Origin of the sequence: Kribbella sancticallisti (assembly GCF_039530625.1) — a bacterium.
In the GTDB taxonomy this organism is placed as follows: domain Bacteria; phylum Actinomycetota; class Actinomycetes; order Propionibacteriales; family Kribbellaceae; genus Kribbella; species Kribbella sancticallisti.
Map to the genome: position 1 here is coordinate 174710 of NZ_BAAAOS010000020.1, position 225963 is coordinate 400672.

The 225963-nt window shown below is 67.8% G+C and carries 222 protein-coding genes and 5 pseudogenes (1 of these 227 running past the window's edge); 107 read left to right on the top strand and 120 right to left on the bottom strand.

Translation table 11 applies throughout. The features are described from left to right. Both ABD255_RS17405 and ABD255_RS17410 read right to left on the bottom strand, forming a co-directional pair. Nucleotides 1-483, bottom strand: a 483-nt coding sequence (locus tag ABD255_RS17405) for an AAA family ATPase (protein ID WP_344215065.1), incomplete at its 3' end; no start/stop codon positions are given. Between the two features lie 118 nt (nucleotides 484-601). After that, a complete protein-coding gene (locus tag ABD255_RS17410; RefSeq protein ID WP_344215067.1) occupies nucleotides 602-1702 on the bottom strand; it encodes an alpha/beta fold hydrolase in 1101 nt (366 codons plus the stop codon). Nucleotides 1703-1984: 282 nt separating this feature from the next. Here ABD255_RS17410 and ABD255_RS17415 point away from each other — a divergent pair, with 282 nt between their 5' ends. From ABD255_RS17415 to ABD255_RS17425, 3 genes are all read left to right on the top strand, one after another. Beyond that, nucleotides 1985-4762, top strand: coding sequence for a helix-turn-helix transcriptional regulator (locus ABD255_RS17415; protein WP_344215069.1), 2778 nt, complete (start codon nucleotides 1985-1987; stop codon nucleotides 4760-4762). Nucleotides 4763-4965: 203 nt separating this feature from the next. Continuing rightward, nucleotides 4966-5298: a hypothetical protein gene (locus ABD255_RS17420; protein ID WP_344215071.1), complete on the top strand. Its 333-nt coding sequence runs from the start codon at nucleotides 4966-4968 to the stop codon at nucleotides 5296-5298. A gap of 2 nt (nucleotides 5299-5300) precedes the next feature. Then, the gene (locus tag ABD255_RS17425) at nucleotides 5301-6248 is read left to right on the top strand and encodes a redoxin domain-containing protein (protein ID WP_344215073.1); all 948 of its coding nucleotides are present in this window, start codon (nucleotides 5301-5303) and stop codon (nucleotides 6246-6248) included. Here the strand turns inward: ABD255_RS17425 and ABD255_RS17430 are convergent. The 4 genes from ABD255_RS17430 to ABD255_RS17445 are packed head-to-tail and all read right to left on the bottom strand — an operon-like array spanning nucleotide 6227 to nucleotide 8913. After that, nucleotides 6227-7324: an NAD(P)/FAD-dependent oxidoreductase gene (locus ABD255_RS17430; RefSeq protein ID WP_344215075.1), complete on the bottom strand. Its 1098-nt coding sequence runs from the start codon at nucleotides 7322-7324 to the stop codon at nucleotides 6227-6229. The genes ABD255_RS17425 and ABD255_RS17430 overlap by 22 nt on opposite strands. After that, the gene (locus ABD255_RS17435) at nucleotides 7324-7515 is read right to left on the bottom strand and encodes a ferredoxin (protein ID WP_344215077.1); all 192 of its coding nucleotides are present in this window, start codon (nucleotides 7513-7515) and stop codon (nucleotides 7324-7326) included. The genes ABD255_RS17430 and ABD255_RS17435 overlap by 1 nt, the downstream gene beginning before the upstream one ends. Further along, a complete protein-coding gene (locus tag ABD255_RS17440; protein WP_344215079.1) occupies nucleotides 7515-8417 on the bottom strand; it encodes a pyridoxamine 5'-phosphate oxidase family protein in 903 nt (300 codons plus the stop codon). The genes ABD255_RS17435 and ABD255_RS17440 overlap by 1 nt, the downstream gene beginning before the upstream one ends. Before the next feature lie 31 nt (nucleotides 8418-8448). Beyond that, entirely contained in the window at nucleotides 8449-8913 is a 465-nt protein-coding gene (locus ABD255_RS17445; RefSeq protein ID WP_344215081.1) for a VOC family protein, read from the bottom strand. Nucleotides 8914-9008: 95 nt separating this feature from the next. Between ABD255_RS17445 and ABD255_RS17450 the strand changes: the two genes are divergently transcribed. Then, complete coding sequence (locus tag ABD255_RS17450; protein WP_344215083.1) at nucleotides 9009-9566, top strand: CGNR zinc finger domain-containing protein; 558 nt, start codon at nucleotides 9009-9011, stop codon at nucleotides 9564-9566. An 86-nt stretch (nucleotides 9567-9652) separates the two neighbouring features. On the opposite strand, the gene ABD255_RS17455 is transcribed toward ABD255_RS17450, so the two are convergent. Continuing rightward, nucleotides 9653-11977, bottom strand: coding sequence for a CHAT domain-containing protein (locus tag ABD255_RS17455; RefSeq protein WP_344215084.1), 2325 nt, complete (start codon nucleotides 11975-11977; stop codon nucleotides 9653-9655). A gap of 177 nt (nucleotides 11978-12154) precedes the next feature. Between ABD255_RS17455 and ABD255_RS17460 the strand changes: the two genes are divergently transcribed. Continuing rightward, the gene (locus ABD255_RS17460) at nucleotides 12155-12568 is read left to right on the top strand and encodes a hypothetical protein (RefSeq protein WP_344215086.1); all 414 of its coding nucleotides are present in this window, start codon (nucleotides 12155-12157) and stop codon (nucleotides 12566-12568) included. A gap of 103 nt (nucleotides 12569-12671) precedes the next feature. On the opposite strand, the gene ABD255_RS17465 is transcribed toward ABD255_RS17460, so the two are convergent. The 4 genes from ABD255_RS17465 to ABD255_RS17480 all read right to left on the bottom strand — a co-directional run bounded on the left by ABD255_RS17465 (nucleotide 12672) and on the right by ABD255_RS17480 (nucleotide 15196). Further along, nucleotides 12672-13838 carry a serine hydrolase domain-containing protein gene (locus ABD255_RS17465; protein ID WP_344215088.1) on the bottom strand — a complete coding sequence of 389 codons (1167 nt, stop codon included), beginning with the start codon at nucleotides 13836-13838 and terminating at the stop codon, nucleotides 12672-12674. Nucleotides 13839-14003: 165 nt separating this feature from the next. Next, entirely contained in the window at nucleotides 14004-14231 is a 228-nt protein-coding gene (locus ABD255_RS17470) for a hypothetical protein (RefSeq protein ID WP_344215090.1), read from the bottom strand. Then, entirely contained in the window at nucleotides 14225-14647 is a 423-nt protein-coding gene (locus tag ABD255_RS17475) for a maleylpyruvate isomerase N-terminal domain-containing protein (RefSeq protein WP_344215092.1), read from the bottom strand. The genes ABD255_RS17470 and ABD255_RS17475 overlap by 7 nt, the downstream gene beginning before the upstream one ends. A 105-nt stretch (nucleotides 14648-14752) precedes the next feature. After that, nucleotides 14753-15196, bottom strand: a complete 444-nt coding sequence (locus ABD255_RS17480; RefSeq protein ID WP_344215094.1) for an SRPBCC family protein — start codon at nucleotides 15194-15196, stop codon at nucleotides 14753-14755. 428 nt (nucleotides 15197-15624) lie between these two features. Between ABD255_RS17480 and fdhA the strand changes: the two genes are divergently transcribed. The 4 genes from fdhA (at nucleotide 15625) to ABD255_RS17500 (ending at nucleotide 19714) form a co-directional block, all read left to right on the top strand. Continuing rightward, on the top strand, nucleotides 15625-16839 hold the full coding sequence (fdhA, locus tag ABD255_RS17485; RefSeq protein ID WP_344215096.1) for a formaldehyde dehydrogenase, glutathione-independent: 1215 nt from the start codon (nucleotides 15625-15627) through the stop codon (nucleotides 16837-16839). A gap of 144 nt (nucleotides 16840-16983) precedes the next feature. Beyond that, nucleotides 16984-17175, top strand: a complete 192-nt coding sequence (locus ABD255_RS17490) for a hypothetical protein (RefSeq protein ID WP_344215098.1) — start codon at nucleotides 16984-16986, stop codon at nucleotides 17173-17175. Nucleotides 17176-17346: 171 nt separating this feature from the next. Further along, nucleotides 17347-17742 carry a hypothetical protein gene (locus tag ABD255_RS17495; protein ID WP_344215100.1) on the top strand — a complete coding sequence of 132 codons (396 nt, stop codon included), beginning with the start codon at nucleotides 17347-17349 and terminating at the stop codon, nucleotides 17740-17742. Nucleotides 17743-17749: 7 nt separating this feature from the next. Then, entirely contained in the window at nucleotides 17750-19714 is a 1965-nt protein-coding gene (locus ABD255_RS17500) for a LamG-like jellyroll fold domain-containing protein (protein ID WP_344215102.1), read from the top strand. Nucleotides 19715-19788: 74 nt separating this feature from the next. Here ABD255_RS17500 and ABD255_RS17505 read toward each other — a convergent pair whose 3' ends face one another. The 5 genes from ABD255_RS17505 to ABD255_RS17525 all read right to left on the bottom strand — a co-directional run bounded on the left by ABD255_RS17505 (nucleotide 19789) and on the right by ABD255_RS17525 (nucleotide 27788). Continuing rightward, on the bottom strand, nucleotides 19789-20580 hold the full coding sequence (locus tag ABD255_RS17505) for a PIG-L family deacetylase (protein ID WP_344215104.1): 792 nt from the start codon (nucleotides 20578-20580) through the stop codon (nucleotides 19789-19791). 1152 nt (nucleotides 20581-21732) lie between these two features. Then, entirely contained in the window at nucleotides 21733-23370 is a 1638-nt protein-coding gene (locus tag ABD255_RS17510; protein WP_344215106.1) for a type 2 periplasmic-binding domain-containing protein, read from the bottom strand. Nucleotides 23371-23449: 79 nt separating this feature from the next. After that, nucleotides 23450-24400, bottom strand: coding sequence for a carbohydrate ABC transporter permease (locus ABD255_RS17515; protein WP_344215109.1), 951 nt, complete (start codon nucleotides 24398-24400; stop codon nucleotides 23450-23452). Further along, nucleotides 24397-25389, bottom strand: a complete 993-nt coding sequence (locus tag ABD255_RS17520; RefSeq protein WP_344215111.1) for an ABC transporter permease — start codon at nucleotides 25387-25389, stop codon at nucleotides 24397-24399. Before ABD255_RS17520 ends, ABD255_RS17515 begins: the two co-directional genes overlap by 4 nt. A gap of 26 nt (nucleotides 25390-25415) precedes the next feature. Continuing rightward, nucleotides 25416-27788: a glycoside hydrolase family 95 protein gene (locus ABD255_RS17525; protein WP_344215113.1), complete on the bottom strand. Its 2373-nt coding sequence runs from the start codon at nucleotides 27786-27788 to the stop codon at nucleotides 25416-25418. A 140-nt stretch (nucleotides 27789-27928) separates the two neighbouring features. On the opposite strand from ABD255_RS17525, the gene ABD255_RS17530 reads away from it, so the two are divergent. The 3 genes from ABD255_RS17530 to ABD255_RS17540 are packed head-to-tail and all read left to right on the top strand — an operon-like array spanning nucleotide 27929 to nucleotide 32080. Further along, entirely contained in the window at nucleotides 27929-29248 is a 1320-nt protein-coding gene (locus ABD255_RS17530) for an L-fuconate dehydratase (RefSeq protein ID WP_344215115.1), read from the top strand. Then, nucleotides 29245-30021: a FadR/GntR family transcriptional regulator gene (locus ABD255_RS17535; protein ID WP_344215117.1), complete on the top strand. Its 777-nt coding sequence runs from the start codon at nucleotides 29245-29247 to the stop codon at nucleotides 30019-30021. The genes ABD255_RS17530 and ABD255_RS17535 overlap by 4 nt, the downstream gene beginning before the upstream one ends. A 10-nt stretch (nucleotides 30022-30031) precedes the next feature. Next, nucleotides 30032-32080 carry a glycoside hydrolase family 36 protein gene (locus ABD255_RS17540; RefSeq protein WP_344215120.1) on the top strand — a complete coding sequence of 683 codons (2049 nt, stop codon included), beginning with the start codon at nucleotides 30032-30034 and terminating at the stop codon, nucleotides 32078-32080. Nucleotides 32081-32110: 30 nt separating this feature from the next. On the opposite strand, the gene ABD255_RS17545 is transcribed toward ABD255_RS17540, so the two are convergent. The 5 genes from ABD255_RS17545 to ABD255_RS17565 all read right to left on the bottom strand — a co-directional run bounded on the left by ABD255_RS17545 (nucleotide 32111) and on the right by ABD255_RS17565 (nucleotide 37633). Then, nucleotides 32111-32956 carry an NmrA/HSCARG family protein gene (locus ABD255_RS17545; protein ID WP_344215122.1) on the bottom strand — a complete coding sequence of 282 codons (846 nt, stop codon included), beginning with the start codon at nucleotides 32954-32956 and terminating at the stop codon, nucleotides 32111-32113. 869 nt (nucleotides 32957-33825) lie between these two features. Further along, complete coding sequence (locus ABD255_RS17550) at nucleotides 33826-34545, bottom strand: SDR family NAD(P)-dependent oxidoreductase (RefSeq protein WP_344215124.1); 720 nt, start codon at nucleotides 34543-34545, stop codon at nucleotides 33826-33828. Nucleotides 34546-34576: 31 nt separating this feature from the next. Then, entirely contained in the window at nucleotides 34577-36868 is a 2292-nt protein-coding gene (locus tag ABD255_RS17555) for a caspase, EACC1-associated type (protein WP_344215126.1), read from the bottom strand. After that, nucleotides 36858-37214 (bottom strand): effector-associated constant component EACC1, encoded by a 357-nt coding sequence (locus ABD255_RS17560; protein ID WP_344215128.1) that lies wholly within the window; start codon nucleotides 37212-37214, stop codon nucleotides 36858-36860. The genes ABD255_RS17555 and ABD255_RS17560 overlap by 11 nt, the downstream gene beginning before the upstream one ends. Before the next feature lie 134 nt (nucleotides 37215-37348). Then, a complete protein-coding gene (locus tag ABD255_RS17565) occupies nucleotides 37349-37633 on the bottom strand; it encodes an SGNH/GDSL hydrolase family protein (protein ID WP_344215129.1) in 285 nt (94 codons plus the stop codon). A 1172-nt stretch (nucleotides 37634-38805) separates the two neighbouring features. Between ABD255_RS17565 and ABD255_RS17570 the strand changes: the two genes are divergently transcribed. Together ABD255_RS17570 and ABD255_RS17575 are read left to right on the top strand one after the other, a co-directional pair. Then, on the top strand, nucleotides 38806-39075 hold the full coding sequence (locus ABD255_RS17570; RefSeq protein WP_344215130.1) for a type II toxin-antitoxin system Phd/YefM family antitoxin: 270 nt from the start codon (nucleotides 38806-38808) through the stop codon (nucleotides 39073-39075). Next, on the top strand, nucleotides 39065-39520 hold the full coding sequence (locus tag ABD255_RS17575; protein WP_344215133.1) for a type II toxin-antitoxin system VapC family toxin: 456 nt from the start codon (nucleotides 39065-39067) through the stop codon (nucleotides 39518-39520). The genes ABD255_RS17570 and ABD255_RS17575 overlap by 11 nt, the downstream gene beginning before the upstream one ends. Nucleotides 39521-39730: 210 nt before the next feature. Here ABD255_RS17575 and ABD255_RS17580 read toward each other — a convergent pair whose 3' ends face one another. The 3 genes from ABD255_RS17580 to ABD255_RS17590 form a co-directional block, all read right to left on the bottom strand. Beyond that, nucleotides 39731-42106 (bottom strand): FtsX-like permease family protein, encoded by a 2376-nt coding sequence (locus ABD255_RS17580; protein WP_344215135.1) that lies wholly within the window; start codon nucleotides 42104-42106, stop codon nucleotides 39731-39733. 74 nt (nucleotides 42107-42180) lie between these two features. Then, nucleotides 42181-42906: an ABC transporter ATP-binding protein gene (locus tag ABD255_RS17585; RefSeq protein WP_344215137.1), complete on the bottom strand. Its 726-nt coding sequence runs from the start codon at nucleotides 42904-42906 to the stop codon at nucleotides 42181-42183. Continuing rightward, complete coding sequence (locus ABD255_RS17590) at nucleotides 42903-43484, bottom strand: PadR family transcriptional regulator (RefSeq protein WP_344215139.1); 582 nt, start codon at nucleotides 43482-43484, stop codon at nucleotides 42903-42905. The genes ABD255_RS17585 and ABD255_RS17590 overlap by 4 nt, the downstream gene beginning before the upstream one ends. A 292-nt stretch (nucleotides 43485-43776) precedes the next feature. On the opposite strand from ABD255_RS17590, the gene ABD255_RS17595 reads away from it, so the two are divergent. The 7 genes and pseudogenes from ABD255_RS17595 (at nucleotide 43777) to ABD255_RS17620 (ending at nucleotide 49332) form a co-directional block, all read left to right on the top strand. Then, the gene (locus ABD255_RS17595) at nucleotides 43777-44352 is read left to right on the top strand and encodes an SH3 domain-containing protein (RefSeq protein WP_344215141.1); all 576 of its coding nucleotides are present in this window, start codon (nucleotides 43777-43779) and stop codon (nucleotides 44350-44352) included. A 55-nt stretch (nucleotides 44353-44407) separates the two neighbouring features. Beyond that, nucleotides 44408-44854 (top strand): hypothetical protein, encoded by a 447-nt coding sequence (locus ABD255_RS43700; RefSeq protein WP_425554441.1) that lies wholly within the window; start codon nucleotides 44408-44410, stop codon nucleotides 44852-44854. Nucleotides 44855-44937: 83 nt separating this feature from the next. Continuing rightward, nucleotides 44938-45399: a winged helix-turn-helix transcriptional regulator gene (locus ABD255_RS17600; RefSeq protein ID WP_344215836.1), complete on the top strand. Its 462-nt coding sequence runs from the start codon at nucleotides 44938-44940 to the stop codon at nucleotides 45397-45399. Between the two features lie 605 nt (nucleotides 45400-46004). Then, a complete protein-coding gene (locus tag ABD255_RS17605; RefSeq protein ID WP_344215143.1) occupies nucleotides 46005-47633 on the top strand; it encodes a helix-turn-helix transcriptional regulator in 1629 nt (542 codons plus the stop codon). Nucleotides 47634-47751: 118 nt separating this feature from the next. After that, the gene (locus ABD255_RS17610; protein WP_344215145.1) at nucleotides 47752-48123 is read left to right on the top strand and encodes a YybH family protein; all 372 of its coding nucleotides are present in this window, start codon (nucleotides 47752-47754) and stop codon (nucleotides 48121-48123) included. A 329-nt stretch (nucleotides 48124-48452) separates the two neighbouring features. Continuing rightward, nucleotides 48453-48731 (top strand): annotated as a pseudogene (locus ABD255_RS43705) (NAD(P)/FAD-dependent oxidoreductase); the annotation flags it as partial. Nucleotides 48732-49143: 412 nt separating this feature from the next. Beyond that, the gene (locus tag ABD255_RS17620) at nucleotides 49144-49332 is read left to right on the top strand and encodes a hypothetical protein (protein WP_344215149.1); all 189 of its coding nucleotides are present in this window, start codon (nucleotides 49144-49146) and stop codon (nucleotides 49330-49332) included. Nucleotides 49333-49394: 62 nt separating this feature from the next. Here ABD255_RS17620 and ABD255_RS17625 read toward each other — a convergent pair whose 3' ends face one another. Both ABD255_RS17625 and ABD255_RS43710 read right to left on the bottom strand, forming a co-directional pair. Beyond that, nucleotides 49395-49748, bottom strand: coding sequence for a hypothetical protein (locus tag ABD255_RS17625; RefSeq protein ID WP_344215151.1), 354 nt, complete (start codon nucleotides 49746-49748; stop codon nucleotides 49395-49397). 47 nt (nucleotides 49749-49795) lie between these two features. Beyond that, a pseudogene (locus ABD255_RS43710) lies at nucleotides 49796-50179 on the bottom strand (winged helix-turn-helix transcriptional regulator); the annotation flags it as partial. Nucleotides 50180-50243: 64 nt separating this feature from the next. On the opposite strand from ABD255_RS43710, the gene ABD255_RS17630 reads away from it, so the two are divergent. From ABD255_RS17630 to ABD255_RS17665, 8 genes are all read left to right on the top strand, one after another. Continuing rightward, a complete protein-coding gene (locus tag ABD255_RS17630; RefSeq protein WP_344215153.1) occupies nucleotides 50244-50600 on the top strand; it encodes a class I SAM-dependent methyltransferase in 357 nt (118 codons plus the stop codon). 163 nt (nucleotides 50601-50763) lie between these two features. After that, nucleotides 50764-51057: a hypothetical protein gene (locus ABD255_RS17635; protein ID WP_344215155.1), complete on the top strand. Its 294-nt coding sequence runs from the start codon at nucleotides 50764-50766 to the stop codon at nucleotides 51055-51057. 271 nt (nucleotides 51058-51328) lie between these two features. Beyond that, nucleotides 51329-52054, top strand: a complete 726-nt coding sequence (locus ABD255_RS17640; RefSeq protein WP_344215157.1) for a class I SAM-dependent methyltransferase — start codon at nucleotides 51329-51331, stop codon at nucleotides 52052-52054. Between the two features lie 965 nt (nucleotides 52055-53019). Next, nucleotides 53020-53601, top strand: a complete 582-nt coding sequence (locus ABD255_RS17645) for a TetR/AcrR family transcriptional regulator (RefSeq protein ID WP_344215159.1) — start codon at nucleotides 53020-53022, stop codon at nucleotides 53599-53601. A gap of 13 nt (nucleotides 53602-53614) precedes the next feature. Continuing rightward, entirely contained in the window at nucleotides 53615-54772 is a 1158-nt protein-coding gene (locus tag ABD255_RS17650; RefSeq protein ID WP_344215161.1) for a glycosyltransferase, read from the top strand. A 427-nt stretch (nucleotides 54773-55199) separates the two neighbouring features. Beyond that, complete coding sequence (locus tag ABD255_RS17655; RefSeq protein ID WP_344215163.1) at nucleotides 55200-55538, top strand: putative quinol monooxygenase; 339 nt, start codon at nucleotides 55200-55202, stop codon at nucleotides 55536-55538. Nucleotides 55539-55859: 321 nt separating this feature from the next. Continuing rightward, the gene (locus ABD255_RS17660; protein WP_344215165.1) at nucleotides 55860-56969 is read left to right on the top strand and encodes a flavin-containing monooxygenase; all 1110 of its coding nucleotides are present in this window, start codon (nucleotides 55860-55862) and stop codon (nucleotides 56967-56969) included. 52 nt (nucleotides 56970-57021) lie between these two features. Further along, entirely contained in the window at nucleotides 57022-58650 is a 1629-nt protein-coding gene (locus tag ABD255_RS17665) for a LuxR C-terminal-related transcriptional regulator (protein WP_344215167.1), read from the top strand. Nucleotides 58651-58825: 175 nt separating this feature from the next. On the opposite strand, the gene ABD255_RS17670 is transcribed toward ABD255_RS17665, so the two are convergent. The 6 genes from ABD255_RS17670 to ABD255_RS17695 all read right to left on the bottom strand — a co-directional run bounded on the left by ABD255_RS17670 (nucleotide 58826) and on the right by ABD255_RS17695 (nucleotide 66446). Then, the gene (locus ABD255_RS17670; protein ID WP_344215169.1) at nucleotides 58826-60256 is read right to left on the bottom strand and encodes an FAD-binding oxidoreductase; all 1431 of its coding nucleotides are present in this window, start codon (nucleotides 60254-60256) and stop codon (nucleotides 58826-58828) included. A gap of 221 nt (nucleotides 60257-60477) precedes the next feature. Then, complete coding sequence (locus ABD255_RS17675) at nucleotides 60478-62070, bottom strand: HD domain-containing phosphohydrolase (protein WP_344215171.1); 1593 nt, start codon at nucleotides 62068-62070, stop codon at nucleotides 60478-60480. A gap of 792 nt (nucleotides 62071-62862) precedes the next feature. Then, the gene (locus ABD255_RS17680; protein WP_344215173.1) at nucleotides 62863-63120 is read right to left on the bottom strand and encodes a hypothetical protein; all 258 of its coding nucleotides are present in this window, start codon (nucleotides 63118-63120) and stop codon (nucleotides 62863-62865) included. Between the two features lie 139 nt (nucleotides 63121-63259). Next, on the bottom strand, nucleotides 63260-63592 hold the full coding sequence (locus tag ABD255_RS17685) for a YdhR family protein (protein ID WP_344215175.1): 333 nt from the start codon (nucleotides 63590-63592) through the stop codon (nucleotides 63260-63262). A gap of 32 nt (nucleotides 63593-63624) precedes the next feature. Beyond that, entirely contained in the window at nucleotides 63625-65466 is a 1842-nt protein-coding gene (locus tag ABD255_RS17690) for an AfsR/SARP family transcriptional regulator (protein ID WP_344215177.1), read from the bottom strand. A gap of 131 nt (nucleotides 65467-65597) precedes the next feature. Next, nucleotides 65598-66446: an alpha/beta hydrolase gene (locus ABD255_RS17695; protein ID WP_344215179.1), complete on the bottom strand. Its 849-nt coding sequence runs from the start codon at nucleotides 66444-66446 to the stop codon at nucleotides 65598-65600. Nucleotides 66447-66563: 117 nt separating this feature from the next. Between ABD255_RS17695 and ABD255_RS17700 the strand changes: the two genes are divergently transcribed. Then, a complete protein-coding gene (locus ABD255_RS17700; RefSeq protein ID WP_344215181.1) occupies nucleotides 66564-67589 on the top strand; it encodes an RNA polymerase sigma factor in 1026 nt (341 codons plus the stop codon). 40 nt (nucleotides 67590-67629) lie between these two features. Here ABD255_RS17700 and ABD255_RS17705 read toward each other — a convergent pair. The 4 genes and pseudogenes from ABD255_RS17705 to ABD255_RS17720 all read right to left on the bottom strand — a co-directional run. Then, nucleotides 67630-68193, bottom strand: a pseudogene (locus ABD255_RS17705) (response regulator transcription factor); the annotation flags it as partial. Beyond that, complete coding sequence (locus ABD255_RS17710) at nucleotides 68190-69065, bottom strand: GAF domain-containing sensor histidine kinase (protein WP_344215183.1); 876 nt, start codon at nucleotides 69063-69065, stop codon at nucleotides 68190-68192. The gene ABD255_RS17710 and the pseudogene ABD255_RS17705, both read right to left, overlap by 4 nt. Beyond that, the gene (locus ABD255_RS17715) at nucleotides 69004-70203 is read right to left on the bottom strand and encodes a hypothetical protein (RefSeq protein ID WP_344215185.1); all 1200 of its coding nucleotides are present in this window, start codon (nucleotides 70201-70203) and stop codon (nucleotides 69004-69006) included. Before ABD255_RS17715 ends, ABD255_RS17710 begins: the two co-directional genes overlap by 62 nt. A 7-nt stretch (nucleotides 70204-70210) precedes the next feature. Further along, nucleotides 70211-70885 carry a hypothetical protein gene (locus tag ABD255_RS17720; RefSeq protein ID WP_344215187.1) on the bottom strand — a complete coding sequence of 225 codons (675 nt, stop codon included), beginning with the start codon at nucleotides 70883-70885 and terminating at the stop codon, nucleotides 70211-70213. 157 nt (nucleotides 70886-71042) lie between these two features. Here ABD255_RS17720 and ABD255_RS17725 point away from each other — a divergent pair, with 157 nt between their 5' ends. From ABD255_RS17725 to ABD255_RS17745, 6 genes are all read left to right on the top strand, one after another. Beyond that, nucleotides 71043-71864 (top strand): ester cyclase, encoded by an 822-nt coding sequence (locus ABD255_RS17725; protein WP_344215189.1) that lies wholly within the window; start codon nucleotides 71043-71045, stop codon nucleotides 71862-71864. Nucleotides 71865-72329: 465 nt separating this feature from the next. Continuing rightward, a complete protein-coding gene (locus tag ABD255_RS44020) occupies nucleotides 72330-72755 on the top strand; it encodes a helix-turn-helix domain-containing protein (protein WP_486336047.1) in 426 nt (141 codons plus the stop codon). Between the two features lie 9 nt (nucleotides 72756-72764). Beyond that, nucleotides 72765-72947 (top strand): Scr1 family TA system antitoxin-like transcriptional regulator, encoded by a 183-nt coding sequence (locus tag ABD255_RS43715; RefSeq protein ID WP_425554442.1) that lies wholly within the window; start codon nucleotides 72765-72767, stop codon nucleotides 72945-72947. Nucleotides 72948-73050: 103 nt separating this feature from the next. Then, nucleotides 73051-74016, top strand: coding sequence for a Gfo/Idh/MocA family protein (locus tag ABD255_RS17735; protein WP_344215193.1), 966 nt, complete (start codon nucleotides 73051-73053; stop codon nucleotides 74014-74016). Between the two features lie 124 nt (nucleotides 74017-74140). Continuing rightward, nucleotides 74141-74416, top strand: a complete 276-nt coding sequence (locus tag ABD255_RS17740; protein WP_344215195.1) for a hypothetical protein — start codon at nucleotides 74141-74143, stop codon at nucleotides 74414-74416. Continuing rightward, nucleotides 74406-74744 carry a hypothetical protein gene (locus ABD255_RS17745; RefSeq protein WP_344215197.1) on the top strand — a complete coding sequence of 113 codons (339 nt, stop codon included), beginning with the start codon at nucleotides 74406-74408 and terminating at the stop codon, nucleotides 74742-74744. The genes ABD255_RS17740 and ABD255_RS17745 overlap by 11 nt, the downstream gene beginning before the upstream one ends. A 367-nt stretch (nucleotides 74745-75111) precedes the next feature. On the opposite strand, the gene ABD255_RS17750 is transcribed toward ABD255_RS17745, so the two are convergent. The 3 genes from ABD255_RS17750 to ABD255_RS17760 all read right to left on the bottom strand — a co-directional run bounded on the left by ABD255_RS17750 (nucleotide 75112) and on the right by ABD255_RS17760 (nucleotide 77582). Next, nucleotides 75112-75258, bottom strand: a complete 147-nt coding sequence (locus ABD255_RS17750; RefSeq protein ID WP_344215199.1) for a hypothetical protein — start codon at nucleotides 75256-75258, stop codon at nucleotides 75112-75114. A 526-nt stretch (nucleotides 75259-75784) separates the two neighbouring features. Continuing rightward, nucleotides 75785-76873: a hypothetical protein gene (locus ABD255_RS17755; RefSeq protein WP_344215201.1), complete on the bottom strand. Its 1089-nt coding sequence runs from the start codon at nucleotides 76871-76873 to the stop codon at nucleotides 75785-75787. 196 nt (nucleotides 76874-77069) lie between these two features. Further along, nucleotides 77070-77582: a YdeI/OmpD-associated family protein gene (locus tag ABD255_RS17760; RefSeq protein WP_344215203.1), complete on the bottom strand. Its 513-nt coding sequence runs from the start codon at nucleotides 77580-77582 to the stop codon at nucleotides 77070-77072. A gap of 84 nt (nucleotides 77583-77666) precedes the next feature. Between ABD255_RS17760 and ABD255_RS17765 the strand changes: the two genes are divergently transcribed. The 3 genes from ABD255_RS17765 to ABD255_RS17775 all read left to right on the top strand — a co-directional run bounded on the left by ABD255_RS17765 (nucleotide 77667) and on the right by ABD255_RS17775 (nucleotide 80560). Next, nucleotides 77667-78596, top strand: a complete 930-nt coding sequence (locus ABD255_RS17765) for a sigma-70 family RNA polymerase sigma factor (protein ID WP_344215205.1) — start codon at nucleotides 77667-77669, stop codon at nucleotides 78594-78596. Between the two features lie 123 nt (nucleotides 78597-78719). Then, nucleotides 78720-79700, top strand: a complete 981-nt coding sequence (locus ABD255_RS17770; protein ID WP_344215207.1) for an ATP-binding cassette domain-containing protein — start codon at nucleotides 78720-78722, stop codon at nucleotides 79698-79700. Continuing rightward, a complete protein-coding gene (locus ABD255_RS17775; RefSeq protein WP_344215209.1) occupies nucleotides 79697-80560 on the top strand; it encodes an ABC transporter permease in 864 nt (287 codons plus the stop codon). Before ABD255_RS17770 ends, ABD255_RS17775 begins: the two co-directional genes overlap by 4 nt. Before the next feature lie 96 nt (nucleotides 80561-80656). Here the strand turns inward: ABD255_RS17775 and ABD255_RS17780 are convergent, their stop codons facing one another. Both ABD255_RS17780 and ABD255_RS17785 read right to left on the bottom strand, forming a co-directional pair. Next, nucleotides 80657-81022, bottom strand: coding sequence for an ArsR/SmtB family transcription factor (locus ABD255_RS17780; RefSeq protein ID WP_344215211.1), 366 nt, complete (start codon nucleotides 81020-81022; stop codon nucleotides 80657-80659). Between the two features lie 25 nt (nucleotides 81023-81047). Continuing rightward, nucleotides 81048-83171 (bottom strand): PhoX family protein, encoded by a 2124-nt coding sequence (locus ABD255_RS17785; RefSeq protein WP_344215213.1) that lies wholly within the window; start codon nucleotides 83169-83171, stop codon nucleotides 81048-81050. A gap of 302 nt (nucleotides 83172-83473) precedes the next feature. On the opposite strand from ABD255_RS17785, the gene ABD255_RS17790 reads away from it, so the two are divergent. Genes ABD255_RS17790 through phoU form a run of 6 tightly spaced genes read left to right on the top strand, consistent with a single transcriptional unit; the run spans nucleotide 83474 to nucleotide 88773 of the window. Next, complete coding sequence (locus ABD255_RS17790; protein WP_344215215.1) at nucleotides 83474-84442, top strand: PstS family phosphate ABC transporter substrate-binding protein; 969 nt, start codon at nucleotides 83474-83476, stop codon at nucleotides 84440-84442. A gap of 2 nt (nucleotides 84443-84444) precedes the next feature. After that, nucleotides 84445-85437: a phosphate ABC transporter permease subunit PstC gene (pstC, locus tag ABD255_RS17795; RefSeq protein WP_344215217.1), complete on the top strand. Its 993-nt coding sequence runs from the start codon at nucleotides 84445-84447 to the stop codon at nucleotides 85435-85437. Continuing rightward, nucleotides 85437-86333, top strand: a complete 897-nt coding sequence (pstA, locus tag ABD255_RS17800; RefSeq protein WP_344215219.1) for a phosphate ABC transporter permease PstA — start codon at nucleotides 85437-85439, stop codon at nucleotides 86331-86333. The genes pstC and pstA overlap by 1 nt, the downstream gene beginning before the upstream one ends. A 28-nt stretch (nucleotides 86334-86361) precedes the next feature. Then, nucleotides 86362-87261 (top strand): phosphate ABC transporter ATP-binding protein PstB, encoded by a 900-nt coding sequence (gene pstB, locus ABD255_RS17805; protein ID WP_344215221.1) that lies wholly within the window; start codon nucleotides 86362-86364, stop codon nucleotides 87259-87261. Between the two features lie 5 nt (nucleotides 87262-87266). Next, the gene (locus ABD255_RS17810) at nucleotides 87267-88073 is read left to right on the top strand and encodes a winged helix-turn-helix transcriptional regulator (protein ID WP_344215223.1); all 807 of its coding nucleotides are present in this window, start codon (nucleotides 87267-87269) and stop codon (nucleotides 88071-88073) included. A 49-nt stretch (nucleotides 88074-88122) separates the two neighbouring features. Continuing rightward, on the top strand, nucleotides 88123-88773 hold the full coding sequence (phoU, locus tag ABD255_RS17815; protein ID WP_344215225.1) for a phosphate signaling complex protein PhoU: 651 nt from the start codon (nucleotides 88123-88125) through the stop codon (nucleotides 88771-88773). 105 nt (nucleotides 88774-88878) lie between these two features. Here the strand turns inward: phoU and ABD255_RS17820 are convergent, their stop codons facing one another. After that, nucleotides 88879-89832 (bottom strand): metalloregulator ArsR/SmtB family transcription factor, encoded by a 954-nt coding sequence (locus ABD255_RS17820; protein WP_344215227.1) that lies wholly within the window; start codon nucleotides 89830-89832, stop codon nucleotides 88879-88881. Between the two features lie 98 nt (nucleotides 89833-89930). Next, entirely contained in the window at nucleotides 89931-90962 is a 1032-nt protein-coding gene (locus ABD255_RS17825) for an ABC transporter substrate-binding protein (RefSeq protein ID WP_344215229.1), read from the bottom strand. A 233-nt stretch (nucleotides 90963-91195) separates the two neighbouring features. Here ABD255_RS17825 and chrA point away from each other — a divergent pair, with 233 nt between their 5' ends. From chrA to ABD255_RS17840, 3 genes are read left to right on the top strand one after another with little or no spacing between them, the layout of a single operon-like run. Further along, the gene (gene chrA, locus ABD255_RS17830) at nucleotides 91196-92323 is read left to right on the top strand and encodes a chromate efflux transporter (RefSeq protein ID WP_344215231.1); all 1128 of its coding nucleotides are present in this window, start codon (nucleotides 91196-91198) and stop codon (nucleotides 92321-92323) included. 56 nt (nucleotides 92324-92379) lie between these two features. Beyond that, nucleotides 92380-93072, top strand: coding sequence for an ABC transporter ATP-binding protein (locus ABD255_RS17835; protein ID WP_344215233.1), 693 nt, complete (start codon nucleotides 92380-92382; stop codon nucleotides 93070-93072). Continuing rightward, nucleotides 93069-93881, top strand: coding sequence for an ABC transporter permease (locus ABD255_RS17840; protein ID WP_344215235.1), 813 nt, complete (start codon nucleotides 93069-93071; stop codon nucleotides 93879-93881). The genes ABD255_RS17835 and ABD255_RS17840 overlap by 4 nt, the downstream gene beginning before the upstream one ends. 37 nt (nucleotides 93882-93918) lie before the next feature. On the opposite strand, the gene ABD255_RS17845 is transcribed toward ABD255_RS17840, so the two are convergent. The 14 genes from ABD255_RS17845 to ABD255_RS17910 form a co-directional block, all read right to left on the bottom strand. Then, entirely contained in the window at nucleotides 93919-94224 is a 306-nt protein-coding gene (locus ABD255_RS17845; RefSeq protein WP_344215237.1) for an Rv3488 family transcriptional regulator, read from the bottom strand. Nucleotides 94225-94301: 77 nt separating this feature from the next. Beyond that, a complete protein-coding gene (locus ABD255_RS17850) occupies nucleotides 94302-94439 on the bottom strand; it encodes a hypothetical protein (protein WP_344215239.1) in 138 nt (45 codons plus the stop codon). 15 nt (nucleotides 94440-94454) lie between these two features. Next, the gene (locus ABD255_RS17855) at nucleotides 94455-95147 is read right to left on the bottom strand and encodes a hypothetical protein (protein WP_344215241.1); all 693 of its coding nucleotides are present in this window, start codon (nucleotides 95145-95147) and stop codon (nucleotides 94455-94457) included. Nucleotides 95148-95269: 122 nt separating this feature from the next. Beyond that, on the bottom strand, nucleotides 95270-95704 hold the full coding sequence (locus tag ABD255_RS17860; protein ID WP_344215243.1) for a hypothetical protein: 435 nt from the start codon (nucleotides 95702-95704) through the stop codon (nucleotides 95270-95272). A gap of 289 nt (nucleotides 95705-95993) precedes the next feature. After that, nucleotides 95994-96968, bottom strand: coding sequence for an ABC transporter ATP-binding protein (locus ABD255_RS17865; protein ID WP_344215245.1), 975 nt, complete (start codon nucleotides 96966-96968; stop codon nucleotides 95994-95996). Continuing rightward, on the bottom strand, nucleotides 96968-97963 hold the full coding sequence (locus tag ABD255_RS17870; protein ID WP_425554444.1) for an ABC transporter ATP-binding protein: 996 nt from the start codon (nucleotides 97961-97963) through the stop codon (nucleotides 96968-96970). The genes ABD255_RS17865 and ABD255_RS17870 overlap by 1 nt, the downstream gene beginning before the upstream one ends. A gap of 5 nt (nucleotides 97964-97968) precedes the next feature. After that, nucleotides 97969-98835: an ABC transporter permease gene (locus ABD255_RS17875; RefSeq protein WP_344215249.1), complete on the bottom strand. Its 867-nt coding sequence runs from the start codon at nucleotides 98833-98835 to the stop codon at nucleotides 97969-97971. Continuing rightward, nucleotides 98819-99757 carry an ABC transporter permease gene (locus ABD255_RS17880; RefSeq protein ID WP_344215251.1) on the bottom strand — a complete coding sequence of 313 codons (939 nt, stop codon included), beginning with the start codon at nucleotides 99755-99757 and terminating at the stop codon, nucleotides 98819-98821. The genes ABD255_RS17875 and ABD255_RS17880 overlap by 17 nt, the downstream gene beginning before the upstream one ends. 2 nt (nucleotides 99758-99759) lie before the next feature. Continuing rightward, nucleotides 99760-101340 carry a peptide ABC transporter substrate-binding protein gene (locus tag ABD255_RS17885; RefSeq protein ID WP_344215253.1) on the bottom strand — a complete coding sequence of 527 codons (1581 nt, stop codon included), beginning with the start codon at nucleotides 101338-101340 and terminating at the stop codon, nucleotides 99760-99762. 142 nt (nucleotides 101341-101482) lie between these two features. After that, a complete protein-coding gene (gene pepN, locus ABD255_RS17890) occupies nucleotides 101483-104005 on the bottom strand; it encodes an aminopeptidase N (RefSeq protein ID WP_344215255.1) in 2523 nt (840 codons plus the stop codon). A 34-nt stretch (nucleotides 104006-104039) separates the two neighbouring features. Further along, on the bottom strand, nucleotides 104040-105110 hold the full coding sequence (locus ABD255_RS17895; protein WP_344215257.1) for a dipeptidase: 1071 nt from the start codon (nucleotides 105108-105110) through the stop codon (nucleotides 104040-104042). A gap of 121 nt (nucleotides 105111-105231) precedes the next feature. Next, entirely contained in the window at nucleotides 105232-106410 is a 1179-nt protein-coding gene (locus tag ABD255_RS17900; protein ID WP_344215259.1) for an amidohydrolase family protein, read from the bottom strand. Then, a complete protein-coding gene (gene fes, locus ABD255_RS17905) occupies nucleotides 106403-107671 on the bottom strand; it encodes an enterochelin esterase (RefSeq protein ID WP_344215261.1) in 1269 nt (422 codons plus the stop codon). Before fes ends, ABD255_RS17900 begins: the two co-directional genes overlap by 8 nt. Continuing rightward, the gene (locus ABD255_RS17910) at nucleotides 107668-109026 is read right to left on the bottom strand and encodes a M14 family zinc carboxypeptidase (RefSeq protein ID WP_344215263.1); all 1359 of its coding nucleotides are present in this window, start codon (nucleotides 109024-109026) and stop codon (nucleotides 107668-107670) included. Before ABD255_RS17910 ends, fes begins: the two co-directional genes overlap by 4 nt. A 220-nt stretch (nucleotides 109027-109246) precedes the next feature. Between ABD255_RS17910 and ABD255_RS17915 the strand changes: the two genes are divergently transcribed. The 6 genes and pseudogenes from ABD255_RS17915 to ABD255_RS43720 form a co-directional block, all read left to right on the top strand. After that, nucleotides 109247-110413 carry an amidohydrolase gene (locus ABD255_RS17915; protein WP_344215265.1) on the top strand — a complete coding sequence of 389 codons (1167 nt, stop codon included), beginning with the start codon at nucleotides 109247-109249 and terminating at the stop codon, nucleotides 110411-110413. Continuing rightward, complete coding sequence (locus ABD255_RS17920) at nucleotides 110410-112059, top strand: PucR family transcriptional regulator (RefSeq protein ID WP_344215267.1); 1650 nt, start codon at nucleotides 110410-110412, stop codon at nucleotides 112057-112059. The genes ABD255_RS17915 and ABD255_RS17920 overlap by 4 nt, the downstream gene beginning before the upstream one ends. 135 nt (nucleotides 112060-112194) lie before the next feature. Beyond that, complete coding sequence (locus ABD255_RS17925) at nucleotides 112195-112827, top strand: FMN-binding negative transcriptional regulator (protein ID WP_344215269.1); 633 nt, start codon at nucleotides 112195-112197, stop codon at nucleotides 112825-112827. 121 nt (nucleotides 112828-112948) lie between these two features. Beyond that, nucleotides 112949-114469 carry an amidase gene (locus ABD255_RS17930; protein ID WP_344215271.1) on the top strand — a complete coding sequence of 507 codons (1521 nt, stop codon included), beginning with the start codon at nucleotides 112949-112951 and terminating at the stop codon, nucleotides 114467-114469. Continuing rightward, on the top strand, nucleotides 114466-114696 hold the full coding sequence (locus ABD255_RS17935) for a CoA transferase (RefSeq protein WP_344215273.1): 231 nt from the start codon (nucleotides 114466-114468) through the stop codon (nucleotides 114694-114696). Before ABD255_RS17930 ends, ABD255_RS17935 begins: the two co-directional genes overlap by 4 nt. A gap of 323 nt (nucleotides 114697-115019) precedes the next feature. After that, nucleotides 115020-115142 (top strand): annotated as a pseudogene (locus tag ABD255_RS43720) (hypothetical protein); the annotation flags it as partial. Between the two features lie 56 nt (nucleotides 115143-115198). Here ABD255_RS43720 and ABD255_RS17940 read toward each other — a convergent pair. Next, nucleotides 115199-115390 (bottom strand): hypothetical protein, encoded by a 192-nt coding sequence (locus tag ABD255_RS17940; RefSeq protein WP_344215275.1) that lies wholly within the window; start codon nucleotides 115388-115390, stop codon nucleotides 115199-115201. Between the two features lie 49 nt (nucleotides 115391-115439). Then, nucleotides 115440-115769: an MmcQ/YjbR family DNA-binding protein gene (locus ABD255_RS17945; protein ID WP_344215277.1), complete on the bottom strand. Its 330-nt coding sequence runs from the start codon at nucleotides 115767-115769 to the stop codon at nucleotides 115440-115442. A gap of 485 nt (nucleotides 115770-116254) precedes the next feature. On the opposite strand from ABD255_RS17945, the gene ABD255_RS17950 reads away from it, so the two are divergent. After that, nucleotides 116255-116539, top strand: a complete 285-nt coding sequence (locus tag ABD255_RS17950; protein WP_344215279.1) for a ribbon-helix-helix domain-containing protein — start codon at nucleotides 116255-116257, stop codon at nucleotides 116537-116539. 129 nt (nucleotides 116540-116668) lie between these two features. Here ABD255_RS17950 and ABD255_RS17955 read toward each other — a convergent pair whose 3' ends face one another. Genes ABD255_RS17955 through ABD255_RS17990 form a run of 8 tightly spaced genes read right to left on the bottom strand, consistent with a single transcriptional unit; the run spans nucleotide 116669 to nucleotide 124373 of the window. Beyond that, nucleotides 116669-117463: an alpha/beta hydrolase gene (locus ABD255_RS17955; protein ID WP_344215281.1), complete on the bottom strand. Its 795-nt coding sequence runs from the start codon at nucleotides 117461-117463 to the stop codon at nucleotides 116669-116671. Beyond that, nucleotides 117406-118341 carry an acetamidase/formamidase family protein gene (locus tag ABD255_RS17960; protein ID WP_344215283.1) on the bottom strand — a complete coding sequence of 312 codons (936 nt, stop codon included), beginning with the start codon at nucleotides 118339-118341 and terminating at the stop codon, nucleotides 117406-117408. Before ABD255_RS17960 ends, ABD255_RS17955 begins: the two co-directional genes overlap by 58 nt. Further along, entirely contained in the window at nucleotides 118334-119158 is an 825-nt protein-coding gene (locus ABD255_RS17965) for a nitrilase-related carbon-nitrogen hydrolase (protein WP_344215285.1), read from the bottom strand. The genes ABD255_RS17960 and ABD255_RS17965 overlap by 8 nt, the downstream gene beginning before the upstream one ends. After that, the gene (locus ABD255_RS17970) at nucleotides 119155-119952 is read right to left on the bottom strand and encodes an ATP-binding cassette domain-containing protein (RefSeq protein ID WP_344215287.1); all 798 of its coding nucleotides are present in this window, start codon (nucleotides 119950-119952) and stop codon (nucleotides 119155-119157) included. The genes ABD255_RS17965 and ABD255_RS17970 overlap by 4 nt, the downstream gene beginning before the upstream one ends. Next, a complete protein-coding gene (locus ABD255_RS17975) occupies nucleotides 119949-120902 on the bottom strand; it encodes an ABC transporter ATP-binding protein (protein ID WP_344215289.1) in 954 nt (317 codons plus the stop codon). The genes ABD255_RS17970 and ABD255_RS17975 overlap by 4 nt, the downstream gene beginning before the upstream one ends. Continuing rightward, entirely contained in the window at nucleotides 120899-121753 is an 855-nt protein-coding gene (locus tag ABD255_RS17980; protein ID WP_344215291.1) for an ABC transporter permease, read from the bottom strand. Before ABD255_RS17980 ends, ABD255_RS17975 begins: the two co-directional genes overlap by 4 nt. Further along, nucleotides 121750-122721 carry an ABC transporter permease gene (locus ABD255_RS17985; RefSeq protein WP_344215293.1) on the bottom strand — a complete coding sequence of 324 codons (972 nt, stop codon included), beginning with the start codon at nucleotides 122719-122721 and terminating at the stop codon, nucleotides 121750-121752. The genes ABD255_RS17980 and ABD255_RS17985 overlap by 4 nt, the downstream gene beginning before the upstream one ends. A gap of 2 nt (nucleotides 122722-122723) precedes the next feature. Continuing rightward, entirely contained in the window at nucleotides 122724-124373 is a 1650-nt protein-coding gene (locus ABD255_RS17990; RefSeq protein WP_344215295.1) for an ABC transporter substrate-binding protein, read from the bottom strand. 127 nt (nucleotides 124374-124500) lie between these two features. Between ABD255_RS17990 and ABD255_RS17995 the strand changes: the two genes are divergently transcribed. Then, complete coding sequence (locus ABD255_RS17995; protein WP_344215297.1) at nucleotides 124501-125166, top strand: GntR family transcriptional regulator; 666 nt, start codon at nucleotides 124501-124503, stop codon at nucleotides 125164-125166. A gap of 876 nt (nucleotides 125167-126042) precedes the next feature. Here ABD255_RS17995 and ABD255_RS18000 read toward each other — a convergent pair. Then, the gene (locus ABD255_RS18000) at nucleotides 126043-126450 is read right to left on the bottom strand and encodes a Tn3 family transposase (protein WP_344215298.1); all 408 of its coding nucleotides are present in this window, start codon (nucleotides 126448-126450) and stop codon (nucleotides 126043-126045) included. Between the two features lie 183 nt (nucleotides 126451-126633). On the opposite strand from ABD255_RS18000, the gene ABD255_RS18005 reads away from it, so the two are divergent. After that, nucleotides 126634-127557 carry a hypothetical protein gene (locus tag ABD255_RS18005; RefSeq protein ID WP_344215300.1) on the top strand — a complete coding sequence of 308 codons (924 nt, stop codon included), beginning with the start codon at nucleotides 126634-126636 and terminating at the stop codon, nucleotides 127555-127557. 246 nt (nucleotides 127558-127803) lie between these two features. Here ABD255_RS18005 and ABD255_RS18010 read toward each other — a convergent pair whose 3' ends face one another. After that, complete coding sequence (locus ABD255_RS18010; protein WP_344215302.1) at nucleotides 127804-129681, bottom strand: sialidase family protein; 1878 nt, start codon at nucleotides 129679-129681, stop codon at nucleotides 127804-127806. 564 nt (nucleotides 129682-130245) lie between these two features. Here ABD255_RS18010 and ABD255_RS18015 point away from each other — a divergent pair. From ABD255_RS18015 to ABD255_RS18030, 4 genes are all read left to right on the top strand, one after another. After that, nucleotides 130246-130914, top strand: a complete 669-nt coding sequence (locus ABD255_RS18015) for a GntR family transcriptional regulator (RefSeq protein WP_344215304.1) — start codon at nucleotides 130246-130248, stop codon at nucleotides 130912-130914. Between the two features lie 477 nt (nucleotides 130915-131391). Further along, entirely contained in the window at nucleotides 131392-132312 is a 921-nt protein-coding gene (locus tag ABD255_RS18020; RefSeq protein ID WP_344215306.1) for a dihydrodipicolinate synthase family protein, read from the top strand. Beyond that, a complete protein-coding gene (locus ABD255_RS18025) occupies nucleotides 132312-133319 on the top strand; it encodes a LacI family DNA-binding transcriptional regulator (protein WP_344215308.1) in 1008 nt (335 codons plus the stop codon). The genes ABD255_RS18020 and ABD255_RS18025 overlap by 1 nt, the downstream gene beginning before the upstream one ends. Before the next feature lie 720 nt (nucleotides 133320-134039). Then, entirely contained in the window at nucleotides 134040-134216 is a 177-nt protein-coding gene (locus ABD255_RS18030) for a hypothetical protein (RefSeq protein WP_344215310.1), read from the top strand. A gap of 458 nt (nucleotides 134217-134674) precedes the next feature. Here ABD255_RS18030 and ABD255_RS18035 read toward each other — a convergent pair whose 3' ends face one another. Then, entirely contained in the window at nucleotides 134675-134899 is a 225-nt protein-coding gene (locus ABD255_RS18035) for a hypothetical protein (protein WP_344215312.1), read from the bottom strand. A 269-nt stretch (nucleotides 134900-135168) separates the two neighbouring features. On the opposite strand from ABD255_RS18035, the gene ABD255_RS18040 reads away from it, so the two are divergent. Together ABD255_RS18040 and ABD255_RS18045 are read left to right on the top strand one after the other, a co-directional pair. Continuing rightward, complete coding sequence (locus ABD255_RS18040; RefSeq protein WP_344215314.1) at nucleotides 135169-135873, top strand: hypothetical protein; 705 nt, start codon at nucleotides 135169-135171, stop codon at nucleotides 135871-135873. A gap of 95 nt (nucleotides 135874-135968) precedes the next feature. Further along, nucleotides 135969-136496 (top strand): ferritin, encoded by a 528-nt coding sequence (locus ABD255_RS18045; protein ID WP_344215316.1) that lies wholly within the window; start codon nucleotides 135969-135971, stop codon nucleotides 136494-136496. Nucleotides 136497-136585: 89 nt separating this feature from the next. Here the strand turns inward: ABD255_RS18045 and ABD255_RS18050 are convergent, their stop codons facing one another. Continuing rightward, the gene (locus tag ABD255_RS18050; RefSeq protein WP_344215318.1) at nucleotides 136586-137203 is read right to left on the bottom strand and encodes a TetR/AcrR family transcriptional regulator; all 618 of its coding nucleotides are present in this window, start codon (nucleotides 137201-137203) and stop codon (nucleotides 136586-136588) included. 99 nt (nucleotides 137204-137302) lie between these two features. Between ABD255_RS18050 and ABD255_RS18055 the strand changes: the two genes are divergently transcribed. Beyond that, nucleotides 137303-138547 carry an FAD-dependent oxidoreductase gene (locus ABD255_RS18055; protein WP_344215320.1) on the top strand — a complete coding sequence of 415 codons (1245 nt, stop codon included), beginning with the start codon at nucleotides 137303-137305 and terminating at the stop codon, nucleotides 138545-138547. A 218-nt stretch (nucleotides 138548-138765) separates the two neighbouring features. On the opposite strand, the gene ABD255_RS18060 is transcribed toward ABD255_RS18055, so the two are convergent. Further along, entirely contained in the window at nucleotides 138766-139404 is a 639-nt protein-coding gene (locus ABD255_RS18060; RefSeq protein ID WP_344215322.1) for a hypothetical protein, read from the bottom strand. 324 nt (nucleotides 139405-139728) lie between these two features. On the opposite strand from ABD255_RS18060, the gene ABD255_RS18065 reads away from it, so the two are divergent. From ABD255_RS18065 to ABD255_RS18075, 3 genes are all read left to right on the top strand, one after another. Further along, entirely contained in the window at nucleotides 139729-139920 is a 192-nt protein-coding gene (locus ABD255_RS18065; protein WP_344215324.1) for a hypothetical protein, read from the top strand. A gap of 524 nt (nucleotides 139921-140444) precedes the next feature. After that, the gene (locus ABD255_RS18070; protein ID WP_344215326.1) at nucleotides 140445-140666 is read left to right on the top strand and encodes a helix-turn-helix domain-containing protein; all 222 of its coding nucleotides are present in this window, start codon (nucleotides 140445-140447) and stop codon (nucleotides 140664-140666) included. Further along, nucleotides 140666-141256 carry a Clp protease N-terminal domain-containing protein gene (locus ABD255_RS18075; protein WP_344215327.1) on the top strand — a complete coding sequence of 197 codons (591 nt, stop codon included), beginning with the start codon at nucleotides 140666-140668 and terminating at the stop codon, nucleotides 141254-141256. Before ABD255_RS18070 ends, ABD255_RS18075 begins: the two co-directional genes overlap by 1 nt. 31 nt (nucleotides 141257-141287) lie before the next feature. Here the strand turns inward: ABD255_RS18075 and ABD255_RS18080 are convergent, their stop codons facing one another. The 4 genes from ABD255_RS18080 to ABD255_RS18095 all read right to left on the bottom strand — a co-directional run bounded on the left by ABD255_RS18080 (nucleotide 141288) and on the right by ABD255_RS18095 (nucleotide 145172). Further along, a complete protein-coding gene (locus tag ABD255_RS18080) occupies nucleotides 141288-141788 on the bottom strand; it encodes an Rv1733c family protein (RefSeq protein WP_344215330.1) in 501 nt (166 codons plus the stop codon). A 165-nt stretch (nucleotides 141789-141953) separates the two neighbouring features. Continuing rightward, nucleotides 141954-142238: a hypothetical protein gene (locus tag ABD255_RS18085; protein ID WP_344215332.1), complete on the bottom strand. Its 285-nt coding sequence runs from the start codon at nucleotides 142236-142238 to the stop codon at nucleotides 141954-141956. 181 nt (nucleotides 142239-142419) lie between these two features. Continuing rightward, the gene (locus ABD255_RS18090; RefSeq protein WP_344215334.1) at nucleotides 142420-143088 is read right to left on the bottom strand and encodes a response regulator transcription factor; all 669 of its coding nucleotides are present in this window, start codon (nucleotides 143086-143088) and stop codon (nucleotides 142420-142422) included. Beyond that, nucleotides 143085-145172, bottom strand: coding sequence for a sensor histidine kinase (locus tag ABD255_RS18095; protein ID WP_344215336.1), 2088 nt, complete (start codon nucleotides 145170-145172; stop codon nucleotides 143085-143087). The genes ABD255_RS18090 and ABD255_RS18095 overlap by 4 nt, the downstream gene beginning before the upstream one ends. 163 nt (nucleotides 145173-145335) lie before the next feature. Here ABD255_RS18095 and ABD255_RS18100 point away from each other — a divergent pair, with 163 nt between their 5' ends. The 5 genes from ABD255_RS18100 to ABD255_RS18120 all read left to right on the top strand — a co-directional run bounded on the left by ABD255_RS18100 (nucleotide 145336) and on the right by ABD255_RS18120 (nucleotide 150156). Next, on the top strand, nucleotides 145336-145725 hold the full coding sequence (locus ABD255_RS18100; RefSeq protein WP_344215338.1) for a hypothetical protein: 390 nt from the start codon (nucleotides 145336-145338) through the stop codon (nucleotides 145723-145725). Between the two features lie 5 nt (nucleotides 145726-145730). Then, on the top strand, nucleotides 145731-146042 hold the full coding sequence (locus ABD255_RS18105) for a hypothetical protein (RefSeq protein WP_344215340.1): 312 nt from the start codon (nucleotides 145731-145733) through the stop codon (nucleotides 146040-146042). Between the two features lie 155 nt (nucleotides 146043-146197). Further along, the gene (locus ABD255_RS18110) at nucleotides 146198-147019 is read left to right on the top strand and encodes an ester cyclase (protein ID WP_344215342.1); all 822 of its coding nucleotides are present in this window, start codon (nucleotides 146198-146200) and stop codon (nucleotides 147017-147019) included. Nucleotides 147020-147354: 335 nt separating this feature from the next. Continuing rightward, on the top strand, nucleotides 147355-148113 hold the full coding sequence (locus tag ABD255_RS18115; RefSeq protein WP_344215344.1) for a DUF4118 domain-containing protein: 759 nt from the start codon (nucleotides 147355-147357) through the stop codon (nucleotides 148111-148113). A gap of 42 nt (nucleotides 148114-148155) precedes the next feature. Then, nucleotides 148156-150156, top strand: a complete 2001-nt coding sequence (locus ABD255_RS18120) for an APC family permease (protein WP_344215346.1) — start codon at nucleotides 148156-148158, stop codon at nucleotides 150154-150156. 18 nt (nucleotides 150157-150174) lie between these two features. On the opposite strand, the gene ABD255_RS18125 is transcribed toward ABD255_RS18120, so the two are convergent. From ABD255_RS18125 to ABD255_RS18135, 3 genes are all read right to left on the bottom strand, one after another. Continuing rightward, nucleotides 150175-150813: a potassium channel family protein gene (locus tag ABD255_RS18125; RefSeq protein ID WP_344215348.1), complete on the bottom strand. Its 639-nt coding sequence runs from the start codon at nucleotides 150811-150813 to the stop codon at nucleotides 150175-150177. A 16-nt stretch (nucleotides 150814-150829) separates the two neighbouring features. Continuing rightward, the gene (locus tag ABD255_RS18130; protein WP_344215350.1) at nucleotides 150830-152212 is read right to left on the bottom strand and encodes a TrkH family potassium uptake protein; all 1383 of its coding nucleotides are present in this window, start codon (nucleotides 152210-152212) and stop codon (nucleotides 150830-150832) included. A 156-nt stretch (nucleotides 152213-152368) separates the two neighbouring features. Continuing rightward, a complete protein-coding gene (locus tag ABD255_RS18135) occupies nucleotides 152369-152851 on the bottom strand; it encodes a DUF6653 family protein (protein WP_344215352.1) in 483 nt (160 codons plus the stop codon). Nucleotides 152852-152946: 95 nt separating this feature from the next. Here ABD255_RS18135 and ABD255_RS18140 point away from each other — a divergent pair, with 95 nt between their 5' ends. Next, nucleotides 152947-153417: a GbsR/MarR family transcriptional regulator gene (locus ABD255_RS18140; protein ID WP_344215354.1), complete on the top strand. Its 471-nt coding sequence runs from the start codon at nucleotides 152947-152949 to the stop codon at nucleotides 153415-153417. A gap of 373 nt (nucleotides 153418-153790) precedes the next feature. Here ABD255_RS18140 and ABD255_RS18145 read toward each other — a convergent pair whose 3' ends face one another. The 4 genes from ABD255_RS18145 to ABD255_RS18160 form a co-directional block, all read right to left on the bottom strand. Then, nucleotides 153791-155437, bottom strand: coding sequence for a glycoside hydrolase family 13 protein (locus tag ABD255_RS18145; RefSeq protein ID WP_344215356.1), 1647 nt, complete (start codon nucleotides 155435-155437; stop codon nucleotides 153791-153793). 114 nt (nucleotides 155438-155551) lie between these two features. Then, the gene (locus ABD255_RS18150; RefSeq protein WP_344215358.1) at nucleotides 155552-156250 is read right to left on the bottom strand and encodes a response regulator; all 699 of its coding nucleotides are present in this window, start codon (nucleotides 156248-156250) and stop codon (nucleotides 155552-155554) included. Nucleotides 156251-156278: 28 nt separating this feature from the next. Beyond that, on the bottom strand, nucleotides 156279-156809 hold the full coding sequence (locus tag ABD255_RS18155) for a sigma-70 family RNA polymerase sigma factor (RefSeq protein ID WP_344215360.1): 531 nt from the start codon (nucleotides 156807-156809) through the stop codon (nucleotides 156279-156281). Between the two features lie 85 nt (nucleotides 156810-156894). Further along, nucleotides 156895-157272 (bottom strand): response regulator, encoded by a 378-nt coding sequence (locus ABD255_RS18160; RefSeq protein WP_344215362.1) that lies wholly within the window; start codon nucleotides 157270-157272, stop codon nucleotides 156895-156897. Nucleotides 157273-157442: 170 nt separating this feature from the next. Between ABD255_RS18160 and ABD255_RS18165 the strand changes: the two genes are divergently transcribed. The 3 genes from ABD255_RS18165 (at nucleotide 157443) to ABD255_RS18175 (ending at nucleotide 162006) form a co-directional block, all read left to right on the top strand. Continuing rightward, nucleotides 157443-158606 (top strand): FIST signal transduction protein, encoded by a 1164-nt coding sequence (locus ABD255_RS18165; RefSeq protein WP_344215364.1) that lies wholly within the window; start codon nucleotides 157443-157445, stop codon nucleotides 158604-158606. A 1-nt stretch (nucleotide 158607) separates the two neighbouring features. Beyond that, complete coding sequence (locus ABD255_RS18170) at nucleotides 158608-160194, top strand: sensor histidine kinase (RefSeq protein ID WP_344215366.1); 1587 nt, start codon at nucleotides 158608-158610, stop codon at nucleotides 160192-160194. Nucleotides 160195-160584: 390 nt separating this feature from the next. Then, nucleotides 160585-162006: an META domain-containing protein gene (locus ABD255_RS18175; RefSeq protein WP_344215367.1), complete on the top strand. Its 1422-nt coding sequence runs from the start codon at nucleotides 160585-160587 to the stop codon at nucleotides 162004-162006. A 271-nt stretch (nucleotides 162007-162277) separates the two neighbouring features. Here ABD255_RS18175 and ABD255_RS18180 read toward each other — a convergent pair whose 3' ends face one another. Then, nucleotides 162278-162775 carry a hypothetical protein gene (locus ABD255_RS18180; protein ID WP_344215369.1) on the bottom strand — a complete coding sequence of 166 codons (498 nt, stop codon included), beginning with the start codon at nucleotides 162773-162775 and terminating at the stop codon, nucleotides 162278-162280. Nucleotides 162776-163215: 440 nt separating this feature from the next. On the opposite strand from ABD255_RS18180, the gene ABD255_RS18185 reads away from it, so the two are divergent. Beyond that, on the top strand, nucleotides 163216-163764 hold the full coding sequence (locus ABD255_RS18185) for a hypothetical protein (RefSeq protein ID WP_344215370.1): 549 nt from the start codon (nucleotides 163216-163218) through the stop codon (nucleotides 163762-163764). Nucleotides 163765-163827: 63 nt separating this feature from the next. Beyond that, on the top strand, nucleotides 163828-164565 hold the full coding sequence (locus ABD255_RS18190; RefSeq protein WP_344215372.1) for a GntR family transcriptional regulator: 738 nt from the start codon (nucleotides 163828-163830) through the stop codon (nucleotides 164563-164565). 498 nt (nucleotides 164566-165063) lie between these two features. On the opposite strand, the gene ABD255_RS18195 is transcribed toward ABD255_RS18190, so the two are convergent. Beyond that, nucleotides 165064-166443: a hypothetical protein gene (locus ABD255_RS18195; protein WP_344215375.1), complete on the bottom strand. Its 1380-nt coding sequence runs from the start codon at nucleotides 166441-166443 to the stop codon at nucleotides 165064-165066. Between the two features lie 66 nt (nucleotides 166444-166509). Between ABD255_RS18195 and ABD255_RS18200 the strand changes: the two genes are divergently transcribed. From ABD255_RS18200 to ABD255_RS18210, 3 genes are all read left to right on the top strand, one after another. After that, a complete protein-coding gene (locus ABD255_RS18200; protein ID WP_344215377.1) occupies nucleotides 166510-169224 on the top strand; it encodes an Rv0909 family putative TA system antitoxin in 2715 nt (904 codons plus the stop codon). A gap of 238 nt (nucleotides 169225-169462) precedes the next feature. Continuing rightward, entirely contained in the window at nucleotides 169463-170014 is a 552-nt protein-coding gene (locus tag ABD255_RS18205) for a hypothetical protein (RefSeq protein WP_344215379.1), read from the top strand. Between the two features lie 669 nt (nucleotides 170015-170683). After that, nucleotides 170684-170929 carry a DUF4383 domain-containing protein gene (locus ABD255_RS18210; protein ID WP_344215381.1) on the top strand — a complete coding sequence of 82 codons (246 nt, stop codon included), beginning with the start codon at nucleotides 170684-170686 and terminating at the stop codon, nucleotides 170927-170929. 93 nt (nucleotides 170930-171022) lie between these two features. Here ABD255_RS18210 and ABD255_RS18215 read toward each other — a convergent pair whose 3' ends face one another. From ABD255_RS18215 to ABD255_RS18225, 3 genes are all read right to left on the bottom strand, one after another. Then, nucleotides 171023-171634 carry a helix-turn-helix domain-containing protein gene (locus ABD255_RS18215; protein ID WP_344215383.1) on the bottom strand — a complete coding sequence of 204 codons (612 nt, stop codon included), beginning with the start codon at nucleotides 171632-171634 and terminating at the stop codon, nucleotides 171023-171025. Nucleotides 171635-172222: 588 nt separating this feature from the next. Next, a complete protein-coding gene (locus ABD255_RS18220) occupies nucleotides 172223-173410 on the bottom strand; it encodes a WD40/YVTN/BNR-like repeat-containing protein (RefSeq protein ID WP_344215385.1) in 1188 nt (395 codons plus the stop codon). Continuing rightward, nucleotides 173403-173894 (bottom strand): RNA polymerase sigma factor, encoded by a 492-nt coding sequence (locus ABD255_RS18225; RefSeq protein WP_344215388.1) that lies wholly within the window; start codon nucleotides 173892-173894, stop codon nucleotides 173403-173405. Before ABD255_RS18225 ends, ABD255_RS18220 begins: the two co-directional genes overlap by 8 nt. Nucleotides 173895-174319: 425 nt before the next feature. On the opposite strand from ABD255_RS18225, the gene ABD255_RS18230 reads away from it, so the two are divergent. Then, entirely contained in the window at nucleotides 174320-175090 is a 771-nt protein-coding gene (locus tag ABD255_RS18230) for an endonuclease/exonuclease/phosphatase family protein (protein WP_344215389.1), read from the top strand. A gap of 150 nt (nucleotides 175091-175240) precedes the next feature. Here ABD255_RS18230 and ABD255_RS18235 read toward each other — a convergent pair whose 3' ends face one another. The 4 genes from ABD255_RS18235 to ABD255_RS18250 form a co-directional block, all read right to left on the bottom strand. Then, nucleotides 175241-176554 (bottom strand): nicotinate phosphoribosyltransferase, encoded by a 1314-nt coding sequence (locus ABD255_RS18235; RefSeq protein WP_344215391.1) that lies wholly within the window; start codon nucleotides 176552-176554, stop codon nucleotides 175241-175243. Between the two features lie 8 nt (nucleotides 176555-176562). Further along, nucleotides 176563-177261: a universal stress protein gene (locus ABD255_RS18240; protein ID WP_344215393.1), complete on the bottom strand. Its 699-nt coding sequence runs from the start codon at nucleotides 177259-177261 to the stop codon at nucleotides 176563-176565. A 153-nt stretch (nucleotides 177262-177414) separates the two neighbouring features. Beyond that, nucleotides 177415-177690: a dsRBD fold-containing protein gene (locus ABD255_RS18245; protein WP_344215395.1), complete on the bottom strand. Its 276-nt coding sequence runs from the start codon at nucleotides 177688-177690 to the stop codon at nucleotides 177415-177417. A 76-nt stretch (nucleotides 177691-177766) separates the two neighbouring features. Beyond that, a complete protein-coding gene (locus ABD255_RS18250) occupies nucleotides 177767-178192 on the bottom strand; it encodes an Hsp20/alpha crystallin family protein (protein ID WP_344215397.1) in 426 nt (141 codons plus the stop codon). 104 nt (nucleotides 178193-178296) lie between these two features. Between ABD255_RS18250 and ABD255_RS18255 the strand changes: the two genes are divergently transcribed. Further along, nucleotides 178297-179400 carry a baeRF2 domain-containing protein gene (locus tag ABD255_RS18255; protein ID WP_344215399.1) on the top strand — a complete coding sequence of 368 codons (1104 nt, stop codon included), beginning with the start codon at nucleotides 178297-178299 and terminating at the stop codon, nucleotides 179398-179400. 839 nt (nucleotides 179401-180239) lie between these two features. Here the strand turns inward: ABD255_RS18255 and ABD255_RS18260 are convergent. From ABD255_RS18260 to ABD255_RS18270, 3 genes are all read right to left on the bottom strand, one after another. Further along, nucleotides 180240-180710: a universal stress protein gene (locus ABD255_RS18260; RefSeq protein WP_344215401.1), complete on the bottom strand. Its 471-nt coding sequence runs from the start codon at nucleotides 180708-180710 to the stop codon at nucleotides 180240-180242. A gap of 40 nt (nucleotides 180711-180750) precedes the next feature. Next, on the bottom strand, nucleotides 180751-181251 hold the full coding sequence (locus ABD255_RS18265) for a CBS domain-containing protein (RefSeq protein ID WP_344215403.1): 501 nt from the start codon (nucleotides 181249-181251) through the stop codon (nucleotides 180751-180753). 459 nt (nucleotides 181252-181710) lie between these two features. Continuing rightward, on the bottom strand, nucleotides 181711-182544 hold the full coding sequence (locus ABD255_RS18270; protein ID WP_344215406.1) for a class I SAM-dependent methyltransferase: 834 nt from the start codon (nucleotides 182542-182544) through the stop codon (nucleotides 181711-181713). Between the two features lie 174 nt (nucleotides 182545-182718). Here ABD255_RS18270 and ABD255_RS18275 point away from each other — a divergent pair, with 174 nt between their 5' ends. The 3 genes from ABD255_RS18275 (at nucleotide 182719) to ABD255_RS18285 (ending at nucleotide 186460) form a co-directional block, all read left to right on the top strand. Next, complete coding sequence (locus ABD255_RS18275; protein WP_344215408.1) at nucleotides 182719-183195, top strand: SRPBCC family protein; 477 nt, start codon at nucleotides 182719-182721, stop codon at nucleotides 183193-183195. Between the two features lie 25 nt (nucleotides 183196-183220). Further along, entirely contained in the window at nucleotides 183221-186046 is a 2826-nt protein-coding gene (locus ABD255_RS18280; protein ID WP_344215409.1) for an AfsR/SARP family transcriptional regulator, read from the top strand. Between the two features lie 258 nt (nucleotides 186047-186304). Further along, entirely contained in the window at nucleotides 186305-186460 is a 156-nt protein-coding gene (locus tag ABD255_RS18285) for a hypothetical protein (RefSeq protein WP_344215411.1), read from the top strand. A 550-nt stretch (nucleotides 186461-187010) separates the two neighbouring features. On the opposite strand, the gene ABD255_RS18290 is transcribed toward ABD255_RS18285, so the two are convergent. The 9 genes from ABD255_RS18290 to ABD255_RS18330 all read right to left on the bottom strand — a co-directional run bounded on the left by ABD255_RS18290 (nucleotide 187011) and on the right by ABD255_RS18330 (nucleotide 194424). After that, nucleotides 187011-187814, bottom strand: a complete 804-nt coding sequence (locus tag ABD255_RS18290) for an ABC transporter permease (RefSeq protein ID WP_344215414.1) — start codon at nucleotides 187812-187814, stop codon at nucleotides 187011-187013. Then, nucleotides 187814-188704 carry an ABC transporter ATP-binding protein gene (locus tag ABD255_RS18295; protein WP_344215416.1) on the bottom strand — a complete coding sequence of 297 codons (891 nt, stop codon included), beginning with the start codon at nucleotides 188702-188704 and terminating at the stop codon, nucleotides 187814-187816. The genes ABD255_RS18290 and ABD255_RS18295 overlap by 1 nt, the downstream gene beginning before the upstream one ends. Nucleotides 188705-188709: 5 nt before the next feature. After that, on the bottom strand, nucleotides 188710-190818 hold the full coding sequence (gene acs / locus ABD255_RS18300; RefSeq protein WP_344215418.1) for an acetate--CoA ligase: 2109 nt from the start codon (nucleotides 190816-190818) through the stop codon (nucleotides 188710-188712). Then, entirely contained in the window at nucleotides 190802-191107 is a 306-nt protein-coding gene (locus ABD255_RS18305; protein ID WP_344215420.1) for a hypothetical protein, read from the bottom strand. The genes acs and ABD255_RS18305 overlap by 17 nt, the downstream gene beginning before the upstream one ends. Before the next feature lie 219 nt (nucleotides 191108-191326). Continuing rightward, entirely contained in the window at nucleotides 191327-191716 is a 390-nt protein-coding gene (locus ABD255_RS18310; RefSeq protein ID WP_344215422.1) for an SDR family NAD(P)-dependent oxidoreductase, read from the bottom strand. A 206-nt stretch (nucleotides 191717-191922) separates the two neighbouring features. After that, nucleotides 191923-192324: an arsenate reductase ArsC gene (locus ABD255_RS18315; RefSeq protein ID WP_344215424.1), complete on the bottom strand. Its 402-nt coding sequence runs from the start codon at nucleotides 192322-192324 to the stop codon at nucleotides 191923-191925. Next, the gene (locus tag ABD255_RS18320) at nucleotides 192321-193082 is read right to left on the bottom strand and encodes an aquaporin (RefSeq protein ID WP_344215426.1); all 762 of its coding nucleotides are present in this window, start codon (nucleotides 193080-193082) and stop codon (nucleotides 192321-192323) included. Before ABD255_RS18320 ends, ABD255_RS18315 begins: the two co-directional genes overlap by 4 nt. Then, the gene (locus ABD255_RS18325; RefSeq protein WP_344215428.1) at nucleotides 193079-193744 is read right to left on the bottom strand and encodes an arsenate reductase ArsC; all 666 of its coding nucleotides are present in this window, start codon (nucleotides 193742-193744) and stop codon (nucleotides 193079-193081) included. The genes ABD255_RS18320 and ABD255_RS18325 overlap by 4 nt, the downstream gene beginning before the upstream one ends. Then, the gene (locus ABD255_RS18330) at nucleotides 193741-194424 is read right to left on the bottom strand and encodes an arsenate reductase/protein-tyrosine-phosphatase family protein (protein WP_344215430.1); all 684 of its coding nucleotides are present in this window, start codon (nucleotides 194422-194424) and stop codon (nucleotides 193741-193743) included. The genes ABD255_RS18325 and ABD255_RS18330 overlap by 4 nt, the downstream gene beginning before the upstream one ends. A 237-nt stretch (nucleotides 194425-194661) precedes the next feature. Between ABD255_RS18330 and ABD255_RS18335 the strand changes: the two genes are divergently transcribed. The 5 genes from ABD255_RS18335 to ABD255_RS18355 all read left to right on the top strand — a co-directional run bounded on the left by ABD255_RS18335 (nucleotide 194662) and on the right by ABD255_RS18355 (nucleotide 198930). Next, nucleotides 194662-195501 carry an SAM-dependent methyltransferase gene (locus ABD255_RS18335; protein WP_344215432.1) on the top strand — a complete coding sequence of 280 codons (840 nt, stop codon included), beginning with the start codon at nucleotides 194662-194664 and terminating at the stop codon, nucleotides 195499-195501. Between the two features lie 300 nt (nucleotides 195502-195801). Beyond that, entirely contained in the window at nucleotides 195802-196947 is a 1146-nt protein-coding gene (locus tag ABD255_RS18340; protein WP_344215434.1) for a hypothetical protein, read from the top strand. 15 nt (nucleotides 196948-196962) lie between these two features. Further along, a complete protein-coding gene (locus ABD255_RS18345; RefSeq protein ID WP_344215436.1) occupies nucleotides 196963-197883 on the top strand; it encodes a hypothetical protein in 921 nt (306 codons plus the stop codon). Between the two features lie 344 nt (nucleotides 197884-198227). Further along, nucleotides 198228-198398, top strand: coding sequence for a hypothetical protein (locus ABD255_RS18350; protein ID WP_344215439.1), 171 nt, complete (start codon nucleotides 198228-198230; stop codon nucleotides 198396-198398). A gap of 10 nt (nucleotides 198399-198408) precedes the next feature. After that, on the top strand, nucleotides 198409-198930 hold the full coding sequence (locus ABD255_RS18355; protein WP_344215441.1) for a DUF4383 domain-containing protein: 522 nt from the start codon (nucleotides 198409-198411) through the stop codon (nucleotides 198928-198930). On the opposite strand, the gene ABD255_RS18360 is transcribed toward ABD255_RS18355, so the two are convergent. The 8 genes from ABD255_RS18360 to ABD255_RS18385 all read right to left on the bottom strand — a co-directional run bounded on the left by ABD255_RS18360 (nucleotide 198848) and on the right by ABD255_RS18385 (nucleotide 203443). Continuing rightward, nucleotides 198848-199150 carry an STAS domain-containing protein gene (locus ABD255_RS18360; protein WP_344215443.1) on the bottom strand — a complete coding sequence of 101 codons (303 nt, stop codon included), beginning with the start codon at nucleotides 199148-199150 and terminating at the stop codon, nucleotides 198848-198850. The genes ABD255_RS18355 and ABD255_RS18360 overlap by 83 nt on opposite strands. Before the next feature lie 129 nt (nucleotides 199151-199279). Continuing rightward, entirely contained in the window at nucleotides 199280-199840 is a 561-nt protein-coding gene (locus tag ABD255_RS18365; protein ID WP_344215445.1) for a hypothetical protein, read from the bottom strand. Nucleotides 199841-199993: 153 nt separating this feature from the next. Then, nucleotides 199994-200845 (bottom strand): cytochrome c biogenesis CcdA family protein, encoded by an 852-nt coding sequence (locus tag ABD255_RS18370; protein WP_344215447.1) that lies wholly within the window; start codon nucleotides 200843-200845, stop codon nucleotides 199994-199996. Nucleotides 200846-200850: 5 nt separating this feature from the next. Continuing rightward, complete coding sequence (locus tag ABD255_RS18375) at nucleotides 200851-201387, bottom strand: redoxin domain-containing protein (protein ID WP_344215449.1); 537 nt, start codon at nucleotides 201385-201387, stop codon at nucleotides 200851-200853. A 228-nt stretch (nucleotides 201388-201615) separates the two neighbouring features. After that, nucleotides 201616-201918 (bottom strand): helix-turn-helix domain-containing protein, encoded by a 303-nt coding sequence (locus ABD255_RS43725; RefSeq protein WP_425554451.1) that lies wholly within the window; start codon nucleotides 201916-201918, stop codon nucleotides 201616-201618. A 45-nt stretch (nucleotides 201919-201963) separates the two neighbouring features. Next, complete coding sequence (locus ABD255_RS18380) at nucleotides 201964-202254, bottom strand: hypothetical protein (RefSeq protein ID WP_344215451.1); 291 nt, start codon at nucleotides 202252-202254, stop codon at nucleotides 201964-201966. Then, the gene (locus ABD255_RS43730; protein ID WP_425554452.1) at nucleotides 202203-202484 is read right to left on the bottom strand and encodes a nucleotidyltransferase domain-containing protein; all 282 of its coding nucleotides are present in this window, start codon (nucleotides 202482-202484) and stop codon (nucleotides 202203-202205) included. The genes ABD255_RS18380 and ABD255_RS43730 overlap by 52 nt, the downstream gene beginning before the upstream one ends. Next, nucleotides 202445-203443: a hypothetical protein gene (locus ABD255_RS18385; protein ID WP_344215453.1), complete on the bottom strand. Its 999-nt coding sequence runs from the start codon at nucleotides 203441-203443 to the stop codon at nucleotides 202445-202447. Before ABD255_RS18385 ends, ABD255_RS43730 begins: the two co-directional genes overlap by 40 nt. A gap of 12 nt (nucleotides 203444-203455) precedes the next feature. Here ABD255_RS18385 and ABD255_RS18390 point away from each other — a divergent pair, with 12 nt between their 5' ends. The 4 genes and pseudogenes from ABD255_RS18390 to ABD255_RS18405 all read left to right on the top strand — a co-directional run bounded on the left by ABD255_RS18390 (nucleotide 203456) and on the right by ABD255_RS18405 (nucleotide 208027). Further along, nucleotides 203456-203620, top strand: a complete 165-nt coding sequence (locus ABD255_RS18390; RefSeq protein WP_344215455.1) for a hypothetical protein — start codon at nucleotides 203456-203458, stop codon at nucleotides 203618-203620. A 57-nt stretch (nucleotides 203621-203677) separates the two neighbouring features. Continuing rightward, nucleotides 203678-204595, top strand: coding sequence for a hypothetical protein (locus ABD255_RS18395; protein WP_344215457.1), 918 nt, complete (start codon nucleotides 203678-203680; stop codon nucleotides 204593-204595). A gap of 242 nt (nucleotides 204596-204837) precedes the next feature. After that, nucleotides 204838-206106, top strand: a complete 1269-nt coding sequence (locus ABD255_RS18400) for a DUF4158 domain-containing protein (RefSeq protein ID WP_344215459.1) — start codon at nucleotides 204838-204840, stop codon at nucleotides 206104-206106. 488 nt (nucleotides 206107-206594) lie between these two features. Beyond that, nucleotides 206595-208027, top strand: a pseudogene (locus ABD255_RS18405) (Tn3 family transposase). Between the two features lie 659 nt (nucleotides 208028-208686). Here ABD255_RS18405 and ABD255_RS18410 read toward each other — a convergent pair. Next, complete coding sequence (locus ABD255_RS18410) at nucleotides 208687-209013, bottom strand: hypothetical protein (protein ID WP_344215461.1); 327 nt, start codon at nucleotides 209011-209013, stop codon at nucleotides 208687-208689. A 680-nt stretch (nucleotides 209014-209693) separates the two neighbouring features. On the opposite strand from ABD255_RS18410, the gene ABD255_RS18415 reads away from it, so the two are divergent. The 5 genes from ABD255_RS18415 to ABD255_RS18435 are packed head-to-tail and all read left to right on the top strand — an operon-like array spanning nucleotide 209694 to nucleotide 214126. After that, entirely contained in the window at nucleotides 209694-210881 is a 1188-nt protein-coding gene (locus ABD255_RS18415; protein ID WP_344215463.1) for a DUF3179 domain-containing protein, read from the top strand. Continuing rightward, complete coding sequence (locus ABD255_RS18420; protein ID WP_344215465.1) at nucleotides 210878-211654, top strand: class I SAM-dependent methyltransferase; 777 nt, start codon at nucleotides 210878-210880, stop codon at nucleotides 211652-211654. The genes ABD255_RS18415 and ABD255_RS18420 overlap by 4 nt, the downstream gene beginning before the upstream one ends. Nucleotides 211655-211670: 16 nt before the next feature. Beyond that, nucleotides 211671-212222 carry a carboxymuconolactone decarboxylase family protein gene (locus tag ABD255_RS18425; protein WP_344215467.1) on the top strand — a complete coding sequence of 184 codons (552 nt, stop codon included), beginning with the start codon at nucleotides 211671-211673 and terminating at the stop codon, nucleotides 212220-212222. Between the two features lie 34 nt (nucleotides 212223-212256). Beyond that, nucleotides 212257-213588: an MFS transporter gene (locus tag ABD255_RS18430; RefSeq protein WP_344215468.1), complete on the top strand. Its 1332-nt coding sequence runs from the start codon at nucleotides 212257-212259 to the stop codon at nucleotides 213586-213588. Further along, complete coding sequence (locus ABD255_RS18435) at nucleotides 213563-214126, top strand: redoxin domain-containing protein (RefSeq protein WP_344215470.1); 564 nt, start codon at nucleotides 213563-213565, stop codon at nucleotides 214124-214126. The genes ABD255_RS18430 and ABD255_RS18435 overlap by 26 nt, the downstream gene beginning before the upstream one ends. A gap of 51 nt (nucleotides 214127-214177) precedes the next feature. Here ABD255_RS18435 and ABD255_RS18440 read toward each other — a convergent pair whose 3' ends face one another. Continuing rightward, nucleotides 214178-214801: a TetR/AcrR family transcriptional regulator gene (locus ABD255_RS18440; RefSeq protein ID WP_344215472.1), complete on the bottom strand. Its 624-nt coding sequence runs from the start codon at nucleotides 214799-214801 to the stop codon at nucleotides 214178-214180. Nucleotides 214802-214911: 110 nt separating this feature from the next. Here ABD255_RS18440 and ABD255_RS18445 point away from each other — a divergent pair, with 110 nt between their 5' ends. Beyond that, nucleotides 214912-215322 (top strand): DUF6069 family protein, encoded by a 411-nt coding sequence (locus ABD255_RS18445; protein ID WP_344215474.1) that lies wholly within the window; start codon nucleotides 214912-214914, stop codon nucleotides 215320-215322. A 15-nt stretch (nucleotides 215323-215337) separates the two neighbouring features. Next, nucleotides 215338-215712 carry a PPOX class F420-dependent oxidoreductase gene (locus ABD255_RS18450; protein ID WP_344215476.1) on the top strand — a complete coding sequence of 125 codons (375 nt, stop codon included), beginning with the start codon at nucleotides 215338-215340 and terminating at the stop codon, nucleotides 215710-215712. Nucleotides 215713-215745: 33 nt separating this feature from the next. On the opposite strand, the gene ABD255_RS18455 is transcribed toward ABD255_RS18450, so the two are convergent. The 4 genes from ABD255_RS18455 to ABD255_RS43735 form a co-directional block, all read right to left on the bottom strand. Further along, the gene (locus ABD255_RS18455) at nucleotides 215746-215871 is read right to left on the bottom strand and encodes a hypothetical protein (protein WP_344215478.1); all 126 of its coding nucleotides are present in this window, start codon (nucleotides 215869-215871) and stop codon (nucleotides 215746-215748) included. 115 nt (nucleotides 215872-215986) lie between these two features. Continuing rightward, nucleotides 215987-217336 carry an FAD-dependent oxidoreductase gene (locus tag ABD255_RS18460; RefSeq protein ID WP_344215480.1) on the bottom strand — a complete coding sequence of 450 codons (1350 nt, stop codon included), beginning with the start codon at nucleotides 217334-217336 and terminating at the stop codon, nucleotides 215987-215989. Nucleotides 217337-217423: 87 nt separating this feature from the next. Next, nucleotides 217424-219301 carry a hypothetical protein gene (locus ABD255_RS18465; protein ID WP_344215482.1) on the bottom strand — a complete coding sequence of 626 codons (1878 nt, stop codon included), beginning with the start codon at nucleotides 219299-219301 and terminating at the stop codon, nucleotides 217424-217426. Then, on the bottom strand, nucleotides 219201-219512 hold the full coding sequence (locus tag ABD255_RS43735; RefSeq protein ID WP_425554453.1) for an ATP-binding protein: 312 nt from the start codon (nucleotides 219510-219512) through the stop codon (nucleotides 219201-219203). Before ABD255_RS43735 ends, ABD255_RS18465 begins: the two co-directional genes overlap by 101 nt. A gap of 133 nt (nucleotides 219513-219645) precedes the next feature. Here ABD255_RS43735 and ABD255_RS18470 point away from each other — a divergent pair, with 133 nt between their 5' ends. The 5 genes from ABD255_RS18470 to ABD255_RS18490 are packed head-to-tail and all read left to right on the top strand — an operon-like array spanning nucleotide 219646 to nucleotide 224256. Then, a complete protein-coding gene (locus tag ABD255_RS18470; RefSeq protein ID WP_344215484.1) occupies nucleotides 219646-219966 on the top strand; it encodes a DUF427 domain-containing protein in 321 nt (106 codons plus the stop codon). Beyond that, nucleotides 219963-221543 carry a radical SAM protein gene (locus ABD255_RS18475; RefSeq protein ID WP_344215486.1) on the top strand — a complete coding sequence of 527 codons (1581 nt, stop codon included), beginning with the start codon at nucleotides 219963-219965 and terminating at the stop codon, nucleotides 221541-221543. Before ABD255_RS18470 ends, ABD255_RS18475 begins: the two co-directional genes overlap by 4 nt. Continuing rightward, nucleotides 221540-222346, top strand: coding sequence for a class I SAM-dependent methyltransferase (locus ABD255_RS18480; protein ID WP_344215488.1), 807 nt, complete (start codon nucleotides 221540-221542; stop codon nucleotides 222344-222346). The genes ABD255_RS18475 and ABD255_RS18480 overlap by 4 nt, the downstream gene beginning before the upstream one ends. Then, the gene (locus ABD255_RS18485) at nucleotides 222330-223757 is read left to right on the top strand and encodes a dihydrolipoyl dehydrogenase family protein (protein WP_344215490.1); all 1428 of its coding nucleotides are present in this window, start codon (nucleotides 222330-222332) and stop codon (nucleotides 223755-223757) included. The genes ABD255_RS18480 and ABD255_RS18485 overlap by 17 nt, the downstream gene beginning before the upstream one ends. A 13-nt stretch (nucleotides 223758-223770) precedes the next feature. Then, nucleotides 223771-224256, top strand: coding sequence for a hypothetical protein (locus tag ABD255_RS18490; protein ID WP_344215493.1), 486 nt, complete (start codon nucleotides 223771-223773; stop codon nucleotides 224254-224256). A 170-nt stretch (nucleotides 224257-224426) separates the two neighbouring features. On the opposite strand, the gene ABD255_RS18495 is transcribed toward ABD255_RS18490, so the two are convergent. Both ABD255_RS18495 and ABD255_RS18500 read right to left on the bottom strand, forming a co-directional pair. Further along, nucleotides 224427-224972 carry a carboxymuconolactone decarboxylase family protein gene (locus ABD255_RS18495; RefSeq protein WP_344215495.1) on the bottom strand — a complete coding sequence of 182 codons (546 nt, stop codon included), beginning with the start codon at nucleotides 224970-224972 and terminating at the stop codon, nucleotides 224427-224429. A 221-nt stretch (nucleotides 224973-225193) separates the two neighbouring features. Then, nucleotides 225194-225963, bottom strand: partial view of a dihydrolipoyl dehydrogenase family protein gene (locus ABD255_RS18500; protein ID WP_344215497.1) — the 3' portion only. Its footprint extends 586 nt past the window's final position; the window shows 770 of its 1356 coding nt (coding positions 587-1356); its start codon lies beyond the right edge, outside the window; it ends in the stop codon at nucleotides 225194-225196.

The window sequence follows — 225963 nt, forward strand, 5'->3', positions numbered from 1 at the left end:
CGCCAACCGGCGGGCGACGAAGGTCAGCGCGTCCGCGGAGGCCTGGTCGAGCCACTGCCCATCGTCGACCAGGCACACCAGCGGTTGCTCGGTGCTGCCCTCCGCGAGCAGGTTGAGCACCGCCAGCCCGATCAGGAACCGATCCGGCGGATTGCCTGAGCGCAGCCCGAACGCCGTCTCGATCGCCTCGGCCTGTGGTTTCGGCAGCCGCGGCAGTTGATCGAGCAACGGACTGCAGAGCTGGTGCAAGCCGGCGAAGGCGAGCTCCATCTGCGACTCGACCCCCGAAACCCGCAGGGTGCGGCATTCCGCCGCGGCGCCGGCCAGGAACTCCAGCAGGGCCGACTTGCCGATCCCTGGCTCACCGCGCAGCACGAGCGTCGCACTCCGCCCCGAATGAGCGGCGTGCAACAACTCGCGCAACGTCTCGCATTCACTACGCCGACCGCGCAACCCTGGCCATGACTGGTTCGCCGACAGCACGACCGCCTCCTGGAGTGGCTGGCTGGGGAGGACGACCTGCTCCCCAGTGCGCGCCGTCAGAGATCACACTGCCATCACCTGCCTTCCAGGTCCACGGATATCCGGCTCCGACGGGGAGCTAGCGGGTCTTCGCGGCCGCGCGGTACGGGGCGAGGAACTCGGTCAGCGCCGCGAGCAGCTCGCGCGGCGCCTGCTCGGCGACCCAGTGACCGGCGCTGGGCAGCACCACGGTCGTCGCGTCGGTCGCCAGTTCCTTCATCGCGGCACCGACCATGCCGGCGTAGCTGTCCGCCCCGCCGATCCCCAGTACGGGCATGGTGAGGTCCGTCAGGGCGCGAGCCTTGTTCTGCTCCAGCGTGGCGTCCCAGGCGCGGTACAGCCCCATCCCGCCGCGCAGCACCTCGGGATCGGAGAAGAGGTCGTAGTAGTAGTTCAGCGCGTGGTCGGGCAACGACTTCCCGCCCTGGATCCTGAACTCGTACCCGAAGAAGATCTCTTCGCGTCCGCGGATGAGCTGTTCGGTCAGCGGGTCGTCGACCCGGTTGAACGCGATGTGCCACAACTTGTTGTTGTTCGCCGCGTCGATGAACAGCGGCGGGGAGTGGTCGAAGGTCGGTGGCCCGGGCACCTCGGCGACGGCGAGGCGGGCGACCCGGGGCCCGTGATCAGCGGCGAGGGCATAGCTGATCAGCAGGCCGGTGTCGTGGCCGACCACGGCGAACCGCTGGTGACCGAGCGCGGTCATCAAGGCGGCCAGGTCGTTGGCGAGGGTGGCCGAGTCGTACCCCGTCGAGGGCTTCTCGGTCAGCCCGATCCCGCGCTGGTCGACCGCGATGACGGTGAAGTGCCTGGCCAGCGCCGGCATCACCAGCCGCCAGGCGTACCAGTTCTCCGGCCAGCCGTGCACGAGCAACAGCGGCGGTCCCTCCCCTCCGATCACGACGTGCTGCCGCAGCCCGCCGGCCGTGACCATTCGGCTGCGGAACGTCTTGGTGAAGCCCGGCGGTAGGTGCGGCGCCGTCGAGACGGACCCGAACCCGGTGACCCGGGTGCGGCCGCGGGCGGCGGCCTGCGTCGTTTGTGCGCCGACCAGCGAGACGCCGGCCGCAAGGACCGCGCTGCCGGTGAAGGCACGGCGCGAGAACCCCCCGCGGGCGTCGGACGGCGGCGACGGCGGATCGATGTCTGCTCCGAGGGGTTCCTCCGGAGGCATGTTCATGACGTTCTCCTTTCCACCGGACTCAGGGGATCTGGTCTGGTGACGTCACGAAGCCTGCGGGCCCGCCCCAACGGCTCGCGCCCGGTACACCCCTGGACATCACCCGGGTCACCAGTTGGAACACCATTGCCCAACGCAAGGACGCGGTGCGAGGATGACGGCCTGGGGGCCAGTGCCTTTATTCGGATCGGCGTCGCCGGGGGTGCATGCGAGTTGCCGTACATCGTCTTGACGAGCGTTGGCGACTTCTCGGCTCCCACTACTCGGCGCCTGGTCTGAGTCGTGGGCGCACGGCGTTCGCAAGTTCTGCTGGGCCGACGCGGCGAGTGTGAGGTGCTCGACCTCCTCCTGGAAGAAGTTCGCAGCGGCCACAGCGCGGTCCGGGTCGTTCGCGGCGAGGCCGGTGTCGGAAAGACCGCCCTCCTGCAGTACTGCGCCCGGCAGGCGGCCGACTTCCAGATCGCGAGGGTCGCCGGCGTCGAGTCGGAGATGGAACTGCCCTTCGCGGGACTGCACCAACTCTGCGCACCGATGCTCGATCAGCTCGACTCGCTGCCCGAGCCGCAGCAGGTCGCGCTGAACGTCGCTTTGGGGATCGCCCCCGGCGAACCTCCCGATCACTTTCTCGTCGCGCTCGCCGCGCTCGGTCTGCTCTCCGAGGCCGCGGCCCGGCAACCGCTGCTGTGTCTCGTCGACGATGCGCAGTGGCTCGACAGCGCCTCCGGCCAGGTCCTCGGTTTCGTCGCCCGGCGACTGCTGGCGGACTCGGTGGCCATCGTGTTCGCCGTTCGCGAGCCGAGCACCGAGAGCGAGCTGATGGACCTGCCGGAACTGTGGCTGCACGGACTTCCCGAAGAGGATGCGCGCGCGCTCCTCGCGAGGGCCATCCCGGGCCGGCTCGACCGACGGGTCCGGGACCGCCTGCTGGCCGAGATGCGGGGAAATCCGCTCGCCCTGCTCGAGCTGCCTCGCCGGTTGAGTGCGACGCAGTTGCCCGGCGGGTTCCGGCTGCAGGGGCCACAGGACCTGCTCAACCGGATCGAGCAGAGTTTCCAGCAGCGGCTCCAAGAGCTCCCCAAGGAGGCCCGCCTGCTGTTGCTCGTCGCCGCGGCCGAGCCCGCCGACGACCCACTCCTGGTGTGGCGGGCCGCCGAGCGGCTCGGCATCCGGGCCTCGGCGGCCGCGGCCACCGAAGCCGAAGGGCTGCTGGTGATCGACGCGAGCGTCAGGTTCCGGCATCCGCTGGTGCGGTCCGCGATCTACCGGTCAGCGTCGTCGAAAGACCGCCGCGCGGCGCACGTGGCGCTGGCGGAGGCGACCGACGGACAGGCCGACCCGGACCGTCGTGCCTGGCACCTCGCGGCCGCCGCGGCCAGACCCGACGAGCAGCTCGCCTTGGAGCTGCAGCAATCGGCCGGTCGAGCCCGGGCCCGAGGCGGTCTCGCCGCGGCGGCCGCGTTCCTGCGGCGCTCGGTCGTGCTGACCCGGGATCCGGACCGGCGGGTGGGCCGCGTACTGGCGGCCACCCAAGCCAGTCTGCATGCCGGTGAGTTCGACGCCGCGCTGGACCTGCTGGCCGCCGCGGAGACCGGAGCACTGGACGAGCTGCAGCGAGCGCGAGTGGACCTGCTCCGGGCGCAGATCGTTTCCGCCTCCGGCGCCGGGAGCAAGGCACCGGGGCAGCTGCTCAAAGCCGCCAAGCGGCTGGAGCAGCTCGATCCGGAACTCGCCCGCGAGACCTACCTGGACGCGTGGGGCGCCGCGTTGTTCGCCGGCGAGCTGGCCACCACCGGTACCTTGCACGACGTCTCCCGAGCCGCCAGGGCTGCCCCGCGGCCGACCAACCCCACCGTGCAGGCGGCCGATCTGCTGCTGGACGGCCTCTCTGTCTTGATGACCGAAGGTCGCCGAGCCGCGGCAGCCACGCTGAAAAGGGCGGTTCGCAGCTACCGCGACGACGAACTCTCCGTGGAGAAGGGTCTTCAGTGGGGCGTCCTCGCCTCCACCGCCTCGGTCGAGCTGTGGGACTTCGAGAGCTGGGAGGCGGTCATCACCCGCCAGATGGTGCTCGCGCGCGACGCGGGCGCACTCGCACCGCTCTCGGTCGCCCTGAACGGCACCGGCATCGTCGTCGCCTGGCGCGGTGACTTCACGGCTGCCGCCCGGGTGATCGTCGAGGCCGACGCCGTCACCGAGGCCACCCGGACCCGGATCGCGCCGTACGGCGGGATCTTGTTCGCGGCCTTGCGGGGAAGGGAAGCCGAGGCCCGGGCGCGGATCGACGACACGATCGACAACGCCCTGGCCAGTGGCGAGGGACTGGCCGTTCAGTGGGCCCGCTGGTCGACCGCGGTGCTCTACAACGGCCTGGGCCGGTACGAGGAAGCGCTGGCCGGGGCGCAACTGGCCGCCGCCGACGGGATGCCGGACCTGTTCGTCACCACCTGGGCCCTGCCCGAGCTGATCGAGGCAGCGGCGAAGCTCGGGCGGCCGGAGCTCTGCGCCGGCCCCCTCGAGCGACTGCGCGACAGCACGAACGTGACCCGCACCGACTGGGGTCTCGGGATCGCGGCTCGCAGCGAGGCTCTCGTCAGCGAAGGCGACGCCGCCGATCGCCTCTACCGCGAGGCGATCGAGCGGTTGCGCACCACCCGGCTTCGCCCGGAACTGGCTCGCGCCCATCTGCTCTACGGTGAGTGGCTCCGTCACGAGCAGCGGCGCCCGGACGCGCGCAGCCAGTTGAACATCGCGTACACCATGCTCGCCGGGATGGGAGCCGACGGTTTCGCCGACCGGGCCCGGCAGGAGTTGCGGGCCACCGGCGCCACTGTCCGCTCCAGCGGTGACGCGCCGCGGCACGAGCTCACCGCGCAGGAAGACCACATCGCCAGGCTCGCCCGCGACGGCCGGACGAACGGACAGATCGGCGCGGAGCTCTACCTCAGCCCACGCACCGTCGAGTGGAACCTCAAGAAGGTGTTCACCAAGCTCGGCATCGGCTCCCGCAGAGAGTTGCGCGACGCCCTCCCGACCCCGGAAGAGGAATCCACCGCGGTGTGATCACGAACCCGGACGGCAACCTGGCTACTGCGGGATGTCACCACCCGACTCCCGGGTCGCGTCGACTCCCCGCTCACCAACTCGTCCTGAGCGGCCCGGGAGTACGGCAGTCAGCGGACCAGGGTGTCCAAAGGGTGCGAGCATCGCCCGTGAGCGCGAAAGTGGAGGGGTCGATTCACTGGACACCTTTCTAGGAGTGCGCCATGGAATGGCTGATGGCCGGCATCTGCTGGGCGACCTTCGCCCAGACTCCCCCGCCGCCACGATGCGGTCCGCCGACGGAGCTCGACCTGGTAGTGATCCGGCTCTCGTACGAGGTGGCCGCGGAGGTATCGACCTGCGGGAGATGCGGCGCACCACTCGGTGCCGGGCTCCACGTGCTGACGCAGTACGACGGGCGGCGGCGCGACTGGCGCATCTCGGTCGCCACTCGGTGTCATGGCTGGCGCAGACATCGTCACCTCGCGGTGGTCCGCGAGACCTCCAACGAACTGCGGCTCGGGCCGCTCCGTCCTTGTGCCAGGAGTTGGGAGTGACCGTGGTCGGACGTACCCAGATGCCCTCGTTCGCCGGAGCGACCGGCTGGCTCAACTCCCCGCCGCTCGACGGTCCCGACCTGCGCGACCGCGTCGTCCTGGTCGACTTCTGGACCCTGACCTGCATCAACTGGCTGCGCACCGAGCCCTACATCCGCGCGTGGTCGCGCGCCTACCGGGATGACGGGTTGACCGTGATCGGCGTCCACACGCCGGAGTTCTCGTTCGAGCACGACCTCGAACTGGTGCGGCAGGCCACGAAGGAGCGTGAGATCGACTACCCCGTGGCCGCCGACAACGACTACGGGGTCTGGAACGCCTTCACCAACCGCTACTGGCCCGCGCTGTACTTCGTCGACCGGCGCGGCGTCATCCGCGACCGGCATTTCGGCGAAGGACGCTACGAGGAGTCGGAGCGAGTCATCCAGCAGTTGCTCGGCATCGAGCGCGACCCCGTCCGGGTCGAAGGAACCGGTGTTGAGGCCGAGGCCGACTGGAACAACCTGCGAACCCCCGAGACTTACCTCGGCTACGGCCGCAGCGCGCAGTTCGCCTCAGCCGGCGGCCTCGCGTACGGCGTACGCCGGTCGTACGAACTCCCCGACCGCCTTCCCATGAATCACTGGGCCTTCGCCGGTCAGTGGACCGCCGGCCAGGAGTACGCCGTACTGGATGAGGCCGGCGGATCCATCGCCATCCGCTTCCACGCGCGAGACGCCCACCTCGTTCTCTCCCGCGGCGGGGATGCCCCGATCCCCTTCCGAGTGACCCTCGACGACGAACCTCCCGGTCCTTCCCACGGCGTCGACGTCGACCCCGCCGGGAACGGGCTGCTCGCCGACGCACGCATGTACCAACTGATCCGCCAACCCGGCCCGATCCGTGAACGAACCCTCCGGATCACCTTTGAAGCCCCTACCGCCGAGGCCTACGCCTTCACCTTCGGCTGAATCAGGCGAGCGGCCAGCTCGGCGCGGTACTGGGCGAGTCTGCTGGTGCGGTTGACGGTGAGGGCGCCGACCAGTTCGGAGTCGCGCCAGTAGGTGACGACCAGGCGCCTCGCGTCGAGGTCTTGTTCCTCGACGACAGGTGAGCCGAAACGCGGCAGGCCAACAGCACGCAGGCGGGCGTCGTACAGGTCTGACCAGAACGACGGTACGGCGCTGAACGGGACTGGTTGCTCCGGGAAGAGGAGGTTCCGCGCCGCGGTCTCCGCTTGGTCCACCGCGTTGCTCCAGTGCTGGACGGTGATGGCCTCACCTCCCGCCAACGGGTGAGGCCAGCGCACGACGTCACCGACCGCGACGATGTCGCCATCCTGACCGAGTGGGCGCAACCACCGATCGCACACCACTCCGTCGGACAACTGAAGACCCGATCCCTGCAGCCATTCGGTGTTCGGTCTGGCTCCGATCGCGGCAACCAGTAGATCCGCCGACGGGTATTTCGCTGTCTGCGGGTGGAGGATCACGCCGGCGCGGCGGTGCAGATCGGCGACCAGGTTGGCCACCGGTTCACCCGCAGCCGCCAGCAGCGGCAGAGCTTGTCTCATCACCAGATCGACTTCACAACCGCGCTGCCGGGCGGCGACGGCGATCTCGTTGCCGAGGAAGCCGCCGCCCAGGACCGTGATCCGACGGCCCCGGAGAAGCTGGTCCCGCAAGGCGACCGCATCATCCAGCGAGCGAAGGGTCCACGCGCCGTCAACACCGGCAGCCCGTGCGCCCGTTGCGATCACCAGACCGTCGTACTGCGTCCGCCGTCCGTCCGCGAGCGTGATCTGGTGCCTGTCGGGATCCAGGCTCACCACGGGAGTGCCGAGAACCAGCTCCGCCTCCAATTCGGTTGCTAGCGGCAACGTTGAGACCCGGCCCGCCAGCAAACCCTTGGACAACGGCGGCCGGTCGTACGGCGGATGCGGTTCCGCGCCGACGATCGTGATCGGCCCGCGGTGACCGAGACGGCGTACCGCCTCGGCCGTCCGCAGGCCGGCCAACGACGCGCCCACGACGACAATGTGGCGCATCAGCCCTCGCTGACGCTGATCGCCCGCACCGGACAGGACGCCGCCGCGGTCCGCACCGCGGCGTCGAAGGCTGCTGACGGTTCGGCGACATAGGTCAACTGCTCGTCGTCGTCGAACGCGAAGACCTCTGGCGCCGCGAACACACACTGGCCGTGGTTCTGACACAACCCAAGGTCGACCGCGACGCCCATCAGTCGTGCACCGGCGGGTTGAAGCGAGACGGGACTGCCGGGGTCCACGACAGCGGGTTACCGCCGTCCACCTGGACCACCCGCTCGACTTCGAAACTGACCTGCCGCTGGGCGCCGGGTACTCCCGGATCCGCGTCCCACTCGACCTGGGCGCGGCCGGACACCTGCAACGTCGTACCGGTCTCCCAATCGACGAACAGCAGTCCGGCCGCGGGGTCCTCCTGCAGATTGCCGAGCGTCATCATCATCGCGTTCCCCACATAGTCGGGCCACCGCAGCGAACGATCTCCCAGCACCTGGACGAATCCGCGGTTGCCGCCGCGGTGAGACGCATCGGCCTCGCCGCCCGCTGACCTGGTGGCGACGAAGAACGTGTCCGCCGCCGCAATCAGTTGCCGCTGGCCGGCATCGAGCGCTACGGACTCCCGTGCGTTCGTGGAACCGACCGGCGCAACCTCCTCGATCCGGCGCTGCTGGATGTATTTCGGACAGTTGGCGTAGACCTGACGCACCGCAATCCGCAGGCCGGCACGCGTAGGTTCGGCATCGCCATTCACTCGCATGCGACGCCGGGTTGCCGGGTCGATCAGGATCGCCCCGACCGGAGCGGCGTGGGTCAGCACCGAACGCAGCGGGTCACCGTCAGCCGGTACAGCCGCGACGTCGAGGGTGAACTCGTCCAGAGCCGCGGCGAAACCAGGCTCACCGACCAGGAGTGAGGCCCACATCCGACCGTCCGGGTCGGCGGCACCGAGGACCAGGAAGTGCTGTTCGGTGATGAACCGCGCGGCCACGCCCGGAATGCTCGTGCCGATCGCCGGGCGCGACCTCTCGGCCTCGGTCCGCAGGCCGGCGCGTTGCTGCGCCAGCCGCTCGCCGGGGTGGTACTGGATCGTCGTCATTGGTTCTTCCTCTCGAGCCGGCCGACTCGGCTCAGAAGAACCCACAGGTCGGGGCCGCACCGGACGGAGCCGGAGCGGAATCCGCGCCACTCGGCGAGTACACCTCGAGGCGGATGCCGTCCGGGTCGCTGAAGAAGATGCCGCCCGAGGACACGCCCTCGCCGTGCGGCACGACGCCGTCGTACAGGAACTCCGCGCCGAGTTCCTCGAGCGTGGCCTGCACGCCCTGGACCTCCTCGATCGTCTCCACCTGGAACGACAGGTGGTGAAGCCCGGCCTGGCCGGCCGCGAACTCAGCGCCGGCCTGCTGCCACAAGGTGACCAGCAGTTTGCCGCCCTGGCCGAGGAACGCCCAGCGCCGGTCCGCCTCAGTGCCTTCGGCCTGTACTTCGAAGCCGAGCACCCGCTGGTAGAACGCGAGCGACCGCTCCAGATTCGTCACGTTCAGGCCGACGTGACCGGTCGTCAGAGCGGTGGGTACGGCGGTGGTGGTCATGACAGGTTCCTCCAAGGTCTAACCAGTAAGTGCACTAATACTGGATAGAACACTTCTAACTTGTCAAGCCCATCTCATCGGTTACAGTTGTCGCCATGGACCCACGCCCCCTGAACGGTGAGCCCGTGAGTATGGATCTGCTCAACACCGTCTGGGTGGACGGCGGCCGGCACCACGACCTGCTCGACACGGCCGACGGCCTCGAGACGTGGTTGTCCGGCCAGACCTTCCCCGGGGCCACCCTGAGCGGCGTGACGACGGAGACGGCGCGCAAGCGGCTGATCGAACTGCGTGAGGTGCTTCGCACCGTCGTGGCGGCCCAACTGGCCGGTCAGCCGAACGCCGCCGCCCAGGCCCAACTCAACAAGCGGTTGGGCCGAGGCCGCCTCATCCGCAGCCTCGGCCCAACCGGCCCTGAAGTAACACCCGCCGTCGACGACCCCGCCGACCTCCTCCCCTGGCTCGCCGCCGACGACTACCTACGCCTCCTGGAGCAGGACCCGACCCGAATCCGCGCCTGCGCCCACCCGGATTGCGTCCTGCATTTCTACGACACCAGCCGCAAGGCGAACCGCCGCTGGTGCTCCATGTCCGGCTGCGGCAACCGCGCCAAAGCCGCCCGCCACTACGCCCGCACCAAAGACGCTGACTGACCAGCGCGGGTTGCTACTTCGGACCTTGTCGTAGGCGGTTGCTGGACTTCCAGGTAGCGCTTCAGGCCGCTCGCACCCGGACCAAGTCAACGAGAACCGGGCGCGCCGATGGATACCAGCGGAGCCCAGTCGATGAGGCGGCACGCGCCTCCCGTTTCCGCGAGATAGTCGCGCTGGGCTGCGCGAAGGGCGGCCGGCGCCGTCTTGCCGGCCGCCAGGCCGGTGTACACGTTGGCAAGGATGCGGCCCGTCGCACGGTCCGGAACCCGGTGCAGTGCACCGACCACCCCACGCGCACCGCGGAGTAGGGCGACGGTCGGCAGGCCGATCGGTTCGTGCCCCGGCTCGTGGTCGAGCCCGCCCGACCAGCACGCGCCCATGACCCACCACAACGGCACCTCGCAGTACAGCAGCAGACCGGCGAACAGCCGGCTCTCCGCACCGATGCGTAGTGCGTGCGCGAGACCGCGGACGTGGTCGCCGTGTGCGCTGACAACACCGAGGTCGAACTTCGCTCTTCCCTGCAGCGCGGACACGAGGTGACCGGCCACGGGAGGTACTTCGGTCAGCCGGAAGTGCCGCGCCAGCGTGTCCCGCTCCACCGAAGTACCCCGAAGTCCGGGGTCCAGCAGAGCGATCGCCTTCCGGACTCGTCGTACCTTCCGCGTGCTCGCGATGGCGGCCACAGCCAACGACGGCGCGAGCGCGACCGTGGCCAGTTCCACCAGCGGAACGGCTCCGATCGTGAGGCCGGCGAACGGCACGGCCCACATCTCCTCGGCCGGGACGATCACCAACTCGACGTTTCCTCGTTGTGCGACCAGTTCGGCCTGCAGGCGCTCGGGAATCAGACTGGCCAGCCCCGCCTGCCAGCGATGACTCGGTCGATCGAGCAACGCCGGGACCGCCTTCGGGTCGGCGAACGAGCGAATCCATCTGGTCTGCTGCGCGTCCAACAGGATCTCGTGCACCGTTGGTACACCCGGCAGGGGCGGAACCCAGACGGCATGGACGGTGGCGAGGTCACCGTTCCACGCGATGTCGTAGACCATCGCGTGGGGCACCGGCCCGAGTTTGCCGCGCAGGGTTTCGATGGATTCCACCTTGCCGGCCCGGCGCAGCAGAGCAGTGCCGACAAGATCCGCCAACTGCGCGTGGTCCTGCTCCAGCGCCTCGGCAGTCATCGCGTTCCAGCCGGCGGCCGCCTTGGCACTCATGGTGCCGGACGCCTTGAACGGCTCGGACCGGGCGTCCTCGAACGTGGAGATGTTGCGCAGAAGCTTGACCAGCTTGCCGTCCAGGTCGAAGCCGGCAGCCGCCAGCGCGGATGGATCACCGTCCAAGGTGGCTGCCAGTGCTTGCGCGCGCTGGCTCTCGATGATCTCCAGCGCGGCGGGCCCGTCCCCCGCGGCCGCCGCGAGCCCGAGTGCTCGCACGTAGTGGTGGCGGCGGTCCTGGTACCACCGCGCCTGGTTGCGGGCGTTGCCGATCCGCCGTCGCTGCTGTTCCAGCAGCCGCACCTCCTCGAGCGCCTCACGTGCCGCGCTGTCGAGGCGCCCCTGCTGGGCTGCGATGTCCGCCAGGGCCGCGCGTTGGAGCGCGTCGCTCCCAGTCCAGCCCTTGCCTGCATCCATCGCTCGGCGGTGATAGTCCTCGGCCGTACTCGGATTTCCAGTGGCCAGCTCAGTGTCGGCGAGCATCGAGAGGACCGCCGCGCCGAGGCTCTCGTCGGCGAGCTTGGGGACGAGTTCACGGGCGGCGAGCAACGACGAGTGCGCGTACTCGAGATCCGCGGCGTCTGCCATCGCCACAGTTGCCAAACCCAGCAGCGAAGACACCTCGCCGTCGACGTAGTCGCACTCACGGGCGATGCGGACCGCTTCCTCCAGGGCAGACCTCGCCTCCTCGGCGGCTCCCTGCTGTCGCGCAGCCCTGGCTGTCAGATTGAGCGCGTAAACCCGGCCCCGATCGTCACCGGCCGCCACGTAGAGCTCGACCGCCCTCCGCGCTGACGCGGCGTCGACCCCGTCTTCCTCGGACAGGTCCAGGGTGCACAGCCGGCAGATGACGTCTGCCTGCCCTTTCGGATTGCCGGCCGCCTCGTGGACGGCGAGAGCCTTCTCGAGGGCCAGCCGGGCCAGGTCCGGATCATCCAACCTGATCCCGACCTCGTAGAGCTGGTCCCCCAGTGTCGCCAGTCCGTCGTCCATCTGCGGGAGAACCGCATCCGCGATCGCCGCGAGCTCGCCGGCAAAGCGGCCCAGGATCTCGTCCTTACCTCTGGGGTCGCCACTTTCCCCGTACAGACGCAGGGCGGCTGTGAAGGCTTCGTTCCGAACCTCGCGATCGCCGAGCGGGAACTGTTCGGAGTACAGCTCCAGCAAGGCTTGAGCCTTCGCCTTCGCGCTCATGGTCGAACTGCGAAGGATCTGCCGCAACCTCTTCGCCGCGTCGGTCTGTCCCCGTCGACGTCCGAACATCGCAACCCCCAGCACGATCCGACCTGACTCCGGGTTGCAGATCGTACGCGGGACATTACCGAAGTGGTAGCTTGCCGCGTGCGCAGAAACACTCAACGTGTCGCAAGCATGGTGATTCTTCTCGTTGCCGGCGGTGCCTTCATCGCGCTGGCGGCGACGGCGATGCTCACCGACCACGAGGTCCTGGCCGGGGCCTTCGGCCTCCTCGCGCTGCTGGGCTTCAGCCTGGCCGCGCTGGCGCCTCGGATGCAGGGCGAGGTCAAAGCGGGCTTGAACGGCTTCAGCTTCGAACTGATCCGGGAGGTGGTCGATGCCGGAGACCACGGCGACAGTCCGGACGACGTGATCCTGACGGCAGTGCGCAAGGCGATCCGCGACCAAAATCCGTCGACCGAGCCCGATCTCGAGGAAGAATCCGACGACTACCGGGACGGTCCGGGCAAAGCGGCCACCACCGACCAACTGGCCGAGGCGCTCCTGGCGCGGGCCCGACGGAGGCTCGCAGCCGCAGATCGCTCGTAGCGATCGCAACGGCCGCGCCCACGTCCCGTTTCGTCGACGTCCACCGGTACGACCGCCGGCCGCACTCGGTTGAGTGCGGCCGGCAGTCGTACGGTGTGGCCGGCTACTTTCCGGCGTTGTACGCGTTGATCAGCACAGTGCAGGGCGAGAGGCCGCCGAGGTTCTGGCTGTTGAAGATGACGCCGGCCTCGACGCCGCCGGGGAACTTGGCGTGGCAGGTGTTCAGTTGCGTGCCGTTGTAGTCGAGCTTGCCGTCATGCCAGTAGATGCCGACGTTCGCGCCGCTGTTGGAGCCGCCGCGCCAGCCCAGCTTCTGGCTGTCCATCTGGTTGCGAACGGTGTCCGAGACAATGGTGCCGTGGGCAAGGTGTGCCTGCCAGCGGACCAGGTCCATGGCCGACAGGTGCAGGCCGCGGTGTCCGGCGCACTGCTCGAAGTCGGCGCCGGCGAGCTTGTACAGATGACCACCGGCAGCGGTGTTGTTGACGTTGTAGGCCATCGCCGCGGTGTCTGGGTTGGCGGGCACACAAGAGGTGGCGGCGATGCCGGCGGGAGCGAGCAGCCGCTCGTTCATGTAGGCCAGTGACCAGTAGCCGGAGTTGGTCGACGTGACGGCCGGGACGCCGCGCGCCGGCTCCACCGTGCGCCACAGGCGGGGAATGATCAGCCGCAGGATCGCGTAGTTCATGTTGGTGTACAACCCGGTCGACGGAACCGTCGGTTCCAGGCCCATCGCGTACTCGATCCCGGCGTACCCCTTGTTGTACTGCGCCTTCTGCGCGTCGGTGAGCGTCTGCTCCAACTGCTCCAGGCCGGAGGTGTGGGTGAGCAGGTGCTTGAAGGTCACCTTGTCCCAGACCGGCTTGGCCTTCTGCTGGAAGGCGAGCGGCAGGAACGGCTTGATCGGCGAGTTGACCGTCAGGCCCGGCGTCTGCTCGATCAGTTTCTGGATCGCCACCGCGGTGAAGTTCTTGGTCGCGCTGGCGATCTCGATCCGGGTGGTGCTGGTGAAGTTGACGTTGCCGTCGGGGCCGGTGCGGGCCTTGCCGCCGGCGCCAGAGGCGGCGTACTTTCCGTTCTCGGCGATGGCGTAGGCGAAGCCGACCGTGTTGCCGCGGCCGAGCGCCGACTGGATCGAGGTGGCCATGGCGGCGGTGTCGACGCCCGGGTTGATGATGACGTCGGCCGAGGCGGTGCCGGCGGTGGCCCCCACGGCGGTGAACAGAGCGGCCGCGGTAGCGGCCGTGGCGATGGTGCGCTTCAGGAACATTGTGGCTCTCCCCCTGGTCGTCACCGGCTGTTCCGGTGTCTTGCCACAACCATCGCGGCCGGCCACCCCCCAGCGCATGAGGGTCAATCCCTCATCCCCGCTCTTGGGGGGTACGACGTGGGGGTGGCTGCGACCTGGGGGGTGCCGCGACCGGGGGGTTCCGTCTCAGCAGCGGGTGCGCAACTCCGGGACCCCGTCGCCGTCGAGGTCGTCGCAGTACGTCGCGCGGCCGATCATCGCCATGGTCAGCGCGATCGTGGGTCCGGTGACCGCGAGTCCCTGGCCGGTGCTGAAGCCGGTATCGGTGGCCGTGAGCCGAAGTCCTCCGATCCGGCCCTTGGCCGGCACGACGAGATCGCTGCCTGCGTAGTACTCGGCGACGGTGGTCAGCACGTCGGCAGGATAGGAACGGCGGATGCCCAGCGGTCTGCGGATGTCTTCTGCATGGGCGACGGTTTCGGCGAGTGCCCACTCCGCGCTGCCACGTCGCCCCAGCGGTGTGGTGGAGCGGTCAACCGTCGCGCCGAACCGGGCGAGTGTGTCGACCGAGACTCGCCCAACTGCTCACGCAGACGCATCAACACCTGCGCGTCGAAGTCGAAGCGTTGACGCAACACCCCGGCGAACCACCGCGGAAACGACAGCGTCGCGCCGGCCGTCAGATGCGCGACCACCTCGCGGACGCTGAACTCGGTACACAGCGATCTGCTGCGCCACTGCTCATCGGTCAAACCCGCCAGGTCAGCAGCCAACGCTCGCCGCTCAGCGTGGACCAGCGTCCAGGTCGTCGTCGTGGTCGCAGCGTTCACGGGGCCTCCTCATGCTCGGGGATGTCGGAAGTCAGACCCCTCCCCTGGTCGGCGACTCATCTCTGCGTGACGCAGATCACCATCCCAAGCATGAGCCGTGAGCGCTCAGCCGGCGGACTCGAGCCGGGCTTTCAGGCGGGCCATGTTGCGCTGCATCTCCTTGCGCGACTGAGGCCGCACCAGCAGCGGCACCAGAACTCTGCCGATCCCATGGCCGGTGAAGTCCAGGTCGATCGTGACCCGCGACGCCTGACCGTCGTCGATCGGCTCGACGGTCACGTCCACGGTCGCCCGGATCGGACCGTCGATCCCCCGCACACCCCACCCCCGAGGCGGATCCATCCGGGTGACCTCCGAGGCGACCTCCCGCTCCCGCCCACCGATCCGCCGCGTCGTCCGGCAGATCTCCCCGACCGCGGCCACCTCGCCGTCCAAACTCCCGCCGGTCACATTCTGCTGCCACTCACTGAACCTGCCCGGATCGGTGACATAGGCGAACACCTCCTCCGGCCTGTCGGCGATCTCGACCTGCGACACGATAAATGCCATCTCGGCTTCCTCCTCACGAGGACCTTCCGGTGGAGCTTCGTGGCTCCCTTTCACCAGCATGACGAACAACCCGGCCCGAAATCGACAGCGGGTAGCCGGCTCGGCACCTTGCCCAGCAGGCGAAGGGGACCCGTTGACGGGTCCGTTGGACGGGACTAGCGTCGAGAGCAATCCCCAGACAGGCGTTGGCCTCTGCCTTTCCACGCAGAGGTGGGGACGCACCTGGCACGGGGCAGGCGACGACCGCATCGCGTCCACCACAGGGCGTTCGCGGCCTACGGGTTGATCTAGCGAGGCCTGACCGAACTCCGACCGGGGAGCGAGGTGTTGATGCCACTGGTCCATCGGACGACAGACATCGCAGCAGCCGTATCGCAGGACTCCACGGCGTTCAGCAACGGAGCTTCCCCGGAGAGGAGCACTTACTCGTGCCAGGCAACAGGGCAGTTATTTACCAGGGACCAGGCAACGTGACGGTCGAGACGATCGACTACCCGAGCCTGGAACTCAAGGACGGTCCAGGGGTCAATCCCGCCAACGTGGGTCGTCTGGTCCAACACGGGGCGATTCTCAAGGTGGTCGCCAGCAACATCTGCGGCAGCGATCAGCACATGGTCCGCGGCCGGACGACGGCACCGCCGGGGCTGGCTCTCGGCCATGAGATCACCGGTGAGGTCGCGGAGGTCGGCCGGGACGTCGAGTTCATCAAGGTCGGCGATCTGGTGTCGGTCCCGTTCAACATCGCCTGTGGGAGATGCATCAACTGCAAGGAGGGCAAGACCGGCGTCTGCCTGAACGTGAACCCGGACCGGCCGGGATCGGCGTACGGGTATGTCGACATGGGCGGTTGGGTCGGCGGCCAGGCGGAGTACGTGCTGGTGCCGTACGCCGACTGGAACCTGCTCAAGTTCCCCGACAAGGACCAGGCGCTCGCGAAGATCCGCGACCTGGCGATGTTGTCGGACATCTTCCCCACCGGGTACCACGGCGCGGTCACCGCCGGTGTCGGGACCGGTTCCACCGTCTACGTCGCCGGGGCCGGACCGGTCGGACTGGCTGCGGCCACCTCGGCCTTCCTGCTCGGCGCCGCCGTCGTCATCGTGGCCGATCTGCAGAAGGAACGGCTCGAGCAGGCCCGCAGTTTCGGCTGCGAGACCGTCGATGTGGCGGAGGGTGAACCGAGGGATCAGATCGAGCGGATCCTCGGCGAGCCGGAGGTCGACTGTGCCATCGACGCGGTCGGGTTCGAGGCGCACGGCCACGGCACCGACGCGCAGGCCGAGCGTCCCGCGACCGTGCTCAACACCGTCATGGATGTCACCAGGGCCGGCGGCGCCGTCGGAATCCCGGGGCTCTACGTCACCGGAGACCCCGGGGCGAGTGACGATGCCGCGAAGACCGGTTCGCTGTCGATCCGGCTGGGCCTCGGCTGGGCGAAGTCGCTGGCGTTCACCACTGGTCAATGCCCGGTCATGCGCTATAACCGCCAACTGATGATGGCGATCCTGCACGACCGCACGCAGATCGCGAAGAACGTGAACGCCACGGTCATCCCGCTGGACCAGGCGCCAGAGGGGTACGCCGAGTTCGACAAGGGTGCGGCCCGTAAGTACGTGCTCGACCCGCACGGACTGATCAAGTAGCTGACCTCGAGTAACCGGCAACCGACGGGAGCATGGCCACCAGCCCGGCTCCCGTCGGGTTGTCGTGACCGCTGCGAAATCCGGTGGAAACGACGATCTGGGCATACTGGAAATGGAGGGGGAATTTTTACGAGAGCGACTTTCATGAGCAGTGACAACCGGCTGGACCTCGAGTTCGCCTACACCCCCTACGCCGACTCCTGCCGCGATCTCTATTCGCCGCACTATTACTGCCGGCGCCCGCGCGGCCACGACGGCGTACACGCGGCGGGCTTCGGCACGAACAGGCTCCGCTGGGAACACCTCCCAGACCACGCCCCCCACATGCTGTCCTAGCGAGACCAAGCACCCGTCGATATGAGTGCTGTTGGCACCGAGCGCGTACTCACCGGCCTTCCGGTCATTTGAACGCTATCGCTGTGGTGGCCGCGCGTCGTACCCTCGACAGCTATCCGGGTGTCGGTGGGGCGGCCGGACATCTCGCTGCAGTGCTGGGGGGAACTACCGATGCAGATTCAGGGCAGTCTGACGATCGACGGCGTACTGGTCGTGCCCGTCGAGGCGTACACCTTCTCGGTGACCGGGACCGTCGCGGTCGCGACCGGGAAGTCGCGGATCTACCTCGAAGGCGACTACGTCATCGAGACGGTCCGGGCCGCGGCGCACACGGCACCGGCCGGCGCCGCGCTCGTGGTGGACGTGAACAAGAACGGCACCACCATCTACACCAACCAGGCGGACCGGCCGAGTATCGCGGTCGGGACGAACAGTGCCACCGGCAACAGTCCGGCCGTGACCACGCTGGCGGCCGGCGACTACCTCACCGTCGACGTCGATCAGATCGGTTCGGCGACCGCCGGCGCCGATCTGACGGTGACGGTCCGCGTCCGCCGGGCCAGCTAGGACCGTCGTGGCGCAGTCAGCGGGCTACACGTTCAACGCGGACACGGTCAGCGGTACGACGGTACGGGACATCGCGGGCTACTTCCTGCACGGCACCATCGTCGGATCGGCGACTCTGGTGGCAGCCAAGTACGGCGATGGCCTGAACTGCACAGGTGGCGCGATGCACGTCGTCGTACGTCCGCCGAAGGCCGGAGACTCCTTCTACCCGCTCAGCACCGATGGCGGCCTGTCGATCGCCGCGTGGGTCGAACTCAACGACAACACCGCGGCGGCCCGTTGCATCGCGTCCGCGAGCAGCGGCGGCACACTGAACTGGGCCGTGTACGCCTCCAACGCCAGTGGCAACGTGGAGGCGAAGATCGGTGGAGCGACCTACAGCACGACCACGAGCATCCGCGATGGGGAACAGCATCACGTGCTCGTCGTGTTCGACGCCACTGCGTCGACCGACACCGTGAAGATCGCCGTCGACGGTGTCGAGGTGCTGTCGGTCAACGCCGGCGCCGCCCTCGCGTACTCCGGCACCGAGGTCATCATGGAGGCCGGGCGGAACACGCTCACAGGCTCCGAGGCACTCGACGGGATCGTCGACGACCTGCGCTGGTGGAACGACCCGGTCGAGGCGGCGTACTGGCCGACCTTGATCGCCGTCGAGCAGATCGACCATCAACTGGCGATCTACCCGTTCGACCAGGACACCGCCGAGGACCTCGGCACTTCCGGCCGTGATCTCACCGTCGCTCCGTCCGCGAGCTTCACCACCGGCTTGTACGGGCGTGCGTTGGTCTCCGGTACGGCGGCAGCCGGTGCGAGCGGCGTGGTCGACTTCCCGGACTGCGACCGGCTGGCGATCTGCGGATGGCTCCGGCTCGACACCGCACCGACCGGTGCGGCCGCGCCGATCCTCGCGATCGACAACAGCTCGAACAACGCACGGGTCCGGGTCGTGGTGAACACCAACCGGACCGTGACCGCGACCTGGACCACGATCGACGACGGAACTGTCTCGGTGACCAGTACGGCGGTGCTGACCGTCGGCCAGTGGACCCGGTTCCAGGTGGCGATCAACCCGACGTACGTGCAGGTCCGGCTCGAGGGCGATCAGGTGACCGAGAGCATCGGTGACGGTTTCCCGCACGTGTCGCCGGCCATCGACGGCCTGTACCGGCTGTCCATCGGCGGTGACGCGAGCGCCGGCGGCCAGGTCTCGTACGACTATCTGACCTTCACGAAGAACTTCCTCGCCGAGGTGACCTCGGGCTACTGGAGCGGCGCGCCGGTCATGACGCCGTACCGGCCGGCCAATGTGGCGCGCGGCGTGTATCACTTCAACGAGAACAGCGGGACGGTCGTCGACGACAAGTCGCCCTCAGGAAACGACCTCACCCTGACGGCCGCCGGTTCGTGGGTGTCGGGTATCGAGGGTTCCGCGCTCGGAGCCAACGGGACGGGTCCCGGCGCGTCGAGGACCTCGCTTGTGTGGCCGGCGTCGCCGCCGGGCTGGGCGTTCTCGGCGTGGGTCAAGTGCCGCTCCAGCAGCGATGGCGCCCGATTCCTGGTACTGCGGAACGCGGCGGACGAGGTCGCGCACGCGGGCCGGCTGGACGGGCTGTTCTGGGTGCGCCTGTTCGGCACCGGCGGCACCACCGGCATCGTCAGCTCGTCTCGTGCGCCGGTCCCGGCCGAGACCTGGACACACGTGGCGGCGTCCTGCGATCAGAAGGCTGTCCAGCTCTTCCTCAACGGGTCCGTGTTCACGGTCGAAACCTTCAGCGCGGGGCCGCTACTGCAGCCGGCCGAGCTGCACGTGGGCGGCGACAACCCGGACTCGTCGGTCGCCGACGTCGACGACCTGCGCCTGTTCGACACCCCGATCAGTGCGGCCAACGTCCGCTGGCTCTACCAGAACACCGGCCAGTACTACGAGCCCGCGCCGGCCGCCTTCGCCGCCTGGGGCGTGCCGCTCTAGGGCCCTGCCCGGGCGCCGGCACGCCGCATGCCCCAGTCCACGACAGCTCGCATCGTCAGATCCGTTGCGAGATCTCAGGCGTGCCAGAGATTGGCGATCGACGCCGACGGCCCGAAGTTGTTGGCGAACTGCCCGGCCACCTGGTGGTATCCGATCGCGTACGACCCGGCCGCGGGGCTCCACGCACTGAAGGCCTTCACCACCCGGTTCCTCAGCACCGAGTCGAATTCGGCCTTACGGGGACCGGCGTTGAACCACGCGAGTCCAGGCGTCGCGGCCACATCGGCCGGTCGCGGCGGCGACGGACCCCAGTACAGCCGGGACACGAAGAACCGCGAGTTCACCAGACTCGGATTCTCGAGCTTCAGTTGCCTCAGGCCCTCACCGCAGGCGGCGTGGTCGGGGTGGTCGTCGGTATAGGACATCGTGTGGTGGAACGAGTTCGGATGGCTGGCGGCGTAACCGGCGATGATGGTTTTGACATCGTTCACCCCGGACGGGCTGGTTCCGAACGCATCCAGCAGCCCGCCCTCGTGGTGATACAGGGCGCCGGCCGTGTACCCGGCAGTCGGGGTGACGGTGGCCATAGCCCCGATGGCGGAGCGGCACTCCAGTATGCGAGCCGCACCGATCGCGGCCGGCGTCAAGGTCGGGTAGCCCTCCCGGCCCGGATTGTGTGTGTAGGCATGCTCGGCCCAGTTGCACACGTTGTTCCCGTTGAACGACCCCAGCGGTCCACCGTTCCCCCCACGGTTCATGGAGACCACGTGCACCTCGTACCCATGGGCCAGATACCACACCAGAGCCAACCCAGCCGACAGCGTCTCGTCATCGGGGTGCGGGCTGTAGAAAAAGACTCGAGCCACCGCGCTCACGTCCTTCGTTCTCTGTTCGTGGCTCCGATCACCGACTCCGGCCGCCTGTCATCGGGGTACTCGCGACATGGCGGGGCGGTTGATGGCGATGCTCAGACCGAACGAGGGCTCCGGCGCGACGCGGTCCTCAAAGTTACGATCGGCTAACCCTCGTAGATTCAGGACGCGGGGATGCCCTCATCCTGTGCCTCGCCTTCTTCAGGTGTCAACGGCACCTCGCGCTTACCCGACAGAATGATGACCGGCCGCGCGCTGTTGTTTCTTTGATGGAATTGCACGCAGCGCCAACCATCCACACAAGCAAGCGCTCGCACCACATCGCGAGCGCGGTGGTCACTCCGCACGTCACGACCAGGCCGCGCTGAGCCGTTCGTACTCTTCGGCGGTCACGGGCAGCACGACCCCATGGCATGGGTCTTCCGGTAGGCGGTAGTCCTTGGAGGCGATCCACTCGCCGCCGGCCAGGTCGGTCGTCTCGAAGGGGACGTAACGGCGATCCGGCGTGAACTCGTCGATCCACAGATAGATACCACTTCTGCTCGGTGTTCGACTTGTACACCAACGGGCCTAGATCTGCTCGCCGTCGGCCGACTCACGCTTGAAATGCGCGTAGAGGTAACCAGCGTTCGGTGAGATTGGGGAGGATTTCTGGCCGTTCATGGGGCGAAATGTTCCCCGGATCCGGCTCGCGTCGTGGCCCGCCGCCGCTCATCCTTACCAACCGAATCAACTTCGGGCGCGCTCAACATCCTTCTCGGCGGCGTACGGCCGAGCCCTACTTCACCGGTGGATCCGGGCTGTAGGTTCCGGATTGATCCAGATCCGAACAACGCTATTGCTCAGATCGCTGCCGCCTACGCAACTGGCGAAGCCGCCGGCGAGTCCGCTCAGCAGAGGCAATCGAAACCGAGCACGTCACCGCCGCCAAACACGGCATCAACCTCTTCGCATCACTCACCATGCTCGCCGAACGGCGTCCCTGGGTACCTGCTCGCGCATGACCTGACCAGTTACACCGGCGTACTCCGGTTGCTGCCCGATCGTCGCCATTTGACTGAGTCATCCCGAATGGTCGTTGCGAAAGCCGGACGGTGTACGGCTTGTCCAGGACCGGCCGGACCTGCTCCGGCCGGTCCCCTGGACCTACTTGGGCACCTTGTCGTACGCGGTCTGCTGGATTTCCAGGTAGCGCTTCAGGCCGAGGCCGTCGAGGCCCTTGACGTAGGCGTCCCAGTCGCTGTCGACGTTCTTCGAGCCGGTGACGAACTGCAGCGCGTTCTGCTGGACGTAGTTCTCGATGTTCGTCTGCAGGGTGGCGACCTCGCTGCCGAGCGACGGGTCGATCCAGACCTTCCAGTACGGGTAGACCAGCGCTTTGTCCTCCTTGCCCTCATAGAGCTTGGTTGCCTCGAACAACCGCCGCTCGTACCCGGCCTGGGTGTAGATGTCGGTCGCGATCGCCTCGGAGTTCCGGTACTTCTCGGTGTTGTTGTACTGGGCCAGCGCCTGCCATCCGGAGTTCGTCGGTGGCGCGCCGGGCTTCTGCTGGATCTGCGCGAACAACGGCTTCAGTGACTTGTCGAGCGCGACGTCTCCGGCCTGTGGTTTGCGCCAGGTCTTGCCCTCTTTGCCCCAGAAGGCGTTGATCTGTCCTTCGTCGGTGAACATGTAGTCGAGCAGCTTGATCGCCTGGATCTGCTCCTCCGGCGTGGCCTTGTTCGTCAGCACGAACGTCGCACCCGGCGCGCTCGGGAAGTTGTACCCGGTGTGGTTCACCCCCTGCGGCCCGGTGAGCGGCGGTACGGCGTCGTACTGCTTGTCGCGACCGTCAGGCAAGCCGATGGTGACCGCCTCGCCCAGGTGCAGAACGGTGGCCGAACCGAGGATCGGCACCTTGCCACTGTCGCCCTGCTGCGACAGCGCGTCGGGGTTCTGGGTGAAGGCGCCCTTGTCGATCAGGCCTTCCTTGTAGAGCGAGTTCAGGTACTTGAGGCCCTCCCGCCAGCCGTCCTTGTTGGCCTGCAGGTCGACCTTGCCGTCCTTCAGCACCAGGGTCGAGTTGTTGTTCCCGCTGGTGCCTTGCGGGTCGTAGATGAAGGCGTTCATGAAGTACGGGATCAGGGCGCTCCGCAGGCTCCCGCTCACCGGGATCTCGTCCGCCTTCCCGTTCCCGTTCGGATCCTGAGTCTTGAAGGCCCGCAGCACCTTGACCATGTCCTCAGTGGTCTTCGGCTGGTCGAGTCCGAGCTTCTTCAACCAGGCCGAGTTCATCCACAGCTTGCCCTGGTACGAGCAGTGGTAGCAGTCGACCCACTGCGGCAGACCGTAGATCTTGCCGTCCGGCGCGGTCGCCATCGCCTTCCACTCCGGTTCCGCGTCGAGCGCCTTCTTGACGTTCGGCGCGTACTGGTCGATCAGCTGGTTCAGCGCAATGACGACGCCCTGGTTCGACAGTCTCAGCAGATCCGACTGGCTGAACTGGTCGACCCAGGGGATCAACAGGTACAGGTCCGGATAGTCACCACTGGCCAGGGAAATCTGGCGCTTCTCCTTGGCCGGCCCAGCGTCGAACGTCGTGTTCTGCCACTTCATGGTCAGGTTGAACTTCTCCTTCACCACCTTGGTGAAGTCGTTGGTCGCCAGGTTCCAGTCGGCCGCCTGAGGTGCGAACACATCGAGGGTGACCGCGGGATTCCCGGTGACGGTGGGCAACGGCTTGCTCTGCGGGTCGTCCGAGCCGCCACCGGTACAGGCCGCGAGCGCGAGTGCCAGGACAGTCATGCCGGCGATCCCGGCATGCCTCCTCTTTCTGAGCTGTACAGACATAGGTCCCTCACAGGGGTTGTGATGTGCGGAGGGATCAGCCCTTGACGGCGCCGATCATGATTCCCTTGGTGAAGTAGCGCGCGACGAACGGATAGATGAGCAGCACCGGCACGCTGGCCACGACGATCAGCGAGTACTTGAGCAGGTCGGCCAGTTGCTGGCGTTGCATGACGACAGTTGCGTCGATTGCCCCGCCGCCGGACGTGTTGAGGATCAGGATGTTGCGCAGGACCAGCTGCAGCGGGAAGAGATCTGGGCTCTTCAGGTAGATCAGGGCGTCGAAGTACGAGTTCCACTGCATGATCGCGTACATCAGCGCGACCACCGCGATCATCGGCTTGGCCAGCGGGATCACCACCGACCACAGGAACCGCAGATCGCCGCAGCCGTCGAGCTGGGCGGCCTCGACCAGTTCGTCGGGGATCGCGGTCCGCAGGTAGGTCCGGGCGATGATGACCTGCCAGACGCCGATCGCCTGCGGGATGATCAGCGCCCACCGGGTGTCGAGCAGGCCGGCGGACTGGACCACCAGGTACGTCGGGATCAGGCCGCCGGTGAACAGCATCGTGAAGAGGATCACGGTCATCACCACGTTGCGGCCGACGAGCGTACGCCGGGACATCGGGTAGGCGATCGCGACCGTCATCGTGACGCTGACGATCGTCCCGACAACGGTGTAGAACAAGGAGTTCAGGTACCCCTGAATGATCTGCGGGTTCTCGAACACGGCGCGGTACCCGCGCAGCGAGAACTCCACCGGCCAGAACAGCACCCGGCCGGACGACACCGCCTCGGGGCTGCTGAACGAGCTGGCCACGATGTACAGCAGAGGCAGCAGCACGACCGCCAGGAACACCGTCAGGAGCAGATACACACAGAACAAGAAGATGCGGTCCGTGCGCGGTTCGCGGATCCGGCGGTCCCGTTCCGCACGGCGCTCGGCCCTCTTGCCCAGTACCGTCGTGGCTTCACCGCGGGCGCTCATGACCATAGTCCGTTCCCGGTGATCCGCTTGGCCACCGCGTTGACTGCGAGCAGCAGGACGAGGTTGATCACCGAGTTGAACAGCCCGACCGCGGTGGCCATGCTGAAGTCCGCGTTCAGCAGACCCGTCTTGTACACATAGGTCGCGATGATCTCCGACTGGCTCAGGTTGAGCGGGTTCTGGAACAGGAACGCCTTCTCGAAGCCGATCGCCATAATGTTGCCGACAGCAAGGACCAGGATGATCACCGCGGTCGGCATGATGCCCGGCAGGTCCACGTGCCGGATCCGCTGCAACCGGCTGGCGCCGTCGATCCTGGCAGACTCGTGCAGGGCGGGATCGATGCCGGACAACGCGGCCAGGTAGATGACCGCGGAGTACCCGGAGGTCTGCCAGACGTCGGACCAGACGTAGATGTGCCGGAAGTAGTCGGGGTTCCCGAGGAAGTCGATCGCCGGAACCCCGAAGAAGCCCAGGCCCTCGTTGACGATTCCGAGCCGTGGCGACAACAGCAGGATCGTCATCGACACGACCACGACCGTGGAGATGAAGTACGGCGCGTACGTCACCAGCTGCACGCTCCGCTTGAACAGGCCGTTGCGGATCTCGTTGAGCGCCAGCGCGAGGATGATCGCGATCGGGAAGCTCGCTACCACGGTGTAGACCGAGAGCAGGAAGGTGTTCTTCACCAGGGTCCAGAACACCGGGTTCTGGAAGAACAGCTCGAAGTTCTTCCAGCCGATCCACGGGCTGCCCCAGATGCCCTTGGTCACGTTGAAGTTCTTGAACGCCAGGACGGCGTTCGCCATCGGGATGTACTTGAACACCACGAACCAGATCAGCGGCACGACCATCAGGAGATAGAGGGTCCAGTGCCGGTGCAGACTCCGCCGCAGACCGGTGAGGCTGGTGCGTTCACGCCGCCGGCGTCGACGCTGCGGAACCGGTGCTTCGCCGACGGGCGGCGGGATGCTCGTCAGGACTGCCATCAGGGTTTCCTCCTCCCTCGGACCGGTCAGCTCACGCTGAGACGGTGGGCTGTGCGGGCTCCGAGCCGGACCGCGATCCGCTCATCGCCGTAGCGGACGAAGCGTTCCTGGTCCCGGTCCGCGGTGAGCACCACGTCGACGCCGTCCGGGTTCCAGGCGATGTCGACCGTGACGCCGCCCCGGGCACGGAGACCCGTGACTCGGCCGACGGGCCAGTCGTCCGGCCGGGCCGGCAGCACCTGGATCTCGCCGGTGTGGCTCTGCAGCAGCATCTCCGCGATTCCCGCGGTCGCGCCGAAGTTGCCGTCGATCTGGAACGGCGGATGGGCGCAGAACAGGTTCGGATAGACACCCGCGCCGCTGCCGACGTAGTCCGTCGAGGTGTCGTCGGCCGGAGTGAGGAAGGCGCGGACCAGTCGATGTGCCGCGGCCGCGTCGCGCAGCCGGGCCCGCAGATTGATCTTCCACGCCAGAGACCAGCCGGTCGCCTGATCGCCCCGCAGGTCGAGCGTTCGCGTGGCGGCCGCCGCGAGCGCCGGCGTACCGTCCGCCGTGATCGCGTCGCCCGGGTGCAGGCCGACCAGATGCGACATGTGCCGGTGGTGCGGGTCCTCCTCCGGCAGATCCGCGGCCCACTCCTGCAGTTGCCCGCGGCTGCCGACCGCCGGATCCGGGATCCGCTTGCGCGCCAGGACGAGATGCTGCACCAGTGGATCGGTCAACCGGAGAAGTCCGGCGGTCTGCACACACCGGTCGAACAGGTCCGCGATCAGGCTCAGGTCCATCGTCGACGAGACCGTGACCGATGCCGGCCTGCCGTCGTCGGCCAGGTAGTCGTTCTCCGGTGACGTGGACGGCGACGTCCCCAGACTTCCGTCCGGCAACTCGACCAGCCAGTCGAGGCAGAACTCCGCAGCGCCGCGCAGCACCGGCCACGCCCGGCCGAGGAACTCCAGATCACCGCCGAACGCGTAGTGATCCCACAGGTGCCGAACCAGCCAGGCACCGGCCATGGGCCAGTTGGACCACCGCGGGTCGCCCTCGACAGGCAATGTCCAGCACCACGCGTCGGCGTTGTGGTGAGCCGTCCAGCCACCACAGCCGTAACGCTCCCGCGCCGTACTCCGGCCCGCCTCGGCGAGCTGAACCACATAGTCGAGCAGCGGCTGGTGGCACTCGGGCAAGCTGGTGGTCTCGGCGGGCCAGTAGTTCATCTCGGTGTTGATGTTGACCGTGTAGTTCGAACTCCACGGCGGCCGCAGGATGTCGTTCCAGATCCCTTGCAGGTTCGTCGGCAGCCCACCGGGACGCGAGCTCGCGATCATCAGGTAGCGGCCGTAGTTGAACAACAGCGCCGCCAGCGCGGGGTCGTCGCCGTGCCTGGTCAACCGCACGTCGGTCGGCAAGTCCGCGAGCTCTGGAGGTCCGGCCAGCTCGAGCGACGATCGGCGGAACAGTCCCTGATGATCCGCGGTGTGCTCGGCGACAAGTTCCTCGTACTCACGGCCCAGCGCGGCGAGCACCTTCTCGTCGGCGGCCGTCCAGCACTCCTCCGCCGTCCGCGTCGGCGGTGTGGACGGGCCGTCGTACCCGGTGGCTGTGGAGAGGATCAGAATCAGCTCGCCGGCTCCCCGGATGGTGAGTCCTGTTTCGTTGGCGGTTACCTCGCCATCGGTGCGCGCGCGCAGTGCGATCGCCGCCGACATCCCGCGGTCCGCGCCGTCGGAGTACCGGATCGGCTTCGGTACGTCGCGATGCGGCGGTGCGACCGAGGCCGGTGCCTGCAGCAACAGTCCGGCACCGGCCGCGGTCACCCAAGGCCGCGACCGCAGCTGCGACGCAAGCCTCGCGGTGACGCTGAGTGCGGCTGACTTCGACGCGGTCATGCGCAGGACGAGCACGCCGGCCGGTGCGCTCACGAACACGTCCTGCCGGACGGCCACGTCGCCGACCTCGTACTCCACCACCGCCCTCGCGGTGTCCAGATCCAGCCGCCGCCGGTACTTCGCCACGTCGCCGGCGGCCGGCGTCGAGCCGTCGACCGCGACGTCCAGCAGCAGATCGCCGAGCGGCAGATAGGCCTGCGAGTAGCCGGAATGGAATCCACCCGCCAGCTCGTGTGCGCGCCGCACGTCGCCGGACGCCAGGGCCGCGCGTACTGCCTGCACGGCATCGGGTCCGACAGCGCCGAGGGGCTCCGACAGCAGGCGCGCCGTCTCCGGACTGCCTGACCAGCAGGTCTCGTCGTTGAGGCCGATCCGGTCGGCGCCGACACCGCCGAAGCACATCGCGCCGATCCGGCCGTTGCCGAGCGGCAGTGCCTCCAGCCAGGTTCCAGCCGGGCGGTCGTAGTACAGCCAGGTCGCATCCGTGCGGTCCGAGCCCACCAGGTCGCTCATCCCAGGCACCTCCAGCGCGGGGTGATGATGCACAATCATCATATGAATTCGGGGGATCGTAGCGCCAGGATGGCGGATGGTCCATACTGAAGCGGTCTTCAGACGCTAATCGTCTTATCTATCGGGGCACAGGGGGTCTCATGCCACGGATCACGTCGGTGGAAGTCGTCGACGTTCGCTTCCCGACCTCGCTCACGCGGGACGGCTCGGACGCGATGAACAAGGACGGCGACCACTCCGCCGCGTACGTCGTCTTGCACACCGATGACCCGACGCTGACCGGGCACGGCTTCACTTTCACGATCGGGCGCGGCAACGACCTGTGCGTCGCGGCGGCGGCACAACGCGGCCGCCCCCTGGTCGGGCGGGACGTCGACGAGCTCAGCGCCGACCTGGGTGGGATCTATCAGGAACTGCAATCGGACACGCAACTGCGCTGGCTCGGGCCGGACAAGGGCGTCGTACACCTGGCGCTGGCCGCCGTCATGAACGCCGTCTGGGACCTGGCCGCACGGCGAGCCGGGAAGCCGCTGTGGCGACTCCTGGCCGACATGTCACCCCGGGAACTGGTCGCGGCCGCGGACCTGCGCTACCTGTCGGACGTGCTCACCCCTGAGCAGGCGGTCACGCTCCTCACCGACCGCGAACCCGGCCGGGCGCAGCGGATCAAGGAGCTCGAGGCCGACGGATACCCGTGCTACACCACATCGGCCGGCTGGCTCGGGTACTCCGACGACAAGTTGCGCCGACTGTGCGAAGAGGCCGTCGCCGCCGGATACAAACACGTCAAGCTCAAGGTCGGCGCCGACCTGACCGACGACATCCGCAGATGCGGTATCGCCCGCGAGGTGCTCGGTCCCGACGGGCACCTGATGATCGACGCGAACCAGGTCTGGGACGTGCCGACAGCGATCTCCTGGGTCCGGGCGCTGGCGCCGTTCGATCCGTTGTGGATCGAGGAGCCGACCCATCCCGACGACGTTCTCGGGCACGCCGCGATCCGCCGGGCGGTCGCGCCGATCGGCGTCGCCACCGGCGAGCACGGCATGAACCGGATCCTGTTCAAGCAGCTGTTCCAGGCCGGCGCGATCGACTACTGCCAGCTCGACGCCGCCCGGCTGGGGAGCGTCAACGAGGTCCTCGCCGTGTACCTCCTGGCTGCCTCGTTCGGCGTGCCGGTGTGCCCGCACGCGGGCGGAGTCGGCCTGTGCGAGCTGGTCCAGCATCTCGCGGTCTTCGACTACGTGGCGGTGTCGGCCTCACTGGACGGCCGCGTCACCGAGTACGTCGACCACCTGCACGAGCACTTCACCGACCCCTGCATCGTCGGGAACGGCGCCTACTTGCTGCCCTCCGCCCCCGGCTACAGTGCCGAGATGCGCAGATCGTCACTCGCGAGCTACACGTTCCCGACCGGGTCCTACTGGGCGTCGCAGGACAGCACGGAGTCGGTGGCATGACAGCCGGCGTCGGGCCTCCGCGCGGACCGAGCGCTCCAGCCGACGACGGCCGGACAGCCGCCCGAGGTGGTGGCTCGCAGACAGACGTCGTCGTCCAGGGCATCAAGAAGCTGATCATCGACGGCTCGCTCCGGCCGGGCGACCGCCTGCCGGTCGAGAAGGACCTGGCAGATGCGCTGGGAGTCTCCCGCGGTCCGCTGCGCGAGGGTGTCCGCGCGCTGTCCATGATGGGCGTGCTGGAGACCCGCCAGGGCGACGGGACCTACGTCACCGCCCTCGACCCATCGTTGCTGCTGGCACCGATGGGGTTCGTGGTGGACCTGCAGGACCACAGCGGCGCGCACGACCTGCACGCCGTACGACGCATGCTGGAGACCGAGGCCGCCGCCTTGGCAGCCACCCGGATCAGCGCCGAGGCGCTGGCCGCGGCGGACGAACTGCTGCGCCGGACCGAGGCCGAACTGACCGCCGGCGTGCCGGACCACGAGGCGCTGATCGACAACGACATCGCCTTCCATCGCGTCATCGCCCAGGCGTCCGGCAACCCGGTGCTGGCGGCCCTGATCGAGGCTCTCGGCGGCCGGACCACCCGCGATCGGCTGTGGCGCTCGATCAGTCAGGACGGTGCCGACGAAGCCACCCACGGCGAACACCGGGGCATCCTGGATGCCCTGGCCGGTCACGACCCCGACCGGGCCCGCGTCCGGATGGCCGCCCACCTGTTCGGCGTCGAGGACTACTTGCGGGAACGACCGCCCGGCCCCGATCTGTGAGGACTGCTCGATGCCCTTCGTGTGGCGTACTGCGAACCTGACGCTGACGTTCTGCCTTGATGACGGCCCGGTCCGGTGGGAATCCGTCCACTGGAATCCCGAGGCCTCGACCGGTCCGGTCGACCAACCACTCGTAGAGGTGTCGGCGCTCGGTCATGGCCGGTCGGTCAGCACCCACCGCCACGTCGGCACCGTCATCGGCCGCCGGCTGCGATACACGAGTCACGAAGCCACCGACACCAGCCTCCGCATCCTCCAGCAGGACGCGGTCACCGGACTCCAGATCACCACCTTCTTCGAAGCGGCGGACGGAGTACGGGCCTGGACGGAGGCTCGGCTGACCGGTCCGGGCAGCCTCGAGCTGACCAGCCTGTCATCGGTCGTCGTCGCGCTCGACTCGGTGGACTTCGACCTGGTCTCCGGTGACAACGACTGGATGGCCGAGAGCAGGTGGTCCGTCAAGCCGCTGCGCGAGGCCGGCCTGCCCGACATCCAGCGCCCACCGCACCACCCGCCACCGCGCACCCGGCACGCGGTGACGAGTCGGGGCTCGTGGTCGACCGGCGAGCACCTTCCCACCGGCGTCCTGGCGCGGGACGGCTACGCACTGGGCTGGCAGATCGAGCACAACGGGCCGTGGCACTACGAGATCGGTGAGACGCCGCGCGGTGGCTACCTGCTGCTCAGCGGACCGACCGATCAAGAACACCAGTGGACGGCGACCATCACCGCGGATCGCTCGTTCACCACCGTGCCGGTGTCGATCGTCGCGGCACCTGACCGCGACAACGCCTTCGCCGCGCTGACCCGGCAACGCCGCGCCATCCGTCGGCACCGCCCCGCCGACGACCTGCTGCCAGTGATCTTCAACGACTACATGAACACTCTGATGGGTGACCCGACCACCGAGCGGCTGGTGCCGTTGATCGACGCCGCGGCCGCGGTCGGGGCGGAGTACTTCTGCATCGACGCCGGCTGGTACGCCGACGGCGACTGGTGGAGCACGGTCGGCGCCTGGCAGCCGTCCGCCACCCGCTTCCCCGGCGGGCTCGGCGAGGTCGTCGAGCGCATCCGCACCCGTGGCATGGTGCCCGGGCTCTGGCTCGAGCCCGAGGTGGTCGGCGTCGACTCACCGCTGGCCAAGGATCTGCCTGACGACGCGTTTTTGAGCCGTCGCGGGGTTCGAGTCGCGGAGAACGGCCGGCACCTCCTGGATCTCCGCAGCGCCGCGGCCCGCCGCCACCTCGACGACACCGTCGACCGGCTGGTGGCGGAGTACGGGATCGGGTTCTTCAAGCTGGACAACAACACCATGACGGGGCCGGGCACCGACTCCGACGGACAGTCGGTCGGTCAAGGCCTGTTGGAGCACCAGCGCGCACTGCTCGACTGGCTGGACGAGGTCCAGGCCCGGCATCCCGGGCTGCTGCTGGAGAACTGCGGGTCCGGCGCGTTGCGGATGGACTACGCGATGCTCTCCCGGCTGCATCTGCAGTCGACCTCCGACCAGCAGGATCCTTTGCTCTACGCAACGATCGCGGCAGCCGCGCCGGCCTCCGTGCTGCCCGAGCAGGCAGGCAACTGGGCCTACCCGCAGACAGGGATGTCACGCGAGGAATTCACTCTCTGCCTGGTCAACGGCGTCCTCGGCCGAATGTATCTGTCGGGCCACCTGGATCGGATGACGCCGCCAGAGCTCGACCTGGTCCGCTCGGCCCTGGCTGCCCACCGAACCGTGCTGCCTCACCTTCCCGACCTGGTTCCCTTCTGGCCGCTGGGTCTGCCCGGCTGGACCGACGAATGGGTGGCACTCGGGCTGAACGGACCTTCGGCGTCGTACCTCGCGGTGTGGCACCGCTCAGCCGAACCAGCCCAAGTCGACCTACAACTGCCGCGCGGTCAGCTCACGAGTCTGTTCCCCGCGCAGCCAGACGGCTGGACCTACAACTGGCAGAACGACCTCTTGACCATCACCGCCAACACCACAGAACCGTCCGCCCGAGTCATCGAACTCATCGGTCCCATAGTCGCCGATCCCGATCTGACATCCGGCAGCTAGTCGGCCGGCGAGTGCCTTTCGGAGCAGGGGTCAGGCAAGGAACTCCCTGACCGTCGTGACGCGACCCAGCACCTTCGCCGTTGCCGCTGGATCCGCGGCGACCGGGTTGGCGGCCAGCCAGCGCCACATGGTGGTCAGATCGGTGCCGACGAAGCGCTCGAAGAGCCACACCGGCATCGGAAAGCCGCGGGGTGACCGCCCCTTCACCGTGGCCCAGATGTCACGGAGTTCCTCGATCGAGCGGAACTCGGCCGCCAGCGGAAGTTCCGCGCCGACGAAACCGGCAGGCTCGGCGAAGACCCGGGCCGCGGCCGCCCCGAGGTCGTCGACGGCCAGCCAAGGGATCAGCGTACGGTCACCGGCCAGCTTCGGCATGACGTGCCAGATCGCGACGGATGGATAGAAGTCCTTGTCCGTCATCAGTTCCAGGAACGCCATCGGCCGGAGAACCGTCAGCGGCACCTGCAGCGAGCGCAGGTAGTCGGCGATGATCAACTTCGCCTCCCACGAGTCGACGCCGGTGCCGCGAATTCCCGGCCCGGCCGAACCGTAGACAACATGCTGCACGCCGGCGGCCTTGGCCGCGTCCGCGACGTTCCTGCCCTGCCGCACCTCGCCGTCGTGCCCGGCGATCATCGGGTTCTGCACGCTGAAGACGCCGTACGCGCCCTCGAAGACCCGGAGCAGTGAATCGGTGTCGGCCATATCGCACTGAGCGACCTGTGCGCCGGCAGTTCGCAACGCGGCACTGGCCGGGGAGTCCGGCTTCCGCGTCAGGGCGCGCACCTGCCAGCCGTCAACCAGCAGATGCCGGGCGACCGCGCCGCCCTGACGTCCTGTTGCCCCCAGCACCGCAACAACCCCGTTGTGCTCCACCCGTGCCCCCTGACGCCCAGGCTAGAACTGCTCGAGCCGCCCCGCTAGATCCGGCGCCTTGTTCGCGCGAACAAGCACCAGGCCAACCGGCCTGACACGCCACCTCCCGAAACGCTCATCATTGCAACGGACGACAGTAGACGCTCGACGGGCGGGCTGCGCGACCCCGACTACTTCAGCTCGGCGGAGGTTTTGCCGAGGAGTCTGCGGGCGATGATCAGTTGCTGGATTTGTTGGGTGCCTTCGAAGATGTCGAGGATCTCGGTGGTGCTCAGCGCGTCCTGCGGCCAGAACCGACCAAGATGGGCTTTGACCTGCGGTTTTGTTGTTCGTCACTACTCGCCGATGATCGACGTTTGTCAGCGTCTGACGGAGCAGTGACGGAGCAGGAGCCCCAGCCGCGGACCGCCCGGTGCAACTTCCTTGAGCACGGTCGGCGCCCGGGACGCCAACCGTTCTCACCGACGTCAGCTACCCACACACGGCGCGCCCACCGGCCGGACCAGGTTCACCCCGCGCCTACTGCACCGCGAGGTCGGGGTTCTTGACGCGCGACCGGCCGCGGCACCGAGCCGCCCTCCGTGCCCGGCCGCTCGGGCTCGTAGCTCGGGTCAAGCGGGAGCTGAGTGGTCGGCTCGTCGAACAAGATCGTGAGCTTCTGCAGACCGATCATCTCGATCGGGCCTTGGTGTCCTTAGCGACGCGAACTTCCTCACGGTCGTCTTGGCGACTAATCGCTGCGCCCAGTTCCGAGCGACTGGTCCATGCCCACACAGACACTTCCGGGCTTCACGTCGTGCACCAGGTTGACCGCAGCCCCGCTCAGCGCGTCCACGAGCAGTCCGCTAGGCCCACCGTGCGGTGCCTGCTCAGATCTGGTTCGTGCCTCCGTCGACGTAGATGTTCGTGCCGACGACGTAGCTGCTCTGTTCCGAGGCCAGGAAGGCCACGACTGCAGCGGCCTCCTCAGGCTGGCCCATGCGGCCCTTGGCCACAGTCGCGGCGACATTCTCTTTGACGGCCCGAGCGGTCTCCTCGTCGCCGAAGGCGGCGGTGCCCCCGGGAGTCTCGATCCATGCCGGCGAGACCACGTTGACCCGGATGCCGCGGTCCTTGAGCTCGTTGGACCACGTCCGCGCGAAGGACCGGACGGCCGCCTTCGACGCCGCGTACGCGCCGAACGCCTCTACTCCGCGGTCGCCGGCAGTCGAACCGATCAGGACGATCGAGGCTCCGTCGTTCAGCAGCGGCAACGCCTTCTGCACGGTGAACAGCGTGCCTCGGACGTTGACGCCGAAGGTCTGGTCGAAGTGCTCCTCGGTGGTCTGCTCCAACGTCACGAACGCACCGACCGCCGCGTTCGCCACCAGCACGCCCAAACCGTTGCCTCGCGCCCGGACCGCCTTGTAGAGCCGGTCCAGGTCCTGCGGTTTCGAGATGTCGCCGACGACCGCGGTGGCCCGGTCCGCTCCGATGGTTTTGACGGCGGCCTCGAGCTCGGCCTCGCGCCGGCCGGTGACGAACACGTACGCGCCCTCGTCCGCCAGCCGTACGGCGGCGGCCAGGCCACCGCGCTCGGACGCCGACACGCGTCATCAACGCGGCTGACGTACCAGGGAGCTACCGCCCCAGCGCTTTGGCTACAGCCGCTGCGACCTTTGGGTCACGGTCGGTACCTACATTCTTCAAGATCCGCCGCACCTTCCACTGCCGCGCTACCGGCTCCAACGCCTCGATCAACGCGACCTGGATCTCTGTGTTGGTGGACCACTTCAGCTTGTCCAGGAGGCCTTGACGCAGCTTGGCATTCGAACGGACCGCCGCTCGAACGGCGTCCCGGACCGTTCGCTCAGTCACCGCATTGATAAGCCCGTCCAGCCCGCGCCTCGCGGTGTACCCCTCGCGGCGAGCGAGCCACGCCAGATACTCGCGTAAGACCTCTTGGTGCATCAATTCGCTCTGCAGGCTACCTGCCGCCGCGTCTTGCACCCTGTCCTGATCGCGGGCAAGCGCAGCGACCAGCGCAGCCAGGACAGCGGGATCGTCCGACGCGCCGTCCAAAGCCGATGCCGCGGCCGAGCGCACCAGGGAGTCATCATCAGTTGCCAATCCGACAACCAGAGCATCCCGCACCTCGGGTATATCGACCGCCTTGGAGAGTGATATGGCGGCTCTCCAGCGGACGGACTTATCGGCGTCGGTCAGCGCTTGCAGCAGCCAGGGCCAGACCGACGGCTCACCTGCACCTCGCGCAAGGCTCGTCGCAGCCTGTGCGCGCACGTCTTTGCTCTCGTCAGAGGTGATCCGGTCCACCAGCGCAGCTGAGACCTCAGGATGTTCTGCTGCGACTTCGAGCTCGTCCGCGGCGAGTTTCCGGATCTCCGGGTCGTTGTGGTTCAGCCGCACCAGCAGGGGTTGGCGCAGGGCCGGGTGGGCCGCGGTTTCACGAGACAGATTGTGCCGCAGTTCCCACTCGACGCCCGGCGAGGTCATTGCGGTGGCGAGGCTGGTGGCGGCGGCCGCTTCTACCTCAGGCTGCTCGTTACCCAGGATCCCCGTCAGGGCTTCTCGTACGACGTCGTCCTCGAGGGCGCCGACCAGTACGCGGGCCGCTGCAGCTCGTACTTCGATCTCCTCGTCGGCGGTCAGTCGATTCAGCAAGGCCGCTTGCGGTTCGGGAACGCGCACGACCTCGGCCAGCGAGTCGACGACGGCGGCTCGTATAGCGCGGTCGTTGTATTTCAGCCCGGGCAGCAGCTCTCGCCAGACTGCGGGATCGTTCGCAACGGCAGCGAGACAGTGTGCGCTCGCGACGCGGACCTCCACGCGTCTGTCGAGAGCGAGCCGCTTCAAGAGCACCTGACGCAGTGGCGTCTTCTTCAGGGCATCGGCCAAGTACTTGCGCATCGCGGCCGCCTTGTCCTGGTCCTCCTGGACCATGGCGTCCGCGAGCAGCTCGGCAGCGGCATTGCGCGTTCTCTCGGCGGAGTCCTCCAACCACTCCAGCAATGCCGCCCTGCTACTGGAGTCGGTCTCCACCCGGCGAATCGCCCGTTCGATCCGCCGGATCACGCCATCTGCAGCTCTGGGGCGGTCCTCGGCGGCGACCTCCGATAGCACGATCTGTGGCACGCGCGGCGGGTCCGCTGACGACCCTGCAGCGACGTTGCGCGCGAGGATAAGCCGGTCGATCGAGTTCACGCCGCGGCTCTGGGGTTGCGGGAAGCCAGCAGTCGACAGGCGGATGCGGAGGTGCGTGTAGAGCGTGTTCGCCGTCAGGTACTTCGGACCGCCGGGCACGCCGTTGCTCAGCAGGTCGATGAGCTCACCGGTGAATGCTGTGTAGGCCTTCCCGACAGGCGCCTTGGCGGCGTCGTTCCGGGTGGTCGAGGTGATGGTGTACGTGCCGTCGATCGTGGCCCGGTCGGCGACGAAGTTGTCCTCACTCGACATGTCCTCGATCGCTCGCCCGGAGAAGCAGCAGTCCAGGATCAGCAGCTTGCTCGCAGCCGGGCTGGATTTCGTCACGTTCCGGATCCAGTCGTACGGCATCGCGGTGAACGAAACCTCATCCGACCGGCTCGTCGCTACCGAAAGATGGAGACGACTGTCATCACTCAGCAGGCCATGCCCGCAGTAGTAGATCAGCAGGGTGTCGGTTGCCTGCTTGCACAGGCCTCTCAGCTCCGGTCCCAGCGTCGCCAGGTTGCCCGGGTCCGGGATCGTGATCACCCGCTCGGCGGGCCAGCCAGCGATCTCGCGATCGGTCAGCGTGGCCGCGAGTCCGGCGAGGTTTCGCACCGCGGATTCGAGATCTGCCAGGCTGGGGTCCTCGTAGGTGCCGACACCGATCAGGACGGCGTACGAGTTCTCGAACCTCGGGGCCCGCAGGTCGGCGTCCTCACTCCCCATCAGCCTCGTCCAGGAACTGCCGGAGTTGCCGGAGGGTCGACTCGGCGTCCTTCGCACGATCGGCCCTCACCTGAATCGACTTTTCCTTCGACTTGAGGGTGATCGTCACGTCGACCGATCGACGCTGCAGCCAGGCCCTGAGGGCGCTCGCCAGAGCAGCGCCGACCCCGCCCGACCCGAGCAGGACCATCAACGTGTCCGACAGCGCGCCGAGGTCGTCCTCGGCCCGGACCGGCTCAACGATCCTGACCCGGCCGCGGAGACCAGGTTCGTCGGTCAGCCAACTGAACAGCGACGCGACCTGATCCACGGTGTCCGCTCCCGAAACGGTCAGCTGCACTTCCATCTGCGGCCCCTCCAGCACACGACGGTCTGTCGCCGAATCCATCCGCAGAGTATTGCGCACCCGCGTCTCATCGGCGAGACATCCGCCCGCCGCTGACCGCCCGAGCGATCAGCGTCGGGCGGGGCGGGCGTTTGTCAGCGGGTCCGCCAGAGCCGCACCGCAAGTGTCCGCGTCTCGATCGCGCTGGTACTGGCGGTCGACGAGAAATCCCAGATGCAGGCGATCGACCGCGCCGCGCCGATCCTGCCGACGACACCGGCGCGGATTGCCCCGAACTGGATCAGCACGCTATCCGCGGGCCGGACCTCGTCGAGTCGCCGCGCCCAGACCCCGGACCTCACGAACGACTCAGTGGTCGCGCCACCGTCCGCGAGATTGCGCACCGGAGCGTCGACGTACTCCCCAGGAACGCCCCCCATCCGTTCATCGGCCGGTCTCGGGGCTCGTACGTCGTGACGGTCGAGTCACCCGCCAAGTGGTACATGGCGGCCCCAGCCGATTCGCGGGCCGACGCGCCACTGCCCAAGTCCACCAGGACCTTTGCGCGGCGGTCGTCGACGTCGCCGTCCGCGACCACGACGGCGCACCGGTTCGTCATGGTCTCGCCCTCGCCGAAAACGCCTCGGTGCTGAAGAACGGAGCAGGATCGAGACAGCCGAAGGGCTCCGAGCGGGCGAACCACTGGGCGGGTGCTGCGCGTTTGACGGCGCGCCGACCACGACGATCGACGATGACCCCTCGACCTCGTCGTCGCGCCGGGTGAAGGCCCAGCCACGGCGCACGCTGCCCACGCAAGCTCTCGCCGGTGGTGCGGTCCGGCCGACGATGGTCCCACCGGCGCACCACCGCGGCGAACGCGTGCCGAGGTGCCGTCGCTCGGCGACGACTTCGGTCTCGTCTTGGCGATGCCACCGCAACGTGCGCGCATACAAGAACACTCCGTTGGACATACCCACATGCTCGGTGCGCTAGGGGCGCATGGACCCGTTGTTGCCGAGCGGGCCATACCCGCGGGCCCTTCCGGAAGCTGGCGCCCCAGAAGTTGTCGTTGCCGAAGTGCAGCAGCGACCAAGCGAGCCCGACACGCCACAGGTGGTTTGTGCGGGCGGTAGGTACTGACGAGCCGGGTCTCCAAGAGTGCGCAGCGGGTGGATGAACGGCCGCGAGCTGTTCGGAAGATCGAGGACCTGAACGCTGTTTCGGACTTCCAGTAGCCGTTTCCGGTGCTGCTCGCAGCTGTCGCGGACCTCACCCCGGAGGAGCAGCAACTGCTACTTCGCATCGGCAAGCTCATCAACGGACTGTAGGAACGCGACCAACTCCCGGCGGCCCGTGTCTGCATCACCTGCGGGTACTTCGCTCCCAACGCCCACCCAGGCACCTCCAAGCCACACCAGTGCAACTTCGTGAACGCCGCATTCGGCGAGCGCGACCTCACAACCGACTGCACGGAACATCAGGACGCGGACCCAGATCGCCACATCGCTGTGTGGAAGCTGAACACGAGCGCCTGACGATTCTTTCACGGTCGGTTCCGCCTGATGTGCTATCTGGTAGCACAGTGTGCCATGGGTGAGATATCGTGGGTGGCATGACCGGACAGCCGGAGATCACCCAGCGCGACCTGCGCACCAGGTCCAAGGAGATCATGGATGCCGTCCAATGCGGCCAGTCCTTCACGGTCACGAGAGACGGGCACCGGATCGGCGAGCTGATTCCACTGCGGCGCCGGCGGCGGTTCGTCCCGCGCGCCGAGTTCGCAGCCATGTCCCGGACGGCGCCCGACATCTCCGTCGACGCCTTCCGCGCCGACCAGGACGCCACCTCCGACCAGCAACTGGACGACCCCTATGCCCGCTGAGTACCAACAGGGTCTCCTCGACACCAACATCCTGATCTTGCGCAAGTGGGTCGATCCTGCCGAACTGCCCTCCGAGATCGCGATCAGTGCCATCACGCTGGCAGAGCTGTCCGCAGGCCCTCACCAGGTCCGTGGCAACGACGAACAGGACGAGTACGACGAGCACGCCGAGCGCGGCCGCCGGATGGACGTGCTCCAACGCGCCGAGAACGAGTTCGATCCCATCCCGTTCGACGCCGAGGCGGCCCGTGCCTACGGCAGGGTCTGCGCCGCGGTCGTCAGCGCCGGCCGGAAGCCTCGACGTCGAGTGGCCGACCTGATGATCGCCGCAATCGCCGTCGCCGAGGACATCCCGCTCTTCACGACGAACCCGGACGATTTCAAGGGCCTCGAAGACCTGCTCACCGTAGTACCTGTCACGAGACCGACGCCACGCCGCGGATAGCCGCGCAAGGTTCACTGCACTGGTGCTCGCTGTTGCGGCATCCTCTGCGTCCAAGCTTCCGCCGTACCTGAGATCGTGATGGCGCGACCTTCGGTCTGGTCACCGGTCTCGATGCGCTGCATGGCGTCGTCGTAGACGAGGAAGTGACCGCGGTGGTCGCGGGCCGCGGCGTCCGGCCCTTGTTGTGCGGATCGATGGCGCGAGACGGCGTTATTGCAGCGGTTGGCGGGCGATGTCTGCGATGGTGCGTCCGGAGACGAGCCAGCCGGCGGCGGTGGCCAGTAGCGGGAGTCCGAGGACGATGACGGCGAGATGTGCCACTGGGACCGGGAACAGGGCGCCGAGGTCCCGGGCGAAGCTCGCGGCCAAGCCGAGGTAGGCGCCGGCGGTCCCGAGGATGACGCCGAGGACGGCGAGCCCGGCGGCGGTGGCCGCGGTGAGGGTGCGGCGGGTGCCGCTGGTGGCCCCGGTCGCGGCGAGGATGTGGAGGTCGCGGGCGGCGTCGCTGCGTACCAGGCCGACGGTCATCGCCACGACGCCAAGCGCGACGAGCAGGCCGGCCACCGTTACGCCGGACTGCAGCGACGTGACGCCCGGCGGCGCGTCCCTGATTTCGACGGTCAGGCCGGCGCCGGCCGCCGCGTCCCGGGCGGCGCCGAGTTGTTCCGCGGTGGGCGGTCCGGCGGTCTCGACGAGCCATCGGCCGGACGGCGAGGGCACCCAGCCCCGTTCGCGGAGGGTTTCGGTGGTGATGAAGGTGCCGGGCAGCGACCGGTAGTCGGATGGGATGCGCTCGAGGCCGATGAGGGCGCCGGGCGCGGACCCGTTGGATTGCGGATCACCGAGGATGGCGAGGTCGCCGGTCTCCTTGGTGATGACGGCGCCGGCGGGTACGCCGTCGAGCTCGTACCCGTAGTGCGCGACGAGCTGCGGCGTGGCGACGTAGAGGAGGCTGAGGTCGATCCAGATGTCGCCGGAGCGTACGGCGAGGCGGATCGCCTCCCGGCCCTCGAAGGCGGGGTCCGGCTCGGTGGCGGGATGCAGGGCGACGTCCAGCGACGTCACCCGGGGTTCGCTGAACGACGCGGCTACCCGGTCGGCGGCGGCCTGGAGGCGGTCCATATCGGTGGCCTCCGGGATGAACGGCCCGTCGACGTGCGCGGCCCGGACCAGCACCCGGTTGGGTGGCAGGTTGCCTTTGTCGGCGGCCTGCGCGGCGGTCGCGGCGGCGACGATGGTCACCGCGACACCGACAGCGAGGCTGATCGCGGCGAGTGCGGAGCCGGCGCGGGCCCGGTAGCGGACGAGGTCGCCGACCGCCAGCCGGACGGCGACGGGGAGCCGCACGGCGCATGCGGCGAGCAGGCCGAGCGCCGGCGGGCCGGCGAGCAGCACGCCGAGGGCGACCGCGACGGTGCCGGCGACGAGCAGCGCAGCGTTCGTCCAGTCGACGGCCGTTTCGCCGGCCATGTCGCCGCCGGTCGCGAGGCAGGCGACACCCACCAGGGCGAACACGACGGCAAGAGTTGTGGCGCGGCGGGCCGGCCGCGGCTCGGGCGGTCGGCCGGACAGCGCGCGTGCCGGTGGGACGCGGGCCACGTTCCGCGCCGGCCACCAGGCGGCCGCCGTGCAGGCGGCGACGGCGAGCAGCATGCCGCCGGCGACGAGCCACGGTGGCACGTCCAGCTCGGCGACGCGGTACCCGACGGCGTCCTCGACCAGCGGAGCCAGCGCGACCCAGCCCGCGAAGCCGGTGGCCGCACCGATCACGGCTGCGACAAGTCCGATGATCATGCCGTTGGCCAGGGTGACCCACCGGAGCTGCTTTTCGGTCGCGCCGATCGCGGCGAGCATGCCCAGCTGGCGCATCCGCCGATGCGCGATGACGACGAAGCTGGCCGCGGCGATCAGCGCGATCAGCAGCAGCGCGACGGCCTGGAGGATCAGCACGGTGACCGCGGCGACCACGTCAGCGTTGACCATCCGGAAGCCCATGTCCATGACGGCGCTGCTGGGCACCCGAAACGCGTTGACCTGATCGTCGGTGGCGTCGACGAGGATGGTGACCGCGTCCGCATCACCGGTCTGCGACGCCGGGACGAGTGCGAACTCGTCCGCGAGGTTGCCCGGGTTCTCCACGATCCCGACGACCGGCCGCGCCGCGCCGTCGAGCGTCAGCGAGGCACCGATGCTGAGGTGCAAGAGGTCGGCGAGGCCGTCGGTGATCGCCACCTGACCGCCGGCCGGATATCTACCATCGACAAGCGCCAGGCGGGGCCCGCTCAGCGGACCGTCGGGGTCCTGGGCCCGGTAGTCGACGGGCTCGAACAGGCCGGGCACCGGCACCTTGCTGTGGTGGATCACCTCGAAGCTGTCGAAGGCGGCCCGCGCGGCGGCGACGTCGGCCGCGAGGACCTGCCGGTCGGTGCCGTCGAACTTGATGAAGTGGCTGGCCGCGCCGAAGTCGGCCTCGTCGGGCACGGCCGTCGCCGTGTACGCGGCCGATGCGAGACCGATCGAGGCGGCGACCGCGGTGGTGAGCAGCGCCAGGATCAGCGCCTGCTGGCGCCACTCGCGGCGAAACATGCGCCAGGCCCACCTGGCCACCACCCGGCGCGCGTTGCGACCGCCGGCCGTCTCGCGGGCTGAGCGCGCCGGCGTCATCGACTCGTGCCATCGGTGAGCAGAGACTCCGGGCCGACGGGCTGGCTCGTCTGGTCCACGACGCGTCCGTCGCGCAGGAACACGATGCGGTCGGCCCAGGACGCCAGCTGGGCGTCGTGCGTCACCACGACGCCGGCGACGCCTCGCTTGCACGCCGTCCGCAGCAGTCGCATGACCGCCTCACCGTTTACCGAGTCCAGGGCGCCGGTCGGCTCGTCGGCGAGGACCAGGCGGCGGTCGCCGACGATCGCCCGCGCGATCGCGATCCGCTGCCGCTCGCCCCCGGACAGCTCGTCCGGGTAGCGGCGCGCCTGACCGGCGAGTCCGAGCTCCTCCAGGACGGCAAGCCCGACCTCGCGCGCAGCCTTCGGACCGACGCCGTCAAGCTCCAGCGGCAGAGCGACGTTCTCCACGGCGGTCAGCCCGGCGAGCAGGTTGAAGTCCTGGAACACGTAGCCGATCGCGCGGCGGCGCAGCCGGGCTCGCTCGTTGGCGGACATGCTCCGCAGCGAGGATCCGCCGACGAGCACCTCACCGCTGCTCGGCTCCTCGAGACTGCCGGCGATGGTCAACAGTGTGCTCTTGCCGGACCCACTCGGTCCCATCACGGCCACCAACTCTCCGGCGCGGACGGACATGTCGACGTGGCGAAGCGCGTGCACCTCACCGGCGCCGGAGCCGTACACCCTCGACACCCCACGCAGCTCCATCGCAACGGTCATAACTGGGCCTCCAACCGGGTTGGCGCGGATTGCGGATCGGCACTCGGCCGCGCCGGATCGCCGGCGGCCGGCTGACCCAGCCGAGCCTCGGCGGCGTCGAGCCACCGCACGATGCCCTCCAGCCGAAACAGCTCGGCATCGACGACCAACGGCAAGCCCGGGTCGTCGGCGGAGGCTTCGGCCTTGACATGCGTGTACCGCTGCATCAGCTCCACCACGTGCCGGCGGTGGACCTGCAGGAGCGCGGACACGTCAACACCCGGCATACGCAACGCCACCAATACCTTGATGACCAACTCGTCCCGCGGTGGAATCGCGAGGTCGGGCGGGGTCCCGAGCCACGCCTCGAGCTCACCGGCACCGGCGGTCGTGATCCGGAACGTCTTCTGCGGCCCGTCGCGCTCCGCGCCGTCGGACTCGATCAACTCGTCACGCTCCAGCCGCTGCAGCGTGAGATAGACCTGTCCGACGTTGAGCGGCCACACCTCACCGGTCCGCGACTCGAACTCCTGCCGCAACTGAAGGCCGTACTTCGGCCCCTCCGACAGCAGCGCAAGCAAAGCGTGCCGGACACTCATGCGCCGCCCCGATCCCTAAGCATACTCGATATAATACTCAGTATGTTCACCGGGTCAACGGCTTGGACGCCGGCATCCAATCCCCCGGCGACATGCCCGGCACCTGAGCCGACCCGACGTCCCCCCGTGTCGTACGCGAAGGCGACGAACTCCCGGGCGGCGAGTAGCCAGCAGTCTGGAACGCGACCAACCAATCGGTTTGTTGGGGCGTCAAATGAGTACGCACCCGGGTATTCGGTCCTGGCCGCGGCGACCGGCCATCGGCGCGGCCACAACGTCGGGAGGGGCCATCATGGCCATCAGAATTCGCCTCCGCACGGTCGTCGCCGCGACCGCGACGGCGGTTCTACCGCTGGGGTCGCTGGCAGCAGCCGCGCCCCAAGCCCAAGCAGCGACGACCTATCGAGGAAAGGTCGTCGCGTCAGCACTGAACGTCAGGAGTGCACCGACGGCAGCAGCAGGAAGAGTCGGCACGCTCCGCAACGGTACGACGATCAGCATCCAGTGCAAGGTCTACGGCCCATCGGTACGCGGCAACGCACGCTGGTACAAACTGTCCACCGGCAAGTGGGTCACGGCGCGCTACGTCGCCAACATCGGACCGGCGCCGCGCTGGTGCGGCGACGGCCGCGAGTCCGAAGGAAGGGTCGTGGCATCCACCTCACTCAGCATCCGCAGCGGCCCGCACACCGCGAACACCAAGGTGTCCTCAGCACCTCGCGGCGCCTTGCTCCCCATCGTCTGCAAGGTCAACAGCCAGATGGTCGGCGGCAATCCACGGTGGTACCAACTCACCGGCGACGGCGGCGGTCAGTGGGTGTCAGCCCGCTACGTATCCAACGTCGGCTCCCCACCACCGTTCTGCTGAACACAACCGAGTCACAGTGTGGCGGGCGGCGAGCCCGCCACACGCCCCGACCACGATGGCGCAACCAGGCAGCGTCAGCGTTTCATGCAACGCGGCCGCGGGTTGTTGCGGTGAAGTCGTCCATGACGGCGGAGCGTCGCCGGCGTTCGCTACCCGGTGCAGCCGTCGAAGCTATCCGCCTGGTTGGAACCATTGCGCGCGATCCCTGCGCCTTGCCGGAATACTGGCCGGCACTCAACTGCGTGTCTCCAACGCCTCGGCGATCGCGACAGACCTCGGCGTACCACAGGTCATCATCGGCTTCGGACGCGCCGCGCTCGGTAAGTCGCTACCGGAACTGGTCACCACCGTCCAGGCTCAGCGCCGCGGCGAATCCAACCTCGTCGTCGCAACCTGTTCGGCAGCAACCTGTTCAACAGCCTCATCGGAGGCGCAGTCATCGGACTCGCATCCGGTTCAGGGGGACCCCGAAGCGCCGCCGTCGCCCTCAGCGTCACCATGATCCTCACCCGCCGGCCTGGTCTGGATTGCTGCTCCGTCGACGCCTCGTCCTGACGCGCATCTATCGCGCGGGGATCGGGGACCATCGCCGAGCGGTGGACGCCGATCATCCTGCGCAATGTGCTGCTCGGATGCAGGACCTTCAACGAGATCGCGGCGGGCGCGCCCGGGTTGTGGCGCGCACTGCTCTCCAGGCGGCTGCGGGAGCTGGAGCATGCGGGGGTCGTGGAGATCCGGACCAAGCCGAACGGCCGCGGGTCGCTGTACTACCCGACGGCCGCGAGCCGCGCGCTGTGGCCGGTGCTGCAGGCACTCGGAGACTGGGCCGAGCGCTGGATGGACGTCACGGCCGAGCATGCCGACCCGGACCTGGTGTCGTGGTCCTGGTGTACGTCGTTCCTCCGCCGGGACGTCCTGCCCCCGCGCCGAGTCGTCGTCCGCTTCAAGTTCCAGCAGGACGCCAGGCCCGGATGTGGATGCTCGTCGAGCGGGGCGCCGGGGAGCTGTGCACGTTCGATCCCGGCTTCGGCGACGACGCCGTCGTGACGGTTGCCCATCCGCTGGTGTTCGCTCGATGGCATCTCGGACTCGTCGAACGGCCCGCGCTGCGTTCCGGGGCGATAGCCGTGGAGGGACCCCGCGAGCTCTGCCGTGCGCTGCCGACATGGAACGTCTACCCCGATGTGCGCGCCCGCAGGCGAGCCGAACACCAACGCGCACCCGGAAGTGCGCCGCCCCCGCCCCCAGAGGCCGTGTCGGCTGTGGTCCGTCCGCTGCCGAGACGGCAGCACGGGACGACGGACGTCCCCTGGTTCGGGGGTCGGCTGGTGACACCGCGCGACAATGATTACGACCAAGCGCCCACCGTATGGAACGGCGTGGTCGACCGAAAGCCCCGCTACATCGCCCAGTGCCTGACCTCCAGCGACGTGGCCGCGGCCATCCGGTTCGCGCGACCGCGAACTGACGCTAGCCGTGCGCGGCGGAGGCAGGTCCTCTGGGTCGCCGGCTGGACCGCAGCACGTCCGAAAAAGATCAACGCCTTCAAGGCAGCCGATGCACGACTCGCCTCCACACCCCATGAGTGAAAACGCGCGTCCGCAGCCGGTCGATTGCTGGCATCGCGGGTGGTCGTGGGTCAGCATGGGGCCGTGCAGGGTCCAGATCCCGATCTCGCGCGAGGACGTCAGGCCTACGCCGACGCCGCCTGGCTCGACGCGTCGGCTCACCTGTCCCGCGCCGATGAGGGGGCGCCTCTCGAGCCCGCGGACTTGGAGCTGCTCGCGACTGCCAGCTACATGCTCGGCAACGATGCGGTCTACGCGGCCTGCCTCGAGCGTGCCCACCACGCATACCTGAGCGCAGGCAAGACCCGGCGCGCTGCTCGGTGTGCCATCTGGATCGGCCACAACCGCCTGTTTCGCGGTGACCCCGTCCAGGCAAACGGCTGGTTCGCCCGCGCGCACCGGGTGCTTGGCAACGAGGACTGTGTCGAAGCCGGCTACCTGCTGATCCCGCAGTGGTTGACGGAGATGGATCGCGGCGACTTCGAGCGGGGATACGCAACGGCGGTGCGAGCTGAAGGGGTGGCGGAGCGGTTCGGCGACATCGACCTGGCCTGGCTCGCGCGCGATGACCAGGCCCGCGCCCTGCTCAACCTGGGGCGCGTCGACCAAGCGCTGCGGCTCGTCGACGAGGCGATGATCGCCGCTACATCCGCGGAGTTGTCGCCGATCGTCACCGGAATCGTGTACTGCAACACGCTCGCGTTCTGCCAGGACGCCCTCGAGGTCGCTCATGCCCGGGAGTGGATGCTCGCTCTGCTCCGATGGTGTGACAGCCAGCCCGCGATGGTGGAACACAACGGGCTGTGCCAGGTCCACCGGGCCGAGGTGCTGGAACTCGGAGGCGCCTGGTCCGATGCCCTTGATGCGGCGGAACTGGCGGCGGGCCGTCTCGATCAGGGGGTACTGAACCAGTTCGCCGGCGGCAGAGCGCGGTACCGGCAAGGCGAGATCCATCGGCTGCGCGGTGACTTCGAAGCGGCAGAGCAAGCCTTCCGGGCAGCCGGCGTGCGCGGGTACGAACCGCAACCTGGCCTCGCGTTACTCCGCCTGGGACAGGGCGACCCGGCATCAGCGGCGGCCGCGATCCGCCGCGCGCTGTGCGAGACCGTGCAGCGCCTGCCTCGTGCACGATTACTGCCCGCGTTCGTGCAGATCATGCTGGCTGCCGGAAAGCTGGATGACGCCTCGAGTGCAGCCGCGGAGCTCAAGGAGATAGCGCGGTCGCAGGGCACCACAGTGCTCCGCGCGCAGGCGGCGTACGCCACGGGGGCGGTCGCGCTCGCCGCGGATGCCCCCGCGGACGCGCTGGTCGCACTCCGGCTGGCTCTGGGGCGGTGGTTGCGCTTGGCAGCGCCGTACGAGGTGGCGCGCACCCGGACGCTCATCGCACTCGCCTGTCGCGCCCTGGCTGATGAAGACACCGCGGCGATGGAGCTGGATGCGGCCCTCGCCTCGTTCACGGCCATGGGCGCGCTGCCAGACGTCGCCCGGCTCGACGCGCTGCTGTTCCGGCGAGGCAGGCACGGACTCACCGAAAGAGAGGAAGAGGTACTCCGACTGGTCGCCGTCGGGCGCAGCAACCGGCAGATCGCAACAACCTTGATGATCAGCGAGCACACGGTGGCCAGGCACGTCCAGAACATCCTGGCCAAGGTCGGCGCGTCCTCGCGGACAGCGGCAAGCGTCTTCGCACACAAGCACGGCCTGGTGTGATCCTGGTCAGAACTAACCACACCGCGACCCGCGAAATGGCTGATCTCGTCGAAGCGGCGCGACCGCCGCGAAACCTACGGTGACTTACACGGCTTCAGAGACCCAGGCGGGTGATGACATGAACAGCACCAGTTCGCACGAGCTTCACCGAGACTTCGCGGCAGCCTTCAACTCGGGTGACATCGACGTTCTGCTGAGCCTCTATGAACCCGCGGCAGCCTTGGTGCCAGAGCCAGGCACGGTGGCCAAGGGGCACGTGGAGATCGGTGCGGCCCTCAAGCAGTTCCAGGCCATCGGCACGATGACCGCGCAGACGCGCTACTGCATCGAGATCGGGGACGTCGCGCTCGCCAGCGCGTCGTGGCGCATCTCGGGCACCGGGCCGGACGCTGAGCCCGTCGAGGTGAGCGGGACGAGCGCGGACCTGCTTCGACGCCAGTCCGACGGCCGCTGGCTGCTCGTTGTCGATCATCCGTTCGGCGCTACTTGATCAGCCGTCGACATCCATCACGAACCAGCTCTACGACGCCATCGTCGTCGGGGCCCGTTGTGCGGCTCGCCCACCGCGATGTTGCTCGCACGCAAGGGGTACCGGGTGCTCCTCGTCGACCGAGCAGTGTTCCCGAGTGACACGATTTCCACTCATCTGATCCACCCCGCCCGGTCTGGCGTCGTTGGACAGCTGGGGGCTGCTGGCCCGGCTCGTGGCGACCGGATGTCCGGCGATCGACACCTATGCGTTCGACTTCGGGCCCTTCACGATCGAGAGATCTCCGGCCGGCAACGGCTCTCGCGCCGCGTCGTGCGGTCCTGGACAAGATGCTGGTGGAGGCGGCAGTCGAGGCGGGCGCGGAGGTCCGGGAGGCGTTCACGGTCGAGGACGTCGTGATCGAGGGCGACGCCGTGACGGGCATCACCGGCCGCGGTGCCGGCGGGCGCAGCGTCACCGAGTACGCCCGGGTCGTCGTCGGCGCGGATGGAGTCCACTCGAAGGTGGCCCGAGCCGTTGGTGCCGTCACGTACGCCGAGAAGCCCAAACTCCAGTGCAGCTACTACTCATACTGGCAGGGGCTGGAGATGCATGGCCGGTTCGAGACCTACATCCGTCCAGATCGGGCATTCGCAGCCTGGCCGACGCACGACGACCTGACCGTAGTCATCTGTGGTCTGCCGATGCGGGACTTCGAGGCGAACCGGTCGAACGTCGAGGCCGGCTATCTCGCCACCATGGCCTTGGTGCCGTCGTTCGCCGAACGCGCCACGTCCGCGGCCCGCGTGGAACGCCTCGTCGGAACAGCGGTTCCCAACTTCTTCCGCAGACCGCACGGCCCTGGATGGGCCCTCGTCGGTGACGCCGGATACATCAAGGACTTCATCACCGCGCAAGGCATTCAGGACGCCTTCCGGGACGCCGAGCTGAGCGCGCAAAGCGCTCGACGAGACCTTCACCGGCAGGCGGACGTTCGACGTGGCGATGAAGGACTACCAGGAGAACAGGGACGCATAGGTCATGCCGATGTTCGAGTTCACCGCCCAGCTCGCCTCGCTGGACCCGCCACCACCGGAGATGCAGCAGTGGCTCGGCGCAGTGTCCAGGAGCCGAACCGCCATGGACGCGTTCGCCAGGGTGGCCGCCGGGCTGACGTCGCCTACCGAGTTCTTCTCCACCAAGAACGTCGAGCGAATCCTGGTGACCTGACTGTTCGAACCCGGAGCGGTTGGGCTGGAGAGCGAACCTCTCGGCCAGTGCCGCGGCCCTGGTTATGGCGTCGGCGTTGGTTGAGCCAGCGGAGCTTCGACGCACTTGTTCCAGGTTGGGAGCGCGCGGGCCAGCGCCGGCGAGCCGTGCACCTCGATCGCGCCGGAACGCAGCGCCGCGGCCCAGGGGAGCTGTCCTAGATGCCAGCGTGCGAACGCCAGAGAATCGTTGACGACCACGACGAGGTCCTCGGGACCGCCGGGATGCGTCTCGCAGATCTCCGCGTCGCCGTGTTCGATGAGCAGCCAGCCGCCGGCACGGGCACCGATCCTGGAGTAGGTGGGGTAGTCGAAGCGATGAGTACGCGCCGTTTCGGGAGCCGGTCCCGCCGAAGGTATCCCGTCGCCCAGGACCACAGGACAACGCCGGGATGGGCGTGCTCGGGTGTCAGCTCCGCCCATCTCGACCCCCAACGTTGTAGGGCAGACATGACCTCCCAGAGCTCTCGGCCGGCCTGTGTGGGCTGGTAGATCGATCCGGGACCGTCGGGCTTGGCCCGTATCTCGATCACGCCGGCGCGGGCAAGCTCCCGCAAGCGTTTGGAGAGCAAGCCCCGGGACAGGCCAGGTGCACCGTCTGCAATCTCGTTGAACGTTCGGCAACCGATCAAGATGTTGCGGACGATGATGACCGACCACCGCTCTCCGAGCAGCTCTGATGCTCGAGCGATAGGGCAGAACTGACCGTAGGTCCGCACACCGTCATCCTGACACCGGTCAGGCACCGCCGGCAGTTCAAGATCTGAACTCGTTCCGCCTGCGCATCTCCACGAGTTCAAACTCCGCACTTGTTCGCTGCCACTCCTGCGCGCACATTGCGATCAAACCGAGTCCTCGCGAACGGAGAGTGTCATGACCTCCTCGACGTACTTGCTGGCGGACCAGCCCTCGGAATCGGAGCGCCTGCAACTGCAGTCGCACGTCTGGGAGCCCAGCGGCCTCCGCCTCCTCGCTGAGATGGGGAGCTGTCCCGGTGGTCTGGTCGCCGACATCGGGTGTGGAGTGCTGGGGTGGCTGCGCCTGCTCAGCGAATGGGTCGGAGCCGAGGGCGAGGTCGTCGGCACCGATATCGACGACAGAATGCTCGCCAGCGCGGAAAGGATGGTGTCCGACGAGGGTCTCGCCACGTCAGACTGGTCAAGGACGATCTGTTCGCCAGCGCGCTGGAGCCCGGAACCTTCGATCTCGTCCACGCCCGTTTCGAGCTGACACCACTCGGCCGTGTTTCCGAACAGGTCGAGATCTACACGCGCCTGGCCAGGCCCGGTGGCGTTGTCGTGTTGGAGGATCCCGATATCAGTTCGTGGCATTTCAATCCCTCGGCGCCGGCCGCCGAGGAACTGATCCAGCACATGGTTGAAGCCTTCCGCCGATGGGGGACCCCGACGCCGGCCGCAAACATCTCCAGCTGTTCCGCGCGGTTGGCATCGACGCCGAAGTTCGCGCCGAGGTCTTGGCCCTACCGCCGGGACATCCCTACCTACGACTGCCACTTCAGATGGCCGCCGGCCTTAAGCCCAAGCTGCAGACCTTCGTGGATCCCAGTGAGCTGAAACAGCTCATCGCCAACGCGGAAAACGAGCTCAAGGACCCAAACCGCTGGGGTACGACATTCACACTCCTCCAATCGTGGGGCCGCACCGGACACACCGGAGGGAACAAATGATGAAATGCGCAGTACCGCTGTCGGTGCCTGCGCTGCGGGTCCGGATGGGTCGATCCGTTGCCTTGCGGTGCCGGGCTGGCGATGCTGTGGAGATCGGCGCTGATCGCGCATCGGGGTTGAGCATGAGGTCGGCCTCGGAACCGGCCCAGCAGGAGGAACCATGCAGCAAGCGGACGCACGTCAACAGTGGGAGTCGGCAGCTCCGGGGTGGGCTCGGTGGGAGCCGACGGTCGCCGCCTGGATGAAACCTGCCACCGAGACGATGCTGGACATGGCCGGCGTCGACACGGGGGCCCGGGTGCTCGACCTGGCCAGCGGCGCGGGGAGCCAGACGCTGGATGCTGCCCGCCGGGTCGGAGCACAGGGGCACGTCCTGGCGAGCGACATCTCCGACACGATGCTGCACCACGTCCGAGAGAACGCCCGTACCGCCGGCCTCGCCAATGTCACCACATTGGTCGGCGCCGCCGAGGAGCTGGACCTGCCCGCTGACAGCTTCGACGCGGCCATCTGCCGGCTTGGCCTGATGCTCTTCGTCAACCCGGCGCGGGCGCTTGCGGCGGTGCGGCGCGCGCTGCGACCCGGAGCAAAAGTAGGCGTGGTGGTCTTCACCACGCCGGCGGCCAATCCGTTCATGGCACGGACGATGCAGATCCTGCTGCGCCACGCCGGCAAGACGCCGCCGTCGCCGGGGCAACCCGGAATCTTCTCGCTCGGCGCCCCCGGGATTCTCGAGCAGCTGTTGACAGGGAGTGGTTTCGTCGGCGTCGTTCAACGCGACCTGGACACCGCCTTGCGCCTGCCGTCGGCGACGGAAACACTGACGATGATGCAAGAGGCGTTCGGCGCGTATCGAGCCGTCCTCGCCGACAGCCCCGAGGCCGTGCGAGCCGCCGCTTGGGCCGAGGTGGCGGGGGTGCTCAAATCGTTCGAAACCCCGGAGGGACTCGTCGCCCCGGCCGGAGTACTGGTTGCCGCAGGCACCAAGCCGGCGTGAGACCGTCAGCAATCTAATGCCTATCTCCTGGGCCACGTGGACGAGCGCCGACTGCGCTGCAGCAACGCCACCGCGCTTACGTCGCGACCGACAATCCCCGGACCAGCAGCCCGGACAGCCATTCACCCAGCCAACCCACCGCAGGAATCAGCAGCGACATTCGAACGTTTCCTATGGCAACAGCAGTACAATTGACCCGTCCTCACCGCCGAGGCGGGCATTGCCCCAGGCGAGCAGAGCCCGGCAATTCTCCAGTCGCTCGGCGCAGTTCTCGGCGAGCGCAAGGGCCTGCTGCGAGCACCTCTTTCGTCCTCGGTCTGGCTGGCGATCGACAGGTACCAGGCGTAGCCAGACAGCACCCGGGCCCGCACCGGCACGGGCGCATCGGCAGCCAGCGCACACATCGACGTCCCGTACGCCTCATGCGCGCCGATACCATCCCGACTCACCCACCGGTACCGCGCCAGTCGCTCCCAGCGCTCTGCGACCTCTGGCCCTCCCGGTTCCTGACGCCGGAGGCATGCCTCCGCGAGAACCACGGTGGATCGGGCCTGGGCAGCACGGCGGCTAGGGAGCAGTTGGTCGTAGATCGACACGTCCGGCAGCGGCCGGGTGTCCGGCGGCGACCGCACCAGTCGCCGCTGGGGTAAGCGAGGGCCACCCGTGCCGGCGCTGCCGATGGGTCCGTGCTGGCCGGCCCAGGCGTCGACTCGAAGGACCGCGCGCCCGGGGCCTGGTACAGCGCGATGGCGGTGGTGATGGCGACCGCCCAATTGCTTACCCTTGGCGAGTTTCGCAGGCGCGCGTCGCCTCGAGGTTCGGTGCGCAGCCCGTAGCCGTTGCAGCGTCGACTGAAGAAGCTCGTCCCTCTTCACTCGTACCACGCGCCGCGCAGCAGTCGCCCAACATTTTGACGTGAACACCCATTGACATCAAACAATGGTTTTGCGTTAATCGACAGTGACATGAAATCAACGCGCACTTACACGATGCGGGCTCGGGCCGAGTCGACCGAGGCGACGCGGCGCCGGATCATGGAGTCGGTCGTCGCCCTTTCGGAGGAGCGGCTCCGCTTGGAGATCGTCCTCGCCGACGTCGCGGATCGGGCCGGAGTCAGCGTGCAGACCGCGCTGCGCCACTTCGGGAGCAAGGAGAATCTCTTCGCCGCCACGCTCGAGTACCGTCGCGCTCAGGTACGGGAAGAGTGGGTTACGCCGGCGGGAGACGTCGCCGCCGCCGTCAGGACGATCACGGATTTCTGCGAACGCACCGGCGACTGGATGCTGGCGATCATGTCGCGCGAGCACGTTGACGACGCCTCCGCCAAGGTCGTCGCCGGTGGGCGAAAGCTCCACAGGGAGTGGGTGACCGAGACGTTCGCCGCCGAGCTCGCTGGCTGCGCCGACCCGGACGCGCTCGTAGATCTGCTCGTCGTCGCCACCGACCTCTACACCTGGAAGCTCCTGCGACGCGACGCCGGACGTGACCAGGCCACTACCGCGGAGCGGATGCTCCACCTCGTGCGGGCGGTGCTGCCCGCCTCCTGAGAAAGGAACCGCGATGGCCCGGATTCTGATCGTTACATGGGACGGCGGTGGCAACGTTCCTCCGATGCTTGGCATCGGCGCCGAACTGCGGGATCGCGGGCACGACGTCCGTGTGTTGGGCCACCCGCAACAACGCGCGACCGTGGAGGGAAACGGGCTCATGTTCGCGCCCTACGTGCACGCGCTTCCGTGGACGCCGGAGCGGATCGGCTCGGGGCTGGCGTTCCTCATCTCCTCCCTGAGGCTGTTCACCGACCCGCGACCCGCAGAGGACGTGCGGGCGGCCCTGCGCCACCGCCCTGCCGAGCTGGTCCTGGTCGACTGCATGAGCCTCGCTGCGCTGCGCGCCGCAGTGCGCTCGGGCCTGCCGACAGTGGTGCTCGTGCACGTGTTCCACAGCTTCCTGACCTCGGCGTGGGCGCGCGGCCCGATCGGTGCCCTCGCGACCCTGCGCGGTATGCGACCCGGTCCGCTCTGGGCTGCTGCCGATCGCGTGCTGGTCGCGTCCGACCGCGAGCTCAACCCTGCCGGAGTGGGACCGCTGCCGACGAACGTCCGCTACATCGGCCTGGTGCAGGGCCGAAACATCCGGCAGGCGGCGCCGCCGAACCCTGCAGTGCTTGTCAGCATGAGCACGATGGACTGCCCGGGGCAGGCTGCGGCTCTGCAGGCCGTCATCGACGCGCTGGCCGACCTACCGGTCCGTGCCGTCGCCACGACAGGCGGCGCCGTCGACCCGGCCGCACTCACCGTCCCTGCGAACGTCGACGTGCACCGCTGTCTGCCGCATGACGATGTCATGCCGGAGGTATCGCTCGTCGTGGGACATGGCGGGCACTCCTCGACGATGCGCGCCCTCGCGCACGGACTCCCGCTGCTGGTGCTTCCCCTGTTTGCCAAGGGCGACCAGCCGGCGGTCGGCGCCGCGGTGGCGACCGCGGGTGCCGGTCTGATGCTGCCGCCGACGGCGCCGCCCGCGCGGATCCGGGACGCCATCCGCACGTTGCTCTCCGACGGCCCGCACCGCGCCGCCGCCATATCCATCGGCACCCGGCTCCGTACGCAGGACGGGGCCAGCGCCGCCGCGGCCGAGATCGAGGCCGTGCTCACCACTCGGGCCGACGAGCTCCGAAAACGTCGAGGCCAGGAGGAACCGTCGTCCGGCGGGTGACAGCTCTGCCCCGACTTGACGGCAGCCCGTCCGCGCCGAGTTGGCGGGCTGCGGGAGCACGACGCGCGGCGCGGAAAGAGGGCCAACCGGCGGTAGCGGCCTCGTGGCCGTTGGATCGCGTTGATCAGTGCAGCGATCCCGTTCGTTGGCCATACCGCGAAACAGCGCACAGTGTCGGTGAGGCCGCACCGTCGGTGGAGGACGAGGAGGCGGTCGCGATCGCCGTGGGGCCGGTCCGCGACGGTCTCGGAGCGATCCCGGGATACGCGGGGGTCGTCCTATTCGGGCGCATCGCCAAATCCGTGGGGTCGTGCCATGGTTGTCTGGAGTTGCCATGCGGACTGCGATGAGCCTTTGGTCGGGGTCAGAGCGCCGGGGTCGAAGCGCGCCCGCCTGGTGCGCCACCGAGGCACGAAGGGAAAGACCAGTGCAGGAAACGGCATCCTCAAGCGCCAACGGAAGCTCGGATGCGATCACGCTCGTCGGCACGATGACGATCAAGCCTGAGCACGAACAGGCGTTTGTCGAGTTCGCGGCCGCCACTGCGCAGACGGTCCACGCGAATGAACCAGGCACCATCTTGTACGTGCTGCATAAGCACCCGACAGAGCCTCACACCTACGTCTGGGTGGAACGCTACCGCGACGCAGAGGCGTTGAAGGCGCACACGGACGCGCCCTACATTGCCGAGGCCATGAGCAAGCTGCCGAACTGGTTGTCCAAGCCACCGGAGTTGATTCAACTCAGTCAGATCGTGCCGAAGTAGCCCGTACGCGTCTTCGCCGGGCGGAGGGTGCGGCGGGTCCGCGTTCGGCCCGTGATCCAGCGGCCAACAGTTACTGCGTTCGGATTGCCGCTCCTGCCGGGCGCTGCTCAGCCGGGCGCTGCTCAGCCGGGCGGGCAAGCCGGCGGGGTCTGTGATGACTTCGAGCTTGTGCCAGTCTGCCGCTGCGGCTTGACCAGTCGGTGCCGTCGCGCGGCGCTCGTGGTTCGGTTTACCCACTGGGGTGACATGCAGTGGGTATCCAGCCCGATGTGCGGCGGGTCGCGCGCTCCTAGCGTCTTTCTGACGTGAAGGAGGCGTTCCATGACCACTCAGCACATCGAGACCCTGATCATCGGGGCCGGCCAGGCCGGGCTCGCTACCGGCTACCACCTCAAGCAACTCGGGCGAGAGTTCCTCATCCTCGACGGCAACGCACGAGTCGGTGACAACTGGCGGTGCCACTGGGACTCCCTGCGGCTCTTCACGCCGGCGAAGTACGACGGGCTTCCGGGACTGCCGTTTCCGGGTGACCCGTGGTCGTTCCCCGGCAAGGCCGAGGTCGGCGACTACCTGGAGGGCTACGCCGTCGACATGGACCTGCCGGTCCGGCTGCAGACCCGGGTCGACCGGCTCGAGACAGGACCGGGAGGCGGCTTCACCGCCCACCTCGGCGCCGAAGCGATCACCTGCGACAACGTCGTGGTGGCCACCGGGACCCGGGGGCGCACCCCCCACGTGCCCGAGTTCGCGGGCGCGCTGAACCCGTCCATCCGACAGTTGCACTCCACCGAGTACCAGCACCCATCCCAGCTCAGCGACGGGCCCACGCTCGTGGTCGGGGCGTCGCACAGCGGCTGCGAGATCGCCTACGAGATCGCCGAGCACCTGCCGGTGACCCTGTGCGGTCGCTACACCGGGAACGAGCCGTTCGCCCCCGGCTCGGGATGGGACCGGATCTTCACCCCGCTCGTGGTGCTGGTCGCGAACCACGTACTGACGCGCCGCACTCCGCCGGGACGCAAGGTGATGCGGTATCTCCGCGGCCCGCACCACGGCGCCCCGACGGCGCGGATCAAGCGGCGTCACCTGGCCGAGCGGGGAGTGCGGTGGCTGGAGCAACGGGTAACCGGGGCATCGGCAGAGGGAAAGCCGACGCTGGCCGACGGCACCGTCCTCGACGTCACGACGGTCATCTGGTGTACAGGGTTCGAGCACCACTTCGAGTGGATCGATCTGCCGGTCTTCGACGAGCAGGGCTGGCCGCGCGAGTACCGCGGGGTCGTCGACGAGGCGCCAGGGCTCTTCTTCTGCGGGCTCATCTTCCAGTTCGCGTTCAGCTCGATGGTGCTGCCGGGCGTCGGGCGCGACGCGGCGTACGTGGCCGGCAGGATCGCGGACCGCAGCCGGAACCGGCCCCGAGTCGCTGCCTGAATCCCAGCACGCGGGCCCTACTCGCTATCGTCAGAAGCGGAGATGATGCGCGATGGGCGTGGTCGACGACCTGCACCGGGCCCGGGAGGCCTACGAGCGACGCGAGTGGGTCTCGGCGTACCGCACGCTCTCGGGTCTGGACGAGTCCGACCTCAGCGCTGGTGACTTCGCGGCGCTCGCGATCACGGCGTACCTTCTCGGGCAGCGCAACGACTGCGTCCAGGCGACGCAGCGGGCCTACAAGGCGAACGTCGACGACGGCGATGTTCTCGGGGCCGCCCGCTCCGCCCTCTGGCTGGCCACTCTGCTCTTCGAAGGCGGAGAGGTTGCCATCGGGAGCGGCTGGGTGGCACGGGCGCAGCGGCTGCTGGACGAGGTCGAGGGCGACGTCGTCGAGCGCGGCTACTTGCTCGAGATGCAGGGGTTCGGCCACATCATGAAGGGCGAGCTCGCGGAGGCCGCGGCACTGGCGCGGCAGGTCACCGACTACGGGCGACGGTTCCACGACGCAGACCTGCTGGCCGTCGGTCTCAGCTTCGAGGGCCGGCTGGCGATCTACTCAGCGCGGGTCGCCGACGGGTTCAGGTTGCTCGATGAGGCGATGGTTTGGGTACTGGCCGGTGAGGTCTCACCGCTGTACTCCGGGCTTGTGTACTGCTCGGCCATCGAGGCCTGCCAGGAGATCTCGGACCTGGGCCGGGCTGGTGAGTGGACCCACGCCCTCACCACCTGGTGCGAGTCCCAGCCCGGCCTGGTGGCGTTCACCGGCCAGTGCGCGGTGCACCGCGGTCAGCTGATGCGGCTGCACGGCGCCTACGCCGAGGCCCTGGTGGAACTCGACCGAGCGGCTGCCCGGTACGCCGCCGCGGGCGGCCACCAGGCGGTCGGGCTGGCCTGCTACGAGCGCGGGGAAACCCACCGGCTCCGCGGTGATTACGACGCGGCGGACACGGCGTACGACGAGGCCGCCGAGCACGGGCACCACGCGCAGCCCGGGCGGGTGCTGTTGTGGCTGAGCCGGGGCCGCGTGGATGAGGCGGAGGCGGCGGTGCGCAGGCTGCTCGTCGAGGTCAGGGACCCGGTCCCCCGATCGGGCCTGCTACCGGCCGCGGTCGAGGTGCTGATCGCGGCCGGTGACGTCGACGGCGCCGCCGAGGCCATGCAGGAGTTGGATGGGCTCGCGCGGTCGTTCGGGTCCTCGGCGCTGCTCTCCGCGGCGAGCGGCGCATCTGCCCGGGTGGCACTTGCCACGGGTGACGCAGCGGGTGCCCTCACCTCGGCGCGGGCCGGGCTCGAGGGGTGGGCCCGGCTGGACGCACCATACGAGGCCGCTCGCTGCCGAGTGCTGGTCGGGCGAGCGCTCCGGCTCCTGGGCGACGAGGCATCCGCGACAGGCGATCTCGCCGAGGCGCGACGGACGTTCACAACGCTTGCGGCCGCGCCGGCCGAGCGAGAGGTTGCCGAACTGCTCGGGGACATCGACGTCCCAGGCGGGCTCAGCCCCCGCGAGCTGGAGGTGCTGCGCCTGGTAGCGGCGGGCAGGAGCAACCCCGAGATCGCGGCCGCGCTGTTCCTGTCGGAGAAGACTGTGGCCCGGCACCTGTCCAACATCTTCACCAAGCTCGACGTCGGCTCCAGGACGGCGGCCGCGGCCTTCGCCTACGTGCACCGACTGGTCTGAACGACCCACCGCGCCGCCTGCAGATCCTTCCGCCCCGGGACCCTCCCGAATCGGCGCTCCGCGCCCGCTACGAGCCCCGCTCGCTGACATCTGAGGCTCAGGAAACCGGTCAGGTCACCGGCCGCTTGGTTCGTTGCTCAGGTCAACGAACCACGCTGCGTCCCGGCCCCGAAGGCTACGACGCGGGCGTGATGTTGTTGTTCCGGCGGAAGAAGTTGTCCGGGTCGTAGGCCTTCTTGACCAGCCTGAGGCGCGTCAAGTTTGGCCCGTAGACAGTGTCCACGGCCGTGGACGGCGGTTCGCCCGCCAGGCCGGTGAAGTTGAAGTAGCTCCGTCCGGTCCCGAACCTGGCGAGGTTGTCCCACGCCGACCGCGCCCAGGCGATGCATTCGTCATCCCCGGCTGCATCGTCCCAGTAGCCGACGAAGGCGGCTAAGAAGGGTGCGGAGCGCTCCGGGAAGGCCGAATCCTCCGGACCCACCGCGCCGATGGCTCCGCCCATGTGCGCCAGGTTGACCTCCGACAGCGGCGCCGGCCGGCTGAGCGCTGCATCGGTGAGAACCCCGATCACCTCGTCCGATAAGTCGTCGACGTACTGCGACTTCCAGTAGGCACGCAGCTTGCCCCGGAGGTAGAGGGCGTCGAAGGCCGACTGGACGGCCGTGTAGGGCATCGGCTGGGACAGATCGAAGATCGGGGTCCCGATGTCCCGGATCGGCTGGAGGGCCTTCATGCCGTCCTCGACATCCCCAGCATGGACGCCAGCCATCACGGCACAGGCGCGTCCCTGCACCGGCTGGGGCACGTGCGGATTCTCCGGGAGTGTCACCGTGATGAAGACCGACGACACCTCGTCGGGGGCGCTCGCTGCGAATGACCGCCAGGAACCGAGGAGCTCGGCGACGTTCTCGATCGGATGGAAGCAGGCGGCGAAGGCCACCTCCGGCCCCACGGGGTGCAGGCGGTATCTGAACGACGTAACGAGCCCGAAGTTGCCGCCTCCACCCCGGAGGGCCCAGTAGAGGTCCGGGTTCGCCTCCGCGGAGGCTCTGTGGATGTTCCCCTCGGCGTCCACGACCTGGGCTTCGACGACGTTGTCGCAGCTCAGCCCGTAGCGACGGCGTAGATGACCGTAGCCACCTCCCAGCGTGAGCCCGGCGATGCCCGTGTCGGCGACGAAGCCGCCGGGTGTGGCCAGGCCGAAGAGCTGGGTCTCACGGTCGACGTGGCCCCACAGTGCGCCTCCCTGCGCATCGACCAGGCGCCGCTCCGGGTCGACGACGACAGCGCTCATCGCCGAGAGGTCGATCAGCATGCCTCCATCGACGGTTGACAGGCCGGCGATGGAGTGGCCGCCGCCGCGCACCGCAACGAGGAGTCCCCGCTCCCGGGCGAACTTCACGGCTTGGACCACGTCAGATGTCGTTGCGCAGTACACCGTGAAGGAAGGTTCCGCCGTGTACATGGCATTGAAGACGCCGCGGCCATCGGTGTTACCCGGGTCGCCCAGCAGGGCGGTTCCTCTCAGGCGGGTCCCAAGTTCCTCGACCTCGGTCTGCCGCACCTTCAGCTTGCCTCCGTCGAGAGCTGCAACGCTGATGTTCATCTCCCGTCCTTTCGCTTCCGCCGCGCGGCGCCGAGTGTCCCGATCGCTGCCGCATCGGACCTGTCGCCTGCCCGGAGGGTCAGGACGCCGACCGGTCGCCACTCCGCCGACCGCGATCCCGTCCGTTGGTCTCGGCAACTCGTCGATCGTCGCGGTGATCACCGCATGCCTGCCTCGCTCGGGTGAAGCGCGTCGGCCCGGATCGACCGTTCGACAAGATGCTAGGAGCGCGTCGGCCGCCGTACCATCGGGAGTTCTCCCCACGCGACAAGCCCGTGCTCCATGGCGAACAGCGTCGCCGCGGCGCGGCTGGAGACGCCTACCTTGCGGTAGGCGTTCTGGACGTGGCGGTCGGCAGTCTTGATCGAGATGCCGAGCGCACGGGCGACCTGTTTGGTCTGCAGTCCTCGTGCCAACATGGCAATCACCTCCGCCTCGCGCTCCGTGAGTCCAGCCGGGCGCTGGAGCCGCGGGGCTCGCTGTCCGGCTGCTTCGACGACTGCCGTGACCGCGTCGCCGTCCAGCCGTCCGGCCCGAGCTTCCCGGGCAAGCGCGGCCGCGGCGTCTGCTGACCGCATGGCGGGGCGATGGCCGCGCGGCTCGGTCATCGCGTGGTACGCGTCGGCCGCCGCGACCACGCGTGCCGGCATTGTCAGGTCGGCACCCGAAACGGCACGGTGATAGCCGACCCCGTCGAGGCGCTCGTGGTGTGCCCCGGCGACAGCCCCGAGCGCGGACAGGAAGGAGGAGCGCGAGAGGATGCGCTCGGTGTGGTAAGGGTGAAGGCGGACCTGCTCCCACTCGTCCGCGCTCAACGGCCCCGGCTTCTCCCAGATCTGCGCTCCGATCGCGACCCGCCCCAGGTCGTGAACCAACGCGGCGCGGCGCACCGTAGTCGTGCCTTCCAGACCGATGCCGCAGCGTTGCGCGGCTGCCTCCGCCAGCTCCGCGACGCCGGCGGAGTGACCAGCCAGGTTCGGTGAGATGAGGTCGGCGAAGCTGCCCATCGCCGCGAGTGCCCGGTCGATCCCCTCGCCGGTCAGCATGCGCTGTCGGCCAGGCTCGCGGGCAAGCGTCTCCTCCCACGACTCTGGCTCGTCGAAGGGGAGGATCTCGTCGGCATTGTCGGCGAGACAGGCCGCGACCTCGGGATCGAACGCACCTCCGGCGCGCTCGCGCACGACACGCACCGCAGCATCCGCCCCCACCAGCACACGCTGCAAGGCGGCGTCGGTGGCGACGTGGACGATGCGCATCGGCAGAGGGATCTGCTCCCCCTTGGCGCGGCGCAGCAGTCCCCTGCCATCCCAGCGGTCGGTGATGAAGGCGAGCAGACCCGCAACCGAGGGGGGAAGGCCCACCCTGCCGGCCAGCATCGCCGCCACCTCACAGGCCGCGGCGATTTGCGGGGGGACCTCCCGCGCCACTCTCGGCAGCCTGCGGGCGACCTGGAGGGCTCGGACCGGCGCCGCCCTACCGGGCTCCGGCAGCGAGCGCAGAAGTCCGGAGAGCATCCGGCGCCTCGGCCCGTACATCACGGGATTGAATCGAGCGGTCAAGGAATCGCGAAAGATCTCGGCGGTGACGTGCGCATCGGTGGTGCAGCCGGCGTGGGAGAGCAGGCAGGCGTAGTAGGTCTGCAACGCCGTAGAGCGGTCGATGCCGAGCCGGTCGCCGAGCCGCATCGCGATGAGGGTCGTATGCAGCCCGTGCTCGAACGGAAAGCCCATGCCGAGGTCAGTGGCCAGGCACAGGGCCGCCACGAGCTCCGCGCTCCGCACCTGCTCGCTGCCCTTGTTCGCTTCGGCCGACACAGCGCCACGCTACGCCGGTAAGAACCGCGTGCCGGTGAAGGACAGTCTTTGAACCCACCCTGCAGCTGGAGTGCCGCACGCGGCGGTTCAGGGGCGAGCGAGTGTCGGGGGTCGGTTCCGCTCCTCTGTGCGGCGTACCCCTCGCCGCAGGTACGTAAGCGTCGGGAGCGGCGGAGGGGCCACCGCCACCCAGCACTTGACCCTGCCGAATACGTCACTCCCCACTGCTCACGAGGCGCAACTGGTCAGGTCACTGGGTTGCGGGCGGCCATGGGCGGCCCTCGGCGAGCATGGCGATGGTTCTGACCGTGGGCCTCGAGGAGTTGCTGGCCATGTTTGGCTGCGGTGGACAGACAGCTGGGCATCGCGCACAACTGCGCTGCTGCGACGCAGCCAGCCCAGCAAGCTCCTCATAGGACGGGCGTCGACCGGCGGGCACCACACCATCATCAACAACTCGTTGCTCGGTGTTGATTTCCGAAGCCACTGCCGAAGCTTACGGACTCTCGCACGACACCTTTGCCGGCCGCGTGTCGTTCAGAGCCGAGGCCTAGGAACTATTATTGCTGTATGTCCTCAGCTGGGGTTTCCTGGCTCGTTTGGCTGGCCGCCGGTGTTGGCGGTGCGATCCTTGGTGCCCTGCTTGTAGGTTTGTGGGTGGCGCTTTACGTCGATGAAGAGGCTCCCGACGTCGCACTTTTCATGGTGCCTTTTGGCGTTGTGGTTGGCGCCGTGGTTGGGTTCACGACATCCGTTGTGACTTGGTTCATTTACTCATCGAGGCGTCGATCGTCAGGCGCGCCGGTCACGCAGCACGAGCAGTGCGCCAGCGGTGATGAGCATCAGCAACGCTAGCGGGATGCGCGCGTTGACCTTGGATGCGGCCAGCTCGTCGGCTTGTACGGTGATGAAGCGCACCTGGTCGTTGTAACCACCCTGCGCGGTCACCTGAAGGTAGAACGTGCCGGCGCGCTCCACCCGGCCACGGAGAACGCCATCGCGGCCCGAACCGACACCAGGATAGGCGGCGTGATAGTAGTCCAGGGCCACTCCTTGCGGCTGGCACATCTTGGCGCTCTCGGCTTAGGGATCCCTGATCTCGCCACACCGGCCCGACCAACGCGCTCCCCTCGACGCCCTGCGGGCCCACACGGCTGAGGCCGCACACCGCAACCGTGCAGGCCACGGATTATGGCGTGTCTGCCAGGCGATCCGTGACCTGGAAGGGTCCGCGTTCCGGCCGCAGGGTCCAGAGCACGTCGAACGTCTCCCGCCGTACGTCCCGCGCCTCGTAGGCCGCGGGGATGCTTCGGGCGAGTTCTGACTCGCGGAAGCCGGCCAGTGCGTCCTCGCTGTCAAAGAAGTAGATACCGCACACGTCTCCTGTCGCGCGGTCCCGGCCGTACACCTTCTGCACCAAGCCCGGTACGTCGTGGAACAGCGGCCGGCGCTCGATCAGCCGCCGGTCGAACTCCGCGATCTCGAGGTCGCTCGTGATCCGGACGAACAGCACTTCGGCCATGGTTGCTCCTCCCTTCGGTGGGTCCTGCGCCGTCACTGTGGGGCCTGGGCGTGTGAATCTGCGTGTGAGCGGCCGACGGCCGGGAGCAGCGCCCGGAGTGCCGGGTTGTCGATGTCCGCGACGAGCAGGGTCGCGGGGATCCGAGCCGCGTCGTCGCCGAGCCGGCACCGGTGCAGGTAGGCGCGCGCCAGGAGTTCTCGCATGCCTGTCCGCGCTGCAAGCGACTCGAGGTCGGTGACCCACCTCGTCGCCTCCGGCGTGGAACGGTCGATGCCGACTGTGCACAGGGCGTCGATGGCATAGCCCTGCGCCCACAGGTAGGCGTCCGTGAGCCGCCCGGCGCGCACGCCGGCATCGAGCAGCCACGCCATCGCACCCTCGGTGTTCCCGCACGCCGCCTCGACCCGCCCGATCCCGCGGGCGCCCATGGCCTCCCAGCACGGGTCTTCGAGCCGGCAGCCCAGCTCGAACGCCTGATGGAAGCCCTGTCCGGCGCGGTCGAGATCCCCGTCCTCCAGATCGATCTCGGCGAGCAGGCTCGCGGGCCAGGGCAGGTACGACGGCCAGGACTCGCGCGCGAGATCGCGGGAGCGCGTGGCAGCCTCTCGAGCCGGGGCGAGGTCCCTCCTCAGGAGGTGCGCGCGGGCCGAGAAGGCCAGGCCACGCGTGAGTGGGCGTGGATCATCGAGACCCTCCGAAAGGGCGACCGCGGCGGCGAGGTGCTCGATCGCCGCCGGATACCTGGCCGTGTCGGTGAAGCAGGCCCCCAAGAGGACCAAGGCGGTCGCGTGCCCCGCGGGGTCGTCCTCGGTGTCGGCCAGCGAGTCTTCGAGCAGGCGCACGGCCCGGTCGTAGCGTCCGCGCAGGAACTCTACGAACCCGAGCTCGCGACAGGCGGCCGCGGTCAGCGACCGCTGCCCAGTCTTCAGGGCGAGTGAGATCGCTTCGTGCAGCGCCGCCGATCCCTCTTCGTCCCTGCTCCTCACCGCGGTGATCAGACTCGACCCCAGTGCGACCAGGGCCTCTACCTGCGTCTCGACGCCCCCGCACCGATGTGCCTCGGCGACCGCGCGCCGAAGGTGCCTGAGCCCGGGCTCGATGTCGTCGGCCTCGAGCGCCGCCTGTCCCGCCTCGAGCTCCCAGCGCGCCCGGTTCGTCGCGGAGCCGGCCGCCGGCGCGGACAACCCGGCGGACGCAACGGCGGCTGCCGCGAGCTCCGGACCGGGTTCCACGCCGATCTCAGCCCGCAGCAGCGCAACGCAGGCGTCGTACTGGCGCCGGGCCGCGCTGTGGTCCCCGGCACTGTTCAGCGCCCGGATGAGCAGGGCCTGGAAGCCCTCGTCCAGCGGGTTGAGCTGCACGAGTCGTGCGGCGAGCTCGGCGCCACCCTTCGTGTCACCTGAGCCGAGCCGGGCGTGCGCCGCCTCGCGGAGGACCGCCTCCGAGGCTGCCCTGACGTGGCGCCGCTCGGACATCAGCCATGTCTCGAACGCCGGGCTGGAGGTGAAGTCCATACCCTCGAGCAGGTCTCGCCCCAGACCGGGCACCCTGACGCCCGCCAACCAGGTCCCGCGCGTGATGGCCCTGACGTCGACGAACGTGCCGCTCGGCAAGCGAAGCTCCAGCGGGGCACCACGCAGGAGCTGGGGCTCGCCCAGCAACCGCCGTAGCTGCGCGAGGTTCCAGCGCAGCGCTCCGAGGGGGTCGTCCGCCTCGCCGAACAGCAGCTGCGCGACCTGGGAACGGCCCGCCGGGTGATCGCAGCACAACAGGTAGGCGAGCAGTCCCCACACCTTGCGCCCCTTCGGTGGCACAACACGCTGACCGTCCCGCTCAACGGTCGGTATGCCAAGCAGGTGGATCGCAAGCGCCATCGCCTAGGACGCTACACCTGGCGCGCGGCTGGCTCATTTCGGGTCCGACTTGTTCGCGATGCAGGCTGTCCTGCTGGGTTATTGGCATCCAGGCGTCATCGACGGCGCGGAGACAAGTTGACCAGACAGATTCACCGCCCGAATCTTGCATCATCTCGCTCGAAGGCGGCGAGTAGGCCGCGGGTGAGTCCGGCGGCGGGCGCGGTCAGGTGGTATTCCCCGTCGAGTACAGTGCAGTCGACTCTCAGGCTTGGGTAGCGGCGCGCGTCGAGTCGCTGGGCCAGGTCCTGAACCCGGTCGACCTGCGCCAGTCGTTGCAGTACCGACAGCGGGAATCGCTCGTTCTTCCAGGAGTCACCGATCAGCTGCTCGTTGGACCCGACCCACAGGAACACCTGGGCGGCCAGGTCGGCATGCTTCGCGGCCCACTCTTCCTCCCAGACAAGGGGCAGGCCGTCGTCCCACCACAAGGACGGGCTGCCCATGAGGTAGTCGGAGAAGCTGTCCGGCCGGTGCAGCAAGGTGTACATGCCGAACAAGCCACCAAATGAGAAGCCGGCCAGACCACGACGTACGCCGTCCACCTCGTACCGCGCTTCGACAGCCGGAACCACCTCGTCGACGACGGTGCACAGGAACTCTTCCGCGCCGCCGAAATCCAGCGGAGGAAGGTTCATCGCGGTGGTCAGCTGCCCGCGGGTGGGGGTGAGGTCCCGGGCGCGCAGAGCGAAGATCTGCCCGGGATCGTCCGTCGGATAGCCGATCCCCACCAATGTCAGGTCCGGGAACGGCTCGCCCACGAGCCGGGCCATGGTCCGCAACATCGACATAACCCCTGCGGTGACGTCGAGCAGGAAGCCGGCGTCCAGGACATACAGCGCCGGCGCACCGGGATCGCCCAGAATCACGGTCAGCTGAAGGGGCTGCGCAGTAGCGTCCCGGCGGACCTCGAACATCTCCCTCGTGGGGCTGGTGAGCATCGAATTCTCCTTGGGTTGCGCCTGGACCTGCCTCGCCTTACAAGATGCAGCCCAGCGCGCAAAGTTCGATCGCGGCGGGCCGTCGAACCTTTTCGGCGTCGGGCGCATCCTGGAAACGTGGAGAGCACTTCGCAGCCCGACCGTGACCTGGTGGAGAGTGCCCGACGCGGAGATGCGGCCTGCCTCGGAGCCGTCCTCGACCGGCATCGGGCAGCCCTCCTCGCCACGGCGCTCACCATCCTGGGCGACCGCGTACGGGCAGAGGACGCCGTACAGGAGACCTACCTGGTCGCGCTACGGCGGCTCGGCGACCTCCGCGACCCTTCGGCTGTCGGACCGTGGTTGCGCAGTATCGTCAGAAACGTCTGCCGGATGGAGCTCCGGAGTACCCGGGAGATCCCGTGCCTGCTGCCGGACCGGGCCGGGCCGGATCCCGGTCCCGAAGCCGAGCTGGAGGCCCTCGCCGTCCGGGACTGGGTCTGGACGGCGCTAGCCAAGCTCCCCGAGGACATCCGCACCACCGTGATGCTGCGCTACTTCACGCGGCGGGCGTCGTACGCCGAGATCGCCGACGTCCTCGGCCTCCCGGTCGGGACGGTGCGCAGCAGGCTCAACCAGGGGCGGCACTATCTGTCCACGGCGTTGAGCGCGACCGCGGTCACCATGCATCCCGACTACGCGGCGGTGCAGGGCGGCATCTGGCGGGAGCGTGCCTCCGCCGTCGAGGCGATGACGCTGCTCGGGCAAGCCGACGTCTACTTCGAGGACTGCGCGCCCGAGGTGATCGTCAGCGTGCCGGCCAAAGGATACGAATGCCGGGGAGTCGCCGGAGAACGGCGCAACCTCGAGGCCGGCCTCGCCGCCGGTGTCCGCATGACGCTGACGCGAGTGCTCGCATGCCGCGGCGTCACCATCATCGAGGCCGACTACCACAATCCACCCGACGACCCGAAGCACTGCCCGCCCTGGCACACCGAGATCCGCGTCCACCCGAACGGCTGGACCACTCGTCTGGTCCTGCACTTCGGCTACCGCCCCGAGTCGCGGCCATCACGCAGGCCGGGTCTGATGGTGCCGGATGCGCTCGGCGCCGAAGGACAGACCGCGGCGCGTCGTCGAGGCCGGCCTGGCGGGCGCGGGTGATGGCGGCGTCCCGGTCCGCGACCTGCAGCTTGGTGAAAATGTTGGAGATGTGGTTGCGGACCGTTTTGGGGCTGATGACGAGCCGGCTTGCGATCGCCCGATTCGGCAGGCCGGCGGTGATCAGGGAGAGCACTTCGCGCTCGCGGTCGGTGAGCTCGGGCAGCACCGGCGGACGAGGGCCGCTGAAATGCCGCAGTACGCGCTCGGCCACGCCCGCGCCGAACACCAGGCCGCCCGCCGCCACCGACAGCACGGCCCTGATCACGTCCTCGGGGCGTGCGCCCTTGACCAAATAGCCGGCCGCGCCGGCCTCCATCGCGGCACGCAGAGACTCCTCGTCCTCGAGCATGGTCAGCACCAGCACTCGCACCCCGGGCGCTTGTCGCGTGATGGCCCGGGTCGCCGCCAACCCGCCGAGACCCGGCATGGACAGATCCATCAGTACGACGTCGGGGCGCCGTTGCAGCACAATCGCCACAGCCGAATCGCCGTCTTCGCACTCGGTGACATCACCGACCTCGGGCATGCTGGCCAGCACCCCGCGCAGCCCCTCACGGAACACCGGATGGTCGTCGGCGACCACGACCTGCAACGGCGAACTCATCGTGCCTGCGTCCGAGCGCGATTCGGTAGCTCGGCTCGCACCACGACACCAGCGCCGGCTCCGGTCGTCACGGTCAGGCTTCCACCGAGCTCTTCCGCGCGCTCCCGCATCGAGCCCAGACCGACGCCAGGACTGCCGGCCACCCCCAGGCCGCGGCCGTCGTCGACCACCTCGACAACGAGTACCTCGTCGGCGCGAATCCGCACTGTGGCGCGCGAGGCCTGGGCGTGCCGGGCGGTGTTCGTCAGCGCCTCCACCGCGATCCGGTACGCTGCGACCTCGACCGCCGCCGACATCGCCGGCAGCGGTTCGTCAGCGATCACGGCAACCGGCAGCGCGAGGCCACCAGCCGCAGAACGCACCGCACCGACCAGGCCCAGCTCGTCCAGCGAGGGCGGCCGGAGATCGTGGACGACGCGGCGGATGTCCGCGACCGCCTCGGTGGCCCGCACCTCCAGGCGGTCCAGCCACTGCGCCGCATCACCGCCCTCGCCGCTCAACGCCCCCTGAGTCAAGGCCCGGCGAGCGTTGCCGGCGTACAACGCCATGCCGGCGAGCGTCGATCCCAGCCCGTCGTGCAGGTCACGCCGCAACCGACGGCGCTCTTCTTCCCGCGCCAACACCAGCCGCTCGCGGGCGCTTTGAAGGTCGTCCGCGAGCCGGGCCGCGTGTGTGGCGATCGCTGCCTGGCGTGCCACATCGGCGAGCACGCTGAGATCGGCCGCGGAGAACCGCTCCCCCGGGCTGCGAGTACCCAGCGCGAGCGTGCCGACCAACTCTCCCTGGTGGAGCAGCGGGATCCGGTACGGTTCACCTGTGAGTCGGCCGTAGGACGCCGCGGCGCCGCTTGCCGGCGACCTCGACGGCGACATAGGGCAGCCGCAACGCCTGAGACACCGTCTCGGCGACTGCGTCCAGCAACGCGGCTGGCGTGACCGCGTCCGCGAGACGCTGAGCCAGCCGAGACATCGCGGCGTACGGATCGTCCCGATCGCCGTACATGAGTCTGTTCGCTGCGCGCTGGAGCAGCCCTTGGAGCGGGTACGCGGCCATCGCGATCAGCGCCGTGACCAGCACCGACTGCCGCCATTCCATCTCGGCGCCGAGGAATCGTCCGGCCACGAGTACCACGATCGCGTACGCCGCCAGTACCGCGAGCGTCAGCCCGCCGTAGACCATCGTCCGGTTGATGACCAGGTCGATGTCGTGCAATCGGTATCGCGTGATCGCGATGGTGACCGCCGTCGGCAGAACGGCCACCGCAACCAGCGTGATCAGTGCGGGCAGCGGACCCCACGGGCCTGCCAGGCCAAGCACGACCAGACAGCCCGCGATGACGCCGGCAGCGAGCACCAACCAGCGCAGTTGCTCCCGCTCCTCCCCTTGTGCGCGTCGCCGCCTGACCACCACTGCCGCGACCGACAGGCCCACGGGGAGGAGCAGGCCTGGTGCGAGGTACTGCAGCGTCTCGGCGCCGTGGATGCCGAACGGGTTGTCCAGGCCAGGTGGCTCGTCGAGCGGTCCGGCGGCGAACATCCACCCGGCGCACCACAGTGCGATCAAGCCGGCAGAGCCCCATGCCCACGGCCGCCACCTCGGTCCCGGTACCCGGCCGTCGGGGAACAGCAGCGGCACGAAGATCAGCGGCACCAGTAGCGCCGGCGCCCACAGCGTGCTCGGCAGCCACAGCCCCACCGCCGCGCCGGGCAGATCGGGGGCGGCATCAAGCGAGTACGCCGCGTAGCCGGCTCCGAGGTGTGCGAGCCCGGTCGCGGCCCCCGAGCCGAGCAGTACCCAGCCAATCGGATGCCGCGGCCGGCGGACGAGGATCAGTGCCCCGAGAACGCCGTACCCCAGCCACACCGTTTCGAGCGCGATCTGGAACGGACTGTCCGGATCGCCCGGGTCGAGCGGGGCCGAGACCGCGGTGAGTATGCGGCCGGCGACGGCGCAGCCGAGCGACAGGGCGAGCACCCCGTACACCAGGCCGCGGCGGGTCACCGGGAACATTCCCTCATCATGCACCCGCTGACCGGCGGACCGGCACGATCGCGACAATCGCCGCGAACCACAGATAGAACACCAGCGCCGGCACCATGAACAGCATCCACCCGACGGGAAGCAGCGGGGCCAGTACGAAACCCACCCAGCACAGCCATCCCGGCAACGCACCCGTGCGTCTGGACGCAAGTGCGATCCCCCACACCAACACGGCCGCGGACACCAGGTTCGCCCAGATGAAGCCGTCGGCGATGAAGTCGATGACGAACGCGGTCTCGGGGACCACCTCGAAACCACCGAAGCTCTCGGCGTGGTCAACGGCGGTGTACGTCGCCGCCGCGGTGACGATCACACCGACCCAACTGGCGGCGTACAGGCTTCCGGCGAGCTGGATCGCGCCCGCGGGCTGGCCCGCACGCTCGGGCGGAAACACAATCCGGAGCCGCGCCAGCGCCCAGAGGAGAGCTATCACTGCACCCAGCCCGAGCAGCCTGCCCAGCGGCGCGGACCCAGCTCCCTCGGCGTAGCGCGCGACATAGTCGTCGGCGCGGGCGGAGTACGGACTTGTCGGGTTGCCGAGAACGAAGCCTGGTACGCCGATCAGCACGAAGACCACGCCGCTCCAGCGGCAGGGTTCGAATCTCTGAGCGCGCTTGGTCGTCGGCGCGGTGGCGTCGGAGGTGGTGACCATGACGAACTCCTGTCCTGAGGTACGCCTTCACCGTCCTGCCCCTACCGTCCCGGGCGCATGGGACCACCGCTCCCAACTTCTCCGGGACCCGCGGTCCCATGACCGCGGGGCCCGCCGGTGAGACGGTGGAAGCTCTTACGAAGAGCAGGAGTTCACCATGGACACCAGACATTCCGAAACCGACCCTGCAGGCGTCGTACGCCGCTTCTTCGCCGAGCAGGACGCGGGCAACCTCGCGATCATCGACGAACTCGTCACCGACAACTTCCGGCTCCACGTGGCCGGCGTACCCGGACCGCTCGACAAGGCCGGCCTCCGCGCCTTCGCCGAGAGCTTCTACTCCGCGTTCCCGGACCTCCGGCACAACTTCCTCCGCCAGATCGTGTCCGACCAACTGGTCGCCAGCCACGTACGCTTGCGCGGAACCCACCAGGCGTCCTTCCAGGGCATCGCCGCCGCTGGCGCGGACATCGATGTGATCGCGATGCAGTTCACGTACGTCGAGGGCGACCGCATCGCCGAGCACTGGACGGTCGTCGACCAGCTCACCCTGCTCGGCCAGCTCGGCGCTCTGGGTGCGGATCACCGCAAGCACCCGCACCACGCGCTGTTCGCCGAACTGTACGACGCCTTCACCGCCGGCGACATGGAGGCGGTGGCCGCGATGTTCGCCCCGGACATCATCTGGCATGCCCCCGGCGCACATCCGCTCGCGGGCACCTTCCACGGCCGAGCAGACACCATCGCCTCCTTCGTCCGCGAGTTCGACGTCACCGCCGGCACCTACAAGCCCAGCATCCGCGACGTACTCGTCAGCGAAATACACATCGTCGCGCTCCTGCACGCCAGCGCGCAGCGAGACCACCGAACCCTGGACGAGGATTACACGATCATCTTCCGGATCAAGGACGGACTGATCGCCGAAGCCTGGGAAACCTGGCAAAACCAGCGCTTGGCCGACGCCTTCTGGTCTGCATGACTTCGAAGTCGGCGCGGTGGAGCTGACCACTGGAACAAGCCATCCGGGGCCGCGGGTGACGTGTCCCAATCACCTTGCGGCAAGCCGTACTCAGTCCATGTGAGTCACTTCTGCGGGTGACGCCAGCGCCGGCACTACCGGCTGAGTGGTCTAGGTGAGCGGACCGGAACTGCCGAGTTGTCGAAGTTCACAGCCAGGATCCAGATCCCACGGCCAGCACCCACGAAGCCCGTCTGGGGGCAGACATGAACGTCGTCCTCTGGATCGCCGGGGCGTACTCGTGGCAGGTCTGCTGTCCGACGGGTTTCCTGGGCTGGGTTACGCCTGCCTGCAGCGGGACTACGCCGCCGGGCTCAGCGGCTGCCGGAAGAGTGGCGCGAGCGGTACGCCGAGGAGTGGCAAGGCGAACTCCTCGCCAAACCAGAGGCTCCGGTCAGCAGGATCGTCTGGACCGTACGGACCCTGTTGTGCGTACGAGCGCTCCGCAAGACCTGGCCGCGAGCAGGATCGACGAACCACTCGAAGAATCCCTCGCGTCGCCGCGCCTCCCGGTATCCGCGCTGGCGCTGTCGATCAGCGAGCCGACCGTACGGAGCATCCTGCTGCGGACAACTGCGGCGACTCCGCATCAGCCGCGGCATGGACACGAACGCGTCATCCGCTGCGTTGCAGATTGCGCACACGGACCTCGAAGACCTCGAACTCGGCCAGGCAGCCATCCGCCAGGAGGACCTGCCGAGGCTGCTCAGCCTCTACGCGGTGACTGATGAGGCAGAGATTGCAGTATCCCAGGCCCTTGGCCGGCAGTCCGACTCCTCGGGCTGGTGGCACGAGTACGCGGACCTACCCACCAGACCCCCGGCAGGCATCTCGGAGCGGCCGCGTTCTTGATCCGTTCCTATGTCCCGTACCTCACCCGCGGATTTGCTGCAGACTCCGCACTACGCACGCACCGTTCTCCTGTCCGCCAGCGGCCAAGCCCCGCTGCCAACCGCGGAGGTCGAAAGGTGCTCAAGGTGCCATGCTGCCCGGCAGGAGTTGCTCACACGCGGCAAGCGGTCGATGAGGCTGTGGGCCCCATAAGGGCACCCTCGGCAGCTGTCCTGATCGGCGCGTGGCGTGATGATGGAGGAACACTCGCATCCTGGTCGCGGACAGGTTCGCCGGCACGAAAGGAGCCGCCAGCATGAAGATCGCGTTGCTCGGCACCGGATTTGGCCAGGCCCACGCCGCCGTCTACGCCCAACACCCCGACGTGGACGAGGTGGTCGTCTTCGGACGCACACGGGAGAAGCTGGCCAAGATCAGTGAACAGTTCGGATTCACTACCACTGCCGACCTGGACGCCGTGATCACAGACCGCTCGATGGACCTGATCGACATCTGCCTGCCCACTCGGCTACACGCCGATGTCGCAGTGCAGGCCATGCAGGCAGGCCAAGACGTCCTCATCGAGCTACCTCTGGCCAACACCCTCGACGACGCCCGCCGCATCATCGAAGTGCAGCAGGCCACCCGCCGGCAGGCGTTCGTGGACATGTTCTCCAGGTTCACCCCCGCCCACCAGTACCTACGCGACGCGGTGACCGACCGACGCTACGGGGCACTGCTGCTGATCGAGAGCGAGGGCCGCACGGCGCTGCTATGGCCGGGCTACGACCTGACCCTGCAGACCCTGGCACTGGACATGATGCACACCGACCTCGACCTGGTCACCGGCCTGCTCGGACGACCCGACACCGTTCAGGTCACCGGCATCGACGGGCCAGTCGGCCGGGGATCCGCCGCCACCGTGCTGCTCGGCTACACCGACGCGTACGCCCGGATCAGCAGCTCTGCCCTGATGCCCCAGCCCTACGGGATGCGAGGTGGATGGCGCGCCACCTTCACCGACGGAGCACTCGAATACACCATGACCGCCGGGTTCACCGGCCAGGGCCAGGCCTCGCTCGCCGAACACACCGCCCAGGGCGAGCGCCCGATCGAGCTCGCCGACACCAGCCCGTACGCGGCGATGATCGACCACGTGCTCGCCTGCCTCACCGGGGCCGCCGACAACCGCATCGAACCCGCCAGCGCACTCCTCGCCCTCGAACTCACCCTCGACGTCCACGGGCGCCGCACCCGACCGGCGAGCCACCTCGGCGAGTGATCGGTCCCGCTTCCCCGACAGCCATCGTCAGTGACCCAGTAGCGCAGCGTCGTACGGAAGTCACCAGCTCGACGAGCTGAGTGTCTTGGTAGGCGTTGTGCGCGTTCAGCCGGTAGATCGGATGATGCGCGTTGACGACGACCTTGTCGCCCGCACGGCGGGCATGCTCGAGGACCTACTCGATCCAGGCCACCTGCTCGGCGCCGACGCCAGCGTTCCAGGTCTGGGCAGCGGGCCTACCCGCCGCTCGCAGTTCGGCGCGCAGCTTCTGCGAGGGCGTACTTCTCGGATCCCTAAGGGTTCCGTGACGGCGCTGCTCGTGGTCGTGCTCGCCCAGCGTGGCGGCCAGGTCGAGTCACCGCCTGCTGCTGGACCAGTTGAACGCCGCGATGACCGGTGACGAGACGGCGACGTCCTTTGGCATGGACATCTCGCGGTTCCGGATCGAGATGCTGGTCGCGACCTCCGTGCTGACCGGTGCCCTCGTCGCGATCAGCAGCGGTTGGCCGATCGCGACGACCGGGCAGGAACTCGCCGCGATCCTTGCCCAGACCGGTGCCGGGTGTCCTGGTGATCGATGTCTGCCGCCGAGTCACCCGCTGATCCTCGTTGGACCCGTCCCCTGGCAAGTCGACGCCGGCGGCTGTGAGAGCCACAGCAGTGCTGCGGCTGCCCACGCGGGACCCGTATGCTTCGCGTTCGGTGTCCTGCGCAAGGAACCCTGTTGACCCTCGCCTATGCCCGGGCTGCGCATTCATCAAGCAGACGCGAAGGCGGGGTCCACGCCGAGGGCACGGAACAGAATCCGGCTGCGTCGGCTCTTCGGCCGGCCCCGGAGCCGGCCGAAGAGGTCGCCGTACAGGGGCTGCCACACGGTGCCGTGCGGGCTCGTGTGATCCGGGCCGCACGGCACCGGGGGTGACCGGAGCGCCAGCCGCTCAGCACACAACTCCGGCCATCGTCCGGCGGGATCGCCCGATGAAACGTCGCCGAGAACCATTCGACATCTCGGCCGATCGAGTGCAAGGACCGAAGATCCTGTCTTGACGATACTGCCGAGGTTCCGGTGCCCACGCGCGCAGGGCCCTAAACTCGCTACTCGAGTCCGAGTCGGCGGCGGACCTCCGCGTGCGGGATGGTGATCGGCTGACCAGACGCCTTTAGAGCTTCCCACTCCCGGAGTGCGGCAGCGTCTTCTGCCTCGGCTTCGGCGCCCAACTGGCGTTCGTCGTCGCTCGTCATGGCAACAATAATGCGCTGCCGGTGGGTGGATGTCAGTCGAGGGTGCCCACTCGGCAACGTCAGCGTGGCCGTGTTCTGGTCGTTTGCTCACGGCTCGTACCAGCCCCGCGTATCCATCGACCAGTTGCCAGAGGCACCTCAGCCCAGATGACTCGCTACGGCGCATCCACGATCGCCGGGACGGTCGCTCGCGCGGCAAGCATGAAGGTGGCAACCGCTTCCGTCCGGGCGACCCGGGACGGGTCGGCAAAGGTACTGCGTACGCCGGAGCAGGGTTTCGTCGCACTACCCGGCTATGCTTTCGAGCCCGCACTACGCACGGATCCGGCTCGGCGACGGCTCGGATACGGAGCTACGGATGCACTACCTCGACGAACGGCCGTCCCATCCCGCGGAGGCGTTCGGAGCCATCGCCTCGACGACCGGTCCGCGATCGTTCTGTACGAGGTGACGGACGACAGCGTTCGGATCTGGTCGCTCGGCAAACTCCCAGGCTGAGCCCGCGGCAGCAGCCACCGGTACGTCGTCACTTCGGCCAGACGGCCCAGGTTCCTCGGTCGGCCGGTCGGAGCTGCGCGGTGGGATGAACTTGCTGGATCTCGGCCAAGCGCGCCACGACCTCCGCGATCGGGCCGGCTTGAATGACTGCGAGCGGTTGTGAAGTGGGGCGCCGACGCTGTGCGGTCTGCCGGCGCGGCGCGGGTGCGAAGATCGCCCGCAGCATCGGTGGAAGCATTGCCCGCCACTGCTCGCCGTCGAAGTCCGGCAGCACGTTCGCCGTACCCCACCGGTGTTCGATCTGGTACGCCGTACACGCCGGGCATCTCTCCCACCACCCGGGCAACAGCCTGGCGATCGTTTCCGCCTTGGAGTCTGCCTCCGGTCTGGCTTGGAACAGGCTCAGTGAGATGTCGTATTCGTGCCACATCGTCGGCGCCTGACACTCCGAGCACATCTCCGCCGGGTCCGGTGGTGGCATCTTCAGCAGCGCGTTGAACCGGCGCTTGTCACTGTCCGCCCACTCCCGAAGACAGGGGTAGCGCCAGCACCGCATGTGGAAGTCCAGGTTCCAGACCCGCCGCTCCGCTGGATACGTACCCCATCGGTCGATGACCTGATCAGGATCCCCGAGCTCCGCTCTGAGCGTCCGAGCAACCGCCCGGCAGTCAGCAGATCGTTGCTCGGCCCGTTCACACTGAGCCGTGCTCGCCGGAGCATCGGCCACATGCGCGAAGAACGCACTGTCCGCCTCGGCACGCATCATCTCCAAGCGCTTGCGGTGGCGCGTCTCGTCGTACCGCCGGGCCGCGAGATCGTGTTTGCTCTGCCGGACTCCAGCCAGGTGCTCGTCGAGCCGCTTCATCTCGGCCTGGACGTGCTGTTCGATCTCGTCCTCGGTCAGGGCCGGGCGAGGGGTTGCGTGATCCCATTCGGCGAGCACCTTCCAGATCCTGGCGTGCTCAGCCTCGTGACGGCCTTCCTGCCACCAGTTCCAGACGTGCGGTACGTCGTGCTCGAGGCTCGACCTCTCGAGCGCCTGCATCAACTGCTCCGTTGTCGATGTTCCTCCCGTCGCCCGCCGCCAGACGACACCGTTCGGCGCGGTGAACTCCATCTCGCCACCTCCCCGCACGACCCTGCGTCTATATGCCAGCTTGCTCATATCCGGCGTACCGCCACAAGACTCATTCCGGCCCCGTCAGGACTCAGGTGCTCGGCTCCTGCGGCAACGCGGGGGGCATTGACAGCCGCAGAACCCCCTGGAGTCCTGCGGCTGCGCTGTTCTGGGTGAGGCGCGTCGGCGTCGGGGGCTACTCCCGTTGCACAACTCGCCCGAACCGAGCACCACACGTGACAACACCTTCTCTGGCGATCCCGACCTGAAGGCGGCGCACAACTGGGGAGCTACCTGCCTTGAGTGCGTCGACTGCGGCCTCGATTCGGCGTCGGCGGGTGTCGACGGACTTGGCGCGCTCGATGTCACCGACGATGCGGAGACGCCGGCCGTACGGGAGACGGTCGAACGCCGCCCGGAGCGCGGCGTCGAGGTCCCCGGGCAGTTCGACCTCGCGCGGCTCCAGGTCGTGTTCGATGTCGACTTCCACCGGATCGCCGCGGACGACTCCCGAGGCTTCTCGGTTGCCCGCTCCGATGCCGATCCAGAAACTGTTGTGCATCGGCACGATGCCCGTTCGCCAAGTGTGGCCGTTGATGGTGACCACCACCTTGGGACGCTTGCCGGCACCGAAGGAGTCGATGATCTCGTCCGGCACCGGGATCCCGGCACCTGGTCCGAAGGGTTCCACGATCGAGTCGAACTTCACGGGATTCCTTTCGCTCAGGGTTTGTTACGTTCCGGCCACTCGGCTCGTCAATACAACGACGGACGAGGACTCGGGAAGGTAACAATGGACGCGGACCCACTTGCGGAGCAGTTCGAGCGGCATCGTGCGCACCTGACCGCTGTGGCCGTTCGGTTGCTGGGTGGCCGCGCCGAGGCCGAGGACGCGGTGCAGGAGGCGTGGCTGCGGCTGATCAGGTCCGAGGGTGGCGAGATCGACAATCTGCGTTCCTGGCTGACGACCGTGGTGAGTCTCCTCTGTCTCGATGTGTTGCGTTCGCGGCGCGCGCGTGTCGAGCAGGCAACAGGACTGGACCACGAACTGTCCTCTGAACGCACCGACCTGCACCTGGCGGCGGAGCCACGTGACCCGGCGGCAGAGGTGGCGTTGGCGGATTCGGTGGGGATGGCGCTGCTTGTCGTGCTGGATCGCCTCACCCCGGCCGAGCGGGTGGCATTCGTGCTCCACGACGTGTTCGCGCTGCCGTTCGCGGAGATCGGACCCATCATCGACCGGTCGCCTGAGGCGGCGAAGACGATGGCCTCCCGTGCCCGGCGTCGCGTTCACGACTCGCCCGGCCGGGATCGCGATCCGCAGCGACAGCGACGACTGGTCGCGGCCTTCCACGCCGCATCCCGCGAGGGTGATTTCGAACGACTGCTCGAGCTCCTCGATCCCACGGTGGTACTGCGGGCAGACAACGTTGCCGTCCAAGTCGCTGAAGCGCGACGCGCCGAGGGAGCCCAGGACCTGTCCGGCGGGACCCGTGGCGCCCAGGCAGTGGCCAAACTGTTCCTGGGCCGTGCCCAGGGCCTGGAACTGGCCTCGATCGACGGCGCGCCTGGGGCGGTGTGGGCACCGGGCGGCAAACCGCGAGTGGCCTTCGTCTACGCCATCGAGGCCGACCGCATCAAGACCATCGACCTGATCTACGACCCTCGTCGGATCCGGCAGCTCGACATCGAAGTGCTTGCCGACGACACGGATCGCGACTGACGTAGCCCAGCGCAACCAGGGCGACTGGTTACTTCTCTGCGCCGGGCTCCGTCATCAGCACGGATCGCATACGCGCTCCCGTCTGGTATCTCGTTCCCAACCGTGCATAGGAGGGCAAGTACAGTGAGTGAGCCGATCATCGAGGCCGAAGGGGTGGCCAAGCACTTCGGCACGGTCGATGCCCTGCGGGGCCTGGATCTCACCGCCGAGTCCGGCCAGGTCACGGCCGTGCTCGGCCCCAACGGCGCCGGCAAATCCACCTTCGTGCGCGCCGTCTCGACGCTCCTGGCCCCGGATGCGGGGAGCCTCCGGGTCGCCGGCATCGACGTCCTCCGCCAACCGCATCTGGTACGCCGTGCGATCGGGCTGGCCGGACAGTTCGCAGCCGTCGAGCCCAGCATGACCGGGCGGGAGAACCTTCGGATGATCGGCCGCCTCTTCGGCCTGAACCGTAGGGAGGCCCATCGAGCCGCGTCGCAGACGTTGGAACGACTTGGGCTGACCGAGTTCGCCGATCGCGCGTCGAAAACCTACTCCGGCGGTTTGCGGCGGCGACTCGACCTCGGCGCCAGCCTCGTGGGCGCTCCCCGTCTGCTTCTGCTGGACGAACCAACGACTGGCCTCGATCCCACCAGCCGCATCCAGTTGTGGGACACGATCCGGGATCTCGTTGCTCAGGGCACCGACGTTCTCCTGACCACGCAATACCTGGACGAGGCCGACCAGCTCGCCGGCCACATCGCGATCATCGACAACGGTCGCGCGGTCGCCGCGGGAAGCCCTTCGGAACTGAAGGCCCTGGCCGGGCCCGACATTCTCGAAGTCCGGGCACGGCACACCAACGACCTCCCAGCGATAGCAGGAGTCCTCGCCCGCTTCGTGTCCGACGACGTCCATGTCGACGAGCCGACCCGGCGCATCACCGGCGCAGTACGGAACTCAGTCGCCGCACTGACCGCCGCGGCCCAGGCATTCGCCGAGCTCGCCCTGGAGATCGAGGATCTCGCACTGCGTCGCCCCACCCTCGACGAAGTGTTCCTCACCCTCACCGGCGCACCGGCCGAACCGGCTGCCGACAACGAGCCGGCCACCGCCACCCCATGACACGTCTGGAGGCCCACCACATGAACACCTATGCCGCCAGTCAGCGCGTCGACCCGCTCGCCGCACTACGACCACTCCGGTCCGCCACGTGGGCCGCGACGGTCAGCGTCATCGCTCAGCGCACCGTGCTGAAATCGATCCGTTCCCCTCAGTTGCTGTTGACCAGCGCTGTCACCTCGGCCACGTTCATCGTGCTGTTCCGGTACATCTTCGGCGGATCGATCCAGATGGGGACGCTGGCGTACGTCGACTTCCTCATCCCCGGCATGGTGATGACCAGTGTCATCTTCACCGGCATCAGCTCCTCGATCGGCGTGGCCGAGGACCTGGCGGGAGGCTTCAACGACCGGCTCAGATCGCTGCCTGCTCCCCGACTGGCCATTCTCGCCGGACGGGCCATCGGCGACACCGCCATCGTCACCTGGAGCGTGGCGGTGACCGCGGCGATGGGGTACGCCGTCGGTTTCCGAGTCCATGGGTCCTTTGGAGAAGCCATGCTGGCATTCGCCCTGTGCGTTGTGTTCGGCGTCGCCTTTGTCTGGGTCTTCATCACCGTCGGCCTCGTCGCAGGCACTGCCCAGGCAGCGCAGGGTATGTCGATGCTCGCCTACCCGCTCGTTTTCATCTCGAGCGCCTACATCAGGATCGACACTCTTCCGGACTGGATGGAAGTCATCGCCCGCTACCAGCCGATCACCCTCATGTGCAACGCCGTACGCTCCCTCGTCGTCGGCGATCCGCAGCGCATCGGGCTGTCACACACCACCACGTACTGGACGCTGCTCGCACTCGGCGCCGCGGCAGCCCTGATACTGGTGTTCGCGCCGCTGGCGGTCCGAGCCTTCGATCGCACGAGCTAAAACGATGTGCGTACGCGACACGACGGACGGTGGTCAGGTGCGACCATCCTGCACTCAGCCTTCACTCAGTGGATCGCGCCGAGATCGGACACCTGGCTACCGCTCGTTCCGCAAGAAGGTCGGCCCGGGCAGCAAAGCCCGCAGGGTCTGCAGTTGGTCGGGAACGATCGTGTACCACGACCACAGGCCCCGCTTGTCGCGGGCAAGAATCCCCGCGCTGACGAGGATCTTCAGGTGGTGGCTGATCGTCGGCTGACTGAGCTCCAGGGGCTCGGTGAGGTCGTTCACGCAGGCCTCGCCGTTCGGGCTGGCCTCGATCATCGCCAGGAGCTGCAGCCGGGTGGGGTCCGAGAGCGCCTTGAGTACGACGGCCAGCCGCTCGGCCTCGTCGCGACCGATAGCGACCCCGGTCACCTGGTGACCGGGGTCGCTACTCGACGCGGCGCTGGGACGGGAGGTCACGCCAGCAGTGTAGGCCGATCGGTTCTCACGCGCCGATCTCGCCGCCGTCGGGGCGCCAGGTCACGACCACGGCGGGCCGTGCGAAGTCGCCGTCGGGCCAGGTGCTGGCCGGGTTGTCGACGGATGCTCCGCTGATCTCACCGGGGTGCTGCACCGACACGACCACCGACTTGTTGTCCGGTACGACGTACGCCGACGCCTGTTCCGCCCCGCGCGGGACGGACAGGAACTGCTTCGCCTTGCCCCGCTCCGGTCCCTCGACCGCAACCGCAAAGAGACCGTCGTTGAAGTTCTCACCGGTGTGGTCGACCAGCGCGTTGCCGTCGGTCGAGATCCACAGGTTGCCGTGCGCGTCGAAGTCGAGGTTGTCCGGGCACGACATCGGCGACACCTTCGTCTTGTCGTAGCCGGCGAAGTACGTCGACGGGTCGGACGGGTCACCGCAGACGATCGGCAGCGACCAGGTGAAGGTCTCGCTCGCGTGGTTCTCGCCGTCCTCGACGATCTCGAGGATCTGGCCGTGCTTGTTGCTGTTGCGCGGGTTGGCCTCGTCGGCGGCCGGCTGGCCGCTGGCTCCGCGGCGGCTGTTGTTGGTGAGTGCGACGTACACCTTGCCGGTCTTCTTGCTGACCTCGATGTCCTCGGGCCGGTCCATCTTGGTCGCTCCGGCCTTGTCGGCGGCGAGCCGGGTGTGCACGAGCACCTCATCGATCGCCATCCCCGCGACCATGGACTTGCCGCCCTTTGTCAGCGGGATCCAGGTACCGGTGCCGTTGAAGGCGCCGTCGTTCGGGAGCTTGCCGGAGCCGTCGATCTCGCCGGGGCTGGTGAAGCCGAGCTTGGCGACGTACAGGCTGCCCGACTCGAGCAGGCGGCGGTTGCTCTCCCGGTCGGCCTTCGAGTTCCCGTTGCGCAACTTGCGGTCGGAGACGAACTTGTACATGTAGTCGAAGCGCTCGTCGTCGCCCATGTACGCGACCGCTTGGCCGGTCTTCGCGACGGCGACCGCGGCACCTTCGTGCTTGAAGCGGCCGAGCGCGGTGTGCTTCACCGGGGTCGAGTGCGGGTCGTACGGATCGACCTCCATGATCCAGCCGAACCGGTTGGCTTCGTGCGGGTTCTTCGCGAGGTCGAAGCGGGCGTCCATCTTGTCCCAGTACCGGCTGCCGGACGGATACCGCGTGCTGGTGTTGATGCCGTACCGGGCCAGCGCGGGCTTCGCGTCGGCAGGCGCGCCGTCGCCGCCGACGAAGTACTGGTTGAAGTTCTCCTCGCCGGACAGCACGGTGCCCCACGGCGTGAGGCCGCCGGAGCAGTTGTTCAGCGATCCGAGGACCTGGACGCCCCTCGGATCGGCAGCGGTGCGGAGCAACGGCGAGCCCGCGGCGGGTCCGGTGAACTTCATCGGCGTGGAGCCGGTGAGCCGCCGGTTGTAGTGCCGCCGGCCGCGGGTGACGACTCGCCACTCCCCCGTACGCTCGACGCGCTCGACCTCGACCACGCTCATGCCGTGCGCGGCCAGCGCGATCTGCATCTGCCGCACCGTGGCCGTGGCACCGTCCTTGTAACCGCGGAACATCAGTTCCTCGTTGGTGTACTCGTGGTTCACCACCAGCAGGCCGCGGGTGAAGCCGCGGTCGAGCGGTACGACGGTCAGGAAGTCGTTGTTGTACCCGAACTGGCCGGCCTGCGCGGCCGGACTCTGGCGGTCGATGTCGAACGCCGGCATGCCGGGCAGGATCGGCTCACCCCACCGGATCAGCACCTGCTCCTCGTACCCGTTCGGCACGATCACCGCGTCGAGTGTGTTCGGCGGGATCGCCTTGAACGTCAGCCCGGCGCCGGAAGAACCGCCGCCGCGCAACGACGAGTCAGCGCCAACAGTGCCGGTCGCGGCCGGAGCAGCAGCAGCGGGTAGGGCACCGGCAGCACCGGCCCCGATGACGAGCGCCCCGACCGCGCCAGCCTTGAAGATGCCGCGCCGCGACACCTCCGCCTTGACGGCATCACCGAAGTACTCGTTGCCGGACGTGTTCGGCGCCGGGTGCGCACAGGCGTTCCCGCACCGGTAGAGACAGGTCATCGAACTGCGGCCATTGTGGCCGTCGGCCAGCGGAAGCAGCCGGCGTGGCTCGTCAGCGAGCGTCATGCGTCCCCTCCTGGAGATTGAGGCAGTCGCGGCGACGCTAACAACTACATTGTCGTTCATCTATGTAGTTACCAATGACCAGTCCGTGACCATCAGATGAACGAACACCTCGGGGCTACCTACAGGAGTCGGGCAGTGACGGCCCGCGGCGAATACATCGACATTCTTCTATCTTGTCCGAAGTGGTCACCGCTCGTTCACTCGGCGTTTACATCGAACTTCTTCGATTTAGTTGTTGCGTGAACGCGTGACAGCTCGCGGTGTCCCGGGTCTCCGGGGCCTACTACTTGGAGGGTTGCCCGGTGGTCATCCGCCCGGTCAAGCACATGCGTTACCTCGCCGTCTCGGCAGCTGCCCTGCTCGCCTTGTCTGCGTGCGGTGGGAACAACAACGACAGTTCAGGGGACAGCGGCAGCGGCGAGTCGCTGTCGGGTCAGGTGGTCGTCGACGGTTCGAGCACCGTGGAGCCGCTCACCGCGGCCGCGGGGGAACTGTTCAAGGAGGAGCAGGGCGGCGTCGACGTCGCCGTCGGGACCTCGGGCACCGGTGGCGGGTTCAAGAAGTTCTGCGCCGGCGAGACCGACATCTCCAACGCGTCGCGGCCCATCAAGGACCAGGAGAAGGCGCTGTGTGAGAAGAACGGCGTCAAGTACTCCGAGCTCCAGGTCGCCAACGACGCGCTGACGGTCGTGGTGAACAAGGACAACGACTGGGCGGACTGTCTCACCGTCGCCCAGCTGAAGAAGATCTGGGAGCCGGGCTCGAAGGTGAAGACCTGGAACCAGGTCGACCCGAAGTTCCCGAACGAGCCGCTGCCGCTGTACGGCGCGGGGTCGGACTCGGGCACGTTCGACTACTTCACCGACGAGATCAACGGCGAGGAGGGCGCCAGCCGTACTGACTACAACCCGACCGAGGACGACAACGTCACGGTCCAGGGTGTGGCCGGCGCCAAGGGTGCGCTCGGCTACTTCGGGTTCTCCTACTTCGACGAGAACGCGGACAAGCTGAAGGCCGTCAAGATCGACGGCGGCAAGGGGTGTGTCGCGCCGTCGGTGGAGGCCGCGCAGGACGGCAGCTACACGCCGCTGGCCCGGCCGCTGTTCGTCTACCCGTCGGACAAGGGCCTGGCCAAGAAGCAGGTTCTCGGGTTCGTGGAGTTCTACCTGGAGAAGAACCAGGAGATCGTGGAGGCGGCCAAGTTCGTGCCGCTGACCGATGCGCAGAAGGCCAAGGCGAAGACCGAGTTGGACAAGCTGAAGGCTCAGTGACCATGCCGGACACAGCGGCAGGTACGGCGACGGGTGGCCCCTCCACACAGCGGGGCCGCCCGCCCGCCTGGCAGGGCCCCGCGGTCGACCTGAAACAGCAGCATCCACGACACGGTGAGCGGGTCATCAAGGTCGGGCTCGTAGGGGCGGCCTGGCTATCGGTTGCCGTCACTGTCGGCATCGTGATCTCGTTGCTGGCCCCGACAGTGACCTTCTTCACGCATGTCGGGCTCGGCGACTTCCTGTTCGGCACCGAATGGACAGGCGGGTTCGGCGACAAGTTCAGCTGGACCGACAAGGCCTGGGGTGTGCTGCCGCTGGTCGTGGCCACCGCGATCATCACGCTGATCGCGCTCGCTGTCGCCGTGCCGCTGGGACTGGGTGCGGCGATCTATCTGAGCGAGTACGCGTCCATCCGGGTGCGGAAGCTCCTCAAGCCGGTACTCGAAGTGCTGGCGGGCATCCCGACCGTGGTCTACGGCTTCCTGGCACTGACGGTCTTCACGCCGCTGTTCGCGAACCTGGTGCAGTTCAACACGATCCACAACATGCTGTCGCCGGGCATCGTGATGGGCTTCATGATCGTCCCGACGATCGCGTCGCTCGGTGAGGACGCGATGTCCGCCGTACCGCTGGCGCTGCGGCAGGGTTCCTACGCGCTCGGCGCGAACCGGATGAAGACCACACTGCGGGTCGTGTTCCCGGCCGCGCTGTCCGGAATCGTCGCGGCGATCGTGCTCGGGATCTCCCGCGCGGTCGGCGAGACGATGATCGTCACCATCGCCGCGGGCAGCCGCGCTCAGCTGACCTTCGACCCGCGCGAGGGTGCCCAGACCATGACCGGGTTCATCGCACAGATCGCCAGCGGCGACGCCCCGCAGGGCTCGCCGGTCTACTACTCGTTGTTCGCCGTCGGTGCGCTGCTGTTCGCGATCACACTCCTGATCAATCTCGCCAGTATCCGTCTGGTGCGCAAGTACAGGCAGGCCTACTGATGACCACCGCAACGTTGCCCCAGGCAAATATCTTGAGGCGCGGACGCCACCGTGACGGCATCGCCTCAGCCGTGTTCGCGGCCGTGCTCTGGCTGTGCCTCGCGCTGATCTGCATGTTCCTGTTCTTCGTCCTGGCCGTCATCGTGCAGAAGGGCCTCGCCCGGCTGGATGCGAACCTGATCACCAGGCAGCCGTCGAAGATCCGCCCCGAGACCGCCGGTGTCCAGTCCGCCCTGCTCGGAACCCTCTGGGTGGGCGGCATCACCGCGCTCATCGCGCTGCCGCTCGGGATCGCGGCCGCGGTGTACCTGGAGGAGTACGCCAACCCGGCGAAGTGGTGGAACCGGGCGATCGAACTCAACATCCAGAACCTGGCCGCCGTCCCCGCGGTCATCTATGGCATCCTCACGCTCGGCTTCGTCGTCCGCGGCCCGCTGTCCATCGGCGCGGTCGTGATGGCCGGCGGCATCGCGCTGGCGCTCCTGATCCTTCCGGTCATCATCATCACCACGCGCGAAGCGCTGCGGTCGGTCCCACGGGAGATCCGCGACGGATCGCTCGCCCTCGGCGCGACCATGTGGCAGACGACCTGGCGGCAGGTGCTGCCGGCCGCCGTACCGGGGATCGCGACCGGCTCGATCCTGGCCATGTCGCGAGCCATCGGTGAGGCCGCGCCGCTGATCCTGGTCGGCGCGACCACGTTCGTCACATTCAATCCCGACGGTGTGCTGTCGAAGTACACGACGTTGCCGGTGCAGATCTACAACCTCGTCCCGCAGGACCGCGACGCGTTCCGCGACCTCGCGTACGCCGCGATCCTGCTGCTCATCGTCGTCCTGCTGGCCATGAACGCCGTCGCGATCTGGCTGCGCAACCGCTACCAGCGCCGCTGGTGACCCAATGACCACCCCGGGAGACCACCCTATGATGAACGTCGAACCGGACCTCGCCACCGTTCCCGAGACCCACGGGGCGCCCGGAGCACCGCACGAGATCCACGTCGAACTCACCGACCGCGGCAACCACCGGTCCCCATCCGCCGAGCCTGACGGCGTGATCGAACTGCGCGACCTCGAGGTCTACTACGAGAAGTTCCGCGCGGTCTCGGGTGTCGACATGGTGTTCGGCAGCAAGGAGATCACCGCACTGATCGGTCCGTCCGGCTGCGGCAAATCGACCGTACTGCGCTGCCTCAACCGGATGAACGACCTCGTCCCCGGCGCCCACGTCAAGGGCAAGGTCACTTACCACGGCGTCGACATGTACGACCCGAGCGTCGACGTGATCGAGGTACGTCGCCGGATCGGCATGGTCTTCCAGAAGCCGAACCCGTTCCCCAAGTCGATCTACGACAACGTCGCCTACGGACCACGTGTCACCGGCATGAAGCCGAAGAACATGGACGAGGTCGTCGAGACCGCCCTGCGCGGGGCGGCACTGTGGGACGAGGTGAAGGACAAGCTCAAGCAGAGCGCCTACGGCCTGTCCGGCGGGCAGCAACAGCGGCTGTGCATCGCCCGGACGATCGCCACCAGCCCCGAAGTCATCCTCATGGACGAGCCGTGCTCGGCGCTGGACCCGATCGCAACCGCGAAGATCGAGGACCTGATGGTCGAGCTGGCCAAGACGTACACGATCATCATCGTCACCCACAACATGCAGCAGGCAGCCCGCGTCTCTCACCGTACGGCGTTCTTCACCGCGGCCGCCGACGAACACGGCCAGCGCACCGGGCGGCTGGTCGAGTTCGACCACACGAACAAGATCTTCGGCAACCCGTCCGACAAACGCACCGAGGCCTACATCACCGGCCGGTTCGGGTGAGCATGATGACCGCCCCGATGATGAACGCCCACGAGCCGGACCGGTCTCCCGCGCGCCGACAGTCTGGCCGGCCGAGCGGGCGCAAGCTCCAGGTCCGCGTCTCGGTGCTGGTCGTCGATCACGGCGACACGATCGGCGAACTGCTGGAAGCCGCGGCCGGCCAGCCACTCGACATCCGCGTGTGCAACGACCCGGCCGAAGCGCTCCTCCAGGTCGGCAGGCTGGGCCCCGACGTCGTCCTGCTCGGCCCCGGCGACGGCCGCCTCGACCCGATCGAGTTCCTCCGCATCGTCCGGGGCGACGACCCGCAACAGGCGGTCATCGTCGGCGCGGACGCCGGCTGCAGCGAGTTCACCAGCCGGGCCAGCGACGCGGGCGCCAGCGCGGTCGTCCCCCGCCCGTACCGGGTGCGGGAACTGCTCGCGTTGATCAACTCGCTCGCCCCAGGGCCGAACCAAGTTGACCTCCGGCCGCTGGCCATCGACCTCGGGCGGCTCAGGGTCGACGGCGCCGTACCCCAGATGTGGCTCGACGGCCGTCAGATCGAACTGCCACCGATGGAGTTCCTGCTGCTCCGGTTCTTCGCCGAACGACCCGGCGCGCTGGTGACGCGTCAGGAAGTCCTCGAGGCAGTCTGGGGAAAGGGCGTCTCCGTGCGCAGCAACACGCTCAACGTACACATCATGCGGCTGCGCAAACGCTTGTCCGACGACGAACGCAACCCGCAGTGGATCAAGGTGATCCGTGGCCTCGGCTACCAGTTCAAGGTGCCACCTACAGCACCAGATGCCGACCAGGACTTCGCCCGATGACAGCGAAGCTGGCCAGCTGCGCGGCAGCCGGCCCACCCGGAGGAGACTAATGCGCGACGTCTATCACCACCAGCTCGACGAGATCCTGGTCGAGCTCGAGTACATGACCCACGCTGTCTCGACCGCCGTACGGCGCTCGACCAGCGCTCTGCTCACGGCACACCTCGGTACCGCCGAAGAGGTGATCGCCGGCGACGCGCAGCTCGACGCCGCAGGCGAGGCGGTCGAGGAGAAGATCTTCGACCTGATGGCCCTGCAAGCACCGGTCGCCAGCGAACTCCGCATGCTGGTCGCCGCCTTGCGAATGGTCGCCGACCTCGAACGGATGGGCGACCTGGCCGCCCACATCGCCAAGATCACCCGTCTCCGCCACCCTGCACCCGCCATTCCCACCGAACTGCACGGCGTGATCCAGGACATGGGCCGAGTCGCTCAGCGCATGGTCGACCAGGCCGGTGATGTCATCAAGAGCCGTGACGTGACTGCCGCGCATCGGATCGAGTCGGCTGACGACGAGATGGACAGGCTCCGCAGCAGCCAGTTCCGTCTCATGATGGACGACTCCTGGCAGCACGGCGTCGAGGTCGCCGTCGACCTCGCGCTGCTCGGCCGCTACTACGAACGGATCGCCGACCACGCGGTCTCGATGGCCCGACGCGTCATCTTCCTCGTCACCGGCCACCTGCCGACCGCTCAGTAACCCAGGGGTAGCCAATCAGGAGGCGCGCACGAGGTTCGCCGCCAGGCGGGGCCGCACACACCGTTACCTGGTCGACACACTCGCAGCGTTGCCCGGCTGATCACGTCAACAGCTCGCCGACAAGATCCTTGACCTGCTGGTGGATCTCATCGCGGATGCGTCGCACCACCGCGAGCGACCGGCCCTCGGGATCCTCGATCGGCCAGTCGAGGTATCGCTTGCCGGGATAGACCGGGCACGCGTCGCCGCACCCCTCGTCACGACGACATCGGCAGCCCTCACGATCTCGTCGGACAGCGGTTTCGGATAGGCGCCGCCGAGATAGACGCCGACCTCGTCCATGGCCGTGACGACGTTGGCGTCCACGAGTGCCACGGGCAACGAACCGGCCGATCTCACCACGACGCGGTCGCCGGCCAACTGGCTCAGGAAGCCGGCGGCCATCTGCGACCTGCCGGCATTGCGGACACAGACGAACAGCACCTCCGAGACACGCCCACGGGTCTTGCCCTCGGCTCTCGCCAGGGCGGTCAGTCGGTCCGCCGCGAAGCTCGCCGTCAGGGACGGCAGAAACCTCCGCACCCGCGACCGGGCAGCCAGCAGGTCATAACTCTCCCCGACGTAGCGCCGAACCGTCGCCGGCGAGAAGACCCCCGTGAAGCGGGTCGCCAACTGGCCCGCGATGTGTTCGAGCTGCCGATCGACCACTGTCGAGCTCAGATCGAACGCCGACCCCGCGTCTTGCCCGGGTACCTGCACACCGAGCAAGGTCGCCAGCTGCGCGACCGCATGATGAGTCGGCCGGTAATAGGTGAACGATTGCCGCCGCTCTCGCGTCAGCAGGTCCGCCTCACAGAGCAGCCGCAAGTGATGACTGATCGTCGTCTGCGACTGGTCGAAGTCCGCGGCGAGCTGCCCGGCGCTCACCTCGCCCGCCGGGTGGGTCAGCACGAGACTCAACAGGCGCAATCGCGTCGGATCAGCGACGGCACGCAGCTGGGCCGCTCGCCGCTCGGCGTCCTCCCGTGACAGCGGCACGACCACCGGCAGCTTCGACATGCGTCTATGCTCACAGCCGTCTATGCACCCGTCAACGGGCCCGCGGTCAGGGGTTCAGCACCTCACAACATGTCGGCTTCGGGTTTCGGCTGGGGACGCTAGGCGGCGGTGGTGCGGTTGGCTTTCTGGAGTGCCTGGGTGATCACGGTGATGTCGTCGGTGTAGCGGGTGTAGCTCCAGTCTTCGATGGCTTGCCAGCGGACGAGTTGGCCGGCTTGTACGGCGGGGAGCCGTTTCCAGGTGGGGATCTTGGCCAGTTGCTCGGTGGTCATCGCGTCGTCCTTGGTGTCGACGAGGATGAGGTCGGCGGGGTACTTGTCGGCGTGTTCGAAGCTGAGCGTCTCCCACAGGGGGTCCTTGCCGGTGGGCTCGATCAGGTTGAGGCCCCAGCTCTTCATTTGCCGTAGAGCGGGGAATTCGGAGGGTTTCGCGACGTACAGTTTCTCGGAGTAGCCGCCGATGGCGAGGACGCGGAGGTCCTTCTTCGCCGCGGCGGCCGACTTGAGTTCTTCGACGGCTCCGTCGAACGTCTTCTTGGCGTCGCTGACCGGCGCGGCGGCGAGATCGGCTCCGAGAGCCTTGGCGAGTTCCTCGAAGCGGGCGATGACCGCGGTCGGGTCTTTGGTGCCGTCGAGGGCGATGACGGGTGCGATGGCGGCAACCTTGTCCTGGACGGTCTTGTCGGCGAAGCCCCAGACCGGGTCACCTTGCTTCGGGCTGTACGCCGTGACGATGATGTCCGGCGCGATCTTCGCCAGCTTCTCGAGCTGAATCTCGCCGTACGCCTTGCCGCCCACGGATTCGATACCGGTCAGGTCGACGCCTTCGAGAAGCTTCGACTTGGCCATGTCGCCGGAGGAGAAGATGGCGGCGGGTTTGAGGCCCAGGTAGTACAGCGCCGCGCCGGCGGTTTCGTAGGCGGCGATCTTGACCGGGCGGCCGGGGCGATTGATCACGCTGCCGCGGTCGTCGGTGAAGCTCCAGGGCTGCGCGCCCTCGGAGGTCGGCTCGTCGTCGGTTCCGCAGGCGGTGAGCAGTCCTGCGGCCGCCAGTACGGCGAGAAACTGCCGCCGCTGAAGGGCGTCGTCGAGATCCGCTACGGCGGGACGAGTCAGAGTTGGCGTGAGCATGCGCGATCTCCCATGGAACATTAGGTGAGCCTAACCTACCAGTGGATGGCCGCTTCGCCATGGCCCCGCGACCGGCACGGTGGGACCGAAGGGATAGTATCGAGATCCGATATCGGGTTCAGAGTCATTGTGGAGGCGGCGTGGGTGAGCATGGCACCGGTGACGAGGAGCCTGGCGACAGGCCGCCGGATTCTGTCTCGGCCGGAGCGGGTGGAGTGCCGCAGCGTGGGTCTGTGCGTGAGATTGCGCTGCTGTTCTTGAAGCTGGGGGTGATCGCGTTCGGTGGGCCGGCCGCGCACACGGCGATGATGCGCGACGAACTGGTCCGTCGCCGCGGCTGGGTGTCCGATGAGCGGTTCGTCGACCTGATGGGGGCGACCAACCTGATCCCCGGCCCGAATTCGACCGAGCTGGCGATCCATCTCGGTTTCGACCGCGGCCGGTGGCGTGGGTTGGTCGCGGCGGGGGTGTGTTTCATCGTGCCCGCGGCGCTGATCGTGACCGAACTGGCCTGGGCCTATATGACCTACGGTGATGCTCCGGCGGTCGAGGGGATCCTGTACGGGATCGTGCCGGCGGTCATCGCGATCATCGCCCACGCGTTGGTCGGCCTGCTCCGGACCGTGATGAAGTCGATCTGGATCGGTGGTCTCGCGGTGGCGGGACTCGTGGCCTACCTGCTCGGCGTGAACGAGTTGATGGTGCTGGCCGCCGGCGCGGTGCTCGCGGCCGCCGCTCACCTGGCCCGCAACCGGCCGGGCCGCGGTCAGTTGCACGGCCTGTATGTCGTCTCCTTCGCGTTGCCCGCCGGGCAGCCGGTGTTCGGTGATCCCAGCGGCGGGCAGCTGGTGCAGTTGTTCGCCACCATGCTGAAGATCGGTGCCGTGCTGTACGGCAGCGGCTACGTGCTGCTGGCATTCCTGCGTGGCGACTTCGTCGACCGTCTCGGCTGGATCAGCGAACAGCAACTCATCGACGCCGTGTCGATCGGCCAGGTCACCCCTGGCCCGGTCTTCACCACCGCCACCTTCATCGGCTACCTCGTCGCCGGCCCGGTCGGCGCGTTCCTGGCCACGGTCGCGATCTTCGTACCGTCGTTCGTCTTCGTCGGGCTGCTCACCCGCCTGACCGACAGGTTGCGCGCGTCGCCGTGGACCTCGGCGCTGCTCGACGGCGTCAACGCGACCGCGCTGGCGCTCATGGCCGGCGTGTCGTACCAACTCGGCCGGACCGCGATCGTCGACCTTCTGACCGCCGCTATCACTGTCATCACGTTGTTGCTGCTCTGGAAGACCAAGCTGAACAACGCCTGGTACATCGCCGCGGGCGCCGTCATCGGTGTCGTCCATGCCCTGGCGTGACCGCCACCGGCGGGAAGCCTGAATGCAGCTTGGTCGACACTCGGTGAGGAGGAGTCGTGGAGCAGGGGTTCACGTTCGAGGAAGTGGTGGTGGAGCGTGACGGCGTCCGTGCCCTGGATCGCTTCTCGGCAGACGTGCCAGGCAGCGGTGTGACAGCGGTGTTCGGGCCGTCAGGATCGGGAAAGACCACGTTGCTTCGGCTCTGCAACCGGCTCGAGGTGCCGACAGCGGGCCGGGTGTTGTTGCGTGGGTCCGAGGTGGCGGGGCTCGATCCGCTGGTACTGCGGCGTACGGTCGGGATGGTGTTCCAGCGGCCGACGCCGTTCCCCGGGACGGTGTCGGACAACCTGCGCGCCGCCCTTCCTGGCGCCACTGATCAGGAGATGGAGCAGGTGCTGGACCGGGTCGCCCTGTCCGGTTCGTGGCTGGATCGCGATGCCACCGCGCTGTCGGGTGGCGAGGCGCAACGGGTCTGCCTGGCGCGGACGCTGATCAAGCAACCGCGGGTCCTGCTGCTCGACGAGCCCACCTCGGCCGTCGACGCCACCGCCGTGGAACTGATCGAGCGGGCCGTCACCGAGTTGGCTCGCGACGGTCTGGAGGTGTTGTGGGTGACCCATGACGCCGAGCAGGTGCACCGCGTCGCGGACCGGGTCCTGCGGATCGACCGGGGACGCTGCAGCGGCCTCGCTCCGGTTGTTCGGCGGGCGGATTCCGGCGAGGTGGGACAGGGCGAGGTGGGGCAGTGAACGGCGACGTGGGATGGGGTGGGCTGGCAACGTCGCTGGCCTTGGTCGGCGTGGCCGCGGCGGTGTCGTTGTGGCAGCGGCTCGGCCTGCACCGGCAAGTGATGTGGGCGGCGGCGCGCGCGTTGGTGCAGTTGCTGCTGGTCGGCGCGGCACTCGCGCTGCTGTTCGAACCGGGCCGGTCGCTGTGGTGGTCCTGGCTGTGGACCGCCGGCATGGTCGCCTACGCCGGGGATGTCGCGCGGCGACGGGCGCCGGAGGTCCCCCGGATCGCGACGCTGTCGATCGCGGCCTTCGCGGTCGCGGCCGCGATCACCCTGGGCGTCGTGTTCGGGCTGCGGGTGCTGCCGCTGGAGAGCCGCACGCTGGTGCCGATCGCCGGAATGATGGTCGGCAACTCGATGACCGCCACCGTGCTCGCGGCCCGACGGCTCGTCGACGAACTGCGCGACAAGCGTGACGAGGTCGAGGCCAGGCTCGCGCTGGGCCAGCCGTCCCGGCAAGCCGCAGTACCGTACGTGCGGGCCGCGTTGCGATCGGCGCTGTCCCCGCAGATCGAAACCACCAAGGCGACCGGGCTGGTCTTCCTGCCCGGCGCGATGACCGGCCTGATCCTGGCCGGTGTCTCACCCGTGCAAGCCGTCCAGGTGCAAGCAGTCGTCATGTTCCTGGTGCTCGCCTCGGTCGCCTCCACCACCGTCGTGGTCACACTCGGGCTCGTCCGCCGGGTCTTCACGCCCGACCACCGCCTCCGCACCCTGCCCCGCCGGCCAGACGCCAACGGCACCAGCAAGTCGCGCTCCAGCAGGTGAGCCGCACGCCACGCTGGGCTGGATCTTCGACCGCGAGTCAGGGCTTCTCGTCGCCGAGGACTTCGCGCGCCAGTTCGGCCAGAGCTTCGCGGTCGTCAGCCAGCGCTTGGCGGCCGGCCTCGGTCGCGCGATACACCCGGCGGGTCCTGCCCTCGACCACCCGCTGATCGGACTCCAGCAACCCGTCGCTCTCCAGCCGGTGCAGGGTCGGGTACAGGGTGCCGGGGCTGATCTTGTAGCCGTGCCGCGCCAGTTCCTCGGTCATCCAGGCGCCGTGGATCTCTTCCTCGGCCGCATGGTGCAGGATGTGCAGCCGCACCGCACCCCGCTGGAACTCCCGCATCCCGATCCACCTCCGGGCCGTGACGAAACCGATATCGGCAATCGATCCTACCTCGCATGCGACCTTCCGGGCGGTCGCTAGTCACCGAACAGGAGCAGCAGGCCGCCGACGGTGTAGCCGACCATGACCAGCACGAGCGGCAGTTGTCCGGCCAGCGCGCCGCGGCGGGGAAACAGCCTGACCGCGCACCACTGCCGTCCTCGATCGACTATCACAGGAGCGGTGCCGGGTCAGTCCGGTTGGCCGTGGCGGTCGGCTCGGTGCGTGAAGTACCGGGTCGGATCTCCCGCCGCGCGTGGACCGGAGTCGAGCCACTCGGCGAAGGCTTGCGGGTCGCGTTGTTCGAGTTCGCCCAGGAGGCTGTCCCGCGCGCTCACCACCGCGAGACGTCCCTGGTCCGTCCGGGCACACGACAGTTCGGTGAAGCTACGCCGCCAAGCCAGGCAGAGCTCCTCGACACTGAGTTCACCGGCACCGCCTTGCGGCTTCGGCCTGGGCACAGCCCCGCTCTTGGTCTCCCCCACGTCTGTGGCCGACCAGACGTCCCGAGGATCCGGCGTCGACTCCGACAGATAGATCACCACAGGTGGCGACGTGCCTGCGATCACCAGGACGAGCAGAAGCGTGGAGGACCCGACTGCTCCGACGTATCCGCACGCTGCCAGGGCCGCGAGAGCCAAACGCAGGGATCCCTCCAGGGCAGACCCGATGAGCGCCCGTGGCTTCAGTCCCTGCGCCAGGCCGATGTGCAGCTGCACCGACGCGTACATGCTCGCGGCGACCGCGAGCACGGCAAGGTTGGCGTCCCAGCTGACGAATACGAACGAGCAGAGCACACCCACGACGGCAAGGAACACAACGCACGCCAGCCAGGCAGTGCGGTAGCGCGAACGGGGGCCGACAACACTCTCGATCACGGCCATTGCACACTCACCGCCGATGCGCCCGCAGACTTCAGCTCCATAGTGCAGCGCAGAATCAGGCCAGTTCAATGGCAGCGGCGAGAGTCCCTGGTACGCCGACGCGCACCAGGGACCGCACTAGTTCAATCGGTTGTGGGATCGGTAATCGCCAGGCCCCAGATGTCGGTGTTGCCGAACGTCGGCGGGCAGTCCGCGGCCTCCCGGGTGTCGTTCCACACCGCGACGCCGGCGGACTCGGTGGCGACCGCGTAGTTGTAGTCGCCCAGGAACTCACTGGTCAGCCCGTTGGCGCATGACGCGCGGGCGTCGCCGCTCGCGCCCCGGTGCAGCGTCGTGAAGGGCCCGATCGACGAGTTCGCATGCCGTACGACGCCCAGCATCGGCCGTGGCGCCGCGGTCGTCGACTGCCATGGCGTCAGGAACGCGTTGTAGGTCAGGTACACGTCCGCGCCGTCGGGTGAGATCGCGACCGCCGGCTGGTTCGCCTCGGGTCGAACTGCCCGATGTTCGTCACGGTCGTGATCGGTCGCGGCCGGCAAAACCCACGGCGAAGGCATCCTCACCACCGCCTCGACCACCTACAGCCCAGCCCCCGGACCCACCCGCGCCCGTCCCCGAACCGACGGCAACCCCCTCAATCACAAGGAGTACCTCCGCCACCTCAGCTGAGACCGCACCCAGAGCCAGCCCCGCGTGCACCCGCGGTCTTACCGTCCGCCTCGGTCGTGTTGCCGAGCGTGCCGAGCACCTGCGCGTGCCGGTGCGGCTGCACCACCTCGATCGGCGCGCGCGCCGCCGTCGGAGGTCAGGACGACGGACCCAGAGCATCTGCATCTCCCAGTTGGCTCAGGATCGGCCGGCATGGATCTCCCCCAATGGATAGTGACAAGCCACACCACGCCGCAGGGCCGGATCGTCGACCGAGCACCGGGCCTGCGCCTGCCAACAGCGAGTCCGGAAATGACAACCGGACGGTGGATTCAACGGGCTGGGCGGCTCACCCTGCAGGACCAGTTCCAGCGGCCGGTGCCGAGCCGATCGATCCGGCTGCGGTACGGCGGCCAGCAGGGCCTTCGTGTACGGATGACGCGGCTGCTCGTACACCTGCTCGTAGCCCCCCTCCTCCACGAACCGGCCGAGGTACATCACGGCGACCCGGTCGGCGATGTGCTGCACCACAGCCAGGTCGTGCGCGATGAAGACGTACGCCAGACCCAGCTCACGTTGCAGCCGCTCCAACAGGTTGATGATCTGCGCCTGCACCGACACGTCGAGCGCCGACACCGGCTCGTCACACACCAGCACCTTCGGCCGCAGGGCCAACGCCCGAGCGATCCCGACTCGTTGCCGTTGGCCACCGGAGAACTGATGCGGCAGCCGCTCCAGGTGATCCGGGTTCAGCCCGACCATCTCCAGGAGTTCGGCGACCGCCGTACGACGCTTGGCGCGCGGCACCACGTCCGGATGGATCTCCAGCGGCTCCTGGACGATCGCACCGATCGTCATCCGCGGATCCAGCGACGTGTACGGATCCTGGTGGACCAACTGGATGTCCCGCCGTGCCTGCCGCAGCCGACGACCGCGCATCAGGTGCAGTGGATCCCCGAGCAGTTCGATCGTGCCGTCGGTCGGACGTTCCATCCCGACCAGCAACTGCGCCAGCGTGGACTTCCCGGAGCCGGACTCGCCGACGATCCCGAGGGTCTCCCCCGCCTGCAACTCCAGATTCACCCCGTCGACCGCGCGCACCAGCCCGCGGCTCAACGGTCCGCCGATGCGATAGGTCCGTCGTACCCCGGAAGCGCGCAGGACGGTGGTCATCAGGCACCTCCTGCGAAGTGGCATCGACCGGAGTGATCGTGCGACACCTGCAGGACTGGTGGACTTGTCTGACAGAGGTCGACCGCCTTGGGACAGCGCGTGCGGAAGGCACAACCGGACGGAAGGTTGCCCGGGTCCGGGGGCTGACCGCTGATCACGCGGAGCGGTTTGCCCTTCTGCTCGGGCCTGCAGATCGAGTCCAGCAATGCCTGGGTGTACGGATGCGCCGGCGCGTCGAACACCTGGTCCGCAGGGCCTTGCTCGACGACGCGGCCGGCGTACATGACCAGGATGTCGTCGGCCATGCCGGCGACCACGCCCATGTCGTGGGTGATCAGCATCAGGCTCATCTGCCGATCGGCCTGGAGTTTCGCGAGTAGCTGCAGGATCTGTGCCTGCACGGTGACGTCGAGCGCGGTCGTCGGTTCGTCGGCGATCAGAATCTCTGGGTCGGCGGCCAGCGCGGTCGCGATCATCACCCGCTGCCTCATCCCGCCGGAGAACTGATGCGGGTAGTCGTTCACCCGGCGGCGCGCGTCCGGAATGCCGACCAGCTCGAGCAGTTCGATCGCCCGCTGCCGCGCCGCCCGTCGCGACATCCCGAGGTGCACGCGGCAGCCCTCGCCGATCTGGTAGCCGACCGGCAGCACCGGGTTCAGCGCGGACAACGCGTCCTGGAAGACCATGCCCACCTGCGCGCCACGGACAGTGCGACGTTCCTCCGCGGGCAGCTGCAGGATGTCGCGACCGTGCAGAACGACCTGCCCCCGGCTGACCCGCCCGACCCGGGCCGGCAGCACGCCCATGATCGCTCGCGCGGTCGCGCTCTTGCCCGATCCGGACTCACCGAGGACGGCCAGAGTCCGGCCAGGGCGCAACGCGAGATCAACGCCATCCACTGCGACGCCCCAGCCGCGAGCAGTCCGGAACTCCACACTGAGATCCGAGACCTCGAGCACCGGACCGGCGAGCGTTGCGTCAGGCAAGGAGTCCATCGTCTTCATCGCGACCTCGGATCGAAGGCGTCTCGCAAGGCGTCGCCCAGCATCACGAACGCCAAGACGGTGACGGACAGGAACAACGACGGGAACAACAACAGATGTGGATGCTCGCGGAACGAGTCCTGCGCCTGGTTCAGCTGCACACCCCACGAGATCGACGGCGCCCGCAGGCCGACCCCGAGGAACGTCAGCGCCGACTCCGCGGTGATGATCCCGCCGATGCCGAGGCTGGCCACCGCCAGGATCGGCGCGAACGAGTTCGGCAGCACGTGCCGCACGATCACCCGGACCGGCCCGGCCCCGAGACCGCGAGCCGCCTTGACGAAGTCCAGGTCGACCGTCGCCAGGGCCGCCGAACGCATCAGCCGCGTCATCCCCGGCCAGGCGAACAGGATCAGCACCGCGGACACCACCACGACGTTGCGCTGATGCAACGTGTTGAGGATGACCACCTGCCCGACCAGCGCCGGGAAGCCGAAGAAGATGTCCATCGTGCGACTCACCACCGCATCCACGACGCCGCGGTAGTACGCCGCTAGGCACCCGAGTACCAACGCGATCAGCACGCAGCCGGCCGTGACGGTGAAACCGATCGTCACCGAGGACCGCGTGCCGTACACGACGTTGCTGTAGAGATCACAGCCCTGGATGTCGAACCCGAACGGATGACCCGCGACCGGCCCGGTACCGCTGTTGCCGAGATCGCAGGCCCGCGGATCGGTCTGGGTGAACAGCCCTGGTACGGCGGCCACCAGCAGGACCACCAGCACCACGCCCGCCGGAATCACGATCCTCGGTTTGCGCAGCAGCCGGCGCCGTCGTACCGGGACGGTGGCGACGGTCGGGGTCTCAGCGGCGGCCGGCAAGGCTGATCCTCGGGTCGAGCAGGCCGTAGACGATGTCCACGAGCAGATTGACGACCAGGTAGACGAGCACCAGCAGGCTGCAGACCCCGACCACGACCGGCCCGTTCTGCTGCGAGATGCCGTTGAAGACGACATACCCGAGACCGGGGATGTTGAAGATGCCCTCGATCAGCACCGTGCCGCTGACCATGTAACCGAGGCTGAGCCCGAGAACCGACACCACCGGGACGAGCGAGTTCCGCAGGATGTGCCGGATCACGATCATCCGGTGCGGCAGCCCTTTCGCGATCGCGGTGTCGACGTAGTCGGCGTACCGGTTCTCGATGATGCTGGCCCGGGTCAGCCGGACCAGCTCCGGGATCCCGAACAGCGCGAGAACCGTTGCCGGCATCAAGTAACTGGCCGGCCAGCCCTCCCGCACACCGGAGGTCGGGAACCAGCCCAGGTTGACACCGAACACGATCTGGGCGACGTACGCGATCACGAAGTACGGCAACCCGACGACCACAGTGGTCGCGCTGAGCACCACCCAGTCGACCGCGCCGCCCTGCCGCATCCCGGCGTACGTGCCCAGCGAGATGCCGACGACCGCCATGATCGCCCACGCCGTCAGCCCGAGTTGCAACGTGTATGGCCAGGCCTGGGCGACCAGGGCGGAGACCTCGTTTCCTTGCAGGTCGATGCCGAGGTCGCCGCGGACCAGGCCGCCGAGGTAATGGCCGTACTGCGCCCAGAGGGGCTGGTCGAGATGGAACCGTTCCCGCAGTGCGTCCTCGACCGATGGCGACAGCACCTGTCCCGGACCGGCCAGCGCCTTGATCGGGTCACCCGGCAAGGCATAGACCGCGGCGAAGATGAGCAGCGTCGTACCGAGAACGACCGGGACCATGCCGGCCAGCCGGCGGATCACATAGCCGGTCATCGTCAGCCCGCCTTGACGACCGCCAGCCGGGCGCCGCCGAGGACCTCCGGCACCACGTCGCTCACCCGGTCGGAGTGGACCAGACCACCGATCGGCCAATAGAGCGGAGCCACCGGTACGTCGGCCAGCGCCTGCTCGGCCGCCTGCTTGGCGAGCCCGGCGGTGTCCTTACTCGACGCGGCCTGACCGAGCAGTCCGGAGAAGGCCTTGGAGTCGTAGCCGGTCACGTTGAGCGAGGCGCCGGTCGAGAACATCTGGTCGGCCATCGCGTAGATGTGCGGGTACGGCGAACCGGAGTACAGCAGGCTCGGACCCTTGACCGCCTTACCGTCGAACCCGTCGTACAGCTGGGCGATCGGCTGCGCCTCGAAGGTGACGTTGGCGATGCCGAGGTTCGTCCGCAACTGGTTCGCGATTGCCTGCAGCACCTTCTCGTTGGTCGGGTCCTGGTAGGTGTAGAGCACCAGCGGGCCGTTCCAGCCACCGGCCGCCTGCAGCGCCGCCTTGGCCTTCTGCGGGTCGAAGGTGCAGCTCTCGCACTTCGCGTCACCACCGCCAGTCAGCGTCGGCGGCGCGAGACCGGTCGCGGCCTTCGCGTTGCCGGCCAGCAGCGACTTCACGATCGCGTCGCGGTCGATGGCCAGCGAGATCGCCTTGCGGAGCTCGGGGTTGGCGAACCGGCTGTCGTACAAGGGGAAACTCAGGTAGACGATCGCCGGGTACTGGACGTCGACGACCTGCTCGGGAGTGTCCTTCTTGGCCTTGGCCAGATCCGCGCCGTCGAGCAGCGCGAGGTCGATCGTGCCGGCCTGGAAGTCGGTGTAGATCGCGCCGTTCTGCTGGTACACGTGCAGGTCGACACCGGCCGCGGCAGCCTTCGTTCCGGCATAGCCGTCGTACCGCTCCAGCTTGATCTCCTGAGCCCCGGCCTCCCAGCCACTGGTCTTGAACGGACCATTCCCGATGGGGTGCGTGGCGAAGGCCTTCAGGTCCTTGGCTGCGCTCTCCGGCAACGGGGCGAACGCTGACTGCGACAGGATGTACGGGAGCAGCGCGTTGGGCTTGTTCAGGGTGAGCTTCAGCGTCGAGTCGTCGACGACCTGGACGCCGGACAGCGTCTTCACGGGTTGCGTGCCTTTCGCCGGGTTCATCGCGGGGTAGCCCTGGAAGATCGCCATGCTGGCGTTGCTGCTGAGTGCGTTCGCCGCGAGAGCGGTGGCGTTCCAGGAGTCCGCGAACGACTTGGCGGTGACCGGGCTGCCGTCGTGGAACGTCCAGCCGCTCTTCAGCTTGACCGTCCAGTTCACGTTGTCGGTCGACTCGATCGATTCGGCGACCAGCATCTCCAGCTTGCCGCTCTGACCGTCGACCCGGGTCAGCGGCGACCAGAGCGCGTAGGCGACGTAACTGCTGCCGCTGCTGCCCGGCGTCAGGTTCTTGACGAAGAACGTTGGGACGCCGACCGAGAACGCCCCGTCGGCGTCACTGGGGGAACTGTTGCCGGCACAACCGGCGAGGATCAGGCCGAACGCGGCGAGGACTCCCCCCAGGCGACGCAGTCGGCGCGGTCGAGATGTGTTCATGGTGTGATGTCCTCCCAGGCTCGGTCGGCAACATCCTGCGCGCGACCGGGGATCCGCAACCTTATCGGAGAGACCAGAAATGGCTTCGCCGACGTTGTCGACACCGACAACCCACCCGTGCGTCGACCAGGCGGTGGGCTGGCTACGCCGGCCCGGGCGCTGCTGCCCGGCCTCTCGGTGCTCTCTGCACCTTCCGAGCACGGAGGACACCTTCGATGAACCAGAGCTTGTCGGTCAGGCTGTTGCGCGCAGCAAGCGGCGCGTCCAGCCTGGCCTCGATCCGGCGAGCACGCTCGAGGAACTCGTCATCGATGCCGAAGCTCGGGAACGTGTGGCCGACGATGTTGCGAAGCGACGCCGAGGATGTGTCTGCGAGCAACTCCGGCAACGCGGCGAGGTACTGCGCCGCGAACGGCCGCAGCAAATCCTCCTGTCCCGGTTGCCACAGGGCATCCGCCAGTTGCCGCACGATCGATACGGGCAGTTGGCGGTCGCCGAGTATCCGCTCGAGCGCGGCCGCCTTGGCCGCGGTCTCAGGGCAGGCCGCGCGCACGGCTGCCGCCCGGGCCGTCGTGTCGGGCTTCGGATCGCGGTCAAGCTGCGCAACCACCATGTCCTCGGTAAGCCGCCCCAGCGCCGCGAGCCGAGTCAAGGCTGCCCAGCGCAGACTCTCGTCGGCCGTTGGCAGCAGTTCTTGGAGTGCGGCGAGCTGCTCCTCCGATGTAGCGGACTGGGCAAGGCCCAGCGCCAGCGTTCGCCGCATCTCCGTATCCGTGCCTGCGGCGTAGGCGGTCACGCAGCCGCCAGCCACCTCTTGCAACGCCTCGTCGCGAGCGTGGGCAGGCGAGAAAACAGTGGCGGCCTCAACGGCGACAGCCAGCAGTTGGCTCACCGCCGCCGCGTCCGGATCAATGAGCACGCAGCGCATGGCGACGCGGACCAGGTCGGCCGCGGCCAGCTGGCCGTCGAAGACCATCCCGCGCAATGCGGTCAAGGCAACCGCGCGCGACAGTGACGTCGGCAGCGTGTGCGCGCCGGCGATCAGGCCACGCGCCGACGTGTCGTCGAGGCGGACCTTCGCGAACGTCAGGTTCCCGTCATTGGGCAACAGCACTGCCGCCGGCCGCGCACTCGCCAGCGCCTTGACAGTGCTCGTCGGCGCGGTGAGGTCCAGCTCGATCGTCTCCCTGAGCTCCAGTGCGTCGCCGGATGAGTTGTCGTAGATGCCCAGCCCGATGCGGTGCGGGCGTGGACCGCCACCGCCGTACTGCCGGACACTCACCTCGCCGTAGCGGCCAGCTCGTACCGGTGCGACGACCTCGAGCGTGTTGACGCCGGCCCGGTACAGCCACTCATCGGCCCACGCGCGCAGGTCGCGGCCACTGGCTTGCCCGACCTCGTCGAGCAAGGCACCCAGGTCGGCGCTCTGCCAGGCGTAGCGCTTGAAGTAGCGCCGCAGTCCGTCGACGAACTGGGCCTCGCCGACCCAGGCGACCAACTGGCGCAACACACTGGCGCCCTTCACGTAGGTGACCATGTCGAAGTTCGCCTCGGCGGCATCCACGTCCACGATCTCGACGGCGATCGGGTGGCTGGTGACCGACTCGTCCGCGGAGTAGGCCCGCGCCTCCCGGGTCATCAGGAACCGCATCCACGGATCGGTGCTACCGGCGAGGGAGCAGGCCGCCCAGGTACCCGCCCACGTCGCGAACGATTCGTTCAGCCACAGCCCGTCCCACCAGGCTGGGGTGACCAGGTTGCCGAACCACATGTGCGCCATCTCGTGCAGCAGTACCGAGGTGCGCCGCGCCCGCTGTGCGTCGGTCGGCGCGGAGCGGTAAAGCGCGCCGTCGCCCCACGTGACGCAGCCGAAGTTCTCCATGGCGCCGGGCTGGTCCGGGAGGAACACATAGTCGTAGGAGACGGACGGGTAGGGCAGCCCGAATTCGCGTCCGAAGAACTCCAGCCCCTGGCGGGTGAGGTCGATCAGCTCGCCTGCGTCCCGTTCGAGCAGCGCGGCGAGCGACTGGCGGGCGTGCAGCCGGATCGTCACGTCGTCGGCGTGCCCGCTGACGACATGGAACGCTCCTGCGCACAGGGCGACGACGTAGGTGGCGAGCGGTGGCGTCTCGGTGAAGGTCCAGGTACGGGTGCGGGAGTTGTCCGCGACCAGGCAGGCGACGCCGTTGCTGACGCAGGTCCACGCCCGCGGGACGACGGCGGAGATCGTGAAAGGTGCCTTGAGGTCTGGCTGGTCGAAGCAGGCGAACGCGCGGCGCGCGTCGTAGGGTTGGAACTGCGTCCATGCGTAGACAGTGCCGTCGCTGGAGTCGACGCTACGGGACAGCCCGCGACCGCTGCCGGCGTCGTGGGTCGACTCGACCAGGAGGACGTTGTAGCCGGACAGCCCCGGCAACTCGACGCGCTCGCCGTGGACCACAGCCGAGGGGTCGAGCTCAACCCCGTTGAGCTGCACCCGGTCCACGGTGCGCGAAACCAGGTCTATCCACGTGCTCGCACCCGGTTCGTCGCAGAGGAACCGAACCACGGACCGCGCGCGGAACGCACCAGTGTCCGCGAAGTCGCCGAGGTCGAAGCGAAGGTCGTAGTGTGAGACGGTGATCAGCGCGCAGCGCTGCCTCGCCTCGTCGGCCGTCAGAGTCACGCCGGCTTCGCTCCGTCCGTAACCTACTGCGGTCTCAGCACTGGTCGGCATCGCTCAGCACACGCAGCACATTGCCTCCGGCGACGGCGCGCAGCTCGGCACTGCTCCAGCCCCGGCGCGCCAGCTCGGTGAGTAGCGCCGGATAGCAGGAGACGTCGTCCAGACCCTGCGGCATCACACCGACACCGTCGAAGTCTCCGCCTATACCGACGTGCTCCACGCCCATCACCGCGCGCGCATACTCGACGTGGTCAGCCACCTGACTCAGGGTCGCAGCAGGCTGCGGGTGCGCGGCGGCCCACTCCTTACCGCGGCTCGCGGCTTCGGCGTACCAGTCCGACACGTCCTGCGCGACGAACTGCGGGACGAAGGTGATCATGCACACGCCCCCGTTGTCCCGCAGCCGGAGCAGAACATCGTCGGGCACGTTTCGCGGATTGTCGGTCAACGCCCGGCACGACGAGTGGGTGAACAGCACAGGGACAGTGGTGACGTCCAGCGCTGCGTGCATCGTCTCGGTCGCGACATGAGACAGGTCGACGAGCATCCCGATCTCGTTCATCGTGCGCACCACCTCGCGGCCGAATTCGCTGAGGCCACCGACCACGCGCTCGTCGGTCGAGGCGTCCGCCCAACCGACGTTCTTGGCGTGTGTCAGCGTCAAGTAGCGAACTCCCAGCAGCCGCAGTGTGCGCAGCACCGACAGTGAGTTGTCGATGCAGTGTCCGCCCTCGGCGCCGAGGAGCGACGCGATGCGCCCGTCCGCGAAGGCCTTGCGGGCCTCGTCGGCAGTGGTGGCCAGCCGCAGATGCTCCGGATAGCGTTCGCACATCCGACGGACCAGGAACACCTGTTCCAGGACCGCCGAGACCGCGTCCGGACCCGACAGCGCGCACTCGACGAAGACGGACCAGAACTGCCCACCGACCCCGCCGGTGCGCAACCGCTCGAGATCGGTGTGCAGGGTCGGCTGCGAACGAGCCACGTCCAGCCGGTCCAGGTCGCGCTCCGCTCGCTTCCACAGCACCCACGGCAGGTCGTTGTGGCCGTCCACCAGTGGCGATTCGCGCAGGAGGGCAAGTACCTGATCGTCGACGTCACGCATGCCGCCCAGCCTGACCTAGGCGTCGAGGGGCCCGCATCGTGCAGATGGCCAATGATGAGCGAGCAATCTTGCGGCCCTCCATGATGAGCCGACCGCGCAGGTGCGCATAAGGCGTCATCGCTCACGGCAGCCAGACGAGGTCACCGAAACGACCGACGCCCGCGCCGGGGTCGAAGCGGTAGATCTCGCGCCCGCCGAGGTAGGCGGTGACGACACGGTGCCGCGGGTCGAGCGGGTCACCCGACCAGAGGCACAGGTCAGCGTGCTTGCCCGGTTCGAGCGACCCGATCCGGTCCTCGACGCCGAGGATCCGGGCCGGCTCGATCGTCAGCCCGGCGAGCGCGGTGTCGCGGTCGAGACCCTCGCGGACCGCGAAGGAAGCCTGGTGCGCCAGGAACTGCACCGGGACGGTGCCCGCGCCGGTGGTGAACGCGATGCGCACGCCCGCGGCGGCGAGCCTCTGTGCCGTCTGCAGCGAGCGGTTCTTCATCTCGACGCCGCGCCGGTTCACCGTCAACGGACCGACGACGACCGGGATGCCGCGTCCGGCGAGCTCGCCGGCGAGTCGGTCCGCCTCCGTGCCCCGGTCGATCACCAGCCGAAGACCGAACTCGTCGGCGATGCGCAGGGCCGTCGCGATGTCATCGGCCCGATGTGCGTGCTGTCGCCACGGGATCTCGCCCCGCAGCGCCGCGGCGAGTGCGGCCTGCTCCGAACCCTCCGCCGCATCCGGATCGTCCAGCCGGCCGCGTGCGGCGACGAGCGCGGCGCGGATCACGGCGGCGACGCCCATGCGCGTGATGGGAAACGTGTCGTCGGTGCGCTTTGGTTGCTCGCCCAGCGCGGCGCGCACGCCGCACGGGTCACGCAGGACCATCTCGTCCACTGTTGTGCCCCAACAGCGGATCGCGACGCTCTGCCCGCCGATGGGGGCGCGGGTAGACGGGTCCACGCCTGCCGCGAGGACACCACCGGAGATCGCGTCCTGCAGGCCGAGGTCCGACGGCGACACCGCATCCCGCGCCCGCAGGCCGGCGTTCGCCGCGCTCGCCGGTTCCGCCGCGTCGGCGCCGGACCAGCCGTTGGCCTCCTCGACAATGCCCAGCCGGGTGTGCGCATCGACCAGTCCGGGCAGCAGCCACCGCCCGGTCGCGTCGACCCGCGACAGGTGCGCGGGAACGGAGTCTGCCGTACCGACGGATTCGATCCGGCCGCCCGCGACGATCACCGCACCGTTGTCGATCACCGCACCGGTGATCGGCATGACGCGCGCGCCGACGATCGCGAACCGCTCAGGCATCATGGCCCCACGTGGGGGTAAGAAGTTGCAGCGCGTCGGCGATCCCGCCGCGCCAGCAGTTCGCGTCGTGGCCGCCGTTGTATTCGCGGTAGTGCACCTCGTTTCCCTTCGCCTCGAGCACGTCGCGCAGGTGGCGGCTGGTGGGGACCATTGTCGGCCCCTCCTGCAGCCCGATCTCGAGGTAGAAGCGCACCGGACGATGATCAGCGACTGCGTACTGCCGAGCCACCCACTCGGTCTCAGCCTCGGCTGTGCCGACCGGCGCCCACCAGAACGAGCCGGAGTGGATGCTGGCGTTGCCGAAGAGGTGCGGGATGCGCAGCGCGGTGAACGCTGCCGCCAGCCCGCCGTAACTCTGCCCCTGGATCAGGGTGCGCCTGGGGTCGTCGGTGACGTGCCACCGCTCGCGCACCCAGGGCAGCAACTCCTCGGCGAGCATGCGTGGGAAGTCCTCGTTCAGGGTCAGCTCGCGCGCACGCGTCCGGAAGTCCAGCGTATCGACCAGAACGGTGACCAGCGGGGGGATGCGCTCCGCGTCCAGGAGGTTGTCGAGCGTCGGCGCGATCGGCAGCACCTCGGCCCAGATCCGGCCGTCCAACAGCACGGCCAAGCCGTACGGTGACGACGCCGACTCCTCGTAGCCATGCGGCGTGTGCACCCAGACACGCCGGGTGTTGTCGAAGATCTTGCTGGTGAACTGCACACGGCGGACGGTTCCGGCGCGAACACCCTCGCGCGGGGCCGCCCAGGGCTGCGGCGGGCAGTCCGGAAGTTCCAGAACCGAGAAGCGCCGCTCGACCGAGACCGGGTCACCGGCGATCTTGGGGAGGACCAGGGACTTCGGGTTGAACGGGTCGGGACGGAAGGTCTTCTCCCGGTCGGTGACCTCGGGCGTCCCCTCGCGGGGCAACGGGGTCATCGGGTCGTTCGGCGAGATGACGTAGCGCCCGCGCATGTCCGCCCGCACCCGGTACGTGCGGTACCAGACGTCGGTCCCCGGCACGTGCTCGAACGCGTTGCCGGGGATGTCCCACCACACCGCGGGTCCGCCGAAGACGACGACGTTCTCGGCGCAGCCCGTCTCGTCCCGCCAGACGAAGGTGACCAGCCGGAAGCCCGGCTCTTCCTCGATCGGCTCGACCAGCGGAGCCCCGCGCTCGGCGCATTCATCCCAGAACCGGGCGGTCGCGTCCTGCACGCCGACCGCGACATCCGTGCGCAGTCGCTCGATCCGCGGACTGCGCAGCTCGTCACGACTCATCGGCCGGCAGCCTGCCGTGCGGTCGCGAGCATCGCCGCGTACTGCGTCGCGACCAGCGAGCGGATCGGCAGGGGTTCGGCCGGCGTCGCCTGCTCGGCCAAGGCGCACCATCGCTCGTAGCTGTCCGCGAGTCGCTCCCGCTCGCTGCGGATCGTCGGCGTCCCGTTGCCGACGGCCAACTCGCCGTCCAGGGCGCGCAGCAGCATCCCGCCGTAGCGTAGCCGGAAACTGTGCACGACGTCGGCGCAGGACGTGACCTCGGCCATGGTCGCGGGCCGTTGCGCCGACGCCTCGTCGGCGCGGCGTGAATTGCTGTCCGGCATCCGCGACAGTGCCGGGATGAAGTAGCGGCTCGCCCGCACGAAGGGCGAGTTCGTCGACAGCTGCGGACCAACCGCTTCCAGGACGTCGGTCGTGAGCGCCAGGAACTCGCGCAGCCCCTCGCCCTGCTGCCGTATCGCCGTCGCGTAGCTGGTGTCGGTGGGCGTTGTGTCGTCGGCTGTCGGGTCCGACCAGTACGGCAGCTCGCCGATCAGTGTCAACGTGCCGTACTGCGACGCGTACTCCGAGCTCGTAGCCCCGCAGCGCAGCCCGGAGGGGTCCTCTCCGATGCTCTCGCGGTAGTCGTACATCCGGTCGGTACGCATCTCCGGGAAGATGCCGTCGGCCAGGCTGACCATCGACGGCGACTCGGGCTCGCCGTGGTGCAACGGCAGGCCGAGGTGGGCCGGAATCGCCTGCAGCGTCGGGTACAGCTCGGTCACCGGCTGGGACAGGTAGTAGTAGACGCCGCCGAGCTCGGTGTTGTGCAGCGAGCACATGAACGCAGGCCGGGTCCGGTCGATCAACCGCATCAAACCCAGCGTCTCGGGCAGGACGTCGTCGAAGTAGGCCCGCTTGTACTGGAACGGGAACGTCCACTCGATCTGCTCGCGCCCGGCGGGGCGGTAGAAATGCCGCGCGTAGTGGGTACGGGTGAACGGCCCCGCGAACCAGCCCTCGTTCAGCCGCGTGCCGTCCGGATCGATACAGCCGACGATGTGCCAGGTCAGGTCGAACGATGCGCGCAGGACCGCGTCTGCGCACAGCCGCCGAGCCAGGTGCAGCGCGCTGAGCCCGCCGATCGGCTCGTTGGGGTGAGGAAACGCGAAGACGACCGCATGCCTGCCGCCGCCGGCGATGGTGAGCGACTCGATCGGCTCGCCCAGCCGGGACGTCCCGATTCGGCGTAGCTGCGCGAGGTCGGGGTACTCGGCGCGGATTGCGCGCATCGCGTCTACGATCTCGTCCACCCCGGCGAATGCGGAATACGACGGCACGGCCTCGATCTCGGCCTTCAACCACGAATCGATCACGGCTGGTCCTGTTTCGCCGGGCCTAGCGGCAGCCCGCTGATGAACACTGTCCGCGGCCTCGCAATGCGTTGACTCATGGCTGGCAGTCTTTCAGCCGGTTCCGCTGCTGCGCTCTGTGCGACTCGACAACGTCGCCGGTCTCGCATGCTCGAACTCGACGATGATCAGGACGCCGGCAGCGTGACAACCTCACTCCGAGCCGACTCGGAGGTACATCCACGTGGATTCCCAACCACTGGCCGTCATCGGCGGCCGCGTCGTGCCAGTACGCGGGCCGGTGATCGACGGCGGAGTGGTCCTCGTCGCGGACGGCCGCATCAGCGCGATCGGAGACGCCGGGCTGCCGATCCCGTCCAATGCGCGAGTAGTGGACGCAACAGGACGCTGGGTGCTGCCCGGCATCGTCGACGCACACTCGCACATCGGCACTCTGGAGGACGGCGCCGGTTGGGCCGGCGACGATCACGACGAGTCCACGGACCCAGTGACCGCACGCATCCGCGCGCTGGACGCGATCAACCCGGCTGACCCGGCGATGCGCGACGCGGTCGCCGGCGGTGTGCTCGCGGTCGGGGTCAACCCGGGTTCGTCCAACCCGATCGGCGGACAGAGCATCGCACTGCGTACGCACGGCGCCACCGTCGACGAGATGGTGCTCGCCGCGCCCTGCGGGCTGAAGTCCGCGCTCGGCGAGAACCCGAAGAAGGCCTACGGCGACAAGCACCGGCTACCGAGCACCCGGATGGGAACGGCCGCCGTCATTCGCCAGGCGCTCACCCGCGCCCGGGCCTATCTCGCCCACCCGCCGGAGTCGACTGACCTGGACCTCGAAGCAATCGCGATGGTCCTGCGCCGCGAGATCCCCTGGCGCCAACACGTGCATCGCACCGACGACATCGCCACAGCACTGCGGATCGCCGACGAGTTCGGCTACCGCCTGGTGATCGACCACGGCACCGAGGCTGCCGGGCTTGCGGCCGAACTGGCCGCGCGCGGCATCCCGGTCATCCTCGGCCCGCTCATCGTCGCCCGCTCCAAGAACGAGCTGCGCAACCGGTCCCTGCGCACCGCCGGCATCCTGGCTGCCGCGGGGGTGAAGGTGGCGATCGCGACCGATCATCCGGTCGTCCCGGTACAGTTCCTGCCCTACCAGGCCGCGCTCGCCGTCCGCGACGGGTTGGACCCCACGGTCGCGCTCGAGGCCCTGACGATCAACCCGGCCGAGATCCTGGGGGTCGCCGACCGGATCGGCTCGCTGGAGCCGGGCAAAGAGGCCAACCTCTGCATCTGGACCGGGGACCCGCTTGACGTGATGCAGCGCGTCGAGGCCGCCTACGTGGGCGGCCATGAGGTATACCGGCACAATCCTACAATGGAGCAGTGGTGAGTTCTGCGGGAGCGACGAGCAACGCCAGGGATCCGGTGGACGGTCCTGCCTGGCGCGGCAGAACTACACTCGGCAAGCTGCTGGAGACCCTGGGGCCGCTCGTCCTGCACCTGGAATTCGCGCCGCACGGCGACGACGTCCACGTCGGCGAGCCGGTGATCCACGACCTCGGTGAACGGGTACAGGACCAGGCCGATGGTGTGCTGCTCATCGTCGGCGGCGCTCCGGACGACGACGCGACGCTGGACGCCATCAAGCAGGCCGGCGCCGCCCGCTACGCCACGGTTGTGCTCAAGGCGCGCGGCCGAGACCTCGCTGCGGCCGCGCAGACAGCGCAGGAGGCCGACATCGCTCTTCTGGTCGCGCCGGACGACATGCCCTGGCGGCACCTGGACGCGCTGATCACCGCGGCGGCCGCGGCCGACCCGGGCCGGGACAGCTACGCCTCGGTTGGTGTCGGCGACCTGTTCGCGCTGGCCAACGCGATCGCGTACAGCGTGGGCGGCGCCATCACGATCGAGGACCCACAGGGGCACGTCCTCGCGTACTCCAACCTGCCGCACCAGCACATCGACGTGACCCGCCAGCAGGGCATCCTCGGGCGGATGACGCCGGACCGTCCCACCAACGACGCGCACTACCAGCGGGTGTGTCGAGCGGACGGGCCGGTGCGCTTCAAGAACCCAGACCCGGAGCACAGCCCTCGCCTGGCGACTGCGGTACGCGCGGGACCTCAGGTCCTGGGCACGCTGTGGGCAATCGACGGCACGCCGCCATTGGGTGAGGGCGCCGCGGAGGCCCTGGAAGAGGCAGCAAAGGTCACCGCGCTGCACCTGCTACGGGCTCGCGCGCACCGCAACCCGGATCGCTGGAGCCGGGTCGAGGCATTGGCGTCGCTGCTGGACGGCGGCACCACTGGGCGGATCGCGGCCACCCAACTGGGCATCGCCGTCGACACCCCAACGTGCGTGCTGGCGATCGCCCATACCCCCGACGGCGAGTCGTCCGGGCTGCGCAGCGCCCGCATCGTCGATCTGGTGAGCCTGTACTGCGAGGCGTGGCACCCACAGGCGCTGTGCACAACGGCGGGCGACCTGGTGTACGCACTGATCCCCACCCGAACCGACCCGCGCGCACACCAGCGAGTGACGAAGTTCGCCGAGGACGTGGCCACGACGGTGCACCGCACGGCCGGGCTGGTTCTGCACGTCGGTATCGGCACGCCGTCCCTGCGGTTGGACGAGGTCCCGGCCGGGCGTCGCAGCGCGGACCGCGTGCTGCGCGCACTCGCCGCGGACGTGGACCAGATCCGGGTCGCGACGGTGGACGAGGTTCGCAGCCGGGTGCTACTGCTGGCGCTGGCCGAACGCGGAGTCGCGACGATCGACCTGCCGCCCGACCCGGTCGCGAGGATCATCGAGCACGATCAGCAGCATGACACGGCCTACGCTCAATCGTTGCTGGTGTTCCTGGACGCGTTCGGTGAGGCCGCTCGTGCGTCCAGCGAGCTCGCCGTGCACGAGAACACGCTGCGCTATCGCATTCGACGAATACAAGAACTGTTCGCGCTCGACCTGGACGATCCGGACACCCGCCTCGTCACCTGGTTGCGGTTGCGTATGTGCCAGTTCGGCCCGCCGCAGTAGCCGCGCCGGACCCGACGCTGTCGGCGGACACAACGCCACGGCGCCCTTTTGCACGGTCTCCACGATGCTGCGGTGCTCGCCTGCCATCTAGCGTCTGAAGGCAGCGTCTCCACCATTCTTGTACCTGGAGTTCCCATGCTCGAACAGCCGGTCTATGCGCTCGGCCCGCCGGCCGCAGTACGCAATCTCGTGCACGCCAATGCGTGGGCGTTGCTCGCCAGCGCCAACGGATCGGAGCCGCCGGTCATCTCGCACCTGCCGGTGCTGCTCGATCCTGACGAGTCCGACGCCACCGTGCTCGGCCACCTTCCGCGCGCGGACGCGGACCTGCATCGGCTCGGCGAACGGGATGTGGTGATCGTCGTCGAAGGGCCGAACAACTACATCTCGCCGAGCTGGTACCAGGACGGGCCCTACGTGCCGACGTGGAACTACGCGGTAGCACATCTGCACGGCCGTCCGGAGGTGTTCGGAGACACCGATACCTATCGCGTCCTGGAGTTGACCGTCGAGCACTTCGAATCTGCTCGGGAGACGCCATGGCGTCTGGACTCGGTCGACGATTTCGCGCACTCGATCGCGCCGTACGCTGTCGGTTTCCGGCTCCGTCCCACGCGCGTGGCCAGCAAAGGCAAGCTCAGCCAGGACAAGCCGGCCGCGGTGGTCGAGCGGGTTGTCGATGCGCTGGACCGCGATCCAGTGCACGCGAACCGCCGGCTCGCGCAGCTGATGCGGGACTGGCTCGCGATCAACCGGTCGGCCTCATGACGACGATGCTTCAGGCAATCCCGCTGCGAGACGTCCGCAGTTCTCGCGCACTCGAGGCCCGCGGCGGGATTCGCCAGCCGGCCGGGTGCGACGATCCGGACTCCTGCCGGGCTCTGCCGTCGTGACGACCCAACCTACCGGTGCCGGCGCTTCGCATCGCGCATCGGCCGACGCGAGCAAGCCCGTGCTGCACGAGAGGGCTGAGCGAGAGGCTGACGAGCTGTGCTTCCGTTCCGCTCGAGAGCTGGCCAACGACGTGGCTGCGCGGCGCCTGTCTGCAACCGAGGTGCTGCACGCCCATCTGGACCGGGTCGAGCGGGTGAACCCCGCGCTGAATGCGATCGTCACTGTCGTCGCCGACCAGGCACTCGGGCAGGCCAGGCGGCTCGATGACCGTGCAGCCCGCGGCGAACCGGTCGGGCCGCTGGCCGGTCTGCCTATCGCACATAAGGACACCCACGAGACCGAGGGAATCCGTACCACCTACGGCTCTGGCCTTTACGCCGAGCACTTCCCAGACTCCGACGAACTTGCTGTGAGCCGGATCCGGCAGGCGGACGCCATCACGTTCGGCAAGACCAACGTGCCCGAGTTCGCCGCTGGCTCACACACGTTCAACCGGATCTTTGGCACCACTGCGAACCCCTATGCGCTCGGCCGGTCCGCCGGAGGCAGCAGTGGCGGCGCTGCTGCCGCGCTCGCGGCCGGGCTGCAGCCGATCGCGGACGGCAGCGACATGGGCGGCTCGCTGCGCAACCCCGCTTCGTTCTGCAATGTCGTTGGTCTGCGCCCGTCACCGGGCAGGGTCCCCTCCTACCCGTCGATGTGGCCATGGTCGACCCTGTCCGTCCAGGGCCCGATGGCGCGGTCGGTCAGCGACGTCGCCTTTCTGCTATCGGTGATGGCCGGTGACGACCCCCGGTCTCCGATCGCCCTCACCGACAACCCATCGGCGTTCGCCCGTCCGCTGGACGCAGACCTGACCGGTGTAAGGGTTGCGTGGGCGCCCGACCTCGGCGCCGACGTGGCTGTCGATCCCGAAGTGCGCGCAGTGCTGGGCAGGAGTGTGTTCGCCTTCGCCGACCTCGGCTGCGAGGTGATCGACGCCAGCCCCGACCTGTCCGGTGCAGACGAGGCGTTCCGGACACTGCGCGCCTGGCAATTCGCGCTGTCCTTCGGCGAACTGCTGCGCGACCATCGCCTCGACCTCAAGCCGTCCCTGGTATGGAACATCGAGCAAGGCCTGGCCATGGACGCGGACGACATCGCACGAGCCGAACAGCTGCGGGCACGGCTGTATCACCGGGTTCGAGAATTCTTCGCGGGTGTCGACATACTGGTGTGCCCAGTCAGCCAGGTCCCGCCGTTCCCGGTAGAGCTGGAGTTCCCCGCCGAGATCGACGGGCAGCCGCAGGCGACCTACCTCGACTGGATGCGTTCGGCGTACGTCATCTCCGTCACTGGCTGTCCGGCGCTGTCGGTGCCCGGCGGGTTCACCTCCGGGGGACTTCCGGTGGGATTGCAGATCGTCGGACCCCATCGCCAGGACCTGCGGGTTCTTCAAGTGGGTCACGCGTTCGAGCAGGCGACTGGGTACGGCAAGGTCCGTCCGCGGGTAAACGTGGGAGAAGCCAATTCATGAGCAGACCACTCGACGGCGTGCTGGTCATCGACTTGTCCCGAGCGCTGGCCTGCCCGCACGCGACGATGATGCCGGCCGACCTCGGCGCCCGGGTGATCAAGGGCGAAGCGCCTCACGGCGACGACACCCGCAGCTGGGGACCGCCTTTCATCGGCAACGAATCAACCAGGGAATCGACCTACTCCTATCGGCCAACCGCGGCAAGGAATCGATCGTCCTCGACCTGAAGGCAGCGAATGACCAGGACCCGCTGCTCCGGCGTACCTGGCCGCGCTCGCCGGGACGGGGTACCAAGGATTCCTGACGGTGAAGATGCACGCCGGGTCTGTCGACGGCCGCGAACGGGCGGTCCAGCCGGCCAGGAACTGCGCACGATGCGCGCGGCGGTGCCCGGATGACCGACCCGAAATCGCATTACACCGTCGGCATCATCGGTCACGGCGATGTACCAGACGACTGGCAACAGGCGATGTACTACCGGTACTGGTAGCACGACGATCCTCACCATCACGCCTGGGCGCACTACGGCATCCGTACCAAGACCCACAAGCTGCTCTACTTCTACAACGACGATCTGGGAACCGACGGCGCGGCGGACACGGTCTACCCGCCGGAATGGGAGCTCTTCGACCTGGTCACCGACCCGGCCGAGCTGAAGAACGTCGCCGACGATCCCGGCTACGCAGACGCCCGTACCGAGCTCGAAGCCCGGCTGGCAAGGCTGCAGGATCAGTACGCGGACCAGCCCTGCTGCGGAGCCGGCTCGAACTCGGCCCCGCGCCGTTCGACCATCCGCGATGGCAGCGCATATCGATCGTGCTCGCGGGACTGGTCGTCACACCGCTCGAACGTTGTCCCGCCGGGCGACAGCTGCAGGGTCCGCGAGGTCAGACCGCCGTCGCTCGAGGCCGCGATCAACACCGGCTCGGGTGCGCCGGCGGCGGGCTGCGCGAGAGGGGACAGCGCGCAATCAGCTCCGGACGCCGCGGCGGGCTCGCCAGGAATCGGTCAGAATCTCGCTGAGTTCGTCCTCGTCCAACCGGTCGAGCCACGCCCACACAGACACCTTGACCTTGAACGTCTGGACGGCGAAGAACACGTCGGACCGATCCGCGAGTGCCTGCCGCGTGTCGAGGTCCAGGCTCCAGAACTGGAGAATCTCGCGCCCGTCATCGTCCCAGCGCAACCTGGCGAACGGATGACGGCCGACATCGAACGTCGGCGACCCCTCGTGCGCATACCCCGGCTTCGCGCCGGCCAGTCCCCCGGCGATCCGCTCGACATCCCGCCAGCTCGCCACCCGCCCAATCTCTCACGACCGCGGTGTGAAGTCTCACATCGTCACCTGGAAACATGGTGCCGAATGAGCGGATACAAGGAAGAGCCGATAACAGCTGTCCCGCCTCCGCCCACCGATCTACTGACCGTGGGCAGGTACGTCGCGATCGGCGCGGACGACCTCGACCTCGGCGATCTCCGCTGACTCCCGATCGACCTCACGCGCGCCCCGGCGCCCGGTGCCGCGTGGGGGCGGCTAGGTTGGCCCGGGACACCGAGGACACGCCCACCACAACCGGCAGAACCGACGCCCTCTGTACTGCCGTTTCAAGCAAGCAGATGGAAGCTCTCACCACCACACACGACAAGACTCGCTCCGCGTGAGCGACGGGGCACCCAGCGGAAGGTCGGACCATCCCGAGCGCGCACATGATCTGATCGATCGCAGACGTGAAGGAGGCGAGTCCCTGGCTGCGGGCGCGACGGAAGGTCAACTACGATGCAATCATGAGCAGGACTCGGCAGATTTCCATCACGCTGCCGGAAGATCTGATCGACAGGATCGAAGCCGCCGTCGAGCGCGGTGAGGCGCAGTCGGTTTCCTCCTACATCGCCTCTCACCTGGCTCCACGCATCGCCATGGATGTCCTCTTCGCCGAGTGGAAAGCCGACCGCGGCGCCACCACGAAAAGCGACCGTGCATGGGCGGAACAAGAACTCGACCGCGCCTTCGCCGAGCAGGCCGATCACGCAAAGGGCCATGGCGTCGCGTCACCAGAGCAATCGTTCTGATGCCGGTGCGTTCGATCGCCATGCCATCTGGATCCAGGCACTGCTTGCTAGTCAGGAGTCGGTCGTCCTAAGGCACCGTCAGGGGACCTTGAACATCTGGTGTCTGGGGTTCCAGCGACTGGCCGGGGTTCAGCTGAGGATGTCTGAGAAGAACGCTTGGACGACTGGGAAGATGGCGGGAGCATCGTGAGCCGCTTCCGGTACCAGGTCGTACCTGACCTGGGCCCCGTGGTGCTCGAGGCTCTCGCGTAGTGCGTGCAGCCGCGCGGGACGCGGTACGCCGGCATCGTTCACTCCCGCGATCCACGCTGGATGCCGAGCGTCCGTAGCGATCCCGTCGGTGGAGAGGTCCTTCTCACCGACCACCAGTTGCACCGCGATCGCTGCCACCGCGGCGGGGTCGATCTTGTGGCCAAGGCAGTCCGCTGTGTCGGCGATTCCTGCGGGCCAGGGCCTGGCGCCGTCGAGAAGTGTCACCGCGCCGGGTGCACCGATCGATGCCGCCAGCAACCTGTCTGGATGCAGGTACAGGAAGCGGTGCGTGAAGTGGCCGCCACCGGAGAACCCGAACAGCAGAAAGCGCTCGGTGGCGATGTCGTAACGTCCCGCCACCTCGTCGACCATTCCCAGCAGGATCTCGTCGTACCGGATCTGGCCACGGCAGAGGTACTTGTAGCCGTCGGGGTCCGGGACGTCGGCAGGGAACAGCGGCGCAAGGATCATGCAGTCGTTCTCCTCGGCGAATCCCGCGAACGCATCGCGGTACCCGAGAACGTCACGGTCCGTCCCGTGAACAACCACCGCGAGCGTGCTGTAGACCCGCGGCACGTACAGGCTGTACGAGAACCGATCGTCGTACGACGTCATCACCACAGCCCTCGCGGTATCGCGGCCCGCACCGACGACCATCCGCCATGCACGCATTGGTTCACCGTGACCTCCGCAACAGCACCGAGCAACTGATGCGCCTCGACCGGCCGGAAACCGCACTCCGCGACCAGTCGACGGCGTAGCTCGCTCATCGCCGACCGGAGGTTCTCCGAGACCTCGACTCCATATCCGCAGCCTACGGTGCCGATCGTCTCCGCGTCGTCGAGATACGGACCAGCCATCGTCGCGCCGGCACCGGGCAGTAGTTCCACGGTGACGGTCACGTTCGCGTTCGTCTCCAGCGCCGTGCCGGTGATCTCGGCGTCGCCCATCAGCGCATGTACGTCGCCCAGCGACAGCAGGCCGCCGTCGACCTCGACCGGCAGTACGAGCGTGCTTCCGGCCCGCAGCGCCTGACAGTCCATGTTTCCTCCGCACCGCGCGTGCGAGAGCAACGATGGATACCGCTCGCCGGCCGGAGCGACCCCGAGTGATCCGACCATCGCGCGGACCGGCAACGCCAGCGTTCCCCGCGAGCTCGGGAACCAGACCGTGTCCCCGTCGATCGGGCACAGGCGGGTGTCGCCGTACGGCGATTCGAGCGCGGCGTCGGCGTGGATCAGCGTGACCGCGTACGGCGCGACCGGGCCGAGCTCGATCTCGCGGACGGTCACCGCCAAGGCGTCCCCGGGCCGCGCGCCATGGATCGCCACCGGACCGGCGACCGGGTTGAACGCCCCGATCAGGTCCAGAAGCTCGCGTTCTTCGGCGAAGCGCTGGTCATTGGACGTGATGTGGTTGGAGAAGCAGTCGAGCGTCTCGAACACGACTGTGCTTCCGCTCCCCACCTCCACGACAGGATCGACCGTGCCGTCGTACGCGAATCCATGGAGCGCTCTGGAAACCTGGATGGCCGTCCCGGCGTCAGCCACCCGCCACCACCCGGAGCACGTCCCGCGAGTAGACGTGCGGCGCCACCTCGGCGGGCGAGTTGAGTGCCGCACGTGCCTCGGCCAGGACCGCGGGATCCAGTTCGACGATCGCCATCTCGGTGCCGTCGACGTCGGCGAGCACCCGCCCCCAGGGGTCGACAGCGAGCGAGTGTCCGTGGGTGACGAACCCGTCCTCGCTGACGCCCTCCTGCGCGGGAGCGAGCACGTAGCAGAGGTTCTCGATCGCCCGAGCTCGCAGCAGCGGCTCCCAATGCGCTGTGCCAGTGACCGCGGAGAAGTTCGACGGCACGCACAGCACGTCGGCGCCGCTCAGCGCCCGGTACAGCTCCGGGAACCTCAGGTCGTAACAGATCGACAGACCGAACGAGATCCCGTTGAACTCCACGATGACCAGCTGATCGCCGGCAGTCGTGTAGCTGCCTTCATCCTCACTCACGTCAACCGATTGCAACCGGAACAGATGAACCTTGTTGTACTCAGCAACGACCTTGCCAGCCGGGTCGATGAAGACCGACGCGTTGTAAGGCCGCGCAGGATCCCCCGAGTCCAGCCATAGCCCACCTACGAGTACGGCGACTTCATTGCGCCGAGCGGCTGCGCCGATCCGGGTCAGTGTCGGTCCATTGCGATCCTCGACCAGGTCGGGGGCAAGTTCACCACGATAGGAGCATGCCTCCGGCAGCAAGACCAACGCGGCACCAGCGGCAGCTGCGCGCTCGATGACGCCTTCGATATGTGTCAGGTTCGCATCCCGGTCCGGCCCCGACGACAGCTGAACCACAGCGACTCGCATCATGTCGCGCTCCTGTCGAGGGTGGGTGTCGCCGCCAGCAACGCCTTCGTGTACGAGTGAGCGGGCTCTGCGGTGACGTGCGCGGCCGGACCCTGCTCGACGATTCGCCCGCGTTGCATCACCGCAATCCGGTCTGCGACATGCACGGCCGTCGCCAGATCGTGCGTGATCAGCAGTACGCCGAGATCGCGCGTCGTACGCAACTCTTGCAGCAGTGTCAGCACGCCGGCGCGCACCGACACGTCCAGCATCGACACTGGCTCGTCGGCGATCAGGTACTCGGGGTCGAGGACCAGGCTGCCGGCGATCGCCACTCGCTGCCGCTGACCGCCCGACAGTTCGAACGGCCGCCGGTCCAGGAACGCCTCTACGGGCGTGAGCCCCACCGACTCCAACGCATCGCGCACCCGCTCGTCACGCGTCTGGCGGTCAGCCCCGTGGATCGCCAGGCCCTCGGCAACGACGTCGCGGACCCGTTGGCGCGGACTCAGCGACTCGTACGGATCCTGGAAGATCATCTGCACCCGCCGCCGGAACGCCTTCAGCTCCGGCCCGCGCAAACGAGCGAGGTCGACGCTGTCAGCGACGACGCGTCCGCCGGTGAGCTTCTGCATCCCGACCAGACATCGCGCCAGCGAGCTCTTCCCGGAGCCCGACTCGCCGACCAGTGCGACGACCTCTCCCTTCTCGACAGTCAGGCGTACGCCGTCCACAGCCGGCCGCGTCTCGGGGCGGCGCCACGGCAGCGTCCGTCGTACGCCGTACCGAACGACAACATCTTCGGCGACGAGACTCACACGACCACCCCCACCAAGTGACAAGCGCAGGAACGATCCGGGTCGAGATCGAGCAGCGACGGCGCCTCGGTCGCGCAGCGGTCGACTGCTTCGGCGCAGCGCGGCTGGAACGGGCAACCGAACAGTGGCTGGTCGAGTCGCGGCGGCACGCCGGGAATCGAAGCGAGCCGGCGGCGACCAGCCAGATCGGGCGTGGCCTCGACCAGGCGGCGAGCGTAGGGATGCGCCGGGCTGCCGACGAGGTCGCGGCAGGACGCGTTCTCGACGATCGAGCCGGCGTACATGACAGCGGCACGGTCGCACAGCTGCGGGACCAGGGCGAGATCGTGGGTGACCAGGACGACGGCGAGGCCGAGCGACTCGCTCAGATTTCTGAGTAACTGCACGATCTGGTGCTGCACGATGACGTCGAGCGCGGTGGTCGGCTCGTCGGCGAGTAGTACGCGCGGCTCACAGGCGAGGGCGAGCGCGATCACGGCTCGTTGCCGCTGGCCACCGGACAGTTCGTGCGGGAACCGCTGCGCGAGCTCGGGCGCCAGGCCGACAAGCTCGAACAACTCCCGGGTCCGGTCCCGTCCGGCACGCCGGCTGCCTCCGTGGATCCGCACGGCTTCGACGATCTGGCTGCCGACCCGCCGTACCGGATTGAGAGCGTTCATCGCGCCCTGGAAGACCATCGCGACATCGGTCCAGCGGTGCCGGCGCATCGACGCCTCGCCGCCGGCCAGGATGTCCACGCCGTCCAGCAGCACCTGGCCGGACACGTGCGCGCCGGCTGGGAGCAGCCCCATCATCGCGAGCATCGTCGTGGTCTTGCCGCAGCCCGACTCACCCACCAGCGCCATCCGCTCACCCGGCGCGAGGTCGAAGCTGACCGACCGCACCGCGCGCACCTCCCCAGCCGGCGCGTCGAAGCCGACAACCAGGTCCCGCACGCTGATCAGACTCATCCGTTCCGCACCTCGAAGTAGCGGCGAGCCAGGTGCGCGCGCCGAAGCCGTGGGTTGAGGGTGTCCTCGAGCGACTGCGACACCCAATAGCAGCACATCACCACCATCGAGACAGCGATACCAGGCGGCGCGAACGCCCACCACGCACCCTGGGCCATCGCGGTGCGCTGGAAGGCGAAGCGGATCATCGTTCCCCAGGTGATCGTCGACGGATCGCCGAGGCCGAGGAACGTCAACGCGGTCTCGGTGAAGATCGCCAGCGCGATCGTCAGCGCGCCCATCGCGCTGAGCAACGGCGCCAGTTGTGGGACCAAGTGCCTCACGATCACCCGGAGATGGCTCGCGCCGAGGCCCCGGATCCGCCGGATGTACGGCCTGTTCTTCAACGAGGCGGTCTCGGCCCGGACGACCCGCGCGGTCGACGTCCAGAGCAGCACGGCGATCACCAGTACGAGGTGGCCGAGGCTGGTCCCCCACACCGCCGCGATCACGATGCCCAGCGGCAGCGCCGGAACGACGATCGCGTAGTCGGTGATCCGCATCAGCACGCCGTCGACCCAGCCCCCGAAGTACCCGGCGACGATGCCGACACACCCGCCGACGAGTACGGCGACAACGGCCGCCGCAGATCCGATGAACAGCGTCGGCCTCGTCCCGTACAGCAGCAGGCTCAACACATCATGTCCGCCGTCGTCGAGTCCGAGCGGATGCGAGCCACTCGGCGCGCCGAACACCGGCCCGACCTGAGCGCGCGGATCGTACGGCGCCAGCCACCCGGCGGTGACGGCGATCAGTACCAAGAGTCCGAGTACGCCGAGCCCGGCGGCCGCGCGTGGATTCGAACGGATCATCCTGCTGCCACCCTCGGGTCGAGTCGTACGGCGAGCAGGTCGGCGATCAGGTTCAACGTGACGACCGAGACGGTCAGCACCAGGAAGACCCCCTGCAGCATCGGATAGTCGCGCTGCACCACCGACTCGTACATGGCCCGCCCGACGCCAGGCCAGGAGAACACCGTCTCGACCAGGATCGACCCGCCGATCAGACCGCCCAGTGACAGCGCGACCAGATTCGTGATCGGCAGCATCGCGTTCGGCAGCACGTGCTTCGCGAGTGTCCGAACCGGGCCCGCGCCGAGCGCCCGTGCGGTCAGCACATGGTCGTCACCGAGGGTCTCCAGCATGGCCGACCGGACGACCAGCGTGTACTGGCCGAACACGATCAGCGCGATCGTCAGGCCCGGCAAGATCATGTGCCGGACCAGGTCGGCCAGGCGCTCCGCACCAGTCGGATCGATCAGGAAGTCGTCGTGCATCCCCTGGGCCGGAAGATAGTTGCCCAGCCACAGGATCAGCAGCAGCCCCAGGAAGTGCGTCGGTACCGAATAGAACGCGATCGCCGTGTTCGTGCTCAGCCGATCAACCCAGCTGCCGCGGAACCAGGCCGACAACGCACCCGAGACCAGACCCAGCAGCAACGCCAGCACCAGCCCGGCAGCGACCAGCGGCAAGGTGTTGCCGAACGCCACTGTCAGACGGTCACCTACCGGTTCCTGCGTGGCGAACGAGACACCTAGATCACCGCGAAGGAGCCGGCCGAGATAGATCCAGTACTGCGACCAGAGTGGCTGATCGAGTCCGAACTGCTTGCGCAGCGCGGCGCTCAGCTCCGGCGAGCCGCCGGGGACACGGGACAGGTTCGACACCGCGTCCCCGGGCAGTACCCGGAACAGCAGGAAGTTCAGCGTCACCACAACGTAGATCGTTACGGCTGTCGCCAGGAGCCGTCTGGCCAGATGGCCGCTGCGAGACACAGGCATCCTCAGGAAGTGGTCGTCGCCGACAGCAGCCCCTGCCGGGACTGCGAGTCGAGGATGCCGAGCGGTGACTCGCCAAAGCCGGTCCACTTCTTGCCGTGGCCCTCGACCACGTCGTCATAGTGGGTCACGATGTACGGCCGGGCGTCGTAGATCATCTTCTGCATCTGCCAGACGATCTGCTTGCGGGTCGCGTCGTCGGTGGCCGCGGCCTGCTCGTCGTACAACTTGTCGTAAGCCTTGTCGCAGTAGCCGCTGTCGTTCCAACTGCCCCACTGGGCGCAGGTCATCCCGTTGAGCAGGAAGTCCGGGTCGCGCTGGGCGATCCAGCCCCACTGCGACAGCGTGAACTGGTCGTACTTCTTGTCCGAGCCGGTCAACTGGTCGAACGCGGTCGCGTTGTCGGCCGGACGCGATTTCAGCTGTACGCCGATCTTCTTGAAGTCCTCGGTGACGATCTGCAGGGCCCGTTCGCCTTCGCCACCCTCGACGTCGGGGATGATCACGTCGTACGCCATCGGCTTGCCCTCGGCGACGCGGATGCCGTCCGGCCCGGGCTTGTAGCCGGCCTCGTCCAGCAAGGCAGCCGCCTTCGCCAGGTCGAATCCGGCCGGTTTGACCGCGGGGTTGTACCAGTCCCCGCTGACCGGCGGAACGATCGAACTGCCGGGCGTACCGTAGCCGAGATACGCGGTGTCGATGATCTTCTGCCGATCGACCGCAAGCTCGAAGGCCTCGCGCACCCTGGCATCCCGCAACTCCGGATGAGCCTGCTGATAGGTGCTCTGGTTGATGATCAGGTCGTGGAACCGGAAGCCGGGCCGCCGCGCCACGGTGAAGCCGGCCTTCTCGACAGGTTCGGCCGCCGTGATCGGCAGCGGTGCCGCATAGTCGATCTGATTGTTCTTCAACGCGTTCACCATCGCGTCCGGGCTGGTGAAGAACTGCAGCCCGAAGCCCGCCGGCTTGGGCTTGTCACCGTAGAAGTTCGGATTCGTCTCGAGTAGCGCGATCTGGTCCTTGGCGTACTTCGCCAGCCGGAACGGGCCGCCTGCGACGAGCGGCGCCGGGTTCGGCGTCTGCTTCAACTGCAGACCGTTGCCGGTCGCGTACTGCGCCCAGACATGCTGCGGAAGCACCGGAACCTTCAACAGGCGGCCGAGCACGTTGGCGGTCGGCTTGTCGTAGGTGACCACCAGTTGCGTCGGTGTTTTCGCCACCGCGCTCTTCACGTTCTTCACCGACGCCGCTTCGGAAGCCGTCGGGCCCTCACGGAACTTGACGATGGTGTTGATGGTGAACGCCGCGTCGGCGGCAGTCAGCGGCTTGCCGTCGGACCACTTCGCGTCCGGGTGCAGGTCGAAGGTCCACGTCAGCTTGTCGTCGCTGGTGGTCCACTTCGTCGCCAGATCACCCTCCACCTCGCCCGAACCGGTGTACTGGAGAAGAAACGGATAGTTGTACCGGAAGATCATCGCGCACGTCGTCCCGGTGGACGCGAACGGATTGGTCGAGTTGCAGGTGAATGTCGTCCCGATCTTCAGAACCGCGCTCGAATTCCCTGTACTGGTGGGCCTGTCGCCCGTTGCGCCGGAACATCCGGCGACCATGGCGCCGACCAGCGCCACTGCGGTGAGCTGCTTGCGAGGGTGCACCGTCCCGCCTTTCCTGTCCGCCCGAGCGAGTAGATATGCAGTATATCGGTGCGCCTCATCCTGGCAACACCTTGTCTCCACCGCGGCGACGATCGCTTCTGCCGGTGCTTACCGATATATTTCAGGTGTGCCTCTTCCTCGAATGAAGACCAACCGGCGGTACGCCAGCGCGCAGCAGTTCGCCTACGAAGAGCTGCGGCACTGGATCCTGAACGGCCCGCTCGAACCGCACGAGGTGGTCCGCGACGTCGAGATCGCCGAGTTGCTCGGAGTCAGCCGGACGCCGGTACGGGAGGCACTCATCCGCCTCGGCCAGGAGGGCCTGGTCGAGGCGAGCGCGAGCCGGATGACGCGCGTTGCCGGACTCCCCCTCGACCGGGCTCCGCACCTCTTTCAGGTCGGCGCGACCCTCGACGCGATGGCCGCCGAACTGGCCGCACCGAAGATGACCGAGGCAGACCTGCAGCTGATGGAGAGCCTGCACGAGTCGCTGGGACAGACCACCGCGCCGGAGCGGCTCAGCGCACTGGACGAGGAATTCCACCTCGTCTACTACCGGCGGGCGGGGAACCCCGTGCTCATCGAACTGCTCGAGTCGATCGACGAACAGCTCCGCCGGATCGAGCGCCACAGCTGGGGCTATCGGCGAATCCAGAAAGAGGCGCACGAGGAACACCGCACCCTGCTCGACGCGCTACGAGCCGGCGACGCCACAGCCGCCGGCGAGGCGGCCCGAGTCAACTGGCTCCGCTCCTGGGAACGCGGCGCAGAAGTCTTCAACTCACGCGAGTGAGCCCCCCACCGATCAGATTGCGCTCCTGCGCCCCTGACTCCGGGCTGGACGGGTGGTGGTTGGACGGAGGAGGGGCCGACCGGAGTACGCCGGAAACCGGCAATAGGCAATGAGTTCGCCTGGTCAGCGGTCGGTGGGGAGGCTGTTGATGGCTCGTTCGCGGTCGGCATGGGTGGGGAGGCTGTACCGGCGGGTTTGGTCGAGGCGGGCGTGGCCCGGGCCAGTTGGGTCGTTCGTCGTTGATCCAGAGGGCGAGGTCGGGGCGTAGCCCGAGGTGGATGGGTACTTCGCGGTAGCGCTCGCCTTTGCCTGTCCGGACGGTGATGAGTCCTTTGTGGGCGGACAGGGCGATGTCGTCGAGGTTGAGGCCAGTACCTCGGTGCTTGCCTGTGGGTCCGCAGCGCCTGTTCTGGCCCTGTGTCCGCCACGCGCCTCATTTCGATCAGACCCCGCATGGACAGGCTCGTTGGTGCACCGAGAAGCAAGTCGCTTGCCAGCGTGATGGGACCACCTCGTTGCAGGAGCATGGCACCACCTGGAGCCGTAAGTGAGCACTACCGGTCTTGGTCTCGTGGTCAACCGTGACGCGCCGGTGGGGGTGGCGTTGTCGGTAGGAGGGCCCCTCGATGACGAGTGTGTGCGCGCCGGAGTGAACCGGTCGACGGTGGACTGGGCGAGTAGCGCGTCGCTCATCATGGTCAGCCACTCATCTGGTTGCTCGCAATGGCGACAGAGTTCTCTCCTTGCGCTCGGTGAGGAACCTGGAAGAGGAGTTCAGCGCCGCGGCGGTCGAGTTGCATGCGCATGCATGCACATACTCCAAGGGGAATCGGTGGCACCTGGATCCGTAGGGCCGATAGGTGTGAGGTCGCATCATCAGTCCATCCGTGCCAGGTCAAGCCCGCCTGCGACAGCGGGCGGTGGCGGGGTGAGGTCAAGTTTCCAGTCCCCGAATCGCCGGATCTTGCTGGTGATGTAGGGGGTGATGGTGGCCAGGTCTTCAGGGTCGATCTCGCGGCCGGCGGCGATGAGGTCGTTGGCGGCCGCGGTGATATCCAGCGTGGTGGAGTAGATCGCGCAGTTGGCGAGGAGCTCGTTGAACTTGACGATCTTCTCGAGGTGGTCGGGGTCGTTGCCGGCCAGGATGCCGTCGTGGCCGAACGACAGCCATTTGGCGAACCCGTGGAACGCGGATCGGTCAGCGTCTGCCTGATCGCCGACGCCTCGATCCAAGACCTGTACGAACGCGCCGAACAACTGCACGCCGTCCACGGCTCCACCCATCCACGCACCACCGCGACCCCGCCGGCGCAGGCACTCACCCTGGAAGACCCCGACGGCTACCAAGTCGAACTCGCCACCTACACCCCGAGGGCGCCCCCATCCCTGAACCGTCCACCGGCGAACTTTCGGGCCAACCCCCGCATCTACAGGAGTGACTCACATCGCATCCTGGGGAGGGGCGGCATGAGGTACCGGAAAGCAATCGGAACGGCGGCGATTCTGGGGCTGAGCCTCGGTATTGCACCTGGTCCGTCGCAGGCGACGACGGACCGCACGGCCGGACGGTGCTCGCTCGCGCTCGGCTCACTGAGTGCGGACTCCACGTCCCACACGACGCGGACGATCACGGCGACCTCACCGGTCACCGTCAGTCCGCCGAAGACAACGAGCGGGGCGTTCAAGCCGCCGTACGCGATCACGTCGAGCACGACGTTCACCAATGCCGTCAACGGTGATCGATTCCAGCGGTGGGGCAAGGTCATCAGTGGCGACGCGCTCTACGACGCCGGCTACCAGACCGACTTCAACGGCGAGCTGGACCCGACAGCTCCGCCGACCTTCCGGCGGATCGGCGGTGGCTGGGGAGCGATGCGGTGGGTAGAGCAGTCCACCTACATTCCCGCCGACCCGAGCCAGCCTGGCCGCACGACCCTGTATGCGCAGCGCACCAACGGATGGTTCGACCGCTGGATCAAGTCCGGCAGCGGCTGGCGCGGCGCGTACGGCGGCATCGGCGGGTTGTCGACGATGAAGTCGTTCGCGCTGATCAACCGCACCGCCACGCAGGACACGTTCCTCGTCAACAATCGCAACGGTGGCCTCTACACGCTCTCGGTGATCCCCGACAAGTTCCCGCAGGGCGTCCGCGCCACCGCCGTACGCACGCGAACCTGGCAGGTCTTCGAGCAAATGATCGCCACGCCGTGCGGTCGCGCGAGCACGCTGCTCCTCGGCATCGACCGCGACACCAAGACCGGCTACCTGTACGCCGTCGGCCACCACAACGGAGCAGCGACCCCGATCCAGGGCCTCGGCAAAGTACCGCTCCAGTTCAGCGACCCGCTCTACTTCCGCCTCGCCCCAGAAATCGACCGCATGAACGGATGATCACCGACGGTACGTGACCGAGCAGCCGCGACGCGCCGGAATCGCTGCCAGGCGGCGCAGGCCCTCTGCCGAGTACGCCCGAACCCGCGACGCGCATCTCGCCGCGTGGCAGCACTGCTCGCCAAGGATCGGTTGACCCCGATGCCGAAATGGCTGCTCCGGCCTATGCTCAAGCGAGAAGGCGATGGAGATGACGCGGCAGTACGTCGGCCAGTTGTCGGTTCTGCTTGGACAGCTAACCCGGGGCTAATGTGTCGCCAGGCCGCGGATCTCTTCGGGCGTGAGAGCACGTACGTAAAGGCGGATGTCGTCGAGGGTCCCTGCGAAGGTGCCGCTGCCGCCGGACGGCTCGCCGATCCGGTCCTCGAAGGCAGGGCCGAGGCGTTGATAGGTCGGGCTGGAGAAGGGCACGGACGCGCCGGCGGAGTCCTGTTCGGCACCGTCGATGAACAAGCGCATCGTCTGCCCTGAGAAGTCGAGGACGGCCGCGATGTGGTGCCAGTGGCCGTCGTCGGGGTATCCGACGGCTCGGGTTCGTAGCGGTTCCTGAGCCGTACTGCGCGCCCCGACGCGCATCGCGCCCGACGCCGTGAGGACGACCTCGAAGCCGCGGACCTGGGAGATCTGGGTGCTCATGACCCATTGGTCCCGCGAGGCGCCGGGCTCCTTGCGAACCCAGGCGGCGAACGTCACCGCCTTGCTGACGGCCATCTCGTTTCCGAGGGCGAAGTGCGGATCGATCCACGACTGGGTTCCGTTGAGCTCGAGGCCGCGGCCTCGGCGGCCGACGGACAGCAGCCCTCCTGACGCGGTCGCGTGGTTGCCTTCCAGCGAAGCGTCGACGACCAGGGAGTTGTTCGGACGGCCCGGTGTATCGAAGGTGTAATGGAGCACCAGGTCCTGCGGGTCGAGATACCTGCGGTACTGCTGCAGACGATGGAAGGTGAGCCGGTTGGCGTTATGGAAGTTGTCGGCGCCTTCGTAGGAGGTTCGAGACACGATGAGGATATCGTCGCCGTCGAAGATCCAGTCCGGGTACTGAAACCCGTACAGTCGCGTCGCGTCTGCCCAGGACTGGTCGTCGTCCTCCTGGATGACGATCTTCCCGACGTGCCAGTCGATCAGGTCCTCGGACCACACGAGTCCCAGCACGTTGCGGTGGTGCCGCGAGAGGTCCGTGCGCAGGTTGGCGATAGCGGCGTAACGACCGGACGCCGGATCCTGCTGGATATGGAACTTGACGTCGCCGCCGGGAAAGTCGATGTCGCGGACGTAGTCGAGCCGCGTGCCGTCCGGAGAGAGTCGCGCGACCCCCGCACGCCGCACACCGACACGTCGCATGATGTTCCAGATCTCCCCGTTGGGCGCCTGGACGGCGTTGCCCTCCAGGTAGGTCACGCTGTCGATTGGTGTGCTCACTGTCCAGCTCGCGGGATCGAGCAGGTCGGCGTTCTCGTCAGCGGAGATCATCAGGGCCTGCGTCGACGGGAACGGACCGCGATACGCGAGCTCGATGCCCTTGTAGAGACGCCCGCCCGCCCTCAGTACCGGAGTCGGCGCCATGTGATAGCCCCAAGGCTCGAGGGGCCAGGTGTGCATCGCGGTTCCATCGAGCAGCAGCGAGTCCCGCCAACTGAGGCCGCCGTCATCGCTGCGCTTGATGATCACGTTGCCGTGATCCGCATCGTCCCCGAGCATGTAGAGGACACCTCGGTGCACGAACAGCTTGGCCCAGAACGCCGTGGTCCGGCTCGCGAAGCTCCAGCTCTTCCCGCCGTCCGTCGAACGGTAGACGTTCGTCTGGTCGGTGACGTTGGGTCCGAATTCATCACGGCTCGCGACCAGCGTGCCGTCCGGCAGCTTCGCGATGCTGGGGCTGCCGAGGAAGATCCCGCCGCTCGCGGGCGAGAAGTCGATCTCGGCCACGAGCGAGTCGTAGTAGTTCGAGCCGGTCACCTCCACTGGCCCGGCTGCATCCGCAGCAGTCGGTGTGACGCCAGTCGTCAGACGCGCGCCCGGTACGTTGCCGGCCTGTGCGGCGGACAGGTTCACGAGACCGGCCGCCGCGGCGAAACCACCGACCAACGCAACACGACGCGAGATCGTCCCGAAGTTGTCTTCCACGAGATACTCCTCTGGCTGAGGGTCCGCGCAGCTGCGCAGACCAATTTGAGATCACGGAGCCTTCCGTCAGCGAAGGCCTTTGCTCAGGCGACAGAGCGCCGATTGACCGGGGAAGCGCCGGCCAACGGCCTCATGCTGGCGCCGAAATCGCCGTCTGGATCGGCGCCCAGCGGCACGGGCCACCGCTGCCGATCGCCAGATCAGTGGTGATTCCGGATTGTTGAATTCGAGCCGCTGGAGCGTGGCCATGTCCGGCGCGGCGCCGCGGCGGCGGGCGTGATGGGGGTCGTCTGAGCGGCCGCCAAAACAGCGGCCGGCACCGGTCTCGAGAAGGTGCGCATGCGGAACTCCTTGGAAACGGTCTACGGTTAACCGTCGACAGCCGGGACTATGCGGGATCGGATCAGCGCACGTCAAGAGCTCAGAAGGGACCCGTCGCTGGAAGGTGGCGACCCGTGGCGGTTGCGTCCAGGCCGGGTCGCGGGGCTCTTGACAAAGACCGTTGGGTCCCGCGACGATCCGATCGTTGACCGTTAACGGTTTTCGATTGACGGTGAGGATCGGATGAGCGTATTCAAACCTGTGCGGCAGGTGCCCCTGGGTGAGCAGATCGCGCATGAGCTGCGGGTGATGATCGTGACAGGACAGATGCCACCCGGCGCCCGTCTCGTCGAAGACGGTCTGTCCGCACAGTTCGACGTGAGCCGCGGGCCAATACGTGACGCGCTCCGCCTGCTTGAGAACGAAGGGCTCGTGGTGGCGCAGCGTCGTGGCGTCGCCGTCGCCGGGCTGACGTCGACCGATGTCGACGAGCTGTACTCGCTGCGCGAGGCGCTCGAGACGCTTGCCCTGCGGGAGAGCATGAGGCGCGAGAGCGTGGACTGGTCGATCCTCGAGGAGCCTCTGGGTGACCTTCGCTCAGCCGCCGACGAGGGGTCCGCAGCGGCGTTCGCGGCGGCTGACCTGGAGTTCCACTCCAGGCTCTACGTCCTCTCCGGTCATCGCCGGCTGCAGAGCAACTGGGCCCAGCACCGGCCGATCTTCCATGTGTTGCTTGAGGCATCCAACGCGCAGGACGTCGATCTGCATCCCTCGGCGGAGGCGCATGCCGACCTGCTCCGAGTGTTCCGATCCGGCACCGTCGAGGAAGCGGCCTCGTTGCTGAGCGAGCACCTCTTCGGAGCGCGAAACCGGATCCGCTCGGCACGTGAGGAGTACAGCACACAACGCTAGCTCGGACCCACCGAGGACCTACCTACCCGGTTGTTGAGCAGCTGGCGTGGATCGGGCCGGTGCGGCAATGGCCCCGTCTCGACAGCTGCCGCTGTCCCGCCGCAGACAAGGAATCGCCATGAAGGTTGGGTCGTGCGCCGCGACCGGCGTACAGGAAGCGCAAACGCCACTCGGCGCTACGGATTCGTCGGTGCACCGAGGCATGCCTGCCCGCAACAGGCGGTCCCTCGTGTCCTCAGCCGACCTTCGCCAGTGGACGCGCCGGCACCCCGACAACGGGCTCCACGGATACCAGTTCCTGGACCGGCTGACCGAAGACGGCCACCTGCAGTCTCCGTCCCGTGCCATGGCCCCAGCGAGGCGCAGGCGCACAACCACCACACCGCGGACTTTCTCACCTTCCAATGGGTGCCGGGGCTCCCGCGCACTCCCAGCGTCGCCGCAGGAATCGGTCGCCGTGGCCACCGGGAGCACCGTGTGACGGTCCAGCGCCCAGTCGTTGTCGCAGCTGCCCCAACACTTTTCGCTGCTGACGGCAGCCTCGATCTCCACCGCAGCACGCGGCTCTACCGCCACATCGCCGAGTCGGGCGTCGACGCGTTGTTCGTCGGCGGAACCACCGCGGAGTTCCCCTCGCTCGACGAACGCGAACGCGCTGATCTCGTCCGGGCGGCGTTGGACGCCGCGCCGGCGAGCCGCGTGATCGCCCACGTCGGCGCGGCCAGCGGATGGCAAGCCGCACGACTCACAAAGCGGGTCCGTTCCCTCGGTGCACGGCGCCTTGCCGCCGTGACGCCGTACTTCTTGCCGGCAGGCCCGCGTGCCCTGCGTGAGTACTACGCGCAGGTGTGCGACGCCGCCGACGGTCTCCCCGTCTATGCCTACATCTACCCGGACCTGACGAACACCACGGTCCGGCCGGACCAGCTCGCCGAGCTCGCGGCTCTGCCCGGGCTGATCGGTGCCAAAGTCAGTATGAGCGGCGCCGCGCCGATCGCCGCCTACGCAGCGGCGGTACCGCCCGGCTTCGAGCTGCTGTCGGGCTCTGACGCCGAACTCGCGCCCGTCGTCCGCGCCGGCGGACTGGGCGTCGTTTCAGGAGTCGCGAGCGCCGTACCCGAACCGTTCCTCGCCCTCGCCGCTGCGGTTGCCGAAGGCAACACACAAGCAGAACAAGAGGCCCAGGAAGAAGCTGATCAGGCCGTCGCGGCCATCGGCCCGAGCATCGCGCTCCTCAAGGAGGCGCTTGCTCTGCGCGATCTACCCACCGGCTCCAGCCGGATGGCACTCGACGTACCGAACGACGACGCGCTCGATCGACTCACCCACTTCCTGGACGGCGCATACACGAACGGTGCCCGGACGGACGCGATCGCCGAACCGCCGGCAGCGTCGTGATGGTCACCATCTATCAAGTCGCCGCGGAGGCGAAGGTCTCGGCTTCGATCGTGTCCCGGATCCTGAACGACCGGCCCGTGCGAGTGACCGAGGAGACCCGAAGCCGCGTGCTGGCCGTCGCCTCGGAACTGCGCTACGTCCCCAACAGCGTCGCCCGCAGCTTGCGGCAACGGCGCTCCGACACCTGGACACTGCTCATCCCGACACTCGAGGACCCAGTCCTCGCCGGTATCGCCCACGGTGTCACCGAGACAGCACAGGCGAGCGGCCACCAGGTCGCGGTGACCATAACCGGGGGCAGCACGAGCCGGGAGCGAGCCAGTCTCGACACCGCGGAAATGGCGCGCCCAGCGGGTCTGATCGTCGTACCAGGAACGCCGGAGCCGGACCTGTCGCAGCTGAGCGTCCCGGTCGTCGCCGTACTGCGCCCCGCGCGAACCGCCAACGACCAGGTGATCGACGACACCTTTGATACTGCCCGACGCGCGACCGCGACCCTACTCGAGGCTGGACATCGACGCATCGCGTGCCTGCCCGGTACTAGGCAAGACCCGCTCGACGTCCAGCGGCTCACCGGCTATCGACAAGCTTTCACCGACGCCGGACTGGATCCGCCCGCCGATCTCGTCCGCCACTGCCCATCTCAGCCGTCCGCAGCCCGTGCGGCCACCTGCCGACTTCTCGACGGTGACCCGCTCGATGCAATCCTCCTCGCGAGCACCGCCCACGCGATCGGCGCCGTCGAGGCCCTGGGATCGCGTGGCATCGACCCGGCGTCGGGGCCTGCCCTCTTCGCCTGCGATTCGGCTCCATGGACGACGATCTTCGCTCCGTTCCTCAGCGTCGCCAAACGCCCCGGCCACCGCCTCGGCCGCACGGCGGCACAATTCCTCCTCGACCGCATATCGGACCCGACCCGACCGCCCCGCGCGGCCGTACTCGCCTCAACACTCGACCTCCGTGGCCCACTGGCCACCACCTGGACCGGAGCCAGGCGCGGTGATTGACACGCCTCAGGACTCGAGATCGCGTGGCTTGGTCGACCTCCGGCACGTTTGTAGGTCGGGACCGCGCCGACTGTCGATCGCCGAGATCAAGTCCCAGACCCATTACGCGCAACTTCGAACCCTGCTTCGTGCCCGGTCTCCCGTAGATACCGGAGTACGCAAGATACCTGTTCGCCGAAGGTGATCCGGATGAGTCCGAACGCGGCGTACCGAAGAGCGAGGCCGAAGTCGACGAGGCGATTGCCACCCGAACGTCCACAAGCTGACACGAGGTCGAACCGCGCATGAAACACGGATCAACGGGTACACCGGTCCTGCTCACGTCGGGTTCTCTCAGCGACGTGGGGGCACGGGCGGCGAGGTGGCGGCAGGTCGCAAGGCAGCGTCCGCCCCTCGCCGGCTCGTGGTAACGGCTCCCGTAGCTGATCAGAGTCCACTCGCGAGTTGGCCCGCTCAAAAACCGGTGGCGTGGAGGTCGACGGCTCGCGAACGTGGACTTCACCCAGTCGGCACGCCTGATCTCTCGCAACACGACCTCGTCGGCGACGTGACCGAACGGTACGCGCCGGCGCCACGCCCTTTCGTCAAGATCCGTGCAATCCGCTCGCCACATTGCCACCGTGAGCGGCTGATGGAAACCAGGTCCAGTGCATCTGCAGCTTGTTGCAGCCCCGCATCGTGCAATCATGAATTGCCCCGCACGTCGTGAAATGGGAGACCATGACCGAGTTCGCCATCGAGCTGAACCGTAGGATCACCGCCGCACGCGAGTTCCTCCGCGCGGCACAGGCGGCCGAGGATCTCGATGCGGAACGGGTGTACGCCGGAGAGCTCGACAGCCTCTTCCACATCGCGGTCGAGAACGGCGTCGACGTCCAGCCCGAAGTCGCGCGCTGAGCCCTGTGCTCGAGCTGCCTTCGCAAAGCCGTCGCACTTTCTTGCAGTCGCCGAGGGCAGTGCGACGCGGGGCGTGGTGGTGTGCCGGCCCGAGATGGGCTCCGCCGAATACCCGCGGGTCCGACCTGATCGCGATGTACTCCGCGGACACCGCATCCTGCTCCTCCGCGTCGAGCGCCTCGAACGCACCGGGCAACTTGTTGATCAGCAATGCGCACGGCATGGGATCTCCTCAGGGCTCGGATCCAACCGTCACATATCCGACGAGCACAGCCGGTCCCAGGGGACAGCCGGTCCCAGGGGACAGCCGGCGGCGAAAGTTGCCGAACCATTCGTCTCGAGGTAGTTGCCTTCGCAGCCGATGACTGGATAGCCGCCCGACGCTGTCCACGTCGCCGAGTGGTGCATCAGCTCCAACTCACGGTCGACGACCCGCGCCACGTGGCTCGGGACCGCGGTCAGTCGAGACCGAGCCGCCGGCGAACCTCCTTGTGCGGGACGGTGAACGCCTGCCCGGCCGCGTTCAAAGCGTCCCACTCACGCAGCGCGGCAGTGTCCTCTGCTTCAGCCTCGGCGCTCAACTGGTCCGTCGGCGCGCTTGCCTCAGCCGCCGGGACCCAGAGCGGACCACGGGCCCCGGTCTCTCCGGTGATCGCCCTGTCGTGCTCATCGTCGCTCGTCATGTCCCAAGGATGCCGCCTCGTTCCGACAGTCGGCGTTGGCTGCGATGAGCCGATGTCGCAGGGCTGGCGCCAGGGACGCCGACGTGGTGTGCCGTGCGGCGTGAGGTTTGCCGCACGGCACCGACCGGCCGGAGCAGCATGCCCCTCAGCTGCGCTCCAGCCTCCATCCGGTCCGGTCACCGGATGTCCCTTCCATCCAACAGTCCACCACCACGACGCGGCCCTGCCAAGATCCGCAACTGCGGCGCGCGACCCTAGACTGCTGAACTGTGACAAGCATTGGCGACGTCGGGTGGGATCGCGAGGCGTTGCAGCGGTTGCGCGCCGGCGATATCGGCGTACTGGCCACTCGTCCCCTCGCGCCGGTCTTGCAGCACGTCGGCCAAGCTCTGCTCGGACGAGACCTTGCGGGCAACGAGAACCTTGTACGGCGCTGCGTCACCGCGCTCGGCGAGCGAGATGATGCGGGCGACGACGTACTGGCTGTGGAACTCCTGGCCGCACTCGGACAGCCGATCACCAACGAGCAGGTGCCGTGGCCATTGACCGCGGTACCGGTCGACCTCGAGATGCTGGCCGACTTCCTCGACGGCGATCCGCTGCAAGGCAATGGCGTCGTCGACCTCCTCACCGGCGACGTCTATCCTCCGGGCGTCCTGGACTGGGACCGCCCTGAGGAACTCGATGAGAACAGCGACTCGTTCGACCCGGATCGGTGGCTGCACTTTCAGCCCGAGAGCGGCGAAGGCTACCGCGACATGTGCGACTTCGCCGTGAATCTACCGGAGGGCGAACTGCGCGATCGGCTGCTCCCTGCGCTCGACGGTCGTGGCGCGTTCCGCCGCTTCCGCAACGCGCTGGACGACGATGCGTATCGAGATCAACTCACGAACTGGACATTGTTCGGCGACGAGCGCCGACTCGGCCGCGCACGGGAATGGTTGGCGCAGGCGGGCTACCGCAGCGTCCAATAGCCGACGCTCCCCCGGTTCGACGCTCGCACCCATCCTGCGGCGCGACCCGGACTCGAGCAATTCCGCTCGGATCCACGCGCCGTTGGATTGACAAGATGAATACGTTTGAAGGGCTTCTCCAGGATCAGATCCGTAACGAGTTCACGGCGTCCCAGCAATACGTGGCAGTCGCTGTCTGGTACGACGAGCAGGATCTCCCGCGGCTGGCCGCGCACTTCTACAAGCAGTCGCTGGAAGAGCGCAACCACGCGATGATGATGGTCCAGTACCTGCTGGACAAGGACACCCGGCCACACATCCCGTCCGTCGGCGAGGTCGAGTCGGACTTCAAGTCGACGCTGGAGCCGCTCGAGCTCGCCGTGGCGCAGGAGATGACCGTCACCGAGCAGATCGAGACGCTGGCGCGGACCGCGCGCGACGAGGGTGACTACATCGGCGAGCAGTTCATGCAGTGGTTCCTCAAGGAACAGGTCGAGGAAGTCGCGGAGATGAACACCCTGCTCAACGTCGCAAAGCGCGCCGGCGACGACCTCTTCCACCTCGAGCACTTCCTCGCCCGCGAACACGTCGGCGTCAGCACCAACGACCCCACCGCCCCGCGCGTGGCAGGTGGAAACCTCTGACTCTCGCCCCTCCGAACGGTGCCGCCTGCGCCGAACTTGTCTCGACCCTGCCGGCGTGGCTGTGACACCGGCGCCCCTTCGCCGACTGCTCAGCGCCTGAACCGACCGGCGACCTCCTCGGCACCGATCGGTTCTCCGGCCAGCTGTGTCGCCGAGTCCGCCCGGAGGCCGTCCAGGACCAACCCGAGATGCCGCGGCCGGACCGCCGCCGCCACTTCTTCCGGTACGGCGGGCAGCGGCCGGGCGACCGTGGCCAGTACCAACACAAGGTCGCCCACCTCCACATCGGCCCGCAGTACGCCTTCTCGACGGCCGGCTGCGAGTAGCTCGCCCAAGCCGTCCACGACCTGACGACGTACCCTCTTGAACTCCTTGTCGATCGGCACATGACTGCCGATGATCGGCAGCAACGCCACGATCCGCCGCTCGACCACCGCATGGCAGAAACGAACCAACGCCGACCATGCATCGGGCTCCTCAGCCAGCGCGGCACGGGCCTCCTCGTCGACCTGACGCATGTTGTCCATCGCCACCTGCTTGAGCAGGTCCTCCCGGGTCGGGAACCGTCGATACAGCGTCGCGTTCCCGACACCGGCCCGTTCCGCGATCTGGTCCAACGGCGCACCCGGTCCGAGCTCGAGGAACACGGCGTCAGCGGCGGCCAGGATCAGGTCCCTGTTCCGCTGTGCGTCCGCCCTCAGCTGCATCGACGTCCTCCCGGACAAGTGAATGATCTCTCCCCGGTTATGCTAGCGTTCTGGTTAACTGGGGATTTGATCCCCACTTAGATGAGAGGGGTTCCAGTGATGGCCAAGGCTCGCTCGGACTCGGCCCGCTGCGTTGTCGTCGGCGGTGGACCGGCCGGCATGATGCTCGGGTTACTGCTTGCCCGGGCCGGGATCGACGTTGTCGTACTGGAGAAGCATGCGGACTTCCTCCGCGACTTCCGTGGCGACACCGTGCACGCGTCCACCCTCACGCTCCTCGACGAACTCGGACTTGGCGAGCAGTTCGCCCAGCTCCCACACCAGCTCGAGAAGCGGGTCGAGATCGTCTTCGACGAGGGCAGTCTCGCGCAGGACTTCGATCGGCTCCCCGGTCGCCATCAACACATCGCACTGGTCCCGCAGTGGGACTTTCTCGGCCTGCTGGCCGATGCTGGGCGAGAGTCACCGCATTTCGATCTGGTCATGTCGGCAGAGGTCGAGGAACTGATCGACCAGAGTGGAACCGTGACGGGCGTGCGTTACCTCGACCGGGACACCGGCGAGCGACACGACCTGACCGCGGATCTGGTCGTGGGCTGCGACGGCCGCCACTCCAAGGTCCGGTCGGCTCTCGGCATGCCGCTGAAGTCCATCGGAGCACCGTTCGACTGCCTCTACGTACGGCTGCCGCGGGACGCGTCGGATCAGCCGAACAGCATCGTCCGGTTCTCGGCGATCGGCGGCCTGGTCCTGATCAACCGCGGCGACTACTGGCAGGCAGGGATCCTCATCCCCAAGGGTGCCGCGCGCGCGGCGCTCGCCGACGACGCCGGGCAGCTACGCCGGACGATCACCGAACTGGCCCCGTTCCTGGCCGATGCGGCCGCGGAACTCGACGCGAGCAGTGTCGCCACCCTCGAGGTGAAGCTCGAGCGACTCCGGCGCTGGTGGGCACCCGGCGCGCTCTGCATCGGCGACGCGGCGCACGCGATGTCCCCGATCGCGGGCGTCGGCATCAACCTCGCCATCCAGGACGCCGTGGCGACCGCACGCATGCTGGCACCGGCTCTACGCGGCGGGACACTGACGACCCGGGACCTGCGGGCGGTGCAGAAACGCCGGACACTGCCGACCATGGTCACCCAGGCCTTGCAACAATCTGCGCAGCGCCACTTCATCAGTGCCTCGCTCAGCGGGAATCCGGAACCACTGCGCATGCCGCTGCTGATGCGTGCGATCAACCGCCTACCGGTCTTCTCCGGACTGTTCGGCCGGCTCGTCGCGATCGGCCTCCGCCCGGAAGCACTGGCCGCTTCCCTGATCCGGAACGGGGCGGCGAGGTAGAATCGGGCTGGGCGAGAGAAGCCAGGCACAAAGGTACGGAGAAGCGGACCCCAGCCGCGCACCGTACATCTCGGCTCGCTGCAGTAGCGGCGATGGGCTTCTCTCGCTCATGGTCCGATGATTGGCCGACGTCTCCCGAGCCGCGAGCGCTGGGCCACCGGCGATCGACCGCGCTCGCCGGCCAGGCGTGGTTCCCTGGTGGCCTGCCGCGCAGGACGCTAGGCCGTCTCGTGCGCGGCGAACTGTATGTCGACGCAGGTATTGGGTCCGTCGCCCAGTCCCAGCGAGCTCTCGGGAGTGCAGGCAACCTCGAACGACTTGATCTGGCCGGGCATGAACGCGGTCAGTTTCGGTCCGTGCGTCCGGACCACGAGGTGTACGTCGGCCTTCCGCGCGTCGATGAGGCCGGCGCACAGGAAGCCCTCGCCGAAGGCCTCGAACGGGCAGTTCGTGGTGTCGCCCTCCGAGAGGTAGGAACCGACGCGGTGCGCGCCGGCAGCACCTACGACGTGCCCGGCGGCGTACTGCACCGACGCCTCTACCGCGGGGTTGAACAAGTCAGGCTCGGCACACCGTGTGGGAACCCCCGGTGCACCGGCGCAGTTCTCCGGGTTGTTGAAGATGACCCACCACACGGTGACGGCATGACCGGCGGGAGCCGATGTCTGCTGGGACAGCGAGATCCCGCTGTCGGTCCGCGTCAGCTGTGAGGAGGCGCCCTCGACGACTGAGCCGTCGGAGAACCGCCACAGGGCGCTGATGCTGTGCTGGGCCGGGGCGCTGTTCGCGGTCGGTGCCAAGACGGCCGTCAGCGCGAGCGCAGCGGCAAGCTGCGAGAGTAGAAGTACGCGTTTCATGATGCCCCTCCCGTTTCCCCCGGCCAATCACGGAACCCCCAGCGGACCTGCCGTCAATCGACCGGGACCTGTCTGATTCCCGGAGTGTCACTCGCCGGACCGTCACATACATAGGGTTGGCGGCAGCCCGTAAGAGTCCCGTCATGACGCACCCTGCAGCTGGTCGCAATCCGCGCCACGACGGCCACCACGCACAACTCCCAAACCACCCGAGCACCCAGAAGCTCGAGCGGCAACACCCCCAGATGAGCAGCCGAACCCCACCATCGTGGCTGCAGCTGTCGCCTGCGAAGGAAGGTAACGCCGTCACGAGAGCGAATTTCCATGAGCAGCGACCAACGGCTGGACCTCGAGTTCGCCTACGGGACCTACCAGGACTCCTGCCGCGACCTCTACTCGCCGCATTATTTCTGCCGGCGCGCGCTCGGCCACGACGGCGTCCATGCGGCAGGCTTCGGCTCCAGCGAGCCGCGCTGGGAGCACCGGACCGATCACACACCCCACATGCGCCTCTGATGCCGTGCCCGGGCCGCATCAGGCCCGCGCCGTCGCGGACCGTCACCACCGAACACCTTGTCACCAGGCCGCGGTACGGCTCCGTGCAGCGCGATGAATTTGGGGCTCGTTCGCTGTTGACACGAACGGTGTCCAGCGCAAACCTGGAATTGCCTGCGAGGCGGGCGAGGGAGCCGAAAGGCTGAGAGGCCTGACGATCTTCGGACCATAGGGCGACCCCCAGATACCTGATCCGGACAATGCCGGCGAAGGGAAAACGTCTCGCAGGTTTTTGCTGCCCATGTCTCCTACCGTCGTTCACCGGCAGCCGCTGCGGATGGAATCCCGGCGGGGTGGCGATGCGCATCCAGGCAGCCACGGCCGCGGTGTTGACGGTCGCAGCGTGCAAGGTGTCGTGGTCGTCGAAAACCCCTGCGACAACGTCGGCCGGCCTGACCGACGAGCAGGCCGTCGCGGGCCGGCCCCCTCGAACAGGACGTCAGCATATGTTGACACAACTTGGTCGTCAGCATATGCTGACGGCTATGGAGACGACGGTGGAGATTGCCGAAGGTGCCGCGAGCAACGACCCGGAGGTCGGATTGCGCGCGGTGGCAGCGTTGCGAGCGCTGACCGAGCAGCTGGAGCATCTGCAGGTCGACAACGCTCGCGCCCTGGGCTGGTCGTGGCAGGACATCGCGACGCGGCTTGGGGTCACGAAGCAAACCGTGCATCGCAAGCACGGTCGGCGTGTGGGGAGCCGGTGATGTTCGAACGATTCACCGATCAGGCGCGCGAGGTGATCGTGCAGGCGCAAGCCCAGGCGCGGCGGCTGGGCCACGGGTACATCGGATGCGAGCACCTACTGCTGTCCGTGGCCTCGACCGACAGCGAAGCCGGAAAGGCACTCCGTGAGCTCGGGGTCACTCCCGAGGCGGTCGAATCGGCCGCGGTGGGCATCCTGTCCGGCGGCCAGCCAGTGTTGGACCGAGACGCTCTGGCTGCATTCGGGATCGATCTGGACGCCGTACAGGAACGAGTCGAGGCTGCGTTCGGGCCGGGAGCGTTGACCCGTCCGGTAAGTCCGAGCGGCCGGCGGCGCGGGTGGCGGCGACGGCGCTGCGAATCAGGCCCGCCGATCGGGGGAATCCCCTTCACTCCATGGGCGAAAAAGTGCCTGGCGGACGCGCTGCGTGAGATGACGGTCCGCCACGACGCCGTAGTCGGCGTCGAACACATCGCTCTTGCCTTGACCGTGATGACGGAAGGGATGGCTCCACGCATCTTCTCGCGGCTCGGCGTTTCCACGGCCCGGGCGCGAGCCGAAATTCTGGACCGATACCGGGCTGCCGGCTGAGAAGGTCAACGCACCGTCCAAGCGTGCGGAGTCAATCCTGCGGGTGCCGCCAGCGCCGGTCCAACTGTTGCCATTCGCGTTCCCAGTCCCGCGCCCGCCGTCGATTGAGCGGCACCAACGCCAGCCGGGTCACGAACGGCATCAGCATCCAGCCCGCCAGCACTGCGGTCACCCCGGCCGCGCTGCCGAGCGCCGCGCTGTCGGCAGCGGTGCGCGGCGGCGGAACGACAACGCCCTGCTGATCGACCCAGATCGCCACCTCGCTGCCACGCTTCACCCCGATCGTCACCAGCGTCCACCCCTCGCGGGGCACGCCACCGGGATCTGTCCAGGCGACCCTGACCCGAGACAGGACCTGCCCAGCTCCGGTCGGTATCGACGCACTGTCCTCGAGTGTCAGCGCCGTCATCTCGGTCAGCAGCGCCCGCCGCCGCGCCGCCGCATCCTCGCTCGCGTCGCGCACTGCCGTCCCCACCGCGACTCCGGCCGGAATCATCAGCAGGCCAATCAGTACGGCGCCGAGCACGATCACGACTCGATCCGATCGACACGGCGCCACAACGGGTTCCTCCCGAACCCGAGCCCACGCATCCATCGCCGAACGCCCATCCCGACCACAACCTCCAGGCCGATCCCTCTCCCCCATTCTGCCTCCCGACGAGACGTCGGGCATCCTCCGGCCAGACGGCCCGGGGTCTCATCGGAGGGCAAGGACTGCCAGCGCGATCACGAGACCGGCAGCAACGAGCCGCGTCCGTCCGCCTGGCTTCAAGGGCACGCCCGGCAGGACCGCGCCCGCGACAATGACGGCCGCTGCGAGGCGCTCAGCCAACCAGGCCCAGGTCAGTACGTGTCCGGTCCAGACGAGCGCCAACGCCGTCACCGCCAGCACAACCAGTCGCCACCGCCACCAATGGCCGCGATGAATCGCCTGCTCAGAGCGGCGTTGCACAGCGGTACGCCGTTGCGATTGACGTCCCATCGCGTTCCCCAGATACCCTTGCCCCGACGGACATCAGGGCCAACCTTGTGCTACCTCCAGCGTCGCACCAAGCCTCAAACCGCCCACGAAACAACGCCCACGGACAGGATGTATACGCCCACATCCCGGCGATGCAGCCGGTGTCCCGCATATGGCCGCCGGCTGTGGACGTGGCAGCAGCTCAGGATTCCCGGAGCCAGGTGAGGACGGCGAGCACCCGGCGGTCGTGGTGCTCGGCCGGTCCGAGCTCGAGTTTCGAGAAGACCGAGGCGACATACTTCTCCACGGAGGAGACGGAGAGGTGCAGCGAGTCGGCGATGCCGCGGTTGCTCATGCCCTCGGCGAGCCTCTGCAGCACGTCGGTCTCCCGCTCCGTCAGTGCGTGCAACCGCGAGCGCTCGGTACGGCGTCGTGCCGCCAGCAGTTCGTCGACCACCATCGCATCGATGACGGACCTCCCGGCCACTACCTCGCGCAGAGCGAACACCAGGTGCTCGACGTCCGCGACGCGGCTCTTGAGCAGGTAGGCAAGGCCGTCGCTGCCGTGCTCAAGGAGGCTCAGCGCGTAGCTGGCCTCTGCGTGCTGCGAGAGGACGACTACCCCGATGCCTGCGTGCCTCCGCCGGATCTCGTGCGCTGCCTCGATTCCCTCCAGTCGGTGGTTCGGTGGCATCCGGATGTCGGTGACCACGGCATCGGGGTTGTGTTCCGCAACCGCGTCGAGCAGCTCGGCGGCGTTGTCGACGGCGTCGACAACCTCGATCTCTCTGGTGTCCTCGAGCAGCCGGCGGGTTCCCTCGCGTACCAGGTAGTGGTCCTCGGCCATCACCACTCGCAGCGTCGTCGTCATCGATCCATCCCCTCACGGGGACCGGACGATGGCACGGGCAGGTCGGCACGTACCCGGGTGCCGGAGCCCGGACGGCTGTCGATCGTCAGCCGGCCGCCGAGCGCGGTGACCCGGTCCTCCATGTTGGCCAGCCCGCTGCCGCGACCGCGGCCGTCGTCGAAGCCGCACCCCGCGTCCCGAACATCGAGTCGCAGCGTGCCGTCCACCAGCGCGAGGCGGACCTCGGCTCGGTCGGCGTGCGCGTGCTTGAGCACGTTGGTCAGGGCCTCGGTGCACACGAAATACGCAGCTCCCTCGATCTCGTCGGGTAGCCGCGCGTCCGCGCCCGGGTCGACGGCCAACTCGACATCGATGGGCAGCTTGGCGGTCCGGCTGCGGATCGCTTCCGGCAGGCCGTGGTCGGTGAGCACCGGCGGCCGGATGCCCCGTGCGATCTCCACCAGCTCGATGAGAAGCTCGCGTGCCGCCTGCTCCAGCTGCGACAGCGTGTTCGCCACCTCGCCGGGAGCACGGCCGAGCTGGTTGACGGCCAGTCGCAGGCCGGCCATCAGCGCCACCACCCGCTGTTGCGCGCCGTCGTGGAGGTCGCGCTCGATGCGCCGCCGCTCGGCGTCGCCGGCCGACACGATGCGCGCCCGCGAGGCCGCGACCTCCGCGGCCTGCGCCTCGGCCAGCGCGAGCTGGCCCGCAAGCTGGCGGGTGAGGCTGGCGTTGTGCACGGCCAGTGAGACCTGGTGTGCGAGGGTGTCGAGCACGCGTGCGTCGTCGTCGCCGAAAACCGCGCCGGCCTGGGCGCCCGCCTCGATCACGCCGAGCTCCTGGCCCCGCAGCACAAGTGCTGCGGTGAGTCCTGGTTCGTGCTCCGGTTGGCGTCGTCCCGACGTCGCCAGCTGCCCGGTCGCGAGCCGTACCCCGGCCCATTCCGCACGCAGGCCGGTGCGCACTGTCTCGGCCAGGCGCTCGAGCAGCTCCTGCTGGTCGACGGTGCCCTCCAGCGCTCGGCCGAGGCGGGCGATCAGCTCATGGCCGCCGACACGGCGGCCGAAGACAAGGCGGTCTGCGAGCCGTTCGAGCCGCGCTCGCGCGGGGTTGAAGGCGACGGTCACGAGCACCGTGGCCACCACAGCGGCCGCCACCGGCAGTCGCTGGCTTCCGGCGACGCCGACAGCCGTGGCCACCCCGGCGTAGGCAGCCGCGATCAGCGCCCAGAGGACGCCGTACACCAGCGACTTGCGGATGACCACGCGCACGTCGAGCAGCCGATGGCGCACGATCGCGACCAGCAGCACCGCCGGGATCATGCCCAGCGTGAGGTACTGGCCCAGGGTGCTGGCCCAGAACCACGCGCGCTCGACATCGGCCCAGGTGAGTAGGGTGCCGAGGCCGGCGAGGCCGAGCGCGGTCAGCGGGATCAGGAACAGCCACCGCATCTGAGCCCGCCGCTCGTGATCCGCGCGCAGGTACCGCACGCCGAGCACGACGAGTACAAGCAGGAGGGCCCAGTCGAGCAGGGAATCGAGCAGCCGGTCGACGTCAGACAGCAGACCTGCGGCGGCCGGGACCCGCAACGGGTTCGCGATCTCCTCACGCGCGAACTCGGGGTCGACGCGAAGTTGTTCGGTGCCGCCGATGTGCGCCACCAGGCCGACACCGGCCATAGTCCAGACCAGGCCCAGGAGTGCCCGGTCGATCCGGCCCTCGGGACGGCCGGCCGGGAAGAGCAGAAACACGGTCAGGATGAGCGCGGCGGCCAGGAACTCGAGGACGGAGACCGTCACCGCAGCGACTTGCTGCCCGGCGCCGCCGAGGTCAGGCCAGAGGTCGTAGGCCACCGCAACGGAGCCCGAGAACAGGGACCCGCCGGACGTGCCGACCGCGAGCAGCCGCGCCATCGGCAGATCCGGGCGCAGCGACCACGCGAGCAGCCCCACGCCGTACAGCGGCAGGACGAACACCAGCGACCAGGCCGCGACCTGCCAGCTCGCAGGACGCCACAGGGCTAGCGAGAGCAGCAGCCCACCGGCGCCGGCGCCCCCAAGCGCGAGCGCCGTGCGGACACCGAGATCCAGGACCGGGCTACGCACATGGTCATCATCCCGCGCGGGAGGGCCGCGCGCACCGCGGTTCACCACAATCCAGAACTGCAGAGAACCGGAGGGTGCTCTGACCCAGGCACCATGTCGCCACCCGACCTGCGTCCCTAGCGTCCTTGAGGACAAGGATCGGTACGACCATGTGGAGGACGACATGACAACGACAACCTGGCTGCGGGCGGCGGCCGTGTGCGGGGCGCTGTACCCCCTGCTGCTGATCGTGGGGGACGACGTGATCGCCGCGGGCGACGAAGTCGCGCCCAACGCGGGTACGCCGGAGCAGGTCGCAGCGGCAATCGCGGCCAAGGCGTCGCCGGCGTACTTCTACGGACGCGGTATCGGACTGCTCTCGGTGCTCTGCCTGGTCGTGTTCGCTGCATACGTCGCCTCGCGGCTGCGTGCGCGTCGCGGACCTGGGAGCATCTGGCCGCCTCTCGCTGCGGGCGGCGGCGTGCTCGCCGGCGCCCTGCTGATGCAGGCGGCGGTGCCGCAGCTGACCCTGGTGAAGCACGAAGGCGCAGGCGCCGATCCGGATTCCTGGTGATGCTCATGGAGCAGCAAGTCTCCTTCCTGCTCGCGATGCTGCCGATCGCGATGTTGGTGGCCGCCGTGGCGGTGGCGGGCTGGCACGGAGAGGTCGTCGGCCGGGCCGTCGCGCGCACCGGTGCCGTGCTGGCGACGCTGCTGCTCGCCGGCTTCGTGCTCGTTGTCGGCGGCCAGGAACTGGCATTCCTGCCGATGGCCTTGTCGTGGCTGTGGTTCATCGCCGCCGGCGTCAGTGCGGCACGCCGAGTGCCGACGACCAGCGAGGTCGTCGCCAGCGCCCCCGGTGACCGTCAGGTGAGTGAACGTCCGGCCTAACACGCTTCGGAGCACGACCGCCGGGCGAGCGGGCCCGGGAGGCAGGACCCGCCTCGGCGCCCGGCCACGGCGCCCAACGAAATCGGCACCACCAGTCCTATGCCTTGGGGACGATCGCAGCGCCATGATGGCGCCACTAACAAGAGGAGTCCGCCATGGACCACGACACCCCGCACAAGAACGAGAGCTGCCGCGTCGTCCGCCGCTTCTTCACCGAACAGGACGCCGGCAACCTGGCCGTCATCGACGAGTTGACCTCCGACGACTTCCAATTGCACGCGGCGGGAGTCCCCGGGCCGCTCGACCGGAACGGACTGCGCGGCTTCGCTGAGGCGTTCTACCGCGCGTTTCCGGACCTCCATCACACGTTCCTACACCAGGTCGCCTCTGGGGGCACGGTCGCGAGTCACGTCCGAATGCGCGGCACACATCGCGGCGAGTTCCACGGCATTCCGGCCACGGGTGCGGACATCGACCTGACGGCGATGCAGTTCACGCGGGTCGAGCAAGGGAAGCTCATCGAACACTGGACGGTCATCGATCAGCTCAGTCTGCTGGGCCAGCTCGGTGCCCCGGGAGGAGCCCCTGAGGTACCCCCGAACCGCACTCTGTTCGCGAACATGTACGAGGCGTTCACCGCCGGTGACATGGAGAGGCTCGCCACCCATTTCGACCCCGACATCGTCTGGCACACAGCTGGGTCGAACCAGCTCTCCGGCACCTATCGCGGTAGAGCCGACACCATCGCCTCGTTCGAGCGCGAGTTCGACCTCTCAGCGGGCACCTACAGGCCGGTTGTACGTGACGTGCTCACCAGCGATACGCGCATCGTCGCTCTGTTGCACGCCGACGCGCAGCGCGGGGACCGCGCCTTGTCCGAGGAATACGCGATCGTCTTCGCGGTGGACCGCGGCCTGGTGGTCGAGGCATGGGAGTGTTGGTGGGACCAACGGGCCGTCAACGAGTTCTGGAGCTGAAGGACGAAGGCCGGCGTCGCGAGCCCGGGCGATCGCGCCGTCCCGGATCGGATTCGACGACGCCACTCGACCTCACCCGCGGCACGTTCGCGTGGATGCCGCGGGAAGGCCCGCGCGCAAGCTCCCGCCGCAGCCGGTTGAACTCGCCGCCACCGACTGCTCCTCGGTACCCCCTGCGGAGGGCAGACCGAACCCCGAGTTCCCCCGTCGCGACCAGCAGCTCGAGCCCTGCCCGGATAAGGTAGGAGTCCTCCGCCACGACGAGACGCACCATCACCGCATCATCCACGACCCCAAGCCGGCACGACTCCGCCGGAAGGCTTCATGATGGTGGCATGCGAGTTCATGTCATCGAGCGCGCCCGTACGGCGGTGGTCGTGGTGGCCGCTGTCGTACCGGCTGTGGTCTGTGCGGCGATCGTGCCGTTCCGCGCGCAGATCGAGAACACGAATGCGGCTCTGGTGCTGGTCCTGGTCGTGGTCGGCGCGGCGGCGACCGGGGTGCGCTGGGCGGGCATCGCCGCGGCGTTGGCGAGCACGGTGTGGTTCGACTTCTTCCTCACTCAGCCGTACCAGCGGTTCAGCATTACCGATCGTGCGGATGTCGAGACCGCCGTGCTGCTCACGATCGTCGGTGTCGCGGTCACCGAGGTCGCTCTGTGGGGACGCCGTCAGCAGGCCCGCGCCAGTCGGCAGCAGGGCTACCTGAGCGGGGTTGTGCAGACCGCCGGCATCGTCGCGGCGGGAAGCTCACGGACCGAGGACCTGATCGAGCACGTCGCCGACCAACTCGTCGACCTCTTGGGTATCGACGACTGCCATTTCGACAGCCGGACGGAGGACGTCGCGCCGGCCGCCGTCGTCCGCGACGGCACGGTCGTCCGCGGGGGCCGCGATCTCGACGTCGAGCGGTTCGGACTCCCGACCGATTGCGAGATCGAGCTGCGCGTTCAGCACGACGGCATCACCCGAGGCCGGTTCCTGCTCGTCGCATCCACCCGGCTCGCTTGCCCGTCCGACGCGCAGCGGCAAGTCGCCGTCGTACTCGCCGACCAGGTCGGCGCCGCGCTCGCAACTCACCCTGAGCTCTCCTGATCCGGATGCGACACGGTCCCCGGATGATGCTTTGCTGACCCTATGACGAATCTGCTGTTCGACGCCTCCAAGCGGCTGCTGCTGGGCAGGCCGCTTCGAAGCGCACAGTTGAGGGAGACGCTGCTTCCGAAGCGACTGGCCTTGCCGGTCTTCTGCAGCGACCCGCTGTCCTCCAACGCTTACGCGCCTGAGCAGATCCTTCTCGGCCTGGCCATCGGCGGACTGGCCCTGACCCATGCGGCGCCCTGGATCGTTGGAGCGGTCATCGTGCTGCTGGTCGTGGTGATCGGCTCGTATCGTCAGATCTGCCGGGCCTACCCCAGTGGTGGCGGGGCGTACTCGATCAGCCGCGACAACCTCGGGACCAACGCTTCGCTTGTCGCGGGCAGCGCCCTGGTGGTCGACTACGTGCTCACGGTGGCGGTTTCGGTCACAGCAGGGGTTGCGAACATTGCCTCGGCCGTCCAATGGCTGACCCCCTACGTCATCCACCTCTCGGTCGGGTTGGTCGCTGTGTTGACCTTGATCAACCTGCGTGGCCTGCGACAGTCCGGAAGGGCGTTCGCCATACCCGTGTACGGGTTCATCGCGATCGTGTTCCTGATGATCCTGGCGGGCGCCGCACGAATACTCGTCGGTCGTGACCCCGTCGCGGAGTCGGCCACGTTCGATGTCGAGGCCACCTCACAGACGACCGGTCTGCTAGCGGTGGCGATCGTGCTCCGGGCCTTCTCCCAGGGCAGTACGGCGCTGACCGGCATGGAAGTGGTGAGCAACGGCGTACCCCACTTCCGGAAACCCCAGGCGGACAACGCCGCCAGGACGCTGGCGATCATGGGTGCGATCACCGTGACGATGCTGGCGGGTATCACGTGGCTGGCCGTCGCGACAGGCGTCCGCGTCGCCGAACGTGAAGACCAACTGATCGGAGCGCCGGAAGGCTATGAGCAGCGTACGGTGATCACACAGGTGGCTGCAGCGGTCTTCGGCAACAACTCGGCCCTCTTCTTCCTGCTCGCCACCTTCACGGCCGCCATCCTGGTCCTCGCCGCGAACTCGGCGTTCAACGGTTTCCCAGTCCTGGCGTCGGTCCTGGGTCAGGACGGGTTCCTCCCGCGGCAGTTCGGGCGCCGGGGCGACCGGCTGGTCTTCAGCAACGGGATCGTGCTGCTCGGCCTGCTCGCCATCGCGCTGATCTGGTCGTTCGACGCAGACGCACATCAGCTGATCCAGCTCTACATCATCGGCGTGTTCCTCTCATTCACGTTCAGTCAGTTCGGCATGGTGCGGCACTGGACCAGGCATCTCCGGCACGAGCGTGACGTGGTCCGGCGCCGTACGATGCGACGGTCGCGGCTCATCAACCAGGTCGGGGCATGCCTCACGGCGCTCGTGCTCCTCGTGATCCTGATCAGCAAATTCACACGTGGTGGCTGGATCGTCGTGATCGCCTTGCCGCTGGTGTACGCCACGATGAAGGCCATTCGCCGCCATTACGACGACGTCGAGGAGCGGATCCGTCCAGCACCTGAGCCCGTGACCCTGCCGAGCCGCGTCCACGCGATCCTGCTCGTGTCCAGGCTCCATGCGCCGACGCTGCGCGCGTTGGCCTACGCCCGCGCGACGCGACCCACAACGCTGACTGCGTTGACGGTACAGATCAAGAAGGAGGAGACCGACGCCTTGATGGCCGAGTGGAGCCAAAGGGGTATCTCGATTCCGCTCACCGTCCTGGACTCCCCGTACCGCGATGTCACCAGCCCGGTGCTCGCCTACGTCAGCAGGATCCGGCGCCGAAGCCCCCGGGATCTCGTCTCGGTGTTCGTGCCCGAGTACGTCGTCGACCACTGGTGGGAACAGCTTCTGCACAATCAGAGCGCACTGCGGCTCAAGGCAAGGTTGCTCTTCAGTTCCGGTGTGATGGTCACGAGCGTGCCATGGCAACTGGGCGCCGGGGCGATACAGCCGCAGGCGGAACAGCCGCAGGCAGAAGAGCCGCCCGAGCAGTCGGCTGAACCGTCCCGGGGCGACGCCGCGTCATGATCGATCTGGGTAGGCCCGTCACAGCCAGTTCGTGAAGCGTTCGATGTCGTCGATCGTGCCGACGACCGTGATGGTGTCGTCGTAGGTCAGCACCGTCTCGGCGGTCGCGTAGGTGAACTGCTCGCCACTGGACTTCACCGCCACCACCGTGACTCCGAACTTCGAGCGCAGGCGCGACTCACCGAGCGGTATGCCGACGAAGTCCCTGGCAGGGGTCGTCTTGATCATCGCGAAGTTCTCGTCGATCTCGACGTAGTCGAGCATGCGTCCGGAGACCAGATGTGCCGTCCGCTCGCCCATGTCGTGCTCCGGAAAGACCACATGATGCGCCCCGACACGAGACAGGATGCGCCCGTGTTGAGGAGTGACCGCCTTCGCCCAGATCGTATCGACACCGAGATCGACCAACAGTGACGTCACCAGCACGCTGGCCTCCACGTTGGTCCCGATCGCGACCACCGCACGATAGAAATCCTGCGCGTTGAGCTGCTGCAACGTCTCCGGATCCGTGGCGTCGGCGGTGACCACATGGGCCAGTTGGCCGGCCAGGGACTCCACAAGCTTCGGCCGGCTGTCGATGGCAAGCACCTCCGTGCCGCGGCGCGTCAACTCCAGCGCCACTGCGCTTCCATAGCGCCCCAGGCCGACTACCAGCACCGGGTCGCCTTTCGGATTAGCCAACGATCGTCCTCTCCTCAGGATATTCGAACAACCGTGCCCGCTCACGCAGAGCGAGAGCGGAGAACAGAGTCAACGGCCCTATGCGCCCAACGAACATCAATACGATGATCAGCACATGGCCGCTGCGCGGCAAATCCGCCGTGATGCCAGTCGACAACCCAACCGTCCCGAACGCCGACACCACCTCGAACATCACCTGATCCAGGCGATGCGGAGACAGGTGCATCAACACCATCGTCACCACTGCCACCAGCCCCACACTCAGCAAGCCGATAGCCAACGCCTGCCGTTGAGTGCTCTCCGGCACTCGACGGCGGGCCACGTTCACCTTGGACTCACCCCGCAACTCCGCCCAGATGACCAGCGCCAACAATCCCAGCGTAGTCACCTTGATGCCACCGGCAGTTCCGGCGCTCCCCCCGCCGATGAACATCAGGAGATCGGTGAACAACCAACTCTCGGGATGCATGGCGGCGACGTCGATCGAGTTGAAGCCCGCGGTTCGCGCTGTCGCGGACGCGAAGAAGGCCGCCAGGAACTTGCCTTGATCGTCGAGCGGCCCCAGTGTCCCCGGATTGGAGAACTCGGTCAGGCCGATGACCACGGTACCGATCACCAGCAACGGCACGGTCACCGCGAGCGTGATCCTGGTCAGGACCGACCAGGTGCGCGGGCGGCGCCACGACCGGGCGAGTTCGAAGGCCACCGGGAAGCCGATGCCGCCCACGATGAACGCGATTGCCACAGTCAGTGTGATCCAGGGATCGGAAACGAACCCCATCAGGCTGTCGGAGTACACCGAGAACCCGGCATTGTTGAACGCCGAGATGGCGTGGAACACGCCGTCGTACACCGCCTCGCCCAGCGGCATGTCATAACCGGTGAAGAAGCGGACGCTCAGAATCGTCGCGATCACCACTTCGGAGCCGACGTTGAAGAGCACGACGTTGCGCACCAGATGCGGAACGTCCCGCAGCCGAGCCGTCTTCGTCTCCGCCTGCGCGATCAACTGGGTGCGCAGCCCCAACCGGCCCGACACCAGGATCGCGAACAGAGTGGCCAGCGTCATGATCCCCAGACCACCGACCTGGATCAGTGCGAGTATCACGACTTCACCGAACGTCGACCAGTACTGCCCGGTGTCCACCGTGACCAGCCCCGTCACACACACCGCCGAAGTCGCGGTGAACAGCGCATCGACGAACGGCGCCCGCTCACCACTCTCGGTCGCGATCGGCAGCGACAGTACCGCTGTGCCGATCAGAATGGCCGACCCGAACCCGGAGGCAACCACCTGCGTCGGATGCCGGAACCTTGACGACGACGCAGAAGCCCTGCGCCGGAGCCCGCCGCTCGTTGTCTCGCTCACATACACATCCCGGATGACGAAGCGCCGGCCGCCCGGCCGGCATCATGCAGCATAGTGTCGCCCGACAGGTCCCGCCCTCGGACGCCTCAGCCCGAGCCGTTGCCAATGGCAATACTCACCGACAGCTGTGCGAGGTCTCGTGATCGCTTGGGAGTGCCGACTTCAATCGAGTAGGCGCTGCTGCTCGAACAGCAGGCCGTAGCGGTCGATGCGCCACAGCTGGGCCATCACGACCATGACGGTGCCGAGCAGGACCTGCCAGACCGCCAGCGCGACCAGCCCCCAGGCGATGAGGACGAAACCCACGAGCCCGACGGCGATCAGCACGTTCAGCACGACCTTGTGAGCAGCCGGCGCCTTGCCATCGACGTGCAGCTTCTCCCCATAGATCCCTTTGGCGGCCCAACTCGTCGGCTCGACCGGGCCGAAGATGCGTACGTTCAGCCAGAACAACCAGATCAGCACCACGCCGACACCCGTCAGGGACCACCACCCGATCCAGTCCCGACTCCAGGCCGCGAGCTCGAACGCAGGGATCGCCGCAAACCTGGTCCACACGCTCCAAGGGTTCGCGTGCCGCCGCCAAGCGTCGTCGGTCATACCGTGTGCACCCGCCACAACATCGGTGGCCTTCATCGACATCATCTCCTCGTTTGTGACTGCCAGTTCCCACAATCTATAGAACTTTCAGAGATCTGTAAACAGCATGAATACTCAGAGACGGCTGATATCATCCACCCATGGATGCTGATGAGCGGCTTCGGGAAGCCGCCGAGAGGCTCGCCCTGACCTTGGCGCAGGGCGGCATGCAGAAGACCACCGCCCGTGTGATGACCGCGCTGCTGTACTCCGGGCAGGAATCGATGACGGCCGCGGACCTGTGCGCGGAACTGTCCATCAGCTCAGGGGCCGTCTCCACCGCGGTCAAGCAGTTGATCCCGATCGGATTGATCGAACGCGTTCCCGCGCCCGGCAGCCGCCGCGACCACTACCGCTTCCGGCACGGCGCCTGGGCATCCTTGATGTCACAGCAGAACGCGATGCTGTCTCTGATGGGAGACGCTGCCCAGGAAGGCATCGACATCGCCGGCGAGGACAGCACCACCGGACGGCGTCTGCATGAGATGCGCGACTTCTACACGTACATGAGCGACCAACTGATCCCGATGATCGACACCTGGCGTCAGCAGTACTCCGAGCGCAAGTCTTAGGCCAGCCGTGGCCGGAGGAGATCCGGCCGCCGCCGAATCCCAGAGCCCACATCATGCTCGACGGACTCATGATTCTGGGTTTGTTGTCAGGCTGCGCTACTGGCCGTCGGTGGGGGGTGGGCTCGCGTCGGCGTTGTTTGGCCTTGACGATGTCGGGGTCCCTGGGGTCGAGGGGAAGCGCCTCCAGGAGGGTGTCACGGCGCTGGGTCCTCGTCCGGCGCTTCTTCGTCACCTGCACCTGTCGCATCTCACACCTCCTTCGTACGGCGTGGTGGAACGGCAGACCTGGCGCCGAGTGAGGGGAACTCAAGACGCCAGGTCCACCGGCTTGAAGGGGTCATCGCGGACACGGGCTGGACGCAGACACGGGTGATCATGCTGCGACACCTGCCCACTCGGCCGCAGTGTCGGTCGCAGTGTCGGACTGGTACCACGCAACGCTGTTCGGTGGGAGTTTGTCGCCGGCTTCGTAGTGGCTGGCGAGCAGGAGTCGGCCGTCGACCGGCGCCGTGACCGTTCGGGAGGAGCAGTTGACCACGCAGCTGAAGCCGTCGCCGCGGGTGAACGCGAGGACCCCGGGCTCAGTCGGCAACCAGCGGAACTCTTCAGAGGCCAAGGCGGGTAAGTGCCGCCGCAGCCTGAGTGCCGCGCGGTACAGCTGGAGCATCGACTCGCCCGAGTTCTCCTGCCGGTCGACCGAGTGATCGGCGAACCATTCGGGCTGGGGTAGCCAGGGGTCGGCGGAGGTGAACCCGAAACCGGGCTCATCGCTAATCCACGGCAGCGGGACCCGGCAGCCGTCCCGGCCGCGGCGCGCGCCGTCAGTGCGGTGGAACATCGGGTCGGTCAAGACCTCGACGGGCAGGTCGGTCACCTCGGGCAGGCCGAGTTCCTCGCCTTGATAGACGTACGCCGCTCCCGGCAGCGCCAGCATCAGCAACGCGCTCGCCCGAGCCCGGGTGGTGCCGAGGTCGACATCACCCGCATCGATACCAGGAGCGCCGCCGGCGTACCGGGTCACCGACCGGGGCATGTCGTGGTTGTTCAGTACCCAAGCGACCGAGGAGTTCGAGCCGGCGATCGTGCCGAGTCCGCGGTCCACGACGTCGTACAGGATCTGGTCGTCCCACTGGGCACGGAGGAACTCGAAGTAGAAGGTCTGGTGCAGTTCGTCCGGGCGCTGGTACAGCGCGAGCTGTCGAGCGTCGAGGACGCCGACCTCGCCGATCAGCACCCGTTCGTGGCCGGTCCGGAGGCTGTACTCGTTCGTGATGCGGCGCCAGCTGCGCCAAACGTCGTGTACCTCAGGCTGGTTCCATGCGTACGGATTCAGCGGGTCGCCGGTCAGCTCGTCGTCCATCGCATCCACGTGATCAGGCAGGCCAGGCGCCTTGTGCAGCCCGTGGGCAACGTCGATCCGGACACCGTCCACACCGCGGTCGAGCCAGAATCGCAGCACGTGTTCGAAGTACGCCGTGACGTCCGGGTGGCGCCAGTTGAGGTCGACCTGCTCGGGCGCGAAGGTGTGCAGGTACCACTGCCCGTCCGCGACCTGCTGCCAGGCGGAGCCACCGAAGATCGACCGCCAGTTGTTCGGCGGCAGTTCGCCGTTCCCGTCCGCGAAATGGAACCGATCGCGTGCTGGGCTGCCCGGACCGGCGGTGAGAGCCTCGACGAACCACGGATGTTCGGCCGAGCAATGGTTCGGGACGATGTCGATGAGGACCTTGATGTCGAGGCGATGCGCCTCGGCCACCAAGCAGTCGAAGGACGCCAGCGTGCCGTACTCCGGATGTACGTCGAGATAGTCGCTGACGTCGTACCCGTGGTCGTGCTGCGGTGAAGGGTAGAACGGGTTCAGCCAGATGCCGTCGACGCCGAGGCTCCGAAGATAAGGAAGCCGCGCGCGGACGCCGTCCAGATCGCCGATGCCGTCACCGTCGGAATCCTGGAAGCTGCGCAGGTAGACCTGGTAGATGACCGCGCTGCGCCACCAGTTCGGGTTTGCAGTGGTGAGCATCGCGATCAGTCCCTTGGCCGCCCGCCGTCCGGTGGGCCTGTGGCAACCGTCCCCCGCCGGACCAGGCCGCGTCTGCACCGCCAGCGTCCACTGCCGGTACCTGCCAGCAGGAATTCACCGCGACTCGAGATAGGTGACCACGGCAAGCACCCGCCGATGGTCGTCATCGGTCTCGGGCAGGTCCAGCTTGGTCAGAATGTGCCGGACGTGCTTCTCCACCGTGCCTTCGGTCACCCATAAGCGGCGGGCGATGCCGGCATTCGACCGGCCCTCCGCCATCAGAGCGAGCACCTCGTGCTCGCGCGGGCTGAGCTCGGCGAGCGGGTCGTTGTGCCGACGGGCAGTCACCAACTCCTGCACCAGGGCGGGATCCATCACCGAGCCACCACGGACGATCCGCTCCAGCGTCTCCACGAAGTCACCGACATTCGTCACGCGGCTCTTCAGGAGATAGCCGATCCGCTGGCCGGTGGCGAGTAGCTCCATCGCGTGCTCGACCTCGGCATGCGCCGACAGCACCAGGATCGCGATCGACGGGAACTCCTGACGGATCTCCCGGGCAGCATCCAGTCCTTCCGTGGTGTTCGTCGGCGGCATCCGGATGTCCAGCACCACCAGGTCGGGCTCGAGCTGGCGCACCAGCGGAAGGATCCACTCGCTGCTACCGGTCTGCCCCACCACCTCGAGCCCCGACCGCTCAAGCAGGCTCGCGAGCCCCTCGCGAAGCAGCACGTCGTCCTCCGCCAGCAGGACACGGGTACCGGCCGCAGCGTCCTGGCCGCTCGCAGGCTCACCTGACGACTTGATCGTCATACCACCGAGTATCACCCCACCCCGGGACTCAGGCAGCCAGTTCGATCCGCTCCCGAAGCGTCTTCCGGCCACGGTGCAACCGCGACATCACAGTTCCCCGCGGTACGCCGACCATCCCGGCGATCTCGAGGTAACTGAAGCCTTCGACGTCGTAGAGCAGGATCACCCGCCGGTACCGCTCGTCCAGCGACGACAGCGCCGCGTGCAGCCGCTCGTCCACGATCGCGTCGAGTACGACGGCCTCGGCGGACGTCGCGACTCCTCCCCCGGCGCCCTCGGGCGTGGACGCCCAGTCGTACGGAACGGTCTTCGGCTCGTGCAACCTCTTGCGGTAGCCGTTGATGAACGTGTTCCGGAGAATCCGGTGCAGCCAGCCCGACAGGTTCGTACCGGCCTCGAAGCCCGCGAAACCGCGATACGCGCGCAGGAGCGTCTCCTGCAACAGGTCCTCTGCGTCGACCGGATTCCCGGCCAGCCGCCGAGCCGCGACACGGAGCCGAGGCAAGAGTGGCAGCGCCTCGGCTTCGAAGCGGGACCTCAGATCGTCAACGGGCTGCACACTGTCAGGATCGGTCGACCGAGCCCGGTCGATCAGCCTCGCTGCCCGGAATTCGACATACCTGCTGGCAGGAAGAACGGCCTACCTAGCCGGGCCGGGCGGTGCCGTCGAGGATCTGGCGGATCGCGCCGCCCGACAGGTCCGACTTGGACAGGAAGGCCCTGGCCGGCGCCGTCGCGAGCAGGTCACCGAGATCTTCCTCGGCATGGGTCGAGATGAGGATCACCCTGGACCCGTCCACGGTCGTCTCGCGCTGAAACCGCCGTACCAGGTCGAAACCGCTCTCACCGCCCAGATCGACATCGACCAGCACGACGTCCGGCTCGAGGTCGTCCACCGCCCGCAGCGCCTCGGCTGTGGTCGACGCCAGACCGACGACGGTACATCCGTCGCGTTCGAGAAGGGTTCGGGCAGCAGTCAGGAAGGTGGCGTTGTCGTCGACGATGAAACAGCGCAGAGCCATGGCACTTAGCATCCCCGGGGATCGCCCGGCGCGCATTGCAGCTAACCCGACCTCTTGCCGGCTACCTCGAGCACTGGTCCGGTTACCGTTCGAGACTCTCGTTGCGTGTCATTGAGCGGTGACACCGCCCCTTGTAGCGTCGAAGGTGTCGGGTGCTCTTGAGGATCGACATGCGACCTGCGCGGTGGTTCTCGGTTGGATCCGCCCACGGTCTCGACGCCGACGCCGGGACCCGGGCGGTCGGCGAAGCACTGGCTCGAGACGACCCGAAACTGCTGATCGTCTTCTGCTCGCAATCACATGATCTCCCCACGTTGCTCGCCGCGATCCGTCGATCGGCACCCGACGTACCACTCATCGGCTGCACGACGGCCGGCGAGATCGCGACGACCGGACCGAGCGAGGCCAGCGTGGTCGTCACTGCGCTCGGAGGCGATGGGTTCGCCGTCGACACCTGTGTCGCCACCGAAGCGTCACGAGACCTGCGGGGCGCCGGAGCCCATGTCTCCCGCTGCATGCCAGTCCGAGCGGACCTCCCGTACAAGGTCCTCGTCGTCCTCAGCGACGGCCTGGCAGGCGACCAGCAGGAGATCGTGCGTGGCGCCTACAGCGTGCTCGGCGCATCCGTGCCGCTCGTCGGCGGTTGTGCGGGCGACGACCTGCGCATGGCCCGGACTCATCAGCTGTACGGCGACCAGGTCCTCACCGACGCGGTCGTCGCCGCCGGGATCGCGTCGGACGCCCCGTTCGGGATCGGTGTGCGCCACGGCTGGCGTCGCGTCGGCGAACCGATGCTGGTCACCTCAAGTGCCGGGAACCGCGTCCACACACTCGACGACCAGCCGGCCCTCGACGTCTACCTCAAGCACCTGGGAGCCGAGGAACCCGCCGTGCGGGACCAGGAGTGGCTCGCCCGGCTGGCCCTCACCCACCCGCTCGGCCTCGGCCACCCGAGTGGCGAGGACCAGGTGCGCTTCATCAGCGGCGGGGACTTCGAGGCGCGATCGCTGTCCTGCATCGCCGAGATTCCCCAGGGCGCGCTGGCCTGGATCATGGAAGGCGATGCTGCGTCCGTGCTCGACGCCACCGACGCGGCCTGCGGCGATTCCCTCGCCGCGCTCGGCGGGCGGCGACCCCTCGGCATGATCGCGTTCGACTGCATCGCCCGCCGCGGCGTCCTCGGCGACGACGGGATCCGTACCGAGATCGACCGGATCGCCGCGGTCACTCCCGGCGCTCCGATCGCGGGCTTCTACACGTACGGCGAGATCGCGCGGACCCATGGCCTGCGCGGCTTCCACAACCAGACCCTGGTCGTTCTCTCGGTCGGCTGACGTGAGCACATCGTCCCAGCCCAGACCGTGGTCCGCTTCGTGGTCCACCCAGCAACTGGCCGAGTTCGTCGCGGTGATGTCGACCGCCCGGACCGAGAACGAAGCGGCTCAGGTCGCGGTCGAGCGTGCCGCTGAGGCGCTGGACGCCGATGTCGCCGCGATCGAATGCGCTGGTGAACTCGTCGCCGCTGTCGGCTACCCGGAGAATGCCGTACCTGTCGACGACCTCGACGCAGTCGGCTCCGGCGCCGCGGACTCACTCGACGTACCTGGCGTCGGTCGGTGCGTCGCCGCCTCAGCCGTGCTCGAGCATCCGCCCGCAGCAATGTTGGTTGTCGCGCGCCTGCGGGTCCTGAGCCGCGAGGAACTGGGCTTGCTGCGCGGGATGGCTCGGGTAGCCGCAATCACGATGCGCATGCTCAGCGTCCTGGACGATGAGCGAGCCGCCCGCGAGGAGATCGAGCGACTCGCGCAAGAACAGGCAGCGCTGCGACACATCGCAACACTCGTCGCACGCGGGGCCGCGCCGAACGCCGTCTTCGAGGCGGTCACGGCCGACGTCGGCCGCCTCGTCGGCGCCGACTTCACTGAACTGACCCGCTACCTTCCAAGCGAAACCGTGACGCTGGCAGCATGGACTGCGAGCGGCGAGCCGATCCCCGCCACCGAACCGACGTCTCCCGCGGGCCGGAAGCTCACCGCCCTCATCCACCAGACACGCCTGCCGGTACGCGTCGAGTACGGCACCGAAAGTCCGCCGGTCACCACGGCGCTTCCACTGCGGATTCGCTCCGCGGTCGGCGTCCCGATCTTTGTCCAGGGCAACCTGTGGGGTGCGATCGCCGTCGGATCGGCCGGCGACAAACCACCGCCTCCCGACACCGAAACGCGGCTGTCGAACTTCACCGAACTCGTGGCGACCGCGATCGCCAACACCGAGGCACAAGCCGAACTGAAGGCATCCCGTGCGCGGATCGTGGCCAGCGCCGACGAGACCAGACGACGGATCGAGCGGGATCTCCACGACGGCGCGCAGCAGCGCCTCGTCTCCCTCACCCTGCGGTTGCGGGCGGCTCAGGCCTCGGTCCCGGCCGAGCTCGGCGAACTCTCCGCCGACCTCGACGTCATAGCCGACGAGTTGACGACTGCGCTCGACGACCTCAGGGAAATGGCCCGCGGCATCCACCCGACGATCCTCGCCGAGAGCGGACTCGCCAGCGCCCTGAAGGCGCTCGCACGCCGTTCGCCTGTCCCGGTTCTGCTGGATGTCGCGACCTATGAGCGCCTACCGGAACGCATCGAGGTGACGGCGTACTACGTCCTGTCCGAAGCCCTCGCGAACGCCGCCAAGCACGCGAACGCGTCGGTGATCCGCGCGTCCGTCCAGATCCATGACCGGACCTTGCGCCTCTCGGTCATCGACGACGGCGTCGGCGGAGCGAACCCGGCCCATGGCTCCGGCCTGGTCGGCCTCAGCGACCGCGTCGAAGCCGCCGGCGGCACCATCGCCGTCCAGAGCCCACCAGGCAAAGGCACCCGCCTCGACATCGACCTGCCACTCGAAGTCCCGTTCCCCCAGAACTACTGATCGCGTAGGCGATGAGGGCGCACGCTCAGAGGCCAGCGTGGCCAGGCGGCTGACCATCGCGGCGTGCTGTGCGGCGGCTCCCCACAGCGCGTCCGGTGCCACCAGCACGCCACCTTCAGGATCTCGTCCAGGCCCAACGCCGCGTCTCCAAGCTGCGAGGATCACCGAGCTCGTGACGCTAGTGCACACGACGCCGGTACAACCCCGCTGACTCGCACTCGCCTGCAACATGGCGCCTTCAGAGCACCCAGGCGGGCGGCCTCCCGCGCGAGGCGGATCAATCGTCCGGTCAAGACCCCATAGCTCGCAAGCGGCATCTTCCCCCTGATCTGATGCCCTGCCGCGAGAACAGCCAGCCGTCATCCGGCCGATACTTGGGGAGTGTCGGTCTTGGATCTGCCTGAGTTCGATCGCGCGCAACTGCACGCGATCGAGGTACTGCGTGGCGGTGGGGCTGTTGTCGTGACCAGTCCCAGTCCGTTGACGTATGGCGTGGTGGCGCGTGATGCCCGTGCGGTGAATTTCCTGAAGGGTCGACCCGTCGAACAGCCGGTCGGGATCTCGGTCCACTCGGAAGCCGCGCACGATCAGCTGTTCCAATATCTCGACCTCCAAACGGATACCCTCGCCGCGATCGACTTCGCGCTCGCCGAGCGAATCTCCGTACTGGCGCCGATCCGGTCAGACCCGACGATGCCTGAGTGGGTGGCGCCGGCCATCCAGGACGGCTGGGTGCTGTTCTTCGACGGATGCTGGGGTCCACTTGCCCTGCTTTGGCTGACCTTTCCCTTCCTGTACGGAAGCAGCGCCAACCGATCCGGCGAAGCTCCGGTCGTCTCCGCTACCGAAGCTCGTGCGCGGTTGCCGGCCGACACTGTGATCATCGACGCCGACCACCTCCGCACGCCGGCCACCGCCTACGGAGCCAGCACGATCATCCGCGCCGAGCCGGACAGACGGCTCACGCTGCATCGATCGGGTGTTCAGGACCAAGCTTCGGGCGGAGCCGACGCACTCCTGGAGCGACTACGCGAGTTCAGATCGGCGATCGCGGTCCTGGACGGATCGACCAGGACGCCGCTGGGCAAGACCTACCTGTCCACCGCAGTCACCGAGGACGGCGAACCGAAGCAGTTGGTGCCGAAGACGCGGATTCGGCTCGGGTTCGCGCGAGTGCCCAACAAGAACTCGGACGGGCCACGGGTGTACGACGTCGTGCGCACACACGCCGGTTGTAACCGCATGGGGACAGCGGTCGCAGCCGGCGAGCTGCTGACCGGCGGCAGTCTGTGGATACCCGGACTCGGCGGCACCCAGGTCGGCTGCAGACCGCCGCTTCGGGACCAGGAGGAATGGTTGAAGACGTTCCTGACGAGCAAACCCTCATGGCGGCTGAGCGGTGACGAGCTCACCCTCGCCTCAGGCGGTACGACGATCACGCTGCTGGACCGGAAGATCGCCGAACCAGACTTCCCGCTCGACGGGACCAGGTGGAAGGTCCTCACCACCATCACCAACGCCGACCTGCGCCAGTACCACCATCACGCCGAGCAAGCGTGGATCAGCTTCCACGACGAGCGCCTCACCGGCTGGACCGGATGCAACGAACTCTCCGGAACCTTCACCCGCAACAACACAGAACTGAACTTCAGCGACCTCGTCACCACCAACCGCGACTGCACAGCCGAAACCGCCACGCTGCAGACCGCAATCCTGGCCACCCTCGGGCCCGCAGTCACCTACACCATCGACCACAACCAGCTGACCCTCCTGGCCCCGTCAGGCATCGGCCTCGACCTGAAAGCGGAGTAGAGCGGCTGCCCATTGGGGTTGACCATCCACGCTGGCCGGCTGAACACGGCCACGCCATACGGCGCTACAGGCGGATGGCCAGCGCAGACGGTGCCGTGGCTGGACCTCCCGCGGCTTCACTCACCATCAGCACCGATGGCGACACCTTCACCGCACCGTCAGGCGACGTATCGTGACCGGCGAATCCGTGATCAGGATGATCAGCATTCCAGAACACCAGCGCCCGCCCAGCGGTCGCAGCCGATGGCCACCGCGACCTCCGTGGAACGGATCAACTGCAACTGCTGTCGCCGGCCATATCCGCAGTGTTGCGAAGTGGTGTGGGGTCGCCGATCCAGCGGAGGGCGACGGGGACGCTGCTGGTCGCCTTGACGTGGGCGAAGGCGTCCGCTTTGGCCTTGGAGCTCAGTACGACGCTGATGCCGGAGTAGTCGGGTTCACTTCCGGCGGCGGACACATCTGGGTTGTGGTCCATCACGGCGAGCACGGCTGCCGTCAGTTCGGCGCGCGAGTATGCGGCCCGTTCGAAGGTCACCTGGACCGGCAGTCGGGCGGCCAACGACCGGAGACCGGCGGGCACAGACCCCTTCCAATACACCAGAACAGTCTTGCGATCCTTCAGGACCCGCACACCGCCGGCTCCACCGTGGTCAGGATGCTCGGCAATCCACTCCCCCAGCTTGCATCCGGCCTTCTCCGCCCATGTCGGGCAGAGCGCCGGGTCGATCCCTGGTCCCGAGTCGGCGTCTGGCGCGCGGTACCTGGCCATAGCTGGATCCTTTGGAGTCGCACGGTTGGGCACATCACCCCGTCCGACGATGGCCATCGCCGCCCACGTTCATCACCCAACCTACCTCCGTCTCATCACTCGCATCGGCACGACGGCTACCGGCGGTGTCCCGGATGGTCGCATGACCGACGGACCTGCAGGTGAGCCCGAGCGATCGCGAACTGCGCTGCCACGGGCGGGCGAGCCGAGGTCGGCCGGTGCGCCGCCGACCGCGGATCTGGCCGTGGGTCGAGACGCTGTCCGATCCTCCCCTGTCGCCGCCGACGAATGCCGAGCGGTCGAGGTCAACCGGCAGCACGGACCGGCGAGTGCTCGAAATCCATCGCAGCCGCACCCGGCCACCAGCCTCGCTTGTCCGCCCGCGTTTCCGCACGTTGACGAGCGTGCTTTGCTGGAGGCGTCGGCTGGAGGTGGAAGGTATGCGCTATCGGGAGGAACGTGCGACGGCCTCGCCAGATCTGCCGGTCGTTCGCCAGTGGGTCGAGCGCAATCCGCGCACGGAGGCCAGGCTAACGGAGACTGTAGAGCACGGCGGTGGTCGAGTGGTCCTGGTCGTCAATGTCCCGGCTCATGAGGAGATGGTCCGGGCGCGGCTCGAGATTCCACCACTCGTACGGTTCCCGGAACTGTTGCGCTTCAGACGTTGGCAGCCAGGCGAGCAGGAGGCCGAGTGGACACTGCAATGGGTGCTCGGTCTGATGCGCAGGCAGGAGGATCTCAACCTGCCGACAAAGGTCACGTCGACGGGGCGACACCCGGCGTCCGGACTCATCATGATCACGATTGACCGCGTCGACCCCACCTACGCCGCCGAGCTCGAAGCTCGCGGCAACGGTCTCACCATGGTCCTGCCCGACCCGATGAATCCCGTTCCCCTCGCCGTTGCGGGCCACTGGTCACCCGATTCGCAAGGGTCGGACGCCGCAAATCCGACATGGGTGACGGTCGAGAAACCGCGTGTGCCGTAGCCGACGAAGCTCACGGCTCAGACTGTGGTGCGAGCAGGTTGAGTAGGCGAAGAGGAGCCGCAGATGCCTCCAAGACACCGGCTGATCGCCGAGCTAATCCGGCGCAGCATCGCACGGGGTGAGCTGGGCGCCGCAGGTGCCGTCCTCTCGCTCGCGGAGCTCGCAGAACGCTTCGGCTCATCAGAGGATGTGCGGCTGGCCCTCGTACGTCTTCAATCCGATGGCCTGATCGTCCTGCAGGGTGAGCGTGGCGCCGTTGTCAGCGAGTCACCGATGCTGGCCCAGTTCATGTCCACCCCCGCCGGTTCGGCCAAGCCCGAACTCACCCGGGACGAGACATTCCTGGACGAGGCTCAGCGGTTGGGGCTCGCAGCCGCCAACCGATCCGAGACAAGGATCGAACAGGCATCCCTTGAGGTCGCCGACCAGCTCGAGATCGCCGTACGGACGCCGATCGTTCACCGACAGGTTGTCAGATGCGCCAACGACGGACCGGTCGCACTAGAGCACGCCTACTACCCGTACGACGTCATGCCGTCGGCGGACCCTGCCGTCGACGCACGGACGCTCCTCGAGGCCGCCGGCTACAGGCGCGTCGGCTGGATCGATACCGTCGTGGCCCGTCAAGCAAGCAGGGAGGAGGCGTCCGCACTTGCGCTGGACGCAAGATCCCCGCTTCTTGACCACGGCCGCGTCCTGTACTCCAGGAACGGCGATCATGTCAGGCCAGTCGCGTACGTCCGAACTCTGTTCGTCGCGAGTCGACATCGCCTGATCTATGACCACAAGTACAAGGGTTAGCTCCACCAGGTTTGGGGCGACTTTGCCCTCTGGCTGGTTTGCTCGCCTCGCCGCAGTTCTTGGGCGATCGCTTTCGCCGCTCGTCGAGTGGGTGACGACCGCAGCAGCACGCTCCAGCGGAACGTAGGTCTCGCCAACAAATCGCCGGAAGACCTCCCGTCGCCGCACTACCATTCGATACCCGCCGTGCCGGCTCCCCAGTCGCACGACAAGCCCGCCCGTCGACGGCACGACCAGGAATATCAGCGCGGTGACATCCCCGTGTTTGCCGCCCTGCGATGTATTGATCCCCGAGCGAAAGACGTTTGAAACGCAGGTATCACATGAACAGAGCCAACCAGCCGCGCAGCTGACGGCTCCTGGAGCGTGTGACAGCCCTAGCGTGTCCAGCCGGTGTCACCCGACACCGTGCCGAGGCTGGTGGTCATCGGCCGCATCTGAAACGGCGACGGCTGAGAGACCGCTACCCCGGGACGACAGTGAATGGAGCTCGGATGGTCAGACGGCGCGAAGCTTTGCCAGTTCGGCGCGTAGCTCTGCGATCTCCTTCTGTTGCTTGAGTCGCTGCAGTTCGGCGTAGTCGGTGGTGGTCGCCGTCTGGCCGGCTTGTCTGAGGCGCTGCTCCTCGAGGTCGACTGCACGCTTGAGGGCAGCGAGTTCACGCTCCTGCGGCGCATCGCGTAGCCCATCGAGTTTGGCGCGTGAGGTCGCTACCGACTCGAGGGCTCCGCCGAAGGCGGCGGGTAGTCCTGCGAGTGACTGGGCGACAGCGTCGGCGCTGGCGGTGCCGCCGTAGGTCAGCTTGGTGAGCGCACCCGACTCGGACAGCGTCACGCCAGTTTGCCGCCTGCCGCTCCAGGACTTGCGGACCGGGATACTCATCACCTCGCACGCGCGATCCATCACCAGCACTCGTTCTGTCGAGACCCGTGTCGGACTCTCTCCGTTGCCTTCGACGTGGATCAGAGTCACGCGGCGGGGCTTCAGTAGGTGCAGGCGGTCTGTCACCGTATTGGCCGGGTCAGGCGTGGCGTTCGTGCTTGGCGGGTCCTCGTCTGTGGCGACGATCCCGAGTGCGTTGTTGAAGAAGGTCTGGACCAGCTTTCCTTCATCGGTGTCGACGAACTGCAGCGCGCCGTCTGCCAAACGAGGCAGCGAAACGACGTCCACCAACTCGTCGTGCACGAAGTTGGTCACCTTCAGGGTACCGGCCCTCCAGGCCGCGAAGCGCTGGTTGGCCCGGTCGAGCTCGCGTTCGTTGTCCGAGATCAGACCCTCGAGGGTCGAGACAGCTTGATGCTCTCTGCTCATCTTCAGTGCGTCACCGACTGCGCGCCTCAGCCGCTGCCGGGCTGTATCGAGCGCGTTGACCAGCTCGTTGTGTTCCGCGGTGAGGTCCTTCAGCCGATCCGCTTCCGATGGATGCGCCGCGCGATAGGCCCGCCAGACTTGTTGCTGCGCCGTCAACTCCTCGGCGACGCTCTCGGTTGCGCCAAGCGGCTGGTCACCGCCGTCCGCCGTGACCAGCATTGCGGCCAGGGGCACGTTGCCCGTCGCGAGCGCCACTGCCGCCCCTGCGAGAGTCGCGGTCGCGGTCAGAACCTGCCCCAGATGCCCAGTGGACTCGATCGACGCACTGGTCAGCCGCCCGTCTTCGGTCATCGCCATCTCGAACGCGTAGTCGTTGATCAGTCCGCCCTTCACCGTCAGTTCCCGGCGCCGGCCAGGATCGGCCATCGTTACCAAGGTGAAAGTGCGCTCGGCCGTTCGCGTCAGCGTCCGCGGCTGGACGATCTCGTCCACGGTCTCCGTAACTGTCGCCTGGAGCCTCACTTTGGTCAGCGGCAGGCGGTACTCGATTGTGGTCTCGATCCCCATGATTCCCCCTCGTGCAAAGACCTACCAGCAGCGTACGCTCTGTGTAACCGTTTGAGGGGGGCTCGAATGGTGATCAGGGTGGGGGATTCCGCGTCGCTCTCGGCTGTGCTCGATATCGCGACCGGCCTGACGACCAGGGCTCGGATAGCGACGCGCCGCGACCGCGAGCAGACCTGGTACAAGCTGGCGAGATCGGCCAATCGGCGGCTCGGCACAGGCGCGGACACTGACGCCCTGGAGGTTGTTCGCCAGTGCCTGTGGGTGCCCGAGTACGCAGTACCAGAACTGACCGACGATCCTGCGATTGCAGTGCGCAGCTTCCTCGTTCGTGCCCTCGCGGATCCGGCAGAGGCACTTCCGGCGTTGACATCCGCCGTGGATGCCCTGGACGAGTTGCCGACAGATGACGACTTCCACAGCCGCGATGCTGCACTCCGGGCTATCTCCGGGCAGTCGCTTCAGCTTAGCGAGAAGGTCATCCGCGACGCGAGTCAAGCCACTCGGGATCTCCTCGGCGAGTCGCTCACAACAGCTGCAGAGGAGAGTACGACGGATGTTCGGACGCTCACTGAAGTGGTGCGCGCCATGCTCTCGGGAGACGACGAACCGTTGTCGGTCCCAGACCGGGTCGACCAACAGGCAGCCGCCGCACAGCGCAGCATCCGAACGCTCATAGGCGACGTAACCAAGGGCCTGGACCTGGACACCCAGCAGCGGGTCAGGCACGGCGTCCTCGACCATGAACCGGCCCAGGTGGACGTACGCCGCAAGCTCGGGTATATCGCACTCGCGCCGGTCATGAACCTGCTCGCCGACGACAGCCGCCAATTCTGGATGCTGGACCGAGTCACCGAACTCGTCGACAGCTACGGCGACAAGGTGGGCGAAGGCCTGGACAAGGCCGGGGAGTTCGCGGACGAGAAGACCGGCGCCCGGTACGACGACGAAATCGACCAGCGGGCCGACTTCGCCGGAGACCTCACGCCTGAGCCCACCGGGCTGGATCAGCTCAACGTCGGCCTGGCCGAGGCGGCCAGACCGATGGTCCCGTTGGCCCAGCGTTCGGTCCGCCCCAGCAGCGATTACCTCGTGTGGACCAGCATCGGCCCACCAGACCCCGACGCGTTACCTGATCCGATGGCCGGCATCGACCTGTCCCGCATGGTCGCAGGCGACACGCTCGAAGTCGTCCTGTTCGGCGCCAATGGCAACGATCAGCCGCCCACCGGGACCTTCCTCCTGGGAAGCGGTCGTCCGCTTCACGTCGGGGCGCCTGCCGACGATGTCGACGTACCTGAGCACCTTCAGCAGACCCGCCTCTACTTCCGCATTCGTACGCCGGACCAACCCGGACAGATGCACCTGCGACTGTGCCTCTATCACCACAGCACGCTGCTGCGCGTACACCATCTGATCCTGCACATCGGAAAGAGAACCGCACGATTCGAGATCAGAACTCCGTACGCGATCGCAGGCTCACCGACCAGCACCGAGGTCGGCCGACTGGCGAACAGACGACTGAGCATCTACACCAACACCACAGGAGACGGGACGCACGACTTCTTCTTCCACGCCGACGATGGCGAGACCGACGCGAACTTGTCCGCCAGCTTCGACGGCCTCGAGGTGCAGAACCTCCTGCGAATGATCCGCGGCAGCCTGCGGACCGCCGCGTGGGGCGAGGATGCCGCCCCACGACGAGGCGCCTACAAATACGGGCAGCAACGGGACGGCTCCTTCGGTACGTCGTTCTCCGTACTGCGCGACGACTTGGTCGAGCTCGCCCGGAATGGGTACGACGCGTGGGAGGACATCACCAGCCGCCTCGGCGGGCCTCGGGACCGGGAGACTCTCCAGCGCCGAATGCGCCGGCCTGGAGGCATCGTCGACATCGCGCCGCGAGCCGACTCGGTGTTCGTACCGCCGATGGCCGGTCTGTACGACCTGAACCTCGACACAGACCGCAACATCGACATCGCCTTCTGCCCCGAGGCCGAGGACACGCTGCGCTCGCGAACCCCGCTCACGGACACGACCTGCTTCGGACCTGAAGGCTGCCGGCACGCCGACGACGAGACCGTGTGCCCGAGCGGATTCTGGGGCCTTCGGCACGACATCGGTGTACCGGTGTCCGATACGACAGACGAGAATGTCCAACCCCGTCTGGACGTTGGCCTTGGAGGGTCTCGAGGCGCGCTGATCGGTACCGTACCCGAGCAGGTCGTGACAGGCGTGACCGCACACGCCCAGGCCGTCGTGACTCGGCTGCCTGGTTCGATCCACGTCACCGACCGGAACGCGTGGTTCACCGAGGCCGCGAGACCCGCGACATACCCGATTCTCTACTTTCTCTGTCACGGCGAGGACCGCCCACGCGGCGGTCCGGTTCTGGTGCTGGACCGACTCGGCCGGCCCGGCATCTCGCGATCCAACCTCACCGCGAAAAAGGTTGCCCTCAGCCACCAGCCGCTCGTCGTGATGAATGCCTGCGACACCGCAGCCCTCGAACCGGAGAGGGCGATCAGCCTGGTCAAGGGCTTCACCTACAACGGCGCAGGTGCGGTCGTCGGCACCGAGATCACCATCTTCACCAGCCTCGCCTACGGCTTCGCGCTCACCTTCCTGGACGCAGTCCTGGCGGGGAACAGCCTCGGTTCGGCACTGCGAACAAGCCGGCTCGAGCTACTCAGAATGGGCAACCCCCTCGGACTCGCCTACATCCTGTACGGCCTACCAGACGCCCGCATGAACCCGACGCCAGACTTGTTGCCCTCGGCATAAGGTCCCAGTCCGGCGCAGGACCCAATTACCACGATCAGCTGCCGATCGACGCGCCGTTTGCAACGAGGGGGATCGACAATTCGCAATACTGGGAGGCGTGACCCACGACGACTGGAGTGCGATCGATCGACCTGATCTCGCGTCGCGGTTCCGACCGCTCGTCGGCGAGCCGAATCCATTCCGCGATGTCCCGCGGACGGGTCAGCTCGACGAACGATCCGTCGTGATTGTCGATGGCATGCGCTCCGTCGCGGAGTTCCCACTGGATACGTTCGGCTCGGAGGCCGAACTCGCGCAGCGCGTACTTGACCGGCTCGCCCCGTGGTTCCTGATCGAGACCGAGGTACGCGGTACCCACTGCTCGGGCAGGAACCTCCGAATCGATGCGGTCCTACGTCCCCGCGACGCCCAAACGACCTGGCGCAACCCTGACGTGGCCTTCGGCGTCGAGTTCAAGCTGCCCCGACGTGGCGCCGGCCTCAACGCCTACGCGGGCTGGATCGCTCAAGCAGTCAGCTACACCCACGTCGACTGGCAGGGCTACGGACGCAGAATCATCCTGACCTGTCCCGGAGCAGCCTCCTGGCTCGATCGATTCGGCAACGACGAACACCGCCGCGACCTCCTGATCGCGAAGCGGCTGACCGGACAGCTCGGAATCGGCGAACTGGTCCTGCGCTGGGGCCACGGGCTCTCGATCCTCGTCAACGGCGAGCGGGTGTGGTCCGAAAGGTCAGGCGTCTCGAAGGGCAAGTACTGGAGTCTCGAACCCCGCAGCGGATCTCGCTGAACACAGCCAGCAGACCGCCAGAAGCCATCGGAATGGCGCCGTTCTGGTCATAGACCGGCCACTGATGCAGCCGACCTGCCAGGTGGTGCCAGGGCACACCGGCTGAGCCAGGATGCGGGGATGAGGTGTTCGTGTCGAGGGCCTTGGCCCTGTAGTTGGGTCCAGGGTTGTCGATGAGGGCATGCGAACCAGTAACCTGGCCGGCCGGGCCGGGGGCTCGCGCGGCCGCACGAGCTCGCGACGGCCGCCTACTGGCTGATCGGCATCGGCATCGTCGGGGCGATCCTCGCCGCGATGCGAGATCTCACCGACCTGCCTGCGATCCCGCGACATACCCCCTGCCTTCAGGACCGGAGTCATGCACATGATCATGAATCTGACGGTCTTCGTCCTGTTCGCGATCGACTTCGCCATCCGTGCGTCACAAGGCTACGAGACGGCTTCCGTGGCCGGCTTCGTCCTCAGTGTCGGCTGATCTGTCTCTGCGCGGTAGCAAGAATCCCGGCCGCTGCCGATCCGTTGCCCAGTCCGTCCTTGGGTCAACAACACTCACCCTCGGCCGCGGACGGTCCTCTGTCAACGGTTCACCGGCTCCGCTCGGCTGATGGCTGTCGAGGGGATGCCGTTGCCGGCGCCCGCCGGGTTCGGCCGTACCCGAGGAGAGCGCCCATGTATGACAACGCACGCAGCCGGTCGGGACCCCTACCACAGCAGATCGCGACTCTCTGGCTCGCCGGAGCGCTCATTTCGCTTGCCTGCTTCGGCCTCCTGACCAGGCTCGCGCAGTACGTCGACAGCCTGGCCGCGTGGATCCCGGCCGCCGAGCCGTTGTTCTTCGGACTCTTCCACCTGTCGCCGGCGCTGAACGTCGTACATCTCCTCCTCGGTGTCGCCGCGCTCGTCACGTCCCGGTGACCGAGGACGATGGCCCGCTGACACCGGACGGCGAACAATGGTCAGCCTGCCCCAGGGCAGGTATGCCGGGCGCCTCGGCCACCCGATCCACCGTCAGCCGTTCGCCGCGCCTGCCGACCGCGCCGCCACGCTGACAGATCGGGCAGGTCGGGCGGGCCGGGCGGGTTGGGCGGGTTGGGCGGGCCGGGCGGCAAGTTGATCGATCTCGCGACGGCGAACCGGTCGTGTGTCGTCGCCGGTGTGGGTGAGCGCGCGGCTGCGCAGCATGTGCTCCACCTGACCGACACGCACCCCGAGCAGCGCGGCAGCGTCCGGAATCGACAACCAACTCTCGCGGATCTGCGCCAACGCCTCAACGTCTCCGCGACGCAGCGGAAGCTCCCTGCCATGCGCAGCCAGCAGCTCGACCGATATCAATCGCCGTACCTCGCGCTCACCGAGCCAGTGGATCTCAGCCGCCTCCGCCACCGAGATCCACTGGTCGAGCCCCGACCGCACGACGTCGGACAACAGGATGCGCCGGTGCGAGCGCGCCCTGGCCGGCAGGTGCCCCGCTCGCACCAACCGCGCCACACGTCGCGGCGACAACCCGAGCAACGCAGCAGCCTGCGCAGTCGTGATCAGCGGGTCGTCAACCATCACCGGCTCACCGAGCAGCTCAGTCAGCCGGTTCCGATACTCCTGACTCAGTTGTTCCCAAGCCATCGCAGCCCCCTCGGCCTCACTCGAGGACGCAGCACGACCCGGCCACCGGCCGAGTCGTCCTCCCACCCAATTGACGCACGTCAGGCCACGGTTACACCAGATCCAGCCGAGCGCTTGTTCCAGCACCTGCAAGCCGACGACATCACAGACCAACCCGGACCGGGAGCCAGGTCGATCGGACCTCCAGGTTCGCCAGCGTCACCCCCTCCGCGAACACGACACGCTCCGTCGGGGCCCAGACGCCCAGCGCGCTCGGCAGTCAGTCGCAGGTGGAAACCGGCGGAGCAGTCACCGTCTACCCTCATCTCAGGTAGGCCCCGAACCACGTCGAGGAGGCCGTCAGCGCACCGGCCGTCGGCCAGGCTCCGCGCATCGCCACGCTCCGACGGCATACACAGAATCGCGGCACCAGGTTTCCCGGCGAGGCCATGGTAGCCGTGCAACCCGCGCGCCCGACGCATTGGCGAACAGGTCACTGGCTAGTCATGAGTGGTCGCACCCGCCCCGCAGGTTGGAAGCGGTCCTAGGCCCTGACGGTGCGGCGTCGGGTGCCGCTCGAGGAGTTGTAGGCACAACTGATCGGAACTCTCAGCGCGGCTCGAAGTACCGCCAGGTGGTGCCGCGGTCCAGGGTGGTGGCGATGCGTTTGTCCGTCGTTGGCCCGTAGATCATGCCGTCGCTGCGGGCGAGGTCCGTCAGCGGCGGCGGTGTGGCGTCGAGCAGGATGGGCCGGAACTCGTAGATCGCGTAGAGCTTGTTCGTCGGGTTGGCTCGTGGCGCGCCGAGGAGCAGAGCCGCCTGGTCGTTGAACGGTACTGCCGGCGTGCCCTTGGTCCAGGTCGGTGACGGGACTTTCCGCCAGGTGGCGCCTCGGTCGGTCGACATCCGCACGAGCATCACCTCCTCGCTGGTCGAGGTGGTCGCGATCAGGGTGTGGCCGCCCGGGCTGACCTCCAGGGAGTTGCCTGGATGATCGGGATCCAGAAGAGTCTGCTCCCAGGTTTTGCCGCCGTCGTCGGTCCAGAAGATGTCGGCGCGCGGCGCGTCCCCGCCCTGATTCCCCAGGACCCACCAACGCCCAGTGCTGTCGCGTACCGCCGCGGCGGCCATGCCCAGACCTTCGACCAGGAGCGGACGCACCGTCGACTCCTCGGGATTCAGCACGGCGAGTCTGCCGGGGATGATCTCGTCGCTGAGGATCTCATCCTTGTCGAACGTCGTCGATGCCGCGACGGTCCGCAGGGCCGTGGACCTCGGACCCTCATCGGTCAGCCGGAACATCACGGTCTTCGGTGACGCGGGGTCGTCCTCGGCCGGCCGTTCGCCTCCCGGCGTGCCCAGCGCGACCATCTCGTTGCCGACCTGCAGAGTCACCCAGTACGAGCTGCCCACTGGTGTCGTCGCCTTCTCGTCTTCCCGCCTCAGCACGGCCGCGTAGGTGCACCAGCTGTTGCAGTTGCTCCAGGTCGCTCCCCAGCGCTTCGGCGTGGCGAGCGTTATGGAGGTCACCTCTGCGTTCGTGCCGCGCACCAATGCCTCACCAGCTGGGTCGGTAGCGTTCACCAGCGGCGGGACCGAGGGCGCGATCGGCGGCTGGGTGTCGTTCCGCGTGCTCCATGGCACGGCAGCAGCCAGTACGACGGCGGCCGCAGCGCCGGTGGCGACCAGAGCCTGCCGCCGGCGGCGACGCCGTACGCCGCGGCGCTCCAGCTGCTCGAACGGCAGCGGGTCGATCGTTTCTTGCACTGCCCAGGCCAGGTCCTTGAGCTCAGACATGGTCGATCTCCTCGGTGAAGTCGCGGACGAGGGGTGCCAGGTGGGCGCGACCGCGGGAAAGACGGGCCTTGACGGTGCCCTCGGGGATGCCCAGCTGGAGAGCGATGTCGCGGATCGGGAGGTCGACGATGTGGAACAGGGCGAGCGCCTCAAGCTGTTCCCACGGGAGCTGGTTGAGCGCGTCGACGAGAGCCACATGATCTGGCGATAGGCCTGGTACGGCATCCTGCGGTTGAACGGCGCGACTGATCAGGCCATGGAAGATGGTTGCCCTTCGGTACCGGCTGCGGGCCACGTTCAGCGCGACGGTGCGCAGCCAAGCCTCGGGATTGTCGACCTGGGCGAACCGGCGCGGCTTCTCCACCGCGCGGACGAACGCCTCCTGAACCGCGTCCTCGGCCTCGCTGAGGCTCCCGCAGAACGCGTACAGCTGCGCGACCAGCCGGCGGTAGCAGCCGTCGTACACATCTTGCAGGCTCTCCATGCCGACCTCCCCCAGAACGCAACCAACCCTTGACCGGACGACTCTCGGCATACGGAGGTTGGTTGCGCCACCCTCTGAATGTGACCCGCATCACACACTTGAAGTCACCCGGAACCCCGGACCGCCGTGGTGTGGATCGTGCAAGGGTCGGGTCCGAACGGGCGGACGTCCGCGACGAGTCTCCGTTGGGCCGCCGGAAGTTTCCCCCGCGACGGCTTCTCGGCAACCTCGGCGGCGGCCGGACAGCCGGCGCCAGCTTGGTCGCGGAGCGTGCGGTGGAGCTCATCCACAAGCCCGCCCTCGCGCTCCAGCACCTGCACCTTTTCGCGCAGTTCGCCCGCCGAGAGGGCTTGGCCGGCGGGAATGGACCTGTGGGTCGATAGCTTGGTGGACCGTTCACATCGAGACGTTCGGGAGGGTCGCCGATGCAGTACGCACGACGGCGCGTCGTACAACTGGTCGTTCTTGCCCTGCTGGCAGTCGGAGTCGCCATCGCGGCACCTGCCGCGGCGGCCGAGCGGGACCGCCTGAAGATCTCGATCGCGAATGTGGCCGGCGCGGCCAAGCCGCCGGTCGGCGTGATCCTGGATACGCAGAAGCCGCACATCATGGTGATCAGCGAGGCGTACCGGGCGCGGGCGCACCTGTCCGAGGTGGCCGACCGCTACGGGTACCGGCTGCGGCAGTACGGGCCCGATCAGGGCGCCGAGGCGCCGGGAATCGCGCTGCTGATCAAGAACGGCGTCACCATCAAGGACCGCAGCCTGCTGAAGATGTCCGAGCCGTGGTGGTGGAAATCCGGCAAGCGCGACCCGCGCCGGTACCCGGTTGTCGTCGTCGGGGTCAACGGCAAGACCTGGCACGTGGTCGGTGTCCACTTCCCGCCCGGCGGACCGTCGGGCGGCGTGGTCGTCGACTACAAGAACCGCGCCGCCTGGATCGAATCCCGCAAAGCCGTGCAGGCCTACGCCGCCAACCACCCGAACGCGCCAGTGGTCGCGGCCGGCGACTTCAACGCGACCGCGGACGAATGCCGGAGCCACTTCCCCGGGTTCCTGGTGGCCCAGGGCGCCAAAGTCGACCACGCCCTGGCGAAGAAGGACCGCGGCGCCCGGTTCGACGACGTCATCCGCCACGACGCCCCCAACGGTATGCACGGCTGGATCACCTTCAAACTCAGCGCCACCCCCTCCTGACGCCGCGGGTCCGCCGTGCTGAAGCGCGTCACCTGACAGCCGCACCTCCACGTCCCGCTAGCGAGGACGGAGACGGCGCAGCAGCCATCTGGGACACCCTCGGTGTCGCGCATCGTCTCGGCAACAGTCGCTGAGGAATCCGTTCCAGTCCTAATGTCTCTCGAGCCGCTTGTCGAGGTCGGTGGTCAGCTGTCGTAGCGACTGGGTCAGCTCAGGAGTCATCGTCTCGGGTCGACGGATGCGGCGTACTGGTTCGGACAAGCCGGCCAGATCGGCGCGGAAGTGTCGGTGGGCGGCCGCTACAACGTCTTGTGGCGGCTCTGCCGGTGAGATTCGCCGGCCCTGAAGCATGGCCGGTTCGAGCAGCGGCTCCGCTCCCGGTGGCCCGAACTCGTCGCGACACGCGATCAGGTCAACGGCTCCCGCTCGGCGGAAGACCTGCTTCGGTCCAGGGAGAGTCGCCTTGCCGGTGGACCTTTTCATGACCGGGTGGCCGTCGTACTCGACCAGCTTGTAGGCCGAGTCGAGGTACGGCGCATCGGCGGACGTACCCACCTTCGTGCCGACAGCGAACAGGTCGACCGGTGCCCCGACGGCCACCAACCGTTCGACGGCGTACTCGTCCAGGCTGCCGTTCGCGACGATGCGAGCAGTTGGCACACCGGCGTCGTTCAGGATCCGCCGCGCCCGCCGTGACAGCACGTCGATGTCGCCGCTGTCGAGTCGGACACCCAACTGCCGTTCTCGCGCAACCGTTCGTAGAACATCGGCAGCGATCCACACGCCGCGCTCGGTGTCGTACGTGTCGACGAGCAGGATCGCGGGACCCGTCGACCGCCGGACGAAGGCGCGGAACGCCGTACGCTCGTCCGCGAAGGACTCGACGAACGAGTGCGCCATCGTGCCCACCGCCGGCAACCCGTATCGTGCCGCGGCGGCGACGTTGCTTGTCCCGGCGAAGCCGACGATCGCGCCCGCACGCGCCGCCTGCAGACCGGCTTCGACGCCGTGCGTACGACGCAGCCCGAAGTCGACGACCGGTTTGCCGGCGGCTGCGAGGACGCACCTGGCTGCCTTGGACGTCAGCGCCGTCGCATACGTGACCTGGTTGAGCAAGAACGTCTCCACGAACTGCGCTTGCGGCAGCGGCGCCGTCACCTCCAGCAGCGGCTCCCCCGCGTACACCACACGTCCCTCGGGCACCGCCCACACATCACCGGTGAAACGCAGGTTCCGCAGTTCCAGCGCCGGCCGGCCGAGCGCATCACTCAGTACGGCGAGGTGCGCGGCAGTGACATGGAAGCGTTCGAGGTAGTCGATGACCCGCTCCAGCCCGGCGGCGACCAGGAACCCGCGATCGGCGGGCAGATCGCGCACGAACAGACTGAACGTCGCCGGCGCGGTCATCCCCTCACCGAGGTAGGCCAGCGCCATGTTCACCTCGTACAGATCAGTGTTCAACACGTCCCGACTCATGAACTCGCCCCACGCTCATGAACCACCGCGACCGGAACCCCGGCGTACTGCAGAACGCCCCGCGCCACCGAGCCGATCATCAGACCGGACTTCCCGCGGTGGCCACCGAGCACGATCAACTGGGCATCCCAGGCATGCACCATCCAGAGCGGAACGTGATGGAGGGCCGCTGTGTCGAAGGCGAACTCCAGCGCTGCATCGTGCTGCTCGCCCAAATCCACACCCACGACGATCGGTGCCTCCGTGGCACGATCCGGTCTCCAGCCGTCCGGTACGACGACAACCGGGCCTTCAGCGTGGTTCGCGACGAACTCCGAGGTCGACCCGATCAGCAACCGGTCAAACCCACCGGCACCGCGGCGGCCGGCAACCGTCAGCGCGGCCTCCGAACTCAGCTCCACCAGCCGCCGGTGAGGTGAACCGACCAGAACGTCGGTCCCGAACTCGAGCGTCTGACCCGCGGCGACGACGTACTGCTCGAGCTCGTCGATGAATCCGCTGTCAGGTTCAGGGATCGCCAGCGCGACAGCCACCTGGCTGTCACCGCTCAACGGAAACGCGTACCCGGGTCGCTCGTCCACGACGTGCACCGCGTGCAACGGCATCTGCCGCAGCGCTGCTTCGTGCAACGCCCAGTCGAGCGCTCCGGATCTCCGCCAGGCAACGTCGACCCCGACCACGATCTGCTTACCCACCATTCGACGATGCCTCCCGGACGACCGGCACCACAAGGGTCTCCCCGCCCATTCCCCGGATCCTGAACCGGCCGGCTGGGACTGATCCGCGAGCTCCCGCTCAGAGCGCGCCCGACACTCAGGACCAGGCGATCCCGGAAGCACGTGTCTGCATCAGCTCCGCAGGTGGACGTGTTCCTCGGTGAGCTGTTCGATGTCTGTCGCGGCGGTGTGGATCAGTTCGTGGGCGAGGCTCGAGAGGGCTCGCGCGGCTGCGAGCTCGTCCCCGATCGCCGCCACCTCGGCGTCCTCGGGGTGCCGGTGCGCGGTTCCCCGTCCGACGAGGTACCTGTTGTCGCCGGTGTGCAGGCGAGCCTCAGCGTTCGTCATCCGTTCGTCCACGTGCTCGTCGATGTAGATCTCGACGTTCCATTGCCTCGTTGTAGTCATCGTTGCTCCCTTCCTTCGGCGCCAAGGCGTGTGCACCGGCCCGGCCGGTGGTGTCCGGCCGGGTCGGTCGCGTGGTTCACTCCTTGCGCTCGATCGCGATGGTGCGCCCTTCCACCGACTTCGGTGAGATCGGCACGGTCACCTCGAGGATGCCGGCCGCGTACGTCGCCTTCACGGCGGCCTCGTCGGCGCCGTCGGGCAGCATGACCCGGCGGTTGAGTGCGCCGTAGTGGAACTCCGAGTGGCCGCCCTCGTGCTCCTCCTGCTGACGACTGGCCGCGATGGTCAGCATCCCGTTCGCGACCTCGACCTTGATGTCCTTGTCCGGGTCAAGGCCAGGCAGTTCGGCGCGGACGACGTACCTGTCGCTCTCGGCGAACTCCTCGATCCGGACGCCGCGCATCGCCGCGGCCTGCCAGGGGAACATGCTCGGCAGGCTCTCCGCCCAGTCGAACAGGTCCGCCAACTGACGCCGACTGTCCCTGTGCTGCAGCATCGACATGGCAGCTCCTTCCTTCATCTCACCCCTTACTCCCACAGGCGCAGAATGGAAAGGGTCCGAGCGCACCGCCCGGATGAGTTGTGTCCCGAAGGCGGGTGAGAACCATGACGATCCTGAGCGGTATCGACGACACGCCACTCACGAAGCTGCTGGCCGGAGACACCCCGGTCGCCTCGATGTACTTCGATCAGCGGCCGCCGGGCGACGTACCGGTGCGCTGGCGAACCGTCGCCCGCCTGCTCTCCGAGCAGGGTGCACCAACACACACGATCGACGCACTGGCCGAGCACGTGCTGGACGCCGTACCAGGTCCGGGACAGCTGGCAGCGTTCGCGCAAGGTGACAAAGTGACGCTTACCCTCACCCTCCCCGAAGCGGACGCCGCCTACATCGGCCGGTACGGCGCCCTACCGCACCTGAAACCGCTCCTGGCCTGGGAACAAGAACATCCCGCCCGCATCGTCGCGACGCTCGACCGCACCGGCGCCGACATCTCGGTCTACCCCGCCGGAAGCAGCGAACCACAGGCCGCGACCGTGAACGGCCCGGACGACGAGATCGAGCGCAACGCCCCGGGAGGCTGGTCGCAGGGCCGGTACCAGAACCGCGCCGAGGACTCCTGGGAGCACAACTCCATCGCAGTAGCGGAGACCGTCGCACGGCTACTGAAGCGTTTCAGGGCTCACGTGCTGTTCTTGGCCGGCGACGTCCGGGCGCTCCAGTACCTCGAGGAGCACTTGCCGCGCTGGATCCAGACCGGCGTGACAGTCCGTCGGCTCAGCGGCGGCCGCAGTGAGGACGGCTCCGCGGCACGGCAGTCCGAGCAACTCGTCGACCAGACCCGGCAGATCGTCGCCGAGCAGAACGCCGCGCTCCTCGCGGAGTTCGCCGCACACGTCGGCACCGGCGGGCTGGCCGTCCAAGGCACCGACGAAACCTTCGCGGCGCTGGCCGCCGGGCGTGTCCGTACCCTGCTGCTCCCCACCTCCGACAGCGATGATCGAGCATGGTTCGGGCCTGCCCCGACCGACCTCTCCCTGCAGCCGAATCCGCTGATCGGGGCAGCCGGTGCTGCGTGTGAGGCGCCCCTCGAGGACATCGCGATCCGGGCCGCCCTCTTGACCGATGCCGACGTTCGCATCGTTCCCGACGAGGAGGCCACGTTCACCATCGCCGCACTGTGCAGGTTCACGCCCACGGCCGCATGACAGTGGGGCGGCCAGCACCTGGACCGGGTGTAGCGCTGACCGCCCTACTTCTTAGACGGCGAGCACGAGGACTGGGTTGTCCTTCAAGGTGGTTGTAGAGGTTGAAGTAGCCGTCGGTCCCGATCGGGTTGTTCGGGACGGTGACGAACTGGGTCCAGATCGTCTTGCCGTCGACGCGGAGGACGAGGCGGTTACCAACCTCGAGCCGGAGCAGCCTGTCTCCGAACGCCGTTCCCCCTGATGCCGGCGTACGTCGGCGAACCAGTTCAGCGGACGCCTGGACCACACCGGGTCGTTGAACACGGCAGCGGTTCTCACCGGCACGCGGGCCACGTTGTGGCAGGCACTGCGGGCGGGCTAGTCCAGTGCAGCCCGTGCGGTCGAAACAACCACGGCCTGTCCGATGACCGCCGCGGCGACAAGCGCTGCGAGGCCGGCGGTGGACGGGTGAAGAGAACGTGCGCGACGCATCCGGTGTCTCCTGTGCTGTGAGGGCAGCCGCTCCACAGCGCGGGCGGCCTCGGATCCTTCTGCGCCCGTGTGACGCCATCACATACCCGAGGTCACGAACACGCGAACGTTCACTTGTACCGGAGCGGGCTCAAGGCACTTGTGGTGGGTTCCCCGGCCACGGTCCGACCGGAACCCCTCACAGCCGAAACATCCCCTTGACGGCCGGGGAACCCGCCGAACACCCCACCACAAGCCCAGGCACAGCACAACACCCAACCGCCATCCGGACAACCGACATCGGGCGCCCTCCTCGCCCTGGCCGCGCGCCCCCGGAAGCGCGCCTGGAAGCCGGCGGAGCGACCGCACCATCTTGGCTCTACTGGTGATCAGAAGGTCGGGACGGCACCCTCCGGACCGTGCAGGTGGTGGCGTGACTTCGACGCCTTGCGCTCGCGCTCGGCTCTGGTCGGATCGGGCAAGATCACCACCGGACAGGGCGCGTGGCGGATGACGTGCACGCTGGTCGATCCGACCAAGGCGTCGTGGAATGCGCCGTGGCCGTGACTGCCGAGCACGATCAGCTCGGCATCATGTGCCGCCTCGCACAGCTGCTCGCTCGGACGCCCTTCGCGGATCACCTTCTCGACCTCCGGCGGCTGCTCACCGACGACCTTGGCCAGCACCTCCTCCAGGACGTCGACCGCACGCTGTCGAGCTTCCTCCGCGCTGCCGACCGGCTGCCCGTAGTCCGGCCCGTTCCACGTCCAGACCGTCACCGCACGCAACCGGCACGACCGGCGATGCGCCTCGTCGTACGCCCACTCGACCGCACGCTGTCCGGCAGTCGATCCGTCCACACCACAAACGATCACACCACTCACGATGTACCTCCCATCGCTAGAAGCCGGTGACGAGCAGGTCGTCGACGTCGTACCTGAGGTTGTTGTGTACGGCGATGACGCCGGCGACTCGGGATGCGGCGTACCCGGCGTGGTCCACCTGGCTGTGATAGGCGAGTTCACCCTCGAGGGTGACGACACCACCCCGTACTTCCACAGTCAGCGTCGCCGCCTCCAGGGCCGGGCGGAAGCGATCACGCTCTACCGCCAGGTGCACCTCGGCAGCGATCTCCTCGTCCGAGCGCCGGTACACCGCGAGCAGGTCTCGCCGGGTCAGCAGCCCGACCAACTCGAGGCCGTCGTCGACCACGCACAGCCCGGGTCTCGTGGGGTCCGACAGCCGACGGACCGCGACCCCGATCGGCACTGCGCCCGACACGACCGGTACTGCGCACGCGTCTGCCACCAGCAGCGCACACGCGACCTGCTTCAGCGGGGCGTCGGGAGGCACCGTGACCGGTGACCGGGTCATCACTGCCCCGACGACGGGTTCAGCCATCTTCTACCTCTTCGAACTTACCAAGATTAGCAACTGGTGAATCGCCCGAGAAGGCGTCGCGGGTCAGGAGCGGCCGGTGCACAGGCCCTGCACGAGCGGAAAGCAGAGTTCTTCAAGACGCTCGCTCACCCTGCGCGGATCCGCGTACTCGCTGACCACCCCGCCGCTGAACTGCAGCCGTCCCGCCGATCCCTGGCCCGCCCCTTCAAAGGTGGAATCTCGGGCTCCGGAACACCCCGCGTGGTGGCGAAGCTACGCCTACGTGTCTAGCGTTGCTGAAATCCCGTTCACCTTCGCCTCTGCCCAGGCAGCGCACTGACGAGGCAGGGGCGAAGGCTCGGTGGTGGTCACCCGATACCGACTGCTGAGCCGCGGGGGCGCTCGGACTCGTCAGCTCGGCCCCCGCCTCACTGGTCAGAAGAAGTTGTTTCGCGCGTGGTGGTTCCCGAGGGTGGAGTGTCAGGTCGTACGCCTCGCCCAGCATTGGACTAGCGTGAACGTGAGGCCCCAGCGGCCAGGATCCTGGAGTTCGCGCTCGGCCTCTTCGAGGATCTGGTCGAGTTCGTTGTCGTCGACGAACGAGCGCAACCGCCCGTCCAGTGCGGTGGCGAACTGGAGCGGGAGGCGCAGGTAGGGGTGGCCCGGAGGCAGTGCCTGGACCTCGGCCCGGACTTGCGGTTCGATGCCCGCGCTACGGAACAGCTCCAGTACCGTGACTGCGGCGTTGGGATCGCCGCCGGCTCTGCGGAAGGCGTCGCCCAGCAGCGGAATCAGGCCCTGAACCGCGACACCTCGGCTCAGCGGCACTGCCAGCGCGGGCGCTGGGGGGATGAAGTGCCAGGAGAGCGGATCGAGCTCCTCGAGTACCACGGTGCCGCCGGGACGGACTAGGCGGAGGTGGGTCGCCATCTGCTGAGGACCACGACCGAGCGGTGCAATCTGGAACCGGGCGTGCACCAGGTCGAACGACGAGGGCTCGAGTTCGCTTGCGAACAGGTCGTCCTTGACCAGCGTCACGTTTCCGAGGCCTTCCGCGGTCACGAACTGCTCGGCACCGGAGAGCATCTGTTCGTCGATGTCGGTTCCCACGACCTCCCCGTCGGGCCCCACCCATTCGCTGAGCACGCGCAACCAGCACATGGCGCCGCAGCCGATGTCCAGGACTCGCGCTCCCTGACCGGGACCGATCTCGTCCAGCAGGCGTCGACCACTCGGTTCCCACACCCGCGACTGAAGCTGCAGCCGCTCTAGTTCCCCGGCCTGCTCGGCTAGGGGGTACGAACTCCGGCTCATGGTTGTCTCCCCTGACTCGTCAACGTTCGTTGGGATCGTGCGCGCGGACGATCGCAGCCTGATCGCAGATCGACAACGCATCTGTATCGCCGCGGGCAGGGATCTGCGATCAGGCTGCGATCGAGCGCCGGCAACGTGAGGGCGTTCGCTACGGCACAACCGAAGGAAGCCATCATGAGGGTCGAAGAGAGCATCATCATCAACCGTTCCTCCGCGGAGGTATTCGCGTTCTTCGATAACCGAACCAACGACACGAAGTGGATGCGCACGGTGCTCGAATCCGAGTGGCTGGATCCCGGCACGACCACGCAGCTGGGTCGCCGAGGACGATTCGTCATGAACGCCATGGGACGAAGGAAGTTCACCGACGAAGTCACTGAGTACGAGCCCGGCCGAATCGTGGCGCATCAGTTCGTGTCCGAGCCGATGGTGTTCCACTCCGGCTGCATCGCTGAGCGGGCTGGCGATGGATGCCGCACGACGGTCTGGTTCGAGCCCGATCGGCTGCCCGGCGGGATCTTCGGCCGACTGGCAGCGCCATTGACCTTGCGGATCGTCCGTCGCAACTTCAAGGCTGATCTCGCCCGGCTCAAGACCATCCTGGAGGCCGAGCAGCGCGAAACCTCCGCCGACGAGCAAGTCGGGCCGTAGGCTCGAGTCAAACTCAGGAGGATCGGTGGAGTTCCGGATTCTGGGACCTCTCGAGGTGGTGGCCGGCGGCGAGTCCCTCGGCCTCGGCAGCCCGCTCCAGCGGACGCTGCTGGCCTTGCTGCTGATCCGAGCCGGGCAGGTCGTCTCCTTCGACCGTCTGGCCGAGGACCTGTGGGACGGCGAACCGCCGAACACCGCGCGGCACAGCGTCCAGGCGTACGCGCATCGACTGCGCCAGGTGCTGGGCGCGGACGCGTGGCGCCTGCAAAGCCGGCCACCCGGCTACCAGCTGAAGGTCTCCGCGGGCGAGCTCGACGCCCAGCGCTTCGAGCACCTTGCCGACGAGGGTCGCAGGGCCCTGGTCCGGGACGATCCCCGAGCGGCAGCGGATCTGCTGGCTGCCGCGCTTGAGCTGTGGCGGGGAGAACTGATGGCGGATCTCGCCGACGTGGCCGCGATCGAACCCGAACGCGCCCGGCTGGAGGCGTTGCGGCTGACCGCGCTAGAGGACCGGATCGAGGCCGACCTGGCGCTGGGTCGACACGCTGCCGTGATCGGGGAGCTCGAGTCGTTGCTGGCCGGGCGTCCGTTCCGGGAGCGGCCGTGGGGACAGCTGATGTTGGCGCTGTACCGATCCGGCCGGCCGGCGGACGCCCTGGAGGCCTTCCGGCATGCCCGCCGCGTGTTTAACGAGGAGCTGGGCATCGAGCCGAGCCCGTGGCTGTGTCGCCGTCAGGAACAGATCCTGCTGCGGGATGTCGCCCTCGATGGGCCCGAGCCGGCGAAGCCTCCGCGGCCTCAGCACAATCTGCCCGTCCAGCGGAGCACTTTCGTCGGTCGGAGGTGGGAGCTCGCCGAGCTACAGGGCCTGTTGCGGACCCACCGACTGGTGTGTGTGACCGGCCCTCCGGGTTCAGGAAAGACCCGCCTGGCCGTCGAGGTCGCCAGCAGCCTGCTGGAGGACTTCTCTCACGGGGTGCGTTTTGTTTCGCTGGCCGAGATCATGGATCCGAAGCTGATCCCGTCCGCTATCGGCGCCGCCCTCGGCGTCTCCGAGACGGCCGACCGGCCGACCGACCAGGCGCTCGTCGAGCATCTCCGGTCCCGGCGGCTGCTCCTGCTGTTGGACAACTTCGAGCACGTGCTCGCCGCGGCGCCGGCGGTGGGGAAGCTCCTCGACACTGCTCCCGGGCTTAGTGTGCTGACGACCAGCCGAGCTCCGCTTCGACTGTCCGGGGAGCAGGAGTACCCGTTGGACCCGCTGCCCCTGCCGGCAGCCGACGAACCGGCCGCGGAGCTTACGGACAACGACGCGCTGATCCTGTTCGCCGACCGCGCCGCGGCAGTCGACCCCAGGTTCAGCCTTGCCATCGACAACGCGCCGGCGGTGGCTGACCTTGTGACGCGCCTCGACGGGCTGCCGCTGGCGATCGAGCTGGCCGCCGCTCGCCTGCGGGTGTTCCCTCTCGAGGAGCTTAGACGCAGGCTCGACCCGGCCGTCCCGCTCCTGTCCGGAGGACCGGTTGATCACGCTGCGCGGCAGCGGACCCTCAGGAACGCCATCGCCTGGAGCGACCACCTGCTCAGCGCCGCGGACCGGGCGCTATTCCGGCGCTTGGGAGCTTTCTGGGGCGGTGTCACCCTTGAGGCCGCCGAGGCGGTCGCCGCCGGGTCACCCGTCGAGGACGTCGTCGCCGGCATCTCCACCCTGGTCGACGCGAGCCTGCTCGGCCGCCCGGAGCAGAAGCCCGACGCGACACGCTTCCGCATGCTTGAAACGGTTCGCGAGTACGCGAGTGAACAGTTGCGGGCAGCCGGCGAGGACAAGGAGATTCTCGATCGCCACGCCCGCTTCTTCGCCGACCTCCTCGAGCACGCCGAACCGGAGCTCACCGGGGCCAATCAGGCGAGCTGGCTGGAACGCCTCGACGCGGAGCACGCTGACCTCCGGGCTGCGCTGCAATGGGCTCACCAGACCGGTGACACCGAGCTGGCGCTCCTCATGGCCGGACGGATGTGGCGCTTCTGGCAGCTACGGGGCCATTTCACCGAGGGCCGCCGATGGCTCGAGGCTCTGCTGGCCATCAACGGGCCGGCGAGCGTGCCTCGTACCAAGGCACTGATCGGTCTGGGCGGGATCTGCTACTGGCAGTTCGACCTGGACGCGTCCGAGGCCGCATACCGCCAGGCCCGGGACATGGCCAAAGATCTCGACGACTGGTGGCTGGAACTGGAAGCCCTCACCGGGTTGGTCGCCACCCTCGCCTGCCATCGTGGCGACCTGCAGGCGGCGGCGCCCCTCGAGCAGCAGTACCAGGCCCTGATCGCCGAACACCCGGAACCGTTCGCGGTCGGTCTCGGCCTGGCAACCTCGATGGTGATGCGGCTGTTCGCCGGAGACCTTGACGACTGCCGCTCCTACGGTGAGCAATGTCTCGCCGGAACCCGTGCCCTCGGGGTGCGCTGGTACGAAAGCCAGACCCTGCGGACCCTTGCGCTCACCTCGCTGCTCCAAGAACGCTTTGAGCAAGCCGAAGCCGAACTCGTCGCCTGCCTCGACATCGCCGCCGAGTTGGGAGACCTGGCCGGCGCGGCAATGGACCTCGATCGGTTGGGACAGGCGGCGGTAGCGCTCGGACGGCCCGAACGAGCGGTGGTGCTGGCCGGGGCGGCCGACCATCTGCGTGAGTCCATCCCCGGCGGGCTCACGGTGCAGGCCTTTCGCTGGGAGACCGAGCCCCCGCGAGACACCGCCCGTCGGTTCCTCAGTGAGGACCAGATCGAGACCGCCTGGGCGCGAGGACGCACGATGGACCTGCAGGGCGCTCTCACCTACGCCCGTACGGTCTGATCCTCTCTGGCCGTCAGAACGCTCAAGCGTTGGGGCCTGATCACTCCAACATTCGCACCGCCCGACATGCTCCTGAGAGCCAGACCAACGCATACATCACCGACCGAAGTGCAGAGTTGCGCCAGGCTCGGTGCGACGAACGCAGGGTCGCCGTCTCACTAGAATTGACGCAACGCCGCTGAGAGCGCCTCCATGCGTCAGATCGGATGAGACAGGACACTAGATACCAAGAGCACCGATCTGCTCCTAGTGCGGATCATGCGCGGCGAAGAGTTCCAGGTTGGCGATCGTCTTCCCGGCATCAGCGCGCTGCAGGAGGAGTACAGCGTCCCGAGCCTCGGCGCGATCTGGCAGGCGCAGCAGATCCTCGTGTGCGAGGGGCTGGTCCGGACCGAGCAAGGATCCGGGGCCTAGGTCGTCTCGCTGGAGCCGAACGTGGACATCATGGCCGAGCTGCTCGAGCTCCGCGGCCGGCTCGACCGCGTCATCGCGGCGTACGAGCGAGAATCGGCATGATGCGGCTCTGTCGGTCACTCTGCTTAGGGTTCACCGCATGACGTACTCCGGTGGTCACGACCGTTCTGCACCCGCGCCCGCAGTCGCGCCTATTGCCGGTTTCCGGCGTACTCCGGTCGGCCCCCGTCAGGACCCCGGACCACCGGCCGCGCTGCGGGAGGCTTTGCACGAGGTCCTGCGGCTGCAGAACCGGCACACGAGCCTGGGGGTCGCTGGCGACTCCGTCCGGCTGCCCGAGGTGCAGACCCTCACCGTCCCTGCCCGATGGCTGCGCCGACTCGACGAACAGCGACCATCGCCCACCGCGACGCCGACCGAACCTCGTGGTGAACCCGGCAAACCGACATCAAAATTGGTGGAGATCTCGACGGTCACCGCAAGGCCGACCGACACCGCCTTTCGCGGGCAAACGACTTCACAATTCACGGTCAAAGCCAGACTGCCGAGATCAGCGGGTCAGGTCGCGGTGGGTGAACTTCCACGCGGCCAACACGACGGCGATCAGCGGGATGGCTGCGAGTACCCAGATGTCTCCGGCAGGCGCGGTACCGGCGACGAGGTCGGTAGGGCGGAAGTAGTGAAAGGGTGACGCGAACCGCAGGCCGCTGATGGCGTCGATGAGTAGTGCGATGAAGTTCAGGAAGAACCAGGCGACGACGATGCCCACGGTGATGCCGATCGCGTGCCCGCGCAGACTCGACGCCGCTGACACGAGCAGCCCGACCATCGCGACGCCGACGAACAGCAGCCACGAGCCGGCGAAGGCCCGCAGTACCGCCGTGATCGACAGCTCCGCCACCTCACCGATCGTCCGCCGGGCGATCACCACCGCGGCCAGTCCGCCGGCTTCCGCAGCGGTTACTGCCACCAGCGAGGCGACGGCCTTGGCGGCCAGGAACCGCACCCGGCCGACGGGCCGGGCGAGCACCAGGTCGATCGTGCCTCGCTCGATCTCGGTGGCCACGGAGCCCGCGGCCACGAGCAGCGCCGACGACGTCAGCAAGGCGAGGATGACCGGGTGCGTCATGCCCAGGCTCAACCATCCTTCGGCATGGAAGAAGTCGGCCGAGCCGCCGAGGAACGCCGTCATCGCCTTGGGCGGCGACTGCAGGAACGGCACGTTCGGCGCCTCCTCGGTGAACGACGAAGACGCGAAGAGAACAAGGTAGAAGAACGCGCCGACACCGAGGCTCAGGATGCCGATCGTACGGCGCACCTGCCGCAGCGTCTGGCGGAGTACGACGAGACTCATCAGGGCTCCCCATAGATGTCGAAGAACGTCTCGGCGAGATGCTCCGGCTCACAGACGAACTCCTGGACGGCGAGCGTGCCGAGCCGCCGCATCAACGGCTCCATGTCGCCGCGGAACTCGAACCGGTGGAGCAGGCCGTCGCTCTCCAGCGCCGAGACGCCCGGGATCGCGAACTCGCCGAAGGCGACCGGCTTCTTGAGCACCAGCGTGCAATGGCGGACACGCTCACCGGTGAGGTCGCGGGTCGCCCCGGTCGCCACGATTCGGCCGGCCTTGATCACCGCGACCCGCTCGGTGGTCTGCTCGACCTCGGACAGGATGTGTGAGGAGAGGAAGATGGTGCCGCCCGCCCGTCGGTGCTCGTCGAGCAGCCCGACGAACCGCTCCTTCATGACGGGGTCGAGGCCCTCGGTCGGCTCGTCGAGGATCAGTACGCGCGGTTCGTGCTGGAACGCCTGCACGAGGCCGATCTTCTGGCGCATACCGCGGGAGTAGAGCCTGACCTGACGGCGCAGATCACCCTGGGACAGTTCCAGCCGGTCGCACAGCTCCTGCCGTCGTACCGGCGGGCGCTGTTGCAGCTGACCGAGGTACTCGAGGCACTCCAGGCCAGTCAGCTGCGGCCACAGACCAAACTCCCCCGGCAGATGCCCGACCTCCGCCAGCACCGCCCTGAGATCCGTCACCACATCACGGCCGAGAATCCAGATCGTCCCGGCGGTCGGTCGCACCAGACCGAGCATGCTCCTGATCGTGGTCGTCTTACCTGCACCGTTAGGCCCGACGTACCCGAACGCCTCCCCCTCGGCCACCGACAACGACACCCCGTCGACCGCCGGCTTGTCGCCGTACCGCTTGACCAGCCCCACCACCTCGATCGCAACACCCACCGGGATCACTCGGAGTGGCCGAACGCCTTGACCTCGGCGGCCTCTTCCGGAGTGAGCTCGCGCGGTACTTCGCCGCGGTTGAGCTTCTCGCTCTGGACGCGGTGGCGGATGTCGTCGACGATCTCCGGGTTGGCGAGGGTCGAGACGTCGCCGACGTCGGTGAAGTTGGAGATGCCGGCGATCACGCGACGCATGATCTTGCCGGAGCGGGTCTTGGGCATGTCGGCGACCAGCCAGACATTCTTCGGCCGGGCGATCTTGCCGATCTCGTGCACGATCGCCGCACTGACCTTGTCCTCGAGCGACACATCCGGAGCGAACCCGGGCTTGAGCGCGACGTACATCTCGACGGCCCGGCCGCGGACGTCGTCCATCACCGGTACCGCGGCTGCCTCGGCTACCTCGGACACCGTCAGCGCGGCCGACTCGAGCTCCTTCGTTCCCAGCCGGTGCCCGGCGACGTTGATGACGTCGTCGACCCGGCCGAGGATGCGGAAGTATCCGTCTGCCGCCTGGACCGCGCCGTCGCCGGCGAAGTACGGCCAGTCGCGCCAATCCCGGCTGCGGCGGTCGCGGCAGTACTTGGCGTAGTAGATCTGCACGAACCGCTCCGGCTGGCCCCAGATCGTCTGGAAGATCCCCGGCCACGGATTGCGGATGCAGATGTTGCCGGCCCGCTCGCTGCCCGCCTCGATCACCGCGCCGTCCTCGTCGTAGATCACCGGATAGACGCCCAGTACGCCCGGGCCGCAACTGCCCGGCTTCATCGGCTGCAACGCCGGAAGGGTGCTGCCCAGGAATCCCCCGGTCTCCGTCTGCCACCACGTGTCGACGATCGCGGCCTCGCCCTTCCCGACGACGTCGTAGTACCAACGCCACACCTCGGGCTCGATCGGCTCCCCCACCGTCGTCATGTGCTTGAAGTGATAGCCGTACTTCGACGGCTCGTCCGGGCCGAGTTTCCGCAGCATCCGGATCGTCGTCGGAGCGGTGTGGAAGATGTTCACGCCAAGCCGCTCGGCGATCCGCCAGACACGGCCGGCATCCGGGTACGTCGGGACGCCTTCGTACATCACGCTCGTCGTACCGAGCGCCAGCGGACCGTAGACGATATAGGAGTGCCCGGTGATCCAGCCGATGTCCGCGGCACACCAGTACGTGTCCTCGGGGTGGATGTCCTGGTAGTACTTCGACGTCCCCGCGACGTACGCGAGATAGCCGCCCGTCGAGTGCTGACATCCCTTCGGGCGTCCCGTCGTACCGCTCGTGTACATGAGGAACAGCGGTGCCTCGGCCGGCATCGACACCGGCTCGACCAGTTTGCCGCGGTACTCGCGCAGGACTTCGTCGACGAAGAAGTCCCGCCCGGCGACCATCGGCGCCTCGGATGCATATTCGCCGGGGTGCCGCCGCCATACCAGGACCTTCTCGACCTCGTGCCCCAATGCGCGAGCCGCCTCGACGGCCTCGTCCGCCTTCACCTTGTGGTCCACGAGTTCGCCGTTGCGGTAGTAGCTGTCCATCGTCACCAGGACGTTGCTCCCCGAGTCGGCGATCCGGCCGCCGCACGCCGCACCACTGAAGCCGCCGAACACCTCCGAGTGGATCGCGCCGAGCCGTGCACAGGCCAGCATCGCTACCGGCAGCTCGGGAACCATCGGCAGATGGAACGTGACCCGGTCGCCGGTCCGGACACCGCAGAAACCCTGCAGCAGCGCGGCGAACTCGTTGATCCGCCGGCAGAGCTCCTGATAGGTGATCACCTGGGTTGGAGCGGCTTCGGGCTCCGGCACCCAGATCAGTGCTGCCTTGTTGCGGCTGCTCTCCAGGTGCCGGTCGACGCAGTTGTAGCAGGCATTCAGCCGACCACCCACGAACCACTTCCAGAACGGCGGATCACTCGTGTCCAGCGTCGTGTGCCAGTACGAGTCCCACGACAGCAGGTCGGCGTACTCCTTGAAGCACTCCGGGAAATTCACCTCGCCGAACCGCTCGATGATCGCCGGTTCGGAAGCGTTCGCCTGGCCGACGAACTTCGGCGTCGGTGGGTAGTACCCCTCTTCCCGCCAGTGGACCGCGATCTGAGCCTCGGACAGTTCAGGTTGAGTGGTCATGGGTCCAACCTCCGAGCAGGTTTGCGCACACACCGAACTCGTGGAGCTGAGCAGCAGCCTTCGCCTGACAGCTGAACGCGCCGGAATCGCCCAGCTCCAGCGACTCCCAGCACATCTGATCCACCAGCGTCATCGCCCGAACGACGACCGAGCCCAAGGCGGACGTCGGCATGGTCTCGGCCTCACGGCGAAGGCCGGCGATCTCACGCCCGGCGGACTCGGTCGTCGCCACCGCCCACAACTGCGCGAGCAACAACGACAACTCACCGGCGACATACTGCTGCGTCATCACGATCGTCCAGCCCTCACCCCAACAGTGCGCCGCCATGGCGGCGCTGCCAAGACCCCGCAGCCCTGTCGGGGGACAAGCGTTTGCTGGTGGGCGGTGGTGAGGGCCAGTGCGGTGAAGATGGAGGGCTACTCGCGCAGCAGCGCGGTCGTGGTGTACCGGACGTTGCACTCAGTCCCGGCCGCCGGATCCTCCGCCACACCGGCCGCGTCTGGCTTTTCAACTCCTACCCAGCACAGCCTCAGATGGGTGCGAGGGGGTAGTGAACGCCGGTGAGCTGCGCCGCTCGAACCCGTCCACCGTCAGCCCCTTGGGCACCGCCATCACGCCTGCGTTGTTGACCAGCACGTCGACGTCGTACGACAGGCCGTCGGCAAACGCCCGAACGGACGCCAGGTCGGCCAAATCGACGTCGAGTACCACCGTGTCGCCGTCGATCGCGTCGGCGACTGCCTGTGCCTTGTCAGGATTGCGGCACGCCATGATCACCTTGGCCCCGGCCGTAGCGAGCACTCGCGCCGTTTCAGCACCAAGTCCGCTGCTCGCGCCGGTCACGATCACGGTCCGCCCACGCTGGTCACCGATGTCCGCCGCAGTCCACCCACCCATGTCGTCCCTCCGGCGCCGCTACCACTCCTTCTGCAGGAGGGTAGTGCCGGGCAGCAGCGCCCGGCGACTGCGTGACATGGGCGGTAGTCGCTGATCGAGTGCCACCGCCCACGCGTCAACAGGTCCGCCTCACACAGCAGTCGCAGGTGGTCCGAGATCGACTGGTCGAATTCGGCCTCGAGCTGCCCCACACTCAGGGGCAACCGTCACGCGGCCTGCAGCTCGGCGAGGAGCTTCTCGACCCGGCCGCGGATCTCGTCGCGGACCTGCCGTACGACCTCGATCGGCTGACCGGCGGGGTCGGTGAGCTCCCAGTCCTCGTACCGCTTTCCGGGGAAGATCGGGCAGGCGTCACCGCAGCCCATGGTGATGACGGCGTCGCTGGCGCGGACATCCTCGGTAGCAAGCAATTGCGGGACGTTGCCGGTGATATCGATCCCGACCTCACGCATCGCCTCGACCGCGGTCGGGTTGATCTGGTCCCGCGGGGCGGATCCGGCCGAGCGAACCTCCACAGTGTCCCCAGCCAGGTGCCGCATCCAGCCCGCGGCCATCTGGGACCGGCCGGCGTTGTGCACACAGACGAACAAGACGACAGGTTTGCTCACGAGCTCACTCCAGAGTCGGTGGATTCTGATTCGGTGGTGCCGGTATGCGGTACGACGACGTCCGCCGCGCTGCCGAGACCGGGATAGAGGACGACCACGAGCCCGGCGCCGAGGATCGCACCGAACACCTGGAAGAACACGAATCCCGGCACGGAGGACGGGGCGATCCCGGCAAAGGTATCGCTGAACGCGCGGCCGATGGTGACGGCGGGATTGGCGAACGATGTCGACGACGTGAACCAGTACGCCGCCCCGATGTAGGCGCCGACCGCGGCGGGCGCGAGCGCCGCCCGGCCGGACCACACCAGCGAGAAGATCAGCACGATCAGACCAGCCGTGGCGACCGTCTCACCGATCCACAAGTGCCCGGCGGTACGATCCGTCGTCGACCACGAGACCGCCGCTTCGCCGTACATCAGGTTGGCCAGAATCGCGCCGGCGATCGCCCCGGAGATCTGGGCCGGGACGTACGCCGCGAGTTCGCGCAGGCTCAGGCCGCTCCCGTCGCGCTGACCGAGCCACCAGTCGGCTGCGGACACGACGGGGTTGAAGTGCGCACCCGAGACGGGTCCCAGCATCAGGATCAGCACGGCCAGACCAAGCGCGGTCGCGAACGAGTTCTCCAGCAACTGCAGTCCGATGTCGCCAGGCGAGAGCTTCGCCGCCGCGATGCCGGAGCCGACAACGACCGTCACCAGCAGGCCGGTCCCAAGTGCCTCCGCGAGAGCGCGCCGCCACAGGGAATGCATGCCGGTCATCCGTTGCTCACCGCAACCTCCAGCTCACCGAGCAGCACCCGGACCCGGCGCTCGATCTCGTCGCGAATCGGCCGTACGCCGACCACGTCGAGGCCGGCCGGATCGTCGAGGTCCCAGTTCTCGTACCGCGTCCCCGGGAAGATCGGGCACGCGTCGCCGCACCCCATCGTCACGACCACATCGGCCGCCCGCACGACCTCGTCGGTCCACGGCTTCGGGTACTCCGCAGAGATGTCGATCCCCCGCTCCGCCATCGCGGCCACCGCGGCCGGATCGACCTCGATGCCAGGCTCGGAGCCACCAGACCACGCGACCGCTCGGTCCCCCGCCAGTTGCTGGAAGAAGCCGAGCGCGATCTGCGAGCGGCCGGCGTTGTGCACGCACAGGAACAGCACGACCGGCTTGCCGTCATCGTGGTGCCCCTCGACCCGCGCGAGCGCGCTGAGCCGCTGCCGCGCGAACCTCTCGGCCAACAACGGCAGGAAGTTGGGGATCGTGCTCCCGGTTGCGAACTGGTCGTAGCTCGAGTGCAGGAACCGCTCGATCGTCTCGGCGCCGTAGAGGGCGGAGAACTCGTCGGTCAGCCGCGCGGCCGCCGTCCGCAGAGCGACGTGCTGGTCGATGGACAGGTCTTCGCGGCGGTGCCAGTCGAGTTCGGTCATCGCGCGCTCCCCTCAGGTGACAGAGCAGGCGCCAACCGGTCGATCCGGTCGGCGAGTTCGGTGTAGGCGGCCTCGAAGGCCGCGTCGGTGTCCGCCGGCGCGGGGTCCGGGATCGACCAGTGCAGCCGAGGCTGATGCTCGAGATGTTCGTGGGCGTTGTCACAGACCGCGATGAGCAAGTCGTCACCATGGACGACGTCAGCAAGGTGCGCAGTACGCCAACCGGACGGGTTCAGACCGTGCCGGCGGGCAACCTTGAGGGCACGTGGATGGATCCGCTCCGCAGGCTCCGTACCCGCCGAGGCAGCCGGGATGTGACTGCGCCGAGCCCAGATCGCCGCCGCCAACTGCGAACGAGCGGAGTTCTGCGTACACACGAACACCACCCGCTTCGCGGCGATCAGCGCAGGGATCGCCATGGCGGCCAGCGCCTCAGTCCGGAGACGAACGTAGGTCCGGCGGCGATCACCCTCGGACCGGGTCCGGACGACGAGCCCGGCCTCCTCCAGCACCTTCAGGTGATGAGCGAGCAGATTCGTCGGCAACTCCAGCGCCGCGCCCAGCTCCCCTGGCGCCGAATCACCGGCCACCAGCGCATCCACGATCGCGAGCCGCGCCGGATCACCGAGCGCCGCATGCACGCGCGCCCGCTTAGCCAGATGATTCCGCTCAGCGTCCATTGACTCAATGATCACTGAGCTACATGACGGAGTCAAGCTCCGTGGATCAATTCCGCCGCAGACGGGATCGGATGTCGTACGCCGGATTTGCTGACCGCGCCACGCGGCGGCGCGCATGTGCTGAACTGCTTGTAGATACTGGGCTTTACGAAGTTCGAACAGACCGGCGTGTAACGCTTACTCTCGGTGCGTTACCCTCGGACCGAAACGTGCGCCCCCACGACGCGAGGAGACGGTGTGGCTGATCAGCCCATGTCCGGGGGCTTGGTCACGCACGGTATCGATATCACTCGCCCGAGCGGCGCCCGGGTGTACGACTACTTACTCGGCGGCAAGGACAACTACGAGGCCGACCGGGAGCTGTGCCGGGAGATCGTGAAGATCGCACCGGAGGCCCGAGAGTGGGCGCGGGCGAACCGGCGCTGGCTCAAAGAAGTGATCACCTGGCTCGCCGGCGAGGCCAGGGTACGGCGGTTCATCGACGCCGGCTGCGGGTTCCCGACGGCGGACAACACGCACCAGATCGCGCAGCGCATGCACCTGCAGTCCTCGGTGGTCTACGTCGACAACGACCCGTCCGTGGCCACCCACGGGCGAGCGCTGCTGCTCGACAACGACCGCACGCACTTCGTCGCGGCCGACCTGACGCAGCCGGACCAGGTAATGGCGCATCCGGCCATCGCGAACCTGCTGGATGCGGGCGAGCCGGTCGCGCTGCTCATGGGGCTGGTGCTGCATCACATCGACGACCTCGAGCAGACCCGGGCGATCGTCAGGACCTACGTCGACGCGCTGCCGCAGGGTTCGTATCTCGCGATCACGCACGTCGGCAACCCGCAGGACGGCGGCCCGGTCGAGGCGCTCGTCACCGAACTCGGCGAGAACCTCAAGGACACCACCCCCACGCTCGCATTCCGCTCGGTCGAGCAGATCACGTCGCTCTTCGACGGGATGGAGCTGATCAAGCCCGGCGTCGTACGCCTGGCCGAGTGGCACGTCCCGGGCGGCCGCCTCGACGAGGACCCGCCGCACGACGCCCGCGACGTCATCTACGGCGGCCTGGCCCGGAAACGCTAGGTCGCGAGGCAGTCGGCTTCGTCTCGCTCCAGGCGAGGCGGCATGTGCGACCTGATGTTCCATCGCTGCCCGCGCCTTCCACTCTGTTCATCCCTTGTGGCCCGGGCGCGGGCAGTGCATGACTCGTCGTGTGTCTCGTGACTACTCATTGCCTGAAGGTCAGCTCCGGAGGGCACGTACTTCCTCGAACACTCGGCAGCCGGAACGGCCACCGGCCGCCCGCCGTCAGACGAAGCACAGAACGTCCACGCGAACCAACAACGCAAGGCACCGGCTGCCGCTGATGAGAAGCAAGCACGATTGCTGATTGAGCGGCTCGAGTCCGAGGGCGGCACGCTCCGATTGCCGAACCCGAGCACCGAGGAACGAGCGTCGTACAGGCGGCTTCTGCACCTGTGCAAGAAGGCGGGACTGGTACCCGACGGCGCAGAGCTGTTGCACACTGGCCGGGACCAGGGCGACATGATCATCCGGTTGTCTCAAGGCACCGACGACGACGCCACGGCCTGGAACCGGATCCGCTTGAACGTACGCCGTACGACGACCGAGCCAGGCGCACTGGTCGCCGCGATCACGGAGAAGCCGCACTGCCTGAAGGTCACTGAGACATCCCTGCCACGAGCTATCAAGCTCATCGGCATCTTGGCGAAGGCGGCGATCGCCGCGGGCTACAGCATCGGGGTCAACACGAAGCCGAAGACACCGAAGCTCTTCCTCCAAGCCGGCGATCTGCAGCGCGAGCTCACCCTGGAGGAGGAGTACGACAAGGTCCGCCACGTGACGACGGACGAGGACCGCCGAGCGCTACGCAGCCGATTCTGGACGCCACCGCCGGCCTTCGACACGGTCGCTTCCGGGAGGCTGACGCTTCGGATCAGTCGTGCCGGCTGGAACGAAGAGCACACCTGGGCCGACGAGAAGGGTGCTCGTCTCGAGCGGCGTCTCGCAGCGATCATGGACGACGTACGACGCGGACTCGCCGAGGACGAGCAGGCCCGAATCGAGGCCAAACGGCTCGCTGACGAAGAGCGTGCGAAGTGGGAGCGCGAAGAGGCCGAGCAGCGCGAGCAATGGCACAGAGCAATAGCATCCGCCCGCCGGTACGCGATCGAGGACATCCGGCGCCAGACGTTCCGCCAGGCCTACGACCGCTGGACAGCTGCCGAGCAAATCCGGACCTTCTGCGCAGCGCTCGCAGAGAACCCGCAGCCAGCTCGCCACCTACAACAGTGGATCACGTGGGCACGCGCTGCCGCGGATGGCTTGGACCCGACCATCAATCCTCGTGTCCTGGCCGAGGTCGACTTTGACAGGGTCCCAGGACCTGACGATCTCCGCCCGTACCTCGGAGACTGGAGCCCACATGAGCCACGCAAGGAATACCGCTACCGACCACCAGACGCCCCACCGCGTGCTCCGAAACGGTCCAGCTGGTGGCGCGTGTAGACCGAGGATCCTCAGATGACGTGGCAATGGCCCGGCGATGACCAGAAACCCGATGTCGGCAGCGAGTGGATCTACCGCGCCCGCATCGCCTCGCCCTCGGAACGGGTACAGATCACCGCTGTTCACGAGAACAAGCGCGGCTACCGCGCCGAGGTGCTGTTCTGCGACGGTACGACCCAGAACGTGCCGGGCTCCAGACTCCACGGATCCTGGAACGACGTCACGTCGTACGACGAGTTGATGGCCGGCTGGCTTCTCCTCGACGACTTTGAGCTCACCGAGGCCGAGGAGTCAGCCATCGGCACCGTCTACAGCCTCTTGATAGAACACGACACGGCGTACCGGCTGTGGAACCCGATCCGCTACGTGACGGTAGTACAAGAAGCCGACGCCCTCGAACGCTTGACGGGCCTACCGCTGGCGGAGCTGTCTCAGCGAGTAGCAACCTTCGAGCTCAACGGCGAGACAATGCTCTCACCGGAAGGCAGCCTACTGATCGCCGAGTACGCGTGCCGGAAGAACCCGATGCCCGTCCTCGACGCAGTCATAGAGGAGGAGAAGAAGCTCCTCCAAAAGGCAAAGCACGGCAGCCGTGTCGGCGAGTACGACACCGACGCGGAGTGGGAGTACGAGTGGTACCGCAAACGCCACCGCCCGATCCACGAACTCCTGCGTCAATGGTGCGGCCACCGTGCCGTCACCCTCCAGGAACGCCTGACCGCAGCCGAGGCCGAGAACAGCCGCCTCGAAGCCCTCATCGACCGCCTCATCGACGCCCTCGCCGACGAAGGCAACCTCACCCTGGCCCACATCCTGGCTCAGGACCTCGAAGACGAACGCATCACCCCCGAGAACATCCGGCCCGTCGTCGACCGCCCGCTCCGCCCATCGGAGATCCCCATCCGCTACGTCACAAGCCCCCGCCGCTGGGGCTGACCGTTCGGGCCGAGTTCCGCGCACAGTGGCTCGCGCGACTGCTTGAGGTCCGTCGCACCGATCAGGACGTATCAGGCAAGACCCGCCACCGAAGCTGTCAAGCCCCCCTTGTACCGAGGCGCGGCGGCGCGGGCACTGCGTTCTCGTTGAGCGCACTTTGAGAGTTGATGACGGTTGGTCTCCGACCGGCGACGCGGCGGATACACGCGGTCTAGAGTCGCCGCCAGGAACAGTCGGCCGGCTGGCGCCGACGGACGTAGGGCTCCGACGGGAGGTGTCCCCACCCGAGCTGGAGACGACCGCGTTCGCGGCCCGCCGCCGAGGTATACCGGGGTGGCTCTCGGGTGGGTGGTGTCCTGCTCGGGTCCGGATTCGCCGCCACCCCGGGTCGCAGGGAACTCGGGGCGGACGACCGGGCCGACACGGGTGCTGGTGACGGCGACATCGAGGGAACCGTCACCAGCACCCGAACGTTCCAGGATCCACAGAACTGGATTCCTGGAGGCCGCCAGTGAGGAGCCGCTCATGGAGAACGACTCGCCCGGCCCATCCTCCGGCCAGGTGCTGGCGCTGTGGATCGCCGGCGCCTTGATCACCTTGTCCTGCTTCGGGTTCCTTGCTCTGCTCCCGGACAAAATCCGGGGACTCGGTTTGTTGAACTCCGAGATGCTGTTGTTCGGACTCTTCCACGTGTCCTTGCCACGCAGCGTCGTACACCTGCTGCTCGGCGTCGGCTTCGTGATGGCCGCCGGGTCCGTACGCCGCTGCCGGACAGCACTTGCGATCGCCGGTACGTCAATAATCGCGCTCGTCGTTTACGGCCGGCTCGATCACACCCCCGCGTTCTCGGACCTGGTGCCAACCGGTACGGCGGACGCGTGGCTGCACTTCGTACTAGGACTCGCCATGCTCGGCGCGACCGCCGCCAGATTCCAAACGGCGCCCGTACGGGTGCACACACCGATCAAGCTGCTTCGACGTCGAACACGCGGTCGAGGCCGGTCCGGCGTAGTTCGTCGGTCATCTTCCGGCTGGCATGGCGGATGACCACGCCACCGCCGCGACGCCGGCACACCCGGTGCGTGTCGAGCAACGCGGCGAGCAGCGTCGACGAGATCTGCTCGATCTCCGACACGTCGATGATCACCAGGTAAGCCCCGTCCATCACCAGACCGCGCAACCGCCAGCGCAGCGCGGTCAACCCGCCACCGAGGTCCGCCTCGGACAGCGTCACGATCGCCTGCGGCAGCAACGGGCTGTCGGTCATCGCGGGCCTTTCTGGACGTCGAGCATCATGACTCCAGCATGCGACCCCAACTTTGAGATCGGAGCCGTGTGCTCTTGACGATCAGATGACGGTGCCAGAGGCAACAACGTGCGAGCCGCGGCTGACCACTCACCAGTCGTGCCGGAGATCAGCCGCGATGTGAAGGGCTGTGATCGCGTACTGGAAATCCGCGAGGACCAGTTGACGCTCCGACCTGCGAGCCGCAGACAGGCAGACAGCCAGGCGTCCGTCGGCCGTCCACCCAGCTGCGTCGGTCAGGCCCTGCTCGTGGTCGAGCAGCCGCCAGCCGTCCAGGTCCAGTTGTTCGAGTGCGTGGGCGCGATCCGCGGCGTGCAACGAGAGCCCAACGACGCGCCCGTCCACGCCCCGGCTCACCACCCAGCCGGAGTCAGGCGGAACCACGACGTCGGCATCAGGGCGCGGCATCACGAGCAACCCGGTCCCGGTCACGGGCTCCAGGTACGCCACATGTGCCGCGAACTCCGCAACCGTCACAACAGATTCACGCAGCATGTCGCCCACGGTCAGACGTACGTCGTGGCGCCGTTCAATCGCACTCGAACGGTGTCGCCCGGGCGGAGGTTCGACCTCGAGGTTGCGGCGATAGTACTGCGTCAGCGCCGAGATCGGGATCTTGCAGGTCGACAAGCTGTGAATGCTCTCAGCCATCAAGATCCTTCCGACTCAGGCGTCTCTCCACCCTCGTGATTCAGCATTGAGAACGGGCGAACAAGCTCTTTACGATCTGATGACGTCGACCCACCAGCCGACCGCTGGACCGAGTGATCATCCGCCCCGCGCTGGTCCCGACCGGGCAACCCGTCAGCGGTTTCCGTGCTGGCGGCGGCGGATCAGGATGCCCGTGATGACGAGGACCAGTACGGCGAGGACCGCGGCTCCGGGAACTCCGAGGCGGCCGATGGCATTGGCAAGGCTGTGCTGGATCGCGGCGGCCGCGGTGATGATCGGGTCGTCGGCGGTCGGCTCGCCGCGGAGAGTGCGGATCTCCCACCAGCCGTAGTACGCGACGTAGCCGCCGGCCGCGATCAGGAGAATCCCGGCGATTCTGGGGACTGCGGCACCGACCCGGCGCAGTCGGCCGATGAGAGAGGTTCTGGCGAGGGCGACCGCGACGGCCGCGATCGCGACGACGAGTCCCATCCCGGCCGCGTAGGCCAAGAAGAGAACGGCGCCGGACCAGAACGAGCCCGCCCGGAAGCTGGACACGACCACAGCGAGGAACGGCGCGATGGTGCAGCTCAGCGACGCAACGGCGTACGACGCTCCGAAGGCGATCATCGAGCGCCAGGACCGCGTGATGGTCGCGGGACCACGCCGGTGCAGCCGAAGATAGGGCAGTGACCGGCCCGTCAGCAGCCAACCGCCCACACCGACGAGCAGGACGCCGAGCCCGACGGTGAACCAGGGCAGGTAGCGCTGAATCGACGAGGCGACCGGCGCGACGGCGAGCCCGAAGACGCCGAAGACCGCCACGAACCCGAGCGTCATCCAGCCAGTGAGGACCAGCGCTCGGCCGACCGCCACAGCACGGCTCGGTGGCTCGTCCCCGACCACCAGCAGCGACAGGTACGCCGGGAGCAGCGCGAACCCGCACGGGTTCACGCTGGCCAGCATTCCCGCGCCGAGCGCGACCGCCAGCAGTCCCTCGTCCATGCCGCTCAGCTCACGAGCTCGGCAACGCGCTTGTCCAATTCAGGGCTGTCGAGGTACCCCTGGAACCGGATCCGGCCATCGGAGTCGAGTACGACGTACGAACTCTGTGCCACCACCCCGAACCGGGTCCACACCTCGCCTCGCGCGTCGTCGAGCTGCGGGAAGGCGCCGACCTTGGACCCGAACTCGCGGATCGCGCCGCTCTCGTCCAACCCGCCGACGCCGACGACGTTGACCTTGCCGGCGTACTTCTCGGCCAACGCGCTGACCCATCCCGATTGTGCCCGGCAGGTCGCGCACCACGGCGCCCAGAACCACAACACCGCCGGTTTGCCCTTCAGCGTCCGGGCGTCGAACGTGGCCCCGGCAATCGTCTTCGCGGTGAAATCCAGGTTCGCGACCGCAGCAGCCTGGTCGGCGGGCCCGGCCGCAGATCCATCACCAGTCTGCCCTGCACCGCCGCACGCCCCGAGCAGGAGGGCCACGGCCAGCAGGATTGAAGCGGTCGCGGTAGGCCGTACACACCATCTGATCGTCAGCACCTATCTATCGTCCAACGCGCGAAGACAACGAACCGTAAGCGCGATCACCGAACGATCGTTCAGGCAGCGTGATCCTGAGGCCGAGCGCGGACTGATCGTCAAGCCTGATGCCTGCCACCTCTGCCGTCAGGCCGGGACTTAGGCGATCGGCTGGACCCAGCCGATGAACGTGAGTGATCGTCCGGCGACGGTGCCGGTGACACGGCGCCGATGGTGCTCCGGAATCCGTCACTCGGACCGTCGAGGCGCTGAGCGGAAATTGTCAGCTCGCCGCTCGCGACTCTCCACCATGGGATCGGCCTGAGCGGGAGCGGCGACTGGAGCAGCTGTGTCGAGGTCCGTCGCGATCGCGGTGATAGGCACCGCGGTGAGAGTGCGGTGGACGGTCGCCCGGCTGGACCCGATGGCTTGGGCGATCTGCCGGATCGACATGCCGTCGGCGCGGAGCCGTTGAGCCGGGCCGATCTGGCCAGGGGTGAGGAACTTGCCGCGACCGGCAGGTATGAACCTGCGCCGCGCGTGGTTCCTCATCTGGTGCCCGCGGGCGATCCGGTAAGTCGTGGCGCGCGAGATGCCCTACTTCGCGGCGAACTCGCCGACCGGTGTCCCGGCGGCGAACTGGCCGGCCAGGTCCTTCTCGAGCTGTGCGGCGAGATTGCGGGGCCGGTGCGCGTTCTTCCCGGACTCGCACGCCAACGCGACGCGCTCGTTCTTGGGTAACCAGCAGTCGACGCGTGGGTGAATGATCAGGTCGACGTACAACCAGTCGGGTGTGATGCCGAGACCGCCGCAGACGATCCCGGGGATTCGGTCGGTCAGCACGGTTGGTCCGGCGATCGTCCGCAGTACGTCGTCCCAGTTCGCCACGAACCACTCCAGTGCCTCGTCGGTGACGACACAGTGGAATCGACGTCACTGAACCTGTCCGCCGAACCAGTGCCGTAGCTGCCGATCAGGTAGACGGCGAGGATGCGTTCGTCGGCGGGAATGAGGGTGCGGGCGCGCTCGATGACCTGCTGTTGCCTGTCGTCTCCGATCGTCACCACAGCCAGCGTACTTACTCGCCGTACAGCGGCCGCTCGTTGTAGTGCGCCCACCTGAAGTCAACCGGATCGCCGAACGTGCCGGGCACCTTGCCGAGCCCGCGGATGACGGTCGCTGTCCCGTTGGCGTGGCCGACGGCGTACAGGTAGCCGGAGCCGGTGTTTTTGTCGATGCCGAGCAGGAGCGTGCCGTACTGACCGCAGCGGCTGCCCATCAACGCCTCGAACCCTTGCCACGTGGAGCTGCGAATCACCTTCACCACTGGGCGCATCGGCGACGTCAGGGGGATCCGCACGGTGTAGAGCGCACCGCCGCGGGTCGTCACCAGTAGCGTGTCGTAGGTGCTGGTCCGGCTGAGCAGTGTCATCACCTTCACCGCTTGGAAGCCCGGGTACGACGCCGCGCGGTAAACGGGACGCTGGCCGATGCGGTGGACGATTGTCCAGCGGTACAGCGTGCCGTCGTTGCGCAGCCCGTACAGTCGCTCGGTCGCGCTGGTGCCCTCCGAAGCGACTGGCCGCGAGTTGGTCAGCGCAACGAAGGGATCCCAGCCACCACCGATCCGATCCAGCATCACCTCGTACGGTCGGTCATCACCGGCGAAGACCGGGTAGTTGAGTTGGTACAGCGCCGAGCCGAGGACGACGTAGCCGCTCATCACGGTGTAGCCCGTCGCGGGTAGCTGGAGCATCTCGCTGCTGAGCCGCACATGGCCGGGTGAGAACACTCCGCGGCCGCGGATGACGTCATGCACTCGCCTGACCGGCGCCGTACTCGCGAACAGCTGCGACCGGTGGTCTCCGCCCGCCGTCACAGCGCCGGCGTCGAGCTGGCATGCCGCCGCAGCGGCATCTGTGGTTTCCGAGGCGCCACTCGACCGCGCACCGGCAGAGCTCGGCAGGGCTTGGGTCGCGCCGGCCAGGAGTAGCGCGGCGACGGCTGTCGCGCGGGTGAGTGCGCGGTGGCGCGCAGGACTCTGTGCGTCGTACTGGCCTGAGCTTTGTCCTCTCATGGTCCACCCCCGGTGGTCGGTTACTACGAGTACGACGCCTGGCACCGGGGCAAAGTTGTGGACAACCGCGCCAGGCTTTGCGGCTTCGGCACCGCGATCGCCATGCGCCAGCACTTCGCCAAACACATCAGAACCTCACCGATGGCCTACCGCCGTACCTTCCGCGCGGCGAACTAATCGGGCACGGCCGTGGTCTATACCTCTGCAGGACCCATACAGCAAAGGGGTGGAGACATGAGGAGATTGCCTATCGCCTTGACCATGCTTGCTCTGGCCGCGGGGCTGGTCATCAGCCCGAGCCTCACGGGAGCGAGCCCGGCCCAGCGGACAGCGCCGAGCACGTCCAAGTGCGGCCTGGCACTGGGTTCCATCACCGCAGGCGGCGACCACGCCGTCTTCCGGGTGGACGCGTCCAACCCGCCGGTCGTGGCCAAGAAGGCCACGCCTGACGTGTACGCCGACGGCTCGGCACGACTCAGTAGTCGCTGGAACGTCGTCGAAACGGCCACCGGAAGCGACCGCCAGGGAACCGTGGTCCTGGGCAGTGGACTGTACAACCACAGGTACAGCGTGACCGCGGACGGTGCGCTCGAACCGGGTTCGCTGACCCGGATCGGCGGGGGCTGGGACCGATTCACCTACTTCGAGTCGTCGACGTACTGGTACAACCTGACCGCCATTAGGAACGACCAGTACGGTCTGCGCAACGACGGCGTGCTGTTCCGCTGGAGCGTCGGTGAGGCTGGCTACTGGAGGGCCACTGGTTCGGCGACCGGCTTCGCCGCGGTCAAGGCGATGGCCCTGATCAGCAAGACCTCGAGCTACGACATGTTCCTGGCTAACACCCGCGACGGAGGTCTCTACACCGTCCGCATCCCGGTGACGTCTCCACTCAAGCCCGTGTTCACCAAGATCCGGTCGACCACCTGGCAGGGCTTCGAGAGCATCGTCGCCGGCCGCTGCCTCGACGACAGCACGGTGTTCGTCGGTATCGACAAGGACAACAAGTCCGCCTACGCCTACGTGATGAGCCACGCCGCAGGCACGGCCACCACGATCTACGGAATGGGCCAACTCCCTCACACCTGGGCCGACCCGGTCTACCTCCGCTGGGCCCCGGAATCCTGGAACGACCCACTGTTCGGCGGCTAGAACAGGAGTCGGCGGGCAGGTGTGGCCTGTCCGCCGACTGGGCGGTCAGCGGGGTCAGCCGCCAATTGCCGACCGACAGGATCGTGAATGAGCCGGCTGCGACGATGCCCTGGTCGCGTACGTATGCCAGGACGCCGCTCGACGTCGACCCGGGATGATCCGCGCTGTAGGGGTGCCGGTAACAAGCGTGTCACCAGCCGCCACATTCGGGGTGACCTTCCCCGGCAGCAGGATTACGGCCTGTGGATCGGTCGGTTGAGCTCGACGAGCTTGTTGAGCACTGGACGCTGTTGGATGACGAACGGGTCTTGCTGTCGGGCAAGAGTGGTGCGGGCCTGCTCGGGTTTGCGCTGCTGCTGAATTTCTATACCCGTGATGGCCGGTTCCCGCGAGGCCGGGGCGAGCTGCCGGAACCGGTCGTGCGGTCCGTCGCGGACCAGGTGAAGGTTCCGGCCTCGGAGCTCGGCCTGTACGACTGGTTCGGCCGGACAGGGGAACGGCACCGAGCCCAGATCCGCGCATACCTAGGTCTCCGCGAATGCTCGGTCGAGGATGCCGACAAGCTGACATCTTGGCTGGCTGCCGCGGTGTGCGAGGTCGAGCGGGATCATGCCCGGGTCCGTGAACACCTTCTCTCCCACTGCCGAGCGGAGCGGATCGAGCCGCCGACGCCGGGCCGGGTCGACCGGATAGTTCGCTCGGCGCTGCATCAGGCCGAGACAGCGCTGACGTGCCGGGTCGCTGCCCGGATCCCGGTGGCGGGGATCGCGCGGTTGGAGGCGGTGGTCGACGTCGACGTGGATCCTGATGGCGCGAACGATGTGCCCGCCGAAGTTGACGCTGGCGAGGACGTGCTGGGGCTGGTGAAGTCGGTGCCGGGCAACGTGAGCCTGGAGTCGATGCTGACCGAGATCCGCAAGTTGCGTATGGTCCGCGCGATCGGGCTCCCGGCGGGCCTGTTCGACGACGTCGCGCCGAAGGTGCTGGCCGGCTGGCGGGCTCGGGCAGCGGTGGAGTCCCCGTCTCATCTGCGGACCCATCCGCTCGAGCTGCGGCTGGCGCTGCTGGCGGCGCTGCTGCATTCGCGGGAGCGGGAGATCACCGACACGTTGGTCGATCTGTTGATCTCGACGGTGCACCGGATCAACGCGCGCGCGGACCGGCGGGTGACGCAGGAGCTGGTGAACGCCTTCAAGAAGGTGACCGGTAAGGAGAACATTCTGTTCTCGATCGCCGAGGCCGCACTCGCGGCGCCGGACGAGGCGGTGCGGGAGGTCGTGTTCCCTGCGGTGTCTGGTGGGGAGCAGACGTTGCGGGAGCTGGTGCACGAGTACAAGACGAAGGGGCCGGTGTATCGGCGGACGGTGCAGACGACGTTGAAGGCGTCGTACACCAACCACTACCGGCGCGGCCTGATCGAGCTTCTCGAGGTGCTGGAGTTCCGCTCGAACAACACCGGCCGGTGCTGGACGCCCTGGAACTGGTGGCCCGGCACGCCGATGCCCGGTTGACGTACTACCCGGTCGGGGAGCACGCGCCGGAGCATCGCGGTCTGGTCGGTGACTGGGAAGCCCTGGTGTACCGGGCCGATGAGCGGGGCCGTCAGCGGGTGGTGCGTTCGGCGTCCGAGGTCTGCGCGTTCCAGGCGTTGCGGGATCGGCTGCGTTGCAAGGAGATCTGGGTGGAGGGCGCGGACCGGTGGCGCAATCCCGACCGGGATCTGCCGGCCGACTTCGAGGAACGCCGGGTTGAGCATTACGCGGTGCTGCGAAAGCCGCTGGATCCAACCGCGTTCGTCGATCAGCTGCATGACGAGCTGCGGACCGAGCTGGCTGCGCTGGACGAGCAGCTGCCGGGCCTGGACTGGGTTGCGATCGGTGAACGGGGCAAGCAGGGCACGATCAGGCTGACCCCGCTCGAGGCCGTGCCGGAGCCGCGGAACCTGCGGGCGTTGAAGGCGGAGATCAGGACCCGGTGGGGGACGGTGCCGTTGATCGACATGCTGAAGGAGGCGGTGCTACGCACCGGCCGCATCGACCACGTCACCGGTACGGCGGGGCGGGGTGACCTAGAGCGTGAGGTGCTGGCCGAACGGCTGCTGCTCACTGTCTATGCCTACGGCACCAACACAGGGATCCGCGCGATCTCCGGAGGCGAGCACGGCCATTCCGAAGACGACCTGCGCTACGTTCGCCGCCGCTACCTCTCGGTCGACGTCGCGAGAGCGATGGCCACCGAGATCGCGAACGCGACCGTCGCGGTCCGGCGCGAGCGGGTGTGGGGCGCCGGGTCGTCGGCGGTCGCGAGCGATTCGACCCATTTCGGGGCGTTCGATCAGAACATCTTCACCGAGTGGCATTCCCGGTATGGCGGCCGCGCGGGGTGCTGATCTACTGGCACGTCGAGCAGAAGTCGATGGCGATCCACTCGCAGGTAATCAACTGCTCGGCATCGGAGGTCGCGGCGATGATCGAGGGCGCGATGCGGCACCGCACCTCGATGGAGGTCGAGGGCAACTATGTGGACTCCCACGGCCAGTCCGAGGTCGGGTTCGGCCTGACCCGCCTGCTCGGGTTCGACCTGCTGCCGAGGATCACGCGGATCAACATGGTGAGGCTGTACCGGCCGGCAGCCGGTGAGCCGGAAACCTACCCGCGGCTGGCGCCAGCGCTGACCCGGCCGATCCGGTGGGACGTCATAGGCGAGCAGTACGACCAGATGATCAAGTACGCCACTGCGATCCGGTCCGGAACCGCGTCGACGGAGGCGATCTTGCGCCGGTTCACCAAGGCCAACGCGATCCACCCGACCTATCAGGCGATGATCGAGCTTGGCCGCGCCCAGAAAACCCTGTTCGTCGCCCGCTACCTGCTCGACCGCGACCTGCAGCGCGAAATCAACGAAGGCCTGAACGTGGTCGAGTCGTGGAACGGTGGCAACAGCGTGATCTTTTTTCGGCAAGGGCGGCGACATCGCCTCCAACCGGCGCGACGAACAGGAACTGTCGGTGCTGTGCCTCCGGGTGCTGCAGTCGGCGCTGGTGTACGTGAACACGCTGATGGTCCAAGACGTCCTGGCCGACGACGAGTGGGCCGACCGTATGACCGATGTGGATCACCGCGGTCTGACACCCTTCTTCTGGACGCACGTCGCCCCGTACGGCGAGGTGCGGCTGAACATGGATCGGCGACTCAGCCTGCGCGCCGGGGTGTGAGCTTCTCGCGCTTCGAGTCGGGCCGGAGAGGAGCTAGTCGTGTCAGCGTGGTGTTCTGGAGCGGATCGTGCATGACCACACAAGCCAGGGGCGAAGTCGTCGTCGGCGACTTGCTCCGTCTCATGCAGGGCAGGGCTGAGAACGTCGGTTGGCCGCGGCTCGGCGCGGACCTGGACCCGCAACGGCTTGCGACAAGGTCAGCTCGTCTTGACCTTTAGCCCGCCAATGCTGCCGATGGCGACGTCTGGATACATTGCGTAATATTCTGTGTAGCATCCATCGTCTGGGTCTCCATCGAATCCGGGGTGCCGACCGGGAGCGCAAATTGGCCCTGAACCGACTCCTCCGGCTGACAGAAAACCCTGCAGGACATCGTAGCTGGACCCTCCGCTGACAAGTGGGCTGCCGGAATCTCCGGGCTGTACCCAGCCAGTGGCTGGGTAGTCTGGGTCGTCGCGATCGTCATACTGTTCGGCGTAGAAACCCTTCCCAATAACGCGGCCACGAATATTCCATTCGACGTCGACAATGCCGATGTATTGGTAATGGCCGCTTCCAGAGACACCGCAGCTACATGTCACCGGGTCACCCAGGCCGGGCCGTACCACGCTGCCGACCCGTATCGAGGTCTGTGTTTTCCAGTCCCCGAACCAGATCTTCCCAGTGTTCGAAGGTGTTCCGATAATCATGAAGTCCCTCGCGGCTTGGACATGTCCGGCGGCGACGTTAACCGTCCCGATGACATTGCCACTGTCACGCGCCACCCAAGTGCCGGTGCCGTACGGGCTGCAATGCCAGTCCGTGGACATGTAGTTGTAGGTGCCGGCGGCGAGAGATACACCGGTCGCACAGACCGTGCCTACAGTTCGCAGACTGATCAGACTGCCGCCGAAGAACGGGGCTGAATCTCCACACCGTGCATAGGTCGGGGGGCAGCCATTCGCCAATGGGTGCTCGTGGCCAATGGCGTGCGACGGTCGAGTGGTTTGGGGTCGTTGACGCCGCGGAGGACGATCGGGATGGTGCTGCTCGCTTTGGCCTGGACGAGCGTGTTCGGTGGTGCTTTGGAGCTGAGCGTGATCTGGATGCCGGAGTAGTCGGGCAAGGGTGCGGCGGAGGACACGGCTGGGTTGTTGTTGACCATCGTCTCGTGCACGGCCGCCCCGAGTTCGGCGGCTGAATACGCAGCGGCCTGGAACGTCACCGGTGCTGGCTGAGCCGCGGCCAGGCTCTGGAGGCCAGCGGGGACGGCGCCCTTCCAATACACGACGACTGACTTGTGATCTTTCAGAATTCGAACGCCGCCGGCGGCACTGTCGTCGGGGTGCTCAGCGATCCAAGCCCTCAACGCCCGACCAGCGGCCACGGCCGGGTCTCGGAGGAGTTCCGCGTCAGAGTTGTGCTTCGGCCTAGCGCCTGGAATGTCGCGATCTACCATAGTCAGACCATCTCCTCGAGTTGGTCGGTCAGCCCCGCCCCATTCTCATCCTGCGACATCGGATGCGCTGCCGCGAAGTCCATGGCCCGGCCGGTTGCAGTTACTGGCCCAGGGGTTGGTGCCGCGGACTCGCAAAGTGTCCTCAGGGGCAAACTAGCGGAGCTCTGCGAGCAAGCCCTGACTGGCGTCCGCTAGGGGCGCTCAATTGATCTCCACCACCGACGGTATCTGATCCCCTGTTGAGGTCACCACGGTGCCGACGCCACGGCATCGGGCGCAGGACAGGGCGGCGATCATGAGCCTGACGGCAGCTTCGGACGATGCAGCGCCCTAGCTTGCGGCTGGGGACAGCTTCGGAAGTTCCAGGCCCATCGTCCAGCGGGCGAAATGGCCGAACCGTGAGCGCGATCACCGAACGATCGTCCAGGCGGCGCGATGCTGAGGTCATGCGTGGACGGATCGTCAGGCTCCTGGCCGTGGCCGCACTTGCCGTCACGGCGTGCTCGCCGAGCACGACGGACCGGGACAGCGGCGCCTCCCGAGACGAGGCAGCGCAGGTCGAGCTGCCTCAAGTCGCTGCCGGCCCGCGGGAGGACGGTCCGTCCGCGCTCGACGACATGCGCGACCAGCGGCTGCCGAAACCGTTGCTCGACCCCGCCAGGATCCTCTCCGGCGGACCGCCCCCGGACGGCATCCCGGCGATCGACGAACCGCGGTTCACCCGTGCCCGGGCGGTCGACTGGCTCGCCGATGCCGAACCGGTGCTGTCGCTTACGGTAGGTAGTGAGACCCGTGGATACCCACTACAGATCATGACCTGGCGCGAGATCGTGAACGACACCGTCGGCGGCCGACCGGTCGCGGTCACGTACTGTCCGCTGTGCAACTCCGGGGTAGCGTTCGAGCGCCGCGCCGCCGGTCGCGTGCTGTCGTTCGGTACGTCGGGACGCCTGTACGCCGACAACCTCGTCATGTACGACCGGCAAACCGAGTCGCTGTGGCCCCAACTCACGGGCCAAGCCGCCCTCGGCATCCTCACCGGCACCACCCTGCAAGCCATCCCCATGGGCGCAGTGGCGTGGCGCGACTTCCGGACCGCACACCCCGACGCCTGGGTACTCGGCCGCGAGACCGGCCACGAGCGTCCGTACGGCCGCAATCCGTACGCCGGGTACGACGATCCGACCGGGCAACCGCTCTTCGAGCTGCCCAGCACCGACGCGCGGCTCCCCGTCAAGGAGCGCGTCATCGGCGTCGCCGGTACCCGCGAGGCGATCGCCGTGGTCCGCTCTAGGATCGCCGAGAAGGCTGTCGTCGAACTGACGATCGACGGTCAGCAACGGATCCTGTGGCACCGCCCCGGCCAGGCGTCTGCGCTTGACGACGAACGCATCGCCAAGGGGCGCGACATCGGCACCGTCGGGGTCTTCAGTCCGATGGCGGGAACCCGGCGGCTGCATTTCGTTGCTGACGGCACCGGCTTCCGCGACCGGGAGACGGGCTCACAGTGGGATGTCCTCGGGCGCGCCACCGGTGGACCGCTGAAGGGACGCCGGCTCGAACCGGTACGCCACCTCGACACGTTCTGGTTCGCCTGGGTCACCTTCAACCCCGATACCCGGGTGATCCGGTGACCACCGTCGATTGGCGGCGCTATCTCGCGGACTACCACGGCCGGCGACCGGGCATCACGGAGCGGATCCTGGGTCGAGCGATCGGTCCGCACGGCGAAACGCCGTACGCGTGGCTGGTGGACCCACTCGAGGAAGCGCCCGGCCGCGTCCTCGACCTCGCCTGTGGGTCCGCGCCCACGCGCGACCTACTCCACCGGCCCGGCTGGCTGGGTCTGGATTCCTCCGCAGCCGAACTGGGCACCGCCGCCGCGGCGGGGCGCGGGCCACTGGTTCGCGCGCGGGCGGACGCGCTGCCGCTGCCGGACAAGACTGTTGACGTGGTGACCGCAGCGATGTGTCTGCAGGTCCTCACACCTCTGGACGTGGTCTTGGCCGAGTTGCGGCGGGTTCTGCGGCCGGGCGGAACGATGGTCGCACTGGTTCCCTCCGGGGTGCCTCCGCTCGCGCACATTTCAGGCGTCCTCGCCTGGGTTCAGGTGATGCGGGCGCTGCGGATCAGTTCCGAGTCATGGCCGAACCCGCAAGCGCGCGACGGCTTGGCCCCGCTCCTGCGCTGGAACCGCTTCGTGGTCGAATCCGACCGGCGCCAGGTGTTCCGTCGCGAGATCGCGAACGCGACCGAGGCAACGCTGATGATCGACGGCTTGTACCTGCCAGGTGTCGAGCCCACGGCGATCGCCCGGGCCAAGAGCCTCCTGGCCTCGTGGGCCTGCCCAGGCCGGTGGCTGCCCATACCCCTGCGCCGGGTCGTGACCCACCTGCCGAGCCGTTGAGCCGAAGGAGATCGCGATGTCGTACCTGCCGTCCCTGCCCTCCGACGCCGTCCTGCTGACAGTGTTCCGTACCTACCCGACGCCCGCCGTTCCCTTGCTGGAGTATCACGAGGCCTTGCTGCGCAGCCCGTCGCTACTCACCATCGCCCAGCGCGAACTCATCGCGGCGTATGTATCCGGCCTGAATGCCTGCGACTACTGCTATGGGATCCATACCGTGACCGCGGAGGCCTTCGGCCTACCGGAGGGGACGCTGACCGCGCTCATCGAAGATGTCGACACCGCCCCCATCGATGAACCACTGAGGCCTCTACTGCGGTACGTCGCCAAGCTCACGCGCACTCCGGCGAAGGTGACCAGCGCCGACGTCGCCGCCGTACTCGACGCAGGTTGGGACGAGTCCGCCGTACACGACGCGGCCTCCGTGTGCGGGCTGTTCAACCTGATGAACCGCCTCGTCGACGGGCTCGGTCTCACCGCAGACCCCGGCTACCGCGAGCTCGCAGCGCACCGGCTCGCCGACCACGGCTACGCACACCTCAAGTCGCTCCTCGGCGGGACCCGGTGAACAGCATGCCGGGCAGCCGTGCTGGAGACCGACGGTGACGTCAACCCGAGCGGCCGGGAGCCGCAGGTGGGTCCTCGGTCACGCGCTGTGGCAATTGGTCGGCTACGGTCGGCTGACCAGGGCCCGGTCGGCGGCGCTGGCGGGCGACGGGATGTTCCACGTCAGCCTGGCGGGCGCGGTGTTCTTCAACCCCGAGCACGCCACCACAGCCGGGCAGGCGGCCGCAGGTTTTGCCGTGTTGCTCCTCCCCTACAGCCTGATCGGACCCTTCGCCGGCATCCTGCTGGACCACTGGCGCCGCACTCGGGTACTGATGGCTTGCACGGTCCTTCGCGCCGTTCTGGTCCTGGGCGTTGCAGGCCTGCTCGTCGTTTCAGGACCCGGCGGACCGCCGTTCTACCTACTCGCGCTGGTCGCCGTGAGTGCAGGCCGGCTCTTCAACGCCGCCGCCTCGGCAGCCCTCCCCCACGTCGTCCCGCAGTCCCAGCTCGTGGCCGCCAACTCGGTGTGGACAGCCCTCGGTACGACAGCAACCGTCATCGGCGGGGCACTCGGACTGGCACCGCGGGCGTTGGGCCTCAGCGGGGACCTCGCCGCAGCGACGGCAGCTCTCGCGGCGGCCGCGGTCTACACATCGATCGCCATCACCACCGCCAGATTCGATCGGGACGCGCTCGGGCCAACCGGCTCGAAACCGGTGTCCACGACACGGGTCGCGGCGACAGCTTGGCGCGAGGTTGTCGCCGGGGCCCGAATCGTGGCCGCGCATCGCCAGGCTGCGGCTGCGATGATCGCCATCGGAGTCGACCGCTTCTTCTACGGCATCTCGACGATCGCGACCCTGCTGCTGTACCGGAACTACTTCACCGACGCCGGCCCGCTGCGCGCAGGGATGGCCGGAGCCGCCCAGGTGGTCGCCGCGTCGATCGTGGGCGGCGTACTCGCCGCTGTCATCACGCCAACCATCACCCGGCGCTGGTCGAAGCGCGCCTGGATCACGACACTGTACGGCGCCGCGGCGGTCGTCGAGGTGGTGCTCGGTCTGCCGTACGAGATCGCTCCGCTGCTCGTCGCCGCCGTAGTCCTCGGTGTGGTTGCCCAAGGCACCCAGATCTGCGTCCAAGCCATCCTGCAGGAACACATCACCGACGACTTCCGCGGACGGGTGTTCTCGTTCTACGACACGCTCTTCAACGCGACCTTCGTCGCGGCGGCCGCGGTCGCGGCCGTCGCGCTGCCCGACACTGGCAAGTCTTATCCGATGCTGACGGTGATCGCGTGCGGGTACGCCCTAGTCGCCATCGGCTACGCCATCGCCAGCCGGCCCCTTGGAGGAACAGATGCACCAATTGGTACAAATCGGTGACCGGGTCCCCCACGTCACCTTGTACTACGCCGACGGCAAGCCGATCGCCCTGGCCGAACTGCTCGACCGCCCCGCGGTAGTTCCCCTCGTCCGGTACTACGGATGTATGCCGTGCAGAGCTTTCCTTCACGAGCTCAACGACGTACGCGGCGAACTCGACCAACTCGGCGTACAGATCATCGCCGTCGGCGGTGCGGCCGACTACCAGGCCCGAGACCTGATGGAACACGGCATCGAGTTCCCGCTGCTGCTCGACCCCAACCACACCCTGTACCACGCTCTCGACCTGCGCCACATCCCCTGGCAGGCCCTGCTCCAGCCAGGCACCTGGTGCAACTACCTCCGCGGAGCCCGCCGCGCCCGCCAAGGCCGCATCACCGACCACCCACTCCAAGCCCCCGGCCTCACGATCCTCGACCACGACCGCACAGTCCGCTTCCTGCACCGCGGCCAAACCCTCGGCGACTACCCACCAGTCCCCCGCATCGTCGACGTCGCACGCACCAGGCTCACAGGCCCCGGCGGGCCGGTCAGCTAGTGCCGTTGGCCGGGTTGTGGCTCTGTCGCGAGGGCTGGGCCGGTTTAGCCGTCACGCCCCGCCGCTGGGGCAGACGAACGCGGCTTCCAAGAGCGCCGAAAGGTGCTGCGCAAGGCGCTTGCGGGACCAGTGCCGTTCCGTCAGCAGCCGGTCCAGGATGTCCAAGGACATGAGGGCCCACAGCATGTCGGTGGCGGTGTCGGCTGTCCACGGCGGCGAGAGGCGGCGCTCGGCCTCCAGCCGCTCGATGACCCGGTGGCTGCCCTTGCGCCAGTTGGCCAGCGTGGTCTCCCACAGTTCGGCCGCGTCAGGGTCGGTGTGGCGGGCTCGCTCTACGGCGCGCAGAACGGCCAGGATCCGGGGGTGGGATCTGGCGATGTGCTCGGCCCACTCCCGCAGTGTGGCCAGCGCATCGGGCGCGTCCCACACCTTCTGCAACGAGGCCGCGAGTTGCTCGGTGTCGCCGAGGCTCCGGTAGAGCGCGATGAGTAGTTCCCCGCGCGTGGAGAAGTGCAGGTAGGCGCCGCGGCGCGAGACTCCGGCCCGCTCGGCGACCGCGGCCATGGTCAGGACTTCGAAGCCCTGCTCCTCGATGAGCTCCCGGGCTGCCTGCAGCAGCGCCGCCACGGTCCTGCGGCTGCGGGCGTTCTGGGGCTGCTCGATGGTCCTGGGCATCCCCACCTCCTAACGCAATTGCACGGGTTGTGAAGTTACCTCTTGCAGGAAAGTGCGCTGCGTGTGTACTTTAACAAATACACATCGCGTGAAGTTAAGGAGCCCGGTCCATGTCCGGTACCAGCACCACCTACAGTCCGACCGCCCGAAACCAGCAGATGCGCGCCGTGGCCCTGGCGGCCGTTGCGCCAGCCGTTGTATGGCTCGTCGCGAAGGTTGCGGGAGCCGACATGGAGGTCACCATGGGCGGGCAGCCGACGATGCGGATCGGTCTGCCGTTGGTCGTGATCACCGCGCTTGTCGTGAGCCTGGCCGGCTGGGCGGCGTTCTCGATGCTGCGCCGCGTGACGAGCCGCGCCCGTACCGCGTGGACCGTCCTGTCCAGCATCGTGCTGCTCGTGTCCTTCGGTCCCGTACTCAGCGCGCAGGCATCCACCGGCACCGCGCTCGCCCTGGCCTCGATGCACCTGGCCGTGGCCGCCGTGCTCATTCCCGGACTACGGCGCGCCACCGCAGCCTGATCGGAAGGAACAGAGATGGGTACGTTCACCACATTGGAACTGGACTACCTGCAAAGCGAACGCCGCCTCGCCAGGCTCGCCACGGTCGGGCCTGATGGGATGCCCCACGTCACTCCCGTGGGGTGGAGCCTCACCCCGGACGGAGCCGTCGAGATCAGCGGGCACAGTTTCGCGGCCACGAAGAAGTTCCGCGATGTCCGGCGCACGCCTGTAGCCGCCATTGTCATCGACGACGTACTGCCGCCTTGGCAGCCTCGCGGCATCGAGATCCGTGGTCGGGCCGAGGCGATTGACGGACCCGAGCCGCGCATCCGCATCCATCCTGAGCGCATCATCGCCTGGGGTCTGAGCGACGGCCAACGCTCGGCGCGCAGCGTCGGCAACACGTGAGGCTCTGAAGGCATTTGTGCACCGGGGTGCCTGTCAGACGGCCGGGCTGAGGGGGCGTCCGCCCCAGCGGATGCCCTTCTCGCTGCGGATGCGGGCGCGTTCGCGACGCTGGGCTGCCAAGACGTCGGGGGTGGCGAGTTCCAGCCCATTCCGATCCACCGCCGCAGCTCTTCCGGATTGAGGCGGCTGTGGTCCCGATCCTGGGAGCAGAGACATTTGTCGCGCGCCACGTGGGATTCTGGGTGTCACCCTCGTCGCGGCGTGGGGCGGCCGGTCATCCTGCTGGTTGGCTGCCTCGAGAGTCGTGTGCGGTCATGGAGCGGATCACCACGGATGGTCGGAAGAGGGCCGGTGGCGGGTCCATCAGGCTGGTCACGCGCAGGAATGCTCGGCCTAGCCGCGCGTCGTGTTCGGCGCCCGACTGCAGCCGCCGGACATGCAGTCCGAGTAGGCGGCTCGCCGGTGTGCGCGTCCCCTTCACCTCGGGGAAGGACAGGTCGGCGCCCAGCGCCAGAGCCCAGGCGACCCCGCTGATCCGGCCTACGTCGCGCAGGTATTCCCGTGGTCGAAGGGGCCGCCCTTTGGCGAGATGGCGGTGTAGGGCGGCCGCCTCGAGCGCTGCGATGGTCATCCCTTGTCCATAGATCGGGTTGAGCGTGCACACCGCATCACCGACGACAGCCAAGCCGTCCGGAAAGCGGGTGAGCCGGTCGTAGCGGTTCCGCACTGACAATGGGTAGCGGTAGGCGACCGGCTCGTCGAGGGGCTCGGCATCCTCCAGAATCTCGTGCACGTCGGGGAGGACGAGATCAGCCGCGAACCGTGCGAAGCCTTCCGCGCCGATCGGCGGGTGGTCACCGAGGACGCCCATCAAGGTGACCAGGCAGCGGCCGCCCTCGATCAGGGACAGACCGCCACCCCGGGGCCGCGCGGGGGTGGGCGCAGAGATCGCGACGAGATCGTTGCCCAGCGCCTCCGGAGGGAGCCGGTACTGACGGCTCGCGTAGCCGACGCCGACGCTGACCCGCTCCTGCTCCGGAGGCAAGTAACCCAGCGACTGAAGCCAGATCGGCAGCCGCGAGCCACGCCCGGTCGCATCGACAACCAGGTCGGCCGGCAACTGCTCCTCGGCGCTTCCGTCAGTGCGACCGATCACCCGGGCGCCAACGACCCGGCGATTGTCGCGACTCGCGGTGAGGCCGACGACGTCGCGCCGCCCGAGCACCTGGACACCGGACAGTGCCACGACCCTGCGGCGGACCGCCGACTCGAGGGTCGGGCGGCTGACGCACAGTGCGGTCAACCCGGAAGGTCCTTGACGGAATCGGTGTCCGCCGAAGCAGAGCCGGGTGTTGGCGAGCATGTCCCCAACTGGTGCACCGCGGGCGACCAGCTCGGCCGTCAGCCCGGGAAACAGCTCTTCGAGCACGCGATGACCGCGGGCGAGTAGCCCATGAAGGTGGCGCGCCTGTGGGGTGCCGCGGCGCGGTGCACCCTCTGGGCCGAGGGGGTCGCGGTCGATGATCAACACCTCGGCGAAGTTGTCGGCGAGTACTCGCGCCGCGAGGAGTCCGGCGATGCTACCGCCGAGGACGACGGCGCGGTCGCGATGGGTCGGTGTCATGGCAGCCTCCTGGGGTGTCCCCTCGTCACCTGCGAGGCTGCAGGTGACCAGAGGCCGGTCACCAGGTCAGGTGCTGCTCGCTTCTGCTCACTCCCGGCCCAGCTCCCGCTGCCACAACGACGCCACGACTCGATCGACTCCCTGCCGGAGGTGGCGACGGTAGGTGCTGAAGGGCAGGCCGAGCGTCGCTGCGGCGGCCTCCTGGGTGCGGGAGGTCCGCAGATAGGTTCGGTCCAGGGCGCGGAAGAGTTTGTCGTCACGCGGGTCGCCGGCCAACGCCGCCGTCGCGGCGCGGATCAGCTCCTCCAGTCCCTTGGCCCCGGTCGCGCCCTGATGGCTGGTGACCAGACGCGTCCGCAGCAGCGGGTTCCGGGCCAGCAGATCCGGCCGGTGCAGATCCTTCATCGCCTGCCGGACCGCTGTATCGACGTCGGTGTGGGAGAGGACCAGCAGCCCCGGCTCGGGTGCGACAGCCGGAAGAAGCAAGGCGTCGTCGGCGAGTGCCCGCTCGGTCCACCGCTCGGTCATCGCCTCGACGGGAACTCGGCGGAAGTCGTGTGCGAAAAGCCCGTAGCGACGGCCGTCCACAAAGAAGTCCGTGCCAACGGCCCTTGGCAGGTCTGCAGCGGCGAAGTACTCCTCCCACCGGTCCGGCTCAGCAAGAGTCACGAAGTCCCACGCCAGACGCGGGGTGGTGAGCTGACGCTGCAGAGTGAGGATCGGGACGGCGTTCAGGGTTGGCGACGGGCCCTGGTAGGTCTCGGCGTCGACAATGAAGCGGCACTGGGTGACGACCTCCCCCGCCCGCACAGGCGCCGTCCGTTCAACGTAGCTCCAGGCAGCCGCGGTCCCCGGATCCACGGCGCGATCGTTGCGGCTGGCGTTGGTCAGATCGAGCAATCCCACCACACCGCGCACGGTCCCGTCCGGTTCCCGGATCACGTGGAATCCCGCGGGCTGTCGGTCGAGCCAATGCTTCGCCAGCGCCGCGGAGCGATCGCCCTCCGCGGACCCGATCAGCTCGATGATGACATCACGGTCCGCGAGGGCTACCCGATCCGGATAATGATCGCCCCAGAACTCCCAGGCCACCGGCGACAAGACGCTGCGCAGATTGCGGAACAGAAACTTCAAGTCAGCGATCGCACGCTGCTGCTCGCGACCCTCGCCGCGCCGTACCCGTCCCAGCGCGTGCGCCCGGATCGCTCGGAACACCTCGCGGTATCCATCCGGGTCGCGCCACCGCAGATCCGCGTCGAGCAGGTCGCGGACCAGGTCGTGGGGCAGCACGCCGTCCGACCTGACCTCGGCGACCGACAGCCCTGCCAGCCAGCGGATCAGGGCATGCGGGTCGCCCGAGTCACTGAGAACGTCTCGCAGCAGGCCCTCGGTAGTCGTCCTCGCCACCGCGGACACCTCGAGCGCCCGCCGGTGCTCGGCTGACGGCACCCCGCTCACGAGTCTCTCCAACAAGCCGCCCACGAGGTCGGTGGGCAGTTCGGCCAAGGCGACGTCCGGGTCGTGGGCCAGCACGTCGACGACCAACGACAACGTCAGCGGATGGCCGTGCGTGATGGTGAGAATCTCAGACTGCCGGGGCACGGGTACGCCGCGCCTATCCAGGTAGCTGCGAGTAGCGTCGGGGTCGAGGTTGCGCAGCGACACCACCCGGAGCAGCTCTGACCAGGCAGCGTCTGCGCGCCACTCTGGTCGCGGCGGCAGCCGGCCCGCCATCACGGTGACAGACGTCGCCGGCAGCCTGGGCAACAGCCGGTCACGCACCCACCCGTCCACGGGGCCGAGCCGCTCATAGCCGTCCACCAACAGAGCCACCCGCTCACCGCGCGGCGCCAGGACCGGACCATCACCGGCGGGCACGTCGAGTACCCCAGCAACAGCATCCAGCACGCCCGGGAGTACCCGGCACATCGCGGCCGTCAACTCGGACCACACAGAAGCCGGCATCACCGGCGACCGCCGCATACTCATCGAGCAGCGTGCTCTTGCCCACCCCTCCCGGGCCGTGCACGAACAGCACCCGAAACCCCGGCTCGTCGGCGTCGAGTGCGGCGCGAAAGAGGTCCAACTCAGCCACGCGACCCACGAACCGCTGGCGCCGACCAGCAGTGAGCAACCCGCCGAGCGTTTCCGCCGGGGAGCCATGCCTCCCGGTCATGCCCTCATTGTGACAGACCTGCGACCCGCAAAGGGTTCGTCGACCGATCGGTCTTCAGTGAGCGCGGTCACCGAACAGAGCCGACGCTGCGGTCTAGCGTCGGGGTGTCAGGTCGGCTCGAAGGAGTGGTTCGATGTCTGTGCGTGCAGTGTGGAACGGCGCGGTACTGGCCGAGAGTGACAAGACCGTCGTGGTGGAAGGCAACCACTACTTTCCGCCCGAAACCCTGAAGCGCGAGTATTTCTCACGAAGTTCGAGCAAGACGGTGTGCCCGTGGAAGGGGCTCGCGTCGTACTACACGATCACCGTCGACGGGGTGACCAATCCGGACGCCGCCTGGTACTACCCGCATCCGTCACTGTTGGCTCGCAAGATCAAGAACCGGGTGGCGTTCTGGCACGGTGTCGAGGTCATCGTCGACCAGCCCGCCGGCAAAGGACGGGGACGCCGGTGACGGACGCGCTGGAGGAGACGACGGAAGCGGTACGGCGTAAGCGGGACCGCGACGAGGTGTTCGTCGAGTTGACGCGGTCGATCTGCCCCGTGTGCAAGACGGTGATCGATGCCCAGGTCAACATCCGCGACGACAAGGTCTACCTACGCAAGCGCTGCGCCGAGCACGGCGAGTTCGAGGCGCTCGTGTACGGAGACGCGCAGCTCTACATGTCCTCGATGCGGTTCAACAAGCCAGGCACAATCCCGCTGACCTTTCAAACCGAGGTCAAGGACGGCTGCCCCAGCGACTGCGGCCTGTGTCCCGAACACAAGCAGCACGCGTGTTTGGGGATCATCGAGGTCAACACCGGCTGCAACCTGGACTGCCCGATCTGCTTCGCCGACTCCGGCCACCAACCCGACGGGTACTCGATCACGCTCGAGCAATGCGAGCGGATGCTCGACGTGTTCGTCGCCAGCGAAGGCGAGCCCGAGGTCGTGATGTTCTCCGGCGGTGAACCCACCATCCACAAACAGATCCTCGCCTTCATCGACCTCGCCCGGCAGCGCCCGATCAAGTCCGTCAACCTGAACACCAACGGCATCAGGCTCGCCTCCGACCGCAGGTTCGTCGCCGAGCTCGGCGCCCGGAACCAGCCCGGCGGCGCGCTGAACATCTACCTGCAGTTCGACGGCCTCGACGAGCGGACCCACCAGCAGATCCGCGGCCGGGACCTGCGCGACCTCAAGCAGCGGGCGCTCGACAACTGCGCCGACGCCGGGCTGACAGTCACGCTGGTCGCAGCGATCGCGCAGGGCGTCAACGAGCACGAGATCGGGCCGATCATCACCCACGGCCTCACCCATCCCGCCGTACGCTCGATCGCCTTCCAGCCGGTCACGCACTCGGGCCGGCACACGACCTTCGACCCGATGACCCGCTTGACGAACTCCGACGTACTGCACCTGATCGCCGACCAGCTCCCGCAGTGGTTCCAGGTCGACGACTTCTTCCCCGTGCCGTGCTGCTTCCCGACCTGCCGCTCCATCACCTACCTGATCACCGACGGCGTGCCCGGCGAACCCGATTTCGGTCTGGTCCCGATCCCCCGGCTGCTCAACGTCGAGGACTACCTGGACTACGTCTCCAATCGGGTCCTGCCCGAGGACGGTGTCCGCGAGGCATTGGAGAAGCTGTGGAGCGCGTCGGCGTTCATCGGCACCGAGACCTCCGACGAGCGGCTGCGCCATGTGGCCAAAGCACTCGACTGCGCCGACGCCTGCGGGATCAACCTGCCCGAAGCGGTCAAGGAGATCAGCGACAAGGCCTTCATGATCGTGGTCCAGGACTTCCAGGACCCCTACACCCTCAACGTCCGCCAGTTGATGAAGTGCTGCGTCGAGGAGATCACCCCAGATGGCCGGCTGATCCCGTTCTGCGCGTACAACTCCGTCGGCTACCGCGAACAGGTCCGCGCGGAGATGTCCGGAGTACCGGTCGCCGACGTCGTGCCCAACGCCGTACAACTCCAGCCACTGGTCGCCGACTCGCCGTACGGCTCCAAGATCGCCAACAATCCGCGGAGGGCGACATGACGAATCCCGACGAGATCAAGTCCTGCTGTGCGACCGCGTACTCATCCGATCTGGTCACCTTGCTCCTCGGCGAGTCCTATCACCCCGGCGGGCTCCCCCTGACGCGCAGGCTCGCGACCGCGCTCGAGCTGAAGGCCGGACAATCGGTGCTCGACGTGGCGTCCGGCCGGGGCAGGTCGGCGCTGACGCTGGCCCACGAGTACGACGCGACCGTCACCGGCGTCGACCTGTCGCCCGCGAACGTTGCCCTCAGCAACGGCGCCGCGCAGGCCGGCGGACTGTCTGATCGAGCCCGGTTCAAGCTGGGCGACGCCGAGATGCTGCCCTGCCCGGACAGCGCGTTCGATGTCGTGGTCTGCGAGTGCGCACTGTGCACCTTCCCGGACAAGCCCGCAGCTGCGCGCGAGTTCGCCCGCGTGCTGAGGCCCGGCGGCCGCGTCGGCATCACCGATGTCACCGCCGTCCGGGACCGGCTACCACCCGAACTCACCACGCTGAGCGCCTGGATCGCCTGCGTCGCCGACGCCCGGCCCGCCGCCGAGTACGCCGACATCCTCGCCGACGCCGGACTACGAGTGATCCAGATCGAGCACCACGACGCCGCCATCGGCCGGATGATCGACCAGATCGAAGCCCGCCTGCAGTTCCTGCGCCTCACCGCCCGCGCCAAACTGGAGGCGTACGGCGTCGACGCCTCGGCCGCCGCTCCGGTGTTGGAGGCCGCGAGAACCGCGGTCGCCGACGGCGCGCTGGGCTATGCCCTTCTCGTGGCCGAGAAACTGGATCATGAACCGCGTGAATGACGACTACGACCTGGTGGTGATCGGCGCGGGCGCCGCCGGTCTCGGGACAGCCCGCGCCGCAGTCGCGATGGGCGCGAGGACGCTGCTGGTCTCCGACAGCGAGCCGGGCGGGGACTGCACCTTCACCGGCTGCGTACCGTCGAAGACCCTCATCGAGGCCGCGCGGACCGGCGTTCCGTATCCGGTGGCCGCGCAGCGGATCCGTGACACCGTCGCAGCGGTCGCGGCGACCGAGGACGCCGACGTACTGCGGGCCGAAGGGATCGACGTGATCATCGAGCGGGCCAGGTTCCGGTCCCGCGACCGCATCGACATCGGGGGCCGGACCTTCACGGCTCGCCGGGTGGTGATCGCGACCGGCTCGGCACCGGCTGTGCCGGGAGTTCCCGGGCTGCACGAAAACGGTTTCCTGACCAACGAGGCGATCTTCGACCTCCCCGACCTGCCGCCGGCACTGGCGATCATCGGCGGCGGCGCGACCGGCTGCGAGCTCGCTCAGGCCTTCACCCGGCTCGGCAGCCGAGTGACGCTGATCGAGCAGGCCGATCGACTGCTCCCCGGCCAGGATCCGCAGGCCTCTGCGGTCATCGCCGAGGTCCTCAGCCGCGAAGGAACCGACATCCGCGTCAAGGCCTGCCCGAAAGCCGTCGAACCCGGTCCACGGACCGTCATACCCAGCGCACGCCTCGAACTCGAGGACGGTACGACGGTGAACGCCACCCACGTCCTGGTCGCGGTCGGCCGCCGACCCCCGGGAACCGACCTCGCGCTGAGCGCCGCGGGCATCGAGACCGACGATCGCGGCTACGTCAAGACCAACAGCCGCCTGGCCACTACCGCGCGCGGCGTATACGCGGCCGGTGATGTCACAGGGCGGGCACCGCTGACGCATGCGGCGTACCAGATGGGCCGGATCGCAGCGGGCAATGCGCTCGGCCGCTGGCCGACGACGTACCGCGAGGACGTCATGCCTGAAGTAGTCTTCACCGAGCCCGAGGTCGCACAGGTCGGCATCCTGGCCACTCAGGCACCCGTCGGCGCGCGGATCGCCGAACTGCCGATGATCGGCCTGGACCGCGCGCTGACTGCCCGGGCCACCGACGGGTTCGTGAAGCTCGTCGCCGGGCGACGGCGGCTGCTCGGCAACCTCGGCGGCGGCCGGCTACTCGGCGCCACCATCGTCGCGGAACGTGCAGGCGAACTCATCCATGAGCCCACACTCGCGATGGCGACCGGCATGTTCACCGGACGCCTGGCCGCCACCACCCACGCCTACCCAACCTGGTCGACGGCCGTCCAGCAGACCGCCGCCCAGTTCTTCATAACCATCGACGGCCGAAGGGCGCGAACTGTAACCGCGGTCACCGAACGAGCGGGGCCGACGGGCGTACCTTCGCGCTGGGAAAACTGAAGGAGGGACTTTCATGGCTACAACAGGCGCGACAGCTTCCATGCGTGCACTACCCATGAACCTCGTCACCGCGATCGTCGCGGGTGTGGTGGCCGGGCTCCCGCTGGGCATCATCATGCAGGTCCGTGACGCCGATCCCGCGATGATGCCGGGCGTCAAGGTCATGGGCCTCGTCGGCGACCTGATCTCGAGTCCGTCTGCCGGCCTCGGCTGGCTCATCCACCTGTTCAACTCGGCGCTGTTCGCGGTGGTCTTCGTCGTTCTGCTCTCCCGCTGGCTGACGAACCGCGGTCCGGCCATGGTGCTCGGACTCCTGTACGGCGCCGTGTGGTGGGTCGTCGGCGCTCTCTGGATCATGCCGGCGTGGCTGGGCATGGACGACATGGTCTTCAAGGTCGGCGCGAACCAGTGGTGGAGCCTCGCCGGCCACCTGATCTACGGACTCCTGCTCGTCGCCGGCTACATGATGGGCCGGCCAATGCTCTCCAAATCGCACTGACGGTACGCCGTGACCAGCGGTGACGAGCCGCTCGATCGGGTCGAGGGCTTCGACGCCCTCGACCCGCGCTCAGGGGCCTGCTTCTTGTTCGGGCGGGTCAGCGCGACGGGGGCGCTGGCCCGGAACGAACCCGAGCAGGAGGGCTGCCTGCAACGACACTGGGCCGGGGATCAGCCAACCCATGCCTGGGCCATGAACGCATCGTCCAATGGGGTGTGAGCCAGGTGGTTGACGTAGTTCGAGAGAGTCTTCATCGCCACGCCCACCATGACGTCAAGGACCTGCCGCTGTGCGAACCCTGAAGAGAGGAACTGCTGTACCTCTTCGTCGGGAACGTTGCCCTGCTCAACGACAACGGTCTGCGTGAACCTTCGGATGGCTTCCAGTTGTGGATCGGCCAACGGCACACCCTCCCGCAGCGCAGCGACCACTTCAGCGTCCAGCCCGGACCGCAGGGCGTTGGTGGAGTGCACCGCCATGCAGTACCGGCAGGCATTGAGCCGGCTGACCGTGAGCCAAACGATGTCCTGGCCGCCCGTGGGGAGTGACGAGTTGCGGAACTGCTTCGAGAGCGCCAGGTACGCGTTGAGCGCCTCAGGCGACTCGGCCATCACGCCGTACAGATTCGGGACGAAGCCGAGGCGCTTGCGGATCTCTGTCAGCGCCGGACCGACCTCGGCCGGGGCGCTGCGCTCGTCGTGAATGGTGAACTCCATCGATCTCCCCTTCTCGTCGCGGGTTCGGCGTCGGTCCGCGCCGGCAACTTGGATCATTCGTTCCAAGTTAGCGCGCCGGCCACGACGCCTGACGCCGGTGGCCCGGCCGGACCACACCTCCTCCGGCCGGACCACCCGGCCACAAGGAACGGTCCGGGGCCAGGTGGAGTCGCCGGGCTTCACCCCACGCAGCTGCTCGGCGCTGATCGCCGGCCAGCTGGTCACGCCAACCTCGACAGGGCGTCTTCGATGCCGCGATGGAACGTCGGGTACGCGTACATCATCTGCCGGAGCCGGTCGACCGGAACCTCCGCATGCACGGCCACGGCCAGCGCAGAGAGCACCTCACCGCCAGACGGTCCGACCGAGGTCGCGCCGACGAGGACACCACGCTCCGCGTCCTGGACGAGCTTGATCACGCCCTCGTTGCCGGTCTGGTGGATCCAGCCGCGGGCGGAGCTGGGCACGGCCGTGGTGGCCGTGCGTACGTCGATGCCTCGCTCACGGGCCTGTACTTCGGTCAGCCCGACCGCACCGACCTCGGGATCGGTGAAGGTCACCCGCGGTACGGCGTGGTACTCGGCACCCGGACCGTCCTCACCGAGGATGTGGCGCGCGGCGATCGCTGCCTGGTACATCGACACATGAGTGAACGCACCCTTCCCCGTCACGTCACCGATCGCGTAGACGTGGTCCACGATCCGCAGGTACTCATCGGTGGCCACGAATCCGCGGTTCGTGTCCAGCCCGATCGACGCCAGGCCCAGGCCGGCGAGGTCCGTCGTACGACCAGTTGCCACCAGCAACCGTTCCGCCGTCAGCTCACCACGCACGGTCTTCACGGTGAAGGCGGTACCGTCGTGGACCACCGCCTCCGCCTGGACTCCTGTGTACACCATGAGTCCTTCGGCGATGAGAACCTCGGCCACTACCTGGCTGGCCTCCGGCTCCTCCAGCGGCAGGATCCGGTCAGCCACCTCGACCACGCTCA

Excerpts from the sequence above, each read along its gene's own strand:
- ABD255_RS17410 (WP_344215067.1), bottom strand. The coding sequence starts at position 1,702 with ATGAACATGCCTCCGGAGGAACCCCTCGGAGCAGACATCGATCCGCCG.
- ABD255_RS17420 (WP_344215071.1), top strand. The coding sequence starts at position 4,966 with ATGGAATGGCTGATGGCCGGCATCTGCTGGGCGACCTTCGCCCAGACT.
- ABD255_RS17430 (WP_344215075.1), bottom strand. The coding sequence starts at position 7,324 with ATGCGCCACATTGTCGTCGTGGGCGCGTCGTTGGCCGGCCTGCGGACG.
- ABD255_RS17435 (WP_344215077.1), bottom strand. The coding sequence starts at position 7,515 with ATGGGCGTCGCGGTCGACCTTGGGTTGTGTCAGAACCACGGCCAGTGT.
- ABD255_RS17440 (WP_344215079.1), bottom strand. The coding sequence starts at position 8,417 with ATGACGACGATCCAGTACCACCCCGGCGAGCGGCTGGCGCAGCAACGC.
- ABD255_RS17445 (WP_344215081.1), bottom strand. The coding sequence starts at position 8,913 with ATGACCACCACCGCCGTACCCACCGCTCTGACGACCGGTCACGTCGGC.
- ABD255_RS17450 (WP_344215083.1), top strand. The coding sequence starts at position 9,009 with ATGGACCCACGCCCCCTGAACGGTGAGCCCGTGAGTATGGATCTGCTC.
- ABD255_RS17455 (WP_344215084.1), bottom strand. The coding sequence starts at position 11,977 with ATGAGCGCGAAGGCGAAGGCTCAAGCCTTGCTGGAGCTGTACTCCGAA.
- ABD255_RS17460 (WP_344215086.1), top strand. The coding sequence starts at position 12,155 with ATGGTGATTCTTCTCGTTGCCGGCGGTGCCTTCATCGCGCTGGCGGCG.
- ABD255_RS17465 (WP_344215088.1), bottom strand. The coding sequence starts at position 13,838 with ATGTTCCTGAAGCGCACCATCGCCACGGCCGCTACCGCGGCCGCTCTG.
- ABD255_RS17480 (WP_344215094.1), bottom strand. The coding sequence starts at position 15,196 with ATGGCATTTATCGTGTCGCAGGTCGAGATCGCCGACAGGCCGGAGGAG.
- ABD255_RS17490 (WP_344215098.1), top strand. The coding sequence starts at position 16,984 with ATGAGCAGTGACAACCGGCTGGACCTCGAGTTCGCCTACACCCCCTAC.
- ABD255_RS17495 (WP_344215100.1), top strand. The coding sequence starts at position 17,347 with ATGCAGATTCAGGGCAGTCTGACGATCGACGGCGTACTGGTCGTGCCC.
- ABD255_RS17510 (WP_344215106.1), bottom strand. The coding sequence starts at position 23,370 with ATGACTGTCCTGGCACTCGCGCTCGCGGCCTGTACCGGTGGCGGCTCG.
- ABD255_RS17515 (WP_344215109.1), bottom strand. The coding sequence starts at position 24,400 with ATGAGCGCCCGCGGTGAAGCCACGACGGTACTGGGCAAGAGGGCCGAG.
- ABD255_RS17520 (WP_344215111.1), bottom strand. The coding sequence starts at position 25,389 with ATGGCAGTCCTGACGAGCATCCCGCCGCCCGTCGGCGAAGCACCGGTT.
- ABD255_RS17525 (WP_344215113.1), bottom strand. The coding sequence starts at position 27,788 with ATGAGCGACCTGGTGGGCTCGGACCGCACGGATGCGACCTGGCTGTAC.
- ABD255_RS17530 (WP_344215115.1), top strand. The coding sequence starts at position 27,929 with ATGCCACGGATCACGTCGGTGGAAGTCGTCGACGTTCGCTTCCCGACC.
- ABD255_RS17535 (WP_344215117.1), top strand. The coding sequence starts at position 29,245 with ATGACAGCCGGCGTCGGGCCTCCGCGCGGACCGAGCGCTCCAGCCGAC.
- ABD255_RS17540 (WP_344215120.1), top strand. The coding sequence starts at position 30,032 with ATGCCCTTCGTGTGGCGTACTGCGAACCTGACGCTGACGTTCTGCCTT.
- ABD255_RS17555 (WP_344215126.1), bottom strand. The coding sequence starts at position 36,868 with ATGGGGAGTGAGGACGCCGACCTGCGGGCCCCGAGGTTCGAGAACTCG.
- ABD255_RS17560 (WP_344215128.1), bottom strand. The coding sequence starts at position 37,214 with ATGGAAGTGCAGCTGACCGTTTCGGGAGCGGACACCGTGGATCAGGTC.
- ABD255_RS17565 (WP_344215129.1), bottom strand. The coding sequence starts at position 37,633 with ATGGGGGGCGTTCCTGGGGAGTACGTCGACGCTCCGGTGCGCAATCTC.
- ABD255_RS17570 (WP_344215130.1), top strand. The coding sequence starts at position 38,806 with ATGACCGGACAGCCGGAGATCACCCAGCGCGACCTGCGCACCAGGTCC.
- ABD255_RS17575 (WP_344215133.1), top strand. The coding sequence starts at position 39,065 with ATGCCCGCTGAGTACCAACAGGGTCTCCTCGACACCAACATCCTGATC.
- ABD255_RS17580 (WP_344215135.1), bottom strand. The coding sequence starts at position 42,106 with ATGTTTCGCCGCGAGTGGCGCCAGCAGGCGCTGATCCTGGCGCTGCTC.
- ABD255_RS17585 (WP_344215137.1), bottom strand. The coding sequence starts at position 42,906 with ATGACCGTTGCGATGGAGCTGCGTGGGGTGTCGAGGGTGTACGGCTCC.
- ABD255_RS17590 (WP_344215139.1), bottom strand. The coding sequence starts at position 43,484 with ATGAGTGTCCGGCACGCTTTGCTTGCGCTGCTGTCGGAGGGGCCGAAG.
- ABD255_RS17595 (WP_344215141.1), top strand. The coding sequence starts at position 43,777 with ATGGCCATCAGAATTCGCCTCCGCACGGTCGTCGCCGCGACCGCGACG.
- ABD255_RS43700 (WP_425554441.1), top strand. The coding sequence starts at position 44,408 with ATGGCGCAACCAGGCAGCGTCAGCGTTTCATGCAACGCGGCCGCGGGT.
- ABD255_RS17610 (WP_344215145.1), top strand. The coding sequence starts at position 47,752 with ATGAACAGCACCAGTTCGCACGAGCTTCACCGAGACTTCGCGGCAGCC.
- ABD255_RS17620 (WP_344215149.1), top strand. The coding sequence starts at position 49,144 with ATGCCGATGTTCGAGTTCACCGCCCAGCTCGCCTCGCTGGACCCGCCA.
- ABD255_RS17630 (WP_344215153.1), top strand. The coding sequence starts at position 50,244 with ATGACCTCCTCGACGTACTTGCTGGCGGACCAGCCCTCGGAATCGGAG.
- ABD255_RS17635 (WP_344215155.1), top strand. The coding sequence starts at position 50,764 with ATGGGGGACCCCGACGCCGGCCGCAAACATCTCCAGCTGTTCCGCGCG.
- ABD255_RS17640 (WP_344215157.1), top strand. The coding sequence starts at position 51,329 with ATGGCCGGCGTCGACACGGGGGCCCGGGTGCTCGACCTGGCCAGCGGC.
- ABD255_RS17645 (WP_344215159.1), top strand. The coding sequence starts at position 53,020 with ATGAAATCAACGCGCACTTACACGATGCGGGCTCGGGCCGAGTCGACC.
- ABD255_RS17650 (WP_344215161.1), top strand. The coding sequence starts at position 53,615 with ATGGCCCGGATTCTGATCGTTACATGGGACGGCGGTGGCAACGTTCCT.
- ABD255_RS17660 (WP_344215165.1), top strand. The coding sequence starts at position 55,860 with ATGACCACTCAGCACATCGAGACCCTGATCATCGGGGCCGGCCAGGCC.
- ABD255_RS17665 (WP_344215167.1), top strand. The coding sequence starts at position 57,022 with ATGGGCGTGGTCGACGACCTGCACCGGGCCCGGGAGGCCTACGAGCGA.
- ABD255_RS17670 (WP_344215169.1), bottom strand. The coding sequence starts at position 60,256 with ATGAACATCAGCGTTGCAGCTCTCGACGGAGGCAAGCTGAAGGTGCGG.
- ABD255_RS17685 (WP_344215175.1), bottom strand. The coding sequence starts at position 63,592 with ATGGCCGAAGTGCTGTTCGTCCGGATCACGAGCGACCTCGAGATCGCG.
- ABD255_RS17690 (WP_344215177.1), bottom strand. The coding sequence starts at position 65,466 with ATGGCGCTTGCGATCCACCTGCTTGGCATACCGACCGTTGAGCGGGAC.
- ABD255_RS17695 (WP_344215179.1), bottom strand. The coding sequence starts at position 66,446 with ATGCTCACCAGCCCCACGAGGGAGATGTTCGAGGTCCGCCGGGACGCT.
- ABD255_RS17710 (WP_344215183.1), bottom strand. The coding sequence starts at position 69,065 with ATGTCGCCGTCGAGGTCGCCGGCAAGCGGCGCCGCGGCGTCCTACGGC.
- ABD255_RS17715 (WP_344215185.1), bottom strand. The coding sequence starts at position 70,203 with ATGTTCCCGGTGACCCGCCGCGGCCTGGTGTACGGGGTGCTCGCCCTG.
- ABD255_RS17720 (WP_344215187.1), bottom strand. The coding sequence starts at position 70,885 with ATGGTCACCACCTCCGACGCCACCGCGCCGACGACCAAGCGCGCTCAG.
- ABD255_RS17725 (WP_344215189.1), top strand. The coding sequence starts at position 71,043 with ATGGACACCAGACATTCCGAAACCGACCCTGCAGGCGTCGTACGCCGC.
- ABD255_RS43715 (WP_425554442.1), top strand. The coding sequence starts at position 72,765 with ATGTCCCGTACCTCACCCGCGGATTTGCTGCAGACTCCGCACTACGCA.
- ABD255_RS17735 (WP_344215193.1), top strand. The coding sequence starts at position 73,051 with ATGAAGATCGCGTTGCTCGGCACCGGATTTGGCCAGGCCCACGCCGCC.
- ABD255_RS17740 (WP_344215195.1), top strand. The coding sequence starts at position 74,141 with ATGCGCGTTGACGACGACCTTGTCGCCCGCACGGCGGGCATGCTCGAG.
- ABD255_RS17745 (WP_344215197.1), top strand. The coding sequence starts at position 74,406 with ATGACCGGTGACGAGACGGCGACGTCCTTTGGCATGGACATCTCGCGG.
- ABD255_RS17750 (WP_344215199.1), bottom strand. The coding sequence starts at position 75,258 with ATGACGAGCGACGACGAACGCCAGTTGGGCGCCGAAGCCGAGGCAGAA.
- ABD255_RS17755 (WP_344215201.1), bottom strand. The coding sequence starts at position 76,873 with ATGGAGTTCACCGCGCCGAACGGTGTCGTCTGGCGGCGGGCGACGGGA.
- ABD255_RS17765 (WP_344215205.1), top strand. The coding sequence starts at position 77,667 with ATGGACGCGGACCCACTTGCGGAGCAGTTCGAGCGGCATCGTGCGCAC.
- ABD255_RS17775 (WP_344215209.1), top strand. The coding sequence starts at position 79,697 with ATGACACGTCTGGAGGCCCACCACATGAACACCTATGCCGCCAGTCAG.
- ABD255_RS17785 (WP_344215213.1), bottom strand. The coding sequence starts at position 83,171 with ATGACGCTCGCTGACGAGCCACGCCGGCTGCTTCCGCTGGCCGACGGC.
- pstC (WP_344215217.1), top strand. The coding sequence starts at position 84,445 with ATGCCGGACACAGCGGCAGGTACGGCGACGGGTGGCCCCTCCACACAG.
- pstA (WP_344215219.1), top strand. The coding sequence starts at position 85,437 with ATGACCACCGCAACGTTGCCCCAGGCAAATATCTTGAGGCGCGGACGC.
- pstB (WP_344215221.1), top strand. The coding sequence starts at position 86,362 with ATGATGAACGTCGAACCGGACCTCGCCACCGTTCCCGAGACCCACGGG.
- ABD255_RS17810 (WP_344215223.1), top strand. The coding sequence starts at position 87,267 with ATGACCGCCCCGATGATGAACGCCCACGAGCCGGACCGGTCTCCCGCG.
- phoU (WP_344215225.1), top strand. The coding sequence starts at position 88,123 with ATGCGCGACGTCTATCACCACCAGCTCGACGAGATCCTGGTCGAGCTC.
- ABD255_RS17820 (WP_344215227.1), bottom strand. The coding sequence starts at position 89,832 with ATGTCGAAGCTGCCGGTGGTCGTGCCGCTGTCACGGGAGGACGCCGAG.
- ABD255_RS17825 (WP_344215229.1), bottom strand. The coding sequence starts at position 90,962 with ATGCTCACGCCAACTCTGACTCGTCCCGCCGTAGCGGATCTCGACGAC.
- ABD255_RS17845 (WP_344215237.1), bottom strand. The coding sequence starts at position 94,224 with ATGCGGGAGTTCCAGCGGGGTGCGGTGCGGCTGCACATCCTGCACCAT.
- ABD255_RS17855 (WP_344215241.1), bottom strand. The coding sequence starts at position 95,147 with ATGGCCGTGATCGAGAGTGTTGTCGGCCCCCGTTCGCGCTACCGCACT.
- ABD255_RS17860 (WP_344215243.1), bottom strand. The coding sequence starts at position 95,704 with ATGCCTTCGCCGTGGGTTTTGCCGGCCGCGACCGATCACGACCGTGAC.
- ABD255_RS17865 (WP_344215245.1), bottom strand. The coding sequence starts at position 96,968 with ATGACCACCGTCCTGCGCGCTTCCGGGGTACGACGGACCTATCGCATC.
- ABD255_RS17870 (WP_425554444.1), bottom strand. The coding sequence starts at position 97,963 with ATGGACTCCTTGCCTGACGCAACGCTCGCCGGTCCGGTGCTCGAGGTC.
- ABD255_RS17880 (WP_344215251.1), bottom strand. The coding sequence starts at position 99,757 with ATGACCGGCTATGTGATCCGCCGGCTGGCCGGCATGGTCCCGGTCGTT.
- ABD255_RS17885 (WP_344215253.1), bottom strand. The coding sequence starts at position 101,340 with ATGAACACATCTCGACCGCGCCGACTGCGTCGCCTGGGGGGAGTCCTC.
- ABD255_RS17895 (WP_344215257.1), bottom strand. The coding sequence starts at position 105,110 with ATGCGTGACGTCGACGATCAGGTACTTGCCCTCCTGCGCGAATCGCCA.
- ABD255_RS17900 (WP_344215259.1), bottom strand. The coding sequence starts at position 106,410 with ATGCCTGAGCGGTTCGCGATCGTCGGCGCGCGCGTCATGCCGATCACC.
- fes (WP_344215261.1), bottom strand. The coding sequence starts at position 107,671 with ATGAGTCGTGACGAGCTGCGCAGTCCGCGGATCGAGCGACTGCGCACG.
- ABD255_RS17925 (WP_344215269.1), top strand. The coding sequence starts at position 112,195 with ATGCTCGAACAGCCGGTCTATGCGCTCGGCCCGCCGGCCGCAGTACGC.
- ABD255_RS17935 (WP_344215273.1), top strand. The coding sequence starts at position 114,466 with ATGAGCAGACCACTCGACGGCGTGCTGGTCATCGACTTGTCCCGAGCG.
- ABD255_RS17950 (WP_344215279.1), top strand. The coding sequence starts at position 116,255 with ATGAGCAGGACTCGGCAGATTTCCATCACGCTGCCGGAAGATCTGATC.
- ABD255_RS17955 (WP_344215281.1), bottom strand. The coding sequence starts at position 117,463 with ATGCGTGCATGGCGGATGGTCGTCGGTGCGGGCCGCGATACCGCGAGG.
- ABD255_RS17965 (WP_344215285.1), bottom strand. The coding sequence starts at position 119,158 with ATGATGCGAGTCGCTGTGGTTCAGCTGTCGTCGGGGCCGGACCGGGAT.
- ABD255_RS17975 (WP_344215289.1), bottom strand. The coding sequence starts at position 120,902 with ATGAGTCTGATCAGCGTGCGGGACCTGGTTGTCGGCTTCGACGCGCCG.
- ABD255_RS17980 (WP_344215291.1), bottom strand. The coding sequence starts at position 121,753 with ATGATCCGTTCGAATCCACGCGCGGCCGCCGGGCTCGGCGTACTCGGA.
- ABD255_RS17985 (WP_344215293.1), bottom strand. The coding sequence starts at position 122,721 with ATGCCTGTGTCTCGCAGCGGCCATCTGGCCAGACGGCTCCTGGCGACA.
- ABD255_RS18000 (WP_344215298.1), bottom strand. The coding sequence starts at position 126,450 with ATGGGTGGAGCCGTGGACGGCGTGCAGTTGTTCGGCGCGTTCGTACAG.
- ABD255_RS18005 (WP_344215300.1), top strand. The coding sequence starts at position 126,634 with ATGAGGTACCGGAAAGCAATCGGAACGGCGGCGATTCTGGGGCTGAGC.
- ABD255_RS18015 (WP_344215304.1), top strand. The coding sequence starts at position 130,246 with ATGAGCGTATTCAAACCTGTGCGGCAGGTGCCCCTGGGTGAGCAGATC.
- ABD255_RS18025 (WP_344215308.1), top strand. The coding sequence starts at position 132,312 with ATGGTCACCATCTATCAAGTCGCCGCGGAGGCGAAGGTCTCGGCTTCG.
- ABD255_RS18030 (WP_344215310.1), top strand. The coding sequence starts at position 134,040 with ATGACCGAGTTCGCCATCGAGCTGAACCGTAGGATCACCGCCGCACGC.
- ABD255_RS18035 (WP_344215312.1), bottom strand. The coding sequence starts at position 134,899 with ATGACGAGCGACGATGAGCACGACAGGGCGATCACCGGAGAGACCGGG.
- ABD255_RS18045 (WP_344215316.1), top strand. The coding sequence starts at position 135,969 with ATGAATACGTTTGAAGGGCTTCTCCAGGATCAGATCCGTAACGAGTTC.
- ABD255_RS18050 (WP_344215318.1), bottom strand. The coding sequence starts at position 137,203 with ATGCAGCTGAGGGCGGACGCACAGCGGAACAGGGACCTGATCCTGGCC.
- ABD255_RS18055 (WP_344215320.1), top strand. The coding sequence starts at position 137,303 with ATGGCCAAGGCTCGCTCGGACTCGGCCCGCTGCGTTGTCGTCGGCGGT.
- ABD255_RS18060 (WP_344215322.1), bottom strand. The coding sequence starts at position 139,404 with ATGAAACGCGTACTTCTACTCTCGCAGCTTGCCGCTGCGCTCGCGCTG.
- ABD255_RS18065 (WP_344215324.1), top strand. The coding sequence starts at position 139,729 with ATGAGCAGCGACCAACGGCTGGACCTCGAGTTCGCCTACGGGACCTAC.
- ABD255_RS18070 (WP_344215326.1), top strand. The coding sequence starts at position 140,445 with ATGGAGACGACGGTGGAGATTGCCGAAGGTGCCGCGAGCAACGACCCG.
- ABD255_RS18075 (WP_344215327.1), top strand. The coding sequence starts at position 140,666 with ATGTTCGAACGATTCACCGATCAGGCGCGCGAGGTGATCGTGCAGGCG.
- ABD255_RS18085 (WP_344215332.1), bottom strand. The coding sequence starts at position 142,238 with ATGGGACGTCAATCGCAACGGCGTACCGCTGTGCAACGCCGCTCTGAG.
- ABD255_RS18090 (WP_344215334.1), bottom strand. The coding sequence starts at position 143,088 with ATGACGACGACGCTGCGAGTGGTGATGGCCGAGGACCACTACCTGGTA.
- ABD255_RS18100 (WP_344215338.1), top strand. The coding sequence starts at position 145,336 with ATGACAACGACAACCTGGCTGCGGGCGGCGGCCGTGTGCGGGGCGCTG.
- ABD255_RS18105 (WP_344215340.1), top strand. The coding sequence starts at position 145,731 with ATGGAGCAGCAAGTCTCCTTCCTGCTCGCGATGCTGCCGATCGCGATG.
- ABD255_RS18110 (WP_344215342.1), top strand. The coding sequence starts at position 146,198 with ATGGACCACGACACCCCGCACAAGAACGAGAGCTGCCGCGTCGTCCGC.
- ABD255_RS18115 (WP_344215344.1), top strand. The coding sequence starts at position 147,355 with ATGCGAGTTCATGTCATCGAGCGCGCCCGTACGGCGGTGGTCGTGGTG.
- ABD255_RS18120 (WP_344215346.1), top strand. The coding sequence starts at position 148,156 with ATGACGAATCTGCTGTTCGACGCCTCCAAGCGGCTGCTGCTGGGCAGG.
- ABD255_RS18135 (WP_344215352.1), bottom strand. The coding sequence starts at position 152,851 with ATGATGTCGATGAAGGCCACCGATGTTGTGGCGGGTGCACACGGTATG.
- ABD255_RS18140 (WP_344215354.1), top strand. The coding sequence starts at position 152,947 with ATGGATGCTGATGAGCGGCTTCGGGAAGCCGCCGAGAGGCTCGCCCTG.
- ABD255_RS18145 (WP_344215356.1), bottom strand. The coding sequence starts at position 155,437 with ATGCTCACCACTGCAAACCCGAACTGGTGGCGCAGCGCGGTCATCTAC.
- ABD255_RS18150 (WP_344215358.1), bottom strand. The coding sequence starts at position 156,250 with ATGACGATCAAGTCGTCAGGTGAGCCTGCGAGCGGCCAGGACGCTGCG.
- ABD255_RS18160 (WP_344215362.1), bottom strand. The coding sequence starts at position 157,272 with ATGGCTCTGCGCTGTTTCATCGTCGACGACAACGCCACCTTCCTGACT.
- ABD255_RS18165 (WP_344215364.1), top strand. The coding sequence starts at position 157,443 with ATGCGACCTGCGCGGTGGTTCTCGGTTGGATCCGCCCACGGTCTCGAC.
- ABD255_RS18180 (WP_344215369.1), bottom strand. The coding sequence starts at position 162,775 with ATGGCCAGGTACCGCGCGCCAGACGCCGACTCGGGACCAGGGATCGAC.
- ABD255_RS18185 (WP_344215370.1), top strand. The coding sequence starts at position 163,216 with ATGCGCTATCGGGAGGAACGTGCGACGGCCTCGCCAGATCTGCCGGTC.
- ABD255_RS18190 (WP_344215372.1), top strand. The coding sequence starts at position 163,828 with ATGCCTCCAAGACACCGGCTGATCGCCGAGCTAATCCGGCGCAGCATC.
- ABD255_RS18195 (WP_344215375.1), bottom strand. The coding sequence starts at position 166,443 with ATGGGGATCGAGACCACAATCGAGTACCGCCTGCCGCTGACCAAAGTG.
- ABD255_RS18200 (WP_344215377.1), top strand. The coding sequence starts at position 166,510 with ATGGTGATCAGGGTGGGGGATTCCGCGTCGCTCTCGGCTGTGCTCGAT.
- ABD255_RS18205 (WP_344215379.1), top strand. The coding sequence starts at position 169,463 with ATGCGCTCCGTCGCGGAGTTCCCACTGGATACGTTCGGCTCGGAGGCC.
- ABD255_RS18210 (WP_344215381.1), top strand. The coding sequence starts at position 170,684 with ATGTATGACAACGCACGCAGCCGGTCGGGACCCCTACCACAGCAGATC.
- ABD255_RS18215 (WP_344215383.1), bottom strand. The coding sequence starts at position 171,634 with ATGGCTTGGGAACAACTGAGTCAGGAGTATCGGAACCGGCTGACTGAG.
- ABD255_RS18220 (WP_344215385.1), bottom strand. The coding sequence starts at position 173,410 with ATGTCTGAGCTCAAGGACCTGGCCTGGGCAGTGCAAGAAACGATCGAC.
- ABD255_RS18225 (WP_344215388.1), bottom strand. The coding sequence starts at position 173,894 with ATGGAGAGCCTGCAAGATGTGTACGACGGCTGCTACCGCCGGCTGGTC.
- ABD255_RS18230 (WP_344215389.1), top strand. The coding sequence starts at position 174,320 with ATGCAGTACGCACGACGGCGCGTCGTACAACTGGTCGTTCTTGCCCTG.
- ABD255_RS18245 (WP_344215395.1), bottom strand. The coding sequence starts at position 177,690 with ATGACTACAACGAGGCAATGGAACGTCGAGATCTACATCGACGAGCAC.
- ABD255_RS18250 (WP_344215397.1), bottom strand. The coding sequence starts at position 178,192 with ATGTCGATGCTGCAGCACAGGGACAGTCGGCGTCAGTTGGCGGACCTG.
- ABD255_RS18255 (WP_344215399.1), top strand. The coding sequence starts at position 178,297 with ATGACGATCCTGAGCGGTATCGACGACACGCCACTCACGAAGCTGCTG.
- ABD255_RS18265 (WP_344215403.1), bottom strand. The coding sequence starts at position 181,251 with ATGGCTGAACCCGTCGTCGGGGCAGTGATGACCCGGTCACCGGTCACG.
- ABD255_RS18270 (WP_344215406.1), bottom strand. The coding sequence starts at position 182,544 with ATGAGCCGGAGTTCGTACCCCCTAGCCGAGCAGGCCGGGGAACTAGAG.
- ABD255_RS18275 (WP_344215408.1), top strand. The coding sequence starts at position 182,719 with ATGAGGGTCGAAGAGAGCATCATCATCAACCGTTCCTCCGCGGAGGTA.
- ABD255_RS18285 (WP_344215411.1), top strand. The coding sequence starts at position 186,305 with ATGCGCGGCGAAGAGTTCCAGGTTGGCGATCGTCTTCCCGGCATCAGC.
- ABD255_RS18290 (WP_344215414.1), bottom strand. The coding sequence starts at position 187,814 with ATGAGTCTCGTCGTACTCCGCCAGACGCTGCGGCAGGTGCGCCGTACG.
- acs (WP_344215418.1), bottom strand. The coding sequence starts at position 190,818 with ATGACCACTCAACCTGAACTGTCCGAGGCTCAGATCGCGGTCCACTGG.
- ABD255_RS18305 (WP_344215420.1), bottom strand. The coding sequence starts at position 191,107 with ATGACGCAGCAGTATGTCGCCGGTGAGTTGTCGTTGTTGCTCGCGCAG.
- ABD255_RS18310 (WP_344215422.1), bottom strand. The coding sequence starts at position 191,716 with ATGGGTGGGTGGACTGCGGCGGACATCGGTGACCAGCGTGGGCGGACC.
- ABD255_RS18320 (WP_344215426.1), bottom strand. The coding sequence starts at position 193,082 with ATGACCGGCATGCATTCCCTGTGGCGGCGCGCTCTCGCGGAGGCACTT.
- ABD255_RS18325 (WP_344215428.1), bottom strand. The coding sequence starts at position 193,744 with ATGACCGAACTCGACTGGCACCGCCGCGAAGACCTGTCCATCGACCAG.
- ABD255_RS18330 (WP_344215430.1), bottom strand. The coding sequence starts at position 194,424 with ATGGACGCTGAGCGGAATCATCTGGCTAAGCGGGCGCGCGTGCATGCG.
- ABD255_RS18345 (WP_344215436.1), top strand. The coding sequence starts at position 196,963 with ATGACGTGGCAATGGCCCGGCGATGACCAGAAACCCGATGTCGGCAGC.
- ABD255_RS18355 (WP_344215441.1), top strand. The coding sequence starts at position 198,409 with ATGGAGAACGACTCGCCCGGCCCATCCTCCGGCCAGGTGCTGGCGCTG.
- ABD255_RS18360 (WP_344215443.1), bottom strand. The coding sequence starts at position 199,150 with ATGACCGACAGCCCGTTGCTGCCGCAGGCGATCGTGACGCTGTCCGAG.
- ABD255_RS18365 (WP_344215445.1), bottom strand. The coding sequence starts at position 199,840 with ATGGCTGAGAGCATTCACAGCTTGTCGACCTGCAAGATCCCGATCTCG.
- ABD255_RS18370 (WP_344215447.1), bottom strand. The coding sequence starts at position 200,845 with ATGGACGAGGGACTGCTGGCGGTCGCGCTCGGCGCGGGAATGCTGGCC.
- ABD255_RS43725 (WP_425554451.1), bottom strand. The coding sequence starts at position 201,918 with ATGAGGAACCACGCGCGGCGCAGGTTCATACCTGCCGGTCGCGGCAAG.
- ABD255_RS18385 (WP_344215453.1), bottom strand. The coding sequence starts at position 203,443 with ATGAGAGGACAAAGCTCAGGCCAGTACGACGCACAGAGTCCTGCGCGC.
- ABD255_RS18395 (WP_344215457.1), top strand. The coding sequence starts at position 203,678 with ATGAGGAGATTGCCTATCGCCTTGACCATGCTTGCTCTGGCCGCGGGG.
- ABD255_RS18415 (WP_344215463.1), top strand. The coding sequence starts at position 209,694 with ATGCGTGGACGGATCGTCAGGCTCCTGGCCGTGGCCGCACTTGCCGTC.
- ABD255_RS18425 (WP_344215467.1), top strand. The coding sequence starts at position 211,671 with ATGTCGTACCTGCCGTCCCTGCCCTCCGACGCCGTCCTGCTGACAGTG.
- ABD255_RS18435 (WP_344215470.1), top strand. The coding sequence starts at position 213,563 with ATGCACCAATTGGTACAAATCGGTGACCGGGTCCCCCACGTCACCTTG.
- ABD255_RS18440 (WP_344215472.1), bottom strand. The coding sequence starts at position 214,801 with ATGCCCAGGACCATCGAGCAGCCCCAGAACGCCCGCAGCCGCAGGACC.
- ABD255_RS18445 (WP_344215474.1), top strand. The coding sequence starts at position 214,912 with ATGTCCGGTACCAGCACCACCTACAGTCCGACCGCCCGAAACCAGCAG.
- ABD255_RS18450 (WP_344215476.1), top strand. The coding sequence starts at position 215,338 with ATGGGTACGTTCACCACATTGGAACTGGACTACCTGCAAAGCGAACGC.
- ABD255_RS18460 (WP_344215480.1), bottom strand. The coding sequence starts at position 217,336 with ATGACACCGACCCATCGCGACCGCGCCGTCGTCCTCGGCGGTAGCATC.
- ABD255_RS18465 (WP_344215482.1), bottom strand. The coding sequence starts at position 219,301 with ATGCCGGCTTCTGTGTGGTCCGAGTTGACGGCCGCGATGTGCCGGGTA.
- ABD255_RS43735 (WP_425554453.1), bottom strand. The coding sequence starts at position 219,512 with ATGACCGGGAGGCATGGCTCCCCGGCGGAAACGCTCGGCGGGTTGCTC.
- ABD255_RS18470 (WP_344215484.1), top strand. The coding sequence starts at position 219,646 with ATGTCTGTGCGTGCAGTGTGGAACGGCGCGGTACTGGCCGAGAGTGAC.
- ABD255_RS18480 (WP_344215488.1), top strand. The coding sequence starts at position 221,540 with ATGACGAATCCCGACGAGATCAAGTCCTGCTGTGCGACCGCGTACTCA.
- ABD255_RS18485 (WP_344215490.1), top strand. The coding sequence starts at position 222,330 with ATGAACCGCGTGAATGACGACTACGACCTGGTGGTGATCGGCGCGGGC.
- ABD255_RS18490 (WP_344215493.1), top strand. The coding sequence starts at position 223,771 with ATGGCTACAACAGGCGCGACAGCTTCCATGCGTGCACTACCCATGAAC.
- ABD255_RS18495 (WP_344215495.1), bottom strand. The coding sequence starts at position 224,972 with ATGGAGTTCACCATTCACGACGAGCGCAGCGCCCCGGCCGAGGTCGGT.